The sequence below is a fragment of the Bradyrhizobium sp. HKCCYLS3013 genome, assembly GCF_051167615.1.
Classification (GTDB): domain Bacteria; phylum Pseudomonadota; class Alphaproteobacteria; order Rhizobiales; family Xanthobacteraceae; genus Bradyrhizobium.
Genome location: NZ_JBNPTK010000005.1, coordinates 226,909 through 421,301 on the forward strand (window position 1 = coordinate 226,909; position 194,393 = coordinate 421,301).

The following is a 194,393-nucleotide window of genomic DNA, read 5'->3' on the forward strand; positions in this document are numbered from 1 at the left end:
ATGAAGTCGAGCGCGCCGCTGCGCACCTGCGAGAACATGTCGGGCTCGCTGCCGAGCTGGCTGTTCGGATAGACCTGCAGGTCGACCAGACCATTGCTCTGCTTCTTGATGACCTCCGACGCCTCGATGATGCGGACGACGCCGGGATGGGTGGCGGGGAACGCCGTGCCGTAACGCAGGCGATACTTCGCCGATTGCGCCCGGGCGGGTGCGAACGCCAAGGCCGAGGCTCCCGCGAGCGCGGTGCCGACGAAGCTGCGACGAGACATGGATGTGGGCAAAGACACTGGCAAACCTCCCCTGCCGGCCCGCTGCGGGGCCTTTGTATGTCATTCCTGTATCTCAAGCCTATAAGGGATACCAAATAGGCTTTCAATAGGAAACTTGTATCCAAGTTTTTGGGTTGCTATACGATGGCAGCCTGCGGTCGAGATTGGCGAGAAGGATGGAGGAACGCGTGAAGAGCCTCGTGGTGGAGCGGCCCGGCCGCCTGTCGATCGAAACGCGCCCCGTTCCCGAGCCTTCGACGGGCGAGGTTCGCATCAAGGTCGAGCGCGCCGGCATCTGCGGCTCCGACATCCACATCCTCCACGGCAGCAACCCGTTCGCGCGCTATCCGCGCGTGATCGGCCATGAATTCTTCGGCAGCATCGACAAGCTCGGCGACGGTGTCAGCGCACGGCTCGGCGCCCGCGTGGTGGTCGATCCCGTCGTTGCCTGCGGCCACTGCTACCCCTGCTCGGTCGGCCGCCCCAATGTCTGCGCCCATCTCGCCGTGCTCGGCGTCCACCGCGACGGCGGCTTTTCCGAATATGCCTGCGTGCCGGCGGCCAACGCGCATCTGCTGCCGGACAGCGTCGACGACGACAAGGCGCCGCTGGTCGAGCCGTTCTCGATCGCCGCCAACATTACCGACCACACCCGCGTGTTCGCCTCAGACGTCGCGCTGGTCTACGGCGCCGGGCCGATCGGGCTGACCGTGATCCAGGTGCTCAAGCACGTCTACGGCGTGAAGCAGCTGATCGTCACCGACCGCATCGATGCCCGGCTCGAAGCGGCGCGGCACAACGGCGCCGACCGCGTCATCAACACCGCCAGGACCGCCCTGCCCGAGGCCCTCGCCGCGGCCGATGTGACGCCGACCTTGATTATCGATGCCGCCTGCCATCCCGCCATTCTCGCGGAGGCCATCGAGATCGCCTCGCCTGCCGCACGCATCGGCCTGCTCGGCTTCTCGGCCGAGCCGTCGACGATCGTGCAGCAGAAGGTCACCGCGAAGGAGCTCGCGATCCACGCTTCCAGGCTCAACAGCGGCAAGTTCGCCAAGGTCATCGACTGGTTCGCCAGTGGCGCGCTGCAGCCGGAGCGGCTGATCACCCACCGCTTCGGGCTCGACGCCTACGCGACCGCGTTCGACACCTTCGAGCACAACCAGACCGAATGCTGCAAAGTGCAGCTGATCTTCTGAAGTCCCGGCATGGATCGTCTCAGCCCCGCAACGCTTCCCCGCCTGCCCGCCGGCATCATCAAGCCGGATTACGACCGCGCAGCAATCACAACCGGCATCGTCCATCTCGGCCTCGGCGCGTTCCATCGCGGGCATCAGGCGGTCTACACCGATGCGCTGCTCAAGCACGATCCGCGCTGGGGCATCCTCGGCGTCTCCCTGCGCTCGCCGGACACCCGCGATGCGCTGGCGCCGCAAGGCGGGCTCTACAGCGTGACGGCGAGCGACGGCGCCGGCCGGCAGCGCCGCATCATTGGCGCACTCACCGGCCTTGCGGTGGCGCCCGAGGATCCGGCGGCCCTTCTGGCACGCCTCGCCGATCCCGCCATACGCATCCTCTCGACCACCGTCACCGAGAAGGGCTACAGCCACGATCCGTCGACCGGCGCGTTGCGCGTCGACGATCCCGACATCTTGCACGACAGTCTCAACCTCGGCCATCCCCGCAGCACGCTCGCCTTCATCGTCGGCGGCCTGCAACTGCGGCGACAGCGCGGCCTGCCGCCCTACACGGTGCTCGCCTGCGACAACCTTCCGGCCAATGGCCACACCTTGCGCGGTCTGGTGATCGCCTTCGCCGGGCTGGTCGATCGCGATCTCGCCGCATGGATCACGGACAACGTCCGCTTTCCCTCGACGATGGTCGATCGCATCGTGCCTGCCACCACCGATGCCGACCGCGCCGACGTCGGCGCCGCGCTCGGCCTCGATGATGCATGGCCCATCGTCACCGAGCCGTTCAGCCAATGGGTGATCGAGGATGATTTCGCCGGCGCGCGCCCCGCCTGGGACGTCAGCGGCGCACAGTTCGTGCGCGACGTCGCCCCATTCGAGCTGATGAAGCTGCGGCTGCTCAACGGCGCGCACTCGACAATCGCCTATCTCGGCTATCTCATGGGCTGCGAGACCGTCGCCGCGGCCATGGCCGAGCCCGAGCTGGCCGGCCTCGTCGAGGACATGATGCGCGAGGAGGTGACGCCGACGCTGCCCGCGCTCGGCGGCTTCGACGTCGCAGCCTATCGCGCCGCGCTGCTGCAGCGCTTCCGCAATCCCGCGCTCAAGCACAAGACCGCGCAGATCGCGATGGACGGCTCGCAGAAGCTGCCGCAGCGTCTGCTCGGCACCATCGGCGACCGCCTCGCCCGCGGCCTTCCCATCACCCGGCTTGCGCTCGCCGTCGCCGGGTGGATCCGCTACGTCAGCGGCACGGACGAGCGCGGCCAGCCGATCGCGCTGCGCGATCCGCTAGCGGCGCAGTTGCGCGCGCTCGCCGACGAGGCCGGCCCGGTCGCCAGCCGGCTCACGCGGGCGCTGCTGTCGCTCACCTCGGTGTTCGGCAGCGAGCTGCCACGAGATCCGCGCTTCGAGCTCGCAATCGAAACGGCCCTGGACGATCTGTTCCAGAAGGGTACCCGTGCCACGGTGGCGGAGACGCGACGGGCCGCCCGCTGAACATCGGCTTGGACGCAGCTCCGGCTCCGGCGGCCGCCGACGTCAGCCGCCTGGCAGCAGCTTGCCGGGATTCATCAGGCCGTGCGGATCGAGCGTACGCTTCAGTTGCCGCATCAGCTCCAGCTCGAGCGGCGGCTTGCACAGCGGCATCTCTGCCGTGCGGAGCTGGCCGATGCCGTGCTCGGCGCTGATCGAGCCGCGGCGGCGGGTGATTTCGTCATGGACCAGGCGGGTGATGCGCGGACCGTACCGATAGAACTCGTCTTCGCTCATGTCGAGCGGGCGCATCAGATTGTAGTGCAGGTTGCCGTCGCCGAGATGGCCGAACACCATCGGACGGATGCCGGTCAGCGCCGCGCCGACCGCAGCGTCCATGACCGTGACGAAATCGGCGATCTCGGCGACGGGCACCGAGATGTCGTGCTTGAGCGCCCTGCCCTCCCGGACCAGAGCCTCGGAGACGCTCTCGCGCACCCGCCAGAACGCCTTGGCCTGGGTGCAGTCCTGGGCGACGACGGCGTCGGAGGCGAGCCCTTCCGTCATCGCGGCGGCCAGCGTGGTTTCGAGCCGTGCGGTCAGCGCGGCTTCCTCGCCGATATCGCTCAGCTCGATCAGGACAGCAGCCTCAGGAAGTGCAGCGAACGGCAGCCGTATATCCGGCATCTGGCGCAGGATCATCTCGAGCGTTGCCGAGGTCAGGAACTCGAATGCGGTGAGGCGATCGCCACAACGCGCGCGCGATAGCCGCAGCAGGTTCAGCGCGGCGGCCGCATCGGCGACCGCGACGAACGCGGTGGCCCGTGCGGTCGGCTGCGGAAACAGCTTCAACACGGCGCCGGTGATGACCCCCAGCGTGCCTTCAGAGCCGATGAAGAGATCGCGCAGCGCATAACCGGTGTTGTCCTTGCGCAAGGCGCGCAGGCCGTCCCAGATGCGGCCATCCGGCAGCACCACTTCGAGCCCCAGCGTCAGCTCGCGCATCACGCCATAGCGCAGCACGGCGACGCCGCCGGCATTCGCGGCGAGATTGCCGCCGACGGTGCAACTGCCCTCCGAGCCGAGGCTGAGCGGAAAGAACAGGCCGGCCTCGCGCGCCGCGTCCTGCACCCTCGCCAGCACGATGCCGGCGTCGACGACGATGGTCTGGCCGACGGGATCCACCGCTCGGATGCGGTTCATCCGCGACAGGGACAGCACGATCGCCCGGCCGCTCGCATCCGGAGTCGCGCCGCCCGACAGGCTGGTGTGTCCGCCCTGCGGCACGACGGCCACGCGGGCGGCGGCACAGGCCTCCATCACGGCCGCGACCCCGTCCGTCGATCCCGGCCGAACCACCGCCAGCGTGGCCCCGTGATATTTGCCGAGCCAGTCGTGCAGATAAGGCGCCTGATCCTCGGCCGCGACGAGAACATGCGCGACACCGACGAGGCGTTGCAGGCGTTCGATCAGCTCGGTCATGACGCGCGCTTCGATGGCTCCAGAGGCTGCACTTGCGATGCGCACAAACTAACAGGACAGTGCCTCGCGTCCCCAATACCGAGTTGTCCGCCACCCATAATCGAATGTTATGGGCTGCTCAGACGGACGCGAAAGCCGCCGGCGGGGCGATATGCGGGACGGCGTCGACCAGCTCGCGCGTGTAGTCGGTCTGCGGATTGGCGAACAGCGCCCGGCTCTCGCCCTGCTCGATGATGAGACCTGTGCGCAGCACGATGGTGCGGTCGCACATCATGCGCACGACGTTGAGATCGTGGCTCACGAACAGGAAGGCGAGATTGTCCTCGCGCCTGAGCTTGTTGAGAAGCTGCAGCACCACGGCCTGCACGGAGACGTCCAGCGCCGCGGTCGGCTCGTCCAGCACCAGCAGCCGCGGCTTGCAGGCAATGGCGCGGGCGATGCCGACGCGCGCCTTCTGCCCGCCGGAGAGCTGATGCGGAAAGCGCGACAACAGCTCGCGCGGCAGGCCGACGCGATCGGCGCATTCCTCGACGCGCTGACGCAGTCTGTCGCCCGAGCGCATGTTCATCAGCCGCAGCAGCGGATGGGCGATGCAGTCGAACGCCGTGTAGCGCGGATTGAGGCTGTCGTTCGGATCCTGGAAGACGATCTGGATGTCCTTGCGCAGCTCGCTCGCGTGAAAGTCGCGAGCCGGAATCTGGCCGATCGCTTGGCCGTCGAACAGGATCTCGCCGGCGCTGGCGTCGATCAGACGGCAGATCATCCGCGAGGTCGTGCTCTTGCCGGAGCCGCTCTCGCCGACGAGACCGACGCTCTCGCCGCCGCGCATCGTCATCGAGAAGTCGGCGACGCCGACCGTACCGTCGTCGAAGCGCTTGCTGACGCCCTTGACGTCGAGCAGCAGCGGCGTGCCGTGCGGCAGCGGCGGCAGCTCCGTCACCGTGACCAGGGGAATTTTTTCGCCGTCCGGCACCAGATCCTCGACACGCGAGGTTGCCGTCGGCGAGGCCGCAACGAGGCGCTTGGTGTAGGGATGCTGCGGCCGGTGGAACAGCGTCAGCGGCGCGGCCTCCTCGACCAGCCTGCCCTGCTCCATCACGACCACGCGCGCGCAATAGCGCGCGGCAAGCCCGAGATCATGCGTGATCAGGATCGTCGCCATGCCGCGCTCGGCGGCGATGTTCGCAAGAAGATCCATGACCACCTTCTGCGTGGTGACGTCGAGGCCGGTGGTCGGCTCGTCCGCGATCAGCAGCGACGGGCTGCAGGAGATCGCGATTGCGATCATCACCCGCTGGCACATGCCGCCGGAGAGTTCGTGCGGATAGGCGCCCATGCGGCGCTCGGGATCGCGGATCTGCACGGCCTTCAGCAGCGACAAGGCCTCCGCATGCGCCTCCTGCCGCGACAGCCGGCGATGGGCGAGGATCGCATCCGCGATCTGCTGGCCGACGGTGCGGATCGGGTTGAGCGCGGCACGCGGATTCTGGAAGATCATCGCCATAACCGCGCCGTGCAGGCTGCGCAGATCGGCACCGCCGGCCCGGGTGACGTCCTGGCCCTTGAAGCGGATGCAGCCATCGGTGATGCGGCCGGCCTTGTCGAGCAGATGGGTGATGGCAAAGCCGGTCACCGATTTGCCGGAGCCGCTCTCGCCGACGAGACCCAGCATCTCGCCCGGCTGGAGCGACAGCGACACGCCGCGCACCGCCTCGACGAGCCCACGACGGGTCGAGAAGATCACTTTGAGATTCTCGACCTCGAGCAGCGGCTTGGAAATATCAGGCGCTGTCACGTCCGCATCCTCGGATGCGCCCCAGCTATTTGTGTTCTGACGAGACATCATGTGCGCATCCGGGGATCCAGGATGTCGCGCAGGCCGTCGCCGAGCAGATTGAAGCACAGCACCGCTGTCATCAGCCCGAAGCCGGGAAACGCCACCAGCCACCAGCGCCCGGTGGAGATGAAGCGCGCGCCCTCGGCGACCATGATGCCCCATTCCGGCGTCGGCGGCTTGACGCCGAGGCCGATGAAGGAGAGGCCCGCGGCATTGAGGATCGCCCAGCCGAGATTGAGCGACATCTGCACCGCCATCGCCGGCAGCACGTTCGGCAACAGGAAGCGCAGCACGACAGCAACATGGCTCTCGCCACAGGCACGCGCGGCCTCGACCCAGCCGAGATTGCGGCGGATGTTCACCTCGGCGCGGGCGAAGCGGATGTAGAACGGCAGGTTGATGATCGCGGTCGCGATCACGATGTTCTCGACGCGGTTGCCGAGCGCCGCGACCATCGCCATCGCCAGCACGAACAGCGGAAACGCCATCAGCACGTCGACGAAGCGGCCGACCGCCTTGTCGAGACGGCCGCCGGCATAGCCGCACAGCGCACCGATGACGGAGCCGAGCGCAAAGGACACCGCGACCGCCGTCACCGCGATCGTGAGGTCGAGCCGGCTGGCGACGATCAGGCGGCTGAGCACATCGCGGCCGAGCTGGTCAGTGCCGAACCAGTGCGCGGAGCTCGGCGGCTGCAACGCGGCAGAGACCTCGGACGCAACGGGATCGTAAGGCGCCAGCCACGGCGCAAAGACCGCGATCAGCGCCAGCAGCAGCGCGCCGCCAGCCGCGACGGCGGTGACCGGGTTGCCGCGCAGCACGAAGGCCGTGTGGCGCAGGGTCGAGGAGGTCTCTATCGTGCTCATGCTCACGCCACCGTCGCCCTGGGATCGGCGATGCCATAGAGCACATCGACCAGGAGATTGACGATCACGAAGATCGTCGCCATCAGCAGCACGAAGCCCTGTACCGGCGCGTAGTCGGAGACCAGCAGCGCATCGAGCGCGTAGGAGGCGACGCCGGGCCAGGAGAACACCTTCTCCACCAGCACGTTCGCGCCCAGCATGGTCGAGAACACGATGCCGGCGATGGTGATGACGGGAAGGATCGCGTTCCTCAAGGCATAGGTGACGACGATGCGCCACCACGACAGCCCGACCGAGCGCGCGGTGCGGACGAAATCGCTGCCGAGCGAGACCAGCATCGAGGCCCGCGTGATGCGCGCCAGCGGCGCGATCACGAACAACGCCATGGTCAGCGCCGGCAGCATCAGCTGCCGCGCCGCCGCCCACCAGCCCTCGACATCGCCTGCGAGCAGGAAGTCGATGATCAGGAAGCCGGTGCGCGATGGCGGCATCGTGGTGAAGATATCGATCCGCCCTGTCGGATCCGGCGCGAAACCGAGCAGATAATAGAACACGTAGATCAGCAGGAGCCCGGAGACGAAGGTCGGCACGCAGACGCCGAACGAACAAAATAGCCGGACGCCGTGATCGACCAGCGAGCCCGGCCGCAGCGCAGCCAGCACGCCGAGCGGCACCGCCGAGACCAGCGCGATCAGCAGCGCCGTCAAGGTCAGCTCCAGCGAGGCCGGCAGTCGCTCCTTGAGATCCTTGGCGACCGGCTGCCCGGTCATCATCGAGCGGCCGAGGTTGCCGCGACCGACATCATAGAGGTAGATCGCGAGCTGATTCGGCAGCGGCTTGTCGAGCCCGAGCTGCCGGCGGATGACCTCGATCTCCTCCTGGCCGGCATTGGGGCCGGAGGCAAAGAACACGGCCGGATCCCCCGGCAGCACGCGCATCAAGAGGAAGGTGAAGACCAGGACACCGAACAGTGCCGGCAGCGACGAGACGAAACGCCGTCCCGCCCGCAGCAATGTTGCGCCGATCGTGCCCATGGTCCTCAGCCGTCCCGGTTACTTGCGGCTCAGGTTACGATAATCCACCTGCCGCGTGAACTGGTAGACATAGCCGTCCACCGTCGGCTGCATCACCGCGTCCTGCGACGGCTGCCAGAGTGGGATCTGGAACATCTGATCGAAATGGATGGCGTTGAGCGCCTTGCCTTCCGCCTCATACTTCGCCTTGTCGGGTTCGAAGCGCGCCTCCTGGGCGATCTTCTCGAGCTCGGCATTGTCAGTGGAGGAGTAGTTCCAGCGCTGCTTGCCGGTGTAGAAGTTGCGGTAGAAATAGTCGGTCGACGGCAACCAGGCGACGATGCCCTCGGTGAAGAACGGCAGCTTCTTCTCGTTGATCGCGGTCGACATCTGCGCGTCCGGCAGCTTCTGGATGTCGACCTTGATGCCGATCTTGGCGAGCTGCTCCTTCACCAGCGCCGCCATCGGCTCGGCGGTCGCGGCCTGGCCGACATTGAAGCTGAAGGTGGTCGAGAAGCCGTCGGGCATGCCGGCGTCCTTCAGATAGGCCTTGGCCTTCTCCAGATCGAGCTTGATCGGCTGCGGGATCGGATAGCCGCCGCTCGGCGGCTTGCCGTCGGCCCAGGTCGCGCCATAGAGCGGCGCGCCGCGGCTGAACAGCGCGGCCTTGAACATGTCGTCATAGGGCAGCGCATAGGCGATCGCGCGGCGCACATTGACGTTGTCGAACGGCGGAATGGTGTTATTCATCGAGATGAAGGTCACCGCATTATACTGCGGCGTCGAGATCACCTTCAGCTTGCCCTTGCCCTCCAACGACTGCACGTCGCTGGCCTGCAGGTCGATGACGAGATCGGCGTCTCCGCGCTCGACGAGGTTGGCGCGCGTCGCCGGCTCCGGCACCGACTGGATGATCAGGCGCTTGAATGCCGCCGGCTTGTCCGGCGTGCCGCGATTCCAGGCCTCGTTGCGCTTGGCGATCACCTGCTCGCCGGGCTTGAAGGTCTCGACGATGTAGGCGCCGCTGCCGGCCGCATTCTCCTTGGTCCAGTTCAGCGCCCACGGATCTTCGGCCGTCGCATGCGCCTTGGCGAGCTTGGAGTTGATGATGATCGGATAGACGGTGGCGAGGTTCGGCAGCGCCAGCTTGTCCGGCTTCGGCAAGGTCACTTCGAACGTCAGGGGATCGATGACCTTGAACTGATCGGCCGACGTCAGCGACCCCGTCAGCAATTGCGCCTTGCCGAGGATCGGCGCGGTGACGCAGCGGTCGAGCGACCATTTGACGTCCTCGGCGGTGACCGGCGAGCCGTCCTGGAACTTCGCATCAGGGCGCAGCTTGAAGGTGATCTTCAGACCGTCGGCGCTGACAGAATAGGATTCGGCGAGCTCGCCGGTGATCGTGTCGAGATCGAACACCCACTTACCATTGAGCTGCTTGCGGCCGAACGACACCAGCCGGTCGTAGCTCGACATCGACAGCGCGAAGGCCTCGCGCGTCGAGCCCGGAATGTTCGGATCGAGCGTGTTGACGGTGGCGCCGGTGACGTAGCGCAGAGTCTCGGCGCGGCTCTGCGCATGCGCCGACGGCGCGGCCAGCGTCACCGCGAGCAACGCGGTCGCCGCGAACAACGAACGTTTGGACATCTCGAAACTCATCGCCCTTGTTCCCTCATCAGTCTCAAAATCCGGCACTGAAATCGCGCATCGGCGGAGATCCGCCGCGCGCCACTCATGAGATCGACGCCTAGCAGCAAATCACGTGCCACGGTGCACCGTGGCCTGTTTCACATCATAGGCCAGGAAGTTCGCCCAATGCTTGTCGATGTCAGCCGTGAACAGCCCACGCGTCAAACCATGCGCCAGCTTCGGCACCGCGGTCGTCATTGCGTTGATCGACGATCCCGACGCGCCGAAGCTCATCGTCGAGGCGATGGCGAACACGTGAATGTTGCTGATCCACGGCGTCTCGCCCGCGTTGCGCTCGCACAGCGCGTAGTCGTCAGCGAGATACGGGAAGGCGCCGAGCCGATCGTTGCGTTCGCTTGCATCGGGCGTGTAACGATCCGACCAGCGCGCGATGTTGGCTGCGAAGCGCCGCAGCTCCGGCCGCTTTGTGAAGTCCATCGAGATGCCGGTTGCACTGATCACGAAGTCCGCCGTGATCTCGCCCTTCGCTGTCTGCAGCACGACGCCGTCGGCCGTCTCCCGCGCGCCAGTGACCGGTGCGCCTTCCTGAAGGTGGAACGCCGCGTGGCGGGCGCAGCGGTCATAAGTGTGCTGCGGAAAACCTTCGCGCAATTCCAGAACCGCGCGCATGAAGCGCCAGCGCCAGGCATCGTCGAGCTCGGAGAAGTGCCTGAGAAAGCCGCGGAACGTCAGCCAGCGATAGGGCTGGATCAGCTGGATTTCCGCGCGGCGGCATAGCAGATCGACGCGCGCCGCACCGGCTTCGAGTGCAGCCGCCGCATTGTCGAACGCCGAGGCACCGGCGCCGATCACGGCGACGCGGCGGCCGCGCAGGCTGTCGAAATCGATCTCGGCGCCGGAATGGGCGCCGCGCGTGGCGGGCAGATGGCGCAGCGGCTCCGGAATGCTCCAGTCGCCCATCCCCTCCTGCCCGGTCGCCAGCACGATCTTGCGGGCATGGATCGTCGTCTCACCATCCTTGCTGCGCACGGTCGCCTGCAGCAGTCCGTCAGCGGCGGGTGCGATATCGACGACGTCGCAGCCGTTGCGCACGGGAAGGTCGAGCACCTCGCGATACCAGGCGAGATAGTCTGCCCAATATTCGCGCGGAATCAGATCAAGATTGCGCCAGCTCTCGCCGCCGAACTTCGCCTCGTGCCACGCCTGATAGGTCAGACAAGGTATGTCGAGATCGGGTCCGGTGAAGTCTTTCGGGCTGCGCAGGGTCGGCATGCGCGCATAGCTGAGCCACGGTCCTTCGCGGCCTGCCTCAGCCTTGTCGAGCACGAGAATGTTGCCGACGCGGGAGCGCAGCAGCGCGAAGGCGGTCGCGAGACCCGATTGCCCGCCCCCGACGATCAGCACATCGAACGCAGGTCCGCCATCGGGACCGGTGACAGGCGTCAGCCATGGCATGCTGGGATGCGCGATCCTGGCAAGATCGCTGCGAACCTGGGCCGTCAGCGCGGCAAGACCGTCGCTCATACCGGCCACCGGATGAAACACGCGCAATCGCGATCGGAACGCTCGCTGTCGCTCACGCTCTCTCCATCAGTCATGTCACCCGGCACGCGAAGCTTAGCAAAGCAGGTCTGGGACCGACCATACCGATTTGTCCGCCGCCCATAACAGCTTGTTATGGGGCGGCAGCCGCGGCTAGAGTCGACAGCCATCCACAGCGAGACAAGAGGTCGCATGCCGCTCAATCTGCGCCAGATCGAGGTGTTCCGCGCGATCATGATGACAGGCTCGATCAGCGGCGCTGCGCGCCTGCTCTCGGTATCGCAGCCCGCGATCAGCCGGCTGCTGGCCTATACCGAGGATGGCCTCAAGCTCAAGCTGTTCGAGCGCATCAGCGGCCGGGTGCAGCCGACGCCGGAGGCCAAGCGGTTGTTCGCCGAGGTCGAGCACGTCCATCGCGGCGTCGCGCGCATCAACGACCTCGCCGACGAACTGCGCGCCGGCGGCACCGGCACCATCCGCGTGGTGGCGAGCCCGAGCGCGGGCCACGGCATGGTGCCGGAGGCACTGTCGCGGCTGCGCGGCCGCTTTCCAGATCTGCGCGTCGAGTTCGAATCGTTGACCCTGCTGGAGATCGTCGGCCGCGTCGGCACAGCCCGCGCCGATCTCGGCATCACTGTGCTGCCGGTCGACGAGCCGACAGTCGCGGTAGAGACGATCGCGGAGGGCGCGCTACACGTGATCATGCCGGCCGACCATGCCCTGACGAGGCTGCGCAGCATCAGGCCGAAGGACATGCTGCCCTATCCGCTGGTCGGCTTCGGCCCGCAGACGCCTTATGGTCACATCGTCACGTCGGCCCTGGCCGGCGGCCCGGAGCCAGCCACGATCGTGCGCTACACGCCCGACGCCTGCGCCATGGTGCGCGCCGGCGCCGGCCTCGCCGTCGTCGACGAGTTCGTGCTGCGCGGCCACGCCTGGCCCGACCTCGCGGCACGTCCCCTGGCGCCGAAGACGCCGATGCGCGCTTATCTGCTGACGCCGCGCTTCGAGCCGCTGTCACGGAATGCGGCGGCACTCGCGGATATCTTGCGGGGGCGTGATCGGAAGGGAGCGGCGACGAAGCGGTGAGTTACGGAAACGGCGTGACAGAGATGACAACCGGATTCCGTCATTTTTGTCACGAGCCGCTGCGTCGCAGATGGTGAGAGCCGAGCTATGGCGCCGACAGCAGTGCGCTCCCTCTCCCCGTCCTTACGTCCTTACGGGGAGAGGGAGCATACCGGTTCTTGCGGCGATGGTTCCGCTCAAACGATGAGAGACAAGTTGGCTCTATTTCTACGCCGCTAACCACCCGCCATCGACCGGCAGCACGATGCCGGTCGTGAACGACGCCTCGTCGCTCGCCAGGAACAGCGCGGCCGCCGCGACCTCGTCGGCCTCGCCAAAACGTTTCATGGCGTGGCGCTGGCGCGAGGCCTCGCGCACCGGCTCGGGATCGGCGTGGCGCGCGAAGCTCCGACGCAGCAGCGGCGTGTCGATTGCGCCGGGCGCCAGCGCGTTGACGCGGATGCCGTCGGTGGCGAAGTCCACCGCCATGGTGCGAGTCAGGCTGATGATCGCGCCCTTCGCGGCAATGTAGGCGCTGTTGCCCTTGCCGCCGGCGACCGCAAGCTGCGACGCCACGGTGATGATCGATCCGGATTTCTGCTGCTGCATGATCGGCACAGCGACCTTCGCCCACAGCCACGTGCCGCCGACATTGGCGCGGAACACCGCATCCCAATCCGCCGGATCGGTGGTGACGACGGTGCCGCCGCAGGAGAAGCCAGCCGCGGTCATCAGCACGTCGAGCCGGCCGCGCGCGGCGGCCACGCCCTCGACCGTCGCCTTGGCGAAGTCGGCATCGCCGACATCGCCGACATGGACGCTGCCATCGCCGCCCGCATTGCGCACCAGCGCCAGCGTCTCGTCGGCGCCGCCTTCATCGCGGTCGACCAGCGCAACGTATGCGCCCTCGCGCGCGAACATCACGGCACTGGCGCGGCCGATGCCGGAGCCGCCGCCGGTGATGACGGCGACCTTGGCCTTGAGCCTCATCTCAGTCTCTCCCGTACTGATCGAACCAGCGGCCGAAATGCTCGGCGGAAGCCGCGCAGTCGAAGCGCGCGCGCCAGCCGAACTCCTCGGCCAGCCGCGTCGTCGACAGCCGGCCGCGATTGGGCGCGAACACCGGCACCGTCGGCGTTTCCCCCTGCTCCTTGAGCCGGCAGGTGAATCCAGCTCGACCGGTCGCGAAGGCGCGGCCCCAGGTTTCGGCTGTGAACGTCGCCGCGTTGGAGATGTTGTAGAGCGCGTGCTGCGGCTTCTCAGCCTCCAACAGCAGACAGACAGCATCCGCGACGTCGACCGCGTAAACCCAGTCCTTGTCGCCCGGCTCGCTCAGCAGCGCAGGCTCGTTGCGCGCGCAGCAGGCGGCGATGAGCGCCTGCGGCGAGGGCGTGTCGCGCACGCCGCCGCCGCGCTCGAACGGGCCGAACACGGCGGACAGGCGCACGCTGATGACATCCGTCTTCCACAGATCGCTCAGCCGCGCGGCGACGCGCTCGGAGGCGAACTTGCTGATCGCATAGAGCGACACCGGCTCGCACGGCGTCGTCTCCTCCAGCACGGCAAAGCGCTGACCGCTCGCGCCATAGGACGCCGCCGAGGACAGGTTGATGACCCGGCGGATGCCGCTGCCGCGCGCCGCCCGCAGGATCGGCACCTGCGCCAGCAGATTGACCGCGAGGATGCGCTCGGGGTCGGCTGCATCGCGCTCGGCGCCCGCGGTGATCGCGGCGCCCATCACGACGGCATCGCAGCCTTTGCCGATCGCGGCCGCCACAGCGCTCGCATCGGTGACGTCGCCCTGCACCTGGTGCAGACGCTCACGATAGGGTTCAAACGCACGCTGCGCCGCCGCGGGCAGACCTGTTGCGTCGAAGATCGTCACGGCATGGCCGCGCTCCAGCAGGCCTTGCGCGATGTTGAGGCCGACGAAGCCGGCCCCGCCGAAGATCAGGACATGCATGCGAAAGACGCCTCCCCGAGGGCCTCATGGTTCGAGACGGCTGCTGACGCAGCCTCCTCACCATGAGGGAACACGGCTCGCGCGCCGCGAACCTCGCCCTCGCTCCTCATGCTGAGGAGGGCGCGTAGCGCCCGTCTCGAAGCACGAGGCCACCGGCCGACGTGTGCTCGCGCCCTCACAACAGCGTCGCCCCGAAATTCTGCTCGGGGTCCATGTCCGCTACCAGCCGCCCTGTCGGCTTCGCCGCCTCGCCGCCGCTGCGGGCGAGGAACTGGCCCGAGCCCGGCTGCACCGACAGCTTGCCGTCATCGACGATGACGCGGCCGCGCGACAGCACGGTCACCGGCCAGCCCTGCACGCTGCGCCCGGCGAACGGCGTGTAGCCGGCAAGGTCGTGCATGGCGGCATCGCTGATCGTGACGTGCTTGTCGGGATCCCACAGCGCGATGTCGGCATCGGCGCCGATCGCGATCGCGCCCTTCCGCGGATGCAGATTGTAGATCTTCGCCGGCGCCGTCGCCGTCAGCTCGACGAACTTGTTGAGGCCGAGCCGGCCCTTCGACACCATCGCGTCGAACAGCAGCGGCAGCCGCAGCTCCAGGCCCGGCAGGCCGTTGGCGATCTGCTTGAAGTTCGGGTTCGGACCGGCGCGCAGCTTGCCGGTTTCGTCGAAGCGATACGGCGCGTGGTCCGACGAGATCGTCTGCAAATCGCCCAGCGACAGCGCCTGCCACAGCGCCTCCTGGTCGGGCGCGCGGCGCGGCGGCGGGCTGCACATCCACTTCGCGCCCTCGATGCCGGGCTTGTCGAGATCATCAGCCGTCATGAACAGATATTGCGGACAGGTCTCCGCGAACACCTTCAGCCCCTGCCCGCGCGCATCGCGAATCACCTTGGCGCCTTCCGCGGTCGAGACGTGGAAGATCATGATCGGCTGATCGACCAGCGCCGCCATGCCGATCAGGCGGTTGAACGCCTCGGCCTCGGAGAAGCGCGCATGGCTGATGGCGTGGTATTTCGGCGCGGTGTAGCCGCGCGCCAGCAGCCGCTTCACCATCCATGAGATGATGCCGTGGTTCTCGGCATGCGCGCACAGCATCGCGCCGCCCTCGCGCGCGGCGACGAGGATGTCGAGCAGCGGCTCGTCGTCGATCTTGAGCCGGTCATAGGTCATGAAGATCTTGATCGAACCGTGCCCCTGCCGGATCAGCGCCGGCAGGTCGCGCTCCAAGGTCTCCTTGGTCGGATCGGCAATGATCATGTGGAACGCGTAGTCGATCACCGCGCCCTTGCGTGCCAGCGCGTGATAGTCCTCGAGCACCTGCGGCAGCTGCATACCGACATGCTGCGCGGCGAACGAGATCACGCTGGTGGTGCCGCCGAACGCGGCGGAGGTCGTCGCGCTCTCGAACGTGTCGGCATTGACGATGCCGGCAGCCGAGAGCTGCTCGATGTGGCAATGGCTGTCGACGCCGCCGGGCAGCACATATTTGCCGCGCGCATCGATCTCGCGCCTGGCGGGCCCGAGCCCGCGGCCGATCGCCGCGATCGTCTCGCCTGATACGGCGACATCGGCCTCGAACGTATCCGTGGTGGTGGCGACGCGCCCGCCCCGGATGATCAGGTCATAGGCCGGCTCGGTCATCGCGATCTCCTAGTTCTGTCAAATGGAACGCCGTCGACGCGAGATGGCCGCATCGGCCCCATTGCGTCAGCCGTGGCATAGTGATTGCCTGTCACGCGCCGTCAACACTGAAGAAGCAGGTAGCTCCCATGTCCCGCCCGCGCATCACCGTGATCAACCCGAACTCCAACCAGGTGGTCACCGACGGTCTCGCGGCGGCGCTCAAGCCGCTGATGTTCGCGGAGGGGCCCGAGATCGTCTGCGAGACACTGAAGGAAGGCCCCTACGGCATCGAGAGCCAGAAGGACGCGGACAGCGTCACTCTGCCGCTGCGACGCTTCGTCGAGGGCGACAACGCCTCCAGCGCCTTCGTGATCGCCTGCTACAGCGACCCTGGGCTGCATGTCTGCCGCGAGGCCACGGCACGGCCGGTGCTCGGCATCGCCGAATGCGGCGTGCTCACCGCGCTGACCCGCGCCGATACGTTCGGCGTGCTCGCCATCGCGCAGCGCTCGATCCGCCGCCACATCCGCTATCTCCGCCAGATGGGGCTGATGGACCGCCTCGCCGCCGAGCGTCCGCTCGACATGACGGTGGCCGAGACGGCATCTGGTGAAGGCACCTTGGCGAAGATGATCGCGGTCGGCCGCGCGCTGAAGGAGGAGGACGGCGCCGGCGCCATCGTGATGGGCTGCGCCGGCATGGCGCGGCATCGCAAGAACCTGGAGGACGCGCTGGGGATTCCGGTGATCGATCCGACCCAGGCTGCGGTGACCATGGCTCTGGGCGCGGTGGCGTTTGCCAGCTGAGCGCATTGTTTGGTGGCAACACTCGCGCGGCGACCTCGGTGCACCTCGCCCCGCTTGCGGGGAGAGGTCGGATTGCATCGTCAGATGCAATCCGGGTGAGGGGGACTCTCCGCACGTTCGGTGCGCGTGGCTGCCCCTCACCCCAACCCTCTCCCCGTAAGAACGGGGAGAGGGAGCGCACCGAGATCCGCGCGAGGATTTCGCCTACAAACTACAACATTGGGTCACTCCGGCGGCACTGCGCCGGTGCGGCTGGTGATGAGCCCGTAATGCTCGACCCGGCGATGCCGCCCGAAGTCGAAGATCGTCTCCTTGCCGAACCGTGTCGCATCGAGATCGCAAGGTACGACCAGCACCTCGTCGCCCTCCGTCAGCGCTTCCGCGACGATCTCGCCGTCGGGATTGACGATCAGGCTGCCGCCGATCAGGTGATGACCGTCCTCGACGCCAGCCTTCGCGACCGCCACGACCCAGCACGAGTTCTGATAGGCGCCGGCCTGCGCGGACAGCCGGTTGTGGAACAGGCGCTGCTGCAGTCCCTCCGCTGACTTCAGCGAATTCACCGACGGCGTGTTGTAGCCGATCAGCACCAGTTCGACGTCCTGCAGGCCCATGACCCGATAAGTCTCCGGCCAGCGGCGGTCGTTGCAGATCGCCATACCGATGATGCCGCCGAGATTGCGCCAGACGGGAAAGCCGAGATCGCCCGGCTCGAAATAGCGCTTCTCCAGATGCTGGTGGCTGCGCTCCGGTTCGAACTCCTCGTGGCCTGGCAGATGTACCTTGCGATACTTGCCGACGATGTTGCCGGCGCGGTCGGTGAGAACTGCCGTGTTGTAGTGATGCCCATCCGGCGTCAGCTCGGCATAGCCGAGATACATCGCGATGCCGTGCTGCGCTGCGCGGTCGAACAGCGGCTGCACCGCGGCGTTGGGCATCTCGCGCTCGAACCAGGCATCGACATCGGCCTGATCCTCCATGTACCAGCGCGGAAAGAACGTGGTGAGCGCCAGCTCCGGATAGACGATGAGATCAGCGCCCCTGCGCTTGGCCTCGTCCAGCAGCGCGATCATGCGCGTGACGACGGCCTCGCGGCTGTCGTCGCGCTGGATCGGCCCCATCTGGGCCGCGGCAACGTTGATGATGCGCATGATGGAACTCCACAATCAGTTCGTATATGCACCCTCTCCCCTTGTGGGAGAGGGCATGTATGACGTCTCGGCAAGCTCGGTTGGGTGAGGGGTCTTTCTCCACGAGCGGCACTCGTCGAACGAGACCCCTCACCCGACCGCGTACGCGGATGGCCGTACATGCCCTCTCCCACAAGGGGAGAGGGCGCTGCATCGGACAGCGCTGAGATGACCGGCGGCACCGAACCGATATCGAGAGAGCGGCGTGTGCCACTATGCCGAAAGTACCTGGTGCCGCCATCATCCCGGCCGATGCAGCACCGGGCGCGTGCGCGAGAACGACGGCCGCCCCCGCTTCAGGCCCCACAGCGGTTGCGCCAGCGTTGCGACCGCCTCGGTCGGATCGGCGGCATCGATGCAGACGAGATCGGCCGGCGCGCCGACGGTGATGCCGTAGTTGCCGAGCCGCATCAGCTTCGCCGCATCATGGGTCACCATGTCGAGGCAGCCGGCGAGATGGTCAGGGCGCGAGACGTGGCAGACATTGGCGTAGAGGTTGGCCATCCGGATCAGCGAGCCGTCGCCATAGGGCGTGAACGGGTTGAGCACGTTGTTGGTCGAGAGCGAGCAGGTCACGCCCCTCTCGCGCAACGGCTCCAGCGGGACCACGCCGCGCGGGATCGCATGATCCTGCCGCCGTCCCATCAGATGCAGGTCGGTCGAGGGCAGCACGGTCACGGCGACACCGGCATTGGCGAGCTGCGCGGCGATCGCGTTGAAGCGTTCCGGCGGCAGCAGCGACAGCTGCGTGACATGGCCGACAGCGACGCGCCCGCCCCACTTGTACTCCTCGGTCTTGCGGCAGACATATTCGATCTGCATGTGGTCGAGCGTCTCGGCGAGATCGAGATGCATGTCGATGTCGACGTCGTGTTCGCGCGCGATCGCGAAGATGCGGTCGATCTGCGCCGGCGGGTTGGTGTCGAAATACGGGGCGGCGCCGATGGTGCGCGCGCCACGACGCAGTCCTTCGATCAGCAGCTCCTCGGTGCCCGGATAGTTCGTCAGGCCTTCCTGCGGGAACACGCAGATCTCGAGATCGAGCGCCCAGTCGTAGTCGCGCGCGAGCTGTTGGATGGCTTCGAACGCGATGAAGCCGATGCCGGGATCGAGCTCGACATGGGTGCGCATCCGCATCGTGCCATGGCTGACGCAGCGCTCAACGGTCTGCTTCGCCCTGGCATAGACATCCTCCGGCGTGAAGTTGCGCTTGGCCGCCGCGGTCTCCCGCACCGCCTCGGCGACTGTCCCCTCCCGGATGCTGCAGCGGTCGAGGATGCAGGTCTTGTCGAGGTGGATATGGGTCTCGATGAAGCCGGGCACGACGAGACAATGTTCGGCGTCGCGCTCCTCCACCTCGGCCGGCAGCGCGGACTCGATGGCGGCGATGCGGCCTTTGGAAATTCCGATATCGGCGCGGCGCAGCTCGCCCTGCTGCGCCAGCACCGCGTTGCGAATGATCAGGTCCATGCCGCCTTTGCCGCCGAAGACTCCCTACGCGCGCCAAGCTGGCGGCGTCGCGTCCAAAAGGCAAGCGCCATGCCAGCGGGCGAGGCCGCGCTGCATTGCAAGCCGGCCGTCGTCACCATTCGTTTACAAATAGATGCCGCCCGGGATACCCTTGTTTGCTGCAGAAAAACTGCTATATTGATGCATGGAAAACGTGAACGCGTTCTGCTCAGGCCCGTCGTCAAGGCGGGCCGTTGCCGTTTTGGGGGTGGCTGTCCGATGACTCGCTCCAACCGCACGGATCATATCCGCCTGACCTCGCACCCGGTGCCAGGCGCCAAGCATAATTTCCCGCTCCACTGGGGCGCCGAGACCGCACGCGAGCGCGGGCCGATCATCGGCACCGTGTCGCGGCCGCAGGACCGCAACGTGATCGGCAGCCATGGTGGCTCCTACACGGTCTACCGCGCGCTCGCGGTATCATCCGGTGCGCTCGATCCGATCCGCCGCCCCGATCTCACCAACACCCATCCCGCCGCCACGATCGGCCCGTTCGCGCAGTGGCGCGATCCGGCGAAGATCGTCGCGCTCGATCCCTGGGGCCATCTGGTGGCCGAGAATTTCGGCGGCGAGATCGCGGAAGGAATCGATATCCGGCCGACCATCGCCGTGACCAAGGCACGCATCGAGCTCCCCGAGCTGCATGCAGCGCTCGCGGCCAAGCGCCTCGTCCATGACGGCGACGTCGTGCATGCCAATGGCAGCGTCTCGGTGGTGAAGGTCGCGATCGACCCGGTGTGGTATCTGCCCGGCGTCGCCGCGCGCTTCGGCACCAGCGAGACCAGTCTGCGCCGCGGCCTGTTCGAGCAGACCGGCGGCATGTATCCGGAGCTGGTGACGCGGCCCGACCTGCAGGTGTTCCTGCCGCCGATCGGCGGCACCACGGTCTATCTGTTCGGCGACGTCACCAAGCTGAACGAGCCCCGCACCAAGATCACCTGCCGCGTGCATGACGAGTGCAACGGCTCCGACGTGTTCGGCTCCGACATCTGCACCTGCCGCCCCTATCTGATTCACGGCATCGAGGAATGCGTTGCGGCGGGACAGAACGGCGGGCTCGGCATCATCGTCTACAACCGCAAGGAAGGCCGCGCGCTCGGCGAGGTGACGAAGTTCCTGGTCTACAACGCACGCAAGCGCCAGGAGGACGGCGACGCCGCAGCGGCCTATTTCGAGCGCACCGAATGCGTCGCCGGCGTGCAGGACGCCCGGTTCCAGCAGTTGATGCCCGACGTCATCCACTGGCTCGGCATCAAACGCATCGACCGCTTCATCTCGATGAGCGACATGAAGCACGACGCGCTGGTGGGCCAAGGCGTCGACATCGTCGAGCGCGTGCCGATCCCGGACGAGCTGATTCCCGCCGACGCCCATGTCGAGATCGCGGCCAAGAAGGCGGCCGGCTATTTCTCGCTGGAGCCGCAGAAACCCGAGGCGCTCGGCGACACCGTCGGCCGCCCGCTCGAGAAGTACTGAGCGCAGCAGCAGATCATGGACGACGTCTCATATCTCCTGTCGGCCCGCGCCGTGCGCGAGCGGTCGCATCAGCTGCTTGCGCTCGGTCTCGCCGACAAGCTGCCGCATTTCCGCATCGACATCGCCCGGCTCGACGCGATCGCCGACGTCGTGCTCGATGTGACCCGCAAGGCCTATCCCGACGGCGAGGTGCCGTTCCACTCGCGCTGGCGGCATTTCGTGGTCGGTGGTGTCGATCGCTGGGCCGCGATCGCCGACAAAGTGAATTGGCCGAATGCGGCGTCGCGGGCGCGCGCCGAGTTCGATCTCGCCATCGCGAGCGTGCTGCTCGACGCCGGCGCCGGCGCGGCGTGGCGCTATCATGACGAAGCCAGCGGCTTCAGCATCGGCCGCTCCGAAGGGCTGGCGCTGGCCAGCCTCGAGATGTTCGCAAGCGGCGCGTTCTCGTCCAATGCGAGCGATCCGCTGCGGGCCGATGCGGCGAGGCTCAGGCAGCTCACGGTCGCGGATCTCGAACGCGGTTTTCAGGTCGGCGCCGACAATCCGCTGGTCGGGCTCGAGGGGCGCGTGGAGTTGCTACGGCGGCTAGGCGCGGTCGTGGCGGCAAGTCCCGAGGTCTTCGGCGCGAAGGACGGTCCGCGGCCGGGTGGCCTGTTCGATCGGATGGCCGCTGGCGGCCGCATAGAGGCCCCTTCGATTTTGCAGCAGGTGCTGCGTCAGCTCGGCCCGATCTGGCCGTCACGCCTGACGCTGCACGGCACGGCGCTCGGCGATTGCTGGCGGCATCCATCATTGATCACCGATGACGCGACCACCGGTCTCGTCCCGCTGCACAAGCTGTCGCAATGGCTGAGCTATTCGCTGATCGAACCGCTGCAGCGCGCCGGCCTGGTGGTGGACAACATCGACGGCCTCACCGGCCTCGCCGAATACCGCAATGGCGGCCTGTTCGTCGACGGCGGCGTGCTGAGCTTGCGCGATCCCGCCGATGCCGCGCGCGCCCATGAGGTCGATTCTCCGCTGGTGGTAGAATGGCGCGCGTTGACCGTCGCCCTGCTCGACCGGCTGGCCGAACTGATCCGCCGGCGCACCGGCCAGACCGCGGAGCAGCTACCGCTGGCGCGCATCCTCGAAGGCGGCAGCTGGGCCGCGGGCCGCAAGCTCGCCTTCGCCCGCCGCCCGGACGGTTCGCCGCCGCTGACCATCCTCACCGACGGCACGGTGTTTTAAGGGGTTTGGGCCTGAGGTCGCCGACCTCGCGGTTCCGTCATTGCGAGCAAAGCGGGAAGGACGTCTGGATTGCTTCGTCGCTTCGCTCCTCGCCATGACGAAACTGATCAGTTGCGCGTACGGTGGGCAAAGCGCAGCGTGCCCACCATTCCAAGCTGAGCTAAGATCGCGGTGGGCACGGCGCGTCGCGCCTTTGCCCACCCTACGCTTCGGAGATGAAAGCCATGGAAGGCGTCACGGTCGTCGATCATCCGCTGGTGCAGCACAAGCTGACCCTGATCCGCGACAAGTCGATCTCGACCAAGTCGTTCCGCGAGCTCTTGAAGGAGATCGGCATGCTGCTCTGCTACGAGGTCACGCGCGACCTGCCGCTGACCGAGGTCGAGGTCGAGACGCCGCTGGCGCGGATGCAGTCGGCCAAGATCGCCGGCAAGAAGCTGGTGTTCGTGCCCGTGCTGCGCGCCGGCGTCACCTTCGTCGACGGCATGCTCGATCTGGTGCCGACCGCTCGCGTCGCCCATATCGGCCTGTACCGCGAGCCGCAGACGTTCACCGCAGTCGAGTACTTCTTCAAGGCGCCGTCCGACCTGCAGGAGCGCCTGGCCGTCGTCGTCACCCCGGTGCTCGCGACCGGCAACAGCGCCGTCGCCGCGGTCGACCGGCTCAAGGAGCGCGGCGCCAAGGATATCCGCATGGTTTGCATGATCGCAGCTCCGGAGGGCGTCGAGCGCGTCCGCGGCCTGCATCCGGATGTCGCCCTGTGGACCGCCGCGATCGATGAAGGCCTCGACGACGACGCCTTCATCGTCCCCGGCCTCGGCGACGCCGGCGACCGCGCATACGGGACCAGGTAGTCCCGCTCAGCCGGCGAAGGCGGCCTGCGCCTCGGGCAGCGCCCAGATCTTCTCGATCGCCGCCGCGCCGGCCGCCGTGATCGCCGCCTCGTCACCATGCAGATAGTGGCCGTCGTGGATCAGCAGCCGGCCATCGATCATCACCTGGTCGATGTTGGCGCGGTTGGCGAGCGCGATCAGGCCGCGGCGCGGGTCATGTAGCGGCCGAAGATGTGGATGCGTCATGTCGACGACGGTGAGGTCGGCGGTCGCCCCCGCCGCGAGGACGCCGAGATCGTCGCGCTTAATCATGGCGGCGGCCGTCGTGGTGACGGCGTCGATCAATTCCGGCGCGCTCGCCGTCTCGGCGCTTCCCAGCGCGATCTTCGAGATCATCGACGCCGCGTTGAGCTCGCCGAGCAGATCCATGTTGTAGCCGTCGGTGCCGACCGCGGTGCGTACGCCGTGCGCGGCGAAGCGGCCGAAGGCGGCGGTGACGCCGGCGCGCGCGAACACGCGCGGGCAGTTCAGCACGCCGGCGCCGCGCGCCGCCATCAGCGCGAGGTCGGCATCGGTCGAGGCATGGCAGTGCGCGGCCAGCAGATCGGGACCGAGCAGGCCGAGCCAGTCGAGATATTCGGCCGGCGTGCGGCCGCCATGGCGCTGCGCAATCGTCGCGACTTCGCCTGGGCTCTGCGCCATGTGCGTCGTGATGGGAACGTCGAGCTCGCGCGCCCGGCTCGCGGCCGCGCGCAAGAGATCCGGCCCGCAGGTATCCGTCGCGTGCGGGCTCATCGCGAGCCGGATGCGGCCGTCGCCCTGCCCGTGCCAGCGCTGATGCAGCGCGTTCCAGGTCGCCATGTCGGCTTCGCCGTCGTCACCGGCATAGTGCACGGTGCCCGAGGCATCCGCCTTGGCGTCCGAGGTCGAGAACAGATAGGGCGCGCCGTAGAAGCGCAGGCCCATCTCGAATGCCGCATCGAACAGCTCCGGGATGGCGTTGCGGAACGGCTCCATCACCGTGGTCGCGCCGCCCTTCAGGAGCTGCAGCACGCCCATGCGGCCGATCGCCAAGCGCTCCTCCGCGGTGAGTATCTCCGCGCCGCGCTTGGACAGCGGCAGCAGCACCGTATAGACGATGCTCTTGTTGTTGCGGCGGCCGTTGCCGTCCTCGGTCAGCGTCCGCGCGATCGCCTCGCTGAAGATGTGGTTGTGCAGGTTCAACAGCCCCGGCAGCACGAATCGGCCCGGACGATCGAACACCTCGTCCGCCGCCGGCCTGTCGCGCGTCACGGCCGCGATGCGCCTGCCCTCGACCAGCACCCAGTGATCGCGCAGCACGTCCTGCGCGCCGTCCCTGCGCGTCAGCACATAGCTGCCGAAGATCGCGGTCGTGCTCATGCGCTCTTCGCTTCCGCCGCCTCTTGACGCTGGTAGTTCGCGGCGATCTCGGCGCCGGTCGTGATCCAGACGTCCTGGCACGATTTGGCGTAGGTCAGGAACTCGCGCAGCAGGCGGAAGCGCATCGGCCGGCCCGAGACCTGCGGATGCAGCACGGTCGTCACCATCGCGCCCCAGTCGCGGACTTCGTCCAGCTCATCCTTCCACATCGACAGCACGTGCTCCTTCGGAAAGATCGAGCGCGGCGAGAACCGCGCCGACAGGCCGTGCATCCAGTCGTCATAGCTCGCGGTCACCGGGATCTCGATCGTGCCCGGCCTGCCGTCGGCGAGGCAATGGCGATAGGGCCTGACGTCGTCGCGGAACGACGAGGTGTAGACGATTCCCTGGCGCACCAGCGCTATCCGCAGCTCCTCGCAGAACTCGCCGAACGGCGCGCGGTAGCCGATCGGCCGGATGCCGAGCCGGCGCTGGATCGCCTCGAAGCCGCGCTCGATCTCCTCGACGATGAAGGGATCGCCCGGATCGGGCAGCAGATGGTGATAGCCGTGATGGCCGATCTCGTGGCCCGCCTTCAGCACGGCCTCCGCCATCGCCGGATGCGCATCGACCGCCCATCCCGTGATGAAGAACGTCGCCTTGAGATCGAGCTCGGCGAGCAGCTCGAGCAGCTTCGGCGTGCCGACGCGCGCCTCGTAGCCGCCGAAGCTCATCGTGACCAGGCGCGCGGCGTGCGCCGGATCCTTCGACGTCCAGGCGCTCTCGGCGTCGATGTCGAACGACAGGAACATCGCCGCTCTGTACGGCGCAGGCCATGGATAGTCCGGCGCCGGCGGCGCAGTGTTGGCGGGAACGACCGGGATCCCCGCGAGCGCCTTACTGTCCAGCATTGATCAGCACCTTCTCGATTCCGTTGTCGCTGAGCTTCCACTTCGCCAGAAGCGCCTTGTAGCTGCCGTCGGCGATCAGGCCCTCCAGCGCAGCGTGCAGCGCGCCACGGAGCTCGTCCGCCTTCACCGGCGTCGCGAGTCCGGTATATTGCAGCGCGATCATCTCGCCGACCGGCGCGTAGGCGTTCGGCTCGAGGTCCATGATGTAGGGCAAGGTCTCGTTGCCCTGCACGGCGGCATCGATGCGGCCCTGCTTCAATTGCGTCCGCGCGTCGGCCGAGCCTTCAGTGCCGACGAACTGGATCGGGCTTGATCCGCAGTTCTTCTCGCTCCAGGCCGCGATCTGGTCCGGAAACTTGGTGCGCCTGGAGGCGCCGACCTTCCTGCCGCACAGCGCGGTCGGCTCCTTGAGCTCGGACGCGCGCGACGCCTGCACGAAGAAGCGCGGGCCGCTGCGCAGATAATCGATGAAGGTCGCGGTGTCCTGCCGGCTCTTGTAGTCGGTCATGCCGGTCAGGATGATGTCGAAACGCTGCGTGGCGAGGCCCGGCATCAACTGGTCGAAGCTCGTCTCCTGCCAGACAGCCTTGACGCCGAGCTTCTTGGCCAGCGCCTCGCCGAGCTCGACATCGAAGCCGGTCAGGGTCGATGTGGCCGGATCCTTGAACTCCATCGGCGGATAGTTCGGCACCACCGCGATGCGCAGGCCGTTCTGCTTGATCTCGGCCGGCAGTTCGGCGGCGAGAGCCGTGCCCGCCACGGCGGCGCTCATGAGTCCAGCCAACACGATCCACTTCAAATCCATCACCTCACCCCACTTCCGCTGCCAGAAACGCTCTTGTTCTCGCCTCGCGCGGCGCGCGCAGCACCTCGCGGGCCGGGCCGCTCTCCACGATCACGCCCTGGTCCATATAGACCACCCGGTCGGCGACCTCGCGCGCAAAGCCGAGCTCATGCGTCACCACCAGCATGGTCATGCCGGATGTCGCGAGCTCCTTCATCACGGCAAGCACCTCGCCGACCAGCTCCGGATCGAGCGCCGAGGTCGGCTCGTCGAACAGCACCAGCCGCGGCTTCATCGCAAGCGCCCGCGCAATCGCGACGCGCTGCTGCTGGCCGCCCGACAATTGTGACGGATAGGAGCCCGCCTTGTCGGCGAGGCCGACCCGGCGCAGCAGCGCCATCGCCTCGTCCTTCGCCTCGGCCGGCCTGCGCCTCTGCACCTGCACCGGCCCCTCGATGACGTTCTCCAGCGCCGTCATGTGCGGAAACAGGTTGAAGCGCTGGAACACCATGCCGCAGGCGAGCCGCTGCCGCGCGATCTCGCGCTCCGACAGCCGGTGCAGCCGGCCGTCCTGCTCGCGGAAGCCGAGCAGCGCGCCGTCGAGCCAGATGCCGCCGCTGTCGGCCGTGGTCAACTGGTTGACGCAGCGGAGCAAGGTGGTCTTGCCGGAACCGGATTGCCCGATCAGGCAAACCACCTCGCCCTCGAAGACGTCGAGCGAGACCTGCTTCAGCGCCTGAAATTCACCGAAGCGCTTGCTCAGTTGGCGGATGGCGACCAGCGGCCTCATCAGCGGCCGCCTCGCGCGATGCCGCGGGCAAAGCGGCGTTCGAGCAGCATCTGCAGCGGCGTGAGGATCGAGACCACGAGCAGATACCACAGGCCGGCGACGATCAGGAGCTCGATGACGCGCGAATTGGCGTAGTAGATGTTCTCGGCCGAGTGCAGCACCTCCGGATACTGGATCACGCTGGCGAGCGAGGTCGCCTTGACCAGGCCGATGAACTCGTTGCCGAGCGGCGGGATCACCACGCGCATCGCCTGCGGCAGAATGATCCGGCGCAGCGCCTGCAATCGTCCCATGCCGATCGCCTGCGCCGCCTCGTATTGCCCGATATCGACCGACAGCAGGCCCGCGCGCATCACCTCGGACGTGTAGGCGCCCTGGTTGATGCCGAGCCCGAGCAGCGCGGCCAGGAACGGCGTCATCACATCGACCGCGCGCGCGCTCCACAGGCCGGGAATGCCGATGGTTGGAAACACCAGCGCCAGATTGAACCACAACAACAACTGGAGGATCAGCGGCGTGCCGCGGAACAGCCAGGTGTAGCCGGCGGCGACCGACCGCAGCACCGGATTGGGCGACAGCCGCATGATCGCAACGACGACGCCGAGCGCGATTCCGAGCATCATCGCCAGGACCGCCATGACCATCGTGTTGACGATGCCGCGCAGGATCACCGGCGCCGTCAGGAAGCGTTCGACGAACACCCACTCGATCTGCCCCTTGGCGAAGGCCCGCCCGATCGCGACGAGGACGACGACGATGACAGCGGCCGCGAGCCAGCGGCCCCAATGCGCCTGCCGCGCAATCCCGTGTCCGGACAGATCCGGGAAGCCGTCGGCCAGGGCCTCGCTGCGGCTCATTGCGGCGCCGCGTTGAGCATGGGCTCGCGGACCGCATTGGCCCCGAGCCCCCATGTGTCCAGGATGGCCTTGTAGCTGCCGTCGGCGATCATCGCCTTGAGCTGCTCGGTCACCACTTCACGCAGCGCGGCATCATCCTTGCGGAACATGATGCCCTGGTAGCCGAAGGCGATGGGCTCGCCGACGATGCGATACTTGCCGGCCTCCTGCGACTGCGCATAGGGCAAAGTCTCGCTGCCCTGCACGGCAGCATCGATGCGGCCCTGCTTGAGCTGATTGCGGACATCGATCGAGTTCTCCCCCGGCGCATATTGCGCGGCGGGCTTCCCTGCGGCCTCGCAACTGGCCTTGCTCCATTTCTCGATCTCCTGCGGGAAGCTGGTCGAGCGCGTGGTGCCGATCTTCCGGCCGCACAGATCGGTCGCGGCCTTGGCATCGCTGTCCGCCAGCACGAAGAACTGCGGACCGGTGACGAGATAGTCGACGAAATCGGCGGTCTCGCGCCGCGACGCACGATCCGAGATGCCGGAGATGATGAAGTCGGCGCGCTTCGTCTGCAGCGACGGAATGAGCTCGGCGAACGGCGTCTCGCTCCAGACGATCTTGACGCCGAGGCGCTTCGCCAGCGCGTTGGCGAGGTCGATGTCGAGACCCTTCAGCTCGTTGGTGGCGGGGTCGTGATATTCCATCGGCGCGTAGGTCGAGTTGACCGTGAGCTTGAGCACGCCAGCCTGCTTGATCTCAGCGGGCAGCTCCGCCGCCCCCGCCGCAGCAAACGAGGCGAGGATGACGAGACCTGCAAACAACGAACGGCGCATCCTGCAACACTCCCCCATGTGAACGGCTAATCGACCACGACCGGCTCGACGACGCCGGCGCGCTCGGTGATGAGCCTGTACTGATCCGGCCGGCGATGGGCCGCGAAGTTGAACATCTTGTCCTTGCCCTGGCGGCACAGATCGAGGTCGATGTCGGCGACGACGACCTCGTCAGCGAGCGTCCTCGCCTGCGCCACGATGCAGCCATTGGGATCGATGATGCAGGAGCCGCCGATCAGCCCGCTGCCATCCTCGTCGCCCGCCTTTGCAACCGCGATCGCCCACGTCGCATTCATGTAGGCGTTGGCCTGCGCCACCAGCGTGGAATGGAAGGTGCGCAGCGCGGCATCCTCGGTGTTGCCGCCGTTCGGATCGTAGGCCGCGGAATTGTAACCGACGCAGACCAGCTCGACGCCCTGCAGTCCGAGCACGCGCCACGATTCCGGCCAGCGCCGGTCGTTGCAGATCATCATGCCCATGATGGCGCCGCCCCACTCGCGGCCGGCGCGCACGGCCGGAAAGCCGAGATCGCCATAGCCGAAATAGCGCTTCTCCAGCTGCTGATACTTGGCACCCGGGCGCGGCTCGACGGAGCCGGGCAGATGCACCTTGCGATATTTGCTGATGATCTCACCGTCGGGATCGACCAGGATGGAGCTGTTGAAGCGGCGTCCGTCCGGTGTCAGCTCGGCATAGCCGACATAGAAGCCGACGCGAAGCGCCCGCGCCCGGTCGAACAGCGCGGCAACGGACGGATTCGGCATCGAACGCTCGAAGTGGCCGTCGAGCGCCTCGCCTTCGAGGATCCAGCGCGGGAAGAAGGTCGTGAATGCGAGTTCGGGGAAGACCACCAGCTTCGCGCCCTCGCTGGCGGCCTGATCCAGCAGCGCGATCATGCGGGACAGCGTGTGCGTCCGGCTGTCGGCGCGCTGGGTCGGTCCCATCTGGGCCGCGGCGGCGCGGAAGATACGGCTCAATAGTGCCTCCAATCTGTGCGTCATGCCGAACGATCAGGCGGAACGCCGCCTGAATGCGCGCACTGAAAGAAGGGATCATTTGGCGAAAGCGGCGCGGGATTTGCAATCTGCCCACACGGCCGCGCGCTATGATATTTTGGCCGAGACCATAACCTGGGCTTATAGGGCGTCCACATGAACCTGCGCCAGCTGGAGATCCTGCGGGCGGTCATCCGCCACCACACCACGGTCGCCGCCGCCGAGGAGCTGGCGCTGTCGCAGCCCGCGATCAGCAATGCGCTGAAGGCGATGGAGGCGCAGGCCGGCTTCACGCTGTTCGAGCGCGTCAACAACCGGCTGTTCCCGACGCCCGAGGCGATGACGCTCTATGAGGAGAGCGAGGCGATCTTCACCTTGCATGCCCGGCTGGAAAGCCGCGTGCGTGACCTGCGCGAGCAGAAGACGGGTCATCTGTCGATCGTCGCCACGCCGCCGCTCGCCTACAGCATCATCCCGCCGACCTTGTCAGGCTTCCTGCGGCGCCGGCCGCAGACGCGGATGTTCTTCGACGTGCGCCGCTACGAGGGCATCATCGAGGGCGTGCTCGGAAACGTCGCCGAGCTCGGTTTCGCGCTCGGACTGTCTGACCATCCCGGGATCGCGCACGAGGTCGTGCACACCGGCGAGATGGTGTGCGTGATGCCGGCCCGGCATCCGCTTGCGGAACGCGACATGATTTCAGCGCGGGACCTTGCCGGGTTCCCGCTGATCGGCCTCGAACGCGGCACACGCCTCGGCGAAGCCGTGCGCGAGAGCTTCCGGCAAGCCGACGCCGACTTCCAGCCGACGGTCGAAGTGCGTTACTGCAACACGGCCTGCGTGCTGGCTTCGACCGGCGTCGGCGTCGCCGTGGTCGATCCATTCTCGCCGCGCCAGGGCGGGCATGATCTCGTGGTACGGCCGTTCACGCCGAGCACCAAAGTCTCGGCCTATGTGTTGTGGTCGGAGGCGCGGCCGCTGTCGAACCTGGCGAAGACGTTTCGCAGCGAGGTGCGAAACGCGAGCCGCAGTCTCGCGGATGGCCTCGACGCGGCGGCTCCGAGTCTCGCCGCTTCCGCGGAACGCGGCTGATTGCCGATCGGCACGACGCGTCCAATAGACCCGTGGACGTATCGTTTGCGGTCCATCATCCGAAATGCCTGCCTGCGGCGGGCTTCTCGCGATGATGCTCTGCGCCTCCGTCATCTTGCGGCTGGCGGCGGAATGGTTGCAGGAGACATTGTGGACCATGGCTCGCCCGCCCGCAATCGCGCCGCCAGCGCCGCCGCGCAGCCGACGAGCAGCTTCTCGCCCTTTGCAGCAGATGCCTTGCGCGCATCGCCTGCGACGCCGGAGGTGGTGATGTCGGCGAACGATCTGAACATTTTCAGCGACGGCACCATCGAGCCCATGATGTCGAAGCTCGGTCCGAAGGCCGCGTCGAGCCTCGCCGCATCGACGAGGCTCGGATGAGCCGCCATCATCATCGACGTCTCGGCTTCGCAGGCGTGCATCACACCGTCCTGATCCTCGAGGACCTCGGCCATCGTCTCCCGCCCTTCCATGAAATAGGTCGTGGTCGCGATCGGGGCATTGAGCTCGCGCGTCAGTTCGCCGGTGAGGGCGGCCAGCGCCTGGATGTTGCCGCCATGGCCGTTGACGATCACGATGCGGCGGAAGCCGGCATTCAGGATCGAGCGGCAAAGGTCCCTGAGCACAGCGTGGTAGGTGGAGAGACTGAGGGTAAAGGTGCCGCCGAATGGAACGTGATGGTCGGCGAGCCCGCACCAGACAGTCGGCGCGACCACGATGGGATGGTCTGGAGCCAGCTCCAGCGCGGTGCGGCGGCAGACCTCGCTGCACAGGAAGTCGTCGACTCCCGTCGGCAGATGCGGGCCGTGCTGCTCGGTCGAGGCCACCGGCAACAGCACGAGCGCGTCACGGGCCGCGAGCGCGCGAAGCGCTGCGGCGGAAAGTCTATTCCAGGCGGTTTCGGTCATGATGGCTGCTCGCGTGGTCGGAGATGAGGCAGATTGGCTCAGATCACGCAGCGACCGCAACAGCCCATCTCGGCGTCTCTTGCGCGCAGGCCGACAGTGGCCTGCGTGCAGCCAGGCCTGCACGCCACTGCGCGATACAGCGGCCTCTCCCACAAGGGTGACGGCGCGGCAACCCGGACCGCACCCTCGGCTACATCAGGAGCATGCTCTCCATACGCTCAAACATCGACAGCGATTTCGACCTCGACAAGGTGCAACGGCCCTGCGTCCTCACAACACCACGGCTCGCGCGGCGGGCCAGTCTCACGCCCGCGTCAATTCGATGTCGTGGGTCTGCTTCGTCTCCGCGTCGTACACCCTGATCTGCAACATCGGAAACCGGCGCTTGAGGTCATGCGCGCCGTTGTGTGCGCCATCCTTGGTCTTGAATTCGGTCTTGATCTGACCATCGACCACGACGGCATAGCCGGTCAGCGGAAGGTCTTTGCCGGATTTGTCTTGAGCAGGCTTGTTGTGAACAGACTTCTCTTGGGCAGACTTGAGCATTGCGAGCCGACGTCGATTCGTGAGTTGAAGGGGTGCCGAGCGCGCGATCTCTCCGCCTCGGACGACTCCGATGTAAGGTGAGTCTGTCGCGACGAGCAAGCGAAGACGTGTTCTTCACAAGCAGGACAACTACGGTTCAACCTGACGGCGCAGCGCCGGCCCGCGATGATCTCGGGATGTTCAGCGCGAACGAGTCGCGCAAGTTCCAGACTTGCGACGCGAACGTTCCGGTGGCTCGGCATCATGCTCGCCACCGCGAACGAGGAGCGCTGTGGTCGCGCGTCTCTCAGCGCCCGCAGCGCCCACCTCGCACCACCCCCAAGGCAGCAGCCCGATGCCAACTTGAGATGCGCTCTCCGACTGAGCACGGGTAGACGCAAAATCCCGCCACCATCGAACGAACGAATCAGCATGACCGCCATGCGCGAATTGCCCGTCGTGTTAGTTCGTCGCACGTTTGGCACTTGCGCCGTCGGGCAAATCACCTGCACATTTCCGCGCATCCCGCCTCATGAAGAGGGGCGTATCGCGAACGTCACGAGACGTGGAGTGCGGGATGCGATGGACGCGGCGTGTCGCAGCGGGTGTCATGCCTGCGGACGAACGGCACGGCGCGGACGGCGAAATCGCATGGTCCTGGCGCCGCGACGCTGGCGTCAAGCTCGCGACGAGGTTTCAGCCTCGCGCGGGTGACGGTGGCAAGACAGCCCGTTCACCGGGGAGAGTGCGTATAAGCCGTAACACCGTCGCGCAGGGAAGGCCGGGATGTCTCGGCCGAACCTGTGGTTCCTGCCCCGTGCATTCTTTCCGCACGGGGGCCATGGGGGCGGCGAGCTCCCGGCCTTCCCTGCGCCCTCTCCCTTGAAGAGGGTTCCGTCAAGCAACACTCGGGAGCGATCCGCGCCGCGAGATCGCGACGTGCTGATTTGTAGACGTTCTGTTTGTCGATGGCTGTTTGTCGATGGCTGTTTGTCAGAGTGAACTGCTGACCAATGTTGCGTGCCGTGCACGGGGGCACGACGATCCCCGTAAGATGACGGATGGGCTTGCCGACCCCCGGTGCTGCTCCGGCAGCCAGGGATCGTAAACGACTGGGCGGGACGTTGACCCGCCATTTACCTCACGGTCCAACCACGACATCGTGATTTGATGCAGGTCAACATGACCGGCTCGAACGCACCACCTACTGACAAGGCGTTCAAGCGAATCAGGCCTTGCCGTTACCTCGTTCGGCGTCCCTCGAACGGTCCTGTGCACTTGTCATCATGGAGAACCACATGAGCGAGACCGGCGTGACCGCCCTGGATCACACCGTCCAGGAAACCAACATCTGGCTGAAGGCCATCGAGCAGCGCCTCGCGCTGGCGAGCCGGCAGCAGGCCTACAATGCACTGCGTGCCGTGCTGCATGTGCTGCGCGACCGCATGCCCCTGGCCGTCGCCGTGAATTTCGGCGTCCAGTTGCCGATGCTCATTCGCGGGATCTACTACGAGGGCTGGCACCACGCGGCAACCCCGACCAAGGACCGCCATCTCGAATATTTCGTCGATGACATCTTCCGCCAACTGCCGCCGCAATTCCCGGTCGATCCGCTCACGGCGGCGCGCGGCATCTTCGAGATTCTCTGGGAGAAGCTCGATCCCGGCGAGTTCGACAAGCTCATGGCCCACCTGCCCGTGTCGCTGCGCAATCTGCGCGAGCCGGCGACGTAAGCGTCAGTGCGCCAACTGCCGGTACAGCGCCGGCAGTGCGGCCGGTAGTCGCCGGATGTTGCCGACGATGGCGTAGCCGCCGCGACCGAACAGGGTTGGAAAATACGACTGCGCCGACGCATCGATGGTCACGCCGAACACCGCGACGCCGCCGCGTCGCGCTTCCTGCACCGCCTTGCGCGTGTCCTCGATTGCGAACCGTCCCTCATAGTGATCGACGTCGTTCGGCTTGCCGTCGGTCAGCACCAGCAGCAGGCGCTTGCGCTCGGATCGCTCGGTGAGTTCGCCGGCGGCGTGACGCACCGCCGTGCCGATACGCGTGTAGTAGCCGGGCCTGAGCGCGCCGATGCGGCGCTCGACCCGCCCGCTCATCGGCTCGCCGAATGCCTTCACGGTCTCCAGGCGGACCCACGAGTTGCGCCGCGAGGTGAAGGTGAGAATGCTGTGGCTGTCGCCGCAGGCCGACAGCCCATGCGCCAGCACCAGCAGCGCCTCCTTCTCGACGTCGAGGACACGCACGCCATCGATCCATGCATCGGTCGACAGGGACACGTCGACCAGGAGAGTCACCGCGAGATCATGCGCCAGCGGGCGCATCGCGAGGTGCACGCGGTCGATGCCGCCATGGCCGGCATTGAGATCGCTGCGCGCGCGCACCAGCGCGTCGATGTCGAGGTCGTGGCCGTCGGCCTGCGCGCGCATGATCTCGTGGCGCGGCCGCAAGGTCTCGAACCTGCGCCGGACGCTGCGGATCCGCCGGCGCATCGCATCGTCCGGAGCCCACGCCTCGCCCGCTTCGGCGGCGTCGCCGGTCACGACGCGGCAATGATCCGGCAGATAGGCGCCGCTGCGATAATTCCATTCGGGATACAGCCGGCCGCTGTCGAGCCTCGCGGTGTCGACCGCCTCGGGCGGCAGATCGAGGTCGAACTTCAGCTTGCTCGCCGGCCGCCCCTTGCGCCTGGCGATCGCAAGCTCGTCGAGATCGTCGGCGGCCTTGCGGGCGTCGTCATCGTCGGTATCGTCGGACGGACGATCGACATTGACCATCTCCGCCATCGCGAGGATCTTCTCGAAGCGGTTGAGAATGAATGGATCGCGCTTGGCCGTGTCGTCGCGCTCGCGCCGCGCGAATCGCTTGCGGGTGTCGGGTGCCCCCTCCTGCTCTGCGGGCGTCTGCGTCTCGTCGTCGTCGCGCGCCGCGGCAACGGCATCGCGACCCCAGCAATCGCCCCACAGCGGACACGGCAGCATCGGCCGATAGCCGGGCGGGGCGGCCTGCGGCAACGGGCCGCCGGCGATGACCGCATTCCACAGCGCGCCTTTGGGCGGCGCGCCCGCGCCGAGCAGCGCCATGACGATGTGCTCGACCTGCTGCTCGAGCCGAGGCAGCGGCCGCCGCGGCCGCGCCGCAGCCAGCGCTTCAGCGAGTTGCGCATGCGGACGCGCCAGCCCCGGGAAGCGCGCCAGCACCAGCGAGGTCGTCTCACAGGCCCGGCGCAGCGCCAGCAGATCACGCCGCAGCGGATCGCGCTCCGCGATCGGCTCGACTGCCATGGTCGCGAACCACGCCGCGAGCCAGTGATAGAGCTGCGCATTGAGCGCGCGATCCGGCAGCAGCGCGATGGTCTCCGGCAGGAACACGGTGGCGCCGTCGCGCCCGGCCTGGTCGAGGCATTCGTCGCCGAGGCCAATGCGCTGGCGCCAGCCGAGCCGATGGCCCGATTTGCGCGCCTTGGCTCCGGCGATCTGCACGCCGCTCTCGCCGCCCAGCGCGCGGAACATGACGGCGATGCGGCCGCTGATCTCGTTCAGGGCGACGGCCTGGTCCGGATGGACCGGATAGCTCGAGGTCGTGCCGACCATGCGATGCCAGGCACGGCCGACGGTCTCCTCCAGTTCGAGGAAGTCGAGCATGGCTCACCCGATCACGGCATGCGCGACCTCGCGCAGCGCGGCCTTGACGTCGGCGTCGTCGGTGAGCGGCTCGATCATCGCAGCGAGCACGGCGTCCGCGATGGATGCTCCGGCGGCGACGAGCGTCGCACAATAGACCAGCAAGCGCGTCGAGACGCCCTCCTCCAGGTCATGGCCCTGCAGCGCGCGCAGCCGATGCGCGAGCGCCACCAGCGGCCGAACGCGCTCCGGCGCCAGCCCGCTCTCGGCGGCAACCACCACGATCTCCTGCTCGGCCGGCAGGAAGCCGAATTCGATGGCGATGAAGCGCTGCCGTGTCGACGGCTTGAGCGCCTTGTGCAGCGACTGGTAGCCGGGATTGTAGGAGACCACGAGCATGAAGCCGTCGGGCGCGATCAGCTCCTCGCCGGTGCGCTCCAAGGGCAGGATCCGGCGGTCGTCGGTGAGGGGATGCAGCACGACGGTGACGTCCTTGCGGGCCTCGACGACCTCGTCCAGATAGCAGATTCCGCCCTCGCGCACCGCGCGGGTCAGCGGGCCGTCGGTCCACACGGTGTCGCCGCCCTTGAGCAGATAGCGCCCGGTGAGGTCGGCGGCGGTGAGGTCGTCGTGACAGGCGACCGTGTGCAGCGGCAGGCCCAGTCGCGCCGCCATGTGCGCGACGAAGCGGGTCTTGCCGCAGCCGGTCGGCCCCTTCAGCAGCACCGGCAGGCGATGTCGGAACGCATGCTCGAACAGCGCGCATTCATGGCCGGTCGGCGTGTACGAGGGGAACGACGGGGCGGTATGGATCGCGTGCAGCGCGGGCTTCATGACAACTCTCCGTATCAGGGGGATGCAGGCGGCGGCATCGAGGCCGCCGCCTGCGGGATTTCACTCCGCCGGCTGCAGCGCGCCGGGCAGCGCAGCCTCCTTGGTGCGGCCGGGCACCAGCACGGCCCAGACGAACATCAGCGCCGCGATCGCCACGAACACGCCGGAGCCGAGCCGCACCCAGTAGAACATCGCGAGCTGGTCCTGCACGTCCATGTAGCTCTGGCCGAGCACGCGCTGCAGATGCACCTGGATGATACCGGCGAAGGTCAGTGCAAAGGTCATCGTCATCATCGCCGTGCACATGATCCAGAAGCTCGCCATCGAGAGCCACTGGTTATACGGCGCACGCTGGCGCAGCTGCGGCACCGCATAGGCCATGACGGCGAGGTTGAGCATCACATAGGCGCCGAAGAAGGCGAGATGGCCGTGTGCCGCCGTGACCTGGGTGCCGTGGGTGTAGTAGTTCACGCTGGACAGCGTGTGCAGGAAGCCCCACACGCCGGCGCCGAGGAACGCCATCACGGAGCAGCCGACCGACCACAGCAGCGCGGCGCGGTTCGGATGCTTGCGGCCGGCCTTGAGCGTCATCTGCACCGTGAAGATCACCATGGTGAAGAACGGCGCGACCTCGAGGGTCGAGAACAGCGAGCCGATCCACTGCCAGTAGCCGGGGGCGCCGATCCAGTAGAAATGATGGCCGGTGCCGAGGATGCCGGAGAACAGCGCAAGGCCAATGATGACGTAGAGCCACTTCTCGACCACCTCGCGATCGATGCCGTTGAGCTTGATCATCAGGAAGGCCAGGATCGAGGCCATGATCAGCTCCCAGACGCCTTCGACCCAGAGATGGACGATGTACCACCAGTACATCTTGTCGACGGCGAGATTGGCCGGATTGTAGAAGGCGAACAGGAAGAAGATCGCCACGCCCCACAGCCCGAACAGCAGGATGTTGGTCACCGTGGTCTTGCGACCCTTGAGCGCCGTCATCGTGACGTTGAACAGGAACATCAGGCAGACGACGACGATGCCGACCTTGATGATGAAGGGCTGCTCGAGAAACTCTCGGCCCTCATGGTAGTGGAAGAGATAACCGACGACGGCAGCCCCCGCGGCGCCGAAGAACATCCAGAACTGGATCTTGGCGAGCAGCGGGCTGTAGAGCTCGGTCTCGGTCTCCTCGGGCAGCAGGAAGTAGGTGGCGCCCATGAAGCCGATCAGCGACCACACGATCAGCGCGTTGGTGTGGATCATGCGGACGATGTTGAAGGGCAGCAGGACCGACAGCGTGTTCGGCAGCACGTAGATCGTGCCGGCGAGCAGGCCGAAGATGACCTGAGCGAGGAAGAGCGTCAGCGCGCCGTAGAAATACAGCATCGCGACCTTCTGGGTCTCATATCTCATCGCGGATCTCTCTCATGACGGGGGGGCGGGATGCCGGCTCAGCCGGCCTTGTTCGGCGGCCAGTCCTGGCGCTTGATCGTGTCGGTCCATTGCAGGAAGTCCGCGAGATCGTTGAGCTCCTGGTCGGACAGGTTGAACTGCGGCATCTGCCGGCGGCCGGGCGCGCCGGAGGGTTGCGACTGCATCCAGGACTTCAGCATCTCGCGCGCGGCGGCCGGGTCCTGCCTGCCGCCCCAGCGGTCCCAGACATTGCCGACCTCTGGCGCGAAATAGGCGCCCTCGCCGAGCAGCGTGTGGCAGTTGATGCAGGAGTTTTTCTCCCAGACGTGCTTGCCGCGAGCGACGCCGTCGGACAGCGTCGACGCACTGGTCGAGGTCGTGACCATGTAGTAGTGGCTGTGCGCTGTGAGCCCGAGGAAGATCGCAAAGAAGAAGGCCGAACCGCCGTAGAAGACGTTCCGTGCGGCAGACTTGGTCAGGCGTTCCGCCATGACACGTCCTTTCCGTTTGGTGAAGGTCGATGGTGAAGGCAATCTACCGGCACTGCCGGGAGTCTCTTTGTCGCCGCGCAAGCAGCATGGCGATGGCGCGTCAGACCAGTGCGCGGATCGCGACCGCGAGCCCGGCGAGCGCGACCAGGCCTAGGAGCCACGATGTGAGCAGGCCGCGCCACAGCGCGGGCGCATGGCGCAGGCCGAGAAAATCCAGCACGATCACCCTGCCCTTGGCCAATGCGAGCACGAGCACGAGAGCATCGGCGAGCCAGCGATTCGGCAGCAGCAGCGAGGCCGCGAGCGTGGCGGTGGCGAGGCTCAGCAATTGAAGCCAGGCGAGCGTGAGGCGATCGCGGACCATGACTCATCCCACCAGATAGAGGATCGGGAACATCACGATCCAGACCAGGTCGACCATGTGCCAGAACGCCGTCCCGGTCTCGACGCTGTCGGGCGCGGCATGACGACCGACGCCTCCCAGGATGACCATCCCGAGCACGACGTGGAGCAGATGGAAGCCCGTGAGCAGAAAATAGAGCGTGAAAAACGGCGACGTCTCCAGGCCTGCGCCGGCGGCAATCTCCCTGCCATACTCGGTCAGCTTGACGGCAATGAAGGCCGCGCCGAGCAGGATCGCCAGCATGATCCAACGCCGTGCGGTGGGCGGCGATGCGCCTCTCGCCGCGGCCGCCGCGCGCGCCGCAGCCCACCCGCTCGTCACAAGCACGATTGTGTTCAATGCGGCGAGAGGTCCGTCCAGCATGGCCTGCCCGGCCGCGAACACGACTGGATTGACTGCGCGCGCCACGACGAAAGCGCCGAGCAGCAGGCCGAAAGCGACGAGCTCGCTGAGGATCAGGACCCACATCATGGGGTCGCCCGGCAACCCGTCGAGCACGCCCCAGCGCTCCGTTGGTTCCGGTTCGTATGTGAGTGCCGACACCGCCACCTCCGATCAGATGTCGGCAAAGCTAGTCGGGGCGGCAGACATGCTCTTTGTCGGCGCACAAACAGCACGGCGCCTGGATGCGCTACGGGATCGGCATCAGGAGCATGTCCATGACCGAAGCGCAGCTCGGCCTCGTCACCGCCACCCCGATCATCATCGTGTTTGCAGCGGCGCTGCGGCGCATGGGCGTGCTGTCGACCGCGGGGACGGTGTCCGCGATCGCGCTCTCCGTTGCGATTGCGGTTGTCCTGTTCACCACGCAGTAACCGGGCCTGGAACCTTTGCCGCTCTCGGGCGTCAGATCGTCCGGAGGTGCCGCATGGACGACAACCGGTTCGCAGAGCTGCTCGGAAGCGCCGCCATCGGCGTCTGGGGCGACATGCCGCGCGACATCCAGGAGGCGCTGTTCGAGACGGCGATGCGCGGTCACGACGATCTGAGGCACGAACTCGCCAAGCTGCTTCACGACCGGCATCCGCGGACACAGCATCCGCCGCGCCCGGCGTGAGCGGCCTCAGTCGCGATGATCATCAGCCCCGAACTGTGATGGTTCGCCGTAGCCCTTGCGGCTGCTGTAGAACAACAGCACCATCAGCCCGATCCCGACGATGAGCGAAAACGCCACGCCGAGCGTGAGCGCGATCCAGCCCCCGGCCGGCATCGGATCGCCAGGCAGGGTCATGCCCTGATAGGCGAAGATGACGGCGGCTGCGAGAATCAGCAGCAATGCAACGATGATGGTGATCGGTCCTGCCCGCATGGCGGTCGCACTCCTGACACGAGAACAGGACGCGACCACGATCGTTCCTGGACGGGTGCGGTAACAGCGCACGGCGGCAGTTCCGAAATTTGAGGACGGCGTCCCGACCCTTCTCGCTGCGCCGCCGAAAGCATCGCGCTGCATCCCATCGCAGCATCATCTGCTCAAAGGATGACGCGCGCTCCTCCGCGCCTTGCCGCAGGCCGCATGGCTGCTCTCGCGGCGGATCGCTAGGCGTCGGGGAACTTAGCTGATAACCATACCGGCTTCCTATCGGCTAAAGAGGACAAGACCGGAGATGGACAACCGCAGCGAGATCTGGCGCGGCGTCGACGCGATCAAGACCCGTTTCATCGAGCTCAGCGACCGGGTGTGGAGCATGCCCGAGGTCTGCTACACCGAGGCCCGCTCATCTGCCGAACACCTCGCCGAGCTCAAGCACCAGGGTTTTCGCATCACTGAAAAGGTCGCGGGCATTCCGACGGCGCTGATGGGCGAATGGGGAGAAGGCGGTCCGGTCATCGCCTTCATGGGCGAATACGACGCCCTGCCCGGCCTCAGCCAGGAAGCGGGAGTTGCCGAGCATCGTCCGATCGAGACCGGCGGCCACGGCCATGGCTGCGGCCACAATCTCCTGGGCTCGGCGGCGCTGCTCGCGGCCACCGCCGTGAAGGACTGGCTCGCCGCCAACAAGGTCCCGGGACGCGTGCGCTACTACGGCTGCCCTGCCGAGGAAGGCGGCGCCGCAAAGGCCTTCATGGTGCGCTCAGGCGCGTTCGAGGATGCCGACATCGCGATCACCTGGCATCCGTCGAGCTTCTGGGAAGTGGTGATGACGCCCTCGCTCGCCAACACGCGCGCGGACTTCATCTTCACCGGACGCACCTCGCATGCGGCCGCCTCGCCGCATCTCGGCCGCAGCGCGCTCGACGCGGTGGAATTGATGAATGTCGGCGTCAACTACATGCGCGAGCACATGCCGAGCGACGCCCGCGTGCATTACGCGCTGCTCGACACCGGCGGCATCGCACCCAACGTCGTGCAGGCGCATGCGCGCGTGCGCTACTCCATCCGCGCGCGCGACCTGCCCGGCATGAACGAGCTGGTCGGGCGCGTGCACAAGATCGCGCTAGGTGCCGCGATGATGACCGAGACCAAGGTCGAGATGAAGATCATCTCGGCGGTCTCCAACATCCTGCCCAACACGCCGCTCGAAGAGGCGCTGCACGGGATCATGGAAGAGCTCGGGCCGCCGCATTTCGACACGACCGACAAGGATTTCGCCGGGCAGATCCAGGCGACCCTGACCGACAAGGACATCGAATCCGTCTACTACAGCATCGGCATGGACCCGACCGACAAGCCGCTGGCCGACTTCCTGGTGCCGCTGAACGCCAAGCGCAATCCGCAGATCGGCTCGACCGATGTCGGCGACGTCAGCTGGGTGGTGCCAACGGTGCAGGTGCACGCGCCGACGGTGGCGATCGGCACGCCGTTCCATACCTGGCAGGTCGTCGCGCAAGGCAAGACGCCGGCCGCGCACAAGGCGATGGTGCAGGCCGCGAAGGCCATGGCCGGTCTCGGCATCAAGGCGTTCAATGAGCCGGCGCTGATCGCAGCCGCCAAGGCCGACCTGAAGAAGCGGACACAGCGCACGCCCTATGTCAGCCCGCTGCCCGCCGAGGTCGAGCCGCCGCTGACCATGTCGGTCGTTTGAGAGAGAAACTGGGGGGAACACGATGGCAAAGACAGCGACAAAGAAGAAGCCGGCGGCGAAGACCGCCAAGCCGGCTCCGAAGCGCGCGGCCGCGCGCGCCACGGCCAACAGGAAGCCCGCAAAGGCGAAGCCGCAGGCCAGACCACAGGCGAAGGCAGCCGAGCCAAAGCCGCGGCTGCCGAAAGGACCAGTCTGGCAGTGGTCGGCGCTCGACACCGCCGCTGCGATCCGCTCCGGCGCGATCTCCTCGGTCGAGGTGACCGAGGCTCATCTCGCGCGCATGCATGAGGTCAATCCGAAGCTGAATGCGGTCGTCGTCGATCTGTCCGAAGAAGCCTTGAAAGCTGCGCGCGCCGCGGACAAGGCGCGCAACAAGGACGGCCTGCTGCATGGCGTGCCCGTCACGATCAAGGAGAACGTCGACTACGAGGGACGGCCAAACCCCAACGGCGTTCCGGCGCAGACCGGGATCATCGCGCCGTCGGACGCGCCCGTCGTGCGCAACCTCAAGAAGGCGGGCGCGATCGTGCTCGGCCTCACCAACACGCCGGAATTCTCATTCCGCGGCTTCACGGACAACCCGCTGCACGGGCTGACCTTGAACCCGTGGGATCCCGAGATCACCTGTGGCGGCTCGTCGGGCGGCGCCGGAGCCGCGGTCGCCGCCGGCATCGGCACCATCGCGCATGGCAACGACATCGGCGGCTCGCTGCGCTGGCCGGCGCATTGCAACGGCGTGGTCACGATCAAGCCGACACAGGGGCGCATCCCGGCCTACAATGAAAGCGCCGCGGCCGAGCGGCCGATGCTGGCGCATCTGATGTCGTCGCAGGGGCCGCTGGCGCGCAGCGTCGCCGACGTCAGGCTGGCGCTGGAGGTGATGAGCCGGCGCGATCCGCGCGATCCCTGGTGGGTGCCCGCCCCGCTCGAGGGCGAGACGCCCAAGCGGCCGATCAAGGTCGCGCTCGCCAAGATTCCTGATGACATGGACGTCGATCCCTCGGTGCAGGCCGCGCTCCGGCAGGCCGCGGATCATCTGGAGCGCTCCGGCTACCGGGTCAGCGAGGTCGAGGTCCCCGACATCTCCGGCGTCTGGCAGACCTGGTGCGACGTCATCACCACCGAGGTGGTCGTGATGCAGGAAGCCAAGATGCTCGCCGTCACCTCCGAAGACTTCCACAAGGCGTGGGGCGGGATGCGGGCCAAGGCCGAGATCCTCGACCTCGCAGGCTGGATGAACGCGACGGCGCAGCGCTCCACCCATATCCGCGCCTGGCAGATGTTCTTCGAGGAGTATCCGGTGGTGCTGGCGCCAACGACGGTCAAGCCGACGCCGGGCCCGCGCGAGGACACGGTAAGCCCGGAGCGCGTGCGTGATATCTTCTTCAACGAGATCCGCTTCATCTCGGCCATCAACGTGCTCGGGCTGCCCGGCGCGGTGGTGCCGGTGGCGGTTCACAATGGCCAGCCGATCGGCGTGCAGCTGATCGCCGGCCGCTATCGCGAGGACCTCGCGCTCGATGCCGCCGCGGCGATCGAGAAGCGCGCGGGCATGCTGGTGCGGCAGCTCTGGGAGCGGATGGCTTAGTCTCGCGCCGGCCCGAAGACCCCTGGTTCTCGGGCCGTCACGTTTCCGACATCGCTTCAGCCTCGATTGTCGAAAGTCGAACACTGACGCCCATCGCGTTTGCCCGAGGGAGCCCCTCGGGTTGACGGGACGTCGCCGACCTGTCTATTTTGATGTATACGAATGAATATAGCACGGATCGGTACGGGCCGCTGCGCCGGAACGGGACTTGCAATTCACCGAAGCGAACCCGTCTCTGTCGATATGAACGAGGACAATTGTGATGAGATCGATGCGCTTCGTCGCCGCTGCTCTGTGCGCGGCTGCCGCTCTCCTGACTGGGGCAAACGCGTTTGCCGGCAGCGCCAACATCGCCGTGGCCGCCAACTTCACCGAGCCGGCGAAGGAGATCGCCGGCCTGTTCAAGGCCAAGACGGGGCACGAATTGGTGCTGAGCTTCGGCGCGTCCGGACAGTTCTACACCCAGATCAAGGAGAACGCGCCGTTCGCGATCCTGCTCTCCGCCGACGACGAACGGCCTAAGAAGCTGGTCGACGAGGGCCTCGGCGTCGCCGAGAGCCGCTTCACCTACGCCATCGGCAAGCTCGTGCTGTGGAGCAAGGATCCGAAGGCGGTGAAGGGCGAGGAAACGCTGAAGGCGAACGCGTTCAACAAGCTGTCGATCGCCAATCCCACCGCCGCGCCCTATGGCGCGGCCGCAGTGGAGACGCTGAAGGCGCTCAAGCTCTATGAAGCGATCCAGCCCAAGATCGTGCAGGGCAACACGATCTCGCAGGCGTTCCAGTTCGTCGATACCGGCAATGCCGAGGTCGGCTTCGTCGCGCTGTCGCAGCTGATGCCGAATGCGGGCGGCTCGCGCTGGCTGGTGCCGCAGAACCTCTACAGCGAGATCCGCCAGGATGCCGTGCTGCTGAAGGCATCCGCCGGCAACGAGGCGGCGACTGCGTTCCTGGCCTTCCTCAAGACTCCGGAAGCCCGTGCGGTCATCGAGAAGTTCGGCTATGCTCTGGATCCGAAGTCCGGCAGCTGAGCGCTCACGTCGATGAACTTCCAAGGATGAACTTGCACGTCTCGGCCGATATCTGGCAACCGGTCAGTCTGACCCTCGAATTGGCAGCGATCACGACCGTCATTCTGATGATCGTGGGAACACCGATCGCATGGTGGCTGGCGCGGTCGCAGGCGTGGTGGAAAGAGGCGGTCGCAGCCCTGGTGGCGATTCCACTGGTGCTGCCGCCGACCGTGCTCGGCTTCTATCTACTGGTCGCGCTCGGCCCGAGCGGTCCCGGCGGGGCGCTCGCTTCCTTGTGGGGCGCACGCACCCTCGCCTTCACTTTCCCGGGCCTCGTGATCGGCTCGGTGCTGTTCTCGATGCCGTTCGTGGTGCAGCCGATCCGCAACGCCTTCGAGGCCATGGGCGAGAAGCCCCTGGAAGCAGCCGCCACGCTGCGGGCCACGCCCTGGCGCGCGTTCTGGACGATCGCCGTGCCGCTCGCGAGCCCCGGCTTCCTCACCGGCGCGATCCTCGGCTTTGCCCACACTGTCGGCGAGTTCGGCGTCGTGCTGATGATCGGCGGCAACATTCCCGGCAGGACGAAGGTGCTGTCGGTCGCGATCTACGACTACGTCGAGACCTCGCAATGGACCGAAGCCTCCGTGCTGGCGCTCGGGATGGTCGTGTTCTCGTTCGGCGTCATTCTGACGATGATGCTGATCGAGAAGAAGATGACGCGACGCGCGTCATGAGCACCGTCAAGGTCGATTTCCGCGGTACGCTCGGGCGCTTTGAGCTGAACGCGCGGTTCGAGGTTCCGGCGCGCGGCGTCACCGCGATCTTCGGCCCGTCCGGCTGTGGCAAGACCGCCGTCATGCGCAGCATCGCCGGCCTCAACCGCCTGGACGGACGATGCTCCGTCGCCGGCGACGTCTGGCAGGACGAGAAGACCTTCCGCCCGGTGCACCGGCGCCCGATCGGCTACGTGTTCCAGGAAGCCAATCTGTTTCCGCATCTCTCCGTCCGCCGCAACCTCATGTACGGCCATCCCGGCCCGTCCGGCCCCACCGCCATCGGCTTCGATGAGGTCGTGTCGCTGCTCGGCATCGCCAAGCTGCTGGAGCGCTCGCCGCGCCATCTGTCCGGCGGCGAGCGGCAGCGCGTGGCGATCGGCCGCGCTCTGCTCAGCCAGCCGAAGCTGCTGCTGATGGACGAGCCGCTGTCGGCGCTCGACCAGATGACCAAGGACGAGATCCTGCCCTATCTGGAGCGCCTGCATGCCGCGCTCGACCTGCCGATCCTCTACATCAGCCACGATATCGCGGAGGTCGAGCGGCTCGCCGATCAGCTGGTGCTGATGCGCAATGGCAGCGTCCTGGCTTCAGGCCCGCTGTCCGTGCTCCAAGCCGACCTGACACTGCCGCTCGCGCTCTCCCGCGATGCTGCGGTGAGTCTCGACGCCACCGTTCTGAAGCACGACGCCATCGACGGCATGGTGACGCTTGCGGTGCCCGGCGGGCATTTCGTGCTGCCGGCCGAGCCGCTTGCGTCCGGAACACGCCGCCGCCTGCGCGTGCTGGCCGATGACGTCAGCCTCGCCGTGGAAACGCCGAGCCGCAGCACCATCGTCAACGTGCTGCGCGCGAAGATCCTGGAAATCCGCGGCCAATCGGACCACCGCGTCACTGCCCTGCTCGGCCTCGGCGAGGACGGTGAGGGCGCGCGATTGCTGTCGCGGGTCACCCAACGCTCGTGGAACGAGCTCGGCCTGCAGGCGGGGCTTGCCGTCTACGCCCAGGTCAAGGGCGTCGCGCTGGTTCGGCGCGAAGAGCCCATCGTCTGATCGGCACGCGCCGACCCTCCCCCCACCATCGCAACACATGTTGTATAAGCGACAATATAGCGTCCGATGTTATATCCTAAACAATATAGCTTTGGATCGCAAAACCGAAGCCTGCCTGCTTTTCCTCAATGCAATGAACAAGTTGGTCGGCGCAGAGCGATCTGGCCCGCGGCTTGCTCATTCGATCTCGCAACACGAGGTCATCAGCATGAAAGCCGCCGCCGTCACCTGGCATCCGAACGCGCCCAAGCCGCTCGCGCTGGTGCTGGGCACCAACGAGATCGCCTCCGCGATCGCGGCCAAGCTCAACCAGGCGTGCTTCGCGCTCGTCCTTTGTCACGACGCCTTTCCGCCGGTGATCCGACGCGGCATGGCCTTTCACGACGTCCTGTATGGTGAGACGTGCGACATCGACGGCGTGATCGGCTGCCGGGCCGAGGGCATCGCGGACGTCGTGCGCATTCATCGCGAGCCAGGCCGGGTCGCCGTCACCGGGATGCATCTTACCGACATCATCGCGTTCCGCTATCCCGCAGTCATCGTCGATGCACGGATGCAGAAGCATCTTGCGACGCCGGATCTGCGCGGCGTCGCCGGCATCGCCGTCGGCATTGGGCCGCGCTTTGCGGTCGGGCACAATTGCGACATCGCGGTCGAGACACATCCTTGCGAGACCGGCGCGATCGTGGCGCACGGCACGACGCGCGATGCGGACGGCAAGGCACGCGATCTCGGCGGCGCAGGCCGCGAGCGCTTCGTCTATTCCGATCAGGATGCCGTCTGGCATACGCCGCTCGACATCGGCACCCGCGTCTACAAAGGACTGCAGCTCGGATCGCTCGGCGGCACGCCGATGCTGGCGCCGCTCGATGGCGCACTGCGCGGCATCGCGCGCGACGGTCTGCGCGTGCCGGCCAACGTCAAGCTGCTGGAGATCGATCCGCGCGGCCGCCACGCCGCATGGACCGGCATGGACGACCGCGGGCGATCGATCGCCGCGAGCGTCGTCTCGGCTGTCCAAGAGATCATGCGAACCGGTCGGAAGGCGGGCCGCGTCTCCGCCAATGCGTGAGGAGGACTGCCATGGGTGTCGCTGAGGTCGGGACATGTCAGATCGTGGCGCTGCAGGGCGCTGCGTCCACCGTCATCCAGGAGTTACTCGATGAGTTCGCCACGCGGCTCGCAGGCATGGGGCTGCGCGTCTCCGGCGTGATCGAGAGCAACGTCGACAAGACCAGGCCGTGCAAGGCCATGATGCTGCGCAGCCTCGACGACAACCGCATGTTCTCGATCTCGCAGGATCTCGGCCCGGGATCGCAGGCCTGCAACCTCGATCCCGAAGGATTGGTGCTGGCCTGCGCCGCCGTGCAGCAGTCGATCGCGCGTGGCACGGATGTCGTGATCCTCAGCAAGTTCGGCAAGCAGGAGGCGGCGGGAGGTGGCCTCGCCGACGCCTTCGGCTCGGCGATGTCAGCCGGGCTTCCGATCATCACGGCGGTATCGCCTGCGATGATGGAGGCGTGGACGCGCTTCGCCGGCGTGTTCGCCGAATGCGTCCCGGTCGAAGTCGCGCGCCGTGCCGGCTGGATCGAAGCGTGGTCCGGCCGCATGGTGACAGCGCAGAGCCCGCGTGACATGATCGGCTCACAACGCGAGCGGATCGGAATAGGATGAAGCGCGAAGCTCAGATCGCATTGACCATCACTTTCGGCAACGGCGGAAGTCTGTCGCCCGAGGATCTGCTGCTGATCGACTTCATCCGCCGGGAGCGCTCGATCCTGGGCGCCGCGCGCGCGAGCGGCATCTCCTACCGCAAATGCTGGCTGATGGTCGATGCGCTCAACCGCACCTTCGAGACGCCGGTGTTCGAGACCCATCCCGGCCGCCGCGGCGGCGGCGCCGAGATCACGCCGTTCGGCGAGCGGCTGATCGCGCTGTATCGCTCGATGGAGCGGCGCACCCGCACGGCCACCGCTGCGGCGCTCGTCGAGCTGCAGAAGGCTACCGATCCGCGCTATCAGAAGCGGGCCAGCGGCGCGGCCGAGGCAGCTCCGAAGGCCGAACCGCGCCGGGTCCGATCGCGACGCTCTTGATCATCGCCCAGGCCGATAGATCCGGCTCCAACGCCAGCCGCTCGACCGATTCCAAGGTCACGAGCGCGTGGAGCCTGGTCGCACCGAGATCGAACGTCACGCGCACATAGGGCGGATCGAGCGGCAGGATCTCCTCGATCCGGCCCGGCAGCCGGTTGGTGATCGACACATCCATCGGCCGCGACAGCGCGATCGAGACGTCGCGGGCCTCGATGGTCACGGAGACGCCGGCGTCAACAGCCGCATCGACCATCGGCACGCGCAGCTCGCCGTCGGCGAAGAACAATGTCGACATGCCGTATTGCGGATCATGGCGCAGCACGCGCGCCGGCACCGTCGTGCTGAGAACGACGGACGAGGCTGAAGACGATGCAGACGAGCCGGTCATCGCGCGGCAGCCTCCACAGCCTCAGGGCCGGTCGTGATCGTACAGGACGCGCACGCGGATCGTGCCCTCCACCGCGCGCAGCTCCGACAGCAGCGCCTCGCCCTCACCGCCGACCACGTCGGTCTCGAGCACGACATAGCCGACCTCGGGATCGGTCTGCAGATATTGCGCAAGGATGTTGATGTTGTGCCGCGACACCGCATCGTTGACCTGGCGCAGCACGCCCGGCACGTTCCGATGGACATGGATGAAGCGCGTGCCGGTCGGGCGTGCCGGCAACTGCACCTGCGGGAAGTTCACGGCGCCGAAGGTCGAGCCGACATCGGAATAGTCGATCAGCTTGCGCGCAACCTCGCCACCGATGCGATCCTGCGCCTCCTCGGTGGAGCCGCCGACATGCGGGGTCAGGATCACGTTGGGCAGGCCCTGCAGCGGCGAGACGAACGGATCGGCATTCGAGGCCGGCTCGACCGGAAACACGTCGACGGCAGCACCTGAGAGCTTGCCCTCGCGCAACGCGCTGGCCAGCGCCTCAATGTCGACTACCGTGCCGCGCGAATTGTTGATCAGATAGGCGCCGTCCTTCATGTGACGGATCTGGCGCTCGCCGATCATGTTGGCGGTCGCCGGCGTCTCCGGGACATGCAGCGACACGACGTCGCTGATCGCCAGGAGCTCGTCGAGGCTCTCGACCGGCTCGGTGTTGCCGTGGCGGAGCTTGTCGGTGAGATCGAAGAAGATCACCCGCATGCCCATGGCCTCGGCGAGGTTCGACAGCTGCGAGCCGATGTTGCCGTAGCCGACAATGCCGAGCGTCTTGCCGCGCACCTCTCGGCTGCCATTGGCGGACTTGTCCCAGCCGCCCGCATGCGCCGACACCGATCGCGGGAAGATGCGGCGCATCAGCATCACGACCTCGGCGATCGTCAGCTCGGCGACGCTGCGGGTGTTCGAATAGGGCGCATTGAACACGGGGATGCCGAGCCGCTTGGCGGCATCGAGATCAACCTGGTTGGTGCCGACGGAGAAACAGCCGACCACCATCAGCCGATCGGCGGCCTGCAGCACTTCCTCGGTCAGATGCGTGCGCGAGCGAATGCCAAGCATGTGCACGCCCGACAGCATACGTTTCAACTCCGCCGAACCGAGCGCCTTCGGCAGCCGTTCGATTTCCGTATAGCCGTTGGCCTCGAACATGCGGACGGCCGAGTCGTTCACGCCCTCGAGGAGCAGAACGCGGATCTTTTGCTTGGGCAGCGATAGCGGCATGGGCCTGGCCTGATTCAGTCGTGGAGGTGGCGTAGTGTAGCGGTTGTTACAGTCGCGATGCGTTGAAACTTGGTGAATGCGACGCGGCAGGGTGGCTTTCTGTCGCTTTCTCAGGGTCTTGTCCACTCCGTCGCGGCCTTTTGACCGGCGATGCAAAATCAGCGCCTGGCATACCTGCGGCGCTGCACGGTCCGCACTGCAACAACCGCAGATCGTTGTTTTGGCTGCTGACAAACCATGCGAGCAGAGCTAGCCTTTCCGCCAATCACAAAATCATCGGGAGGTCAGCATGTCAGACGGGATTGTCGAGACACGCGCGTCGGAGGTGTCGGGCGGTGAAACGCAGACGGTCGATGTCGCCGTCGTGGGTGCCGGATTTGCGGGGCTTTATCTGCTGCACCGCCTGCGCAAGGCGGGCTTCTCGACCGTGGCTCTGGATACGGCCAACGACGTCGGCGGCACCTGGTACTGGAACCGCTATCCCGGCGCGCGCTGCGACATCCAGACCGTCGACTACAGCTACACCTTCGATCCCGAGCTCGAAAAGGCCTGGCAGTGGTCGGAGAAATACGCCACCCAGCCGGAGATCCTGCGCTATCTCGGCTTCGTCGCCGATCGCTACGATCTGCGCCGCGACATCCGCTTCGGCACCCGCGTGCTCGGCGCCGCCTGGGATGAGGCCAGGGAGCGCTGGCTGCTGACGACCGACCACGGCCCTGCCGTGTCCTGCCGCCACTACATCATGGCGACCGGCTGCCTGTCGCAGCCGAAGCCGCCGGAGATCGACGGCGTGCACGACTTCAAGGGCGAGATCTACTTCACCAGCCGCTGGCCGCATGATGGCGTGGACCTCCGCGGCAGGCGCGTGGCCGTGATCGGCACCGGCTCGTCCGGCATCCAGTCGATCCCGATCATCGCCGAGCAGGCCGCGCAGCTCACGGTGTTCCAGCGCACGCCGAATTTCGCGCTGCCGGCGCATAACGGTCCGCTCCCGGCCGATCGCGCCGCGCAGCTCGCGGAGGATCGCAAGGGGCTGCGCGAGCAGGCACGCTGGTCGATGACCGGCGTGCCGATCCCGCCGGCCACCGAGTTCAGCTGGGCGCTGAGCGAGGCCGAGCGCCGCGAGCGCTTCGAGAAGATGTGGGCCTCCGGCGATCTCGTCGGCATGCTGACGCAGCTCTGGGCCGACCAGGGCGTCGATGCCGACGGCAACGCGCTGCTCGCCGATCTCATCCGCGAGAAGATCCGCGAGATCGTCAAGGATCCCGAGACGGCCGAGGCGCTCACGCCGCACGATCACCCGTTCGGCGCCAAGCGTCCATGTCTGGACACGAACTACTACGCGACGTTCAACCGTCCGAACGTGACGCTGGTGAACCTGCGCAAGGAGCCGATCGCATCCATCACATCCAATGGCATCAAGACCGACAAGCGCAGCTTCGACATCGACGTCATCGTGTTCGCGACCGGCTTCGATGCCATGACCGGCGCGATCCGCGCGGTGCATCCGATCAAGGGCCGTGGCGGCAAGTCGCTCGACGACAGCTGGGCTGATGGCCCGGAGAGCTATCTTGGATTGACGGTCGCCGGCTTCCCCAACCTGTTCCTGATCACCGGTCCCGGTAGTCCATCGGTGCTGTCGAACATGGCGGTGTCGATCGAGCAGCACGTCGACTTCGTGGTCGATCGTCTCGCCGCGATGCGCGACGCCGGCTTCACCACCATCGAGCCGACCGAGACCGCGCAGGCCGGCTGGATGCGCCACATGGCGGACTGCTCGACGGTCACGCTGCACCGGCTCGCCAACACCTGGTACACAGGCGCCAACGTGCCGGGCAAGCCGCAGACGCTGATGCCATACACCGGCGGCGTCGGGCCCTATCGCGGCATCTGCAACGAGGTCGTCAGCCGCGGCATGCTCGGCTTCAAGCTCACGGGCCCGAACGGTGCGAGCCAGTGCAACGACGGCGAGATCGTGAAGCTGCAGCCGGATGTGCGGCTGGTGCTGAACATGCTCACCGAGATGAACCTGCCGCCGATCGAATCGATGGGCGCGCAAGGCGCACGCGACTTCGTCGCCGAATTCAACAAGGCCCGACCGCCGGGCCGCCCCGTGGGCGAGGTCAAGGACGGCACTCTGCAAGGCGCCGAGGGCCCTCTTGCCTACCGCCTCTACCGTCCGGCCACGCCCGGGCCGCATCCGATCGTCGTGTATTTCCATGGCGGCGGCTGGGTGCTCGGCGACGAGCAGTCGGACGATCCGTTCTGCCGCGACATGTGCCGCCGCTCCAACATGATCTTCGTCAGCGTGAATTACCGCCACGCGCCCGAGCACCGCTTCCCGGCGGCGGCCGAGGACGGCTATGCAGCGGCGAAGTGGGTGTCCGAGCACGCCGCCGAGCTCGGCGGACGCGACGGGCCGGTGCTGGTCGCCGGCTGGAGCGCCGGCGGCAACATCGCAGCCGTAACCTGCCAGCTCGCGCGGGATCGCGGTGGACCTGCGATCGGCGGGCAGCTGCTGGTCTGCCCGGTGACCGATTGCAGCTTCGATCGGCCGTCCTACGCCGAGAATGCCGCCGGCTACTTCCTGACGCGCGGGCTGATGTTCTGGTTCTGGGACATCTATTGCTCGCCGGCGGATCGTACCGATCCACGGGTGTCGCCGCTGCGTGGTCAGCTCAACGGCCTGCCGCCGGCCTACATCGTCACCTGCGAGTTCGATCCGCTGCGCGACGAGGGTGTCGCCTATGCGGAAGCGCTCGCCGCCGCCGGCGTGCCGGTCGGGCAGCTCAAGGCCCACGGCCACTTCCATTCGTCGTTCACGATGGTCGACGTCGTGATCACCGGCGTCGGCGGCCGCATGCAGATGGCCGACGCGCTGCAGGCGTTCACCCAGTCTGCGGAGGAAGGCGAATCGCCGGAGATCAACGCCGCCGCCAGCTGACGCGCGGAGCCTGCGGCCGAGCCATATCGCAATGGCCCGCAACTTTGCGGGCCGTTGCCACGACGCGCAGCTTGCGCCGGATCGTCCACGCCGTCACCGAGACAACCAGCCGGCCGTTACGGTGACGAAGGCGGTCGCGACGCTCGTCGGACAGCAGCACGAGACCATCACGGAGCGTGGACCAACTCAGCCCGCGGCTGCGATGGCCTCGTCATAGGCACGCACCGAAGCGGCGGCGGTCTGCCGTACATCACTCGCGCTCATGCCCGGCTTGTACAGGCTCGAGCCCAGTCCGAAGGCCCGCACACCGGCTGCAGCATAGGAGGCGAGATTGCTGTCCGATACGCCGCCGACGGCGCCGACCACGACGCCCTTCGGCAGGACGGCAAGCTGCGCGGCAATTCCCGACGGACCGAGCACTGAGGCAGGAAAAAATTTCAGGGCCGAGGCGCCGCAGCGCAGCGCGAGAAACGCTTCGCTCGGCGTGAACACCCCGGGCATGGTCACCATGTCATAGGCCTGCGCGGTCGCCAGCACTTCGACGTCGACGTTGGGGCTGACCATCAGACGCCCGCCGGCCTCCGCGACCCGCACGCAATCTGCGGCATTGACGACCGTCCCTGCACCGATCAGGCAGTGCTTGCCGAACCGGGCGGCGAGACGCTCGATCGAGGCGAACGGTTCCGGCGAGTTGAGGGGAACCTCGATCAGCTCGAAACCGGCTTCGATCAGGACATCGACGACGGCCTCGGACTCGTCGGGTTTGATGCCGCGCAGGATCGCGACGAGCGACCGCTTGACGTGCGGCCACGCAACGGACTTTGTCATGGTCGGAAACGCGCTCCCCAGATCTGCCGCGCGGCCTTGACCAGGCCGCGCCGGGACGCCTGCTCGGCATCACATTCGTTCACGTCGAAATCAGCAGCCGCCAGCGCCGCGCAGTAGAGACGGCCGAGCCGGCCCGCTCCGATCAACCGCAGCGGAAGCTCGGCGCCGAACCGCACCCGCGCGTCGGCGATCTCGCTGCCGATCAGAAGCCCGGAGAGCCTCGCAGCCCCGTCGGACCGCTGCTCGAAATTGAGGAGCTGGGCTGCGCGGAGCCGGAACAGCGCATTGGTCAGTGACGTCGGCGCGGCAAGCGCCGCCGCAAGGCTCTCGCGGAATGCCGCGTCGTGCGCGACGGTCGAGGCTTCCGGTTCGACGGCGTGCATCAAAATGCTATGCTGAGAGACGACAGCGAACAGCTCGCCAGTCATGTAGGTGGCAAAATCGATCACAGCGCCGGCATCGATCCGGATCCATTTGCTGTGCGTGCCCGGAATACAGACGATCCCGGTGAAGTCAGGCTCGGTGACGCCGAGCAGCTGGGTTTCCTCGCCGCGCATCACGTCCGGCTGATCTGCACGGGCCTGCGCCAGCCCCGGCAGAATCCTGACGTCGCCCTCGGTGTCGACGCCGATCGCGCCGGCGTGCAACGCCTCCAGCCGGGTCGGCGTGTGCAGATACGGCGCCTCGACCCAGCCTTGCCGGGCGCCGGCCATGCCGCAGATCAGCACCGGAACATCGGCCGGCGCGCCGAGCTGCGCCAGATGATCGCGCAGCACCGGCGCAAAGCCCGATGTCGCGCAATGCAGCATGCCCTCGCCACCACGGCTCTCCGCCTGCTCCGTGCCGTCTCCTGCCATCAGCCAGGCACGGAAACTGGAGGTGCCCCAGTCGACGGCGACAAAGGCCGGCGTTGCTGACGAATCGACGGCGGTCACGTCCTGCTCCCGAACAGTTCGACATCTGGCAATGACATGCCCGGCTGGCCGCGCAAACAACAAATTGCATCGTGCACGATTATACACGTTGTTATTCTTGTTTCTGCCCGATATGAGGAGGCATGTCAGACCTTCCACTGGCGCGTCGCGACCAGATCGCCGGCCGCCTCGCTACAGGGCACGCGGTCATCGCGGCCGCCCTGGCCCATGAATTCGGCGTCTCCGAGGATGCGATCCGGCGCGATCTTCGCGCGCTTGCCGCCGAAGGACGCTGCCGCCGGGTGTATGGCGGCGCCTTGCCGATCGCCGGCGGCATGACCCCGATGGCTGCCCGGATCGGCCAGGACCGCGACCGCAAGCTGGCGCTCGCCCGGACGGCCGCCCGCGGCATCGCGCGTGGCGAATTTCTTTTCCTCGATAGTGGCAGCACCAACCTCGCGCTCGCTGAGGTCCTGCCCGATGATTTCGATCTCACCGTCGCAACCAACGCCATCGACATTGCCGCAACCGTGCTGCATCGGCAGGACCTGCAACTGATCATGATCGGCGGCTCCGTTCACCCCGCAGTCGGCGGCTGTGTCGACGCCGACGCCCTCATGCAGATGCAGCGCTTGAACATCGACCGCTGCTTCGTCGGCGCCTGCGCCGTGTCGGCGCAAGGCGGCATCAGCGCGATTGATCCGACCGACGCAGCGTTCAAGCGGACGCTGCTGTCGCTGAGCCGCGTCAGCGTCGCAATGGTCACCAACGAGAAGCTCGAGACCCGAGCGCCTCACCGTGTCGCCGGCGCCAAGACGATCAACCAGCTCACCGTCGAGCATGATGCGCCGGCGGCTCGACTTGCCCTGCTCAAACGGGCGGGAGCGACCATCGTGACGGCCGCTCCGCCGGTGTGACAGCGCCTTTCAGAAAGTCAGGAATCTTCCAAATGAGTTCTGATCACAGCGCGGCGCGGCTCGCGACCCGCCTGGCCTTTTTCGTCGCCGGCTTTGGCATCGCCTGCTGGGCACCGCTGGTGCCGTTTGCCAAGCAGCGGCTCGGCGTCGACGATGCGACGCTCGGCCTGCTGCTGCTCTCGCTCGGCGTGGGCTCGGTCGCATCGATGCTGGCCGCCGGACTGCTGAGCGCCCGCTATGGCAGCAAGCCGGTCGTCGTCGTCAGCGGCATCGCTCTCGCGCTGTTCCTGCCGCTGCTGGCGATCGCCGCAACGCCAGCGACGCTTGCGCTCGCATTGTTCGCCTTCGGAGCGGCGCTGGGCTCGCTCGACGTCGCCGTGAACATCCAGGCGATCGACGTCGAGCGGCTGAGCGAGCGTCCGCTGATGTCGGGTTTCCATGCCCAGTTCAGCATCGGCGGCTTCGCGGGCTCCGGCGTCATGACCGCGCTGCTTGCGTTCGACGTCGCGCCGCTGCTCGGCACGCTGGCCTGCTGCGCACTCGCCTTGGCCGCGATGATCGTCGCTGCCCCACGACTGATGGCGAGCAAGCCCGCGCAAACGGGGCCTCTGCTCGTGCTTCCCCATGGCGCGGTGCTGCTGCTGGCAGCGCTCGCGGCGATCATGTTCCTGGTCGAAGGCGCGATGCTCGACTGGAGCGCGCTGCTGCTCGCCGGTTCCGGGCGCCTGCCGGCCGCACAGGCCGGACTGGGCTACATCATGTTCTCGATCGCAATGACCGCCGGACGCCTCGTCGGGGATGCCGTGGTTGCCCGGATCGGTGATCGCGCAACGCTGCTGGGGGGCAGCGCGATCGCGATCGCCGGCTTCGTCCTGCTGCTCACGGCTCCCTTGGTTGCTGCCGCCATGGCCGGCTTTGCGCTGATCGGCCTCGGCGCGTCGAACCTGGTCCCGGTGTTGTTCCGCCGGGCCGGGGCGCAGACCGCGATGCCGGTCGGGCTGGCCGTCGCTGCCGTCACCACCGCAGGCTACTCCGGCGTGCTGCTCGGACCGGCCGGCATCGGGTTCGTCGCCGCGGCCGCGAGCCTCCCGGCCGCGTTCTGGATGTTGGCCGCGCTGCTGGTGATCGTACTCTTGAGCGCACCGCTGGCCGCGCGGACACCGCCCTAGGAGCGCTGTGCGCGGCTCAGGCTCCAGCATCTCATGGCTCGACCATTCGCCTGCACGAAACGGCGACGTCTGACCGCTGAGCCGCCAATCTCACGCCGAAGCCGAACCATCTTGCAGCAGGCTCTCACGCATTTCCTGATAGCGGGCGCCGGTCTGCGGCTTGACGAACAGCGCCGCGACGATCGGATGCCGCGCCCTCAGCTCGCTTTCGATCGCCACGACGGCCCGCTCGATGTCGTCGGCGCGCTGATCGTCCGCAAACTCGATGCTCAGCGCGACGACGACCTGCTGCGGCGACAGCTGCACCGTGAGCAGCCCGTTGGCCGACTTGACGCTTTGCCTCCTGCGCGCGATGTCGAGGATCGAACGCGCCAGCTCGGGATCCGCGGGCTCGCCGATCAGGAGGCTCTTGCTCTCCCGCGCGAGCACCATCGAGGTCACCGCAAGCAGCACGCCGATCAGGATGGACCCGATGCCGTCCCATGCCGGCTGATCGAAGGCGACGGCCGCGGCCATGGCAGCAGCAGCGATGACGATGCCGATCAGGGCCGCGGTGTCTTCGAACACGACCATGAAGGCCGGCGGGTCCTTGCTGCGCCTGAATGCCTCGAGGTAGGAGAGACCCGGGGCAGCCGCACGAAAGCGTCGCACCGCCACCCACCAGGACCCAGCCTCGAAGACGAATGAGAGCGCGAGCACGATGTAGTTCACCGTCGGGTCTTCGATCGGCAGCGGATGCATCAGATGCGCGACGCCTTCGTACAGCGAGACGCCGGCGCCGAGCGCGAACAAGAGCAGCGCAACGATGAAGCTCCAGAAGTAGAGCTCACGACCATGCCCGAGCGGATGCCGTCGGTCGGGCGGACGGCTCGCGCGATGAAAGCCGTAGAGCAGCAGGAGCTCGTTCGAGGTGTCGACGACGGAGTGGATCGCCTCGCTCATCATGGCCGAGCTGCCGGTCCAGATCGCCGCGGCGATCTTGGTGCAGGCCACGAGCAGATTGCCGGCAAGCGCCGCATAGACGGCCACCCTGGAATCCGCGTTTGCCGCCATGTCGCCTGCCCGCTCTCCGCACTCGTGCGCCGGGAAACGCGAGCCGCGGGCCATCGGTTCCCGCGGTTGCGGACGTCTCCGCGCCGGCGCAGGATCCCCCGACCCGCAACGGAGCAGAGTGGCGATGGGACCGGCAGATCAGGCAAGAGACGGACAGGGGCAGGCCGATACAGAAGACCGAGACGCAAATTACCTGCGCCACAGCTTCGCCATCGCGCGCCGTGCGACGTCCAACGGCAATCATCCGTTCGGAGCGGTGCTCATCGCGGCCGACGGCCGCGTTCTGATCGAGGCCGAGAACGGCTATATGCCGGCACATGACGCCACCGCGCATGCCGAGCGGCTGGCCGCGACCCAGGCCTGCATTTCGATTTCGCCCGAAATCAGAGCGGCTGCCACGCTGTATTCGTCGGCAGAGCCATGCGCGATGTGCGCGGGCGCGATCTACTGGGCGGGCATCGGACGCGTGGTCTATGGGCTGAGCGAACGGCGGCTGCGCGACCTCACCGGCAATCATCCGGAGAACCCGACCCTCGACCTGCCCTGCCGCGACGTGTTCGCGAGCGGCCAGCGTGCGACCGAAGTCGTCGGCCCCCTGCTGGAGGACGAAGCCGCGGCGCTGCATGAGGGAGCCTGGGACAAATGAAGCAGGCGCCGCGACCGGAGGCGCGGCGCCTGCTTGCGTGGCTCGGTCGATATCAGAACTTCACGGTCACGCCTGAATACAGCGACGACTCGGTGCAGGCGCCCGTGGCGACGCGGGTGCCGCCGACGCCGGCGACGGAACAGCCGACCGCATTGTTGTGGTCGAGGCCGAACTTGTTCTGCCAGTAGCGATAGGCCACCCAGACGTCGATCATGTGGCTCTGCTTCTCGCCCCACATCGCCTTCGACGCGTCGAAGGTCAGGCGGATCGGCTCGGAGTTGAACTCGACCTTCGTCGGATAGACGCCGTTCGCGACGCTCGCCGGGAGCGGCTCGGTATCGGTGCCCTTCTTGCCGTACCAGCCGGCGCGGCCCGAGATCGAGAAGAACTGCATGCTCTCGGGCAGGAAACCGAGATCCATGTAGTAGTTGGTCTCGACCGCCCAGGTCGGCTTGAACGAGGTATTGCCGTCAGTAATGCAGGGGTTCGACCAGCCGGCGCCGCACTGTGAGAACGAGTTGTGGTTGGCGAACTCCCAATACATCAGGGGAGCGACGTTGAAATAGCCCTTGTAGGGCAGGTTGAACGCGAACTGCAGGCCGGCCACCACGTCGCGCTTGGCGGCGCCGAAATAGCGATTCTCCGTGTTGGCATCCATGCCCACCTCGAACGAGATGTTCTGCAGCGGGCCCATGGTGAAGGCCTTGGTGTTGAATATCTGATTCCAGCCGAAGGTCGAGCGGAACAGGCCGTAGATCTCGGTCGCGCCGGCGCAGCTCGCCGGCGTGAACGCGAAGCCGGCGTTGGGCGAGACGATGCCGCCGGTCTGCGTGCACGGCCCGGCGGGATCGTTGTGGTCCGACTTGAACAGCGAGATCGTGAAGAAGTTGGTGCCGTAGCCCCAGACGTCGAAATGGGTGAACGAGTAGACCTGCTTGGCGGTCTTGGCGTTGAATGTGCCGTTGCCGTTCACGCTCCATGCACCAGGCTGGCTGGCATCGAAGATGTAGGAGTAGCTGACGCGATTGTCGACGACGAGGAAGAACGGCACCTCGGCCGGAGCCTTTTTCGCGACCGCCTTGGCGGGCAGATCAGCGGCCCCAGCGACACCGACTGACGTCAGTGCGACCGCGCCCAGCGCGACGGCCGCCGCAATTAGTTGACGAAACGACATTCCGAACACCCCCAGTTGACAAGCGCAGATTCCCGACTTGCATGCACAGTTGCGCCGTTCCACCGGCCGGAGAAGCCTCAACTTTCTCCAGGACTTGCCCGCAGTTTGATCAAGGTTATGCCGTATTGCGGCGTCGACGGTGGCGGTCGCGGGCGCGACCATGGGACGATTGGCCGCGGCCGCGACGCTCCCGGATCACGATCTTGCTGCTTCACATTGCTGAAGTTTTTCCGAAAAGCGTCGCCTGGCCTCTCGCACGATTTCGCGATCACCCGTGAGCGCAAGCGCGCCATTGGACGCGCATTGCATGACGCTGCTCATCCAACGTGCAGCCTGCTGCGACCGGATCGATTTCCCGGCCAGTGTCGCAGAAGTGCCACAGAACGTCATGGGGCGCTGCGCTCGACTCGATTGCGGCCTGCGATGCCTGCAACCGACGGCGCGCTGCATTCGCCGGTCTCCGCGGATGAACCGTTGGACAAGAGTTGGGCAAAGGATGGCGCTTTTCGCCTCTTACGCGCCGCGGCAAATTAGATCACAATTGAGGCAGCTTCATTCCCCCTGCCCCATGACGCAGCAAATGCCTGACCCAGCGCCGGTCGATCCGAAATCTACGCCTCCGCTCCTGCAGACGGTCGGATTGACCAAGCGCTATGGCGACTTCGTTGCCAACGACAAGATCGACATCGAGATCCGGCCACGCGAGATTCACGCCCTGCTCGGCGAGAACGGTGCGGGGAAATCGACCCTGGTGAAGACGATCTATGGACTGGTGCAGCCGAGCGCCGGCGAGTTGCGCTGGCAGGGTGAGCCGGTCCAGCTGTCCGGCCCGGCCGAAGCGCGATCCCTCGGCATCGGCATGGTGTTTCAGCATTTCTCTCTGTTCGACAACCTCACCGTGGCCGAGAACGTGGCGCTCGGGCTCGACGGCAAGGAGCCGTTCAAGGCCATGTCGGCGCGGCTCGCGGATGTCGCGCGCGATTATGGCCTGCCGCTGGATCCGAAGCGCGAGGTATGGCAATTGTCGGTCGGCGAGCGGCAGCGCATCGAGATCGTGCGCGCGCTGATGCAGAATCCGAAATTCCTGATCCTGGACGAGCCCACCGCCGTGCTGACGCCGCAGGAGGCCGACCAACTGTTCGTCGTCCTGGAGCGCCTGAAAGCGGAAGGCCGCGCTGTTCTCTACATCAGCCACAAGCTGGAAGAGGTGAAGCGGCTGTGCGACACCGCCACCATCCTTCGCGGCGGCCGGAAGGTCGCGACCTGCAATCCGAAGCTGGAGACGGCTGCCTCGCTGGCCCGCATGATGGTGGGCACCGAGATCAAGGAGGTGAAGCCGCCGGCCGAGCGGCACACCACCGTGCCGCGTCTGGTCGTCAATGATCTCACCCTCGCCCCGGGCGAGCTTCATGGCGTGGCTCTCAAGAACATTTCCTTCGAGCTGAAGGGCGGAGAGATCCTCGGCATCGCCGGTGTCGCCGGCAACGGCCAGGACGAGCTGTTCGCTGCGCTGTCCGGCGAACGCCTCGTCAAGGAGCCCGGCACGATCATCATCGACGGCCTCGCCTGCGGGAATCTCTCGATCACCCAACGGCGCAAGATGGGCGCGGCGTTCGTGCCGGAGGAGCGGCTGGGGCACGGCACCGCGCCGCGGATGCGGCTGTCCGAGAACGCGCTGCTGACCGGACACGCCGCGAGCGACATGGTCCGGCACGGCTTCATCAACGCGGCCGCGACGTTGCGGACGGTCGATCTGACGACCGAGACATTCGACGTCCGCAAGGCCAAGCGGGATCCGGAAGCGGCGAGCCTGTCCGGCGGCAACCTGCAGAAGTTCGTCGTCGGCCGCGAGATCCTGCGCACGCCGGCGGTGCTGGTCGTCAACCAGCCGACCTGGGGCGTCGACGCCGGCGCCGCCGCGATCATCCGCCAGGCGCTGATCGATCTCGCCAGCGCCGGCGCTGCCGTCCTCGTCACCAGCCAGGACCTCGACGAACTGATCGAGATCGCCGACCGCATCGCGGTGATGTTTCATGGACACTTGTCGGAGGCGCTGCCGCGCGCCGAGGCCATGCGGGAGAGGCTCGGCCTGTTGATGGGCGGCGCCAGTCTCGAGAAGGAGGCGGCGCATGCAGCTCGTGCTTGAGAAGCGCGCCGAGCGTTCGCGCACCATCGCGCTGGTTTCACCGCTGATCGCGATCGGACTGACACTCGTCACGATGAGCGTGCTGTTCGCCGTGCTCGGCAAGAACCCGATCACCGCGCTCGGCGTCTACTTCGTCGCGCCGCTCACCGACGGCTATTCGCTGCAGGAGATCGCGGTGAAAGCGACGCCATTGGTGATGATCGCGATCGGTCTGTCGCTGTGCTACCTCGCCAACGCCTGGAACATCGGCGCCGAAGGCCAGTTCCTGATCGGCGCCGTTGCCGGCAGCTGGATCGCGGTCAAGACGCAAGGCACCGAGGCCGGACATTGGGTGCTGCCGGCGATGCTGGTCGCAGGCGCCGCAGCCGGCGCCCTCTACGCGCTGATCCCGGCGCTGTGCCGCGTCAAGTTCGGCGCCAGCGAGATCCTCACAAGCCTGATGCTGGTCTATGTCGCCGATCTCCTGCTCGACTATCTCGTCCGCGGCCCCTGGCGCGATCCCGCCGGCTTCAACTTCCCCACCACGGCGGAGTTCGACCCGGTCGCCACCGTGCCGGTGCTGATCGAGGGCGGACGCCTGCATCTCGGCAGCGTCATCGCGCTGCTCGTCGTTGCAGGCGCCTCCGTGCTGCTCGAGCGCACCATCAAGGGGTTCGAGATCCGCGTCGTCGGCGCGGCCCCCCGCGCGGCACGCTTCGGCGGCTTCAACGCCAACCAGCTCATCCTCCTGACATTCGCGGTGTCCGGCGCATTGGCCGGTCTCGCAGGGATCATCGAGGTGGCGGGCCCCATCGGACATCTGCAACCAGGCATCTCGCCGGGCTATGGCTTCACCGCGATCATCGTGGCCTTCCTGGGGCGGCTCAATCCAGTTGGAATATTCATTGCAGGGCTCTTCCTCGCATTGACGTTCATTGGCGGCGAGCAGGCCCAGATCACGATGAAGATTCCACTCGATGTGACCAAGGTGTTCCAGGGCATCCTGCTGTTCTACGTGCTCGCCTGCGATTCCCTCATCCTCTACCGTTTCAAGCTCGTCTTCGCCGCGCGGCAGGTGCAAAGTGGTGCTGGTTGAAGCAATCATCCTGTCGGTGCTCGCCGCATCGACGCCGCTGCTGCTGGCGGCCACCGGTGAGCTGGTCACCGAGCGCTCGGGCGTGCTCAACCTCGGCGTCGAGGGCATGATGATCGTCGGCGCGGCCTGCGGCTTCGGCGGGGCCTGGCTGTCCGGCTCGATCGTCGTCGGCGCATTGTGCGGCATCGTCGCCGGCATGCTGATGTCACTGATCTTCGCCTTCATGACCCTCGGCCTCGCCGTCAATCAGGTGGCCACGGGCCTCGCGCTGACCATCCTCGGCATCGGTCTGTCCGGCCTGATCGGCGCGCGCTTCGTCGGCGAGCGCATCGGCACCGCGCCGCACCTCTCCATTCCCGGTCTCAGCGACATTCCGCTGGTCGGCCGCATCCTGTTCGGCGAGGACGCGTTCGTCTATCTGTCGCTCGCGCTGATCATCGCCGTCTGGTGGTTCCTGTACCGCACCCGTGCCGGCCTGGTGCTGCGCGCCTGCGGCGACAACCATGTCTCCGCCCACGCGCTCGGCTATCCCGTGCTGCGCATCCGTTTGCTCGCGGTGCTGTTCGGCGGCGGCTGCGCCGGGCTCGCCGGCGCCTATCTGCCGCTGGCCTATACGCCTTTCTTCATTCCCGGCATGACCGCGGGACGCGGCTGGATCGCGCTGGCGCTGGTCGTGTTCGCATCCTGGCGACCGGGCCGCCTTGTCGTCGGCGCCTATCTGTTCGGCGCGGTGACGATCCTGCAGCTCCATGCGCAGGGTGCGGGCGTGGGCATCCCCTCGCAGTTCATGTCGGCGCTGCCCTATCTCGCCACGGTGATCGTGCTGGTGCTGCTGTCGCGCACCCGCACCGGCGGCTCCACTGCGCCGGCGGCGCTGGGGACGGTGTTCGTGCCGGATCGCTGAAGCAATCATCCGGAGCGCCAGCGATGGGGCGCGGCGCTCTGGCTCACGAGGTTTCCCCCCGATTGTTTGGAGGCATGGACGATGATGAAAAGGCTTCTGGGGGCTGCCGCCGCGCTGGTGCTGGCGGGAAGCATCGCCGGCGTGGCGCACGCCGCCGACAAGCTGAAGGTCGGCTTCATCTACCTCGGGCCGATCGGCGACCTCGGCTGGACCTATCAGCACGAGCTCGCGCGCCAGGCGCTGGTGAAGGAGCTCGGTGACAAGATCGAGACGACCTATCTGGAGAACGTACCGGAGGGCCCGGACGCCGAGCGCGCCATCGAGCAGTTGGTCCGCGCCGGCAACAAGCTGATCTTCACGACCTCGTTCGGCTACATGGATCCGACCCTGAAGGTCGCCAAGAAGTATCCCAACGTGCATTTCGAGCACGCCACCGGCTACAAGCGCGACAAGAACATGTCGACCTATTCGGCGCGCTGGTATCAGGGCCGCTACATCCAGGGCATCATCGCCGGCAAGATGTCGAAGGCCGGCGTGCTCGGCTATATCGGCTCGTTCCCGATCCCGGAGGTGATCTCGGGCATCAACGCCACGATCATCGGCGCGCAGACGGTCAATCCGAACATCAAGGTCAAGATCATCTGGGCCAACACCTGGTTCGACCCCGGCAAGGAAGCCGACGCCGCCAAGGCGCTGATCGACCAGGGCGCCGACATCATCATGCAGCACACCGACAGCCCGGCCGCCATGCAGATCGCGGCCGAGCGCGGCAAGCTCGCCTTCGGCCAGGACTCAGAGATGATCAAGTTCGGCCCCAAGGCGCAGCTCACCTCGATCCTCGACACCTGGGGCCCCTACTACATCGCGCGCGTCAAGGCCGAGCTCGACGGCACCTGGAAATCGGAGGACACCTGGGGCGGCCTCGATTCCAAGATGTTCGAGATGGCGCCCTATACCAACATGCCTGACGACGTGAAGAAGCTGGCCGAGGAGACCCAGGCCGCGATCACCGCCGGCAAGCTGCACCCGTTCAAGTGCCCCGTGCTCGGCCAGGATGGCAAGGAGATCGAGTGCAAGGGCGGCGACCATCTCGCCGATGGACAGATCCTCGGCATGAACTTCTACGTCAAGGGCGTCGACGACAAGGTGCCGGGCAAGTAGACGCAGCACACCGCTAGAACTCTCCCCCACAAGTCGGGGAGAGTTCTCGAGCGAATATTTTCCAACGCTGCGCGCTTCACCCTCCCCGCATGGCCCTGGCTGCCGCGCTGTGCCGATCGATCAGCCCGCCGACGTCCAGTCCCGGAATTGCGCCGTCGACCACGGTCCAACGCCCGCCGACCATGACGCGATCGGCGCGGTGCGCGCCGCATAGCACCAGCGCCGCGATCGGATCGCCTGCGCCCGAGAAGCGCAGCTCGTCGAGCTTGAACAGTGCGAGGTCGGCGACCTTGCCCAGCGCGATCTCGCCGAGCTCCGGCCGGCCGACGCAGGCGGCCGAGCCCTTGGTCGCCCAGCGCAGCGCATCCTTGTGGCTGATCCGGCCAACGCCATAGCGCGCCCGCTGCAGCAGGAACGCGGCACGAACCTCCTGCATCAGGTTGGAGCCGTCGTTCGACGCCGAGCCGTCGACGCCGAGGCCGATGCCGACGCCCGCCTCCTCCATCTCGCACACCGGACAGCAGCCGGAGGCGAGCAACTGGTTCGAGCAGGCGCAATGGCTGATCGTGGTCCTGGCCTTGCCGAGCCGCTTCATCTCCTCGGCATTGAAGAAGATGCCGTGCGCCAGCCAGGTGCGCGGGCCGAGCCAGCCGTTCTTCTCGAGATAGTCCAGCGGACGGCAGCCGAACATCTGCTCGCAGAAGCGGTTCTCATCCTCCGTCTCGGCGAGATGCGTGTGCAGCCGCACGTCGAGCTTATCGGCAAGCGCAGCGGTCTTCTGCATCAGCGATCCCGTCACCGAGAACGGCGAGCACGGCGCCAGCGCGATCTGCACCATCGCATCGGGTCCGCGCTCGTGATAGGTCGTGACCACGCGCGCGCTGTCGGCGAGGATCGTGTCCTCGTCCTGCACCACGCTGTCCGGTGGCAGTCCGCCGTCGCGCTCCGACAGGTTCATCGAGCCGCGGGTCAGCAGCACACGGATGCCGAGCCGCTTCGCCACCGCGACCTCGATGCCGACGGCATCTTCGAGCCCGGCGGGGAAAACGTAGTGATGATCGGTCGTGGTCGTGCAGCCCGACAGCATCAGTTCGGCCATCGCGACCGTGACCGCCGCATCCAACGCCTCCGGCGTCAGCTTCGCCCAGATCGGATAGAGCGCCTTGAGCCAGGGGAACAGCTCGCGGTCCATCGCAGCCGGCAGCGCGCGCGTCAGCGTCTGGTAGAAGTGATGGTGCGTGTTGATCAGACCAGGGATGACGACATGCGCGCTCGCATCATAGGCCACCGCGCCCGCAGTCGCCGGCTCGGCACCGGCAGGCACCAGCTCGACGATGCGACCGTCCTTGACGACGACACCGCGCGTGGCGCCCTCGGCGAGAATGGCGAGCGGGTCCTTGATCCAGATCGGCGTCGTGCTCATGGCTGCCTCGTCTCGGTGATTGGGCGCTTGCATGTGCCGGTAGCTTGCAAGCGGAAGGCCAGCGTCATCCTATTGCCAGTTGGCGCTGGTCTTGCAAGGATTCCACCCGCGACAGGCTGCGCCCACGAGCTGGCTTCACTATGGATCTGAACACCATCACGGAGGTCGTGCGCCCGCGAACGCGGGCCGAACTGCCCGCCTGGCAGGCAGGCGATGCCTGGCTGGCCGGCGGCACGTGGCTGTTCTCCGAACCGCAGGCGCGCCTGTCGCGGCTGATCGATCTCAGCGACCTCGCCTGGCCGCCTCTCGGCGTCAGCGATCAAGGCCTGTGCATCGCCGCGACCTGCAGCGTCGCCGCACTGGACGCGCTGCCCTGCCCCGCCGAGTGGGTCGCGGCGCCGCTGATCGATCAATGCTGCCGCGCGTTCCTGGCTTCGTTCAAGATCTGGAAGACGGCGACCATCGGCGGCAATCTCTGCATGTCGCTGCCGGCCGGGCCGATGATCTCGCTGCTCGCCGCGCTCGAGGGCGTCTGCACGATCTGGAAGAGAGACGGCAGCGAGCAGCGCATCGCGGTCGCCGACTTCGTCACCGGCAACAACAGCAACGTGCTCTCGCCTGGAGATCTGTTGCGCCAGATCGATATTCCACTGGCCGCGCTCAAGCGCCGCACCGCCTTCCGCCAGATCGCACTCACCCCGGTCGGACGCTCTGGCGCGCTGCTCATTGGCACCTCGGGCCGCGACGGCGACCTGCTGCTCACCGTGACCGGATCGACGGTCAAGCCGCTGCAACTGCGCTTTGCCGGTATGCCCGACGCAACCACGTTGCGCGCCGGCATTCTCGGCAACATTCCAGACGCATCGTATCATGATGATGTTCATGGCAAGCCCTCCTGGCGCAAGGCGATGACTCTGCGCCTCGCCGAGGAGATTCGCGCCGAGCTCGCGGACTTCAGGCCATGAGCGTGATCGTCAATGGCAAGGAAGTCGATACTGCGCCGCGCGCCGGACAATGCCTGCGGACCTTTCTGCGCGACACCGGCCATTTCGGCGTCAAGAAGGGCTGCGACGCCGGCGACTGCGGTGCCTGTACCGTGCTGCTCGACGGCGAACCGGTGCATAGTTGCCTGATCCCCGCCTTTCGCGCCGACGGCAAGACGGTCACGACCGTGGAAGGTCTCGCCGCCGATGACGACCTGCATCCGATGCAGCAGGCCTTCCTCGATGCGCAGGCGTTCCAATGCGGCTTCTGCACCGCCGGCATGATCGTCACCTGTGCCTCGCTGAATCAGGCGCAGAAGAAGGATCTCGGCGCGGCGCTGAAGGGCAATCTGTGCCGCTGCACCGGCTATCGCGCCATCGAGGACGCGCTGCTCGGCCACGTTCATGTCGAGCAGGTCGCGGCCGGCGAAGCCTTCGGGCGCAGCCTGCCCGCTCCCGCCGGCCCCGACGTGGTGCGCGGCCGGGCGCGCTACACTTTCGATACCACGATCGACGGCCTGCTGCACGTCAAGCTCGCGCGCTCGCCGCACGCGCATGCGCGCATCGTCGGCATCGACAAGAGGGCCGCGCTGGCAGTACCTGGCGTGCATGCCGTGCTGACGCACGAGGATGCGCCGGCGACGCTGTTCTCGACCGCGCGCCATGAGCAGGCCTGGATGGATCCGGCGGACACCCGCGTGCTCGACGACGTCGTCCGCTTCATCGGCCAGAAGGTCGCGGCCGTCGTCGCCGAGACCGAGGCCGCGGCCGAAGAGGCCTGCCGGCGCCTCGTCGTCGACTACGAGATCCTGCCAGCCGTGGTCGATCCCGCTGACGCGATTACGCCCGGTGCGCCGATCATTCACGCCGGCCGCGGCAGCGAACATCGCATCGCCGACGTCGGCCGCAACATCGTCGCCGAGACCCACGGCGAGTTCGGCGACGTCGCCGCCGCGCTGGCGTCGGCCGCCGCGAGCTATGAACGCACCTTCACCACGCAGCGCGTGCAGCACGCCGCGCTGGAAACCCATGGCGGTCTCGCTTGGCTCGACGACGACGGCGTGCTCACCCTGCGTTCCAGCACACAGGTGCCGTTCCTGACGAAGCGGGCGCTGTGCGAGATCTTCGACCTCAAGCCCGACAAGGTGCGCGTGTTCTGCGAGCGCGTCGGCGGCGGCTTCGGCGGCAAGCAGGAGATGTTCGTCGAGGATATCCTAGTGCTGGCGGCGCTGAAGACAAGGCGGCCGGTGAAGCTCGAATTCACCCGGGAGGAGCAGTTCATCGCCACCTCGACGCGGCATCCGATGCGCGTCACCGTCAAGGCCGGGGCCGACAAGGACGGCAGGCTGACGGCGCTGCAGCTCGACGTGCTCTCCAACACCGGCGCCTACGGCAATCACGCCGGGCCCGTGCTGTTCCATGCCTGCGCCGAGTCGATCTCGGTGTACAATTGTCCGAACAAGAAGGTCGACGGAATCGCCGTCTATACCAACACGGTGCCGGCCGGCGCCTATCGCGGCTACGGCCTGCCGCAAACCACCTTCGCGGTCGAAGCCGCAATCGACGAGCTCGCGCGGCAGCTCGGCATCGACGCGTTCGAGATGCGACGCCGCAACATCATCAGGCCCGGCGATCCCATGCTGTCGCCGCCGGCATCCGGGCACAGCGACGTGCTGTACGGCTCCTACGGGCTCGACCAGTGCCTCGATCTGGTCGAGCGCGCCATGGCCGAGGCCACGCCGACGCCGGAGCTGTCGGACGAATGGCTCAAGGGCGACGGCATCGCGCTGACGATGATCGACACCGTGCCGCCCGACGGCCATTTCGCCGACGCCGTGATCAGCCTGCGCGACGACGGCGGCTTCGTGCTCACCGTCGGCACCGCCGAGTTCGGCAATGGCACCAGCACGGTGCATCGCCAGATCGCCGCGGCCGTGCTCGGTACCACCGTCGATCGCATCAGCCTCAGACAGTCCGACACCGTCCATGGCGGCCACGACACCGGCGCCTATGGCTCGACCGGCACCTTCGTCGCGGGACGCGCGACCCAGGCGGCGGCGGAGGCGTTGGCCGAGACGATCAAGCGGTTCGCCTCCGACAGGTGGAACGTCGCTCCGTGCGCCTGCGTGATCGCCGATGATGCAATCGCCTGTGGCACACATCGTCTCGCTTTCGCCGAACTCGCCAAGGCCAGCGGATCGCCGCTCACCGCGAGCGGCAATTCGCTGGGCACGCCGCGCTCGGTCGCATTCAACGTCCAGGGTTTTCGTGTCGCCGTGAACAAGGGGACCGGAGAGGTCAGGATCCTCAAGAGCGTCCAGGCCGCGGATGCCGGCCAGCTCGCCAACCCGATGCAGTGCCGCGGCCAGATCGAGGGCGGCGTGGCGCAAGCGCTCGGCGCCGCGCTGTACGAGGAGATCGTGATCGACGACACCGGCCGTGTGATCAATCCGCGCTTCCGCGACTATCACCTGCCGTCCTATGCCGACGTGCCGCGCACCGAGGTGCTGTTTGCCGACACCCACGACACGATCGGCCCGCTGGGGGCGAAGTCGATGAGCGAGAGCCCGTACAATCCGGTCGCCGCCGCGCTCGGCAACGCGATCCGCGCCGCGACCGGCATTCGCTTCACGGTCGCGCCGTTCAAGCCGGACCGGCTGTTTCCGCAGTTGCAGGAGAAGTTCGGCGAATGAGGCGGTCTGGGAAAACGGCTGCGCTATGGCTTGGGTCGGCGATCGTACGACCAGCCGAACAGGCCGCTCCGCTGGGTCTCGGGCTCCGGTTCCGCAGCCGGCTCCGACGGCTGGGCGGCCGCCTGTGGCGGGGCGGCGGGAGCGACCGGCTTCGGGATGCGCTCGCATTTCATCGCATAGACCAGCTTGCCGTCCTCGGTGCGTCCGATCGGCGCGCAGGCATCGGCGCGCTTGGCCGTGCTCTGCTTGGGTGCGGTCTGCGCCATCGCCAGAGACACACCAGCGAACTGGCCCAGCACCAGCATGATCAGAACCAGTCTCGTCATCCCGCCCGTCCCGCTTGTCAGACCGCTACATTGAACGCAATCGCACCGCCGGAGTCCACTGCGTCACGCGCGCATGGCAGCTGATCTGTTGTGCACCGACTGCCACAGCGACGTGCTGGAAATCAGATGCAATCGATGCCACAGATGAGACGCAGGCACTCGGCTCTGGACTTGCCCTGTCGAAGGAGATGAGCGCGCGATGTGGGCCTCGATCATATCGGAATGGCTGAGCCTGATCTTCCGCTGGCTGCACGTGATCGCCGCGGTCGCCTGGATCGGCAGCTCGTTCTACTTCATCGCGCTGGACCTGAGCCTGAAGCCGCGTGAAAACCTGCCCAAGGGCGTGATGGGCGAGGCCTGGCAGGTGCATGGCGGCGGCTTCTACCACATCGTCAAATATCTGGTGGCGCCGGCGCAGATGCCGAGCGAACTGACCTGGTTCAAATGGGAGGCCTACACCACCTGGCTGTCCGGCTTCGTGCTGATGATCGTGGTGTACTATCTCAACGCCGACCTGTTCCTGGTCGACAAATCGATCCTCGATCTCACGCCCCTCCAGGCCGGCCTGTTCAGCTTCGGCTCGCTGGCGCTGGCGTGGCTGCTCTACGAGGCCGCCTGCCGCAGCGGCCTCGCCCGGCAGGAGCTGCCGTTCGCGATCGGCGGCTACGTCTTTCTCGTCGCGCTCACCTACGCCTTCACCCATGTGCTGAGCGGCCGCGGCGCCTTCAACCAGATCGGCGCGATCATCGGTACCATCATGGTCGCCAACGTGTTTGCCGTGATCATCCCCAACCAGAAGAAGATCGTCGCCGCGCTGCTCGCAGGCCAAGCGCCGGACCCCAGGCTCGGCAAGGCCGGCAAGGAGCGTTCGGTCCACAACAACTATCTGACCCTGCCGGTGGTGGTGCTGATGATCAGCAACCACTATCCGCTCCTGTTCGGCACCCGCTACAACTGGGCGATCGTCGCCATCGTGCTCGCGCTCGGCCCGGTGATCCGCCATTTCTTCAACGAGCGTCACAAGGGTCATCCGTCGCCATGGTGGGTGTGGGGCGTCGCAGCCGCGGGCATGATCGGCATCCTGCTGCTGTCCGCAGCGGGCCCTCGCGACGCCAAGGCGGCCACGAGCGCGTCGCCACGCTTCGCGCAGGTCGAGGAGATCGTGACCTCCCGCTGCAGCATGTGCCACGCCGCCGAGCCCGTATGGGACGGCATCGTCACGGCGCCCAGGGGCGTGCGGCTCGACACTGCCGACGACATCCAGCGCAACGCGCGGCTGATCGCACGCAACGCCGCGTGGTCGAGCGCCATGCCGCCCGGCAACATCACCGAGATCACCGGCGAGGAGCGCGCCGTGCTCGCGGCGTGGGCCGGTGCGCAATAGCGGTCGCAGTTGCCGCCGGCATGACGACCGCTGCTTTGCCTCCCCGAGGCGGTCTGTGGGGCGGGCAAGGGCGCGCCAGCGCGGTCCGCGCAATGCGCCGCCATGTCTCGATGGTAGCGCAGTTAGTTGCGCTGCGGCCCGCAAGCGCTTCGCTGTGCGGCTGACAGCTCCGCTCATCGCGCGCGCGGCAATGGATGCTCGCTCGGTTCCCCACGACGATTGCGTGAAGCCGGCACAAGGACAACCGGATTTTCGCAACGCGGAGTTGAACTGCGATGCATGCGACGACGATTGAGCTGGAGCACATCCGATTGTCGTCATGAGCTTGCGGCAAAATTTACCACCCGTTGGGACGCGGCTTGGCTGCAGAAAACATGGCGCTAGAGTGGCGCCCACAATCAGCTCTCAGCGAAACGCCCCATCATGTCGATCTCCGTCAAAGGCCGGCTGGCCATTGTCGCGCTCATCGCGCTTGCCTGCTTCGCAAGCTCGGTACTGAAGCTCTATCTGGGGCTGCTGTGCATCTCGCTGCTTTTGAGCTTTGCCGTGGTCGGCGTCGTGGCCCGGCTAGTCGAAGGGATCGTCATCAGGCGCGACCGGAGCAGCGAGCGACGGCTGGCACATCGCAGCGATCGCTCCGCTCGCGTCGACGAAACGCAGCCGCTGTCGATGACGACGATGGATCATGTCGACACGCCATCGCCGGCCGAACCCGCGCGATGAGGGGATTCTCCGTCTGGCGATCGCGCGCTGACGAACAGGGATACCGCACATCGGAGAATGGCAATGGTGCTACGAGTTCGACCGCTGGAACGGCGACGACCAGATCATCCTTCCGAACCAGCCGATTGCGGACGCGACGACGCCGTGCTCGGTGGCGACACATCGGAAGAGCAGCACGTGGCCGTTCAAATCGCCGCGCTGATCGCCTCGATACGCCGGCTGTACCTCATCCCTTCGTCCGCTTCCGCTTCGCCTCGAGAGCGCTCAGATAGGTAGCCATCATCTCGGGCAGCGCTGCGACGACGACATCGCGGCTACGCGGATCCTGCTCGCGCGTGAACAGCAGTGTCCCGAGCACGACGGCATCGAGCGTCGTGGCCGCCTGCCTGCCGAGTTCGTCGCCGAGCCTGGCGCGCATGACGCGGTCGATGACGACCCTGAACTCGGCGTGCATGGTCTGGTCGTGCAGATCGAGCGTCGCCAGCGCATCGGGGTGGCGAACGAAGTAGCGGATCGCCCAGCCAATCAACTGCTCGATGACCTGCGGCGGCGACATCGCCGCCCATTCCGCATCGCTTCGCTGCACCACGCGGTCGAACGCCGGCTGCAGCTCGGCATCGTGACGCTCGGCGAGCGCATCGAGCATCTGATCCTTGTCACGGAAGAAGTGATAGACCGAGCCGATCGACGCGCCGGCGCGCTGGGCCGCGGCATGCATGCTGACGGCACCGATCCCGGACTCGGCGATGATGGCGGCTGTCGCGTCGAGCAACTGCTCGCGGCGCTCACGGCCACGCGCCTGGCGCGGCGCACGTGATGTCGTGCGCACGGGGGCATTCAGGTCGGTCGCAGCTTTGCGTCGCACGTTCGCGTCATGCCTTGGCTCGCCGCGGCGGCAGCGCTGGCCGATGTCCCAACGGGAGCGCCCGGGCAACCCGCACAGGGGGAATTCGAAACCGCCACGAGAATGTTACTAGACGAATTATTCTAGATTTGATTGTCTAATTCACGCACTGTCAAGAGGATGGTGTTCAACTTTCGCGTGAACCTGCTTGCCTGCAACGGCGGGCGGGTTTTGCGGGCTGCTGACGACCAACAGGTGCTTTCCGGTCCCTGCGTGCTTGCGCGGCAGGACGGGAATGATCGCCACCACCCAACCGGACCGAAGATACGACCATGTCTCCATTCACAGGATCCTCTTTCCTTCGGGCACCGGGCTCACGCCTGCTGGCCGCGGCCGGCTGCGCTGCCGTCGGCCTGCTGCTGGCCGGCTGCGAGCAGAAGACGGCCGCAACCGCGCCGCCGTCCCGGATGGTGCGGACCGAGGTGGTCAAGCTGTCGGAGCGCCGGCAATCGATCACGCTGACCGGTGACGTGCAGGCGCGGGTGCTCGCAGACCTGTCGTTCAGGGTCAGCGGCCGCGTCACCGAGCGGCTCGTGGAGGTCGGCGCGCACGTCAAGGCCGGCCAGTTGCTCGCCAGGATCGATCCGGCCGAACAGCAGGCCGATCTCGATTCCGCGGAGGCCGCCGTGGCGGCCGCGGAGTCGCAGGTAAAGGTCGCAACCTCCAATTTCAACCGCCAGCAGACGCTGATCACGAGCGGCTTCACGACGCGCGCGACCTTCGACCAGGCCCAGGAGACGCTGCGCACGGCGGAGGGATCGCTGGAGGCCGCCAAGGCCCAGCGCGACACCGCCAAGGACGCCCTGACCTACACCGAGCTCCGCGCCGACGCGGACGGCACCATCACCGCGCGCAACATCGAGGTCGGGCAGGTCGCCCAGGCCGCGCAGTCCGTGTTCACGCTCGCGCATGACGGCGACCGCGACGCGGTCATCGACGTCTACGAAGCCGCGCTGTCGCTCAAATTCGACGACAGCAAGGTCGCGCTGGCGCTGCTGTCGGATCCCTCGGTCACGGCCAAGGGCACCGTACGCGAGGTCTCGCCGACCATCGATCCGAAGTCGGGCACCGTCCGCGTCAAGATCGCGATCGAGAATCCGCCGCCGGAGATGATCCTCGGCAGCGCCGTCAGCGCCACCGGCTTCATCAAGCCGGAGCAGCGCATCGTGCTGCCGTGGAGCGCGCTGACCGCCGCCGGCAAGACGCCGGCAGTCTGGCTGGTCGATGACGGCGACAAGACGGTGTCGCTGAAGCCGATCACGATCGAGGACTATGAGACCGGCGCGATCGTGGTGTCGGCCGGACTGCGACCGGGAGACCGCGTCGTGACCGACGGCGGCAAGCTGCTCAGCGTCGGCCAACAGATCACATTCAACGAGGAGAAGCGGTCGTGATGACGCCGATGCGCTGTGTTCTTCCGCTCGGCGCGCTCGCTCTGCTCGCCGGCTGCAACGAGAAGGCCGCCGCTCCCGATCCGGTCCGGCCGGTGCTGTCGATGAAGGTCGAACGGCAGACGGCCAACGTCTCGACGGTCACCGGCACGATCGAGCCGCGCTACAAGGCCGATCTCAGCTTCCGCGTGCTCGGACGCCTGATCGCGCGGCCCGTCTATGTCGGCGACATGGTCAAACAGGACCAGGTCGTGGCGGCGATCGATCCCGCCGCGCTCGAACTCGCCGTGCGCGCCTCGGCCGCCGAGGTCTCGCGCAGCCAGGCGCAGCTCACCAACGCGACCGGCACCGAGGGCCGGCAGCGCACCCTGCTGGAAACCGACGCCACCACCAAGGCGACGCTGGAGAGCGCCGAGCAGTCGCGTGCGGCCGCCCAGGCCTCCGTGATCAAGGCGCAATCCAACCTCGCCAAGGCGCGCGAGCAGCTCGGCTACGCCCAGCTCAAGGCCGATTTCGCCGGCATCGTCACGGCCGTCGGCGCGGAAGTCGGACAGGTCGTCTCGCCCGGCCAAAGCGTGGTCACGGTGGCGCGGCCCGACATTCGCGAGGCGGTCATCGACGTCGGCGACGACATTGCGGGCGCGCTGCAGGTCGGTACGCCGTTCACGGTGCGGCTGCAGGTCGATCCGACCATCAGCACGACCGCGAAGGTCCGCGAGATCGCGCCGCGCGCCGACGCCACGACGCGCACGCGTCGCGTCCGCATCACGCTCGACAACCCGCCCGAAACCATGCGGCTCGGCACCACCGTCACCGCGACCGTGAACACCGAGCAACGGACCGTCATCCGATTGCCGTCGACGGCGATCCTGGAGCAGGACGGCAAGAGCTTCGTCTGGCTGGTGGATGACGCCAGCAACTCGGTCAAGCGCCAGGAGATCATGGTCGCCCGCAACGAGGACGGCAGCATCCGCGTCACCGGCGGCCTCGAACCCGGGCAGCGTGTCGTCACCGCCGGCGTGCACAGTCTCAAGGATGGCCAGTCCGTCCGCATCGATCAGGAATCTCAGCCGTGAAGTCCTTCAACCTCTCCGACTGGGCGCTCGAGCACCGCTCGCTCGTCTGGTATTTCATGATCGCCTTCATGGCTGCGGGCCTCTTCTCCTACGTGCATCTCGGCCGCGAGGAGGATCCGTCCTTCACCATCAAGACGATGCTGATCCAGGCCAAATGGCCCGGCGCCTCCGCCGAGGAGATGACGCGGCAGGTCACCGACCGCATCGAGAAGAAGCTCGAGGAGCTGCCGGCGCTCGACTACACCAAGAGCCTGACCGTGCCCGGCCAGACCACGGTGTTCGTCAACCTGCGCGACACGACCAAGGCGCGCGATGTCGTCCCGACCTGGCTGCAGGTGCGCAACCTGATCAACGACATCAGGGGCGACTTCCCGTCCGGCGTCGTCGGGCCGGGATTCAATGACCGTTTCGGTGACGTGTTCGGCAACATCTACGCCTTCACCAGCGACGGCCTCAGCCAGCGCCAGCTGCGCGACCGCGTCGAGGAGGTCCGCGCCAAGGTGCTGACCGTGCCGAATGTCGGCCGCGTCGACATCGTCGGCGCGCAGAACGAGGTGATCTATCTCGAATTCTCGCCACGCAAGGTCGCCGCGCTGGGCATCGACCAGCGCACCATCCTCAACGCGCTGCAGGCGCAGAATGCGGTGTCGCCGTCCGGCGTGCTGCAGGCCGGCCCCGAGCGCATCGCCGTGCGCGTCTCCGGCCAGTTCACCTCGGAGGAGAGCCTCAAGGCGATCAACCTGCGCATCAACGACCGCTTCTTCCCGCTCACCGACGTCGCCACCATCACTCGCGGCTATGAGGATCCGCCGACCTCGCTGTTCCGCTTCAACGGCCAGCCGGCGATCGGGCTTGCCATCGGCATGAAGGCCGGCGCCAACCTGCTCGATTTCGGCGAGGCGCTGAAGGCGGAGATGACCAAGGTCGTGGCCGACCTGCCCGTTGGCGTCGGCGTGCATCTCGTCTCGGACCAGCCCAAGATCGTCGAGGAAGCCGTCGGCGGCTTCACCAAGGCGCTGTACGAGGCCGTCATCATCGTGCTCGCGATCAGCTTCGTCAGCCTCGGCGTCCGCGCCGGCCTCGTGGTCGCGATCTCGATTCCGCTGGTGCTCGCGATTACCTTCCTGTTCATGGCCTACACCGGCATATCCCTGCAGCGCATCTCGCTCGGCGCGCTGATCATCGCGCTCGGCCTGCTGGTCGACGACGCCATGATCGCGGTCGAGATGATGGTGGCGCGGCTCGAGGTCGGCGACTCCTTGCGCAAGGCCGCGACCTACGTCTACACCTCGACGGCGTTCCCGATGCTGACGGGCACGCTGGTCACGGTCGCCGGCTTCATCCCGATCGGCCTCAACAACAGCGCCGCCGGTGAGTTCACCTTCACGCTGTTCGTGGTCATCGCGGTGTCGCTGGTCGTGTCCTGGATCGTGGCCGTGCTGTTCGCGCCGCTTCTCGGCGTCACCATCCTGCCCGCGACCTTGCCGAGTCACCACGCCGAGGGCGGCCGGCTGACGCGGATCTTTCGCGTCATGCTCAATGCCTGCATGCGCAACCGCTGGATCACGATCGTCGCCACGGTCCTGATCTTCGGACTGTCGGTGTTCGGCATGCGCTTCGTGCAGCAGCAGTTCTTCCCCTCCTCCGACCGCAACGAGCTGGTGATCGACTTCAACCTGCCGCAGAATTCCTCGATCGCCGAGACCAATGCGCAGATGGCGCAGTTCGAGCAGGAGGCGCTGAAGGGCGATCCTGACATCGACCACTGGTCGACCTATGTCGGCTCGGGCGCGCAGCGCTTCGTGCTGTCGTTCGACGTGCAGCCCGCTGATGTCTCGTTCGGCCAGATCATCATCGTCACCAAGAGCCTCGAGGCGCGCGACCGCGCCCGCGCCAAGCTGCAGGCCTATCTGACCAAGACGTTCCCCGGCACCGACGCCTATGTGCATCTGCTCGACATCGGCCCGCCGGTCGGCCGCCCGGTGCAGTATCGCGTCAGCGGGCCAGATGTCGCCAAGGTGCGCGAGATCGCACAGGAATTGGCCGGCGTCCTGCGCGGCAACAGCCATCTCGGAGCGGTCATCTTCGACTGGATGGAGCCGGCGCGGGTCGTGAAGGTCGACGTGCTGCAGGACAAGGCGCGCCAGCTCGGCGTCACCTCGTCCGACATCGCCAACGCGCTGAACGGTGTGCTCGACGGCACGTCGATCACGCAGGTACGCGACGACATCTACCTGATCGATGTCCGCGGCCGCGCCCAGGCCAAGGAGCGGCAGTCGCTGGAGACCTTGCGCGACTTGCAGCTCTCAGGATCCAACGGCCAGTCGATCCCGCTCGCGGCGCTCGCGACCCTGCGCTACCAGATCGAGCAGCCGGAGATCTGGCGCCGCTCGCGGCAGCCGACGCTGACCCTGAAGGCCAGCGTGATCGATCAGGTGCAGCCGAACACGGTGGTCGATCAGCTCAAGCCGGCGATCACGGCCTTCAACGCCAAGCTTCCGGCCGGCTACATGGTCGTGACCGGCGGCAGCGTCGAGGAGAGCGCCAAGAGCCAGGCACCGATCATCGCGGTCGTGCCGATCATGCTGTTCACCATGGCCACCATCCTGATGCTGCAACTGCAGAGCTTCCAGCGGCTGTTCCTGGTGTTCGCGGTGGCGCCGCTGGCTTTGATCGGCGTCGTCGCGGCGCTGCTGCCAAGCGGCGCGCCGCTGGGCTTCGTCGCCATCCTCGGCGTGCTCGCGCTGATCGGCATCCTGATCAGAAACTCGGTGATCCTGATCGTGCAGATCGAGCATCTGCGCGAGGAAGGACGGCCGCCGTGGGAGGCCGTGATGGAGGCGACCGAGCACCGCATGCGGCCGATCATGCTGACGGCGGCCGCGGCCTCGCTGGCGCTGATCCCGATCGCGCGCGAAGTGTTCTGGGGTCCGATGGCCTATGCGATGATGGGCGGCATCATCGTCGGCACCGTGCTGACCCTGCTGTTCCTGCCGGCGCTCTACGTCGCCTGGTTCCGGATCAAGACGCCGGAGGCGAGCGATTCGGCCGAGCCGGCTGCGCAGGGGGCCTGACGCGAGGCTTGCCGGAATCGCGGATAATTGCGTGGGATAAGCCGTCCGCGTGGGTTAAACGCCACGCGGCGGCCGGTTAGGTTCGGCCTTCATGGAAGGAAGCGAATCATGACCGATCCTCAGATCGTCTGCCCCTCCTGCCGCACCGAGATCAAGCTGACCGAGCAGCTCGCAGCGCCCCTGATCGCGGAGACGCGCCGGCAGTACGAGAAGCAGCTCCAGGCCAAGGAAGCCGATTTCGGCCGCCGCGAGGCGCAGCTCAAGGCCGCCCAGGAGCAGATCGCGCAGGCCAAGGCCGCGATCGACCAGCAGGTCGCCGCCAAGCTGAAGGCCGAGCGCGCCGCGATCGCGCAAGCCGAAGCCGAGAAGGCGCGGCGGGCGGTGGCCGATGAAATGGGCCATCGCGACCGCCAGCTCGCCGAGCTGCACGAAGCCATCGTCAGCAAGGACGCCAAGCTCGCCGACGCGCAGAAGGCCCAGGCCGAGATGATGCGCAAGCAGCGCGAGCTCGACGAGGCCCGCCGCGAGCTCGACCTCACCATCGAGACCAAGGTGCAGGAAAGCCTCGTCGCCGTCCGCGACAAGGCCCGCCTCGAAGCCGAGGACGCGCTGAAGGCCAAGGTCGCCGAGAAGGAGACCCAGATCGCCGGCATGCAGCGCCAGATCGAGGAGCTTCGCCGCAAGGCCGAGCAGGGCTCGCAGCAGCTGCAGGGCGAGGCACTGGAGATCGAGCTGGAATCACAGCTGCGCGCGCGCTTTCCCCGCGACCTCGTCGAGCCGGTGCCAAAGGGCGAGTTCGGCGGCGACGTGATCCATCGCGTGGTCGGGCCCGGTGGCCAGGCCTGCGGCGCAATCCTGTGGGAATCCAAGCGCACCAAGAACTGGAGCGACGGCTGGCTGGTGAAGCTGCGCGACGACCTTCGCGCGGCGAAGGCGGACGTCGCGCTGATCGTCTCCACCGCGCTGCCCAAGGGCGTCGACGGCTTCGACCTGATCGACGGCGTCTGGGTCGCCGAGCCGCGCTTCGCGCTGCCGCTGTCGCAGGCGCTGCGCCAGTCGCTGATCGACGTCGCCTGCAGCAAGCTCGCGCAGGAGGGCCAGCAGACCAAGATGGAGATGGTCTACGCCTATCTCACCGGGCCGCGCTTCCGTCACCGCATCGACGCCATCGTCGAGCGCTTCACCGAGATGCAGTCGGATCTCGATCGCGAGCGCAAGACGATGATGCGTCTTTGGGCCAAGCGCGAGGAGCAACTGCGCGGCGTGCTGGATTCGACGGCGGGCCTCTACGGCGACCTGCAGGGTATCGCCGGCCGCGCGATGCAGGAAATCGAGAGCCTCGACGTGCTGCTGATCGAGGGCAACAGCGAGGCGGCGGAGTAGCGCGCTCCGGTCGCGCCGATCCGAGGTGTGCCGGCATCACATCGCGTCGACGCTTTTCCGATGCGGCCGCATCGGGCCGCGTCTTGCTTCGCCACGGAATGCGGACGCAGATGGCTGCTACTGCTTCGCCATCTGCGTGCTCGCCTGGGGCTCGTTCGGGACAGCCCCCTTGTCGACCCATTCCGGCGGTGCGCCCAGGCGGTTGGCGACCATGCCGATGAGCCCGGGATCCCTGCCGAACGCCTCACACGCCGCGTTCTTGGGCTTGCCGCCGAGCGCCGCGCCGATGCGTTCGATCGACGGCAGCTTCGGTGGCTTGCCGAACGGGGTCTCGCCGGTCACGAGCATCTGGCCGAAATCGGCGCTGAATGAGCCCGCCAGATCGTAGGCATCGCCGGCCTGCGACAGCACCGGCGAGTTGGTGAACGAGTTGGCGCCGCGCGCCCACACCATGGCGGCCTGCTGCCGGCCCTTGCGGTCGAGCGCTTCGGCCTCGATCGTGAGACTGCCGAGCCCGATCGGCAGCCGCGGCACCGGAACGGGAACGCCGAGCGCGCCCGGCACGGCCGACACCACCTTGGACGCACCGGCGGCGACCGGATCGGTCGGCGTCGCCTGGGTAATGAAGGTGCGCGTCGTCAGATCGGCCCTCTGATTGGACGCCACGACCGCGAAGCGTTCGCTCAAATTGAGACACAGCGCACGGTCGACGACATTGGCGACGAGCTGCCGCTGCTCGTCCGTCAGCACCGCGCCGGCCTGGCCCGAGAAGGATGTCGGCATGATACGCACGGTCTGGGCCGCGAGCACATTGTCCTTGTCGACGTTGAGCTGCGACTTGGCGAGCAGGCCGTTCGATTCCGCCAGCGACTGATAGGATGCGAGTGCGCCGCTCTGCGTCATCTGCGCAGTGGCGCAGCCCGACAGGCCCAGGGTCGCGCACAGCATCGTCAGGCGGATGGTGGCCGGGGTGCATGATCGCACGAAAGCCGCGACGTCGATCTCGACCATGCTTCTCCCGCCTCACGCCTACGATGATCGCCCTCTCGCGGGCGAGCGCATCCTTCTCCTCCGAGATTTCGGACAGCGTGGGGCGGAAGCATGGAGAGATGTTTCGAAGCGGCACGAACCAGGGAGAGAGTGCGGCGAGCGCGGTCGCTCTGGCGCCATTTGTGGCGGAGCGAAGACGGCTCACCCCACGACCTTGTCCAATGTGATCGGCAAATCCCGAATACGTTTGCCGGTGGCGTGATAGACCGCGTTGGCGATCGCCGCGGCGACACCGACGATGCCGATCTCACCGACACCCTTGATGCCCATCTTGTTGATGATGCGATCCTCCTCGTCGACGAAGATCACCTTGATGTCGTGAACATCGGCATTCACCGGCATGTGATACTCGGCGATGTTGGCGTTCATGATGCGCCCGAACCGCTGGTCGATCTGGGCTTCCTCGTGCAACGCCATGCCGATCCCCATGACGACCCCGCCCATGATCTGGCTCGAAGCCGTCTTGGTGTTGAGGATGCGCCCGGCGGCGACAGCATTGACGATTCGCGTCACCCTGACGACGCCGAGCTCCTCGTCGACCTTCACCTCGGCGAAAACGGCCGAATGCGTGTTGTGCGCGTGCTTGTCGTCGTCCTCGAACTCCGAGCCGCGCTCCTTTTCGATCCGGTCCATGCCGCCATGGCGCATGACCTCGGCCATCGGCACCGAACGACTACGATCTGCGATGGCAACGATCGCGCCATCCGCGAGCGTCACCTCGTCAGCCCCAAGCCCCTGCAACGGCGAGCCCGGGATGGTGTGCGCGATCTTCAAAAGCTCCGACCGGATATCATCGGCGGCGTTGACGATCGCATGCGAGATCGAGGCTGCGGTCCACGAACCTCCCTCCACCGGCGCCTTCGGCAGCGTGGAGTCGCCCAGCTTCACATTGATGCTGTCGAGGGGAACGCCGAGCATGTCGGCGGCGACCTGCGCCATGATCGTGTAGGTGCCGGTGCCGATGTCGGAGGTCGCGCTCGACACCTCGACGTGACCGTTTGCCGTCATCACGATCCGCGTTGCGAACGGCATCTGCAAGGCCTCCCAGGCGCCACTCGCCATGCCCCAGCCGACGAGTTCTCGGCCGTCACGCATCGATCGCGGCTCCAGATTGCGCTTCGACCAGCCGAACGCCTCAGCGCCCTGCTGATAGCACTCCTTCAGCCGCTTGCTGGAGAACGGCAGATCCTTGTCCTGATCCCGATCGGAATAGCAGCGCAGGCGCAATTCGAGCGGATCCATCTTGAGCGCGACTGCGAGCTCGTCCATCGCGCATTCGAGACCGTAGACGCCACTGGTGGCGCCGGGCGCGCGCATGTCGCCGGGCGTCGGCACATCGAGCCTGGCGAGCCGATGCGTCGCGCGGGAATTGGCGGAGGTGTACAGCACCTCGCCCCAGCCGATGTCGTTGCGCGAGAACGCCTCGTGCTGCGAGGTCATTGCAATGGCCTCGTGCGTCAGCGCCGCCAGCGTGCCGTCCTCACGGGCACCGAGCGCCAGCCGCTCGATCGTCGCCGGACGATAGCACAAGCCATACATCTGGGCACGGCTGAGCACGACGCGCACCGCGCGCTTCAGCTTCAGCGCCGCCATGGCGGCGAGCACCACCTGGTATTGCGGCCGCAGGCCGGAGCCGAACGCGCCGCCGACGAATGGCGACATCACCTGGACGTCGTCCTCCTTCAATCGGAAAACGCTGCAGACATAGCGCTGCACGTTCTGAACGCCCTGGGTCTTGTCGTAGACCACGAGCTTGCCGCCCTCACGCCAGAGCACCGTCGACGCGTAGAGCTCCATCGGGTTGTGATATTCGATCGGCACGCCATAGTCCGCGTCGTGACGCACGGCTGCGCCGGCGAGCGCCCTTGTCGCGTCGCCGCGTGGCTTGACCGGCTTGTCGACCTTGAACGCCTGCTCGCGCAGCGCATGCAGATCCGTCGCGAAGCTCTCGACCTCATAGTCGATCTCGACCAGCGTTGCGGCGAAGCGTGCGGTGTCCTCGTCCTCGGCCACGACCAGCGCGACCGGCTGGTAGTTGAAATGCACTCTGTCATCGTAGAGCGGGCGATAGGGCGAGCCGTCCTCCGGCGCGACCTCGTCGCGATAGTCGTCATCCTTGTCCGCCATCCTGACCCGGTTGGCGTGAGTCAGCACGTCGATGACGCCGTCGACCGCCAGCGCGCGGCTGGTATCGATGCGCACGATCCGCCCCCGCGGAATGGTGGAACTGACCACGACGCCGAAGGCGAGATCGGGCGCGGTGAACTCGGCGGCATATTTGGCGGCACCGGTGACCTTGGCGCGGCCGTCGACGCGGGAGGTGGCAGTGCCGATGTGAGCTGTCATGACGTCACCGGATGGTCTTGATGGCTTGGATCTGCGGGGTTGCGTTCGCGGCCTGGGTCAGCGTGCGGACGATCGCGCGACGCGCGAGCGGGATCTTGAACGCATTGTGCCCGGAGCTTTTGGCTTCCTTGAGCAGGATGTCCGCGGCACGGCCGAACGCCTGGGGATCCGGCGCCTGCCCGCGCAGCGTGTCCTCGGCAGCCTGGTTGCGCCACGGCTTGTGGGCGACGCCACCGAGCGCCAATCGTGCTTCGCGGATCTGGCTGCCGTCGAGATCGAGCGCAGCGGCGACCGAGACCAGTACGAAGGCATAGGACAGCCGGTCGCGGATCTTCAGATAGCTGTGGTGCGACGCGAAGCCTTGCGGCGGCAACTCGATCGCGGTGATGATCTCGTCGGCACGCAGCGTGTTGTCGAGATCCGGCCGGTCGCCGGGCAGCCGGTGGAAATCGGCGAAGGCGATGAGGCGCTCGCCCGAGGCCCCGGTAACATGCACCGTGGCGCCGAGCGCGGCCAGCGCGACGCACATGTCGGAGGGATGGGTCGCGATGCAGTCGGCGCTGGTGCCGAGGATGGCGTGGCCTCGGTGGAGGCCATCGATGGCCGAGCAGCCGGCGCCGGGTGTGCGCTTGTTGCAGGGCGTGGCGACATCGTAGAAATAGGCGCAACGTGTCCGCTGCAGCAGGTTGCCGCCGGTCGAGGCCATGTTGCGGAGCTGTGCCGAGGCGCCGGCGAGGATCGCGCTCGCCAGCAGCGGATAGCGGCTCTCGATGACCGGGTGATAGGCCAGCGTGCTGTTCGGCACCAGCGCGCCGATCCTGACGCCGCCGGCGCTCGTCTCCTCCACCTTCGTCAACGGCAGGCGGCTGATGTCGATCAGCTGACGCGGCTGCTCGACGTGATACTTCATCAGGTCGATCAGGTTGGTGCCGCCGGCGATGAACCTGGCTTCCGGTACCGCCGCCTTGAGCTTGACGGCCTCGGCGACATCGCTCGCGCGGGCATAGTCGAAATTGTTCATCGTCCTCCTCCCATCGCCTGTTCGATGGCGCCGACGATGTTCGGATAGGCGCCGCAACGGCAGATGTTGCCGCTCATCAGCTCGCGGATCTCCTCCTTCGTCTTCGCCCTGCCCTCGGCGATCAGGCCGGCCGCCGAGCAGATCTGGCCCGGCGTGCAATAGCCGCATTGGAAGGCGTCGTGATCGATGAAGGCCTGCTGCAGCGGGTGCAGCTCATCGCCCTTGGCGAGTCCCTCGATGGTCGTGATCTCGGCGCCGTCCTTCATGACCGCGAGCGTCAGGCAGGAGAGCTCGCGGCGGCCGTCGATCAGCACGGTGCAGGCGCCGCACTGGCCGTGATCACAGCCCTTCTTGGTGCCGGTGAGATCGAGATGGTTGCGCAGGAGATCGAGCAGCGTGGTCCAGGGCGCCACCGGCAAAGTACGCAATTCGCCGTTGATCTGAAGCGTGACGGACAGAGGCGCAGGCCTGGAAAGGGGTAAGGCATTCTCGCGCGACGCGCTCATGCGGGGTCTCCATTGACGGACCCGCATCAACCCGCGATGGCGCCAATGGTTCGCAACAATTTTTCAGCAGCGGCCAGCGGGACTTGCCCAGGCCAGCACGTGCAAAGGGCGGACGGTGCAACCGCCTGGTCGGTCGCGTCGCCGTCCGGCTCAAGCGGCGCGGCCGAGCCACGCCCGCATTTTCTCCGCCAGGCTGCGGCGGCGCGGTCCGTCCTGCGCCTCGTCATCGACGGCGGCCGCATCCTCAGGCGGCATGGCCTCAGCGCCGGGATCAAGCCCGTCCTCACTTTGGCGGCTCACATCGGCATCCGGCGCGACCGGGGTGGGCAGCAGCGACTTGATCGCGGCGGCGACCGCTTCGATGCGCTCGAGGTCGGCGGGCTCGCGTTCCATCGCTACGGGTTCGGCCGGCAGCGGGGCTAGGTCCGCCTCCACCCGCATAGCCGTCGTCTCCAAGACGATCGGTTCGGATTGATCGAGGCCGGGCGCCGCAGCCGCAAACACGGCTTCGGCTGGCTGCTCGCCCTGCACGTCGATCGCGAGGTCGGCGATCTCCGGCGCCGGGGCGGGCTGCTCTACGATCCGGCTGCGGCGCTTCCTGGCCGTTGCAGGCTTTGCCGCGAGCGCCGCCGTCTCCACCGCGGGCTTCTCGACCGGCTTCTTGTCAGCGGCGGTCTTCGCCGCCACCTCGGGCGCGGACTTCGCTTTGGTCTTGCGGATCAGGCCTGCCAGCGCGTAGGGCCCGACGGTCTCCAGGAAGGTCTTCTCATGGTCGCGCGACAGCCGCCCCACTGCCGCATCGAGCGGCAGCCAGTCGACGGCGCGGACATCGTCCATCAGCGGCTGCGACGGCTCGCCGGCCGCTTCCATGCGCCAGTAGTGCACGACCTTGGAACGCGTGCCCGTGTCGTAGACCAGGGTGCCGAGGAATTCATGCACGGTGACCTTGTGGCCGGTCTCCTCCAGCACCTCGCGCTTGGCGGCGTCGCGGGGCGTCTCGCCGTCGTCGAGCTTGCCTTTCGGCAGCACCCATTCGTCACGCTTGCGCAGGCGCACGACCGCGATGCGCGGCGGCTGTTCCCGCCGCAGCACGATGCCACCTGCCGCCATGATCGGCGCTCTCGCCATCGCCTCTCCCGAGCCGCAACGACCGCAACTCCCGCGGTCTGATTCGTCAGTTGAACGCTCCGATATAGGACTGCGCAACGACGAAATCGAGATTGCGCAGGCAGGGACCCGACATTCATCCGGCGGCGACGCGCCTGCGCCACAGTGGCTGGCCGGCGCGAATGCGGGCGCCCTCCGTGACATTGGGACAGAACGTGAAGTCGCCCGGCGCGAGCAGGATGATGGTCGAGCCGTGCTCGAACCAGCCGAGCTCGTCGCCCTTGTGCACATTGTTGTGACAGGGGTAGGCGAGCGGCCGCTCGGTCTGCGCGTTCAATACGCGGTCGAGCGCATGCAGGCGGATGCTCGCGACCAGGATCGCCGCCACCGGCACGATCGTGAACGGCTCGCCCGAGGCGAGATGCGTGCGGATCACGGCGCGCTCGTTCTTGCAGAACAGCCGCTCGACCCGCTTCAGCGCGATCGGATTGACGTTCCAGACGTCGCCATGGATCAGGCTGACATGCTCGAGCGTCATGTCGTACGGCGCATGGAAGCGGTGATACATGCTCGACGTGAGACGCAAGGTGACGAAGCAGCCGTTGCGGTGGGTGTCGACCACGGCGGGATCGGCGACGAGCTCACGCAATGAATAGGGTGCGCCCTTGATCTGATAGAGCTCGCCGTCACGGATCAGACCGTGCGCGCCGATGATACCGTCCGACGGGCTGGTGACGATGGCAGGATCGGGATCGAACGGCCGCAGGCCGGGCTTCAGCTCGCGCGTGAAGCAGGCGTGCAGGCTCTTGAAGCGGTTCTCCTTGGCCTCGGAGAGATCGAGGTCGGAGAACAGCTTCCACAGCGCGATCGAGGCGTCGCGGACCAGCGGATTCTCGATCTTGGAGAACCAGCCCATGAAGCGGGTCAGCGCGGCGCGCGGCACGCGGTTGGTGAGCAGGAAGTTGAGGTCTTCCTGTTGGGTGACGGAGGCGATCAGGCTTTTGACTGTCATGAATCTGTCAGCAGGAGTGGTTAGCGCTTTTGGACATGATGGAAAACTCGATTCCTTATGTATCGCTCGCCGTTGGCGCTGCCGTGACGGCCGCCATGGCCCCGAAGGTCAAGGCCCGCATCGAGCTGTCGCGCGCCAAGCACCGCTCGCTGGCAGGCCATTCCAAGATGTCGCGCCGGATCTCCAGGCTGATCCCGCGCTATGAGTTCGAGATCGACGACTTCTTCCGCTCCGACGGCGCGCCGCAGGCGATCGCCACGAAGCGCCAGGACGGCTTCTTCCGACTCGGCGCGTTGTTCCAGGAGAGGTTCGCCAAGAGCCGCGCGCTGACGGCGGAGGCCGCGAGCCGCATCTCCGACCTGCAGTTCACCCAGAGCTACCGGGTCCCCTTCCAGTACAGCCGTCTGGTCAAGGAGCAGCTCGGCGCCGGCTCGTTCATGCAGGCCTCGTCGGGCGTCACCCTGACCGATCTCGACGGCAATCAGTTCTACGACCTCACCGGCTCCTACGGAGTCAACATCTTCGGCTACGATTTCTACAAGGAGTGCATCGCAGCCGCCGAGCGGCGCGCGAGCGCGCTCGGCCCGGTGCTCGGGCTCTATCACCCGGTCGTGGCCGACAATGTGAAGCGCCTGACCGAGCTGTCCGGCATGGACGAGGTCTCGTTCCACATGTCCGGCACCGAGGCGGTGATGCAGGCGGTGCGGCTCGCGCGCTACCACACCGGTCGCAGCCATCTGGTGCGTTTCGCCGGCGCCTATCATGGCTGGTGGGGCGACGTGCAGCCCGGCGTCGGCAATCCGATTGCGCCGCACGAGACCTACACGCTCGCCGAAATGTCCGAGCGAACCCTGCATGTCCTGCGTACCCGCCGCGACATCGCCTGCGTGCTGGTCAATCCGCTGCAGGCGCTGCATCCGAACGGCAACGCGCCTGGCGATTCCGCGCTGGTCGATTCCTCGCGCAAGGGGAAGTACGACCGCGAGGCCTACACCGCCTGGCTGAAGCAGCTGCGCGAGGTGTGCAGCGAGCGCGGCATCGTGCTGCTGTTCGACGAGGTCTTCCTCGGCTTCCGGCTCGCTCCGGGCGGCGCACAGGAGTATTTCGGCATCACAGCCGACATGGTCACCTACGGCAAGAGCCTCGGCGGCGGACTGCCGATCGGCGTCGTCTGCGGCAAGCGCGAATTGATGCGCCGCTTCCGCGACGACCGCCCGGCCGACATCTGCTTCGCGCGCGGCACCTTCAACTCGCATCCTTACGTGATGGCGGCAATGGACGAGTTCCTGAGCCGGCTCGACAGCCCGAACTTCCGCGCCATCTATGACGGGCTGGACGAGACCTGGAACGGCCGTGCCGCGCAGCTCAACGCGGAGCTCACCGCCAAGGAGCTGCCGGTGCGCGTCTCCAATCTGCAGTCGATCTGGCTGGTCGAGTACACCGTGCCGTCGCGCTACAATTGGATGCTGCAATACTATCTGCGCGCCGAGGGCCTGGCGCTGAGCTGGGTCGGCACCGGCCGCTTCATCTTCAGCCTGAATTACACCGACGCCGATTTCGCCGAGGTGACCAGGCGCTTCGTCTCGGCGGCCGAGAAGATGAAGCAGGACGGCTGGTGGTGGAACGACGGCACGCTCACCAACAAGGCGATCAAGCGCCAGATCCTGAAGGAGATGCTCGGCGCCGCGTTCGGGCGCTGAGGCCAGCGCCTCCCCCGCTTGCGAGGGAGGTCGGCGGGCTCGCAGAGCCCGACGGGTGGGGGCCGCGGCACGACGCACTCTCACGATCAGCGGAGCAAGCCTGCCCCCTCCCCGACCCTCCCCCGCAAGCGGGAGAGGGGGCGCACTGCCCTTGCCGCGACAGCCTGCGTTCAACATCGACAGCCCCCACAAACACCGATGCCCGGGACCGGCCCGGGCATCGCGCAACTCTGACGCGTCGGTCCGATCAGGCGTGCTGCTCCTCGAGGGTCTCGCCCATCAGATGCAGGCCCGGATCGATCAGCTCGCCGCGCAGCAGCGCCAGTGGCGCCGAGCGGTACTGCATGAAGTCGTTGAACGGGTCGGTGATGATCTTGGTCATCCAGACGAGGCCGGTCTCGACGTCGCGGATGAAGAACAAATGGATGGTGCGGAACAGCAGGCCGCCGATGCCGATCACGAGCCAGAGCTTGGCGGTTTCGCGGACGAACTCCATCGCCGTGGTCCAGGGCGGCAGCAGGCCGAACAGGGTCGGCTGCAGATACAGCACCACGGGGGCCGCGGCCCAGATCGACATCAGCACGACCTTGCGCTGCAGATTGTAGCCGACCTTGATCTCTTCCTTGTGCTCGTGGGTCGCCTGGTTGACGTGGTCGTAGCCCTTCGGCTCGAAGAAGAAGTGGCCCGCCTGGCGCGAGGTCATCGACACCAGCCAGCCGATCAGCGCCGAGACCAGCGGATCGAACACCATCATCACGTAGGCGATCATGAAGCTGAGCGCGCTGACAAAGTGCAGGCTCTGATTGATACGGCTGTGATGATAGTAGCGATGGTCGTCCCAGCGCTGGATCCGCAGCTGCTCCAGGAAATGCTTGATCATGGTTGCTCCGAAGAATGAGTTGCAGGTCGTGTACAGGGATTCGGTGTAGATGGTGTGACATCATCAAGATGTCACACGATCGGACGCAGTGAAACGTTTTGGACTACGGAGAACGCCGCAGCGGCGGTAGACGGTGGCCGCGGCTTCAAGCCGCGGCAGCACGCTCCAGCTTGCGGAAACGGACCAGCGAGAAATGGCCGAGCGGCGGGATCAGCCGGCGCTCGACCAGCTCCATGCGCTGCGCTCCGGCGAGCCAGCGCATGTAGCGCGACCAGCCGAATTCGGCGGTGCGGAAGCCGAGGCGGCGCACGACCGGCTGCAACGCCTGCTCGATCACGCGGCGCATGCCGGCATCGGCGCTGACGCGGGTCAGGATGATCAATTCGCCGCCCGGGCGCAGGACGCGGGCGAACTCATCGAGCGCGACCTCCGGGTTCGGCACCGCGGTGACGACATATTGCGCCATCACGACGTCGAACGAATCGTCGGGGAAATCGAGCTGCTCCGCGTCCATCACCGCAAGCCCCTCGACGTTCTTCAGCCGCTGGTCGGCGACGCGGCGCATCGCCTTGCCGAGCATCGCCTCGGAGATGTCGGTGCCGAACACGCGCACATGCGGAGCATAGAGCGGCAGCGAAATGCCGGTGCCGACACCGACCTCGAGCACGCGGCCGCCGAGCTTGTTGGTGGCCGATATCGCGGCCTGGCGGCCCTTCTCGAACACGCCGCCGAACACGAGGTCGTAGATCGGCGCCCAGCGGTCATAGGCCTGCTCGACCTGCTCGCGATCGAAGTCGAGCTCCCGCGCGCCGCCGAGCTTCATGGTTTCTGCCATCGTTACATCTCACTTGGTTTGGAATTGATCGAGTGACGCAAGATCCGCCGTCAGCTGCGCACCGCGCTCTGGCCGGCCAGCACCGGGGTCGGTCGCACGACGCGGGACGGCTGCAGCACGGCGAGATTGCCGATGAACTGGCGCGCGCTGTTCTCCCAGGAGCGGTCGAGCGCGAACGCCCGGCAGGTCTCGCGCGACATCGTCAGCGCCTTCAGGCACGCCGCGCGCAGATCCCAGTCGATCGCCCCGATCGGATGGTCGGCGATGACGTCGAGCGGACCGGTCACGGGGAAGGCCGCGACCGGCGTGCCGCACGCCAGCGACTCCAGCTGCACCACGCCGAACGTATCGGTCAGGCTGGGAAACACGAAGACATCGGCGGCCGCCATGTGCGCGGTCAGGTCCTTGCCGGTCTTCTCGCCGAGGAAATGCGCGGTGGGGAAGCGACGCTCGAGCTCCGCCTTCTGCGGACCGTTGCCGATCACGACCTTCGAGCCCGGCAGGTCCAGCGACAGGAACGCCTCGAGGTTCTTCTCGACCGCGACACGGCCGACGGTCATGAACACCGGGCGCGGCAAATCGAGCGTGACCGGCTCATCCGGATTGAACAGTTTCGTATCGACGCCGCGGGTCCAGAAACCCAGCTTCTTGAAGCCGCGCGACGCGAGGTCCTGCTTCAGCGAATTGGTCGCCACCATGGTCATCGCGGCCGCATCGTGGAAGCGGCGCATCACCCAGTAGCCGACGGCATCGGGAATGCCGGTGCGCACCGAGACATACTCAGGGAAGCGCGTCGTGTAGGACGTCGTGAACGGCAGGCCGTGGCGCAGGCAGTAGCGGCGCACCGCCCAGCCGATCGTGCCTTCGGTGGCGATATGGATCGCATCCGGTGCTGCGGCCTCGATGCGGCGGGCGATCTCGCGGCCGTTGGTCACGGCGAGCCGCAGGCCCGGATAGGTCGGCACGCCGAACGACGGAAAGCCTTCCGGTGTGAGGAAGGTGATGTCGGCGCCGAGGCCTGTGGCCGCGCGCGCCAGCGAGGTGAGCGTGCGCACCACGCCGTTGACCTGCGGGTGCCAAGCGTCGGTTGCGATTAAGATCCGCATAAGGCGATCCGGAAAGTTGCAGCGATTCTGAACAGCCGCAAATTCCGACATTGTTATTTCAGGCGTGTGACGTCATCGAACTGTCGAAGGGTCTTTTTGCCCGCAACTGCTGTTTTCCCCGCGATCCGTGGCCGTCTCGTGCGGGCGCTGTCGTGAAACCGTCATGAAACAAACGGTTAAGCCGACGAAACCGTTTTGCGTGCAGCGCGCAAACGCAACGAAACTTTTCTCCCCTATGAGTTGCAGCATCGGGCGTGGATCAATGCGCCGCAAAGAATGATGACAGGCAACTGATTTTGACGACGCCGGCCGAGACAAGCACGGCGCGCAACAAGCGATCAAACGAGGGGACGTCCATGGTCACGCCGGGCATAGTGCATTCGTCATCCCGCATTCTCTTTGGTGTACTCGTCGCATCCGCAATCGTGGCGGCGACGCCGACGCAGGCGGCACCTCCCGCGCCGCTCCCCTTCCCGTTCCTGCTGCCGCCGCCGATGGGGGCCTATGAGCCGCCGGCGACGGCGCCGCAACTGATCACACCGCGCGAGGACGAGGCGACCGCCTATGAGTTGCCGGCGCGGCTGCGCCGCCAGGTCGTGAGCTATTCGACTCGCGAGGCGCCGGGCACGGTCGTGATCGATACGCCTAACAAGTACCTCTACTACGTGCTCGGCAGCGGCCAGGCAATGCGCTACGGCATCGGCGTCGGCCGCGACGGCTTCACCTGGTCGGGCGTGCAGTCGGTGACCAGGAAGGCGGAATGGCCGGACTGGACGCCGCCGCCGGAGATGATCGCACGCCAGCCATATCTGCCGCGTCACATGGCCGGCGGTCCCGGCAATCCGCTCGGCGCCCGCGCGATGTATCTCGGCGGCACCGTCTACCGCATCCACGGCACCAACGCGCCGGAGACGATCGGCACCCATGTGTCGTCGGGCTGCATCCGCCTGACCAACCAGGACGTGATCGACCTCTATTCCCGCGTCAGCGTCGGCGCCAAGGTGATCGTGCTGCCGATGGAGCGCCGCGCCGATCTCGGCCGCATGACACGCTAGCCCGCGCCGCTCGTTCCTTCCTCCGGATCCTCCCTGACTGGACCGCCGAGGCCCAAAAGCCGCGGCGGTCATTTCTTTGCGCGCATGTCGGCGTTCACCATCACGGCCGATTGATGATGATCCGCGTCACGGGCTGCCCTGGCGCGCCTCCGTCCGGCCCTGTAAGCTCGGCAATCTTGTATTAACCGCGATCTCGCCGCTTCCGGCATGGGCCGGCGTGGCAGCTGGAGTCCGTGGATCCGACATGAACCTTCCGACACCGCGACCGGATTGGCAGAGCAGGCCGCATCCGCTCGCCCCGAGAACGCAGCCTCCGCCGCGGCGCTCGCCGCCCCGGCTGCGGCTGATCCTGATCGGCGCCGCCGGCCTTGCCGCCATCGTGCTGGTCGGCATCATCATCGTGGAGGTGTTTCTGTTCTCGGGCAGCACGCCGGCGCCGCAGCTGACCCAACTGCCGCCGCTGCCGCCGGCCACGCGCAATTCGATCATCATGACGCCGGTCTCGATCTCGCTCGGCGCGATTCGCGACGCCGCCGAAAAGGCCACGCCGCGCAATTTCGCCGGCAAGGCCGACAATCCCGTCAACCAGATCCTGCAGAATGCCGACATCGGCTGGACCGTCACCCGCGGCGCCATCGCCGCCACCGGCACCCAGGACACTCTGTCGCTGGCGACGCCGCTCTCGGGCCGGCTGAACGTCACCGGATCGCTGTCCGCCAAAGCAACCGGCGCGCTCGGCGACGCCATCGGCGGCCTGCTCGGCTCGGATGCGGCCAAGCAGATCGGCGGCATCAACATCAAGAATCTGAACGCCACCGCCGACATCAAGGGCAACGTGCTGATCGCGATGCGGCCGCGGCTGGCCGCCGCCTGGTATGTCGAGCCGAACTTCACCGCCCAGGTCAATCTCGGCGACACCGCGCTGACCGTCGCCGGCGCCCGCGTCAACGTGCCCGCGCAGATGAAGCCGGTCATCGACAAGACCGTCAACGACCAGCTCAGCGCGCTCAGCGACAGGCTGCGCAAGGACCCGACCGTGCGGCGCGTGGCGCAGGCGCAGTGGGCCCGCGCCTGCCGCTCGGTGCCGCTTCAGGGCACCACGCCGGGACTGCCCGCGGTCTGGCTCGAGATCAAGCCGACACGGGCGCTGGCCGCGCAGCCCGCGATCGATGCCAACGCCGTCAGCGTCACCATGGGAATCGAAGCGGAGACCCGGGTCACGGCCGCCGAGACCAAGCCGGAGTGTCCGTTCCCGGACAAGATCACGATCATTCCACCCACCGCCGGCGCCATCAACGTCGCGGTTCCGATCGACGTCCCGTTCACCGAGCTCAGCAAGCTCGTCGACTCGCAGCTCGCCGGGCGGACGTTCCCCGAGGACGGCTCCGGCCCGGTCGCGGTCACGGTGAAGCACGCGACCGTCGTGCCCTCGGGCAACCGGCTGCTGATCTCGCTGCAGGTGAAGGGCAAGGAGAAGGAGAGCTTCTTCGGCCTCGGCGCCGACGCGACCGTGCACATCTGGGGACGCCCCATGGTCGATCAGGCGCAGCAGATCCTGCGGCTGTCGGACCTGCAGCTCGCCGTCGAATCCGACGCGGCGTTCGGCCTGCTCGGCGCCGCCGCGCGCGCCGTGGTGCCGCATCTGCAGCGCGCGCTGCTGGAACGTTCGGTGGTCGATCTCAAGCCTTTCGCCGACAACGTCCGCGACAAGATCGCGACCGCGGTCGCCGAGCTGCAGAAGAACGAGAACGGCATCCGCGTCGATACCGACATCAACAACCTCGCTTTGACCGACATCGCCTTCGACGCCACCGTGCTGCGCGTGATCGCCTCGGCGGAGGGCACGATGTCGGTCCGAGTCAATACGTTGCCGGGACTGTGACGGGCCGTTTCGGAACGCCGCATCCCGGCGCTGCGGGCGTTCGGATCGTGCAACGACCGGCAACGATTCAATCGGGCCTGACCTGGTCTGCGGCCACTCACGAATGTCCGCACCGTTTCCGGTAACCCGATGCAGCCGCATCGCGCGAGCGTGCTGCGGCCCCGAGGCCATACGTTTCGCGAGGCTTGACGCGCCCTCACGGAAGCCGCAACACGGCGCAGAGAGATGTTGTCGGGCCTTGTCCGCGCGCCCGTCGCAGGAAACATTCCGTAACAAAATTCTTCGCAAAACGCCGCGATTCTAGGTCACTTGTCGGTATGGCCCAGACACAACCCCACATTCTTGTCGTCGAAGACGACCGCGAGACGCGGACGCTGATCGCGAAATATCTGCGCAACAATGCCTGCAACGTGACCACCGCGACCGACGGCCGCGAGATGACCCGCATCATGGGCGATCACCGTGTCGATCTCCTGATCCTCGACGTCATGCTGCCCGGCGAGGACGGCCTGACCTTGTGCCGCAAGCTGCGCGCGGAATCGCAGGTGCCGATCATCATGCTCACCGCGCGCGGCGAGGACGTCGACCGCATCCTCGGATTGGAGATGGGCGCCGACGACTATCTGCCAAAGCCGTTCAATCCGCGCGAGCTGCTCGCCCGCATCAACGCGGTGCTGCGCCGGCAGGCGGCCGCGATGACGGCGAGCGCAACCGAAGGCGCGACCGCGCTGAGCTTCCTCGGCTGGACGATCGACTTCCGGCTGCGCGAACTACGCAATCCCGAAGGCGCGCGCGTCGCGATGACGAGCGCCGAGTTCGATCTGCTCCGCACCTTCTGCGAGCGGCCGGGCCGCGTGCTGTCGCGCGACAGCCTGCTCGACCTGACGCAGGGCCGCAGCGCCGGCTCGTTCGAGCGCTCGATCGACGTGCTGGTCAGCCGCATCCGCCGCAAGATCGAGCCGGACCCGCAGGAAGCCACCATGATCAAGACCGTGCGCTCCGGCGGCTACATGTTCACGCCCGTCGTCGAGGTGGTGACCGGCCCGCAAAGCCATTGACCGGCCGGATCGAATGGCGATGTCATGATGTCGTTCGGCTTTCTCAACCTCAAGGGAATCCGCGGCCAGATCACGGCGCTGGTGGCCATTTCGATCGTGGCGCTCCATGCCATCATCACGGCGACGTTCCTGATCTATCGCGCCGAGCAGCCCGACCCCGAAAACGAAGTCGGGCCGTTTCAGCTCGCGACCGCCATCCGCATTCTTGGACGCGCGCCCGCTGCCGAACGGCCTCGACTGATCTCCGACATTGCCCGCGCCTATCCCGAGTTCGAGCTCAAGCCTCACGCGGGACCTCTGCCGGGTGATTCCGGCCGCCGGCGCGAGCCGGCCGGCCCCGATGTCGAGGCCGGGACCGGTGGCGACGAGCGCCGCCCGGTCCCTCCTGAGCTCACCGACGGACGGCCTCACGGTCCGGGCGGCTTTCGTGGCCTTGGCCCAGGCTATCGCATCTTCATGCCGCCGCCCGGCTCCCAGACGCATACCGTCATCTTCGCCCTTCCTGATGGCAACATGGTCTCCGCCCGAATGGCCGACCGGCCGCACCGGCCACCGTTCTGGGGCGCCCCCTGGCTGACGACGATCATGTTCGCGCTGATCAGCACGACACTGCTCGGCTTGTGGGCGGCCCGCGCGCTGACCTCACCGCTGTCGAGCTTCGCCAAGGCTGCCGAAAGCTTCAGCCTCGATGGCGATGCCACTGCCCTGCCCGAGCGCGGACCGGAAGAGATCCGGTCGCTGGCGCGCGCCCTGAACCGGATGCGCCAACGCATCACGGCGCTGATGAACGACCGGACCAAGATGCTGGCGGCCATCAGCCACGATCTGCGGACACCGCTGACCCGCATGCGGTTGCGCTGTGAGTTCGTCGAGGACGAGCTGCAGCGCAATCGCATGCTCGCCGATCTCGATCAGATGCATGCGATGCTGGGCTCGGTGCTGTCATTCCTGCGCAACGGCCGCAAGCTCGAGCCGATGACGCTGGTCGATATCGCGAGCATCCTGCAGCTCGTGGCTGACCAGTTCGCCGATGTCGGCCACAATGTCACTTACATCGGCCCGGCGCACGCGATGGCGACGGTGCGGCCCGACGATCTGATGCGCTCGGTCACCAACTTGGTCGAGAACGCCGTGAAGTACGGCAAGGAAACCGTGATCAGACTGTCGGCGTCGGGGAAGTGCCTGACGATCGACGTGGAGGATGACGGACCGGGGATCGCCGATGCGCGCAAGCCCGACATGCTGGAGCCGTTCGTGCGCGGCGACGATGCCCGCAACATGGACGAGGCCACCGGGTTCGGCCTGGGCCTCTCGATCGCGAAGGCGATCGTCCAGGCGCATGGCGGCGAGCTGTCATTGCACGATCGCAAGCCGCGCGGGCTGATCGCCCGCATCGAGCTGCCGCTCGGCCAGACCACCTTGCGCCCCGCAGCATGACGCGCGAACGCGCCAGGACGGATCCGGGCGCGCCGCGATCGAGACGATCGACTAATCGTCTGTGACGCCGTTACTCCGAGTACTTGAACTCGGGCATCGCCTTGAGCTGGTCCTTGGTCGCGTTGATCATCGCATGGTCGGGATACCAGCGGTTCTTCGAGCTCATCGACGAGGACGACGTGCCGGTGGCGGCACCGGTCGTCGTGGTCGAAGCCGGCGGGTTGGTCGACGAGGTCGTGCCAGAAGCCGGAGCGTTGGAAGCCGTGGTCGACTGCACCGGCTGATCCGAGAACTTCACCTGGTCGAAAGAGACCGCGACGAGGTGCTCGCCCATGCCGAGGAAGCCGCCGACGCCGATCACGACGCCCTTGACCGCGCCGCTCTTGTCGACCAGCAGGTCGTCGATCGAGCCGACGTTCTCGTTGTTGTTGTTGTAGACCTTGACGCCGACGAGCTTCGAGCTGCGCCAGTCGCCCTGATAGGACGCAGCGGTGGTGTTGCTCTTGATCGTGGTGCTGGTCGTGGTGGTGGTGCTCTCCGCAGCGAAGGCGGCGGTCGCGAGCAGCAGGGAACCGGCGAGGCCGGCCGCAACAGTCTTCATCACCATGTGGTGTCTCCTCTCAGTGAATGGTGACGAGAGAACGGCAATGGACAGTCGGCGTTCCCAGGGAACCACGATTTCGTCACGCTGCGCGACAAGCGGTCTCACTGCGACGCGGAAGTGTTAGTTTGTGACGGTTCGGGTGGACATGGCTGACGTCGTCAGTACGGTATGACGCAGGTGCGTGGAGCTTGTTAGCTGCGGACCGCGGTGACGGTCGGCTCCCGCTCCCTGTTCTTACGGGGAGAGGGTTGGGGTGAGGGGCAGCCGCACCGGTGGTGGGCATGGTGAGACCTGTACCCCCCTCACCCGGATTGCATCTTCGATGCAATCCGACCTCTCCCCGCTTGCGGCAGGGCGATCGCATATGGTGAAAGAGGCTGGGCGCGCCGTCTTTTCGCGACCATCCTTTGAGACGCCCGCCTTCGGCGGGCTCCTCAGGATGAGGGCCTTTCTCCGCCGCAAAGCTGTTGAACCTCATGGTGAGGAGCGTCGCTCTTGCGACGCGTCTCGAACCATGAGGCCATGAAGGTTCCGCCCAGGAAAACCATATGCGATCGCCCAGCCGCAAGCGGGGAGAGGTCGAGCGGAGCAAGCCGCAATCGCCGTACTCACATCGGCATCAACCGATAGACCATCTGTTCAGCATTCCGTCCAAGCCAATTGAATTGCTCGGCTGCGGGACGCCTACCCCTACGCCGCCATCGCGCCGTCCTGATCGACGGACTCGGCATAGAAGGCGATGGTTTCGTACCGATAGTCGCAGAGGCGGCAGTACCAGAGATAGGCGGTGCGGCGGCCGTCCTTTTCGACCCAGGACGGCAATGCGATCGCCTCGCCACATTGGGCGCAGGGATTGTTTCGCGGCAGATCCACGACGCGAACCGTGGATGGCGTCGCGTCGATGTCGAATGAACGGTCAATGCTGGGTGAATGATCGTCGGCTGCCTTCACGGCCATGACGCGCTCCCTCTCTGTTCAGTCTTCTTGAATGAGTCAGGTTGAATGAGTCAGGCATGCTGTCGAACTGACGGCCGCGATCTTACCCACGCGGCGGCGGATTTGCACGCGCCGGGATGCCGCGCGACATCCGACCTCACGCGGATGGGATCGACGTCTTTGATTCAATTGCCGCCGGAGGTGACCGCCGGTTCCGCGACATGGCGGGCGCCCGCCTTGCGCAGATGGATGGTGGCGATGTCGTCGGCATAGACCTTCTGCCAGCCGTCGACGTGATCGAGCAGCTTGGTCGCAGCACTTTGCGTGCGCAGCAGGGTCGCCTCGATGTCGTAGTCCTTGAGCAGGCGGAACAGATTGTCCGGCTCCATCAGGCCGGAGGCGGCATTGTGGTCGACGAAGAACTTCTCGCCATAGAGCTCGGTGCGGCCGTCGATGAACGGTGCGACACCGGCTGAGATCAGGTAGCCGCCGAAATCATAGTCGTTGAGCACCCGCGTGAGGTTGAGCTTCTTCAGCTCGGTCACGGCCGCGACGGGGGTGCCGCGCATGTTCGGCGCGTAGTTCAGGATCGCGGCCGACGCGATGGTGCCGGCGCCGAGCGCGAGCATCACTGCCGCCGTCAGCGCCGCGCCCGGCACGCGCGCCTGCGGCGGCATGGGCGACGCGCCCGCCTGCCGCGCCAGCGGCGCGGCGAGCACCAGCGGGCCCACCAGCGCCAGGATCTCCGCCGCGCGCGCCTGCGCCAGCGCCATGTGCAGCAGGCCGAGCAGCATGAGGATGCGCACCGTCGGCAGCCTGAGGCCATGGAACAGCGCGAACCCGATGGCGATCAGCAGGCAGATCTCGAACGGACCGAGCCCCTGGAAATCGGTCGCCTTCCATTCCACGATCAGCGGCAGCGCCTGACCCAGCGAGAGGATCTTCTGCGACGCCAGCAGCGCATTCCAGCCATAGGGCGTGCAGCAGCTCGCCACCAGCGCGAGCGCTGCAAACCCGGCCCAGCGCAGCGCGAGGCTACGGCGGGCCGAGGCATCGGCATTGACCAGCGCGTCGAGCGCGGCGGGCGCGATGAAGAACAGGCCGAACACGAATCCGCCATGCAGATTGGCCCACAGCGCGATCAGCAGCACCAGCGGCCATGGCGGCGCGGCCTTGCGATCGGCGGCATCGACAAGTCCGGCGATCCAGGCCACCAGAATCGGAAACGCCAACACATGCGGCCGCGCCAGCAGATGCGGCAGGCAGAGCAGGAACGCCGCGACCACGAACACCAATGTCGTGGCGTCGCGCAGATGCCGGCTGAGGGCGCGCGCCAACAGCGCGAAGGACAGCGCGGTCGCCGAGGCCGCCAGCACCACCGGCCCGGTCCAGCCGGCGAACCTGTAAGCGGCGGCATAGGCGACCTGCGCTAGCCACTGCGTGGAGATCCAGGGCGCGCCGCGCATGGTGAAGGAATAGACGTCGACCTCGGGCACCGCGCGGTGGTCGATGATCCACTGCCCCACCGTGATCTGCCACAGCGTGTCGGGATCGTTGAGCAGCCGGTTGCCGGAGATCAGCAGCAGCGCATAGACGCCGGCGCCGACCCATAGTGGCAGCAGCGCCTGCGTGCGCCCGGCGGTCGCTTCGGTGTGGGTGACGGACAGCGTCATCGCGGCAGGGCCCCGTTGGCGGAATTGCTCCGCCAGCCAAGCATGCACGGCATAATTCGCGGTAAACCGCCGGCGCATCCGCACTCGCCCGGCGTCTCCGCCCCATTATTGCCACATTATCGCCCGGCGTTCGCGCCAATTACGGTGTGCAAAGTGTAAAGCGCGTGCTGGGGGGCTGCTCGGCATGCGTGTGGTTCCCGGGGGATCCTGACACATGAGACGTCTTGTGCTGACGGCCTGCATTGCAGGCTTCGCGATGGCTGGTCCCGTGCCGTTCGCAATGGCTGCCGATGATGCGAGCACCGCATCGGACAGTGCAGCCAGGCCGAAGGCCGGCAAGGTCAAGCTCGCCCATGCCCGCTCTGACGGCACCAGGGAGCTGGCCGCACGCAGCGCGGTGACCAAGGCCGCGCGCGAGGTCGAGGCGATCGAGGCCGTCAGCAGCGCCGACACCTCGCCGCCGATGGACGCCAATGCCTCAGCGCCCGCCGACACCGACGCCATCCCGGCCGCTGCGGCCGAGCCCCGCGACGCCGAGCGCAGGGCGGCCGAGACCAAGCCGCGCCACATCGACACCGGCCATCCGCACATCGACGCGCTGGTGGCGGTGCACGCCGCCGCCAACAACATTCCGGAATCGCTGATCCACCGCGTCATCGTGCGCGAGAGCAAATACCAGAAGGACCTGGTCGGCCGCTGCGGCTGCATCGGCCTGATGCAGATCAAGCTCGGCACCGCGCGCGGCCTCGGCTACACCGGCGACGCGCAGGGCCTGCACGATCCGAACACCAATCTCACCTATGGCGTGCGCTATCTCGCCGGCGCCTACCGTGCCGCCCACGGCGACCACGACCGCGCCGTGCTCTACTTCGCCAGGGGCTACTACGAGGAGGCCAAGCGGCAGCGCCTCGCCGACGCGCGGCCCGCCGGCCGCTCCGAGCGGACGAGCGGCCCGCTCGACATCACCCCGAAAATCGCGACCGGCCGCCACGCGCGGGCGCACTGACGGCGCTTGGTTCCTTACCGCCCCAAACTGTCTTTCCGTGACACTCCGTTGACACGGGGCCGTATCGGTCTATTTTAAGCGCGTTCCGAGGGGAGCTCCGAGGGGGAGCTGAGATACCGCAGCGTGATGCGGTGACCCTTTGAACCTGATCCGGGTCATGCCGGCGAAGGGACAGGGATGCAGCAGACAACCACGCGCGGGGATGTCCCCGTATCCATCATCGGTGCAGGCATCGCAGGTGCCTGGCAGGCCCTGCTGCTCGCGCGCGCGGGCCGCGAGGTCACCCTGCACGAGCGCAGCGATTCCGATCTGATGCTCTCCACCAGCCATTGGGCCGGCGGCATGCTGGCGCCCTATTGCGAGAGCGAGGTCGCCGAGCCGATCATCAGCCGCCTCGGCCTCGCCGCGCTCGACATCTGGCGGCGCGAGCTGCCGGACACGCCGTTCAACGGCTCGCTGGTGATCGCGCATGCCCGCGACCGCGCCGATTACGACCGCTTCGCCCGCCGCACCTCGGGCTATCAGCGGCTCGACGCGCAGCAGCTTGCGGCGCTGGAGCCGTCGCTGGAGGGCCGCTTCCGCGAGGGCCTGTTCTATCCGACCGAGGGCCATGTCGAGCCGCGCCGCGTGCTGCCGAAGCTGCATCAGCGCATCGTCGAGGCCGGCGGCCGGGTGCTGTTCAACAGCGACGTCACGGCTGACGACCTCGACGGCCTCGTGATCGACTGCCGCGGGCTGGAGGCGCGCGACGCCGAGCCCGAGCTGCGCGGCGTCAAGGGCGAGATGATCCTGATCGAGACCGCCGAGGTGCAGCTCGCGCGGCCGGTGCGGCTGATGCATCCGCGCTTCCCGCTCTATCTGATCCCGCGCGAGGACAATCTGTTCATGCTGGGCGCGACCTCGCTCGAGGCCGAGGACACCGGCGTCAGCCTGCGCTCCGCTCTGGAGCTGCTCGGCGCCGCCTACTCGGTGCACCCGGCGTTCGGCGAGGCCCGCATCCTCGAATTCGGCTCGGGGCTGCGGCCGGCCTATCCCGACAATCTGCCGCGCATCACCATCAAGGGTGAGCGCGAGATCCGCGTCAACGGCCTCTATCGCCACGGCTTCCTGATCGCGCCGGCGCTGGCGCAGGCGACCTTGAACTATCTCGCGCACGGCCAGATCGACAACGAGGTGATGCGATGCGCGTGACCGTCAATGGCGAGGCCCGCGACATCAACGCGACCAGCGTGACTGCGCTGTTGTCCGAGCTGGACTACGAGGGCACCCATTTCGCCATCGCGCTGAACTACGACGTCGTGCCGAAGAGCCGCTGGTCCGAGACGGCCTTGAAGGCCGGCGACGAGATCGAGATCATCACCCCCCGGCAGGGAGGGTGAGTGATGGCCGTGAGACGCGCGCTCGCCCGCCACTTGCAGCTGTCGTCCTTGCGAAAGCAGCGACCCATAGCCACCCGCCGCGGTGATAGCGCCGGGACGACCACCGTCCGCAACGACGGAGACAACTAATGCCCACCTTCTACGACAAGACCTTCGCCTCCCGCCTCCTGATCGGCACCGCGCTGTACCCCTCGCCCGCGATCATGCAGGACGCGATCCGCGCCTCGGGCGCCCAGATCGTCACGGTGTCGCTGCGGCGCGAGGCCGCCGGCGGCAAGACCGGCGACGCGTTCTGGAAGCTGATCAACGCGCTCGACGTCACCGTGCTGCCGAACACCGCCGGATGCCGCAGCGTGCGCGAGGCGGTGACGACGGCGAAGCTCGCGCGCGAATTGTTCGGCACGAACTGGATCAAGCTCGAAGTCATCGGCGACAACGACACCCTGCAGCCCGACGTGGTCGGTCTCGTCGAAGCCGCTGATATCCTGATCAAGGACGGTTTCGAGGTCTTCCCCTACTGCACCGAGGATCTCACGATCGCGATGCGGCTGGTCGATGCCGGCTGCAAGGTCGTGATGCCCTGGGCGGCGCCGATCGGCTCGGCCAAGGGCATCACCAATCGCGATGCGCTGAAGCTGCTGCGCGACCGCCTGCCCGACATCACCCTGGTCGTCGACGCCGGCCTGGGCGCGCCGAGCCACGCGGCAGAGGCGCTCGAGCTCGGCTACGACGCCGTGCTGCTCAACACCGCGGTGGCAAAAGCCGCCGATCCCGTCGCGATGGCCCGCGCCTTCCGGCTCGGGGTCGAGGCCGGCCGCACCGCCTACGAGGCCGGGCTGATGGACGCCCGCGATTTCGCCTCGCCCTCCACCCCTGTCGTTGGGACCCCGTTCTGGCATGCCGTATCCTGATCGCTTCTATCCCGTCGTCGACAGCCTCGCCTGGGTCGAGCGCCTGACCAAGCTCGGCGTCGGCACCGTGCAGTTGCGCGCGAAAGACCTGAACGACGGCGAGGCGCTACAGATCGTCACCGATGCGCTGGCGATCACCAGGGGCACCGCGACGAAGCTGATCGTCAACGACTACTGGCGCGCCGCCGTTGTCGCCGGTGCGCAGCACGTCCATCTCGGCCAGGAGGATCTGGCGGAGGCCGACGTCGTCGCGATCAAGCAGGCCGGCCTGACGCTCGGCCTCTCCACGCATGATGATGCCGAGCTGGAGACCGCGCTCGCCGCCGAGCCCGACTATGTCGCGCTCGGGCCGATCTTCCCGACCACGCTGAAGGCGATGCGCTTCGCGCCGCAGGGCGTTGCGAAGATCGGCGAATGGAAGAAGCGCGTCGGCAACATCCCGCTGGTCGCGATCGGCGGCATCAAGCTGGAGCAGGCCGCGGAGATCTTCGCCGCCGGCGCCGATTCGATCGCCGTCGTCAGCGACGTCACCCAGAACCCCGACCCCGACGCCCGCGTCCGCGCCTGGCTCGATGCGACCAGGGAGCCGGCCTGATGCGCGCAGCATTTGCGAATGCCTCTGACAGTGATTGGGCCCTGACGTCGCCCCGCTCTCCGTCGTTCCCTCCCCCCTTGTGGGGGAGGGCTAGGGAGGGGGGTAGCCCCGGGGGCGGTGGGTGCGGCTTACCCCCCTTCCCAACCCTCCCCCACAAGGGGGGAGGGAGCCTGAACAGTCTGCGTCCCTCACAGCGCCAAATCATCTCCGCTCGGCATACGCGGCGAGCCAATGTGAGCCGCAACTCTCTCCATCGTCATTGCGAGCGGAGCGAAGCAATCCAGGGCCGCGCGTGCCGCCCTGGATTGCTTCGTCGCTTTCGCTCCTCGCAATGACGGCCCCCATTCACTCCGACAACAACAATTGAGAAGGAGGACCCCATGAACATCCGCTCCAATCCCGACACCACCCTGCCCGCCGTCACCACCGGCCCGCTGCCGTCCTCGCGCAAGATCTACGCCGTGCCCGACTCCGCGCCCGATTTGCGCGTGCCGCTGCGCGAGATCATTCTCTCCGAAGCCGCCTCCGAGCCCAACCTGCCGGTCTACGACACCTCCGGTCCCTACACCGATCCCTCCGTCACCATCGACGTCAATGCCGGCCTGGCGCGCGCCCGCTCCGCCTGGGTGCGCGAGCGCGGCGGCGTCGACGAATATGTCGGCCGCGACATCAAGCCGGAGGACAATGGCAATGTCGGCGCCGACAAGGCGGCGAAGGCGTTCACCGCGCATCACAAGCCGCTGCGCGGGCTCGACGGCCACAAGATCACCCAGCTCGAATTCGCCCGCGCGGGCATCGTCACCAAGGAGATGATCTACGTCGCCGAGCGTGAGAATCTCGGCCGCAAGACCCAGCTCGCGCGCGCCGAGGCCGCGCTCGCCGACGGCGAGAGCTTTGGCGCCGCCGTCCCCGCCTTCATCACCCCGGAATTCGTCCGCGACGAGATCGCGCGCGGCCGCGCCATCATCCCGTGCAACATCAACCACGCCGAGCTGGAGCCGATGATCATCGGCCGCAACTTCCTCACCAAGATCAACGCCAATATCGGCAACTCGGCGGTGACCTCGTCGGTCGAGGAGGAGGTGGACAAGATGGTGTGGGCGATCCGCTGGGGCGCCGACACCGTGATGGACCTCTCGACGGGCCGCAACATCCACACGACGCGGGAATGGATCCTGCGCAACTCGCCGGTGCCGATCGGCACCGTGCCGATCTACCAGGCGCTGGAGAAGTGCAACGGCGATCCGGTGGCGCTGACCTGGGAGCTCTACAAGGACACCCTGATCGAGCAGTGCGAGCAGGGCGTCGACTACTTCACCATCCATGCCGGCGTGCGCCTCGCCTACATCCACCTCACCGCGAGCCGCGTCACCGGCATCGTCTCGCGCGGCGGCTCGATCATGGCCAAGTGGTGCCTCGCGCATCACAAGGAGAGCTTCCTCTACACCCATTTCGACGAGATCTGCGACATCATGCGCAAGTATGACGTCTCGTTCTCGCTCGGCGACGGCCTGCGTCCCGGCTCGATCGCCGACGCCAACGACCGCGCCCAGTTCGCCGAATTGGAAACCCTTGGCGAGCTCACCAAGATCGCCTGGGACAAGGGCTGCCAGGTCATGATCGAGGGCCCCGGCCACGTGCCGATGCACAAGATCAAGATCAACATGGACAAGCAGCTCAAGGAATGCGGCGAGGCGCCGTTCTACACGTTGGGGCCGCTGACCACCGACATCGCGCCGGGCTACGACCACATCACCTCAGGGATTGGCGCCGCCATGATCGGCTGGTTCGGCTGCGCCATGCTGTGCTACGTGACGCCGAAGGAGCATCTCGGCCTGCCCGATCGCAACGACGTCAAGACCGGCGTCATCACCTACAAGATCGCCGCCCACGCCGCCGACCTCGCCAAGGGCCACCCGGCCGCGCAGCTCCGCGACGACGCCCTGTCGCGCGCCCGCTTCGAGTTCCGCTGGACCGACCAGTTCAACCTCGGCCTCGACCCGGACACCGCCAAGAGCTTCCACGACGAGACGCTGCCGAAGGAAGCCCACAAGGTCGCGCATTTCTGCTCGATGTGCGGCCCGAAATTCTGCTCGATGAAGATCACCCAGGACGTCCGCGACTACGCCGCGACGCTGAACGATCCGGCGACGGTGGGCATGACCATCAGCGGCACCATCGAGGACGGCATGGCCCAGATGAGCGCCAAGTTCAAGGAAATGGGCGGCAGCGTGTACCTGGATGCGGAGAAGGTGAAGGAGAGCAACAAGGCGTTGTCCTGACGTCCGCTCAGCTCTCTCCATCGTCATGGCCGGGCGCAGACCCGGCCATCCATCGAGCCGGGCGAAAGCCCGGCTTTTTGTTAGATGAACTCAAAGATAAGCCGCAGAATTTTGGCCTTACTCTCCGCACACGAGGGAAGAATATCTTCATGCCCATCCACCACATCCCCGCCCCGCCGCACGTCAAAGCCCCGCCGCTGTCTTTCGGCACCCGCGTCGGCGATCTCCTCTTCATCTCCGGCATTCCCGGTTTCGACGCTGACGGCAACCTGCCCGATGAGTTCGACGCGCAGTTCGCCAATGTCGTGACCAACTTCACGCGCGTGCTGACCGAGGGCGGCGCCACCTTGCGCGATCTCGTCAAGGTCAACGTGCTGCTGACGCGCGCCGCGGACGTGGCGGCGATGAACCGGCTGTATGCCGCGGCGTTCGGGCCGGCGCCGTATCCGGCGCGCACCACCTGCGTCGTGGTCGCGCTGCCGGATCCGAAGATGCTGATCGAGATCGAAGGTGTTGCGGCGGTGACGAAGACGTAGTGGTGTGGAGGACGCTGTCAGGCGCCTCAGGCACATAGAACGGTGCGCGTGAATGCGTCCTCTCCCCTTGTGGGAGAGGACATGTAGGACAGAGCGGCAAGTGCGGTTCGGTGAGGGGTATGTCTCCGCGAGTCGAGTTCGCCGAGACATACCCCTCACCCAACCGCATGTATTGATAGGCCGTACATGCCCTCTCCCACAAGGGGCGAGGGCGCTGTATCTCGCAGCGCCATGCTCGGCCGCGTGACGCCAAAGCGTGGCTGTGGAACCGATGCCCCCCCGCACCCAGCCCTCGCCCCTCCTACGGCACGTTGATCTGCTTCCTGCTGGTGGCGCCGATCACCTCGATCCCCTTTTTGCCGCGCACATGCGTGATGTCGAGAACCACGTGATACGGCGCCGGCTGCGGCAGGCCGATGCCGCTCTGGCAGCCGACCACCTCGATGCCCCAATATTCGGGTTGCCGGATATAGATCAGCGGATGCAATTCGACCTTCATCGTGACCCAGGGCTTGGTGCCGGTGACGATCAGGAAGTAGGTGTCCGGAACGATGCCGGGCACCACGGTCGCGCTGTCGAACGTGATGATCCTGCACGAGGTGGACTGGGGCAGGGCCTCGAATGCCTTGATATGCGCTTCTTCCATGACAAGCTCCGTTGAAATGACACTCAAAAATTGGCTGCACTCAAACAATCGACGATCTTAAACTTCAAACCCGCAACTCACAACCAATGATTGTTAATCAGCGCTGCACACCAACGACGTGGTTGACGCGCATTCGCCGTGTGGGCGCTCGCACTCCGGAAGATGCTGATCGAGGGCGTCGCCGCGGTCGCGACAGCGGGTGGGCAAAGCGTCCGACGGCGCTCGCAGAGCGGCGGCGGAGGCGTGCCCGCCGCGGTGGACATGGTGGGCACGCTCCCGCCGGCGCGTGGTGATGCAGTGAGCAAGACGTCGCTTTGCCCACCCTGCGGTTCTGCCGGTGAGGCGACAGTCAATGGCTACGATGGTCGTCCGGCGATGGTGATGCCGATTGCAGGCGGCGAAGACGAGACGCGCGGAATACGCCGACCGAGCTAAACGCGTCGCCGCCTCCACATCGGCATCGCGAGTTCCCGTCGCCTTCACCTGCACTGGCGCCGTCATCTGCCGCCGCATCCGGCGACTTGCCTCATTTCATCGCAACCCTGCGTCGTCATGACACCCGCCCTGCTATTTCGCTGCTTGCGGATTATTTAATTTTTAAATAGGATTTAATAGTCCGAAACATTATCTCCGAAAATCTCACGATAAATGTTTTATCCATGGCCGATTCATGCCCTGTTCCGCCTCGCGGCCGCCGCCACGGCGCCGTTGCGGGAGGCGATCCGGGAGGCCTTCCAGGCCCAGGTCTATCCGCTCGGCTACGTTCCCTCGCATGACGGCATGCGCGGGCTGATGACCCTGGGCGTCGTCACGGCGCATGTCTCGCACACGCTCGTGCCGGGCGCGGTGCTCTATATCGACCTGTTCTTCGTCGCCAGCGCCTATTACATCACCGGCCTGCTGCTGCGGGACATCGACAAGCACGGTCACATCAGGTTCCGGCAGTTCTATGCGCGGCGCTTCGCCCGGATCGTGCCGCCGCTGCTGCTGATGCTCGCCGCCTACCTGCTGTTCACCTGGCTGCTGCGGCCGCCATTCCTGCCGGCGGTGGAGCGCGCCGCGATCGCGCTCTCCTACATTTCCAACTACTGGTACGTGTTCGATCCGAAGACGATCGAGGACATCGGCCACACCTGGACCTTGTCGACCGAGGAGCAGTTCTATCTGCTGTGGCCGCTGACCTTCGTGTTCCTGGTGAAGCGCTTCGGCGTCACCTGGCGGCTGGTCGGCGCCATCTGTGCCATTGCGGCCGCGATCTGGGCCTGGCGCGTGGCGCTGGTGCTCGATGGCGCCGAATGGCGGCGGCTCTACACCGCGTTCGACACCCGCGCCGACGCCCTGATGGCGGGATGCGCGATGGCCGTCGTGCTCAGGCTGGTGCCGCACGGCGCCTCACCCGCGCTCGACCGGCTCTGGCCGAAGCTGGCGTGGCCGCTGCTGATCTATTGGGGCACGGTCACCTTCCTGTTCTGGCCGGCGGACGGACCGAGCATGAACTACTATCTGTTCGGCAGCATGGTGTGCGGCGTGCTTCCCGGCATCCTCGCGCTGACCATGCTGGCGCGCAGCCACGGCACGATTCTCCACCGCATCTTCGAATGGCCGGTCGCGCTCTTCCTCGGCCGGATCTTCTACGGCATCTATCTCTGGCACCTGCCGATCCTGAATTTCCTCGACAGCTACGGCGTGTGGTGGCCGCTGCGGCTCGCGATCGGGCTGCCGCTGTCGGTCCTGGCGGCCACGCTGTCCTACGCCTATCTCGAGCGCCACTTCCTGCGCCGGCGCGCGCGGCCGGTGGCCCCGCAGCCGCCCCCCATCGGCGTGGTCCCGGCTTTCGTCCCGACAGCGGGCTTCGCGGCGGACCTCAGGTTCTCCTCCCGCCAAGGCACCGAGACCGTCCGCCCCTGACGCTCGCGCCGACGTCGCCGACGTGACGGCGTCGGATGGCGGCGGCCGCAATCCATGCGGCGCGCCGCGCATCCGGTGAGGCTCCGTTCGCTGCCATCCGCCTCGTCAGCCGTGATCGCGCGCTTTTGCCGCATGATTCCTGCGCGGCTGCCTTCAAAATGAACGAGACCGCTCCGACATAGGGCCGGCCGCGGGCTGGGGCCAGTTTGTTGCCGGAGTTTTCACGATGCCTCGTTTCACCACAGTCTGTTTGGCCGCAGGCCTCGCCGCGGCCACCCTGCTGGCCGCCGCGCCGGCGCAGGCCGGCTACTACATCATCCGCTGGGACAATACCGGCATCTGCCAGGTCTGGAGCGAGGCCTTCGCATTCAAGCCGGTCGCATGGCCGTCGAGCTATCAGGTCATCAGCCGGCCGGTGCCGACGTTCAACGACGCCGTGACCCGGCAGATCAGGCTGCGTCAGCAGGGCCGCTGCACGCTCTGAGCCCGCGCCCGCCTGATGGCATCATGTGACGGCGGCATGTCGTCGTTCACATCCCGGACATCGCTGTGAATGACGGCACGCGCAAGCTTGCGTTGCGCGCGCTTTTGTCGCACCACTTTCGCCTTGGTCCGGCCGCACGGCCGGTGGCCCGCGCGGGCGGGCGATTGTCGCTGTTCGTTTGAGGAGATTGATGATGCGTCGCCTGACCACGCTCGCCGCCGCCGCGGCCATTGCTGCCGCCTCGATCGTGCCCACCGCCTTCGCCGCGCCTGCGCCCAAGTCCGGCTACTACGTGATCCGCTGGGACAACACCGGCATCTGCCAGATCTGGAACACCGAGCTGCAGTCCAAGCCGGTGGAGTGGCCGTCGACCTACAAGATCGTGTCCAAGCCGGTGCCGACCTTCGTCGAGGCGACCAACATCCAGCTCAAGCTGCGCGACGAGCGCCGCTGCTTCCTGTAAGCGGCGTTCGCACACCGTCGTGCATGAGAGCATGATCCGGAAAAGTGGAAGCCGGTTTTCCCTCGCGACAAACGCCGAAGGCGTTTGCGCGGAGATCATGCTCAAACAAGGACATGAGATCATGATGCGATTCCTTGGAATCGCATCATGATCTAGCGCCGGTCAGGCTGCGCTGACCGCGCTCGCCGGCATCGGCACGAAGCCTGGCAGATCCCTGATCCGCGCCAGCCACGCCTGCACGTTCGGGAACGGCGTCAGCGACACGCCGCCTTCCGGCGCGTGCGCGGTGTAGCTGAACAGCGCGACGTCGGCGATGGTCGGTGCCGCGCCGGCGAGATATGGCCGCGCAGAGAGCTCGCCTTCCATCACCGTGAACAGGCCGTGGGCGAGCTGGTGCGCCCTCACCATGTCCAGCGGCGCGCCGAACAGGGTCGCGACCCGCGCCGCCGCCGGGCCGAACGCCAGCGGGCCGGCCGCCGCCGACAGCCAGCGCTGCACCTGGGCCTGGCCGAACGGATCGTGCGGCAGCCATTTGGCCGCGCCGTCATAGCGGCCGGCGAGATAGACCAGGATCGCGTTGGAATCGGGGATCACGGCATCGCCGTCGACCAGCACCGGCACCTGGCCGAACGGATTGAGCGCGAGAAAGTCCGGCCGCTTGTGCGCGCCGCCCTTGAGGTCGACCTCGACGATCTCGCAAGGCAGGCCGAGCAGGCTCAGCATCAGCCGCGCGCGATGCGCGTGGCCGGAGAGGGCGAAATGATACAGACGACGTTGTGACATCAGGTGCTCCCGTGGCTTCCCGTCACATAGACCAGGGGCATCGCGGCAACAATGCAGCCCGCCGGCAACAGGCTGTTGCGGCGACCGCAACAATGCGACAACGACGCCATGGACCGCCTGCCCGATCAGCTCCAGCCCGGCCTGCGCCTCGTCTTCGTCGGCACCGCCGCGAGCGAACGGTCAGCCGCGACCGGACACTACTACGCTCATCCCGGCAACCGCTTCTGGCGCACGCTGCAGGCAATCGGCCTGACGCCGCGGCTGTACCAGCCGCAGGAGTTTCCGGCGCTGCTGTCGCTCGGCATCGGCTTCACCGATCTGTGCAAGCAGGGCGCGGGCATGGACCATGTCGCGCTGAAGGCCGGCGTCGACGTCGCCGGCTTTGCCGCGAAGATCCGGCGCCATCGGCCGGCCACGGTCGCCTTCACCAGCAAGAAGGCCGCAAGCCTGTTCTACGCCCGGCCGACCAGTGCGATCGCGCTCGGGCGGCAGCCGGAGCAGCATCATTTCCCGACCACGTTCGTGCTCGCCTCCCCCTCCGGCGCGGCATCGGGCGCGTGGACGCTCGAACCGTGGCGGGAGCTGGCGGCGCATGTCGCCGGGGATCGCGTCTGAAGCAGCGCCTGTCACCGCTTTCGATGAGGATCGGTAGGGTGGGCAAAGCAGCCGCCCGCAGGGCGGTCGCGTGCCCACCGTCGATCGCATGGGCGCAAGCAGCGCGGTGGGCACAGCGCGCATCGCACACCGTATCGAGCAACGAGCAGCATGCGCGCGCCTTTGCCCACCCTACACACTCGCTGACGACGATCCGCGCATGCCGATGACTGCGCCCTCTCCCCTTGTGGGAGAGGGCATGTAGGACAGAGCGGCAAACGCGCTCGGGTGAGGGGTCTCTCTCTCCGAGTGTCGTTTACTGAGAGAGACCCCTCACCCAAGCGAGTGAGCTGATAGGCCGGAGATGCCCTCTCCCACAAGGGGAGAGGGCGCAGCATCGCAGAGCGCAGTGCTGGCGATCCGACGCGCGGTTATGGCTATCCACGTCACCGACGTGAAGCATCCCCTCCCTGCCCGACGGGCAATCCGCGCATCCGTGCCATGCGCAAACTGCCCGTCGTGTTAGTTTGCCGCAGGCATTAGCGCTTGTCATGTCGGGCAAATCAGGACGATGTTTTCGCTCAACCCGCCTCATGCAGAGGGACGTACGCGTCGTCACGATACGTGGAGGTGGGCCGCGGTGGACGTGATCGCTGCGCCGGACGAGCGCGAGTGGTCACGTACGGCGAAGTCGTGATGTCCTGATACCCCGACGCTGGTATCACGTGCGTGCTCATGCGGAAGCGTGGCGCGTGCAATGGCGGCCAACAAGCCGGCGCGCCAGGGAGACCACGTATAAGCCGTCAGACCATGCGCGCAGGGAAGGCCGGGATGTCTCCGCCGAACCTGTGGTTCTGCCGCGTGCTTTTTGTTGCACGCGGACCATGGGAGCGGCGAGCTCCCGGCCTTCCCTGCCCCTCTCGATTTTCGACCGGGGCTCTCACGATGCATCCCTCGCGCACGCGGTGCGGCGAGAACGTGGAATCACGCGCTGCAGATGGACGATGTTGGCAGTCGCTCACCTCAGGAAAAACTGTCATCGCCCGTGCAGGCGAACGATGGCAACTCATCGCGCGGCACTGACCGAACACCACCGCAACTACCTGATCGTGATCGCCAGACCCGACAGATCGACGTTCGCCAGCAGCCCGATCTGCTCGCCCGACAGCTCCAGCACCGCGCCCTTCTGGTTGGTCAGAACGATGCCGCGCACGCCGCGGCCGACGGCAAGGCCCGCACCCGCGGCGCCGTAGACGCCCTCGACGTCGGACGGACGCCAGATGTTGCTGACGCGGCCGCGCAGCACCGTGCGCGAGCCGCCGAACACAAGGCCCCAGTCGAGACCGCCGGTCGACAGCGGATAGGCGCGGCCATGGAAATGCAACACGCCGCTGCCGCCGGAGCCGCCGATGATCCATCCCGCCTTGTAGATGGTCAGCGTGATGAAGCCGCCGTCCGCGCGCGCGGTGGCCGGCAGGACGGCGAAGGCTGCGGCCGTCAGCGCCACCAGCAGACCACGGACGAAGGATGCAATTCTCATGGATGAAGTCTCCAGCGAAGTGAACTTGAGGTAATTCGATGGCCACGTGTGACGATCGCGCCCCATCAAGCGAATCGATCCGGCCGAATTTAGCCCTTTGCGCGGCACCGCGCATGCGCCGCCGCCGGTGTGTTCGAAATGACGCGCTCGCAGTGCAGGAACTGTGGCGGCGCGAATGTCAGCCGCCCGCATGGCGTGGGACGAAGGCCAGCAGACCGGGATGTGCCGCGGGCGCTGGCGAAATGGGTCGAGACCCGCGCAGAACCAAGGCGATTTCGGGGTATTTGGCGCGTGCAAGGCCGCCGGGCGCCGGCGTTAAGGCCCCATTAACCTTGTCCGACCACGGTGATTTACGGGCTGGATGTTTAGTTGGTCTCGATGTTTGCGCGTCGTTTCTGTCGGCGCGGGCGTTGATCGGGAGGTGTTATGTCGCAAGAGTTGTCATCCGAAGCCGCAAGTCCGTCACTCGTGCCGCTTGCCATGCCACCGTCGCGCTCCGCGGCGGAAATCCTGCCGCTGTTGATCGGCACGCCCCTGTCAGAGATCGAGCGCGAGCTGATCGTGCAGACCCTGGCGCGCTGCAACGGCAACCGTACCCACGCCGCAAGGCTGCTCGGCATGCCCGTGCGCACCTTGCGCAACAAGATCCGCAGCTACACGGCCGACGGCATCGCGGTGCCGGCCTACTCGGCCTGATCCGACGGCGGCCACGCGATATCCCATCGCGTGGAACTCATCAGGATGCGGCGCCGATTGATGTTGATCAATCGGCCTCGCAGCCCTGCTGCAATTGCTGCCGTCGTCGCCGCTCTGTTAGGCTTCGCTGCGAATCAAAGACGTGTAGCGGAGTTGCGGTAGTGGCAAAGAATCCGGCCGGACGCGGCCTGCAGGGCCTGGTGGGTCCACGTGGCCCGCAAGGGCAGCCCGGGCGGCGCGGACCGGATGGTCAGCGCGGCAAGCCCGGTCCCGACGGCAAGGCGGGTCCGCAAGGCAGGCCCGGTCCGCAGGGGCCGCGCGGCGAGGCCGGTCCGCCCGGCAAGCCGGGACCTGCCGGACCGCAAGGTCCGCAGGGCGAGCCGGGGCCGCCGGGCACCTTGCCGACGATCGATCAGCTGATGCCCTGGCTGGAGCAGATCTTCGCCGCCTATGACGACTACAAACGCGCGCGGGATCGCGAGGCGCATGAGCGCGAGGCCGAGCTGGTCGCGGTGCGCGACATCTTCGCCGCCACCACGCATGACGATGCGCTGGACGAGGCCTTCGAGGACGACGATCCGCACGAGATCGACCTCCCGAAGAAGAAGAAAAAGAAGAAGGGCAAGAAAAAGAAGAAGCACGAGAAGCACGCCGAGAGCCGCGACGACCACGACGACGAGGGCTTCTGAGCTTCGGCTTGCGTCCGGGTGCGGCGGGCCTCAGCGCTGGCCGAACCTGGCCGCCGAGCGCTCCCGCGCCTTGGCCGCCTCGATCTCGCGGTCGCGCGGCGGCGCCTGGGTGTGCAGCGAGGTGAGGAGCCGCCGCGCGGCGTCGGCCACCTCCTCGACCGCGCGGGTGAAGGCGGCCTCGTTCGCCTGCGACGGCGCATTGAAGCCGGACAGCTTGCGCACGAACTGCAGGGCCGAGGCCTGGATTTCAGCCTCCGTCGCCGGCGGCTCGAAATTGAACAGCGTCTTGATGTTGCGGCACATGATGGGTCCCATCAATCCGGTACTGAACCAGGTCGCGGACCGTGCTATCATGCCCCCGACGCAGCCGGAAGAGCTGCGCTTGATCAGGGGGAGTCCATGTTTCGACCGCTTGCCGCCGTTTTTGCCGCCGTCATCGTTTTTTGCGCGCCGGCCCGCGCCGCCGACTATCCCGCCCCGAAGCAGGGCGACTTCGTCGTCAAGGATTTCAAGTTTCACACCGGCGAAACGCTGCCGGAGCTGAAGCTGCACTATACGACGGTCGGCGAGCCGACCGGGCAGCCGGTGCTGGTGCTGCATGGCACCGGCGGCTCCGGCGCAAGCATGCTGGGGCCGACCTTCGCCGGCATGTTGTTCGGCAAGGACCAGCCGCTCGACGCGAGCAATTACTACATCATCATTCCCGACAGCATCGGCCACGGCAAATCGTCAAAACCCTCCGACGGGCTGAAGACGAAATTTCCCGCCTATGACTATGCCGACATGGTCGAGGCGCAGCACCGCCTGCTGACCGAGGGCCTCGGCATCAAGCACCTGCGGCTCGTGATCGGCAATTCGATGGGCGGCATGCATAGCTGGGTGTGGGCCACGCGCTATCCGGACTTCATGGACGTGGCGGTGCCGATGGCCTCGCAGCCGACCGAAATGGCGGCCCGCAACTGGATGCTGCGCCGGCTGATGCTGGAGACGATCCGCAACGATCCCGACTACAACGGCGGCAACTACACCGCACAGCCGCGCATGATGAAATACGCCGTCACGGCCTACGCCACCGCCTCGGCCGGCGGCACCGTCGCCTATCAGCTCGCGGCGCCGACCGCCGCCAAGGCCGACAAGCTCGTCGAGGAGCGGCTCGCCACGCCGATCCCCGCCGACGCCAACGACTTCATCTATCAGTGGGATTCCTCGCACGACTACAATCCGTCCGCCGATCTCGACAAGATCAAGGCGACCGTGATGCTGATCAATTCGGCCGACGACGAGCGCAACCCGCCGGAGACCGGCGTGACCGTGGACGCGATGAAGCGCGTCGCCAACGGCAAGCTCTTCCTCATCCCGACCTCGGCCGAGACGCGCGGCCACCTGACCACGGGGAATGCGAAGTTCTACAGCGAGGCGCTGCGCGACTTGCTGGCGACGGCGCCGCAGCGCGGCATGTAGATCGACGAAAGGGAGCAGCGCATGCGCAGGATGGTGGTGGCTGCTCTCACGATCGGCTCGCTCGCCTGCGCGACCGTGGCGGCCGCTTTCGACAACGGGCAGTTCGACAATGTCCCGCCCGACATTCGCGCGTGGTTCAAGAGCGTGATCGCGCCCAACGGCGTGCCGTGCTGCGATATCTCCGACGGCCACCGCACGACCTATGACGTGCGCGACGGCACCTATTGGGTACCGATCGAGGGCCGATGGATGGCGGTACCGGAGCGCGCCATCATCCGCGACCACGGCAACCCGATCGGCGAAGCCGTGGTGTGGTACGTCCATCACCGCGGCGACATCATCATCAGCTGTTTCGTTCCAGCCGATGCCGTGTGAGACGCTGGCGCGTGCGATGCCACCAATGCGACTCGTTGGCGGTACGAGAAGTAACCTCCCGGGTTCGTGACCAGCTCCGATTGACCCAAGTCAACAGTCGCGGAAATCGGCCGAAATAGTGTACAGAATGTGTCATGCATGCACCTGAAGATTCCTAGTCGAGATGCCCAAGCGATTCCTCCACCGGTCTGCGGCCCGTCTGTGCCGCGCAGCTCTCGCGCTGGCTCTCGTCGTCGGGCCTTGCGCCGCGTCAGGCGATGATGAGCTGAAGCTCACGCCGAGCCAGGCGCAGAACCTCGGCGTGCGCGTGACGCATCCGATCTCCAGCCGGATGGACAGGACGCTGCCTTATCCCGCGCAGATCGTCATTCCCACGCCTCAGCTGTGGGTCGTCAGCGCGCCGGTCGCGGGGATGATCACCAACCTCGCCGTCGCCCGCGGCGATCGCGTGGCCGTCGGACAGCCGCTGCTTACGTTGGAAAGTCCGAGCTTCGTCTCACTGCAGCGCGACTACCTGCATGCGCTGGCCCAGGAGGGCCTCGCGGCTCAGCAGCTGAAGCGCAACGCCGACCTGTTCGAAGGCAAGGCCATCCCGCAACGCGTGCTGGAGTCGAGCCAGGCGGAAGCGCGCCAGGCCAGCATCGTCGTCGCCGAACGCCGGCAGATGCTGCACATCAGCGGTCTGTCCGACGACGCGATCTCCCGGCTTAGCAGCGATGCGGCGATCAGCGCCACGCTTACCGTCACCGCGCCGCGTGCTGCGTCGGTGGTCGAGATCGCGGTATCGCCGGGCCAGCGCCTGGAGCAGGCCGCGTCCCTGGTGAAGCTCGCGCGGCTGTCGCCGCTCTGGGCCGAGATCGCGATTCCCGCGACCAACATCGGCGCGATCAAGACGGGCGCCAAGGTCGACATCGAAGGCTATGCGACACCGGGCCAGGTCATCCTGGTGTCCGAGACCACGGATGCCGCCACGCAGACCATTCTCGTCCGCGCCGAGATTCCCAACAATGGCGAGCTGCATTCCGGACAGATGGCGGCCGCTCGCATCGGCTTCATCTCGGCAGGCGAAAGCGCATGGGAGATTCCCTATAGCGGCCTCGTCCGTCGCGGCGAGCAGACCTCGGTGTTCGTCGCCACGGAAGGCGGTTTCCGGCTCGTCCCCGTGACGCTGCTCGCGGAGGATCAGGATCACGTCGTCATCGCCGGCCCCCTCACGGACAAGGACGAGATCGCCATCGGCGGCATCTCGGCGCTGCGCGGCATCCTCTCGCGACTGGGGCAGTAGATGCTGCAGCGGCTGGTCGCATTCGCGCTGTCGCAGCGGCTCTTCGTCATCCTGAGCACGCTGCTGGTGATCGGCGCGGGCGCTGTCGTCCTGCCGAGCCTGCCGATCGATGCCTTTCCGGACGTCTCGCCGGTCCAGGTGAAGATCATCATGAAGGCCCCCGGCCTGACGCCGGAAGAGGTCGAGCAGCGCATCACGGTTCCGATCGAGCTGGAGCTGCTCGGATTGCCGAACAAGAAGATCCTGCGCTCGGCGACCAAATATGCGCTGGCCGACATCACCGTCGACTTCGAGGACGGCACCGACATCTACTGGGCCCGCAATCAGGTGTCGGAGCGCCTCTCCAACATTTCGCGCGACTTCCCCGAGGGCGTGAGCGGCGGCCTTGCGCCGATCACCAGTCCGCTGGGCGAGATGTTCATGTTCACGATCGACAGTCCGGATCTGTCGCTGGCCGAGCGCCGGACCTTGCTCGACTGGGTCATCCGCCCGGCCCTGCGCACCGTGCCCGGGGTCGCCGACGTCAACGCGCTCGGCGGCTATGTCCGCGCGTTCGAAATCGTGCCGCGGAACGATGCGCTGGCGGCGCGCGGCATCTCGTCCGAGCTGTTTCGCAAGGCCATCGAGGCCAACAGCCGCAACGACGGTGCCGGGCGGGTCAACCAGGGCGAGGACAGCGCGCTGGTCCGCATCGAGGGCAGCATCCGCGGCATCGACGACATCCGCGCGATCATCGTCGACACCCGCGACGGAATCCCGATCCGGGTCAGCGACGTCGCGCGGGTCAAGATCGGCGCCCTCACCCGCTATGGCGCCGTCACGAAAGACGGCAAGGGCGAGACGGTCGAGGGGCTCGTGCTCGGCTTGCGCGGCGCCAACGCCGGACAATTGGTGCGCGACGTTCGGGCCCGGCTGGATGAGCTGAAGCCGTCGCTGCCGAGCAGCGTCACCATCAACGTGTTCTACGACCGCAGCCGGCTGGTCAACCGCGCCGTCGGCACGGTGGTCCGGGCGCTGGGCGAAGCCACGGTGCTCGTCGTCGTGCTGCTGCTGCTGTTCCTCGGCAATTGGCGCGCCTCGCTGGTGATTGCGCTCAGCCTGCCGCTCGCGATCGTAATGGCGCTGATCGTGATGCGGGCTGTCGGCATGTCCGCCAACCTGATGAGTCTCGGCGGCCTTGCGATCGCAATCGGCATGCTGATCGACGCGCTGGTCGTGGTGGTCGAGAACATCGTCGGCAATCTCGCCAAGCACGATCACGCAAGCACCACGCCGCTGATCCACATCGTCTACCGCTCCGTCTGCGAGGTCCTGCAGCCGGTCGCCTCGGGCGTCCTGATCATCATCATCGTGTTCGTTCCGCTGCTGACCTTGCAGGGGCTGGAGGGCAAGCTCTTCATTCCGGTCGCGCTGGCGATCATCTTCGCCCTGGCCGCGTCGCTGCTGCTGGCGCTGACGGTGCTTCCGGTCGCAACATCCTTCGTGCTCACATCCGCGTCGCATGACGATCCATTGCTGATCCGCGCAGCGCAGCGCGTCTATGCACCCGCGCTCGACTGGGCGCTCGGGAACGAGCGCAAGGTGATCATAGCGGCGCTGGTCGGCCTCGTTGCCGCAGGATATGGCTACACCCAGCTGGGCAAGACCTTCATGCCGACGATGGACGAAGGCGACGTCATCGTCAGCGTGGAGACGCTGCCGTCCGTCAATCTCGACGAGTCCCTCGCCATCAATGCCCGGCTGCAGGCGGCCCTGATGAAGGTGCCCGACGTCGCCGGCATCATCGCGCGCACCGGCTCCGACGAGCTCGGGCTCGATCCGATGGGCCCCAATCAGACCGACACGTTCCTGGTGCTCAAGCCGGCGGACCAGAGGCAGACCAGCGATCGGGATGCCCTGCTCGAGAAGCTTCGCGAGGTCCTGACCGGCTTTCCCGGCGTCTCGCTCAGCTTCACGCAGCCGATCGACATGCGCGTGCAGGAGATGATCAGCGGCGTGCGCGGCGACGTCGCGGTGAAGATCTTCGGCCCGGACATCACCAAGCTCAACGAGATCGCAGCCAAGCTGTCGGCGATCATGTCCGACATCGACGGCGCCCAGGACGTCTACACGACGCTCAACGAAGGCGCGCAGTACTACACGATCGCCGTCAACCGCATGGAGGCGGGCCGCCTCGGGCTCACGGTGGACTCGATCTCGGCCTCCCTGCGCACGCAGATCGAAGGCCGGACGATCGGCACCGCGCTCGAGGAGGGACGCCGGACGCCGATCCTGGTCCGCGGCAGCGAGGCCACGCGGCAGGCGCCCACGATGCTGGCGGCATTGCCGCTGACGCTTGCGTCCGGCCAGCATGTCGCACTCTCTCAGGTCGCACGCATCCAGCGCGTCGACGGCCCGGTGAAGATCGACCGGGAGGACGGCAACCGCATGAGCGTGGTTCGCAGCAATGTCCGCGGCCGCGACATGGTCGGCTTCGTCCAGGCGGCCCAGCAAAGGGTCGCAACCGAGCTGCCGCTGCCGTCCGGCTATCGGCTGACATGGGGCGGGCAGTTCGAGAACCAGCAGCGTGCGGCCGCGCGTCTGTCCGTCGTGGTGCCGGTCGCGATCGGCTTGATCTTCGTGCTGCTCTTCACCACGTTCGGCTCGGTGCGCCAGGCCCTGCTCGTCCTCGTCAACATTCCCTTTGCGCTGATCGGCGGCGTGTTCGCGCTGGTCTTGAGTGGCGAGTACCTGTCCGTCCCGGCCTCGGTCGGCTTCATCGCCCTGCTCGGAATCGCCGTGCTCAACGGTGTCGTGTTGGTGTCTCACTTCAACCAGTTGCGCGCTCACGGGGTCCCCGAGCAGCGCATCGTGGTCGAAGGCGCCAAGCGCAGGCTGCGGCCTGTGCTGATGACGGCGAGCATCACGGCGCTGGGATTGATCCCGCTGCTGTTTGCATCGGGGCCCGGATCGGAGGTCCAGCGTCCGCTCGCGATCGTCGTGATCGGCGGCCTGCTGTCGTCCACGCTGCTGACGCTGATCCTGTTGCCGATCCTGTATCGCCGCTACGGCGCCGCTGCGAAGGAAGCGACATGAGCAGCCAAGCCGTCTGCCTGACCCTGATCGTGCCGGATGCGCTTCACAGCGAGGTGCTCGACTATCTGAGCGAGCAGACCGATCTCGTGACGGGCTTCACCGCCTCGGAAGCGGCCGGACACGGCGCGCGCGTCCGGCTGCGGAGCGCCGCAGAGCGGGTGAAAGGACATGCCGACGAGGTCGTCGTGCGGATCGTGTTGCCGGAAGAGGATCTCGAGCGGCTACTGGAGCGGCTCAGGAGCGCGTTTGCGGGAACGCAGCTCGTCTATTGGGTCGTGCCCGTCACCGCCTTCGGCATCATCCAGTAGGCACGCCCGAGGTCGAAGGCGGTCGATTCAAGGCTTGAAACACCAGCCCTGAATCTCCCCGTTCCGAAGCGGACTGCCCCCTCGCCGCCGCCGTTAGTGCTCGCTCTCAAGGCCGCCGACGTGCTTCTGCGTGTAGAGCTCGAGCCCGATGCGGTTGATGAGGTCGAGTTGGGTCTCGAGAAAATCGATGTGATGCTCCTCGTCCTTCATCAGTTGCTCGAACAGGTCGCGCGACACGTAGTCCTTGACGCCGTGACAATAGGTGGCGGCTTCCTGATAGAGCGTCCGCGCACCGATCTCGGCGGCGAGGTCGCATTCGATGATCTCCTTGACGTTCTGGCCGATGCGCAGCGGATCGAGCACCTGCATGTTCGGGAAGCCGTCGAGGAAGAGAATGCGGTCGGTGAACTTGTCGGCGTGCTCCATCTCCTCGATGGATTCCTTGCGCCAGACCTTCGCCATGTCGAGAAGGCCCCAATTGTTCAACAGACGATAGTGCAGCCAATATTGGTTGATGGCAGTCAGTTCGCTGCGCAATCCCTTGTTGAGATATTCGATGACCTTGGGGTCGCCCTGCATGGATAAGCTCCGAAAAAGTTAGAGGCCGCAGGCGCTCAATAACAGGTTCGAAGTGCGGAGACGACCCCCGTTCATGTGCATTTTTCGGGCGGAGAAGGACGCGACTGAGGGCAATGCCTGTCAGCAGGCAGCGAGCGCGAAACGGCTCTGAAGGTCGTCATCGATCGCCCTCGCCGGTGCCGTCCCATGATGATGGCCGTGCTGACAGCCGGCCTGGCAGGCGCGGGCACAGGGACCCAGCGCCTCGTCGATGATCGTCTTGATCGTGCGCGCACAGCGGCCGCATTCCGCGCTGCACCCCAGGCAACCGTAGACCTGCTTCGGGTTCCGCGGCAGTTCGTCCGCGGACTTTACCGCGTTGCGGATGTCGTGATCGCTGATGACGTTGCAGGAACAAACAATCATGAGAAACCGGCCAATCGTCCTTGGTCAGGTATCGATAGTCATCCGCAGCTACCCGCGCAAAGGGAAAACGGCGCTTTTGAAGCTATTCCAATTTGCCGATCAATCTAGAATGCCTCCAACTATACGAGCTTGCCGCAGATCAAAGTTGCCGCCGAATATGGGCGGGCGGCGATCAAGCCGCTGCAACTCAGTCGCCCCCACCCCCGTCCCCTCCACCACCGTCGCCACTGTCACCTCCGCCGTCGATCGGGTTTCCCATCACGTCCGACGAGGTATTGGAAAACCAACTTGCGACACCGCTCCCCTGACTGGAGCTGGACGCCCCATCGGAATCGACGCTGGTGCTGTCCGCGGACGAGCGGCGGTGGTGGGGCCGGCGGCCGGCGCGAACCAGCAGCGCGTAGCAGGCGGCCGAGGTCAATCCGATGGCCACGACGATCGTCATCACGGGGGTCATGCCTGCTCCTGACCGGCGGCGACTTTTGTGCAATGCAGCATTGAACGTATCCCGGAGATGGGTCGTCCAATGGGACGCGCCCGTTCATTGATCATTCAAGCGGGATGTGTGAACCTGCCGTATCGCCTGATGCGCGATCCGCCGACCTGGAGTGAGAGAGGTTAAGGTCATGAAGAAGACTCTTGCGGCTCTGGCCGCCGTCGCGACGCTGTCGACCGCAGCGCTGGCCCCTGCTCCTGCTGAAGCGCGCAATGGTCGTGTCGCCGCTGGTGTCGCTGCCGGCCTGCTCGGCGGCGCCCTCATCGGTGGCGCCATCGCTGCGGGCAGCAATCCCTATTATTATGGGCCCGGATATTCTTACGGGCCGGGCTACTCCTATTACGGCGGGCCTGCCTACATCGCCGATCCTGGCTACGCCTGCTATTGGCAGCGCCAGCGCTTCTGGGACGGCTACGGCTGGCGGATTCGCCGCGTCCGGGTTTGCGAGTGATCGTTCACCTTCATTAATTCCATGACCTTGCACCGGAATTTCGAGAACGGCGGCTGACACGGCCAGAAAAAACCGTTTTTCCGTCGCATCAGGTCGGACAGAGTTTACGAAGGGTTGACGGATTGTCGTGTTTTCTCGCGACGCTGACGGCCCTGATCGTGCGTGAATCACCAACCCGGCGCTCGCGAGGGCGCCTTCCAGGAGATCTCGGAACATGAAGAAGATCCTGACCGCAGTGCTTGCGGTTGCGACCATCGCCGGTTCGCTGAGCATGACGGCACCGGCCGCCAAGGCCGGCGACGTCGGTGCCGGCGTGGCTGCCGGCCTGATCGGCGGCGCCCTGCTCGGCGGCGCGATCGCGTCCAGCCGTCCGGCCTATGGCGGTCCGGTCTACGTCGAAGCCCCTCCGCCGGGCCCGCCGCCGTGCGTGTGGCGTCGTGAGCGCTATTGGGACGGTTATGGCTGGGTGTCCCGCCCGGTTCGCGTCTGCTACTGATCCCGACGACGCATAGCTCGCAACAAGCCCGGCCCTGCGGCCGGGCTTTTTGCTGCCCGCCTGCTCGGCTGATTTCACTCGATCAGCGCGCGGCGTCGATCGCCTGCAGCACTGATTCGCTCGGCCAGCAGTCGACCTTCAGGCCCGCCTTCTTCTGAAATACGCCGAGTGCGGCACGGGTCTGCATGCCGGCCTTGCCGTCCAGCTTATCGCCGTAGAGACCGAGCCGCATCAGGCCCTTCTGCATCGCCTCGACGTCCTTGCTCCGAAGCTGCTTCGACGCCGACCATGGTGTCGCGAACGGGGCCGGGCTCGTCATGCGATCCGCGAGGTGACCGACGAACAGCACGTAGAGATCGGAGAAATTGTATTCCTTGATGACGAAGTAGTTCGCCGTCGTCAGGAACGCCGGACCATAGATGCCCTCGGGCTGCAGCAGCGACGCCGGCTGCTGCTGCTCGGCAGCACTCAACCGCTGGCCGCGCACCGGCACGAAGCCCGCGCGCAGCCATTCGCCGATCGGCTTCTTCACCTCCGGCACGCCGATCGCGCAGTCCACATTTGCCGGCGGCTTGACCTCGTAGGCCCAGCGCACGCCGCGCTGCCAGCCCTTGTTCGCAAGCTGCAGCGCCGCCGAGCCCAGCGCGTCCGGCACCGAATGCCAGAGATCGACCTTGCCGTCGCCATCGAGATCGACACCGTGCTTGTAGTACTCCGACGGCAGGAACTGTGTGAGCCCGACCGCCCCGCCCCATGACGCCCTGAGATCGCGGCGCGACACCACGCCGTCGCTCAGCATCTTCAGCGCCATGATGAATTCGGTGCGGTACTGGTCCTTGCGGCGACCGACATAGGCCTGGGTCGCCAGCACGCGCAGCGCATCGTAGGGCAGCGCGTAGCGGCCGAAATCGGTCTCGCGGCCCCAGATGGCGAGCACGACAGGTCCCGGAACGCCGAAGCGGCGCTCGATCTCGGCGAGCGCGGGACGATATTGCTGGATCAGCTTCTGGCCATACGCGGCGAGCCGCGCGATCGAGGCTTCCTTGATGTAGTCGGCCGGCACCTGCACGAACTCGGCCTGCGCCGGAGCGCCTGTTGCCGGACGGCCTGGCAGCAGCAGGTCGGGAAGCTTGTAGTCGGGCTCGAGCTCGCGCGTCTCGGCATCGAACGTCGCGCGCGAAACGCCCTGCTCCTTGGCCTCGGGCCAGAGCGAAGCCACGAATTGCGTGAAGTCGCCGTCGGCGACGCTCGCCTGGCCATCGCCGAGGATGCAGAGCGCCACACCAATCAGGACGAGCCTGCGCAAACCGAAGAGCAACTGCCGAGCCATGCAATAGGGTTAGCATGGCTCGCGGCGCTTGTGAACGTCAGCAGCCCTGCGCCGGAACCCGACTCTTCCGCTCAATGCCCCGCCGCCTGCTTCGCCTCCTCGATCGCGGCATTCGACAATTTGTCGACGACGGCGATTCCGATGGCGGAGAGAATGAAGACCGTGTGAATGATGGTCTGCCACATCACGCCGGTCTCGGTGTAGTTCGACTTGCCTGACGACAGCGCGCCGGCTTCGATGAAGGTGCGCAGCAGATGGATCGACGAGATGCCGATGATCGCCATGGCGAGCTTGATCTTCAGCACGCTGGCATTGACGTGGCTGAGCCATTCCGGCTCGTCCGGATGGCCCTGCAGATTGAGCCGCGACACGAAGGTCTCGTAGCCGCCGACGATCACCATCACGAGCAGGTTCGAGATCATGACCACGTCGATCAGGCCGAGCACCGCGAGCATGATCTGCTGCTCTGAGAAATCGAAGGCGTGGGCGAACAGGTGCCAGAGCTCTTTGAGGAAGAGCACGACATAGACGCCCTGCGCGATGATCAGCCCGACATAGAGCGGCAGCTGCAGCCAGCGCGAGCCGAAGATCAGCATGGGTATGGGGCGCAGCGCTCCGCCCTTGGAGGACAGGGTCGCGTCGGGGGAAGACATGATGGGATTTTCTCGCGGCTGGATGGGATTGCGGAACGACTATCTACGCAATCACGTCGCACATGGAAGCGACAACTGGCCGCAGCCTGGGCGCGACGCTTTGTCCCGGAACGAAGACAGCGTCGCGCCTCGCGATGTCCTGAGATCAGCGCGTCAGCTTCTTGTACTTGACCCGGTGCGGGATCACGCTGTCCTGGCCGAGACGGCGCATCTTGTCCTTCTCGTAGTCCTGGAAATTGCCTTCGAACCATTCGACGTGGCTGTCGCCCTCGAAGGCCAGCATGTGGGTCGCGATACGGTCGAGGAACCAGCGGTCGTGACTGATGATGACGGCGCAGCCGGCGAAATCCTCCAAGGCCTCTTCGAGGGCGCGCAAGGTGTCGACGTCGAGATCGTTGGTCGGCTCGTCGAGCAGCAGCACGTTGGCGCCCGACTTCAGCATCTTGGCGAGATGCACGCGATTGCGCTCACCGCCCGAGAGTGCCCCGACCTTCTTCTGCTGGTCGGCGCCCTTGAAGTTGAAAGCCGAGCAATAGCCGCGCGAGTTGACTTCCTTCTTGCCGAGCAGGATCAGCTCGTTGCCGCCGGAGATCTCCTCCCATACCGTCTTGTTGCCGTCGAGAGCGTCGCGCGACTGGTCGACATAGCCGAGATGCACGGTCTCACCGATGGTGATGGTGCCGGCATCCGGCTTCTCTTGTCCCGTGATCATGCGGAACAACGTGGTCTTGCCGGCGCCGTTCGGACCGATCACGCCGACGATGCCGCCCGGCGGCAGTTTGAAGGTGAGGTTGTCGATCAGCACGCGATCGCCGAAGCTCTTGGACAGCCCGTCGAAATCGACCACATTCTGTCCGAGCCGCTCGGCGACGGGAATGATGATCTGCGCGGTCTGGGTCTGCTTCTCGCTGGCCTTCTTGAGCAGCTCCTCATAGCGCTGGTAGCGCGCCTTGGACTTCGCCTGGCGGGCCTTCGGCGACGCCGCGATCCACTCCTGCTCACGCGCCAAAGTGCGCTGATGCGCGGCATCCTCGCGGCCCTCCTGCTCCAGCCGCTTCTGCTTCTGCTGCAGCCAGGACGAATAGTTGCCCTCGTAGGGGATGCCCCTGCCGCGATCGAGCTCCAGGATCCAGCTGGTGACGTTGTCGAGGAAGTAGCGATCGTGGGTCACGATCAGGATCGCGCCCGGATAATTGCGCAGGTGACCTTCGAGCCAGGACACCGATTCAGCGTCGAGATGGTTGGTCGGTTCGTCCAGCAGCAGCAGCTCGGGCTGGTCGAGCAGCAGCTTGCACAAGGCGACGCGGCGACGCTCGCCGCCGGACAGCTTGGTGACGTCGGCATCGTCGGGCGGACAGCGCAGCGCATCCATCGCCTGGTCGACCTTGCTGTCGAGATCCCAAAGGCCCTGCGCCTCGATCTCGTCCTGCAGCTTGGTCATCTCGTCGGCGGTCTCTTCCGAGTAGTTCATCGCCAGCTCGTTGTACCGATCGAGGATCGCCTTCTGCTTGCCGACGCCGAGCATGACGTTCTCGCGCACCGTGAGCTTCGGATCGAGCTGCGGCTCCTGCTCGAGATAGCCGACGCGGGCACCCTCGGCCACCCAGGCCTCGCCGGTATAGTCCTTGTCGATGCCGGCCATGATCTTGAGCAGGGTCGATTTGCCCGAGCCGTTGACGCCGAGCACACCGATCTTGGCGTCCGGATAGAACGACAGGTGAATGTTATCGAGCACCTTGCGGGTCGGGTAGGTCTTGGACAGACCCTGCATGAAGTAGACGAACTGGCGCGCCATCGCGTGTCCCTTGAAGCCTGCCGGAATTTTCGGAAAATGGTTGCCGCTGATGTAACCGCGCGGTCCCCAAAGGGCAACCGGCGAGCCGGTCTCGGCCGGAACAAATGCCGGGAGAATCCCGGTCAAACTTCGCGCCGGCCCGGCCTGCCGTCCACGGACGATTACGGGTCCGGCACCTTGTGTGCGGCCGATCACGACAATTGCAACCATCTTTTAATTAATTCGGCGGGACACTCGGTCTCGGCCCGCAAGACCCGCGTGCCCAAGCGGCAAAAGCCGCGACCGACAACAGCGAGAGCCCGTCATGGCAGCCTTCACGTCAGCCTCCCTGCCCGCTTCGGCGGCACACCGCAAAGACCGATCCGGGATCGCGGACGACATCCGCGGCTTCTGGCGCGAATTCGTCGCGCGCGCCTTCAACCCGTACCGGCCAGAATTGCACTACATGCGCGGCCCCGGCCCCGCCTGGCGCGCCAAGTACGGCCATGACGCAGCGTTCCGGCTGAAGTCCCGCCTCGATTGACGTCGCCTGGGTCCGCGTAAGAGCGTGACGATGCCTTGCGCAACCAGCCCGTTGCGCGCAAGCATGGCTCCATTCCTGACGGCATTCACCATTGCCGCCGTCCCCCGATGAATGGACCCTGCCGATGACACGGCTGCGCTGTGCGATCCTCGACGACTATTACGATACAGCCCTCTCATTAGCCGACTGGCCCCGGCTGGCCGACAGGGTGGATGTGACGGCCTTCACACAGCCGTTCGGCAACGAGGAAGCGGCCGCCAGCGCGCTCGCCGATGCCGACATCATCTGCGCGATGCGCGAGCGGACGCCATTGCCCCGCTCCCTGATCGAGCGATTGCCGAAGCTGAAGCTCCTGATCACCTCGGGCATGCGCAACGCCGCCATCGACATGGAGGCCGCCAAGGCACGCAGCGTCGTCGTCTGCGGCACGCAATATGGCCGTGACCCCACCGCACCGCTCACCATGGGCCTGATCCTGGAGCTGACGCGCAGGATCGGCCAGGAGAACGCGCGCATGCACGCCGGGGAGCCCTGGCAGGCGCTGGGCGGCGTGGAGATCGAGGGCAAGACGCTGGGCGTAATCGGGCTGGGCAAGCTCGGCACCAAGGTCGCAGAGCTCGGCAAGGCGTTCGGCATGAACGTGATCGCCTGGAGTCCCAATTTGACGCCCGAACGCTGCGAGGCGGCGGGAGTAGGCTACGCGACCAAGGAGAAGCTGTTCACCGCCGCCGATGTCATCACCGTCCACGTCGTGCTCAGCGATCGCTCACGCGGGCTGGTGGGCGCGGCCGACATCGCGCGCATGAAGCCGACCGCCTATCTCGTCAACACCTCGCGCGCGCCGATCGTCGACGAGGCGGCGCTGCTGCAGGCGCTGCGCGACCAGCGCATCGCCGGTGCCGGGCTCGACGTGTTCTCGGTGGAACCGCTGCCGGTCACCCATCCGCTGCGCGGGCTCGGCAACGTCGTGCTCACACCACATCTCGGCTACGTCACCGAGGAGAGTTTTCGCGCCCATTACGGCCAGATGGTCGATTGCATCGCCACCTGGCTCGCAGGGGCCGAGCCGCCGCGCCGGCTGGCTTAAAAGCAGACGAGAGCGGCCCTCACAGCAAAACACCCTCCGAGGAGGGTGTTTTCAACGTGATCAGCTCGCACGCGCCCGCCTCAGCGGATCGTCACCGGCGGCGGCAGCGGCTGCATGTTGGCGGGCTGGCCAGCCGCCGGCACGGTCGCCTGGGCCTGGACGGGCGCCTGGGCCGCGGCAGCAGCCATGTTCTTGCTGGAACCTGGAGGCGCACCGCCCGGCATCACGACCACACGGGTGCCGACCTTGACCCGGTCGAACAGGTCGGCGACGTCGTCGTTCAGCATGCCGATGCAGCCCGACGACACGAACTTGCCAATCGTCGACGGCTGGTTGGTGCCGTGGATGCGGTACACGGTCGAGCCGAGATACATCGCGCGGGCACCGAGCGGATTGCCGGGACCGCCGGCCATGAAGCGCGGCAGATAGGGCTGCCGCTCGATCATCTCGCTCGGCGGATACCAGTCCGGCCACTCGGTCTTCTTGGTGATCTTCTGCACGCCGGTCCAGGTGAAGCCTTCGCGGCCGACACGGACGCCGTAGCGCATCGCCCGGCCGTTGCCGAGCACCAGATAGAGGTAGGTGTTGGGCGTATCGACGACGATCGTTCCCGGCGGCTCCTTGGTGACGAAGTCGACCTCCTGGCGGCGCAGGTTCGGCGGCAGCGGCGCCGGCGCCGCATCGGGTTGTTCCTCGGGCGGCAGAGCTGCCACCGTCATCGGCCGATCTCCAGCGGCCGGGGCCTGTGCCGCGCCCGCGACGGCCGGAGCGCCACCGACGGCGCCGGGCGGCCGCGGCGCGCCTGCGTCGCCACCGGGCGCGCTGGCGCCACCATAGGCCTGCTGGCTGGAGGCAGGACGATCACCGTAGATTACCGGGGGCGGACCAGCCGGGCGGCCATAGCGCGGATCATCCGGGGACATCACCGGGCCGGTCGGAGCGGCTCCGTAGACCGTCGCACCGGCCGGACGTCCATAACGAGGATCGTCGGGAGAAAGGATGGGACCGGTCGGAGCCGCAGCACCATAAACCGGCGCATTGGCTGGACGACCGTACCGCGGATCGTCCGGCGAGATCACCGGGCCGGGCGGCGGCAACGCCGCGGAATTGCCAGGCGCATTCTCATCGTCGAGCGCGTCAAAATCCTGCCCCTGCCCGCGCGCATCGGCCGGGTAAGGCGTCGGCGCCGGTGAGTACGCTCCAGGCGCGGTCTGATAGACCTGCTGTGCCTCGGCAAACGAAGTTGCCGTCACGCCCGCTGCCGCGACCGCGCAAACCGTCAGGATTTGTCTGATCATCATCGCCCTTGCAGTATCCCCAAGCCGCCGATTGGGACCTTTGCTGTGCCAGATGGCCGAAGATAGCGGCGCATTCAAGACAATTCCGGCCTGAGCGGCCCGACTTCGGCAATTTGTGATCATGTCTCCGTCGTTGCACGGAAGTCTCACGCCGCCGAAAAAGTGCGGCGGAGCCCCCGCAGGCCCCATGGATGCCGTGATTTGCCGAGCGGGCGGGAACACTTCCGGTATTCTGACCTGAGCCTGATTCGCGATGCACGGCAGAAGCCGGCCTCGTCGCGAACGCGGCATTCCCTGTGATCACCGCGTTCCCTACTGGCTCTAAGGTCTCGGCAGTCACGCTGCCGTGGCGAGAGTTACCGTCAATGCTTCCCGGCTTTCGTTTTCTGGTCGCCGCGATCGTCTGTTCCATCTCTCTCACCATCTTCGGCATGGGCGCTGCGGCCCTGTTGCGCGCGGCCCACGAGCAGTTCGTCAGCAACGCGTCCTGGCGCACGACTCAGGCCTCCGGCTTCACCACGTTCCTGCCGCCGGCCGAACCCACGCCGGTGCTCGCGGTGCTGCGGGTGGATTCGATTCCGACACCGCCGGTGACGCCGCCGCCGGTCGTGGCCGATGCTCCCCCGGCAGCGTCCGAGCCGCCGAGCGCGCCGTCGACGGCGGCGCCGGCCGCCGAGACGCCCGAGGCGACGCCCGTTGCGGTGGCCACCGATGTGCCTACGCCCTCGCTGCCGGCGGAAACGGTCGACACGTCCCGCACCTCCGCCATCGTCGAGACCGCGTCCGTGACGAACGACCGGATCGAGAGCACCAAACCGGAGCGCCCCATTCCGGACACGTCCGCTTCGATCGTCGTTCCGGTCGAAAAAGTCTCCGACAGGCCGAGCATGGACAGTTCGCCCGCGACTGCAGCGCCGCCCCCGCCGCCGGCGTCGACCGAAGCTGCGGCCGCCGTGGTCTCACCGCCGCCGCCGGCTCCTCAGATTCTCGCCAGCGCCGATCCGATGATGACGACCGCAGCCGCCGCCGCGCCCGTTCCGGCGGTGCTCGACCCGATCGCGGCCAAGCTCGCCGCGCTGGCCGAGCAGCCGGCGCGCCAGGAGCGGCCCGCGGCCGGCGAGCATCGTGCCTCGGTGAAGGTCGCGAGCGTTCAGTTGCGCCGGAGCATCCTCAAGAAGCGCCAGGCCCGGGAGAAGCAGGTTGCGGCGCGCCGCGCCAAGCAGCGGCGCATCGCCCAGCGCGTCAGGGCGGCGCGGCAGGCAGCGGCCCAACTGCAGCAACAGACCGCGTTCCCCGATCCATTCGGACAGCAGCCATTTGGTCAACCGCAGGCGGCCGTCCAGCAGGCTGCCGGGCCGCGCACGCGGTAGGCGGAGCTAGCGATCAGGCCGGCCCGGTCGCAACCGGCGGACCGTTCTCGACGCCCCACTCCGACCACGAGCCGTCGTAGAGCGCGGTGTCGCGGATGCCGAGACGATAGAGCGCCAGCGTCAGCACCGCCGCCGACACCCCGGAGCCGCAGGAGGTGACGATCGGCCTGGCGAGATCGACGCCAGCGGCGCCGAACGCCTTACGTAGCTCGTCTAGCGGCTTCATCACGCCGGTCGCCGCGTCGAACAGCTCCGCATAGGGCAGATTGCGGCTGCCGGGGATATGGCCGGATCGGAGACCGGGCCGCGGCTCGGCGACCTCGCCCGCGAAGCGCGGCGCCTGCCGCGCATCGATCACCTGCTCGGCATTGCCGGCGAGATTGGCAACCATCTGCTCGATCCGGCGCACGCGCGCGGCATCGAACGTCGCGCTGAACGTGCCAAGCGCCGGCGTGACCTGCCCGCTCTCGACCCGGCGCCCCTCCGCCATCCACTTCTTCAGCCCGCCGTCGAGCACGCGCACATCCGTGTGGCCGAACGACAGGAACATCCACCAGGCGCGCGGCGCGGCGACCCAGCCGCCGGAATCATAGACCACCACCGTATCGCCATTGCTGACGCCGAGCCGGCCGGCGTCGCGGCCGAACTGCGCGGCGCTCGGATACATGTGCGGCAGCGGATTGGAATGGTCGGAGACCTCGTCGACGTCGAAAAACACGGCGCCGGGGATGTGCGCCTTCAGGTAATCGTCCTTCGGCAGCGGCAGCACACCCGGCATCTTGAAGGTCGCGTCGAGCACCTTCACCTTGGGATCGCCCAGATGCGCAGCGAGCCAGTCGGTGGAGACGAGAGGGTCGTCGTGGATGGTCATGCGCAAAAGCTCCGGGCTTCACATTCGATCGTCATCGCCGGACTTGATCCGGCGATCCACCTTGTCGAAGCGATGGACACGCGGGTCAAGCCCGCGTGCGACGGGCAGCGATCAATCCTTCTTCTTCGGCGCCCAGGCCTCGACCGGCCCGCCGCAGTCGCGCCACGCCGCGAAACCGCCACCGATATGGGCGACCGGCTTCAGGCCCATGTCCTGCGCGGTCTTGGCCGCGAGCGCCGAGCGCAGGCCGCCGGCGCAATGAAAGATGAACGTCTTGTCCTGCTGAAAGACCGGCTTGGCATAGGGGCTCTGCGGGTCGATCCAGAACTCCAGCATGCCGCGGGTGCACGAGAACGCGCCGGGAATCCTGCCCTCACGCTCGATCTCTCGGGGGTCCCTGATATCGACGATCACGACATCGTCGCGCTTCGCCGCCGCGATCGCCTCAGCCGCCGAGAGCGTCTCGATCTCGGCATTGGCTTCATCGAGCAGCGCCTTGATCCCGCGCGTGATGGTCTGGGGCATGTCTTCTTCCTTCGTCTTTTCCAGCCGCCGAGCGGCGTCGTTTCGCGTCTACATTCCGGGGTCGTCCGTCAGGACCGAACCCGGAATCCAGAGCCGATCGCACAAGCTCGATATTCCGGATTTGGTCGCTATCGCGACCGCCCGCAACGACGGCCTTGCATCGCGCGCCGCAGAACGAGCGCCTTACCTCACCAGCTCCTTCATCGCCGCTTCCAATCCCTCGATCGTGATCGGATACATGCGCTCGGAGAAGATGCGGCGAATGAGGGTGGTGGACTCCGAATAGTCCCAATGCTTCTGCGCCACCGGATTGAGCCACACCGCGTGGGGATAGGTGCGGATGACGCGGTCGAGCCACACTGACCCCGGCTCCTCGTTGACGTGCTCGACCGAACCGCCGGGCACCATGATCTCATAAGGCGACATCGAGGCGTCGCCGACGAACACGACCTTGTAGTCGTGCGGGTACTTGTGCAGCACGTCCCAGGTCGGCGTGCGGTCGGTGAAGCGGCGCTTGTTCTGCTTCCACACGCCCTCATAGAGGCAGTTGTGGAAGTAGAAATATTCCATGTGCTTGAATTCGCTCTTGGCGGCCGAGAACAGCTCCTCGACCTGGGCGATGTGCGAATCCATCGAGCCGCCGATGTCGAAGAACACCAGCACCTTCACCGCATTGCGCCGCTCGGGCCGCATGTGCACGTCGAGATAGCCGTGATTGGCGGTCTCGCGGATCGTGGTGTCCAGATCGAGCTCGTCCGGCGCGCCGGTGCGGGCGAACTTGCGCAAGCGGCGCAGCGCCACCTTGATGTTGCGGATGCCGAGCTCGACATTGCCGTCGAGATCCTTGAACTCGCGCCGGTCCCACACCTTCACGGCGCGGTTGTTGCGGTTCTTCTCCTGGCCGATGCGGACGCCTTCGGGGTTGTAGCCATAGGCGCCGAACGGCGACGTGCCCGCCGTGCCGATCCACTTGTTGCCGCCCTGGTGACGGCCCTTCTGCTCTTCCAGGCGCTTCTTCAAGGTCTCCATGAGCTTGTCCCAGCCCATGGCCTCGATCTCTTTCTTCTCTTCCTCGGTGAGGTATTTCTCGGCCAGCTTCCTCAGCCATTCCTCGGGGATTTCGGCCTTCTCCATCGCGTCGAGCAGGCTCTCCAGCCCCTTGAACACGGAGCCGAACACGCGATCGAACTTGTCGAGATTGCGTTCGTCCTTCACCAGCGCGGTGCGCGACAGATAGTAGAAATTCTCGACCGAGTGCTCGGCGAGGTCGGCGTCGACCGCCTCCATCAGCGTGAGATATTCACGCAAGGAGACCGGGACCTGCGCGTCGCGCAGTGCTGTAAAGAATTGCAGGAACATACCCATTAGATCGCGCGGCTGGGAGGGCACGTCAAGGGCCGCTCCCCGCCCCGCGCTGGACCCGCCGGCATTTTGCTCTACAATCCCTGGAACAACAGGCGGAATGGGGGCTTTCATGGGTATCATTGCAGCACTGATCATCGGCGCCGTCGCGGGCTGGCTGGCGGGGCTGATCGTGCGCGGCGCAGGTTTCGGCCTGATCGGCAACATGGTCATCGGCATCATCGGCGCGCTGGTCGCAAGCTACGTGCTGCCGGCGCTGCACATTGCGCTTGCCAGCGGCACGCTGGGGGCGATCCTGGACGCCACGATCGGCGCCGTCATCGTGCTCGTGATCCTCTCATTGATCAGGCGCGCTTGATTATTTCTGCTTCCGATGGCAGCCATCATCTCAAAGCCGCAGCGGCGTTGCCGCTGCGTAGCCACTCAACACAAGTTCGAACGATGAGCGAGACGCGATGAAATTTACCGGCACCCAGGACTACGTCGCCACCGACGACCTCAAAGTGGCCGTCAATGCGGCGATCGTGCTCGAGCGCCCGCTGCTGGTGAAGGGCGAGCCGGGGACCGGCAAGACCGTGCTGGCCGAGGAAGTCGCCAAGGCCGTCAACGCGCCGCTGCTCACCTGGCACATCAAGTCGACCACCAAGGCGCAGCAGGGCCTTTACGAATACGACGCCGTCTCGCGACTGCGCGACAGCCAGCTCGGCGACTCCAGGGTGTCCGACATCAAGAACTACATCAAGCGCGGCAAGCTGTGGGAGGCCTTCACGGCCGAGCAGCGGCCGGTGCTCCTGATCGACGAGATCGACAAGGCCGACATCGAGTTTCCGAACGACCTGCTGCTCGAGCTCGACCGGATGGAATTCCACGTCTACGAGACCAACGAGACCATCAAGGCGAAGCTGCGCCCGATCGTCATCATCACGTCCAACAACGAGAAGGAGCTGCCGGATGCGTTCCTGCGCCGCTGCTTCTTCCACTACATCAAGTTCCCCGATCCGGATACGATGGGCCGGATCGTCGACGTGCACTTCCCGAACATCAAAAAGCGGCTGGTCGAGGAAGCGCTGCGCATCTTCTTCGAGGTCCGCGACGTGCCCGGCCTGAAGAAGAAGCCGTCGACCTCCGAGCTGCTCGACTGGCTCAAGCTGCTGCTCAACGAGGACATCGGTCCCGAGCAGCTGCGCGAGCGCGATCCGCGCAAGCTGATCCCGCCGCTGCACGGTGCGCTGCTCAAGAACGAGCAGGACGTCCACCTGTTCGAGCGGCTCGCCTTCCTCAGCCGGCGCGAGGTGTGAGGGCGCCCGGCTCAATCCGACCGGCGCGTCATTGCGGCGCCGTCCTCTTGATCAGGCGTCCGAGCGCACGCATGATCCCATCGACGGCAATCGGCTTCTCGCAGCGGAGGATCTTCGAGAAGCGGTCCGGGATCACCGATTCGTCATAGCCGGTGGTGAAAACGAAGGGCACGCCGCGTTCGACCAGCAGATCGGCGACCGGAAACGCCATGTCGCCGCGCAGGTTCACGTCGAGAACGGCGCCTTCGATCCGCCCCTCGCGTTTGATCAAGGCGAGCGCGTCAGGGACGGTTCCGACCGGGCCCAGGATCGTGCCGCCGGCACTACCGAAGGCGCAGCGCAGCTCGTCGGCAAGCATATACTCGTCCTCGACGATGAGGATATGACGGTCGCGAAGCGAGCGTTCAGGCATGATCCTCAAGCTCCAGTGTGGTGAGCGAAACGGGAATCGATATCGTGCAACGGACACCGTCGGATGCGAAAGCGTACGAGGTCCTCGCGCTGAGCTGATAGGGCAAGGCCTGTTCGATCAGCTCGCGCCCTTGCCCCGTGCCGACGGGCATCGTGGCTGGCGGCGGCATGTCGACGCCGCTCTCGCGCCACTCGACATGCAGCCAGGGCTGGCCTTCCGCGCCTTCGCGATCGAGCGACCAGACCACGCAGAGCCGGCCCGAGGGCTGCGCCAGCGCGCCATACTTGACCGCGTTGGTGGCGAGCTCGTGCAGGGCCATGGCAAGGGTCTGAACGGTCGACGACCGCAGCCTGACGCCGGACGGTCCCGACAGCCCGATGCGCTCCGAACCGCCGGCGACAGCCGACAGCTCGCTACGGATCAGATCGTCGAAGGTGACGCGATCATTCTCCTTGAGGCGGGACAGCAGGCCCTGGGCTCGGGACAGCGTATCCAGCCGATCACGGAAGCGGGCGCGAAAATCGCCGAGATCGGCGCTGGCACGCGCCGTCTTGTCGGCCATCGAGCGGACCACGCCCAGCAGGTTGCGGGTGCGATGCTGCAGTTCGGCCACCAGCACCTTCTGCCGCTCCTCCCATTCACGCCGCTCGGTCACGTCGACCATGGCGCCGGTCATGCGGATCGGTCGTCCCGCGTCGTCATAGAAGAAGCGCCCACGGCCGTACAGGCAGCGAATTGCGCCGCCCGGATGCACCACGCGAAACTCGCTGACATATTCTTGGTGCGCCTCCATCGCGCGGTGAAGCGCGGCTTCGGCTGCGGGACGATCGTCGGGATGGATGCGCGCCGCCCAGGCCTCGTAGCTCGGGGTCAGCTCGCCAACAGCATAGCCTTCCATGCGAAAGTGCTCGTCCGACCAATAGACCTCGCCGGTTGCGACGTTCCAGTCCCACAGGCCGAGCCGCCCGACCTCGACCGCGCTGCGCAGGCGCTCCTCGCTCTTGCGCAATTCCCGTTCGGCCTTGTTCTGCTCGGAGATGTCGCGCGCCGTCCCGAACCACTCGATGATCTCGCCGTCACGCCCGAGAATGGGGATGGCGCGCGAATCGATCCAGCCGAGGCTGCCATCGATCCTGATCACGCGGTGCTCCAGCTCGAACATGCCCTTCGTCGCGACGGCCCTGCTGATCGCCGCAGTCACCTGCGCCTGATCGTCCGGATGAATGTATTTCGCGAGCCAGCCCTGGCTCGGTTTCATCGTATCGGCGATGAAGTCCTTGCCCTGCAACTGGCGCATCTCCCGCCAGTCCGGGCTCATGCGATAGACGACGTCGGAGCTCGCGGTTACGAAAGCGCGATAGCGCTCCTCGCTGGCGCGCAGTCGCTCCGTCGCTTCGGCACGCAGACGGGCCATCTTGAGATGCGCCTCGACACGCGCCAGCAGTTCACGCGCACTGAACGGCTTGATCAGATAATCATCCGCACCGGCCTCCATGCCTTCGACGCGGCTCTCTTCTCCGGCCCGGGCCGACAGCAGGATCACCGGGATGGTACCGACCCGTTCATCGGCGCGCAGCCGTGCCAGCAACTGCATGCCGTCGATGCGCGGCATCATCACATCGGACAGAACGAGGTCGGGCTTGTCGCGGGCGATGGCCGCGAGCGCGGCTTCACCATCGGCGACGGTCTCGACATCGTAGCGCGCGGCGAGCAGGTGGCGGACATAGTCGCGCATGTCGGCATTGTCGTCGGCCAGGAGGATGCGGGGGCGCGGCCCGGCCCTGTCGGCTGACGTGGTGGTGATGTCGATGTCCGGAACGGCATGCGCGTCGAGCGACGGCGGATCCGGCAGCCAGCGCAATGCCTCCGCGATGAACGGCCGCGCACCGCGAAGCATCGGTTCCTGCGCCGGCGCCGCATCGGACGGGAGATGACTTCGTCCCCTGGGGATTCTGACCGCGAACGTGCTCCCCTGCCCGGCTTCGCTGGTCGCCGCGACGGATCCGCCGTGCAGCTTGGCGAGCTCATGCACCAGTGCGAGCCCGATGCCCGAGCCTTCATGGGTGCGGCCGAACGCGCCGGCGACGCGATGGAAACGCTCGAAGAGCCGCGGCAGCTCGTGCTGCGGGATGCCGGTCCCGGTGTCCTTCACGCTCAGCTCGAAATGACGATCGCAGGTGACGAGCCGGACCTCGATGTCGCCCGTGAAGGTGAATTTGAACGCGTTGGAGAGCAGGTTGAGGACGATCTTCTCCCACATTTCGCAATCGACATAGGCCGGCTCCGGCAGCGTCGGGCAATCCACGATCAGCCTGAGGCCGGCGGCTTCGATCGCCGAGCGGAAGGTGCTGGCGATCTCCGCGGTCAGGCTCGCGAGGTCAACCGGCGCGTAGACCGCCTGCATCCTGCCGGCCTCGATCCGCGAGAAATCCAGCAGCGTGTTGACCAGCTTGAGCAGCCGCAAGGCATTGCGCTGGGCGATCTCCAACCGGTCGCGATCTGCCGGCGGCAAGCTCTGCGACCGCAGCACATCTTCGAGCGGACCGAGCATCAGCGTCAGCGGCGTACGGAACTCGTGGCTCACATTGGCGAAGAACGCGGTCTTGGCGCGATCGATCTCGGCGAGCGTCTCAGCGCGGCGCCGCTCCTGCTCATAGGCGAGCGTCTCGGCGAAGGCGCTGCCGAGCTGAGCGGCCATCAGATCGAAGAAGCCCTGATGCTCGGCGTCGAGGGCGCGGCGCGGATTGACGCCACAGATCAGGATCGCCGTCGCCTGCTCCCGCCCCGTCGCAACCGGCAGCGCCAGTGCCAGCTGCGGCGGCTCGGGCCATGCGCCGGTCGGGACGCCGGCAAATTTCGCACGATCCAGCACGACGCGAATCGGCGCCACCGCGCGCGCCGCCGCCCGGACCGGCCACAGCCCGTCCCCATCGCTGTCGAGGGCAATCTGCGCCGGCGCGATTGCACTGTCCGGGTGTACCCCCGCGGCGCTCAGCAACCGTGCCGATCGCTGGTCCTCGCCGAGTTGGTAGATCAGCGCAAACGGGACATCATGCGGATTCTCGGCGAGGACGTCGGTGGCTTCGCGACAAGCATCCGCCAGACTGTCGGCACGGCCGCGCGCGGCGAGATCGCGCAAGGTCCGCATGCGGCGTTCGCCCACGACCCGGGCCGTCGTCTCGATGACGGGGGTGAAGACACCGCCGACACCGCCGGTCTCGTCGCGAATCGGCGAATAGGAGAACGAAAAATAGGTCTCTTCGAGGTAGCCATGGCGGTCGATGAACAGCGGCATGTCGCGCGAGCGGGTCGCTTCGCCAAGCCCAACGACGTGCCGCAACATCGGGCCGATGACCTCCCAGATCTCGGACCATACCGCGTGCCCGGGCGCCCCGAGCGCGGCCGGATGCTTCTGCGAGCCGAGGATCGGGCGATATTCGTCATTGTAGAGCATGACGAGCTCCGGGCCCCACCAGATCAGGATCGGGAACGCGCAGTCCAGGCAGGTGCTGATCGACGTGCGCAACGACTGAGGCCAGCTCTCGGGCGGCCCCAACGGCGTCCGTGACCAATCATGGATGCGCATGAGCGCTCCCATCTCCCCGCCTCCCTGCAGGAAGTCGGCCCCGCGCGCGAACGCCTGAAACGTCGCGCGACCGGCATCCGAATGCTCGTTCACTCCTGGCCCCTTTTTCATCGCACAATATCGTGAAATGCGCGCGGGCGCCAAGCACTGGCCAGAACGGGCAACGAGCGCATCAACGAGGAACTCGGCGGCGCGGCGGGATCCATCCGTCCATCCACAGCCGATCTCGCAACTTGGGACAGTCCAACGCAAACGCTCGACGTGCGCGGCTGCGCTTGTTAAGCGCCAGCCTCTGCGTGAAGCGGGGTTGAGTCGGGGCACATGACGGTTGCGATCGAGATGGGGCAGACGGCGGCGGGATCGCCTGCCGCCCTGGACCTCGAGGAACTGCTGGCGACCCGGCTCCTGGTGCAGGGCAATTCCGGCTCCGGCAAGTCGCATCTCCTGCGCCGCCTGCTGGAGCAGAGCGCGCCCTGGGTGCAGCAGACGATCATCGACCCCGAGGGTGACTTCGTCACCTTGGCCGAGCGATTCGGCCATCTCGTGATCGAGGCCGAGGACCACACCGAGCGCGCCCTGCAGGTCGCCGGCGAACGGGCCCGGATGCATCGCGTCTCGACGGTGCTCAACCTCGAAGGCCTCGATGCCGAGAATCAGATGCGGCGCGCGGCCGCCTTTCTCAACGGCCTGTTCGAGATCTCCCGCGACCATTGGTACCCGATGCTGGTCGTGGTCGACGAAGCCCAATTGTTCGCACCGGCCGTCGCGGGCGAAGTCTCCGACGAGGCCCGCAAGGCGTCGCTGGGCGCGATGACCAACCTGATGTGCCGCGGCCGCAAGCGCGGGCTGGCGGGCGTGATCGCGACGCAGCGGCTGGCGAAGCTCGCCAAGAACGTCGCGGCCGAGGCCTCGAACTTCCTCATGGGCCGCACCTTCCTCGACATCGACATGGCCCGCGCCGCCGACCTGCTCGGCATGGAGCGGCGCCAGGCCGAGGCGTTCCGCGACCTCGAGCGCGGCCAGTTCATGGCGCTGGGCCCCGCGCTGTCGCGCCGGCCGTTGGGCCTGCGCATCGGCCCGACCGACACCAAGCCGCGCAACGCGACGCCGCGGCTGATGCCGCTGCCGGAAGCGTCGCTCGAAGACGCCCGCGCGGTGATTCTCGCCGCACCGCCGCCCGAGACCAACGCGCGGCCGCAGCGCAAGCCGCAGCCCGAGCTGCTCGACCAGCTGATGGCGGCGAAGTCTGCTGCGCTCGAGCTGCGCCCCGAGCCGCCGGCGCCCGCCGTCAGCGAGGAGGAGCTCGCCGAGCGCAAAGCCCGCGTCGAGCGCGTCTTGCGCGCGGTGCTGGCCGAGCCCGACGCGGGCTTCCGCGCCGTCGGCGTGCTCTACCAGGAGTTCGTCGTCCGCTGCCGCATCGAGGGGCTCGGCACGGCCGTGCCCGACCTCAACGAGTTCCGCCGCATGCTGACCCGCGCCCGTGCCGGCCTCGGCGGCGATGACGCGGCCGACGACGCCGGCTGGCAGGACGTCACCTTGCGCGCCTCGCTGCTGCCCGAGGACATGCAGGGCGTGTTCATGATGATCGCCCGCGCCGCCAAGGACGGCCGCCCCTGCCCGAGCGATGCCGCAATCGCCCGCGCCTACGGCTCGCACTCGCTGCGCCGGGCGCAGCGCCTGCTGACCTATATCGAGGACCAGGGCCTCATCGTCTGCCAGCTCGACGGCGCCGGCCGCCGCATCGTCACCCTGGTCGAGCTCGCCTGGGCCACCGCGCCAGGCGATCCCAATGCCGACGATGCGACCAACGAAGGCCTCGTCGCTTCGTCGTCGTGAGAGGTGCCCGGTTTGCTCCGGGCGCCTCCCGCCGTCGTCTGCGATCAGGTCGCGGCGATCCTGCCCATCGCCGGATCGCTGATGCTGGGCCGACCGTTCTCGACGTGGCCTGCAAGCTGCCAGTTGAAGTTGGCGTCGCCGTCCGTCGTGACCGTCAGGTCGTACCAGCCATGGGTCTGCTGCAGGCGAACCCGCGTCTCCAGCCGCTGGCCGCGCTGCAGCCGGTGCCGCTCGCTGCGTCCGGTGTAGTTGTCGGCCAGAGTCACCACGCAGCTCGCGCCCTTGTTGGTGAGCGCGATCGCAAGGCTGCGGGCATCGTCGCCGTCGTCCCAATCGCAGAGATGGACGGTATCGACATCGACGAGCGCCGCGGTGGTGGCGACGCCGCCCTTGAAGTGGCGGAAGAAGCCGTTCGGCCCGTACACCGACAGATCGTACTGGCCGGCGCTGGCCGCGAGGTCCCACACGCCGTGCAGCGATTTCCCGGCTTCGACGGTGTAGCTCCACGGGCCGGCCGCGGTGTTGCCGGAACGAACGTGGAAGCAGACGCCGGCCTGCCCCGGATTGACGAAGCGGATTCCGAACGTCTTGTGCGCGGCATCGGCATCGCCGTCGACACGCAGATCGTAGGGCAGCGCGCGCGCCGGACGGATGCCCGGCTCCTGCTGCGGCAGGACCTGCTTGGCGGGCGGCACCGGATGATAGTCGTCGAAGCGCGCGCCCGAGGTGATGTCGGCGACCGGCGGCTTGTAGCCGGCCGTGCTCGGCAGCGGCGCCATGCCTTCGTTGGGCGATGTGAAGTTGAACGCCGAGGTGAGATCGCCGCACACCGCGCGCCGCCATGCCGGGATGTTGCTCTCGAACAGATCGGGCGCCTTGTGGTGGAAGCGGCGCTCGATGAAGCGGATCACAGAAGTGTGGTCGAACACTTCCGAGCACACGAAGCCGCCGCGCGACCACGGCGACACCACCAGCATCGGCACGCGGACGCCGAGGCCGTAGGGACCGGCCATGTGGCTGCCATCGCCGGCGAAGAGGTCCGTGCTCACATCGACGGTCGACTGTCCCCAGGCCTGCGACATCGCCGGATACGGACCGACGACATGGTCGAAGAAGCCGCCGCCTTCGTCGTAGTTGATGATCAGCGCGGTCTTGCTCCACAGCTCCGGATTCGACGTCAGGATGTCGAGCACCTTGGAGATGTACCAGGCGCCCGGCCCCGGCAGCCAGTTCGGATGCTCGCTGAACGCCTCGGGAGCTGCGATCCACGAGACCTGCGGCAGGGTGCCGTTGCGGACGTCGTTGCGCAGCCCGTCGAACAGGTTCTCGAACGTGCCGCCATTGGCGATGTTGCTGCCGCGCAGCGCCTTCTCGTACAGCGGACTGCCTGCTTGCGAATTCTGGTACTGGTGGAAATACAGCAGCGAGTTGTCGCCGTAATTGCCGATCCACGGATTCTGGGTCCAGCCCCAGGAGCCGGCTGCATTCAGCCCGGTGCCGATGTCCTGATAGACCTTCCAGGAGATGCCCGCCTTCTCCAGCCGCTCCGGGAACGTGGTCCAGTCGTAGCCGGCTTCCGCATTGGTGATGACCGGTCCGCCGCCCTTGCCATCGTTGCCGTCCCAGCCGGTCCACAGGTAGTAGCGATTCGGATCGGTCGGTCCCATCACCGAGCAGAAATACTGATCGCACACCGTGAAGGCGTCGGCCAGCGCATAGTGCCAGGGCAGATCCTGCCGGTTCATGCAGGTCATGGTCGTGGTGCCCTTGTTGGCGATCCACTTGTCGTAGTTGCCGTTGTTCCAGGCCTTCTGACCGTCGTTCCAGCCATGGGCGACGTCCTCGACATAGACCTGGCCGGCATTGTCGACGCGGAACGGCATCACCGCCCCCGCGCCGTTCGGCTGCTGCCACACCGGGTTGCCGTTCGGCAGCTTCACCGCGCGGGGATCGTTGAAGCCGCGCACGCCGCGCATCGCACCGAAATAATGGTCGAAGGCGCGGTTCTCCTGCATCAGCACCACGATGTGCTTGACGTCCTCGATACTGCCGTGGCGATTGAACGCCGGAATGGCATGCGCGCGCTCGATGCTCTGGCCGAGGGCGGCGGTCGCAGCCGACGCTCCGAGCAGCCGCAGGAACTCGCGCCGGTTGTGCGCGATCGTGTTCGACATCTCGTTCATTCCCCATGGTGATGACGGTGTCGAGCGGCTTAGGTCGGCGCGTTAACAACCGCGTGACCGGGCGGTAAAGGATGTGTGGCAGGCTTTTGACGCCGCGCGGCGGAGCGGCATTCGCGGCGAGGGCGCCCTGCCGCGATGCACGTCGAAGCCGCCATTGCCCTTGCACCCGAGACGAAAAGCTGAATGATCCGTTCGGGTTGCGACGACGACAGACCGGGCGAGCCCGGATTTGGCGGGTTGCGTTGTTGAGGATGGTTTGCATATGCCGACGTTGACGGTGCAAGCGGCGGGTCTGGAGGGCGCGGTGGCATGGACATGGCTGCAGGTCGTGTCCAACGGACTGATCGCCAGCGCCTTCTTCACCATCGCCTTCGTCGTCGGCACGTTCCTGCGGCGGCGCTGGCGCGACGTCATGTTCCGCGGCATCGTCGGGGCGCTTGCGACCTTCGTGGCCGTCGTCGGGGTCACCCGCCTGCTCGCGATCGTCGATCTCTGGGTGCCGACCTCGACCATCACGGACATCATCAACGTCTTTCTCGGCGTCACCTCGATCGGAATCATCGTCATCATGATCAAGATGCTGCCTCAGCTTCTGGTCCTGCCGACGCGCATCACCTTGCAGAAAGCCTATGCGCAGCTCGAGGAGGAGATCCGGCAGCGCCGCGCCGCGGAAGCGATGGTGCGGCGATTCCAGGAAATCGAGGCCAACGAGGCCCAGGTCCGTCAGGCGCAGAAGATGGAGGCGATCGGCCAGCTCACCGGCGGCGTCGCGCACGACTTCAACAACATCCTGACCGTCATCACCGGGACGATCGAGATCCTTGCCGACGCCGTCAAGGACAAGCCCCAGCTCGCCGGCATCGCCGGCATGATCAGCGCCGCCGCCGAGCGCGGCGCCGATCTGACCCGGCATCTGCTCGCCTTCTCGCGCCGCCAGCCGCTGCAGCCGCGCGCCACCGACATCAATGCACTCATCGTCGAGGCCGGCCGCCTGCTGCGGCCGACCCTCGGCGAGCAGATCGAGATCGAATCGATGCTGGCCCATGACAGCGCGCCGGCGCTGATCGATCCGAGCCAGCTCTCGACCGCGATCCTCAACCTCGCGCTCAACGCCCGCGACGCGATGCCGGACGGCGGCAAGCTGACCCTGGAGACCAAGAACGTCACGCTCGACGAGCACTATGCGCAGTTGAACCGCGACGCCAAGCCCGGCAGCTACGTCATGATCGCGGTCAGCGACACCGGCCAGGGCATTCCCGGCCCGCTGCTCGACAAGGTGTTCGAGCCGTTCTTCACCACCAAGGACGTCGGCAAGGGCTCGGGCCTCGGGCTCAGCATGGTCTATGGCTTCGTCAAGCAGTCGAACGGCCACGTCAAGATCTACAGCGAGGAAGGCCACGGCACCACCGTGAAGCTCTATTTGCCGCGGGCCGCGGGCGCGCCGGAGCTGCCCGCCGCCGACACGGCACGTCCGGCGGTGGCGCGCGGCGGCGAGACCATTCTGATCGTCGAGGACGATGCGCTGGTGCGGGACTACGTGGTCGCGCAGGTGCGGCGGCTCGGCTATCGCACGCTCGCCGCCAGCAACGCCGCCGAGGGCCTGGCGCTGATCGACAATCCGGAACGCATCGACCTGCTGTTCACCGACGTCATCATTCCAGGCGGCATGAACGGCCGCCAGCTCGCGATCGAGGCCGAGAAGCGCCGTCCCGGACTGAAGGTGCTCTACACATCGGGCTACACGGAGAACGCGATCGTGCATCATGGCCGGCTCGATGCCGACGTGCTGCTGCTGGCGAAGCCGTATATGAGCGCCGATCTCGCGCGCATGATCAGGACGGCGCTGGAAGCGTGAGGCGAACCGCGATGGTGGCGCCGGTCGGTCGATGTCTCGCTTGCCAGAGCTCGCGCGTCACAACCGGTGTCGTCCCGGCCCTGCGCCGGGACCCATAGCCACCGGCCATGGTGGTGAAGCGAGATCGATCCACCAGCGTGCCTCACACATCTTCCTGGGGTTATGGGTCCCTGTGCAAGGCCGGGACGACGGCTGAGATCGCGGTTGGCGCCTTCCATCACACTGTGCCCGAGACAACCCATAAAGACGCGACGCCGCCTTCCCGCCGCCCATGAGGCGCAGGTGATGCGGCAATCATGTCCCTCCTGAAAATCGAGAGGGCGCGAGGAAGGCCGGACCTCGGCTGAGGCCCGTGGCCCGCCTGCTCAAAAGAATGCAGGCGGCAGGTACCACAGGTACAGCCGGACAGACCCGGCCTTCCCCGCGCGATGGTTTTACGGTGTCCTTCGTGCTCTCCCTGGGGATCGGCGTTCTTGCCCCCATTTTGCAACAACGCGCCTTTGGCGCGTTGCGCAGACCTCAGCGTCGAGAGGCCAGGACCACACGACTTCGCCGTCCGTCACGACTGCACTCGTCTGGCACAGCCGTCACGTCCATCGCAGCCCGCCTCCACGTTCGTGACGAGGCGTACGTCCCTCTGCTCGAGGCGGGATGGGCAAGACCATCGTCCTGATTTGCCCGACGACGCAAGCCGGCGCGGCTGCGGCAAACTAACTCGACGGGCATTTCGCGCATACGAAGCATGCGGAGATTGCCCGTCGGGCACATCTGGCCGGCGCTCCATCCAGATGTGAAGCCGTGAAGATCGGCTGACAATCAGCGGACGGACGGAGCGCGGACGGACGGAGCAGCGGCGGCTTCCCCCCGCGCCGCAAGCGGCAATGACGCCTGCCTCAGACTTTCCGACGGCGTCTCACCGTAGATCTTTCGATACTCCCTGGCGAAATGCCCGGGATTGCTGAAGCCACATCGCAAGGCGATCGACGTCACCGTGTCACCTGCTTTCGCATCGTACAGCAAGCGGTGCGCATGTTGGATTCGCGTCAGCTTGATCTTCTCGGCCAAGGAGACGCCGCTCTTCGCGAAGTACTGATAGACCGTGCGAGGGCTGACGCCGTAGCGAACCGCGAGCTGCTGGATCGATATCTTCTGATCCCAGTTCGTCTCAATGTGTTCCAGTATCCTGCGAATGGACTCCGGCACCTGGCGATCGCGATCGAGATGATCCGTGGTGACGTCGATCGTCGCACCGACGAGATGGGTTCGTCCGTCGGACGGGCTGTAGACAGAGGTCGCCATGCCACGGACCCAGCGCACCGCACCGGCTCTACCAAGCACCCGGTAGTCGCGCGTGTAGCCGGTTCGCTTCATGATCGCGCGACGGATGGCCTGCGCGAGCCCGTTCCGATCCTCGGGATGCACGTGGCACAGCATGTCGCGCAGCGACGATGGCGGCGCCGGCGGAAAATCTCCCTTGGAATCGTCTGCATCGACGATCAGGTTGAACGTCGACAACCCAGCGAGCTTCTCCGCGGCTGAAAGCTGTTCTTCCAGGATCCTGGTTGTCGTGATGTCTTCGACCACGGCGCAGAACCACTTCAGGCGGCCCCTGGCGTCCCTGATCGGATTGACGGTCACACGTCCCCAGACGACGCTTCCGTCCCGCCGGAAGTAGCGCTTGTCGAGCTGATAAGTCGCGATCTCGCCTGCAAGCAGCTTTTCGTGCTGCAGTCGATTGCGCTCCCGGTCCTCTGGATGGGTCAGATCGACAAAGGTCAGCCCACCGGACTTGAGCTGCTCCAGCGTGTATCCAACGATCCGGCAGCATTCGGCGTTCGCAAACCGGACATGTCCCGTCGCACTGTCGACGATCGAGATGCCGATGCCGAGGCTGTCCAGAAACACCCTCGGCACCGCTATGATTTCGGCAATGTCCTTCCCTGGCATGTCGAAGCCGATACCATCCAATCCGGATGGAGCCTAGCGCCGAGGATCATCTCGATCTTGATCTAAGGCAATCCCGGCCTGCGACACCTGAACACGCCCCGCAGATTCACGGCCATTCCTGCACAATCAGAACATCGCTGCAGATTGCAGCCTAACCGAATCTTACTGACGATCTGTTAGATTGAATAAAGCCCCGGAAATCTACGGGGGATCATCGAGTTCTGGAATGATCACAATCAGCGCCGTCTCCGGATCGCGGCAACTGCCGCGTGATCACGAGCATGTGCACATCGCTGACGTGATCGTTTGCACAGGAGACCATCATGTTTGGCCGCAAGAACAACGCTGCATCCCTGGCCGCCCTGGCCGCAAACGCGATCACCGCGAAGGTGATGGTCGCTGACGACAAGCTCAACATCGTCTACATGAACGAGGCGGTAAGGGCGCTGATGCGTGAGGCGGAGGCCGATCTCAAGACGCAATTGCCGAACTTCCGCGTCGACGGACTCATCGGCACCAACATCGACGTGTTCCACAAGGACCCGACGCACCAGCGCCGCATGCTGCAGGCCCTTACGTCCGAGCACCGGGCCACCATCAAGATCGGGAAGTGGACGTTCGATCTGGTCGCGCAGCCCTTGAAACACCCGGATGGAACCCGCGCCGGAACGGTCGTCGAGTGGTCCGACGCGAGCGTGCGGCTGCAGAACCTCGACTACAGCGCCCAGGTCGCGGCCATCGGCCGATCACAGGCCGTGATCGAATTCAACCTGGACGGCACGATCGTCACCGCCAACGACAACTTTCTGCATGCGCTTGGCTACAGTCTGCCGGAGATCCAAGGCAAGCATCACAGCATCTTCGTTTCGCCGCAGGAGCGCGACAGTGCCGGCTATCGCGAGTTCTGGGCCGCCCTGAACCGCGGCGAATACCAGGCCGCAGAATACAAGCGGATCGGAAAGGGCGGCAAGGAGGTCTGGATTCAGGCGTCCTATAATCCGGTGTTCGATCAGAACGGAAAGCCCTTCAAGGTCGTCAAGTTCGCCACCGACGTGACCGCCCAGAAGCTTCGGAATGCCGATCTCGCCGGACAGATCGCCGCCATCAGCAAATCGCAGGCCGTGATCGAGTTCGAACTGGACGGCACCATCATCAACGCCAACGACAATTTCCTGCAGGCGCTCGGCTATACGCTGTCCGAGATCAAGGGCCGTCACCATTCGATGTTCGTCGATCCGTCGGAGCGCGACAGTCCGGCCTATCGCAACTTCTGGGCCGCCCTGAACCGCGGAGAATATCAGGCCTCGGAATACAAGCGGATCGGCAAGGGCGGCCGCGAGGTCTGGATTCAGGCCTCCTACAATCCAATCCTCGACCTCAATGGCAAGCCGTTCAAGGTCGTGAAATACGCCACCGACGTCACCAAGCAGGTGCTGGTGCGGATGGGCAATGAGCGCGTTCGCGGCATGATGGAGTCCGTCGCAGCGGGTGCCGAGGAGTTGAACGCCTCGGTGCGCGAGATTTCCGAGGCCATGACCAAGTCGCGCGAGACCGCCATGGGGGCGGCTGACCGGGTCGCCTCAGCCGATTCGCAAGCCAAGCGGTTGAGCGAGGCGACACAGGCGATGAGCGGCATCGTCGAACTGATCGGCAACATCACCGGGCAGATCAACCTGCTGGCGCTCAATGCCACGATCGAATCGGCGCGCGCCGGCGATGCCGGCCGCGGCTTTGCCGTGGTCGCGTCGGAGGTCAAGAATCTCGCCACGCAGGCCAAGGCCGCCACCGACAAGATCGGCGCGGAGATCTCCGGACTGAACGGGATCTCCAGCGAGGTCGTGAATGCGCTGAACGCGATCAAGGTCGAGATCCAGAACGTCAGCGAATACGTCACCTCGACCGCCGCCGCCGTCGAGGAGCAGAGCACGGTCACCGGCGAGATGTCGTCCAGCATGCAGCGCGCAGCCGCAGAGGCGCAGGCGATCGCAGCAGGCAGGGCGTAGAGACCGCCCGAGCGCGGCGCTTCCCCGCGAGGGCCGCGGCCAGGATCAATCCCGCGTCGCGTCCCAGGTCACCGGCAGATTGAGCAGACCGCGAAACGCCCAGCCGCCGATGCGCACCGGCTCGGTGTCACGCAGGCGCAGGTCCTTGAGCCGCGCGAACAGCGTCGGCAGCGCGACGTCGGCGATCATCGCGCGCGAGGCCCAGGCGCCGGCGCAGAAGTGCGGGCCGGCGCCGAAGGCGATGCTCTTGGAGACGTCGCGGCGGATGTCGAAGCGATCGGGGTCGGTGAAGTGCGCCTCGTCGCGGTTGGCCGAGCCGAACATCAGGAACACGCGCTCCTCCGGCTCGAAGGCGACGTCGCGGATGCTCCATGGCCTGGCGATCCGCCGCGGCGACATGCCGATCGGCGAGATCCAGCGGGCATATTCCTCGAACACCTGGAGCCAGCGCACCTCGCCAGTGATGGCCAGCGCGAGCTGCTCGGGATGCGTCAGCAGCGCCCACACCGTGCCGGCGATCGCGTCGCGCGGTTCGTTCTGGCCGCCCGAGATGGCGAGCTTGATGTTGGCGCGGATGCTCTCCATCGGCATTTGCGCGGCGAGCATCACGCCAAGCAGGCTCTGGTTCGGGGTCTTCTCCAGCACCGGCAGCATGTCGTCGATCGCGGCATCGATGCCGGCGGTCGCGGCGTTGCAACGCGCCTCGACCGCGGGATCGCCGGTGTAGTTGGCGATGCCGTCGATCATCGCCTGCGACCACGCATTCATGTCCTGGAAGCGCATATTGGTGAGGCCGGTGATCAGCTTCAGGCACTCGGCCGAGAACGGCAGAGCGAAATCGCCGACGAGATCGACATCCGTGGCCGGATCGAGCGCATCGATCAGCCGGTCGGCGTGCGCCTGGAACTGCGCCAGCCAGTGCACGCGCACGGCGCGCGGCGACACCGCCGGCGCGATCGCCTGACGCTCCGCCATGTGCGCCGCGCCATCCTTGCGCATCATGTTGTGCCCCATCAGCCGGTTCATCAGGCCCTGCGGCTGATGCGAGCTGAAGACGTCGATCTGCTTTTCGGAGACGAAGATGTCGTCGCGCCGGCACAACAGCGTGCTGCCGAGCTGCGGCACGAAGGCGATCGGCGCCTCCTGGCGCATGCGCGCCAGCGCCGGATAGGGATCGGCCCAGAAGGTGGCGGTATCGATGTCGAAGCGCGGTGCTGTGCTCACTGTCGATCTCCAGTCGGACGGCGCAAGCTAGCCGCGCGCGCGGGCGACGTCTGTCCCGGTGATGGGTGACAGCAGGTGAGCCTCCTTGCTCAGTTCAGCGGCCGCGGTGTCGCCATCAGGCGCAGCGCAATCGCGAACAGCTCGTTCTGCGAGGCGATGCCCAGCTTCTCATAGGCGCGCTTGCGATAGGTGAAGACGGAGTTGAGGGCGATGCCGAGATCTCCGGCGATCGCCTCCGAGGTGAAGCCCTCGAGGATGCGCCGGCAGACGTCCTTCTCCCGCGCGGTCAGCACCGACAGCGGTCCGCCGGCGGCGAACAACGAGGCAAATCTGTCGGCCGGATCCATCGCGGCGGCGCGATCCTGGCAATGACGCGCGACGATGGCCCCCACGATCGGGGCGACCGCGGCGATGCGCTGGCGCTCGCGGGGCGCAAAGCCGCCTTGGACAGCGGTGCGATAGAAGTTCACGTAGGTGCAGTGCTCGCCGACCCAGATCGCGGTGGCGGCCTTGTCGACGATCTCGGAGTCCTCGAAAAACAGCTTGCGGTAGCCCTTCGGGTACATGCGGCGCGCGAAGTTCGGCAGCAGGATGTGGCGCGTGTCCGCGCGCGCGCGAAAGATCGTGTCCCGGTTCGGATCGGCGGTGTGGAAGTGCTCCGAATACGCCGCGCCGAGGTCGGGCCCGATCGCGATGTTCCCCGTGCTGAGCAGACAGCGCGCCGAGCGCTGGTCCTCGAAGGCGAACACCATGCAGTGGCCGACATCCGCAACAATGCGCAACGTCTCGATGAGGACCTGCGGAAATGCGGGCTGTCCGATCGCGAGCACCATCGCGCCGACGGCGCCGGCCGCCTCGATGCCAGGCTCCTGAGCCTCCATGCGTTCCTCCCGGATCTTTTTGTTCGCCGAAACCTAGCAGCAACCCGCCTCGGCTGGAAGCGCCGCGCCCTGCGTCACCAACCACGGGGACAGACACGGGGCCGCCGGTCCGGCTACGCTCATCGGCCAAAGTCTCGGCCAGTCAACGCGCCGAGCACGCTCAACGGGGAGGATACACGATGAGAGCCGCGCTCACGGCGATCGGAATTGCTGCAACGATGGCGTTCGGCGCGCCCGCGCGGGCCGACATCAAGGTCGGTGTCGTGGTGTCCGCAACCGGACCCGGCTCGGCGCTCGGCCAGCCGCAGCTCAAGGCGGTGGCCGCGCTGCCGAAGGAGATCGGCGGCGAGAGGATCGTCTACATCGCGCTCGACGACGAGTCCGACAGCGTCAAGGGCTTGCAGAACGCGCGGCGGCTGGTGATCCAGGACGGCGTCGACGTGATCATCGGCTCGTCGCTGACGCCGGTGACGATGCCGATGCTCGACGTCGCGCTCGAGAGCAGGACGCCGCTGCTGTCGCTGGCGGCCTCGACCGCGATCGTGCAGCCGATGGACGACAAGCGCAAATGGGCATTCAAGGTGGTGCCCAATGACGACATCATGGCCGCGGCCATGCTCAAATACATCGCCAAGAGCGGGGTGAAGACGCTCGGCTTCATCGGCGTGTCCGACGGCTATGGCGAGGGCTACTATCAGGAGGTGACGAGGCTCGCGCCGAAGCTCGGGCTCACGGTGACCACCCACGAGGTCTATGCGCGCGGCGACACCAGCGTCACCGGCCAGGCGCTCAAGGTGATCGCCACCAATCCGGACGCGGTGTTCATCGCCTCGGCCGGCACGCCGGCCGTGCTGCCGCAGCAGGCACTGCGCGAGCGCGGCTATGCCGGCAAGATCTTCCAGACCCATGGCGTCGCGACGCAGGAGTTCATCAAGCTCGGCAAGGAGAATGTCGAGGGTGCGATCTTCGCCGGCGAAGCGTTCTCGATCGCCGACGATCTGGCGCCCGAGGATCCGTTCCGCCGCGCCAACGAGGCGTTCGTCTCCGCCTATCAGGCCGCCAATGGCGACAAGCCCAACATTTTTGCCGCGCATGTGTGGGACACCGCGACCCTGCTCAAGGGCGCCATTCCCGGCGCGCTGAAGGCCGCCAAGCCCGGCACGCCGGAATTCCGCGCCGCGCTGCGCGACGAACTCGAGCGCGGCAAGGATGTCTATCTCAACAACGGCCTCTCCAACATGAGCCCGACCGACCACAACGGCTACGACGAACGCTCGGCGTTCCTGATCAAGGTCGAGGGCGGGAGGTTCAGGCTGGTGAAGTAGGTAACGTCGCGTTGTCGGCCCGACTATTTCAGCACGGGCGGTGCAACCTCTCCCCGCCCGTTGCGGGGAGAGGTCGGATTGCGCAGCAATCCGGGTGAGGGGCATGGCACATCAGCGGCCAGGATCACCGGTCCATCGGACGAGCACGACGGCTCCGGGTCGCAGAGCAATAGCACCACCCGTGCGTCTGCCCCCGCGTCTGCCCCTCACCCCGACCCTCTCCCCGTAAGAACGGGGAGAGGGAGCGCACCGACCATTCCGCGAGCGCTCGAATTCAGCTGACAAGAGAGCGACGGATAGAGCTGCTTCCGCGCTGAGTGAGCCCGCCGCTTACGCCGACAGCCGCTCTCCCGCGTCGCCCTTGCCCAAGATCAAATCCGCCGCCTTGTCGCCGATCATCAAGGTCGCAGCGTTGAGGTTGGCGGAGATCATGCGCGGCATGATCGAGGCGTCGGCGACGCGCAGGCCCTCGAGACCATGGACGCGGAGCTGGTCGTCGACCGTGGCCCAGGTCGAGTCCGCCGGTCCCATCCGGCAGGAGCAGCCGGGATGGAAGGTGGTGGTGGCGCGCTGCGTCGCCGCGGCCAGGAACTCGTCGTCGCTGTTCACCTTCGGTCCCGGAAAATCCTCGTAGGCGTAGTACGGCGCGAGCGGAGCCGAGGCCAGCAGGCGACGCGCCAGCTTCATGCCGGCGACGACCACGCGGCGGTCAAGCTCGGCGGTGAGATAGTTGGTCTGGATCAGCGGTGGCGCGAACGGATCCGCCGAGCGCAGCCGCACATAGCCGCGGCTCTCCGGGCGCTGCTGCCAGGACGCCACCGTCATGCCGGGCTCGTCCTCGAGCTGGCCCTGCACGCCCTCCTTGTAGCTTGCCGGCGTGAAGGTGAGCTGCAGGTCGGAGCTTTCGGCGGTCTCGCCGGAATGCCAGAAGCAGTAGACCATGGTCGGCGACAGCGACAGGATGCCGCGCCGCGTCACCGCCCATTTCAGCGCCTCGCCCCACAGATTGAGGCCGCGCGCGAGCTCGTTGACGGTCTTGATGTTCTTGACACGCGCCACCGTGCGGGGCGCGTAATGGTCCTGCAGGCCCTCGCCGACGCTTCGGAGTGCATGACGCACCTCGATGCCGTGCTCCTGCAGCAGCTCGGGCGCGCCGATGCCGGAGAGCTGCAAGAGCTGCGGCGAATTATAGGCACCACCGGACAGGATCACCTCTTTACGCGCGCGCACCTCGACCGGCACGCCGCCGCGCCCGCCGCGATGATAGCGCACGCCGACCGCGCGTTTGCCTTCCAGCACAACGCCGGTGGCATGGGCGTGGGTGCGAACCTCGACGTTCGGCCGCTTGCTGGCCGGACGCAGGAATGCGGTCGCCGACGACACGCGGCGGCCGTTCTGGATGGTGCGCTGGACGTAGGAGACGCCTTCCTGGATCGCGCCGTTGTAGTCCGGGTTGCGCGGGATGCCGAGCGAGACAGCGCCATCCATGAAGGCCTCGCACAGCGTGTCCTTCCACTCCATGGTGGTCACGATGAGGTTGCCGTCGCGGCCGCGATACTGGTCCTCGCCGGCGCCGATGCGCTTCTCCATGCGCTTGAAATTCGGCAGCACGTCGGAATAGCTCCAGCCGCGATTGCCCATCTGCGCCCAGGTGTCGAAGTCCTGGCGCTGGCCGCGATTGTAGACATGGCCGTTGATCGACGAGGAGCCGCCGAGCGTCTTGCCGCGCGGCGCGTAGATGCTGCGCCCGGCCGTGTAGGGCCCCGGCTCCTGCTGATAACCCCAGTTGATGCTCTTCATGTAGAAGGTCTTGATGAAGCCGGCCGGCAGATGGATGTAGGGATGCCAGTCGCGCGGCCCCGCCTCCAGCACGCACACCGTGACCTCAGGGTCCTCGCTGAGGCGGCCCGCCAGCACGCAGCCGGCGGAGCCGGCGCCCACGATCACATAGTCGAAGGTATCCATCTGGTCGTTCGTCCCGGTCTCATCGTCATCAGCCGCGCGAGGCGGCAAGCGGCCATAGCGCGGTCAGCGCGGCTTGTCATTCAATTGGTAGTCGAGATGCGCCTTCACGGTCGGCCATTCGGCTGCGGTGATGCTGTAGACGACGGTATCCCGCAGCGTGCCGTTCGGCGCGATCTGGTGGCTGCGCAAAATGCCGTCCTGCCTGGCGCCGAGCCGCTCGATGGCGCGGCGGCTCTGGTGGTTGAAGAAATGGGTGCGGAACTCGACCGCGATGCAGTCCATGGCCTCGAAAGCATGCGCCAGCAAGAGCCGCTTGCACTGGGTGTTGAGCGCACTGCGCTGCACCCGTTTCGCATACCAGGTCGAGCCGATCTCGACGCGACGGTTGGCGGCATCGACGTTCATGTAGGTGGTCATACCGGCGACGCGGCCGTCGGCATCGAGCACCGTGAACGGCAGCATGCTGCCGGCCGCGAGCAGGCCGAGCCGGCGCTCGATCTCCCTGGCCATGGTCTCGGGTTTCGGAACTGCGGTGTACCACAGCTTCCACAATTCGCCGTCACTGACGGCCTCGACCAGCGCATCGTGATGGTCCGCCGAAAGCGGCAGAAGGCTCGCATGCGGGCCGCGAAGGGTGACTGGTTCAAGAAAGGGCATCAAAGACTCCTTCCCCTCATCCCGAGGAGCAGCGCGCAAGCGCTGCGTCTCGAAGGATGAGGCCACGATGGAGGCCTCATGGTTCGAGACGCGCCTGCGGCGCTCCTCACCATGAGGAGCAATTCCGACGACGTTCCAGCCAGCTGGTTATCACCGGCGCGCCGTGATGACGATGCCCAGCCGCATTCACTTGTTCAGAAAATTCAGCGGCAGGCCCTGCCGGGGCCAGTCCATCGCCACCAGCTCGCCCCGGCCCGACAGCGTGATGTAGGCCGTCTTCAGCTCGGGACCGCCGAAGGCGATGTTCGTCGTAACGCGGTCACCGGTCGGGACCTGCTCGACCAGCGTGCCGTCCGGCGCGATCACGCTGATGCAGCCGGAGATCAGCGTCGCGACGCAGACATTGCCGTTCGCTTCGACCGCGAGCGAATCGAACATCTGGTAGCCGCCGAGGCCGCAGATCGGCCGGCCGCGCTCACCACGATAGATCACCTCGCGCGGCTTGACGGTGCCGGGCTCCGGAACGTCGTAGGCCCAGAGACGCGCGGTCGGCGTCTCCGCGATGTAGACGGTCTTTTCATCCGGCGAGAGCCCGATGCCGTTGGCCGGCAGAATGCCGTGGACGGCCTCGACGATCTCGCTCATGCCGGGCTTGAGGTAATAGAACGCGCCGACGTCCATGTCGCGGGCGCGGCGCTTGCCGAGGTCAGAGAACCACAGGCCGCCGTGACGGTCGAAGACCAGATCGTTGGGCCCGCGCAGCGCGTGCTCGCCGCAGCGGCTGACGACGGTCTCGATCCTGCCGTTCTGCAGATCGACGCGCTGGATCGAGCCGCCGAGATAGTCCTCGGGCTGCGGGCCCGGCATGATCATCTTGCCGGTCGGAATCCAGGAGAAACCGCCGTTGTTGCAGATGTAGATCTTGCCGTCGGGCCCCAGCGCCGCGCCATTCGGCCCCCCCGGAATCTGCGCCACGATCTCCTTGCGGCCGTCGGGAAACACCCGCGTCAGGCGCTTTCCGCGGATCTCGACCAGCACCACCGAGCCGTCGGGCATCACCACGGGCCCTTCCGGAAATTCCAGATCGGTGGCGAGCACGCGCATGTCGGACATCGGACGACCTCCCGCTTTCGTCGCCGCGCTGCGGCGCATTGTTGTTAGGCGTGAGGTTATCGCAAACGTGCCGCTGCTTGCCAAGCAATCGGCAGGGTCCGGCGCCGCAGGGCTGGCCTGCAGCGTCTCGACACAATTCGGGACCGCCTCAGCGAATCACCGGAACCCATATCTCGAAGCCGCCATCACCGGTCCTGGAATCGAAGCGCTGATCGTAGCGTTCGAAATTCGGTGCATCGGCGACCGTGCAGCCCGATTGCGGCAGCCAGTGATTCCAGATCGTGCTGACGGTGCGACGGATGGTCGAGACGTGGCCCGGATGGGCGAACACGGCAAAGGTGGCCGCGGGAATCCGAACCTTGGCGAAGCTGCGCGGCAGGTTGGAGAAGTCGGCTACCGCGACGCCTGCGATATAGTCGAAGTTTCCGGCGTCGTCACCGTTGCAGCAGACGCCGTAAGCGACGTCGCCGACGCGCGCCGGGATATCCTGCTCGACCAGGTGGAAGCGCTGCCAGAGCGCCGGAATGCCGGCCCCGTTGTCATGGCTGAAGCGCTCGGCCACACCGGCAACGAGCAGCGGCTTGGCCGTGACGAAACGTGGTGCGGCGAGATCGGCGAGCGGGGTCTGGTCCATCATGATCGGCTCCTGAAGCGACAGGCCATCGAGGCGTGAGCTGGCGCGCACCAATTCCGGCGTGACGCCGAACTGGTCGCGGAACGCGCGCGTGAACGCTTCGTGGGAGCCGTAGTCGGCCTCGAGCGCGAGACTGAGAATGTCCGGCGCTCCCAAGGCCAGAGCCCGTGCCGCCTCGCTGAGACGGCGCAGCCTGACATAGCGCATCACCGAGACGCCGGTCGCCGCCGCGAACGCGCGCACGATGTGGAAGCGCGACACGCCGGCAATGGCAGCGACATCATCCAACGTCAACGGCGCCGACAGATGGCTCTCGATGAACCAGAGCGCCCTCTCGGCCGGGTTGTTGGACACGCGCCTCTCCTTGTCGAAGCGGCCGATCATGCGCGCGGACGTCCTCGTGCGCTTGATCGTTATTGCGCTGCGGACCGTGCTATTTGCCGGCCGGCTTCGCCGGCGCCGCGTCCTTGGCGCCCGGCGCATCGGCCTTCTTCCTCAGTTCGTCCGCAAGCTTCGCCTGCGACGCCTTCAGTTCGTCGATCAGGCCCTGCTGCGAGATCAGCGCAGCCTTCAGCGCCTGGATCTGCCGATTCGCCGCATCGAGCTTCTGCTGCTGATCGAGCGCTTGCTTGGCCATCGTCTTCTGCAGGAAATCGATGTTGCTCTGCAGACATGATGTCCGACGATCCATCGCCTTTTCTGCAGTGCATATCTCGATGCCCGGAATATCCTGCGCATATGCGGCAGAACTCACACACATCGCGAGCACACTCGCGGCAAAAATGATTCCCGCAGCAACGATTCTTCGCATCACAATTTTCTCATTGGCTTGCCCAACACATGATTTTGCGTGGAACTGAAGGAGTTTCCTGATTGATACCATACTGAGACCTCAATCGCGCATTGAAGTTCCGGCCGGGACCCGTTTTTAGGGAGATGGACAGAATGGCTACGCGCGAAAAACGGCTGGCGCAATTCGACGGCAGCGGTGAGCCGCCGCCCGGACAGACGGTCGAGGTGCTGTGCGAGGATCACAGCGGCACCTACCAACTACCGTTCCCCTGTTTCTACATTGATGGCAAATGGCACAACAAGGAATCCGGCGGCGCGCTCGAAGCCACCGTCATCGGCTGGCGCTTCCCACGCTCGCGATTTGACGAGCGCAATGGACGCCGTCCGCAGCCGAGCTTCGTTGCCGATCGCGCTTCGTCTTATTGATCATGCCGGGCCCTGAGTTCTGCTCAGGGCCGGTCTTGCCGAAAATATGGTTTCGAACGCAGATTGAGCATCACGACCGGATAGGCCATCAGCAGCGCGCCGGCGACGACCGCGAGGACAACCGTTCCAACGTCGAGCACACCGTCGCCCCACGCCCGCCGCCACATTGCAATTGCAATCGGAAAGAACAGAATCAGCGCCGTCGCCAGCCCCGGCGAGAATCTGCCTCCGCTGCGCAGGAACGGCAGAATGTGAAAGAAGATGGCGTTGATGATCATCAGCGCCGCGTAGGTGAGCGCGGCCGGCGGCCATGTCTCGGCAAGCTCCGCCTGCACCGCGCCGAGCACGACAACCAGCGCGTTCGTCACGTAGAAGTCGCTCCACTCGACCGGCAGCTTCATCACCGTACGAGCCCAATTGCGCCAATCGAACGTGTATTCCTCGAGAATATGCGCGCCGTAGGCCGCGAGCGCGAGCCAAGCCAATGTGGTCAAGGTCATGATCGATGCTCCCCTTGCGGGTGATGGACCGGCACCAGATCGGTCGCAAGGGGCAATGTGGAGCACCAAGGCGCGAGACAGGCAGCGCGCGTGCCGTGTGTCAAAACGCGACTGCGCTGCCTTGCAGTCTTAATCCTTGGAACGCTGCCGGAACGAATCGCGTCCGAATCGGACGCCGCATCTGGTGCGCGATCTGTTCACGCTAGATGTCGGACACATCGGAGACGACCCACCACATCGTGAGGAGACGCCTCCGGCCGCTTGCCGCAACCGGATGCCAAAGACTAACGGAGAAGGCGCTCAGGTCCAGGGCGTGACCGGCGGCACGTTGTCGGTCGCCGGCGGCATCTCGACCGTCTTGAAGTCGGCCGGGCTGACGATCTCCATATATTCCATGTCAGGGGAATAATCGTAGAGGTAGTGCACGATGCCGGGCCGCTGGTGCACGACGTCGCCGGCCTTCACCAGGGTCGGCTTGTCCTCGTACATGAAGCGGGCCCAGCCCTTCATCATGATGACGATCTGGAAATCGCAATCGTGGCGATGCCAGCCTGTGCCATCCACTGGCGGACAATCCGGATTGGCCTTGACGAGGTGGCAGATCACCTGCCCGCCGGTGGCGTCGGCGATGCCGAGATCGCGATACAGAAAGAAGTCGCGCAACCCACCGCCCTTGTAGTCGGTATCCTCGGGCTTCACGTGCGAGAACTTGGTCACCACTGCATGCTGGTTCATGACGGCCTCCACCGGTTGATCGCGACATCGGCGACCGTTGCGGCCCATCGATCGGCCACAGCGGCCACCACGTCCGAAAGCGAATTGTGCCATGCGAAAACCACGCCACGCCCTGTTCGCAACGCAAAGATCGGCAGGCGGTGACGGCATCGCGCGCCGAACTGATTGCCAACAACCGGATTTTGGCCGACGCCACACGGCAATGGTGACGTGCTGACAGCTCACGCCACGCGCCGAGAGGACGCAAATCCGGCTTCAAATTGAGCAGCACCTGCCCGCGACATGAGCCGTTCTCGCCGGGGCCGGCGGCTGCCAAGGGCCGCGGGCATGGTCCGCTGACGGCAGGACACCTAGTACTCGACCTCCAGCTCCTCGATCTCCTCGGGCTCGGCCTTGGCGGCCTCGATCCATTGCTGCATCTCCGGCATCGCCATGATCAGGTCGGCATAGGCCCTGAGCTGCGGCTCCAGCTTCACGTCATAAGTCACGAAGCGCGTCACCACCGGCGCATACATCGCATCCGCCATGCCGCGCTGGCCGAACAGAAATGGACCGCCGGATCTCTCCAGGCAGTCGCGCCAGATCGCCCAGATGCGATCGATGTCGGCCTGCGCCCGCGTCCAGACCTTGAAGCCCGGAAAGTGGCCCTTGAGATTGACCGGCAGCGACGCCCGCAGAGTCGTGAAGCCGGAATGGATCTCGCCCGAAATCGAGCGACAATGCGCGCGCTGGATGCGGTCGGCTGGCAGCAGGCCTGCCTCCGGAAAGGTCTCGTTGAGATACTCGCCGATCGCCAGCGTATCCCAGATCGTCGCACCATCGTGGCGCAGGCACGGCACCAGGATCGAGGACGACAGCAGCAGGATCTCGGCGCGAGCCGACGCGTCGTCCGGACCGACGATCACCTCGTCAAAATCCAGTCCGGCAAACCTGGCCAGCAGCCAGCCGCGCAGCGACCACGACGAGTAATTCTTGCTACTGATGGTCAACGTCGCTTTGGCCATGTCGCCCTACCCTGTTGCCGCATTGTCGATTGTCGTCCGCCCATCGTGCCGCTCGTGCAAGCGGCGCGATGGGCGGAGCCGGATATGTGAGAGATTTCATCGAGCAAGCGACATGCCAGTTTTTCAGGCAAGACTCGGCCGCTCTGGCTTCGATATTGCATACACCAATGCATGTAATGGATCGGACGCGATGGCGCTGCTGTACCAAGCCTATCAGAACCACATGGACCTGACCGAGCCGTGGCGCCAGAGCGCGGCAGCCGCCATGCGCTATCTCAACCTGATCCCATCAGGGCTATCCAGCCGCGCCATGCGGCGTCTGTCCGCCGCGCTCGAGCTGATCTCCCGCTCGGCCTTGACCTACGCCCGCCCGGCCTATGGCATCGACAGCGTGATGGTCGGCAACCGCGAGCTCGCCGTCACCGAAGAGGTCACGTTCAAGACGCCGTTCGGCTCGCTGCTGCACTTCAAGAAGGATGCCGCACCGGATCAGCCCAAGGTGCTGCTTGTCGCGCCGATGTCCGGCCATTTCGCCACCCTGCTGCGCGGTACCGTGAAGACGCTATTGCAGGATCACGACGTCTATATCACAGACTGGCACAATCCGCGCGACATCCCGCGCGATCATGGCCGCTTCGGCCTCGAAGATTACACCGATCATCTCATCACCTTCCTCGGCCAGCTCGGGCCGCGCCCTCACATGGTGGCGATCTGCCAGCCGTCGGTCTCCGCGCTCGCGGCCACCGCCGTGATGTGCGAGGACAACCATCCGTCGCGGCCGGCCACCTTGACCTTGATGGCCGGACCGATCGATACACGGATCCAGCCGACCAAGGTCAACGAGTTCGCCAAGAGCAAGCCGATCGACTGGTTCGAGGACAACCTGATCCACTACGTGCCCTTTCAATGCAGGGGCGCCTTCCGCAAGGTCTATCCCGGCTTCGTGCAGCTCACGGCATTCGTCTCGATGAATCTCGAGCGACACGTGAAGCAGCACATGGATCTCGCCAACCATCTCGCCAAAGGCGAGGTCGAGAAGGCCGAGACGATCAAGACCTTCTACGACGAGTACTTCGCGGTGATGGATCTGCCGGCGGAGTTCTACATCGAGACTGTGCGCGACGTCTTCCAGGAACATCTGCTGCCGCAGGGCAGACTGATGCACCGCGGCCGTCCCGTCGACCCGAAGGCAGTCCGGCGCATCGGCCTGATGACGGTCGAGGGCGAGCGCGACGACATCTGCTCGATCGGCCAGACGCTCTCGGCGCAGGACATCTGCACCAACGTGCGCGCCTATCGCCGCGTCCATCACATGCAGGCCGGCGTCGGCCATTACGGCGTGTTCAGCGGCAAGAAGTGGAACAACGAGATCTATCCGCTGCTGCGGGATTTCGTGCACGTCAATTCGTGAAGCGGCCGCGCTGTGCGCGTTGCAGCGTGGCCGACGGCGCCTCCCCGAACTTGTCGCGATAGGCCCCCGCCATCCGCCCGAGATGGGTGAAGCCGAGGTCGAAGGCGATGTCGATGATCCGCGCCTCCGGCGCAGCCGTCATCAATTGCGCATTGAGCCGCGCCAGCCGGATGTCGAGCAGCATGTCGGAGATCGACATGCCGAAATGGCGGCGGAAGCCGCCCTGCAGCGCCCGGATCCCCACGCCTGACGATGCCGCAAGCTGCGCCAGATCGAGCGGTTCGGCTGCGTGCGCTGCCAGGAGATCACGCGCCCGGCGGACGGCCTGCGGCAGCGTCTCGACCCGGCCGGAATGCAGCCTGATCGCCTCCGCCAGGCCATTTCCCGGCTGCGCGAACAGAATATCCAGCAGCGTCTCGCGCCAATTGGCGGCCGCGACCGCTGGCAGTCCGCGCCCACCGCCGAGACGCTCGGCGAGGTCGGCGAGCCCGAGCATGTGAGCCCGGAGCCGCGAGCCATGACATCCCGACAACGCGATTGCGGGATCGAATTCGATCGGTTGCACCGCGCGCCCGGACAGCGCTGCTGCGCGCTGTTCCACGAGACGGCGGTCGAGCAACAGGATCAACTGAGCGCACCCCTCCCAGACCATGCGCGTGGGCAATGTCGGCGACAGCAGCGACGCCGCATGATCCGGCGCCGTCGCGACCTCGCCGGTCCCGGCGAAGACCCGCGCGGTCCCCGCCAGCGGGAGCTGCAGCAGGAAGAAGCGGTCGAGACAGCCCGGATCAATGGTTACCGCACCGCCATAGGCGACGTAGTTGATGGAAAAGCCATCGAATGCCGCGCAATTATGCAGAGCGAGGAAATCGCGCGCAGTATCCGCCTCCGGTTGCAGCCCATGCGGACAGAAGATGCGGCCTATTTGTTCAGCGGCCTCATCGACATCGTGCGTTGCAACACGACCATAGGCGGTCAGCCGCGGCACCGCCGGTGACTTCCAACTACGATCAGCGGCTGCATCTGCAGTCATGGCCTACATCGCCCGTCGAGATCGTTTGAAACCTATAATAATTAGCAACTGACGTCGAGGGATTCGTTTTCCGGATAGACTTGGGCAGGCCCCGGCTCGATCCTCCCATGCGTGCAGCAAGGAGATCCGCCATGATCACACTCGAAAAAGGCATCACGCGCGCAGGTACCGGCTATGCCGGCAAGACCTGGAATATCCTGGGTCAGCTCTATTATCCCAAAGCCGTCACCGACTCCACGTTCGCCTTCGAGACCAACAGCGAGCCCGGGCAGTTCGTGCCGGTTCACGTTCATCCCACCCAGGACGAGTTCATCCTGGTGCAGGAAGGCGTACTCGACCTCAAGCTCGACGGCGTCTGGGTCAAGGCGAATGCCGGCGACCTCGTGCGCATGCCGCGCGGCATTCCGCATGGCTACTTCAACAAATCCGACAAGCCGGCGCGCGCGCTGTTCTGGGTCTCGCCGATGCAGAAGCTGGAGGCGCTGTTCAACATGCTGCACAATCTCGCCGACCCGGCCGAAGTGGTGCGAATCTCGGCGGAGCACGAGGTCGACTTCCTGCCGCCGGAGGCCAACGACTAGGCGACAGCGCGGGCCCCAGCGAGCGCCCCCCGATTGTTGCGGTACGAACGGCGCGCGATCATCGCTGTCGGCTCCGTGCGCCTGCAGCATGAGCAGCCGCTGCGCTCGGACGAGATGCGACCGGCGAGATCCTTCTCGCCCTGATTTCGATGCCGACCCATCCGTCGGCATCGCACGTCTCGGTCGCGCCGAGCGACCTTCGTCACCATCGAACTCTCGCGGGCTTCTGCAGCGCGGCGGGCGAATGCCGCCCGAACGCGGCTGCGCGCTCGACAACAAGGAGGTCCCATGATCAGCCGAAAGAATGTCTGTGTGATCGGCGCCGGCGTCTCCGGCCTGGCTGCAGCCAAAGCATTCACCGCCCGCGGGCACGACGTCACCATCGTCGAGCGGAGCGCCGATCTCGGTGGCGTCTGGGAGCCCGCGCGGTCCTATCCCGACGTGCAGACGCAGAGCCCCAAGGAGCTCTATCGCTACACCGACAAGGCGATGCCGGATCACTACCCCGAATGGCCGAAGGGGCCGCAGGTCTATGCGTATCTTGCCGACTACGCGAAATCCCACGACCTCGTCCGCCTGATGCGGTTGAACACGACCGTGCTTGCGATGCAGCGCCGCAGTGACGGCAAGCCTGGATGGAGCCTCGACCTCAAAACCGGAGACCGAACGAGCCGGGAGGATTTCGATTTCGTCGCCGTCTGCACCGGTCAGTTCAACGAGCCGCAGACGTTGTCGCTTGGCGGCGAAGATCAGTTCGCGGCCGCCGGCGGCTTGATCCTGCATTCCTCGAAATACAACAATGCCGCGCTCACGAAGGGGCGCGACGTGGTGGTCCTCGGCGGCTCGAAATCGGCAACCGACATCGCAGTCAACGCCGTACGCGCCGGCGCGCGCTCGGTCACGATCGTGCTTCGCGAAGCGGTGTGGCGCATTCCCTACTTCGTCGGCGGTCTGATCAACTTCAAGCGCATCCTCTATATCCGTGCCCAGGAGCAGATGTTTGCAAGCTGGGGCATCGGCCCGCTCGCGCGCGTTGCCCATCTGCTGGCCAAGCCGCTCGTCTGGGCCAATTGGCGCGGCCTGGAGAGCGTGCTCAAGACGCAGTTGAAGCTCGCCAAATGCAACATGGTGCCGAAGGGCAGGATCGAGGACGGCGTGAACTGCTCCGTCCCGATCGCCACGCCCGACTTCTTCCCGATGGTCGCAGACGGCCGGATCAAGGCGGTCTACGGCACCTTCGACCACTACGAGCCGAACACCATCGTGACCAGCGGCGGTGAACGGATTCCGGCCGACGTCGCGATCCTCGCCATCGGCTACAAGCTCGGAGTCCCATTCCTGTCGGATGCCGACCGCGCCAGACTGGTCGATCCGGACGGGCAGTACCGGCTCTATCGGCTGATCGCCAATCCCGATCTTCCCGACATGGGATTCGTCGGCTTCAATTCGAGCTTCTGCACCGTGCTCTGTGCGGACATGGCCGCCAACTGGCTGGTGCGCTACGCCGACAAACAGCTGGCGCATCAACCGAGCGAGCGCGAGATGCGCGACAACATCGAGATGATGCTGCATTTCAAGCGGATCGAGCGCCCTGCCGCGGGCGTGTATGGCGGACTTTGCGTCGCGCCCTATCACTTCAAGCATTTCGACGAACTGCTTGCCGACATCGGCGCTCGGCGCCGACGGCGCAATCCATTGGCGGAGATGTTCACGCCGCCCGATGCGGACGCGTATAACGACTTTCTCGCATCCGCGCCGGCCTATCAGGCCGGCTGAGGTGGCGGCGAACAGTCTCGCCGCGCTGCAGACACAGTGACGCCGCGAGCGAGACGCATTGCGGAGGGATGGCCGGCCCCGCGGGGCGCTGGCCTTCCCGGCACAGTCGGGCTATCCAAAGCGCCCCCGGCCTCCAGCCGTTCGTCTCGGAGCCTGCCATGATCCTCTCGACCCATCTCCGCACCATCGGTCTCGCCGCTTCGGCCGCGTTCCTCCTGACCACCGCGGCCCAAGCCGCAGAAGTTCACGTCATGATCTCCGGCGGCATGACCGCTGCATTCAAATCCCTGGTGCCGGAGTTCGAGCGGCGCTCGGGTCACAAGGTCGCGATTGCGTACGGCCCGTCGATGGGAACAACCACGAATGCGATTCCGGTTCGCCTCGAGCGTGGCGAACCTGCCGATGTCCTCATCATGGTGGGCTACGCGCTCAGCGATCTCACCACCAAGGGCAAGGTGACGCCGGATAGCCGTGCGGACCTCGCCAACTCGCCGATCGGCGTCGCCGTCAAGTCGGGGACGCCGCATCCCGATATTTCGAACGCGGAAGCCGTGAAACGCATGCTGATCGCCGCCAAGACCATCGCCTATTCGGACAGCGCCAGCGGCGTCTATGTCTCCACCGAGATGTTCGACAGGCTTGGCATCAAGGACGAGATGAAAGGCAAGGCGCGGATGATTCCGGCCACTCCCGTCGGCGAGATCGTGGCCCAGGGCGAAGCGGAGATCGGCTTTCAGCAGATCAGCGAGCTCAAGCCGGTGAAGGGCATCGACATCGTCGGGCCGCTGCCGGCCGGACTGCAGAAGATCACCGTGTTCTCCGCCGGCATCGCCACGGCCGCCAAGGAGCCGGAGGCCGGCAAGGCGCTCATCAAGTTCCTGCAATCACCGGATGCGCGTCACGTCATCGCGGAAAGCGGCCTCGATCCGATCGTGAGGCGGGCGCCGAACTGATACCGAAGGAGGCAGGCTGAGACGATGGCTCTCCCCCGCCCGTGGCGTGGGAGAGTCCGGCAGGCAGCGTCGGTGCGCTTACTGGGTGAGCAGCGTCGACTCGCTCAGATTGTTGGCGCCGTAGGCCTTCTTGAGCAGACCGTTCGCCTTGGACTCCGTCATGAACTTGGTGACGAAGGCCAAGGACTGCGGATGCTTCAGCGGCACCGCGACCGCCGTGTCCGTCTTCTTGAAGGTCTCGGCGAGCACCTTGGTGCCGGGAATCTGCTTGGCGATGAGATTCAGTTGATCGCGGGCCAAGGCCAGCGCGTCGATCTCGCCGGCACTCAGCAGCGCATAGACTTCCTCATAGGATTTGAAGCCGGTGACGGTCGCCTTCTTCAGGAAGGCCTTGGCACCGCGCATCACGGTCGTATCGTTGATGGCCGCAACCTCGGTGCCGGCCTGGTCCAGCGCCGCGATGTTGGCGACGTCGAGACCGGCGCGGACGATGAAGGTGGTCTCGACCGAATCGTAGACCGGACCGAACGAGACCTTGGTTTCGCGCTCCGCGTCCTTCGGCATGAAGGCCACATCCCAGATGCCCCGCGCAGCATCTTCGGTGATCGCATTGGAATTCGGATGCTCGACGAATTCGACGGGCACACCGACCTGCGCGGCCATGGCCTTGCCCAGTTCGACCGGAACGCCTGAATAGCCGCTGTCCGACTTGACGCACCAGAACGCCCCGCCGGCGGCGCCGACGGCGATGGCGACGCGAAGCTTGCCGGTCGGCGCGATTTCTTCCTTCAAGCCGGCTGCGCCGGCGGCGTTGCCGGCAAACGTGACTACCGCAGCTGCCAGGGCTGCGTCACGCAGCCAGCGCCAAAACGCCATGGCCCTCTCCCATCGAATTGCAAGTTGGATACGAGCCGCACCTTGCCGGGAGCACCGTTAAATACAGCTTACCTCGCTTGCGCAAAGCAGCATGCGACGCGCAAAACTTGCGCGTCGCAATTACGGTTTCAAATAACTCGATACCGAAAACCAATTAAGCGTCGCTTAAACGCAGCGCCGAACCGCGACGCCATTGACGATCACCGTGCGGCACGCCGCAGCCGCCACCGGCGGCTTGCGAACCACCACGGCGCCCGCCGCACCGGCGCAGCCGGCTCGCACGACGCCGCGTGCGCAGACCACGGCGTTGGCATCCGACATCGACACGAACGGCATTACCGCCAGGATGAACAATCCGCACAGCGTGGAAATAATGGCACGTGAAAGAATGGCGCTCATCTTCAAACTCCTGATCATGATCTGATTGGTCAAATATCCACCCTGTTGCGACCTTGCCTGGGACGTCCCCACCCGACAATTGGGACAATTTGGGTGGATTCGCTCTCCTGTGCATCCCCGCATGCGCTGCGGTGGTAACCGTGAACGGCGACAGCCGCCCTGCATCAGCGATTGGCCGCAAACTGCGCGAGCATGCCCTTGCAGCCAGGTGTCAGCGCACCGGCATTGGCCGCGAGGCACTGCGCGATCCGGCCGCCGCCCGGCTCGATGCCGCTGCACAACGCCCGCGCGTCCGCGCCGCAGGCGGCCCTCACGATGCGCAACTCCTCGAGCGGCCGCAGCGGTCGCAACACCAGCGCGGGCGCCGCCGGTGCAGCGGCGGTTGTCGCCGCGGGCCGGGCAACAGCCGCGGTCGCCGTCGATGCCCCGCTCGGCGTGACGCCGCCGCTCGAAGACGCCATCGCCTGAGCGCAGGGGCCGGACACTCTCACCTTGTTCTGCTCCAGGCACTGCAGTGCCGCCGCGCCGCCCGGCGGCACGCTGCTGCAGACCTTGCGGTAATCAGCGCCGCAGGCAGTTCGGATCGCGGCCACCTGGGCCTCGCTCGGCTTGCCCGCAGGCGCCGCCGCAGCCGGCTTGGCCGCAGCCGTGGCCAACTGGGCAGGCGCGGCCGGGACGGACGCGGCCGGCTGCGCCGCAGCCTTTGGAGGTTCGGCGGAAGGCTTGCTCGCCTCGGCGGCGACCGGCGCGCTCGCGGCCGGCGGCGCCGAAGCCGGCTTGGCCTCCACGACAGGCTTGGCGTCTGCCGGAGGCCTTGCCTCTGCCGCGGGCTCGAGCGCCTTGACCGCCGTCTGGCAAGCTGAGGACAGGCCCGCGATGTTCTTCTGCAGGCATTGGAACGCCGCCGTACCGCCGGGCGGCACGCTGGTGCATTTCGACATGTAGTCCGACCGGCATGCCGACTTGATCGCGTTGCGCTGCGCATCGCTCTGCGCCAGCGCCTGCGTTGCTGCGAGGCCGGCCGCTGCGGCCATCCCGAGCACCAGCAGTCTCTTGAAGCAATTGATCATCGGCGGATCCTCAATGGTGTCGTGCTTCAATCTCTTGTCGCCACCGCAGTCACCCGCAGGGTGGCCAATCGGGTCTCGTCAGTATCAGCACGCGCATATCGGCCCAGGCTGCGCCGGCGGCGCAGGCCTGGCAATTGGGAAAATTTGGGTGGATCGCATATTCACTCCGCCGGCGCCTCCCGCAGCGCCGGCTGCGCCGCCGGAAGCTCCGGCGGCAGGATCAGCGCGGCGAGGACCGCGACCAGGCAGAGCGCGGCGAAGGCCTGCAGCATGGTGACGAAGCCGCCGCGCTCATATAGCCAGGCAACCAGGCCGACGGAGGCGCCGGCCGCGGTGAAGCCGATGAAATAGCGCACCGCATAGGCGCGCGAGCGCCACTCCTCGGCGGTGTACTTGCCGACCATGGCGTCGTTCACCGTAACCTGCCCGAACGCGCCCATGACGATGCCGATCGAGGCCACGATCAGCGCCCAGTCGCGCGCATCGGCGGCGAGATACAGCAGCGGCGCCAGCACCAGCGAGAGCGGCAGCGCGATCGTCTTCAGCGCGTGGCGGTCGAGCAGCCGCCCGATCGTATACTGCGTCATGGCGCCGAACACGTAGACGCCGGCCGCGATCACACCGAGCAGCGCCGGGCTCTGCGTCAGCCCCGCCAGCCGCTCCGCGAACAGCTTTGGCAGCGCCACGGTGATCGCGTTGAACGTCGTCGAGATCGCGATCACCACCAGCAGCAGCGCCAGCACCACGCGCCACATCTGATCACGCGCGACCCGGGCCTGCGCCGCCGCCTGCTTCGATCCGCGGCGGTCCTCATGCGCGACCGCCAGCGCGAACACCACGCCGATGCCGACCGTGATCACGCCGGGCACGATGAAGGCGAAGCGCCAGCCGAGATATTGCCCGACCACGCCGGTCACCAGCGCCGACGAGGCGACGCCGAGATTGCCGAACACGCCGTTCAGCCCCATGTCGCGGCCGAGCCGGTCGGCATAGGACACCAGCATCGCGGTTCCCACCGGATGATAGATCGAGGCGAACAGGCCGATCGCGAGCAGCGCCGCGCCGAGCTGCCACGGCGTCTGCACCAGGCCGACCGAGATCATCGACAGCCCGATGCCGATGTAGAAGATCAGCATCATGTGCCGCCGGCTCCAGCGGTCGCCGAGCCAGCCGGTCAGCAGCGAGCCGGCGCCGAAGGCGATGAAGCCGGGCGTCGCATAGGGCAGCAGGTCCGCATAGGCCATGCCGAGCGCGGGACCCATGATGATCACCGCGGCTGCGAAGATCAGCATCGCATAATGGTCGATGAAATGGGCCGCGTTGACGAAGCCGATGACGCGGCGGGGGCTGTTCATGGGAGCTGTCCTCGATTCCTGACGGATCGGTTATAGTCGACGCGACCAACGAGAAGCCGCCAATGACCATCGTGGACACGCCATTGAAGCCGCTCGGCGCCGACCGGGTGACGACCGAGCCCGGCGTCCATCTGATCGCGCGCCTCTATCACAAGGGCGCCCGGCTCGATCCGCACATGCACCGCGAATCCCAGTTGATCTACGCCTCGCGCGGCACCATGCAGGTGACGACGCCGCGCGGACGCTGGCTGGTGCCGCCGGACCGCGCCGTCTGGGTTCCGGCGCGTCACGGCCATGCCATCGACATGCTGGCCGACAGCCAGATGCGCACGCTGTATTTCGAGCAGGACTGGCTCAAGCGGGAATCGCGCGGCGTTCCGCTCGACCGCGAGTTCGTGGTGCAGGTCTCGCCGCTGCTGCACCAGGCGATCCTGGCGCTGTTCGCCGCCGACGGCGACCGTGCGCGCACCGCGCTGCTGGTGCGGCTCGCGCTGCTCGAATTGCGCCGCGCCGAGGATTCCTCGACCTTCATCCCCCTGCCGCAGGATCCGCGCGCACGCCGCGCCGCCCAGCTCGTCCTCGCCTCTCCCGCGAGTGAGGAGGATCTGGCGACCCTGGCGGGCAAGGTCGGCAGCTCGGCCCGCACTCTGTCGCGGCTGTTCGCGGCGGAGACGCGGCTGAGCTTCAAGGCGTGGTGCCAGCGCGCCCGGATCGCCGCCGCGATCGAGCGGCTGTCCACCGACCGTCAGCTCTCCATCAAGCAGCTCGCCGCCGATCTCGGCTATGCCAGCGTGCCGGCGTTTTCGCATGCCTTCAGGCAGGTCACCGGCCGCACTCCGACCGAATTCGCGGAGCAGACAGGTGCATGACACGCCGGCCGCATATGCACGCCGCGACGGCGGCGTTGACGATTTGTTATGTTTGAATGTCGCCAGCTTTGCCATAAATCCATGTAACATCGCCCTCATCACGCTCCGGGATTCGACCGACATCAGATGGCCAATGCCTTTTTCACCGACCTGATCACCACAATTTCCGAGCGAGGCCGGACGCTGCTGCGCGGCGGCGGCGCCCCTACCGACAAGCATGATGCGAAAAGCCTGGCCGAGCTTTGCGAGGCGCTGGTGTCCGGCGCCGGCGAGGCCTCGGGCACGGCGATGGCCCGCGACGTGCTCGACGGCTATCACGATCTCGACCCCGAGGGCCGCAAGGCGTTCTTCACCGCGCTGGTGCATGATTTCGGGCCCGACAAGGCCAGGCTCGCCAAGGCGATCGATGATTGGCGCGCGGCACCGTCGGACGAAGGCGCGAGCGCGCTGCATTTCGCCTCCGAGCCGCGCCGGCAGGAATTGATCCGCCGGCTCAACCGCGCGCCGGGCGGCACGCCCGAGTTGGTCGCGATGCGCACCGATCTCCTGGATCTCATCAAGGGCAATCCGGAACTCGCCGCACTCGATCGCGACGTCGTGCATCTCTTGAGCTCATGGTTCAACAGGGGGTTTCTCGTGCTGCGTAAGATCGACTGGTCGACGCCGGCGAACATTCTGGAGCAGATCATCCGCTACGAGGCGGTGCACGAGATCCACGACTGGGACGATCTGCGCCGCCGCATCGATCCGGTCGATCGCCGCTGCTACGCCTTCTTCCATCCGGCGATGCCCGACGCGCCCTTGATCTTCGTCGAGATCGCGCTGACCGAGACCATCCCCGGCGCCATCGCGCCGCTGCTCGCGGTCGACCGTCCGCCGGTGCCCGCCGACCGCGCCCGTACCGCCGTGTTCTATTCGATCTCCAACACCCAGCGTGGCCTCGGCGGCATCTCGTTCGGCAACTTCCTGATCAAGCAGGTGGTCGAGGAGCTCCGCCGCGAGCTGCCGAAGCTCGACACCTTCGTCACGCTGTCGCCGGTGCCCGGCTTCATGAACTGGCTGAAGTCGACCCCCGATGCGACCGAAGAGGATCGCAACGTGCTCAAGCTGCTGAACGAGCCGCGCTGGGTCGAGGATGCCGAGATGACCGCCGAGCTGCGCCCGGTGATCGAGCCGCTCGCCGCGCACTACTTCCTCAAAGCGCGCACGTCGAAGGGCAAGGTGATCGATCCCGTCGCCCGCTTCCACCTCGGCAATGGCGCCAGACTCGAGCGCATCAACTGGCTCGGCGACCTCTCCTCCAAGGGCCAGCGCGAATCCGCGACCGTGATGGTGAACTACCTGTACCGCCTCGAGGACATCGAGAAGAACCACGAGGCCTACGCCAATGACGGCGAGGTCGTCGCCTCCAGCGCGGTGAAGAAGCTGCTGCGCGGCGAAGGCCGGCGGCTGCTGGACATGCGGCTGTCGTCGTAGGGATTGCACGGACGCGTTCGATCGCGTCCGCTGTTGGCGTCTTGAAGCCCATTGGCTCGAGGCACGCCGCCCACTCCAAACTCCGTCATTGCGAGGCGCCCTTGCGCCGAAGCAATCCAGAGTCTCGCGCGTCGCCCTGGATTGCTTCCGCCTACGCCCGCCGGGCTTCGGCGGACACGTCGCTGCGCTCGCAATGACGCGTGGTGAGATGGCGTGCTCACGCCTCAAACACCGCTGTCGTCCCGGCGAACGCCGGGACCCATAACCACCGGCAGCCGTTTGAGGCAGGCTCGTCATGCTCGCGCCCAACATCCGCCGCGGCGTATGGGTCCCGGCGTTCGCCGGGACGACGCTGTGGGAAAACCGCTTTCACATCTCAAACAGCTTGGGGACGTGCGCCAACATCCTCGCGGCGCATGGCGCCCAAGTTGCTGCGAAGCATGTCCCTCCGATCAAAACAGAGGGCGCAGGGAAGACCGGGTGCTGGCCGCAACCCATGGCCCCCGTGCGTGAAATAGTGCACGGGGCAGGAACCACAGGTACGACCGGTGCATTCCGGCCTTCCCTGCGCGATGGTTTTCACGGTGTCCTTCGTGCTCTCCCTGGGGATCGGGCTTTCTTGCCCCCATCGCCCGCGCGTGCCGTCAAGCAACAACGCAGACTTGACCTCAGCGTCGAGAGGCCAGGACCACACGACTTCTCCGTCCGCAAGGACGCCGGTCGTCTGCCGACATCCTCACAGCCACCGCATCCCTGCCCCGACGTTCGTGACGACGCGTACGCCCCTCTGCGATGAGGCAGGATATCAGCAATATTGCTGATTTTCGGAATTTGTCAAGGGAGAAGATTCAGGCCGTTCACGACGCCCCCCATCGGGACGCAGTGCGCCCGGCACGCTCAGGACGCCTTCGCCTCCACGTGCCGTTTGAAATTGTCGAGAATGGCCTGCCAGCCTTGCTGTTGCATCTCGACCGGGTGCGTCGTTTCAGGATCGAAGACAACGCGAACGAGAACGCCGTTCGGACCGGTCTCGAAATGGACGTCCGCTTTCCGGTCGCCGAAGGCGTAGGCGATCAGCTTGTGCTCGACGATCTTCGTGTAGGTCCCGGCGAAGTCGAAGCCCATGCTGCCGTCCTTGGCCTCCATGCGAGAGGAGAAATCTCCGCCCTCCCGCAGATCGATCGTGGCCTTGGTCGTATGCCAGTCGTCCGAGGCAGCGTTCCACTTCACGATATCGGCCGGCGTCGTATAGGCGCGCCAGACCTGATCGATCGGGGCTGCGACGGTGGTTTCGACGGTGATCCGCATGACCATTGCTCCTTGGTTCGATTTGACGGCTCGCTGCAGACGTGCAGGAGTTTGTGCTCGAAGGACGATACAGACTGGCAGATGCCGACAGACCGTAGAACAAATCTTGCCTCCAGGGATGCCGCAGGCTTGCGATGGGAAAAGCGATACGAGCGTCATTCGTTGCCGCCACCGCGCTGATTGGCGGCGCGCTTGGAGCGGTCGGTCTCGGCTACACGGCCTTGGCAGCCGGCTTCTTTGCTCTCAGTTTCGCGCCTAGGGGCATTCACAGCGACTGGAGCATGCTGGCGCTGTTGGGTGTCGTGGTTGGCATAGGTCTGGGCGGCCTCCTTGGAATTTGGGCGGGCGTGACAGCGGCAAAATTCTTGCTCCGGGAGAAGCAGACACCGGAACTCCGAGGACATTCCGACACCGAGAGATATTCATGAGCACCTCAGCGGAGATTTCGAAACGCATATCCGAATTGCTCTCGGAAGATGGCTTTCGGCAGCCTTCCCGCGGGATCTATGTGAAGCCATGGACCAACGCGTGGCGAGGATGGATCGGTGTGGACTCCGGACGTTACAGCCTGGGCCCGGTTGTCGGCGTGTTCAACGACGAGTTCCTGAAGGCCAGCAGCGAAGCGCTGAAGATGTCGGGTGCTCCATGGCGATACGGCAAGAATGGACCGCCACTGATCATGATCAACTTGCAGCAACTTGCCGAACAGGACGCTGACAATCGGGCTAGGATTTCTTGGACTTATCGCGGCAAAGCGTTGGAGCCAACCGTTGCGGACGACATCGTTCACTGCATCCGGACCTGCGGGTACCCATACATTCAGGCGCACACCAACATAGAGTCCTTGTGGCGCGAAGCCGTGGCTGAACGAAGGGCATCACCTGCCTTCGTGATGTATGTGCCGATCTTCCTCATCAAGCTCGGCCAGCTCGATACCCTTCGTCAATACGTCGCTGCCAACCGGGAGCGCCCTGTCAGCGCCGATCTCTCTGTCAGCTACCCGCAATATGTCGATGCGATGCTGAAAATCCATGGCATCGCACCGCTCGGATCGTAGCGTCGCGCCCAGGCGCCAACCGCTCGGGGCTCATGGTTCGAGACGCGCCGCGAGCGGCGCTCCTCACCATGAGGAACGAAGCCGTCTCAGCGGATACGGACCTCGTCCTGAGGAGCGCGCCGAAGGCGGGCGTCGCAAAGAAGGGCCGTAGCGCAGGCTTTAGGCCGCGGCTTGCTGCGGCCGCAGCCGCAGCACCGCTGCCGGCAGATTGGCCGTGAGCCACGCCGCAATCACCTTCTGCTTCCTGTGATACGCCAGCCCCACTGCCACCACCGCAACCCCGATCAGCGACAGCGCGAACGGGAACAGCAGCGAGTTCTTGAAGACGACGTCGGCGAGATGGCCGAGATACATCGTGATGCCGATGGCGCCGAACACGGCGTAGACGCGGCAGACGATGATGACCGCGACGGCGAGCAGGCCGACATTCATCAGGCAGTAGACCGCCTTGCCGAGCTCGGTCGCGCCTTCGGTGGCGCTGATGCCGCCCCAGAAGGCCATCAGGCCGAACAGGTGCAGCCAGAAGCCGAAGTCGCGGCTGTGACTGTTGTAGTCGACGATCCAGGCGACGCTGAGAATGCCGAGGCCGAACCAGATCGAGACGATGCGGCGCATCTCCCAGTCGATGTGGCTGACGTTGAAGATCCAGGGCGTGAGGTCCATCGACATGAACCACAGCGCGACCGAGATGATCGCGACGATGAAGGGCACGCGATAGAAGCGTAGCGCGATCGCGCCGGCCGCGAGGGTGGCGAGCTCCATGAACAGCCAGCTGCCCTTGATCCAGACGTAGAAGTCCTGAACCGTGCCGGGCTTGCCGAACCGGCTCCACCAGCCGAACTCCTCCTGCACGCCGTAGACGGCGAGCGGCGCCATCGACACGGCGATAGCGATCAGCAGGCCGCCGGGAACGCGCAGGTCGCGGCGCCACAGGTGGTCACCGGCAAAGCCGAAGGCTGCGGCGTAGGCGAGCGCGCAGGCGGTCAGGGCGCGGCCGCCCATCTGCGAGAACGCCACCGTCGAGAACAGGCCCATGGCGCCGATCACGATCAGCGCGCCGGCGTACCAGAGCAGATGCGCGGCATCGAACTTGGCGCGGGGGGCTGCCGTTGCGACGCGCTGGTGCAGGAAGGCGAGCAGGCGCTGCAGCTCGTCGGGACCGATCGCGCCGGCAGTTTCGGCGGCACGGAGGTCGTGGTCGGAATAGGACATGGTCGTCACCTCATGGGCGCGCCGGACATGCCCGTGGCGTTCGCGCGAACGCTATTGCGTTGCGCGTCGCGATACGCGGATGCCGGTGCGAACAGGGGGTAGTCTAACGGAACTTGAGCGACGTTCAAGAAAATTCTGAGCGTCGCTCATGTTTTTGAGTGAAGGGTTGCTGTTTGGCGCCGGGCGCCGTGCCCTCGTTGGCTCACGCTCTCTCCACTCGTCATGGCCGGGCTTGTCCCGGCCATCCACGTCCGAGCCCAGAAGGCCGACGTGGATGCCCGGGACGAGCCCGGGCATGACGATGGGGTTGGCAGGGTGCCCCATCCTGAGGGCGGACGATCGTTGAGGGGCCGATGCCTCAGACTTGAGGACGGGCGCAAGAGGCGGCGCTCGACCCCATCCTCAATCCTTGAAATACGGCTCCACCGGGCCGTGCACCTTGATGGTCAGCGGGTTGCCGTGGCGGTCCTTGGCGGTGCCGGCGGCGACGCGGATCCAGCCTTCGCTGATGCAGTATTCCTCGACATTGGTCTTCTCGGCGCCCTTGAAGCGGATGCCGACGTCGCGCGACAGGATCTCCGCGTTGTAATAGGGGCTCTTCGGATCGACCGAGAGACGGTCGGGAAAGGTGAAGGTCTCGTTGTCGCTCACAGCAGTGCCTCGATCTCTTTCTTCAACGCCTCGGGCGTGGTGGTCGGCGCATGGCGCGACACCACGTGGCCGGTGCGATCGACCAGGAATTTGGTGAAATTCCATTTGATCGCCGAGCCCAACAGGCCGGTCTTCTCGCCCTTCAGGAACCTGTACAGCGGGTGCGCGTCGGCGCCGTTGACGTCGATCTTCGCAAACAGCGGGAAGGTGACGTCGTACTTGCCGGCGCAGAACGCGCCGATCTCCTCGGCCGTGCCGGGCTCCTGGGCGCCGAACTGGTTACAGGGAAAACCGAGCACGGCAAAGCCCCTGTCCGCATAGGCGCGGTGCAGCGCCTCCAGGCCGCGATATTGCGGCGTGAAGCCGCAGGCGCTGGCGGTGTTGACGATCAGGAGCACTTGGCCCTCGAAGCGCTGCAGCGGCACCTCCTCGCCGGACAGCGAGGTCGCGGTGAAATCATAGATGCTCGCCATCGTCAGGCCGTGACCGGATCGATCGGCGACGGCGGCGTGCCGCCGGCCTCGATGGCCTCGCCCGCGGCGAGGCAGATGTCCTCGCGAAAGCGCTGGCCGACGAGTTGCACGCCGACGGGGACGCGGCCGACCATGCCGGTCGAGACCACAAGGCCGGGCAGGCCGAAGAAGGGAATCGCGATCTGCGTGAGCTGGGCGTGCCAGACCTGCTGGAACGACTCCTCGTCCTTGCGGTCGAGCTGGTCGGCGAACGGCAGCATGCCCGACACCGGCAGCAGCAGCAGCGGATGCTGCTCCATGAACAGGAGCCACTGCCGGGTCAGCGCGGCGCGGCGCGCCAAGGTCGCCGAGAGGTCGAACGGATGAACCTTGTCACTGACGCCGCGCAGGCAGGCCAGCGCGCCGGGATCGCCTTCCTTCTCGGCTGCGGCGAGTTGCGCCTCGTAGCCGTCGCCGAGCCAGAGCCGGGTCTGCAACAGCGCGGCCTCCTGCATCGGAGGCGTGTCCGCGATCTCCTCGACGGTCCAGCCGGCGGCCTCGAGCCGCCTTGCGGCATCGCGCAGCGCGGCGACCACCTCGGGCACCGGGTTGAGACCGTCGGGATTGACGCAGAGCGTAACGCGCTTCGGCAGCGCCGGGCCCTCGAGCGGCACCGGCATCCACCAGACGTCGCGGACGTCGCGCGCCGACATCGCCGCCAGCGCGATCCTGACATCGTTGACCGTGCGGGCGAGCGGGCCGGAAACGGCGCTGATCTGCGGACCGATCGGGCGCTCCGGCAGGCAGGTGTTGAAGGCGGGGATGCGGCCGACCGTCGGGCGCAGGCCGTGGATGCCGCAGGCGTAGGCGGGATAGCGCACCGAGCCGGCGATATCGGTGCCGTGGCCGATATGGCCGATGCCGGCGGCGGTCGCCGCGCCGGCGCCGCCGGAGGAGCCGCCCGGGGTGATGCCGGGGTCGCGGGGATTCCTGGTGTGGCCATGGATGAGGTTGCTGGTGAACCAGCGATACGACACCGCAGGCGTGTTGGTGCGGCCGAGCAGCACGGCGCCGGCCTTGACGAAGTTGTTGACGACCGGATTGTGGGCCGAGGCGATCGCGTCCTTCTGCAGATTGAGGCCGTTGGTGGTGGCGAAGCCTGTCTGGTCGACATTGACCTTGATCGTCACTGGCACGCCGGCGAGCGGCCCGGGGTCCTCGCCGTTCGCCAGCCGGGCGTCGATGGCGTCGGCCTGTTTCAGAACCTCGTCTGGACGGTGATCGATCACGGCGTTGATCGCGGGGTTCACCGCATCGAGCCGCGCCAGCGCGGATGTCGCGGCCTCGCGGGCGGAGACCTGTTTCGACTTGATGAGGGCGGCAAGATCGGCAGCCGGCAGGCGCCAGAGATCGGTCATGGGGAGCTCCGTGGTGGTCTCGCGTTCTTAGCGCGGCGGGTAGCACTGAGAAAGCGGTCTGGGCGCGGCCCAACGAAATGGTCCCTCAGCAAAGCGCATGGGTGTGTCGGCCCTGCTCTCTCCTCCTCGTCATGGCCGGGCTTGACGGAGAAACAAATCAGCCGCGCAGCCTTTGGGCTCGAGGTGCCCTCTTCAATCACGGGCCGCGCGCTGGATCGGCCTCCGCGATCAATACCCAACCTGCATCGATCGATCCGGAAACAGGCTTAGCCAAGCTTCGCAATCGACTTTAAGAGCTGAAGCAACAACATCACCAGGGGGAAACCACATGATCAGACCGGGCACCATCATGGCCGCAACCTTCGTTCTCGCCGCTGCAGCAACGCTGGCGCCGCGCGCCGGCCAGGCCGAGACCTACGCCTATGTCGGCAACGCCGACAGCAACGACATCAGCGTGTTCAAGTTCGACGCCGCCTCGGGCGAGATGACCCCGGTGCAGACGGCGGCCTTCGTGGGCGTGGAGAAGCCGGGCTCGTCGACCCCGCTCGCGGTCAGCCCGGACAAGCGGGTGCTGATCGCCGGCGTCCGCTCGCAGCCATTCGTCGCCGAGAGCTTCGCCATCGACGCCAAGACCGGGCGGCTCAGCCACATCGGCAACGGGCCGCTCGCCGACAGCATGGCCAACATCGCCTTCGACCGCACCGGCAAGGTGCTGTTCAGCGCCTCCTATGGCGGCAACAAGGTGGCGGTGAACCCGGTGCAGGCGAACGGCGTCGTCGCCGCACCTGGCCAGGTGATCCCGACCGGGCTGAACGCGCATGCCTTCCTGCCCTCGCCCGACAACCGCTTCGTGTTCGCGACCAATCTCGGCTCCGACCAGGTGCTCGGCTTCGCCTTCGACGCCGCCACCGGCACGCTGACGGCCAAGGAGGCGCTGACGGTGAAGACGCCGGAGAAGTCCGGGCCGCGGCACTTCATCTTCCACCCGAACGGCAAGTTCATCTACCTTCTGCACGAGCTCAACGCCGATCTCGCGGTCTACGCCTATGATGCCGAGAAAGGCACCTGGAGCGAGCAGCAGCGCACGACCGCCCTGCCCTCGGGCTTCACCGGCAAGCCCTGGGCGGCGGATCTTCATGCGACGCCCGATGGCAAGTTCCTCTACGCCTCGGAGCGCGGCTCGAACACGATTGCCGGCTTCAAGGTCGATGCGGCCAGCGGGCACCTGAGCCCGATCGGCAGCGTGCCGACCGAAACCCAGCCGCGCGGCTTTGCCATCGATCCCACCGGGCGCTACCTCGCCGCTGTCGGCGAAGTGTCGAATGGGATGACGGTGTATCGGATCGACCCGGCCAGCGGCGTGCTGGAGAAGACGAAGTCGTACGCGGTCGGCAAGAAGCCGAACTGGGTGGAGTTCGTCAGCCTGCCGTGACCGGCGGGCTGCAACACCGCTGTTGCGGCCATCCTTCAAGACGCCCGCCTCCGGCGGGCTCCTCAGGATGAGGGGCTGAGGGTGCGGCAGGAATTCTTCCGCGTTGTGATGCCTCCCCTCATGGTGAGGAGGCCGCCGGGGGCGGGCGTCTCGAACCATGAGGCCCGGATGGCTCCGGCGTTTCCATCGGCGCTGCGAGTGCCTATATCCAACGCCATGACCATGCCTGCCGCCCAGCCCGACCGCCATCCCCTCGCCGTTCAACATCCGGAACTCGACGACGCCTCGATCCGCCTGCTGGTCGAGACCTTCTACGGCCGCGCACGGGAGGACGAGCTGATCGGCCCGATCTTCAACCGTACGGTGGAGGATTGGGACGAACATATCGGCAGGATCAGTGATTTCTGGTCGTCGATGTTCCTGAAGACGGGCCGCTACAGCGGCGCGCCGATGCGGCCGCATCTGCTGCTGGAGTTGCAAGGCGGGCATTTCGACCGCTGGCTGCGGCTGTTCGAGACGACGGCGAAGGACCTGTTCGCGCCCGAGCTCGCGGAGCTCTTCATCGTCCGCGCCCGCCGCATCGCCGACAGTTTCGAGATGGGCATCGCCAGCACGCGCGGCGACATCGCGCGCCCGCGCCATTCGGTCTGACCTCGGCCGCAAGCAAGCCGGCGTTCGGGAAGCGGCGATGCGGCCGTCCTGCGCTCAATGGCGCGTCATCGACTGCGCCGGCATGTTGAAGATCGCTTCGGAGAACGGGAACTCGAGCACGATCTCGCCGTCCTCGTCGGTGACCTCGATGACGGCCGTCATCAGCGCCGCGTTGCCACCTTCGGTGCGCAGCAGTTCCTTGATCATGTCGCGCGCGACTTCCCAGGCGCGGTCGGGATTGCGCAGCACCTCGCCGTCGGTGTCGGAGACCAGTTCCTCGCCGATCCGTGTGTTGAAGAAATATCTAGGCATCATCAGCTTCCAATGGGGTCGCGCGCTGGGGTTTTGAAGTCTCGAACATCTCACGACTGCTTTATCCGGCCAGCTCAGCCCCTCAAGCTAGGGGCTGAATTGTACGGCGTTGCGAAGCCATCGATCACGAATTCGTTGTTTTCACGGCTCAATCCGACGAAAACGGCAGCAACTCGCATCTGCAACTTCGCACTGCAATAAACAGGCCTGAGAGGCTCAAACAAAAAGATTCCACTGGCGAACTTTTCGTAGCACGGTAGTTTATTGCTGAGGACGATAACCGTCCCGTCTTGAAGGAGAGGACAATGGCCTGGAAAGCACCGAAGATCGTTGAAGTGCCGGTCGGCATGGAAATCAACATGTACGCCTGCGCGGCCCGCAAATAATTCGCGGGTGTGACGTCCAGGTCTCGGCGATCAGGACGTCGACGCTTGAGGGTGGGGATCAGCGACCGCGTATGTGCCAGCCCGTGCGCTGGTCGGATGTCCCACCCTCGTCACCTTCCCTGCGGGCGATCCTGACCGTCGGTCAGCCTGTCCGTCGGTGATCCTGCCGCTGGTAATCGCGTGCGCCACCACAGCTGAATTCCAGGAGACGGCTCATGCTTCGCCTCGTCGTCCTGGGCGCCGCCGCGGGCGGTGGAGTGCCGCAGTGGAATTGCGGCTGCGCCGTGTGTCGTGCCGCGCGCACCTCACATGCCGAGATCAGCAACAGTCAGGCCTCGGTTGCGGTCAGCGCAGATGGCGCCAACTGGTTCCTGATCAACGCCTCGCCCGATCTGCGTCAGCAGGTCACCCGCACGCCGCAGCTGCATCCGAAGCCAGGCGCCCTGCGCCACAGTCCGATCGCCGGCGTGATCCTGACCAATGGCGAGATCGATGCGGTGACCGGCCTCTTGTCGATGCGCGAGAGCTCGCCATTTTCGATCCATGCGCACCCCAAGGTGCTTGCGATCCTCCGCTCGAACAACATCTTCGATGTGCTGAAGGACGAGACCGTCAAGCGCGTGCCGATCGTGATCGACGTGCCGTTCCGGCCGCTGCTGCAGGACGGCAGGCCCTCGGGCCTGGAGATCACGGCCTTCGCCGTCTCGGGAACGAGCGCGTGGTATCTGCGCGACAAGCAGCATCCCGGCGGCAGCTCCTCGACCGGCGACACGCTGGGCCTGAAGATCGCCGATCTCGAAGGCGGGCAATATTGCTACGTCATCGCCGCCTGCGCCGGCGTGGACGATGATCTGAGAACGAGATTGAGGGGCGCGCCCTTGGTGCTGTTCGACGGCACGGTGTGGCGCGACGACGAGATGATCCAGGCCGGACTCGGCAACAAGACCGGGCAGAGCATGGGACATATCGCGATGTCCGGAGAAAGCGGTGCGATCAAGCAGCTGGCGGACCTCGCGATCGGCAGGAAGGTCTTCCTGCACATCAACAACTCCAATCCGGCGTGGCTGCACGCCTCACCCGAGCGGCAAACGTTGGAACGCGAGGGATGGGAAATCCCCGCTGAAGGGATGGAGATCGTACTGTGAGTGAGGTCAATCTGAGCGGAATGACGGCGCTGTCGATCGGCAGCGGCGTGACGCTGAACAGTGCAGGCGAATTGGAAGCGGCGCTGCGCCATATCGGCGCGACGCGCTATCACAACCACCACCCGTTTCATAAGCTGCTGCACGGCGGCAAGCTCAACAAGGGCCAAGTGCAGGCCTGGGCGCTGAACCGCTACTACTACCAGTCGACGATCCCGCTGAAGGATGCGATGGTGATGACGCGCTTCCGCGACCGCGCCACGCGGCTGGAATGGCGGCACCGCATCGAGGATCATGACGGCGATGTCGGCAGCGAGGGCGGCATCGAGCGCTGGATCAAGCTGACCGAAGGCCTCGGCCTCGACACGGCCTATGTCGAATCCACCGAAGGCATCCTGCCGGCCACGCGCTTCGCGGTGGAGGCCTATGTGCACTTCTGCCGCGACCGCTCGCCGCTGGAGGCGATCGCCTCGTCGCTGACCGAATTGTTCGCGCCGAGCATCCATGAAGAGCGCATCTCGGGCATGCTCGAGCACTACGATTTCGTCAACAACGACACCATGAGCTACTTCAAGCGGCGTCTCACCCAGGCGCCGCGCGATGCCAATTTCGCGCTGCATTACGTCAAGGAGCACGCCACCACGCCGGAGCAGCGCGCCGCGGTCTGCAACGCGCTGATCTTCAAGACCAACGTGCTGTGGGTGCAGCTCGACGCGCTGTATCATGCGTATGTCGAGGGGCACATTCCGCCGGGTGCGTTCGTGCCGAAGGAGGGGTGAGTGGTTGCATCGGAGCAACGCCGCCTGGTCCGGGGGGCCTCATGGTTCGAGACGCGCCGCAAGCGGCGCTCCTCACCATGAGGGGCAAGCGGCGGAGCGGCCGCTGCATACGGGACCATGAACACGCTGTTAGCGTGTTCATGGAGAGGGTTCAGGATATCGCCGCAAGTTCCGCCCTCGTCCTGAGGAGCCCGCCGCAGGCGGGCGTCTCGAAGGACGCTGGCAGGCGCGGCGGCGGCTCCGAACTCCAAATCTGCGCGATCTCGCCGTTTGATCACAGCTGCTGCTAGAGAACCCCACCATGGCCCCGCGTCACATCCAAGTCACCGAGACCAGCCGCGTGGTGCTGCCGCGGCATACGAAGTTGAAGTTCGACGAGACGCGCCAGGTCTGGGTGATCCTCGCCCCCGAGCGGGTGCTGGCGCCGGATGAGATCGCGGTCGAGGTGCTCAAGCTGTGCGACGGTACGCGCAGCGTCGCCGGGATCATCGACGAGCTGGCGGCGAAATACGCCGCGCCGCGTGACGTGATCGCGATCGACGTCGTCGCCATGCTGCAGGATCTCGCCGACAAGGGATTCCTGACCGAGGTTCGGGAGACGACATCATGACCGAGCTGACCGACACCTCACCGCCCATCGACAGCAATGACGGCCTCGCCGTGCTGGAGCGGCGCGGCTCCGTGGCCGAAACCTACGGCATTCCGCTCGCCGTGCTGGCCGAGCTCACGCATCGCTGTCCGCTGCAATGCCCCTATTGCTCCAACCCGCTGGAGCTCGACCGCGCAGGCCAGGAATTGACCACGGGGGAGTGGAAGAAGGTGCTGTCCGAGCTCGCCGAGATCGGCGTGCTGCAGATCCACTTCTCCGGCGGCGAGCCGACCGCGCGCAAGGACCTGGTCGAGCTGGTGCAGCATGCCAACGACGTCGGACTCTACACCAACCTGATCACCTCGGCCGTGCTGCTGACGCGCGAGCGGCTGAAGGAGCTGGCCGATGCCGGGCTGTCCCATGTCCAGATCAGCTTCCAGGGCAATGAGCCTGATGTCGCCGACCGCGTCGGCGGCTACAAGGGTGGCCACGCCAAGAAGCTCGAGGTGGCGCGCTGGACCCGTGAGCTCGACATGCCGCTGACGGTGAACGCCGTGATGCACCGGCAGAACCTGCATCAGCTGCCCGACATCATCCAGATGGCGGTCGATCTCGATGCCGACCGGCTCGAGGTCGCCAACGTGCAATATTACGGCTGGGCGCTGAAGAACCGCGCCAGCCTGATGCCGACCTACGCCCAGTTGGAGGAGACCGACCGCCTGGTCGAGGAGGCGCGCGAGCGGCTGAAGGGCACGCTGACCATCGACTACGTCGTCCCGGACTACTACGCGCTGCGGCCGAAGAAGTGCATGGGCGGCTGGGGCCGGCAGTTCTTCAACATCTCGCCGTCGGGCAAGATCCTGCCGTGCCACGCCGCCGAGAGCATCACCGGGCTCGACTTCATGTCGGTGCGCTCGAACCATTCGATCGCCTGGATCTGGCAGAACTCGGAGGCCTTCAACCGCTATCGCGGCACCGGCTGGATGAAGGAGCCGTGCAAATCCTGCGAGTTCCGCGAGATCGATTTCGGCGGCTGCCGCTGCCAGGCCTTTGCGCTGACCGGCGACGCCGCCAACACCGATCCGGCCTGCACTCTGTCGCCGCTGCACGAGAGCATCTTCAAGCAGGCCGAGCGCGATGCCGCCTCCGGCCAGGACCGCTTCCTGTATCGCAACTTCGCCGGCGGCACGCCTGAGAGCAATGATGCCTGACGCCGAAGCCGGCCGCGCCTCCGCGCGCCGCAGCGATCCGTTCGCGCCGCTGACGTCGGAATGGCTCGACGTCTCCGGCGGCCATCAGATCTATGTCGAGAGCGCCGGGCGAGTCGGCGGCCTACCCGCCGTCTACCTGCACGGTGGGCCCGGCTCCGGCTGCCAGCCGGATCACCGCCGGCTGTTCGATCCCGAGCGCTTCCACGCCGTGCTGTTCGACCAGCGCGGCGCCGGCCGCTCGCGTCCCGCGCGCAGCCGCGACAACAACACTCTGCACGATTTGATCGCCGACATGGAGGCGATCCGCACGAAATTCGGCTTTGAGAAATGGATCGTCGCCGGCGGCTCCTGGGGCGCGACCTTGGCGCTGGCCTACGCCCAGGCGCATCCCGCGCGCGTGAGCGGCCTGGTGCTGCGCGCGACCTTTCTCGGCACCCGCGCGGAGGTGGAGACGGCGTTCGGCGAGACGCTGGCGCGCTTTCACCCTGCCCTGCATCGCGACTTCCTGGAGATGCTACCGGAGAACGAGCGCGCCAACCCCTGCGAGGCCTATTTCCGCCGCATCCTCGATCCCGATCCGGCGATCCACGGTCCGGCCGCGCGCGCCTGGCACGACACCGAGCGGGCGCTGTCCGAGATCAAACCGGCGCGCGCCCATCTGGATCGGCTCGCCATCCGCTCCGGCAGCGCGCTGCCGGCGACGCCGTTCATGGAGGCGCATTACTTCTCTCAGGACAGCTTCATGGCGAAAGACCAGTTGCTGCGTGATGCGAGCAGGCTCAGCGGGATTCCCGGAATCATCGTGCAGGGCCGCTACGACCTGCTCTGTCCGCCCTCCACCTCGGCAAGGCTCGCGGACATCTGGCGCGACGCCGAAATCCGTGTCGTCGAAGCCGCAGGTCACAATCTTTATGACCCCGGCATCCGCGATGCGGTCATGAAAGCCATCTGCGATCTGGCGACGCGCACGACAGCGCCTTAAACACATCACTCATTCCCCTCATGCTGAGGAGGCGCGCCAGCGCCGTGTCGAAGCATGAGGCCCGCGACGCTTCGGGCCTCATGCTTCGAGACGGCCGCCTTTGGCGGCCTCCTCAGCATGAGGATCAGCCACACGCACCAGGAGGCTCGAGATGCCCATCGCCGGGAAAGGCATGCTGTTGACGTCGATGAACATCGATGCCGCTCACGAGGCTGACTTCAACCACTGGTACGACAGCGAGCATCTCGAAGAGCGCGTCGCCATTCCCGGCTTCATCGAGGCGCGACGCTATGTCGCCGAGCAGGGCAGCCCGAAATATCTGTGCCTGTACTCCGCCGAGACGATCGGCGTGCTCGACAGTCCGGCCTATCGCGCCCGGCTGGAGTCGCCGACAGAATGGTCGAAGGCGGTGATGGCGCGGTTCAAGAACATGATCCGCAGCGTCGCACGCATCACGATCTCGAAAGGGGCCGGCCGCGGCGCCGTGCTCGGCATCATCCGGCTGCGCCCGAAGCCGGAGCAGGACAAGGCGTTGCGCGAGGCATTGCAGATCGAGCTTGACCCGTACGACCTCAAGGGCGTGATCTCGATGCACCTGCTCGAAGGCGATGCGGATCTGTCCGGCCCCGCCGCTGGCGTTCCAGCGAGCTCGCGCGACGCCGACTGGTTCATCCTGATCGACGGCACCGACAGCCACGCCATCGCGACCTTGATGACGACGCGTTTTGCGGCTGTCGACGGCCCGCTGGCGACGCAGATTTCCGCCGGGATCTATCGCCTGATGTGGGACCTCAGCCGCGCCGATATCGCAGCGCGTTAGTTGGCCAGTCTGATTCCTCGCCGTCATGGCCGGGGCTTGACCCGGCCATCCATCCTCTTCGGAGATCTTGGAAAGGTGGATGCCCGGGTCAAGCCCGGGCATGACGACCGAGTGCGGAGCAACTCGCGTGTCCGCTCATTCGTTCTGTAAAGGCCACCATCGTCACCAGTCCGTCATCGTTTGTCGCACCACCTCCCGCATCGCAGCACGCGGCGGCATCGCGCCTGCAATGCGGCAGCGCACACTGTGCATGAGGGGCAGCGTTGCAAATTTGCCTTTGTGTGCGCCTTGGAATGGCTCTAGTCTGATAAGACTATTCAATTGAGCCATTCAAAAAGCAGAAGGGCGACGAACAGGACCTGCTCCGGACCCACATCGATCCCCAGCCGATCCTGAACAAACAGTCGTCCTCACGTCAGGAAGGCCGCGCGCTCATGGTTCGCCGCGCGGACAGGGTATGAATGAGAGCGACTGATATCTCGGCCCCCGACTACTTTCACAAAGTGGTCGATTGCCAATGGGCTTGTCCCGCACACACTCCGGTCCCTGAATACATCCGCCTGATCGCTGAGGGTCGCTACAGCGACGCCTACATGATCAATTGGAAATCGAATGTATTCCCGGGCATTCTCGGACGCACTTGCGATCGCCCCTGCGAGCCCGCCTGCCGACGCGGGCGTGTCGAGGAAAGCCCGGTCGCGATCTGCCGCCTGAAGCGCGTTGCGGCCGATTTCAAGGACGACGTGCACCAGCGCATGCCGCGCCCTGCCCCGAAGAACGGCCGGCGCATCGCGCTGGTGGGCGGCGGCCCGGCCTCGCTGACCGTCGCACGCGACCTCGCGCCGCTCGGCTATCACTGCACCGTGTTCGATGCCGATCCCAAGCCCGGCGGCATGATGCGCTCGCAGATTCCAAAGTTCCGTCTGCCCGACAGCGTCATCGACGAGGAGACGGGCTACGTGCTCAGCCTCGGCGTCGACTACAAGGCCGGCCATCGCGTCGACAGCCTCAAGACGCTGCTGGCCGAGAACTACGATGCCATCTTCATCGGCTCCGGCGCGCCACGCGGCCGCGAGCTGAACATCCCCGGCCGCAAGGAAGCCGCCGCGAACATCCATCTCGGCATCGACTGGCTGTCCAGCGTGTCGTTCGGCCATACCGACAAGATCGGCAGGCGCGTGATCGTGCTCGGCGGCGGCAACACCGCGATGGACTGCTGCCGGACCGCGCGGCGGCTCGGCGGCGAGGACGTCAAGGTCATCGTGCGCTCCGGCTTCGAGGAGATGAAGGCCTCTCCCTGGGAGAAGGAGGACGCGCTGCACGAGGACATTCCGATCCTCAATTATCTCGTGCCGGTCGCGTTCACTCACGACAATGGCAGGCTGACCGGCGTCACCTTCCAGAAGGTGAAAGCCGAATATGACGACAACGGCCGGCGCTCGCTGGTGCCCTCCGGCGAGCCCGACGTCACCTATGAGTGCGACGACGTGCTGGTCGCAGTCGGCCAGGAGAATGCCTTCCCCTGGATCGAGGCCGATTGCGGCGTGGAGTTCGACAAATGGCACATGCCGAAGGTCGACCCGGCCACCTTCGTTTCAACGAACCCGAAAGTGTTCTTCGGCGGCGATGCCGCATTCGGCCCGAAGAACATCATCTGGGCTGTCGCGCAAGGCCACGAGGCGGCGCTGTCGATCCACCGCCTGCTCTCCGGCGAGGACATCACCGAGCGGCCGCTGCCCGAGGTGCACGTCTCCTCGCAGAAGATGGGCATCCACGAATGGAGCTATGACAACGACGTCTCGCCGGAGAAGCGCTTCAAGGTGCCGCACCGCGACAAGGTGGTCGCGCTGAAGGACATCCGCGCCGAGGTCGAGCTCGGCTACGACGTCAAGCTCGCTCTCGGCGAGGCGCATCGCTGCCTGAACTGCGACGTGCAGACGGTGTTCTCCGACACGCTGTGCATCGAATGCGACGCCTGCGCCGACATCTGCCCGATGGACTGCATCACCTTCACCGACAATGGCGAGGAGGCCGATCTGCGCGCGCGGCTGAAGGCGCCGTCTGTTCATCCCGACCAGAGCCTCTACGTGTCGTCGGATCTGAAGACCGGGCGCGTGATGGTGAAGGACGAGGACGTCTGCCTCCATTGCGGCCTGTGCGCCGAGCGCTGTCCCACCGGTGCGTGGGACATGCAGAAATATTTCATCGAGACGACCCACGCAGGTAACGCATGTCCCAGCAAGCGCCGCTCAGCAGCGTAAACGACTTCGTCGTCCGCTTCGCCAACGTCAACGGCTCCGGCTCGGCCAGCGCCAACGAATTGTTCGCGCGCGCCGTGCTTCGTCACGGCGTGCCGGTCAGCCCCCGCAACATCTTCCCGTCGAACATTCAGGGCCTGCCGACCTGGTACGAGGTGCGCGTCACCGAAGCGGGCCATCTCGGCGCGCGAGGCGGCGGCACCGACCTGATGGTCGCGATGAATCCGCAGACCTGGGACAAGGACGTCGCCGGCATCGTGCCCGGTGGCTACCTGTTCTACGATTCGACGAAGCCGATGCCGTCGACCAAGTTCCGCGACGACATCACCGTGATCGGCGTGCCACTGACGGCGATCACCAACTCGACCTACTCGGATCCGCGCCAGCGCCAGCTCTTCAAGAACATCATCTATCTCGGCGCGCTCTCCGCCCTCCTCGACATGGACCCGAAGCTGATCGAGCAACTGATCGGCGAGCAGTACAAGGGCAAGGAGAAGCTGCTCTCCTCCAACGTCCATGCGCTGCATCTCGGGCGCGATTGGGCGCTGCAGAATTTGAAATGCCCGATCGGCCTGCGCATCAGGAAGGCCGACAAGGTCGGCGACCGCATCTTCATCGAGGGCAACAACGCCGCCGCGCTCGGCGCCGTCTATGGCGGCGCGACTGTCTGCGCCTGGTACCCGATCACGCCGTCGTCGTCGCTGGCCGAAGCGTTCAGCAACCACTGCAAGAAGCTGCGGCACGATCCGGAAACCGGACAGGCCAAATACGCGATCGTGCAGGCCGAGGACGAGCTCGCCTCGATCGGCATCGTGGTGGGCGCCTCCTGGAACGGAGCCCGCGCCTTCACCACGACATCAGGCCCCGGCGTGTCGCTGATGACCGAGTTCATCGGCCTGTCCTACTTCGCCGAGATTCCGGCCGTGATCATGAACGTGCAGCGCGCCGGCCCTTCCACGGGCATGCCGACCCGCACCCAGCAATGCGACCTGATCGCCTGCGGATACGCCTCGCATGGTGATACCAAGCATGTGATGCTGTTCCCGGAGGATCCGGCGGAGGCGTTCGAATTCGCGGCGGCAGCGTTCGATCTGGCCGAGCGGCTGCAGACCACGATCTTCCTGATGCTCGACCTCGACATCGGCATGAACCAGCGGCTGTGCCGGCCGCTGAAGTGGGACGATGCCAAGCAGTATGACCGCGGCAAGGTGATGACGGCCGAGATGCTCGACGAAGGCCGCGACTTCGGCCGCTATCTCGACGTCGACGGCGACGGCATTCCGTTCCGCACCTACCCCGGCACGCATCCGACGAAGGGCTCCTACTTCACCCGCGGTACGTCACGTGATCGCTACGCGCGCTATTCCGAGGAAGGCGCCGTCTATGCCGACAACGTGCAGCGCCTGCTGCGCAAGTTCCAGACCGCGCAGGACATGGTGCCGCGGCCGCTGCAGGCCAACGCCGCCAAGCCGACCAAATACGGCGTGATCTATTTCGGCTCGACCGCGCCGGCGATGGACGAGGCGATCGAATTGCTGGAGGCCCGCGGCCACCAGCTCGACCGGCTGCGCATCCGCGCCTTCCCGTTCCATTCGAGCGTGGCGAGCTTCATCGCCGAGCACGACTTCGTCTACGTGGTCGAGCAGAACCGCGACGCCCAGCTGCGCCAGCTGATCGTCACCGAGAACGGCATCGATCCGGTCCGTCTCGTGCCGATCCTGCACTATGACGGCACCCCGATCACCGCGCGCTTCATCGCGGATGCGATCGGCACGCATCAGGACCAGATCAAGGTCACCCCGCTGCGCAAGGCCGTCTCATGACCCTGCCCCGCCTCTCTTCTTCGTCATGCCCGGGCTTGACCCGGGCATCCATCTCCTTCCTTTTCTCGGCCCGATGTGGATGGCCGGGTCAAGCCCGGCCATGACATATTCGAGATCCATGGTGCTCTCATGACCTACATCGCAAAGCCGAAATTCCAGCATCCCGGGATCAAGAAGAACGCGCTCGGCTACAGCCATCGCGACTACGAGGGCAAGATCTCGACCCTGTGCGCCGGCTGCGGCCACGATTCGATCACGGCCTCGATCATCGAAGCCTGCTTCGAGCTGTCGATCGAACCGCATCGCGTGGCAAAAATCTCCGGCATCGGCTGCTCGTCGAAGACGCCGGACTATTTCCTCGGCAATTCGCACGGCTTCAACACCGTGCATGGTCGCATGCCGTCGGTGCTGACCGGCGCCAACCTCGCCAACCGCGAGCTGATCTATCTCGGCGTCTCCGGCGACGGCGATTCCGCCTCGATCGGCTTCGGTCAGTTCGCCCATGCGATCCGGCGCGGCGTCAACATGACCTACATCGTCGAGAACAACGGCGTCTACGGCCTGACCAAGGGTCAGTTCTCGGCGACCGCCGACCGCGGCTCGAAGTCCAAGAAGGGCGTCACCAACACCGACAACCCGATCGACCTCGTCGGCATCGCGCTGCAGCTTGGGGCCACCTATGTCGCGCGCTCGTTCTCCGGCGACAAGAAGCAGCTGGTGCCGATCATCGCCGGCGCGATCCAGCACAAGGGCGCCGCCTTCATCGACGTGATCAGCCCGTGCATCGCCTTCAACAATCACGCAGGCTCGACCAAGAGCTTCGACTACGTCCGCGAGCACAATGACGCCGTGAACCGGCTCGACGTGCTGACCGGGCGCGACCCGATCGAGATCGACCAGGATCCGGGCACGGTGCAGATCGTCGAGCAGCACGACGGCTCGCGGCTGGCGCTACGCAAGATCGACGCCGACTACGACCCGCACGATCGGCTGGGCGCGATGACCTTCCTCCAGAAGCATGCGGCGCAGGGCCAGATCGTGACCGGGCTGCTCTATGTCGACCCTGAGGCCGACGATCTGCACAGCCATCTCAACACCGTGGAGCAGCCGCTGAACCGGCTGGAGGCCGCGGATCTCTGCCCGGGACAGGCGGCGCTCGACAAGATCAACGCGAGCCTGCGCTAGGCTGATCGCTACGTTGACAGCTTCCCCATAGCCGTCCTTCGAGACGCCCGCCTTCGGCGGGCTCCTCAGGACGAGGTCTGAATGTGTGGCGCCCCTCCTTCAAGGGCGCCTCGCCGTCCCCCCTCATGGTGAGAAGCGCCGCGCCACCGGTCGCGCCATCGTCAACAGCCGGCCTGACGGCGCGTCTCGAACCATGAGGCCCCGATCTCATGACCGCAGCGCATTCGCCCACACCCGTTCGAGCTGCACAATCGCATCGGGCAACGGCAGCGCCGACAGCGCATCATCACCGCCGCTGATAAGGCCGAACTCGCGCAACCTGATCAGCGCCTCATCGATATTGAACGCCCGACCCAGCCCGAACATCTGCTGCAGCAACTCCTCGACATGACTGCCCAATGCAGCCCGCGAGAGCGGCACCGACGCCAGCAGCAGGCCGCCATAGGCCAGCACGGCCTCCTTCCAGTCCTGGTCCTCGGCCTCGCCGATCAGGTAGTTGAAGATGCCGGAATTATTGTTGACGTTACGGAAGTAGATGTTGTCGGTGACCTGCTTCTGATGGATCAGCGACCGGCGATGGAAGTTGCCCCATTGCCTGAGAATGAAGGCGCCGAGCGCGAACAGGCCCGACAGCGCCGCCAGCGCCTGCTCGGTATCGTTGTCGTGCACGGTGCCGCTGAGGCCGAGATAGAAGCCGGCGACGATGAACAGCACGGTGAGCGTCGAGGCCAGCTTGAGCAGAATCGGCACGCCGCCGACCAGCGCCGGCACGCCCAGCGTCAGTTGCTCGCGCAGCCCCATGACGACACGGACGTTCGGCAGCAGCGCCTCGAGATCGAAGCGCGCGATGTGACGGAAATATTTGAACAGCACCGCCCCGCCGCGGATCTTGTTGCGGCCGCGCCAGGCGGCAGTCTTGCGCTTCGTCCGGGTCGGCTCGTCGGGCCTGGTCGCGACCATCAGGATGATGTCGTCATAGACCTCGATCTCATGCTTGCGCCGGCGCAGCCCATACAACATGGGGACCTCGATCGTCTCCTGATGCTGGCCGCGCCGGAACATGCGGACGGCGCGGTAGTCCGAGATCGACGCCTTCAGCTTGACCCTGACAAGCGCATGCTCGGCAAACGCGCGCTCGATCTCGGCATGGCTGATCTCGATGAAATTGGCCTCGCCGAGCACCTGCACGACTTCGTCGGCGAGGCTGCGATAGGCCGCGTCGAGCTCCTCGGGCGATCGATGGCGCCCGACCGGCACTTCGGGATCGAAGTCGAAATAGGCGTCGCGCAGGCGATCGAGCTCGTCGAAATACTCGTGATGCAGGATGGCACCGAGCATCTGGGCGAGCCGGCGCAGGTCGGCCGATTGCGTGTCGTCCAGTCCACCGTGCGAAATCACGGCGTCGAGGACCTCGGACTTGCGTATCGGAATGAACCGGTCCCGCCGGCTCGTCGTCTCCCCTGGTCCAACCACGCGTGTCACGCCCGACTTGCCACGTTCTCAACAGCCGATCCCGCTGCTGCTGCCGGGCGGCTCCCCCGTAACATAGCGAGCTCAGCCGACTTGCGCTACTCGCCGGGGACCGGATTGCGCGCGCTCCTCAGTGACGCAAGACGATGCCCGTCTGCATAACGCCAAGTCGACGGCGGTTGCTGTTCTCGCGCTCGTCATGCCCGGGCTTGACCCACGGCTGTCCGGTTCAGCTTCCGCATATTGCGAGGCTCAACTGTTGTGGGTTTTTG

The 194,393-nt window shown here is 66.3% G+C and carries 178 protein-coding genes and 1 riboswitch (1 of these 179 running past the window's edge); of the genes, 89 read left to right on the forward strand and 89 right to left on the reverse strand.

Annotation, left to right across the window (positions count from 1 at the left end; all coding sequences use genetic code 11):
• Nucleotides 1–287, reverse strand: the beginning of a protein-coding gene (locus ACQR1F_RS11975; RefSeq protein WP_434874146.1) for a TRAP transporter substrate-binding protein. It extends 730 nt beyond the left edge of the window; 287 of the gene's 1,017 nt are visible here — the first part of the coding sequence; the start codon lies at nt 285–287; the stop codon falls past the left edge of the window.
• Between the two features lie 170 nt (nt 288–457).
• Here ACQR1F_RS11975 and ACQR1F_RS11980 point away from each other — a divergent pair, with 170 nt between their 5' ends.
• Nucleotides 458–1,468: a Zn-dependent oxidoreductase gene (locus tag ACQR1F_RS11980; RefSeq protein WP_315804457.1), complete on the forward strand. Its 1,011-nt coding sequence runs from the start codon at nt 458–460 to the stop codon at nt 1,466–1,468.
• Nucleotides 1,469–1,477: 9 nt separating this feature from the next.
• On the forward strand, nt 1,478–2,959 hold the full coding sequence (locus tag ACQR1F_RS11985; RefSeq protein WP_434874145.1) for a mannitol dehydrogenase family protein: 1,482 nt from the start codon (nt 1,478–1,480) through the stop codon (nt 2,957–2,959).
• 42 nt (nt 2,960–3,001) lie between these two features.
• Here the strand turns inward: ACQR1F_RS11985 and ACQR1F_RS11990 are convergent, their stop codons facing one another.
• The 6 genes from ACQR1F_RS11990 to ACQR1F_RS12015 form a co-directional block, all read right to left on the reverse strand.
• Complete coding sequence (locus tag ACQR1F_RS11990; protein ID WP_434907946.1) at nt 3,002–4,417, reverse strand: FAD-binding oxidoreductase; 1,416 nt, start codon at nt 4,415–4,417, stop codon at nt 3,002–3,004.
• Nucleotides 4,418–4,535: 118 nt separating this feature from the next.
• Nucleotides 4,536–6,185 carry an ATP-binding cassette domain-containing protein gene (locus tag ACQR1F_RS11995; RefSeq protein ID WP_434913152.1) on the reverse strand — a complete coding sequence of 550 codons (1,650 nt, stop codon included), beginning with the start codon at nt 6,183–6,185 and terminating at the stop codon, nt 4,536–4,538.
• Between the two features lie 74 nt (nt 6,186–6,259).
• Entirely contained in the window at nt 6,260–7,120 is an 861-nt protein-coding gene (locus tag ACQR1F_RS12000; protein ID WP_434913075.1) for an ABC transporter permease, read from the reverse strand.
• A gap of 2 nt (nt 7,121–7,122) precedes the next feature.
• Nucleotides 7,123–8,154 (reverse strand): ABC transporter permease, encoded by a 1,032-nt coding sequence (locus ACQR1F_RS12005; RefSeq protein WP_316177948.1) that lies wholly within the window; start codon nt 8,152–8,154, stop codon nt 7,123–7,125.
• An 18-nt stretch (nt 8,155–8,172) separates the two neighbouring features.
• Nucleotides 8,173–9,792, reverse strand: a complete 1,620-nt coding sequence (locus ACQR1F_RS12010) for an ABC transporter substrate-binding protein (RefSeq protein ID WP_434913076.1) — start codon at nt 9,790–9,792, stop codon at nt 8,173–8,175.
• Between the two features lie 99 nt (nt 9,793–9,891).
• Complete coding sequence (locus ACQR1F_RS12015; RefSeq protein ID WP_434913077.1) at nt 9,892–11,307, reverse strand: NAD(P)-binding domain-containing protein; 1,416 nt, start codon at nt 11,305–11,307, stop codon at nt 9,892–9,894.
• Between the two features lie 210 nt (nt 11,308–11,517).
• On the opposite strand from ACQR1F_RS12015, the gene ACQR1F_RS12020 reads away from it, so the two are divergent.
• A complete protein-coding gene (locus ACQR1F_RS12020) occupies nt 11,518–12,414 on the forward strand; it encodes a LysR family transcriptional regulator (protein WP_315804450.1) in 897 nt (298 codons plus the stop codon).
• A gap of 207 nt (nt 12,415–12,621) precedes the next feature.
• Here the strand turns inward: ACQR1F_RS12020 and ACQR1F_RS12025 are convergent, their stop codons facing one another.
• The 3 genes from ACQR1F_RS12025 to hydA form a co-directional block, all read right to left on the reverse strand.
• Nucleotides 12,622–13,383, reverse strand: coding sequence for an SDR family oxidoreductase (locus ACQR1F_RS12025; protein ID WP_434913078.1), 762 nt, complete (start codon nt 13,381–13,383; stop codon nt 12,622–12,624).
• A gap of 1 nt (nt 13,384) precedes the next feature.
• Nucleotides 13,385–14,356, reverse strand: coding sequence for an NAD-dependent epimerase/dehydratase family protein (locus ACQR1F_RS12030; RefSeq protein WP_434839155.1), 972 nt, complete (start codon nt 14,354–14,356; stop codon nt 13,385–13,387).
• A gap of 175 nt (nt 14,357–14,531) precedes the next feature.
• Entirely contained in the window at nt 14,532–16,001 is a 1,470-nt protein-coding gene (gene hydA, locus ACQR1F_RS12035; protein ID WP_434913079.1) for a dihydropyrimidinase, read from the reverse strand.
• A gap of 128 nt (nt 16,002–16,129) precedes the next feature.
• Here hydA and ACQR1F_RS12040 point away from each other — a divergent pair, with 128 nt between their 5' ends.
• Complete coding sequence (locus ACQR1F_RS12040; RefSeq protein ID WP_315804446.1) at nt 16,130–16,789, forward strand: aspartate/glutamate racemase family protein; 660 nt, start codon at nt 16,130–16,132, stop codon at nt 16,787–16,789.
• Nucleotides 16,790–17,013: 224 nt separating this feature from the next.
• On the opposite strand, the gene ACQR1F_RS12045 is transcribed toward ACQR1F_RS12040, so the two are convergent.
• Together ACQR1F_RS12045 and ACQR1F_RS12050 are read right to left on the reverse strand one after the other, a co-directional pair.
• Complete coding sequence (locus tag ACQR1F_RS12045) at nt 17,014–17,940, reverse strand: N-carbamoyl-D-amino-acid hydrolase (protein WP_434913080.1); 927 nt, start codon at nt 17,938–17,940, stop codon at nt 17,014–17,016.
• Between the two features lie 279 nt (nt 17,941–18,219).
• On the reverse strand, nt 18,220–19,449 hold the full coding sequence (locus tag ACQR1F_RS12050) for an amidohydrolase family protein (protein ID WP_434913081.1): 1,230 nt from the start codon (nt 19,447–19,449) through the stop codon (nt 18,220–18,222).
• A gap of 258 nt (nt 19,450–19,707) precedes the next feature.
• Here ACQR1F_RS12050 and ACQR1F_RS12055 point away from each other — a divergent pair, with 258 nt between their 5' ends.
• The 3 genes from ACQR1F_RS12055 to upp all read left to right on the forward strand — a co-directional run bounded on the left by ACQR1F_RS12055 (nt 19,708) and on the right by upp (nt 23,048).
• The gene (locus tag ACQR1F_RS12055; RefSeq protein ID WP_434913082.1) at nt 19,708–20,964 is read left to right on the forward strand and encodes a GTP cyclohydrolase II; all 1,257 of its coding nucleotides are present in this window, start codon (nt 19,708–19,710) and stop codon (nt 20,962–20,964) included.
• Between the two features lie 15 nt (nt 20,965–20,979).
• On the forward strand, nt 20,980–22,194 hold the full coding sequence (locus tag ACQR1F_RS12060; RefSeq protein ID WP_434913083.1) for a URC4/urg3 family protein: 1,215 nt from the start codon (nt 20,980–20,982) through the stop codon (nt 22,192–22,194).
• Between the two features lie 224 nt (nt 22,195–22,418).
• Nucleotides 22,419–23,048, forward strand: a complete 630-nt coding sequence (gene upp / locus ACQR1F_RS12065; RefSeq protein ID WP_316238412.1) for a uracil phosphoribosyltransferase — start codon at nt 22,419–22,421, stop codon at nt 23,046–23,048.
• A gap of 6 nt (nt 23,049–23,054) precedes the next feature.
• On the opposite strand, the gene ACQR1F_RS12070 is transcribed toward upp, so the two are convergent.
• From ACQR1F_RS12070 to ACQR1F_RS12100, 7 genes are read right to left on the reverse strand one after another with little or no spacing between them, the layout of a single operon-like run.
• Nucleotides 23,055–24,428 (reverse strand): amidohydrolase family protein, encoded by a 1,374-nt coding sequence (locus ACQR1F_RS12070; protein WP_434913084.1) that lies wholly within the window; start codon nt 24,426–24,428, stop codon nt 23,055–23,057.
• Entirely contained in the window at nt 24,425–25,318 is an 894-nt protein-coding gene (locus tag ACQR1F_RS12075; RefSeq protein WP_434913085.1) for a polysaccharide deacetylase family protein, read from the reverse strand. The genes ACQR1F_RS12070 and ACQR1F_RS12075 overlap by 4 nt, the downstream gene beginning before the upstream one ends.
• Nucleotides 25,305–26,123, reverse strand: a complete 819-nt coding sequence (locus tag ACQR1F_RS12080; protein WP_434913086.1) for an ABC transporter substrate-binding protein — start codon at nt 26,121–26,123, stop codon at nt 25,305–25,307. Before ACQR1F_RS12080 ends, ACQR1F_RS12075 begins: the two co-directional genes overlap by 14 nt.
• Nucleotides 26,124–26,127: 4 nt before the next feature.
• Nucleotides 26,128–26,895, reverse strand: a complete 768-nt coding sequence (locus ACQR1F_RS12085; RefSeq protein WP_316178444.1) for an amino acid ABC transporter ATP-binding protein — start codon at nt 26,893–26,895, stop codon at nt 26,128–26,130.
• Nucleotides 26,892–27,749, reverse strand: a complete 858-nt coding sequence (locus tag ACQR1F_RS12090) for an amino acid ABC transporter permease (RefSeq protein ID WP_315804438.1) — start codon at nt 27,747–27,749, stop codon at nt 26,892–26,894. The genes ACQR1F_RS12085 and ACQR1F_RS12090 overlap by 4 nt, the downstream gene beginning before the upstream one ends.
• On the reverse strand, nt 27,746–28,567 hold the full coding sequence (locus ACQR1F_RS12095; protein WP_316177927.1) for an ABC transporter substrate-binding protein: 822 nt from the start codon (nt 28,565–28,567) through the stop codon (nt 27,746–27,748). Before ACQR1F_RS12095 ends, ACQR1F_RS12090 begins: the two co-directional genes overlap by 4 nt.
• Nucleotides 28,568–28,593: 26 nt before the next feature.
• Nucleotides 28,594–29,568, reverse strand: a complete 975-nt coding sequence (locus tag ACQR1F_RS12100; RefSeq protein WP_316217563.1) for an N-carbamoyl-D-amino-acid hydrolase — start codon at nt 29,566–29,568, stop codon at nt 28,594–28,596.
• Between the two features lie 150 nt (nt 29,569–29,718).
• On the opposite strand from ACQR1F_RS12100, the gene ACQR1F_RS12105 reads away from it, so the two are divergent.
• Nucleotides 29,719–30,654 carry a LysR family transcriptional regulator gene (locus ACQR1F_RS12105; RefSeq protein ID WP_316177923.1) on the forward strand — a complete coding sequence of 312 codons (936 nt, stop codon included), beginning with the start codon at nt 29,719–29,721 and terminating at the stop codon, nt 30,652–30,654.
• A 110-nt stretch (nt 30,655–30,764) separates the two neighbouring features.
• Here the strand turns inward: ACQR1F_RS12105 and ACQR1F_RS12110 are convergent, their stop codons facing one another.
• Both ACQR1F_RS12110 and ACQR1F_RS12115 read right to left on the reverse strand, forming a co-directional pair.
• Nucleotides 30,765–31,562: a creatininase family protein gene (locus ACQR1F_RS12110; protein ID WP_316238408.1), complete on the reverse strand. Its 798-nt coding sequence runs from the start codon at nt 31,560–31,562 to the stop codon at nt 30,765–30,767.
• Between the two features lie 303 nt (nt 31,563–31,865).
• Nucleotides 31,866–32,108 carry a hypothetical protein gene (locus ACQR1F_RS12115; RefSeq protein WP_315804433.1) on the reverse strand — a complete coding sequence of 81 codons (243 nt, stop codon included), beginning with the start codon at nt 32,106–32,108 and terminating at the stop codon, nt 31,866–31,868.
• A gap of 1,277 nt (nt 32,109–33,385) precedes the next feature.
• Between ACQR1F_RS12115 and ACQR1F_RS12120 the strand changes: the two genes are divergently transcribed.
• Nucleotides 33,386–33,820 carry a DUF2267 domain-containing protein gene (locus ACQR1F_RS12120; protein ID WP_315804432.1) on the forward strand — a complete coding sequence of 145 codons (435 nt, stop codon included), beginning with the start codon at nt 33,386–33,388 and terminating at the stop codon, nt 33,818–33,820.
• Nucleotides 33,821–33,823: 3 nt separating this feature from the next.
• Here ACQR1F_RS12120 and ACQR1F_RS12125 read toward each other — a convergent pair whose 3' ends face one another.
• The 6 genes from ACQR1F_RS12125 to ACQR1F_RS12150 all read right to left on the reverse strand — a co-directional run bounded on the left by ACQR1F_RS12125 (nt 33,824) and on the right by ACQR1F_RS12150 (nt 39,394).
• Nucleotides 33,824–35,737: a nitric oxide reductase activation protein NorD gene (locus tag ACQR1F_RS12125; protein WP_434913087.1), complete on the reverse strand. Its 1,914-nt coding sequence runs from the start codon at nt 35,735–35,737 to the stop codon at nt 33,824–33,826.
• A 3-nt stretch (nt 35,738–35,740) separates the two neighbouring features.
• The gene (locus tag ACQR1F_RS12130) at nt 35,741–36,550 is read right to left on the reverse strand and encodes a CbbQ/NirQ/NorQ/GpvN family protein (RefSeq protein ID WP_315804430.1); all 810 of its coding nucleotides are present in this window, start codon (nt 36,548–36,550) and stop codon (nt 35,741–35,743) included.
• Between the two features lie 60 nt (nt 36,551–36,610).
• Nucleotides 36,611–37,957 (reverse strand): cbb3-type cytochrome c oxidase subunit I, encoded by a 1,347-nt coding sequence (locus ACQR1F_RS12135; RefSeq protein WP_315804429.1) that lies wholly within the window; start codon nt 37,955–37,957, stop codon nt 36,611–36,613.
• Nucleotides 37,958–37,995: 38 nt separating this feature from the next.
• The gene (locus ACQR1F_RS12140; RefSeq protein ID WP_315804428.1) at nt 37,996–38,448 is read right to left on the reverse strand and encodes a c-type cytochrome; all 453 of its coding nucleotides are present in this window, start codon (nt 38,446–38,448) and stop codon (nt 37,996–37,998) included.
• 100 nt (nt 38,449–38,548) lie between these two features.
• Nucleotides 38,549–38,812 carry a cytochrome C oxidase subunit IV family protein gene (locus ACQR1F_RS12145; RefSeq protein WP_316177915.1) on the reverse strand — a complete coding sequence of 88 codons (264 nt, stop codon included), beginning with the start codon at nt 38,810–38,812 and terminating at the stop codon, nt 38,549–38,551.
• A 3-nt stretch (nt 38,813–38,815) separates the two neighbouring features.
• Nucleotides 38,816–39,394 carry a cytochrome c oxidase subunit 3 family protein gene (locus tag ACQR1F_RS12150; RefSeq protein WP_315804426.1) on the reverse strand — a complete coding sequence of 193 codons (579 nt, stop codon included), beginning with the start codon at nt 39,392–39,394 and terminating at the stop codon, nt 38,816–38,818.
• A gap of 116 nt (nt 39,395–39,510) precedes the next feature.
• On the opposite strand from ACQR1F_RS12150, the gene ACQR1F_RS12155 reads away from it, so the two are divergent.
• A complete protein-coding gene (locus ACQR1F_RS12155; RefSeq protein WP_434913088.1) occupies nt 39,511–39,666 on the forward strand; it encodes a hypothetical protein in 156 nt (51 codons plus the stop codon).
• Between the two features lie 53 nt (nt 39,667–39,719).
• On the forward strand, nt 39,720–39,908 hold the full coding sequence (locus ACQR1F_RS12160; RefSeq protein WP_315804425.1) for a hypothetical protein: 189 nt from the start codon (nt 39,720–39,722) through the stop codon (nt 39,906–39,908).
• A 6-nt stretch (nt 39,909–39,914) separates the two neighbouring features.
• On the opposite strand, the gene ACQR1F_RS12165 is transcribed toward ACQR1F_RS12160, so the two are convergent.
• On the reverse strand, nt 39,915–40,160 hold the full coding sequence (locus ACQR1F_RS12165) for a hypothetical protein (protein ID WP_434913089.1): 246 nt from the start codon (nt 40,158–40,160) through the stop codon (nt 39,915–39,917).
• Between the two features lie 298 nt (nt 40,161–40,458).
• Here ACQR1F_RS12165 and ACQR1F_RS12170 point away from each other — a divergent pair, with 298 nt between their 5' ends.
• The 8 genes from ACQR1F_RS12170 (at nt 40,459) to ACQR1F_RS12205 (ending at nt 48,395) form a co-directional block, all read left to right on the forward strand.
• Nucleotides 40,459–41,877, forward strand: coding sequence for a M20 family metallopeptidase (locus tag ACQR1F_RS12170; RefSeq protein ID WP_315804423.1), 1,419 nt, complete (start codon nt 40,459–40,461; stop codon nt 41,875–41,877).
• 22 nt (nt 41,878–41,899) lie between these two features.
• A complete protein-coding gene (locus tag ACQR1F_RS12175; RefSeq protein WP_434845449.1) occupies nt 41,900–43,465 on the forward strand; it encodes an amidase family protein in 1,566 nt (521 codons plus the stop codon).
• 262 nt (nt 43,466–43,727) lie between these two features.
• Nucleotides 43,728–44,495 carry a molybdate ABC transporter substrate-binding protein gene (modA, locus tag ACQR1F_RS12180; RefSeq protein ID WP_434913090.1) on the forward strand — a complete coding sequence of 256 codons (768 nt, stop codon included), beginning with the start codon at nt 43,728–43,730 and terminating at the stop codon, nt 44,493–44,495.
• Between the two features lie 26 nt (nt 44,496–44,521).
• Nucleotides 44,522–45,211 (forward strand): molybdate ABC transporter permease subunit, encoded by a 690-nt coding sequence (gene modB, locus ACQR1F_RS12185; RefSeq protein WP_316171718.1) that lies wholly within the window; start codon nt 44,522–44,524, stop codon nt 45,209–45,211.
• Complete coding sequence (gene modC / locus ACQR1F_RS12190; protein ID WP_434913091.1) at nt 45,208–46,302, forward strand: molybdenum ABC transporter ATP-binding protein; 1,095 nt, start codon at nt 45,208–45,210, stop codon at nt 46,300–46,302. Before modB ends, modC begins: the two co-directional genes overlap by 4 nt.
• 208 nt (nt 46,303–46,510) lie before the next feature.
• The gene (locus tag ACQR1F_RS12195; RefSeq protein ID WP_434913092.1) at nt 46,511–47,374 is read left to right on the forward strand and encodes a xanthine dehydrogenase; all 864 of its coding nucleotides are present in this window, start codon (nt 46,511–46,513) and stop codon (nt 47,372–47,374) included.
• A gap of 11 nt (nt 47,375–47,385) precedes the next feature.
• Nucleotides 47,386–47,976, forward strand: coding sequence for a DUF2478 domain-containing protein (locus tag ACQR1F_RS12200; protein ID WP_434887347.1), 591 nt, complete (start codon nt 47,386–47,388; stop codon nt 47,974–47,976).
• The gene (locus ACQR1F_RS12205; protein WP_315804416.1) at nt 47,973–48,395 is read left to right on the forward strand and encodes a winged helix-turn-helix domain-containing protein; all 423 of its coding nucleotides are present in this window, start codon (nt 47,973–47,975) and stop codon (nt 48,393–48,395) included. The genes ACQR1F_RS12200 and ACQR1F_RS12205 overlap by 4 nt, the downstream gene beginning before the upstream one ends.
• Here ACQR1F_RS12205 and ACQR1F_RS12210 read toward each other — a convergent pair.
• Together ACQR1F_RS12210 and serA are read right to left on the reverse strand one after the other, a co-directional pair.
• Complete coding sequence (locus ACQR1F_RS12210) at nt 48,304–48,783, reverse strand: TOBE domain-containing protein (RefSeq protein WP_315804415.1); 480 nt, start codon at nt 48,781–48,783, stop codon at nt 48,304–48,306. The two genes, ACQR1F_RS12205 and ACQR1F_RS12210, sit on opposite strands and share 92 nt — an antisense overlap.
• A 21-nt stretch (nt 48,784–48,804) precedes the next feature.
• On the reverse strand, nt 48,805–50,052 hold the full coding sequence (gene serA, locus ACQR1F_RS12215; RefSeq protein ID WP_315804414.1) for a phosphoglycerate dehydrogenase: 1,248 nt from the start codon (nt 50,050–50,052) through the stop codon (nt 48,805–48,807).
• 289 nt (nt 50,053–50,341) lie between these two features.
• On the opposite strand from serA, the gene ACQR1F_RS12220 reads away from it, so the two are divergent.
• Nucleotides 50,342–52,996, forward strand: coding sequence for an alpha/beta hydrolase fold domain-containing protein (locus tag ACQR1F_RS12220; RefSeq protein ID WP_434913093.1), 2,655 nt, complete (start codon nt 50,342–50,344; stop codon nt 52,994–52,996).
• 186 nt (nt 52,997–53,182) lie between these two features.
• Here the strand turns inward: ACQR1F_RS12220 and ACQR1F_RS12225 are convergent, their stop codons facing one another.
• The gene (locus tag ACQR1F_RS12225) at nt 53,183–53,824 is read right to left on the reverse strand and encodes a 2-dehydro-3-deoxy-6-phosphogalactonate aldolase (RefSeq protein WP_434913094.1); all 642 of its coding nucleotides are present in this window, start codon (nt 53,822–53,824) and stop codon (nt 53,183–53,185) included.
• Nucleotides 53,821–54,759, reverse strand: coding sequence for a 2-dehydro-3-deoxygalactonokinase (locus ACQR1F_RS12230; RefSeq protein ID WP_316177896.1), 939 nt, complete (start codon nt 54,757–54,759; stop codon nt 53,821–53,823). The genes ACQR1F_RS12225 and ACQR1F_RS12230 overlap by 4 nt, the downstream gene beginning before the upstream one ends.
• A 122-nt stretch (nt 54,760–54,881) precedes the next feature.
• Here ACQR1F_RS12230 and ACQR1F_RS12235 point away from each other — a divergent pair, with 122 nt between their 5' ends.
• Both ACQR1F_RS12235 and ACQR1F_RS12240 read left to right on the forward strand, forming a co-directional pair.
• Nucleotides 54,882–55,655: a DeoR/GlpR family DNA-binding transcription regulator gene (locus ACQR1F_RS12235; protein WP_434913095.1), complete on the forward strand. Its 774-nt coding sequence runs from the start codon at nt 54,882–54,884 to the stop codon at nt 55,653–55,655.
• A 32-nt stretch (nt 55,656–55,687) separates the two neighbouring features.
• On the forward strand, nt 55,688–56,824 hold the full coding sequence (locus ACQR1F_RS12240; protein ID WP_434913096.1) for an MFS transporter: 1,137 nt from the start codon (nt 55,688–55,690) through the stop codon (nt 56,822–56,824).
• A 90-nt stretch (nt 56,825–56,914) separates the two neighbouring features.
• Here ACQR1F_RS12240 and ACQR1F_RS12245 read toward each other — a convergent pair whose 3' ends face one another.
• On the reverse strand, nt 56,915–57,877 hold the full coding sequence (locus ACQR1F_RS12245) for a cation diffusion facilitator family transporter (protein WP_315804408.1): 963 nt from the start codon (nt 57,875–57,877) through the stop codon (nt 56,915–56,917).
• 124 nt (nt 57,878–58,001) lie between these two features.
• Here ACQR1F_RS12245 and ACQR1F_RS12250 point away from each other — a divergent pair, with 124 nt between their 5' ends.
• Complete coding sequence (locus ACQR1F_RS12250) at nt 58,002–58,523, forward strand: nucleoside deaminase (RefSeq protein WP_434913097.1); 522 nt, start codon at nt 58,002–58,004, stop codon at nt 58,521–58,523.
• Between the two features lie 52 nt (nt 58,524–58,575).
• Here ACQR1F_RS12250 and ACQR1F_RS12255 read toward each other — a convergent pair whose 3' ends face one another.
• On the reverse strand, nt 58,576–59,697 hold the full coding sequence (locus ACQR1F_RS12255; protein WP_434913098.1) for a hypothetical protein: 1,122 nt from the start codon (nt 59,695–59,697) through the stop codon (nt 58,576–58,578).
• 580 nt (nt 59,698–60,277) lie between these two features.
• Between ACQR1F_RS12255 and ACQR1F_RS12260 the strand changes: the two genes are divergently transcribed.
• The 4 genes from ACQR1F_RS12260 to ACQR1F_RS12275 all read left to right on the forward strand — a co-directional run bounded on the left by ACQR1F_RS12260 (nt 60,278) and on the right by ACQR1F_RS12275 (nt 64,983).
• Nucleotides 60,278–61,843, forward strand: a complete 1,566-nt coding sequence (locus ACQR1F_RS12260) for an ABC transporter ATP-binding protein (protein ID WP_434913099.1) — start codon at nt 60,278–60,280, stop codon at nt 61,841–61,843.
• Nucleotides 61,827–62,918, forward strand: a complete 1,092-nt coding sequence (locus tag ACQR1F_RS12265) for an ABC transporter permease (RefSeq protein WP_434913100.1) — start codon at nt 61,827–61,829, stop codon at nt 62,916–62,918. The genes ACQR1F_RS12260 and ACQR1F_RS12265 overlap by 17 nt, the downstream gene beginning before the upstream one ends.
• Nucleotides 62,905–63,822 carry an ABC transporter permease gene (locus ACQR1F_RS12270; RefSeq protein ID WP_434913101.1) on the forward strand — a complete coding sequence of 306 codons (918 nt, stop codon included), beginning with the start codon at nt 62,905–62,907 and terminating at the stop codon, nt 63,820–63,822. The genes ACQR1F_RS12265 and ACQR1F_RS12270 overlap by 14 nt, the downstream gene beginning before the upstream one ends.
• 81 nt (nt 63,823–63,903) lie before the next feature.
• Entirely contained in the window at nt 63,904–64,983 is a 1,080-nt protein-coding gene (locus tag ACQR1F_RS12275; protein ID WP_315717790.1) for a BMP family ABC transporter substrate-binding protein, read from the forward strand.
• 76 nt (nt 64,984–65,059) lie between these two features.
• On the opposite strand, the gene ACQR1F_RS12280 is transcribed toward ACQR1F_RS12275, so the two are convergent.
• Nucleotides 65,060–66,406, reverse strand: coding sequence for an 8-oxoguanine deaminase (locus ACQR1F_RS12280; protein WP_434913102.1), 1,347 nt, complete (start codon nt 66,404–66,406; stop codon nt 65,060–65,062).
• Nucleotides 66,407–66,546: 140 nt separating this feature from the next.
• Between ACQR1F_RS12280 and ACQR1F_RS12285 the strand changes: the two genes are divergently transcribed.
• The gene (locus ACQR1F_RS12285) at nt 66,547–67,371 is read left to right on the forward strand and encodes an FAD binding domain-containing protein (RefSeq protein ID WP_434913103.1); all 825 of its coding nucleotides are present in this window, start codon (nt 66,547–66,549) and stop codon (nt 67,369–67,371) included.
• Nucleotides 67,368–70,082, forward strand: a complete 2,715-nt coding sequence (locus ACQR1F_RS12290) for a molybdopterin-dependent oxidoreductase (RefSeq protein ID WP_434913104.1) — start codon at nt 67,368–67,370, stop codon at nt 70,080–70,082. Before ACQR1F_RS12285 ends, ACQR1F_RS12290 begins: the two co-directional genes overlap by 4 nt.
• A 23-nt stretch (nt 70,083–70,105) precedes the next feature.
• Here the strand turns inward: ACQR1F_RS12290 and ACQR1F_RS12295 are convergent, their stop codons facing one another.
• Nucleotides 70,106–70,408 (reverse strand): hypothetical protein, encoded by a 303-nt coding sequence (locus tag ACQR1F_RS12295; RefSeq protein ID WP_434913105.1) that lies wholly within the window; start codon nt 70,406–70,408, stop codon nt 70,106–70,108.
• Nucleotides 70,409–70,607: 199 nt separating this feature from the next.
• On the opposite strand from ACQR1F_RS12295, the gene ACQR1F_RS12300 reads away from it, so the two are divergent.
• Both ACQR1F_RS12300 and ACQR1F_RS12305 read left to right on the forward strand, forming a co-directional pair.
• Entirely contained in the window at nt 70,608–71,792 is a 1,185-nt protein-coding gene (locus ACQR1F_RS12300; protein ID WP_434913106.1) for a urate hydroxylase PuuD, read from the forward strand.
• A gap of 423 nt (nt 71,793–72,215) precedes the next feature.
• Nucleotides 72,216–72,515, forward strand: coding sequence for a hypothetical protein (locus ACQR1F_RS12305; RefSeq protein ID WP_315804397.1), 300 nt, complete (start codon nt 72,216–72,218; stop codon nt 72,513–72,515).
• Between the two features lie 226 nt (nt 72,516–72,741).
• Here the strand turns inward: ACQR1F_RS12305 and ACQR1F_RS12310 are convergent, their stop codons facing one another.
• Complete coding sequence (locus ACQR1F_RS12310) at nt 72,742–73,380, reverse strand: TetR/AcrR family transcriptional regulator (protein ID WP_315804396.1); 639 nt, start codon at nt 73,378–73,380, stop codon at nt 72,742–72,744.
• A 311-nt stretch (nt 73,381–73,691) separates the two neighbouring features.
• Here ACQR1F_RS12310 and ACQR1F_RS12315 point away from each other — a divergent pair, with 311 nt between their 5' ends.
• From ACQR1F_RS12315 to ACQR1F_RS12330, 4 genes are all read left to right on the forward strand, one after another.
• Entirely contained in the window at nt 73,692–74,813 is a 1,122-nt protein-coding gene (locus ACQR1F_RS12315) for an efflux RND transporter periplasmic adaptor subunit (RefSeq protein ID WP_316217588.1), read from the forward strand.
• Nucleotides 74,810–75,886 (forward strand): efflux RND transporter periplasmic adaptor subunit, encoded by a 1,077-nt coding sequence (locus ACQR1F_RS12320; protein ID WP_434863842.1) that lies wholly within the window; start codon nt 74,810–74,812, stop codon nt 75,884–75,886. Before ACQR1F_RS12315 ends, ACQR1F_RS12320 begins: the two co-directional genes overlap by 4 nt.
• On the forward strand, nt 75,883–78,960 hold the full coding sequence (locus ACQR1F_RS12325) for an efflux RND transporter permease subunit (protein WP_434913107.1): 3,078 nt from the start codon (nt 75,883–75,885) through the stop codon (nt 78,958–78,960). Before ACQR1F_RS12320 ends, ACQR1F_RS12325 begins: the two co-directional genes overlap by 4 nt.
• Nucleotides 78,961–79,068: 108 nt before the next feature.
• Nucleotides 79,069–80,343, forward strand: coding sequence for a DUF2130 domain-containing protein (locus ACQR1F_RS12330; RefSeq protein ID WP_434913108.1), 1,275 nt, complete (start codon nt 79,069–79,071; stop codon nt 80,341–80,343).
• A 117-nt stretch (nt 80,344–80,460) separates the two neighbouring features.
• On the opposite strand, the gene ACQR1F_RS12335 is transcribed toward ACQR1F_RS12330, so the two are convergent.
• The 6 genes from ACQR1F_RS12335 to asd all read right to left on the reverse strand — a co-directional run bounded on the left by ACQR1F_RS12335 (nt 80,461) and on the right by asd (nt 87,385).
• Nucleotides 80,461–81,354, reverse strand: a complete 894-nt coding sequence (locus ACQR1F_RS12335; RefSeq protein ID WP_434913109.1) for a DUF3313 domain-containing protein — start codon at nt 81,352–81,354, stop codon at nt 80,461–80,463.
• Nucleotides 81,355–81,534: 180 nt separating this feature from the next.
• A complete protein-coding gene (locus ACQR1F_RS12340) occupies nt 81,535–83,739 on the reverse strand; it encodes a xanthine dehydrogenase family protein molybdopterin-binding subunit (protein ID WP_434913110.1) in 2,205 nt (734 codons plus the stop codon).
• Nucleotides 83,740–83,743: 4 nt separating this feature from the next.
• Entirely contained in the window at nt 83,744–84,760 is a 1,017-nt protein-coding gene (locus ACQR1F_RS12345; protein ID WP_434913111.1) for an FAD binding domain-containing protein, read from the reverse strand.
• Nucleotides 84,757–85,266, reverse strand: a complete 510-nt coding sequence (locus ACQR1F_RS12350; RefSeq protein ID WP_434913112.1) for a (2Fe-2S)-binding protein — start codon at nt 85,264–85,266, stop codon at nt 84,757–84,759. Before ACQR1F_RS12350 ends, ACQR1F_RS12345 begins: the two co-directional genes overlap by 4 nt.
• Before the next feature lie 150 nt (nt 85,267–85,416).
• Nucleotides 85,417–86,394: an NUDIX hydrolase gene (locus ACQR1F_RS12355; RefSeq protein ID WP_434913113.1), complete on the reverse strand. Its 978-nt coding sequence runs from the start codon at nt 86,392–86,394 to the stop codon at nt 85,417–85,419.
• Between the two features lie 115 nt (nt 86,395–86,509).
• Entirely contained in the window at nt 86,510–87,385 is an 876-nt protein-coding gene (asd, locus tag ACQR1F_RS12360) for an archaetidylserine decarboxylase (RefSeq protein WP_434913114.1), read from the reverse strand.
• Nucleotides 87,386–87,420: 35 nt separating this feature from the next.
• On the opposite strand from asd, the gene ACQR1F_RS12365 reads away from it, so the two are divergent.
• Complete coding sequence (locus tag ACQR1F_RS12365; RefSeq protein ID WP_434913153.1) at nt 87,421–89,085, forward strand: aminotransferase class III-fold pyridoxal phosphate-dependent enzyme; 1,665 nt, start codon at nt 87,421–87,423, stop codon at nt 89,083–89,085.
• A 247-nt stretch (nt 89,086–89,332) separates the two neighbouring features.
• Here the strand turns inward: ACQR1F_RS12365 and ACQR1F_RS12370 are convergent, their stop codons facing one another.
• The 3 genes from ACQR1F_RS12370 to ACQR1F_RS12380 form a co-directional block, all read right to left on the reverse strand.
• Nucleotides 89,333–89,965, reverse strand: a complete 633-nt coding sequence (locus ACQR1F_RS12370; protein ID WP_315804384.1) for a hypothetical protein — start codon at nt 89,963–89,965, stop codon at nt 89,333–89,335.
• 145 nt (nt 89,966–90,110) lie between these two features.
• Nucleotides 90,111–90,800: a class I SAM-dependent methyltransferase gene (locus tag ACQR1F_RS12375; protein WP_434913115.1), complete on the reverse strand. Its 690-nt coding sequence runs from the start codon at nt 90,798–90,800 to the stop codon at nt 90,111–90,113.
• Nucleotides 90,801–90,850: 50 nt separating this feature from the next.
• The gene (locus ACQR1F_RS12380) at nt 90,851–91,906 is read right to left on the reverse strand and encodes a glycosyltransferase family 4 protein (protein WP_315804382.1); all 1,056 of its coding nucleotides are present in this window, start codon (nt 91,904–91,906) and stop codon (nt 90,851–90,853) included.
• Between the two features lie 356 nt (nt 91,907–92,262).
• Here ACQR1F_RS12380 and ACQR1F_RS12385 point away from each other — a divergent pair, with 356 nt between their 5' ends.
• The 4 genes from ACQR1F_RS12385 (at nt 92,263) to ACQR1F_RS12400 (ending at nt 97,338) form a co-directional block, all read left to right on the forward strand.
• The gene (locus ACQR1F_RS12385; protein ID WP_434913116.1) at nt 92,263–92,961 is read left to right on the forward strand and encodes a L,D-transpeptidase; all 699 of its coding nucleotides are present in this window, start codon (nt 92,263–92,265) and stop codon (nt 92,959–92,961) included.
• Between the two features lie 244 nt (nt 92,962–93,205).
• The gene (locus ACQR1F_RS12390; protein WP_315804380.1) at nt 93,206–94,843 is read left to right on the forward strand and encodes a DUF4403 family protein; all 1,638 of its coding nucleotides are present in this window, start codon (nt 93,206–93,208) and stop codon (nt 94,841–94,843) included.
• A 317-nt stretch (nt 94,844–95,160) separates the two neighbouring features.
• Complete coding sequence (locus tag ACQR1F_RS12395) at nt 95,161–95,901, forward strand: response regulator (protein WP_315717811.1); 741 nt, start codon at nt 95,161–95,163, stop codon at nt 95,899–95,901.
• Nucleotides 95,902–95,925: 24 nt separating this feature from the next.
• Nucleotides 95,926–97,338 carry an ATP-binding protein gene (locus tag ACQR1F_RS12400; RefSeq protein ID WP_434913117.1) on the forward strand — a complete coding sequence of 471 codons (1,413 nt, stop codon included), beginning with the start codon at nt 95,926–95,928 and terminating at the stop codon, nt 97,336–97,338.
• Between the two features lie 70 nt (nt 97,339–97,408).
• On the opposite strand, the gene ACQR1F_RS12405 is transcribed toward ACQR1F_RS12400, so the two are convergent.
• The 3 genes from ACQR1F_RS12405 to ACQR1F_RS12415 form a co-directional block, all read right to left on the reverse strand.
• Entirely contained in the window at nt 97,409–97,945 is a 537-nt protein-coding gene (locus tag ACQR1F_RS12405) for a PRC-barrel domain-containing protein (RefSeq protein WP_316238377.1), read from the reverse strand.
• 687 nt (nt 97,946–98,632) lie between these two features.
• On the reverse strand, nt 98,633–98,899 hold the full coding sequence (locus ACQR1F_RS12410; RefSeq protein WP_316177856.1) for a hypothetical protein: 267 nt from the start codon (nt 98,897–98,899) through the stop codon (nt 98,633–98,635).
• Nucleotides 98,900–99,063: 164 nt separating this feature from the next.
• The gene (locus ACQR1F_RS12415) at nt 99,064–100,551 is read right to left on the reverse strand and encodes a hypothetical protein (protein ID WP_434913118.1); all 1,488 of its coding nucleotides are present in this window, start codon (nt 100,549–100,551) and stop codon (nt 99,064–99,066) included.
• 214 nt (nt 100,552–100,765) lie between these two features.
• Between ACQR1F_RS12415 and ACQR1F_RS12420 the strand changes: the two genes are divergently transcribed.
• The 7 genes from ACQR1F_RS12420 (at nt 100,766) to ACQR1F_RS12450 (ending at nt 107,260) form a co-directional block, all read left to right on the forward strand.
• Complete coding sequence (locus ACQR1F_RS12420) at nt 100,766–101,557, forward strand: transglycosylase SLT domain-containing protein (RefSeq protein WP_434913119.1); 792 nt, start codon at nt 100,766–100,768, stop codon at nt 101,555–101,557.
• A 78-nt stretch (nt 101,558–101,635) separates the two neighbouring features.
• Nucleotides 101,636–101,747: riboswitch (TPP riboswitch) on the forward strand.
• Nucleotides 101,735–102,748: an FAD-dependent oxidoreductase gene (locus tag ACQR1F_RS12425; protein WP_434874120.1), complete on the forward strand. Its 1,014-nt coding sequence runs from the start codon at nt 101,735–101,737 to the stop codon at nt 102,746–102,748. (Overlaps the previous riboswitch by 13 nt.)
• A complete protein-coding gene (gene thiS / locus ACQR1F_RS12430; RefSeq protein ID WP_316177849.1) occupies nt 102,739–102,936 on the forward strand; it encodes a sulfur carrier protein ThiS in 198 nt (65 codons plus the stop codon). Before ACQR1F_RS12425 ends, thiS begins: the two co-directional genes overlap by 10 nt.
• A gap of 128 nt (nt 102,937–103,064) precedes the next feature.
• On the forward strand, nt 103,065–103,847 hold the full coding sequence (locus ACQR1F_RS12435) for a thiazole synthase (RefSeq protein ID WP_434913120.1): 783 nt from the start codon (nt 103,065–103,067) through the stop codon (nt 103,845–103,847).
• Entirely contained in the window at nt 103,834–104,442 is a 609-nt protein-coding gene (locus tag ACQR1F_RS12440; protein WP_316238370.1) for a thiamine phosphate synthase, read from the forward strand. Before ACQR1F_RS12435 ends, ACQR1F_RS12440 begins: the two co-directional genes overlap by 14 nt.
• Nucleotides 104,443–104,822: 380 nt before the next feature.
• Nucleotides 104,823–106,724 (forward strand): phosphomethylpyrimidine synthase ThiC, encoded by a 1,902-nt coding sequence (thiC, locus tag ACQR1F_RS12445; RefSeq protein WP_434913121.1) that lies wholly within the window; start codon nt 104,823–104,825, stop codon nt 106,722–106,724.
• Nucleotides 106,725–106,873: 149 nt separating this feature from the next.
• The gene (locus tag ACQR1F_RS12450) at nt 106,874–107,260 is read left to right on the forward strand and encodes a RidA family protein (protein ID WP_434890512.1); all 387 of its coding nucleotides are present in this window, start codon (nt 106,874–106,876) and stop codon (nt 107,258–107,260) included.
• A 301-nt stretch (nt 107,261–107,561) separates the two neighbouring features.
• Here ACQR1F_RS12450 and ACQR1F_RS12455 read toward each other — a convergent pair whose 3' ends face one another.
• On the reverse strand, nt 107,562–107,906 hold the full coding sequence (locus tag ACQR1F_RS12455; protein WP_316217612.1) for a hypothetical protein: 345 nt from the start codon (nt 107,904–107,906) through the stop codon (nt 107,562–107,564).
• Between the two features lie 648 nt (nt 107,907–108,554).
• Here ACQR1F_RS12455 and ACQR1F_RS12460 point away from each other — a divergent pair.
• The 3 genes from ACQR1F_RS12460 to ACQR1F_RS12470 all read left to right on the forward strand — a co-directional run bounded on the left by ACQR1F_RS12460 (nt 108,555) and on the right by ACQR1F_RS12470 (nt 110,761).
• Nucleotides 108,555–109,814 (forward strand): acyltransferase family protein, encoded by a 1,260-nt coding sequence (locus ACQR1F_RS12460; protein WP_434913122.1) that lies wholly within the window; start codon nt 108,555–108,557, stop codon nt 109,812–109,814.
• A gap of 226 nt (nt 109,815–110,040) precedes the next feature.
• A complete protein-coding gene (locus ACQR1F_RS12465) occupies nt 110,041–110,298 on the forward strand; it encodes a hypothetical protein (protein WP_315804366.1) in 258 nt (85 codons plus the stop codon).
• A 193-nt stretch (nt 110,299–110,491) separates the two neighbouring features.
• Nucleotides 110,492–110,761 carry a hypothetical protein gene (locus ACQR1F_RS12470; protein WP_315827115.1) on the forward strand — a complete coding sequence of 90 codons (270 nt, stop codon included), beginning with the start codon at nt 110,492–110,494 and terminating at the stop codon, nt 110,759–110,761.
• 162 nt (nt 110,762–110,923) lie between these two features.
• Here the strand turns inward: ACQR1F_RS12470 and ACQR1F_RS12475 are convergent, their stop codons facing one another.
• Entirely contained in the window at nt 110,924–111,544 is a 621-nt protein-coding gene (locus tag ACQR1F_RS12475; RefSeq protein ID WP_434913123.1) for a glutathione S-transferase family protein, read from the reverse strand.
• Nucleotides 111,545–111,652: 108 nt separating this feature from the next.
• On the opposite strand from ACQR1F_RS12475, the gene ACQR1F_RS12480 reads away from it, so the two are divergent.
• Nucleotides 111,653–112,159, forward strand: coding sequence for a mismatch-specific DNA-glycosylase (locus tag ACQR1F_RS12480; protein ID WP_434913124.1), 507 nt, complete (start codon nt 111,653–111,655; stop codon nt 112,157–112,159).
• Between the two features lie 1,078 nt (nt 112,160–113,237).
• On the opposite strand, the gene ACQR1F_RS12485 is transcribed toward ACQR1F_RS12480, so the two are convergent.
• Nucleotides 113,238–113,678 carry a hypothetical protein gene (locus tag ACQR1F_RS12485; RefSeq protein ID WP_315804362.1) on the reverse strand — a complete coding sequence of 147 codons (441 nt, stop codon included), beginning with the start codon at nt 113,676–113,678 and terminating at the stop codon, nt 113,238–113,240.
• A 426-nt stretch (nt 113,679–114,104) separates the two neighbouring features.
• Between ACQR1F_RS12485 and ACQR1F_RS12490 the strand changes: the two genes are divergently transcribed.
• Nucleotides 114,105–114,374 carry a helix-turn-helix domain-containing protein gene (locus ACQR1F_RS12490; protein ID WP_316217617.1) on the forward strand — a complete coding sequence of 90 codons (270 nt, stop codon included), beginning with the start codon at nt 114,105–114,107 and terminating at the stop codon, nt 114,372–114,374.
• Between the two features lie 161 nt (nt 114,375–114,535).
• Nucleotides 114,536–115,063, forward strand: coding sequence for a collagen-like protein (locus ACQR1F_RS12495; RefSeq protein WP_434845481.1), 528 nt, complete (start codon nt 114,536–114,538; stop codon nt 115,061–115,063).
• Nucleotides 115,064–115,093: 30 nt separating this feature from the next.
• Here ACQR1F_RS12495 and ACQR1F_RS12500 read toward each other — a convergent pair whose 3' ends face one another.
• Nucleotides 115,094–115,366, reverse strand: coding sequence for a DUF2277 domain-containing protein (locus ACQR1F_RS12500; protein WP_315804360.1), 273 nt, complete (start codon nt 115,364–115,366; stop codon nt 115,094–115,096).
• Nucleotides 115,367–115,462: 96 nt separating this feature from the next.
• Here ACQR1F_RS12500 and ACQR1F_RS12505 point away from each other — a divergent pair, with 96 nt between their 5' ends.
• From ACQR1F_RS12505 to ACQR1F_RS12525, 5 genes are all read left to right on the forward strand, one after another.
• Nucleotides 115,463–116,524 (forward strand): alpha/beta fold hydrolase, encoded by a 1,062-nt coding sequence (locus tag ACQR1F_RS12505; RefSeq protein WP_434913125.1) that lies wholly within the window; start codon nt 115,463–115,465, stop codon nt 116,522–116,524.
• A gap of 21 nt (nt 116,525–116,545) precedes the next feature.
• On the forward strand, nt 116,546–116,899 hold the full coding sequence (locus ACQR1F_RS12510; RefSeq protein ID WP_434913126.1) for a hypothetical protein: 354 nt from the start codon (nt 116,546–116,548) through the stop codon (nt 116,897–116,899).
• 163 nt (nt 116,900–117,062) lie between these two features.
• Entirely contained in the window at nt 117,063–118,184 is a 1,122-nt protein-coding gene (locus tag ACQR1F_RS12515; RefSeq protein ID WP_434913127.1) for an efflux RND transporter periplasmic adaptor subunit, read from the forward strand.
• Nucleotides 118,185–121,259 carry an efflux RND transporter permease subunit gene (locus ACQR1F_RS12520; protein WP_316238361.1) on the forward strand — a complete coding sequence of 1,025 codons (3,075 nt, stop codon included), beginning with the start codon at nt 118,185–118,187 and terminating at the stop codon, nt 121,257–121,259. It begins immediately after the preceding gene.
• Nucleotides 121,256–121,567, forward strand: coding sequence for a DUF3240 family protein (locus ACQR1F_RS12525; protein ID WP_434913128.1), 312 nt, complete (start codon nt 121,256–121,258; stop codon nt 121,565–121,567). Before ACQR1F_RS12520 ends, ACQR1F_RS12525 begins: the two co-directional genes overlap by 4 nt.
• Before the next feature lie 93 nt (nt 121,568–121,660).
• Here the strand turns inward: ACQR1F_RS12525 and bfr are convergent, their stop codons facing one another.
• From bfr to ACQR1F_RS12540, 3 genes are all read right to left on the reverse strand, one after another.
• Entirely contained in the window at nt 121,661–122,146 is a 486-nt protein-coding gene (bfr, locus tag ACQR1F_RS12530) for a bacterioferritin (RefSeq protein ID WP_315717837.1), read from the reverse strand.
• Between the two features lie 120 nt (nt 122,147–122,266).
• Nucleotides 122,267–122,551, reverse strand: coding sequence for a (2Fe-2S)-binding protein (locus ACQR1F_RS12535; protein ID WP_434913129.1), 285 nt, complete (start codon nt 122,549–122,551; stop codon nt 122,267–122,269).
• A gap of 187 nt (nt 122,552–122,738) precedes the next feature.
• Nucleotides 122,739–123,008 carry a hypothetical protein gene (locus ACQR1F_RS12540; RefSeq protein ID WP_315804521.1) on the reverse strand — a complete coding sequence of 90 codons (270 nt, stop codon included), beginning with the start codon at nt 123,006–123,008 and terminating at the stop codon, nt 122,739–122,741.
• 169 nt (nt 123,009–123,177) lie between these two features.
• On the opposite strand from ACQR1F_RS12540, the gene ACQR1F_RS12545 reads away from it, so the two are divergent.
• Nucleotides 123,178–123,498 (forward strand): hypothetical protein, encoded by a 321-nt coding sequence (locus tag ACQR1F_RS12545; RefSeq protein WP_315804520.1) that lies wholly within the window; start codon nt 123,178–123,180, stop codon nt 123,496–123,498.
• 214 nt (nt 123,499–123,712) lie between these two features.
• Nucleotides 123,713–123,994 (forward strand): hypothetical protein, encoded by a 282-nt coding sequence (locus ACQR1F_RS12550; RefSeq protein WP_315804519.1) that lies wholly within the window; start codon nt 123,713–123,715, stop codon nt 123,992–123,994.
• An 82-nt stretch (nt 123,995–124,076) separates the two neighbouring features.
• On the opposite strand, the gene ACQR1F_RS12555 is transcribed toward ACQR1F_RS12550, so the two are convergent.
• The 3 genes from ACQR1F_RS12555 to ettA form a co-directional block, all read right to left on the reverse strand.
• The gene (locus ACQR1F_RS12555; protein ID WP_434913130.1) at nt 124,077–125,324 is read right to left on the reverse strand and encodes a lytic murein transglycosylase; all 1,248 of its coding nucleotides are present in this window, start codon (nt 125,322–125,324) and stop codon (nt 124,077–124,079) included.
• Nucleotides 125,325–125,395: 71 nt separating this feature from the next.
• Complete coding sequence (locus ACQR1F_RS12560; protein ID WP_315804517.1) at nt 125,396–125,977, reverse strand: TIGR00645 family protein; 582 nt, start codon at nt 125,975–125,977, stop codon at nt 125,396–125,398.
• A 145-nt stretch (nt 125,978–126,122) separates the two neighbouring features.
• Nucleotides 126,123–127,772, reverse strand: a complete 1,650-nt coding sequence (ettA, locus tag ACQR1F_RS12565; RefSeq protein ID WP_315804535.1) for an energy-dependent translational throttle protein EttA — start codon at nt 127,770–127,772, stop codon at nt 126,123–126,125.
• Nucleotides 127,773–128,076: 304 nt separating this feature from the next.
• Between ettA and ACQR1F_RS12570 the strand changes: the two genes are divergently transcribed.
• Together ACQR1F_RS12570 and ACQR1F_RS12575 are read left to right on the forward strand one after the other, a co-directional pair.
• On the forward strand, nt 128,077–128,295 hold the full coding sequence (locus ACQR1F_RS12570; protein ID WP_315804516.1) for a hypothetical protein: 219 nt from the start codon (nt 128,077–128,079) through the stop codon (nt 128,293–128,295).
• A gap of 124 nt (nt 128,296–128,419) precedes the next feature.
• Complete coding sequence (locus tag ACQR1F_RS12575; protein WP_315804515.1) at nt 128,420–129,382, forward strand: D-2-hydroxyacid dehydrogenase family protein; 963 nt, start codon at nt 128,420–128,422, stop codon at nt 129,380–129,382.
• Nucleotides 129,383–129,462: 80 nt separating this feature from the next.
• On the opposite strand, the gene ACQR1F_RS12580 is transcribed toward ACQR1F_RS12575, so the two are convergent.
• On the reverse strand, nt 129,463–130,683 hold the full coding sequence (locus tag ACQR1F_RS12580) for a L,D-transpeptidase family protein (protein WP_434913131.1): 1,221 nt from the start codon (nt 130,681–130,683) through the stop codon (nt 129,463–129,465).
• A 293-nt stretch (nt 130,684–130,976) separates the two neighbouring features.
• On the opposite strand from ACQR1F_RS12580, the gene ACQR1F_RS12585 reads away from it, so the two are divergent.
• Nucleotides 130,977–132,050, forward strand: a complete 1,074-nt coding sequence (locus ACQR1F_RS12585; protein WP_434913132.1) for a hypothetical protein — start codon at nt 130,977–130,979, stop codon at nt 132,048–132,050.
• 13 nt (nt 132,051–132,063) lie between these two features.
• Here ACQR1F_RS12585 and sseA read toward each other — a convergent pair whose 3' ends face one another.
• From sseA to ACQR1F_RS12600, 3 genes are all read right to left on the reverse strand, one after another.
• On the reverse strand, nt 132,064–132,921 hold the full coding sequence (gene sseA, locus ACQR1F_RS12590; RefSeq protein ID WP_315804512.1) for a 3-mercaptopyruvate sulfurtransferase: 858 nt from the start codon (nt 132,919–132,921) through the stop codon (nt 132,064–132,066).
• Between the two features lie 111 nt (nt 132,922–133,032).
• Complete coding sequence (locus ACQR1F_RS12595) at nt 133,033–133,446, reverse strand: rhodanese-like domain-containing protein (protein ID WP_315804511.1); 414 nt, start codon at nt 133,444–133,446, stop codon at nt 133,033–133,035.
• 183 nt (nt 133,447–133,629) lie between these two features.
• Nucleotides 133,630–134,805 (reverse strand): vWA domain-containing protein, encoded by a 1,176-nt coding sequence (locus ACQR1F_RS12600; protein ID WP_434885730.1) that lies wholly within the window; start codon nt 134,803–134,805, stop codon nt 133,630–133,632.
• A gap of 115 nt (nt 134,806–134,920) precedes the next feature.
• On the opposite strand from ACQR1F_RS12600, the gene ACQR1F_RS12605 reads away from it, so the two are divergent.
• Both ACQR1F_RS12605 and ACQR1F_RS12610 read left to right on the forward strand, forming a co-directional pair.
• Nucleotides 134,921–135,166 (forward strand): GlsB/YeaQ/YmgE family stress response membrane protein, encoded by a 246-nt coding sequence (locus ACQR1F_RS12605; RefSeq protein WP_315717851.1) that lies wholly within the window; start codon nt 134,921–134,923, stop codon nt 135,164–135,166.
• Between the two features lie 97 nt (nt 135,167–135,263).
• Nucleotides 135,264–136,106 (forward strand): AAA family ATPase, encoded by an 843-nt coding sequence (locus ACQR1F_RS12610; RefSeq protein ID WP_315717852.1) that lies wholly within the window; start codon nt 135,264–135,266, stop codon nt 136,104–136,106.
• Nucleotides 136,107–136,134: 28 nt separating this feature from the next.
• On the opposite strand, the gene ACQR1F_RS12615 is transcribed toward ACQR1F_RS12610, so the two are convergent.
• Both ACQR1F_RS12615 and ACQR1F_RS12620 read right to left on the reverse strand, forming a co-directional pair.
• Entirely contained in the window at nt 136,135–136,518 is a 384-nt protein-coding gene (locus ACQR1F_RS12615) for a response regulator (protein ID WP_315804509.1), read from the reverse strand.
• On the reverse strand, nt 136,511–140,104 hold the full coding sequence (locus tag ACQR1F_RS12620) for a PAS domain-containing protein (RefSeq protein WP_434913133.1): 3,594 nt from the start codon (nt 140,102–140,104) through the stop codon (nt 136,511–136,513). The genes ACQR1F_RS12615 and ACQR1F_RS12620 overlap by 8 nt, the downstream gene beginning before the upstream one ends.
• 321 nt (nt 140,105–140,425) lie before the next feature.
• Between ACQR1F_RS12620 and ACQR1F_RS12625 the strand changes: the two genes are divergently transcribed.
• Nucleotides 140,426–141,940 carry an ATP-binding protein gene (locus ACQR1F_RS12625; protein ID WP_316177814.1) on the forward strand — a complete coding sequence of 505 codons (1,515 nt, stop codon included), beginning with the start codon at nt 140,426–140,428 and terminating at the stop codon, nt 141,938–141,940.
• Between the two features lie 44 nt (nt 141,941–141,984).
• Here ACQR1F_RS12625 and ACQR1F_RS12630 read toward each other — a convergent pair whose 3' ends face one another.
• Nucleotides 141,985–144,114 carry a phosphocholine-specific phospholipase C gene (locus ACQR1F_RS12630; protein WP_316177812.1) on the reverse strand — a complete coding sequence of 710 codons (2,130 nt, stop codon included), beginning with the start codon at nt 144,112–144,114 and terminating at the stop codon, nt 141,985–141,987.
• Nucleotides 144,115–144,385: 271 nt separating this feature from the next.
• Between ACQR1F_RS12630 and ACQR1F_RS12635 the strand changes: the two genes are divergently transcribed.
• Nucleotides 144,386–145,978 (forward strand): ATP-binding protein, encoded by a 1,593-nt coding sequence (locus ACQR1F_RS12635; protein ID WP_316177810.1) that lies wholly within the window; start codon nt 144,386–144,388, stop codon nt 145,976–145,978.
• Nucleotides 145,979–146,794: 816 nt separating this feature from the next.
• On the opposite strand, the gene ACQR1F_RS12640 is transcribed toward ACQR1F_RS12635, so the two are convergent.
• Nucleotides 146,795–147,946, reverse strand: a complete 1,152-nt coding sequence (locus tag ACQR1F_RS12640) for a PAS domain S-box protein (protein ID WP_434913134.1) — start codon at nt 147,944–147,946, stop codon at nt 146,795–146,797.
• Nucleotides 147,947–148,248: 302 nt separating this feature from the next.
• On the opposite strand from ACQR1F_RS12640, the gene ACQR1F_RS12645 reads away from it, so the two are divergent.
• Entirely contained in the window at nt 148,249–149,928 is a 1,680-nt protein-coding gene (locus ACQR1F_RS12645; protein WP_315805772.1) for a methyl-accepting chemotaxis protein, read from the forward strand.
• Between the two features lie 45 nt (nt 149,929–149,973).
• Here ACQR1F_RS12645 and ACQR1F_RS12650 read toward each other — a convergent pair whose 3' ends face one another.
• Entirely contained in the window at nt 149,974–151,152 is a 1,179-nt protein-coding gene (locus ACQR1F_RS12650; RefSeq protein WP_434907985.1) for a cytochrome P450, read from the reverse strand.
• 89 nt (nt 151,153–151,241) lie between these two features.
• Entirely contained in the window at nt 151,242–152,033 is a 792-nt protein-coding gene (locus ACQR1F_RS12655; RefSeq protein ID WP_434913135.1) for a helix-turn-helix transcriptional regulator, read from the reverse strand.
• A gap of 179 nt (nt 152,034–152,212) precedes the next feature.
• Here ACQR1F_RS12655 and ACQR1F_RS12660 point away from each other — a divergent pair, with 179 nt between their 5' ends.
• Complete coding sequence (locus ACQR1F_RS12660; RefSeq protein WP_316239262.1) at nt 152,213–153,358, forward strand: ABC transporter substrate-binding protein; 1,146 nt, start codon at nt 152,213–152,215, stop codon at nt 153,356–153,358.
• 330 nt (nt 153,359–153,688) lie between these two features.
• Here ACQR1F_RS12660 and ACQR1F_RS12665 read toward each other — a convergent pair whose 3' ends face one another.
• The 5 genes from ACQR1F_RS12665 to ACQR1F_RS12685 all read right to left on the reverse strand — a co-directional run bounded on the left by ACQR1F_RS12665 (nt 153,689) and on the right by ACQR1F_RS12685 (nt 158,487).
• Complete coding sequence (locus tag ACQR1F_RS12665) at nt 153,689–155,323, reverse strand: GMC family oxidoreductase (protein WP_434913136.1); 1,635 nt, start codon at nt 155,321–155,323, stop codon at nt 153,689–153,691.
• 63 nt (nt 155,324–155,386) lie between these two features.
• On the reverse strand, nt 155,387–155,980 hold the full coding sequence (locus ACQR1F_RS12670) for a GNAT family N-acetyltransferase (protein WP_315805777.1): 594 nt from the start codon (nt 155,978–155,980) through the stop codon (nt 155,387–155,389).
• A 186-nt stretch (nt 155,981–156,166) separates the two neighbouring features.
• Complete coding sequence (locus ACQR1F_RS12675; RefSeq protein ID WP_434874103.1) at nt 156,167–157,093, reverse strand: SMP-30/gluconolactonase/LRE family protein; 927 nt, start codon at nt 157,091–157,093, stop codon at nt 156,167–156,169.
• Nucleotides 157,094–157,241: 148 nt separating this feature from the next.
• Nucleotides 157,242–158,111 carry a GyrI-like domain-containing protein gene (locus ACQR1F_RS12680; RefSeq protein ID WP_434913137.1) on the reverse strand — a complete coding sequence of 290 codons (870 nt, stop codon included), beginning with the start codon at nt 158,109–158,111 and terminating at the stop codon, nt 157,242–157,244.
• A gap of 49 nt (nt 158,112–158,160) precedes the next feature.
• Complete coding sequence (locus ACQR1F_RS12685; RefSeq protein ID WP_434913154.1) at nt 158,161–158,487, reverse strand: hypothetical protein; 327 nt, start codon at nt 158,485–158,487, stop codon at nt 158,161–158,163.
• A 185-nt stretch (nt 158,488–158,672) separates the two neighbouring features.
• On the opposite strand from ACQR1F_RS12685, the gene ACQR1F_RS12690 reads away from it, so the two are divergent.
• On the forward strand, nt 158,673–158,945 hold the full coding sequence (locus tag ACQR1F_RS12690; RefSeq protein WP_315805780.1) for a hypothetical protein: 273 nt from the start codon (nt 158,673–158,675) through the stop codon (nt 158,943–158,945).
• Between the two features lie 23 nt (nt 158,946–158,968).
• Here ACQR1F_RS12690 and ACQR1F_RS12695 read toward each other — a convergent pair whose 3' ends face one another.
• The 3 genes from ACQR1F_RS12695 to ACQR1F_RS12705 all read right to left on the reverse strand — a co-directional run bounded on the left by ACQR1F_RS12695 (nt 158,969) and on the right by ACQR1F_RS12705 (nt 161,184).
• Nucleotides 158,969–159,445, reverse strand: coding sequence for an HXXEE domain-containing protein (locus ACQR1F_RS12695; RefSeq protein WP_315805781.1), 477 nt, complete (start codon nt 159,443–159,445; stop codon nt 158,969–158,971).
• A 300-nt stretch (nt 159,446–159,745) separates the two neighbouring features.
• Entirely contained in the window at nt 159,746–160,180 is a 435-nt protein-coding gene (locus ACQR1F_RS12700) for a cupin domain-containing protein (protein ID WP_315718052.1), read from the reverse strand.
• A gap of 350 nt (nt 160,181–160,530) precedes the next feature.
• Nucleotides 160,531–161,184, reverse strand: coding sequence for a glutathione S-transferase family protein (locus ACQR1F_RS12705; protein WP_315805782.1), 654 nt, complete (start codon nt 161,182–161,184; stop codon nt 160,531–160,533).
• 190 nt (nt 161,185–161,374) lie between these two features.
• On the opposite strand from ACQR1F_RS12705, the gene ACQR1F_RS12710 reads away from it, so the two are divergent.
• Nucleotides 161,375–162,595 carry a polyhydroxyalkanoate depolymerase gene (locus ACQR1F_RS12710; protein ID WP_315805783.1) on the forward strand — a complete coding sequence of 407 codons (1,221 nt, stop codon included), beginning with the start codon at nt 161,375–161,377 and terminating at the stop codon, nt 162,593–162,595.
• Here the strand turns inward: ACQR1F_RS12710 and ACQR1F_RS12715 are convergent.
• Complete coding sequence (locus tag ACQR1F_RS12715; RefSeq protein ID WP_315805784.1) at nt 162,585–163,628, reverse strand: AraC family transcriptional regulator; 1,044 nt, start codon at nt 163,626–163,628, stop codon at nt 162,585–162,587. The two genes, ACQR1F_RS12710 and ACQR1F_RS12715, sit on opposite strands and share 11 nt — an antisense overlap.
• 131 nt (nt 163,629–163,759) lie before the next feature.
• On the opposite strand from ACQR1F_RS12715, the gene ACQR1F_RS12720 reads away from it, so the two are divergent.
• The 3 genes from ACQR1F_RS12720 to ACQR1F_RS12730 all read left to right on the forward strand — a co-directional run bounded on the left by ACQR1F_RS12720 (nt 163,760) and on the right by ACQR1F_RS12730 (nt 166,938).
• Complete coding sequence (locus ACQR1F_RS12720) at nt 163,760–164,209, forward strand: cupin domain-containing protein (RefSeq protein WP_315805785.1); 450 nt, start codon at nt 163,760–163,762, stop codon at nt 164,207–164,209.
• 288 nt (nt 164,210–164,497) lie between these two features.
• Complete coding sequence (locus ACQR1F_RS12725; RefSeq protein ID WP_316239253.1) at nt 164,498–165,985, forward strand: flavin-containing monooxygenase; 1,488 nt, start codon at nt 164,498–164,500, stop codon at nt 165,983–165,985.
• A gap of 158 nt (nt 165,986–166,143) precedes the next feature.
• Nucleotides 166,144–166,938, forward strand: coding sequence for an extracellular solute-binding protein (locus ACQR1F_RS12730; protein WP_315805787.1), 795 nt, complete (start codon nt 166,144–166,146; stop codon nt 166,936–166,938).
• A gap of 78 nt (nt 166,939–167,016) precedes the next feature.
• Here the strand turns inward: ACQR1F_RS12730 and ACQR1F_RS12735 are convergent, their stop codons facing one another.
• The 4 genes from ACQR1F_RS12735 to ACQR1F_RS12750 all read right to left on the reverse strand — a co-directional run bounded on the left by ACQR1F_RS12735 (nt 167,017) and on the right by ACQR1F_RS12750 (nt 170,638).
• A complete protein-coding gene (locus ACQR1F_RS12735) occupies nt 167,017–167,814 on the reverse strand; it encodes a transporter substrate-binding domain-containing protein (RefSeq protein ID WP_316177785.1) in 798 nt (265 codons plus the stop codon).
• Nucleotides 167,815–167,979: 165 nt separating this feature from the next.
• Nucleotides 167,980–168,213 (reverse strand): hypothetical protein, encoded by a 234-nt coding sequence (locus tag ACQR1F_RS12740; RefSeq protein ID WP_315805809.1) that lies wholly within the window; start codon nt 168,211–168,213, stop codon nt 167,980–167,982.
• Between the two features lie 164 nt (nt 168,214–168,377).
• Nucleotides 168,378–169,283: a hypothetical protein gene (locus ACQR1F_RS12745; protein WP_434913138.1), complete on the reverse strand. Its 906-nt coding sequence runs from the start codon at nt 169,281–169,283 to the stop codon at nt 168,378–168,380.
• A gap of 161 nt (nt 169,284–169,444) precedes the next feature.
• Entirely contained in the window at nt 169,445–170,638 is a 1,194-nt protein-coding gene (locus ACQR1F_RS12750; RefSeq protein ID WP_434882004.1) for an MFS transporter, read from the reverse strand.
• A gap of 62 nt (nt 170,639–170,700) precedes the next feature.
• Here ACQR1F_RS12750 and ACQR1F_RS12755 point away from each other — a divergent pair, with 62 nt between their 5' ends.
• The gene (locus tag ACQR1F_RS12755) at nt 170,701–171,507 is read left to right on the forward strand and encodes an AraC family transcriptional regulator (RefSeq protein ID WP_434913139.1); all 807 of its coding nucleotides are present in this window, start codon (nt 170,701–170,703) and stop codon (nt 171,505–171,507) included.
• A 126-nt stretch (nt 171,508–171,633) separates the two neighbouring features.
• On the forward strand, nt 171,634–172,983 hold the full coding sequence (locus ACQR1F_RS12760) for a malonyl-CoA decarboxylase (RefSeq protein ID WP_434839224.1): 1,350 nt from the start codon (nt 171,634–171,636) through the stop codon (nt 172,981–172,983).
• Nucleotides 172,984–173,880: 897 nt separating this feature from the next.
• Here the strand turns inward: ACQR1F_RS12760 and ACQR1F_RS12765 are convergent.
• Nucleotides 173,881–174,291, reverse strand: a complete 411-nt coding sequence (locus tag ACQR1F_RS12765) for an SRPBCC family protein (RefSeq protein ID WP_316177778.1) — start codon at nt 174,289–174,291, stop codon at nt 173,881–173,883.
• A gap of 424 nt (nt 174,292–174,715) precedes the next feature.
• On the opposite strand from ACQR1F_RS12765, the gene ACQR1F_RS12770 reads away from it, so the two are divergent.
• Nucleotides 174,716–175,348: a hypothetical protein gene (locus tag ACQR1F_RS12770; RefSeq protein ID WP_316177776.1), complete on the forward strand. Its 633-nt coding sequence runs from the start codon at nt 174,716–174,718 to the stop codon at nt 175,346–175,348.
• 159 nt (nt 175,349–175,507) lie between these two features.
• Here the strand turns inward: ACQR1F_RS12770 and ACQR1F_RS12775 are convergent, their stop codons facing one another.
• The 4 genes from ACQR1F_RS12775 to ACQR1F_RS12790 form a co-directional block, all read right to left on the reverse strand.
• A complete protein-coding gene (locus ACQR1F_RS12775) occupies nt 175,508–176,560 on the reverse strand; it encodes a hypothetical protein (RefSeq protein ID WP_434913140.1) in 1,053 nt (350 codons plus the stop codon).
• 402 nt (nt 176,561–176,962) lie between these two features.
• Nucleotides 176,963–177,211: a DUF3297 family protein gene (locus ACQR1F_RS12780; protein ID WP_006614234.1), complete on the reverse strand. Its 249-nt coding sequence runs from the start codon at nt 177,209–177,211 to the stop codon at nt 176,963–176,965.
• The gene (locus ACQR1F_RS12785; protein ID WP_434913141.1) at nt 177,208–177,684 is read right to left on the reverse strand and encodes a glutathione peroxidase; all 477 of its coding nucleotides are present in this window, start codon (nt 177,682–177,684) and stop codon (nt 177,208–177,210) included. The genes ACQR1F_RS12780 and ACQR1F_RS12785 overlap by 4 nt, the downstream gene beginning before the upstream one ends.
• 2 nt (nt 177,685–177,686) lie before the next feature.
• On the reverse strand, nt 177,687–179,081 hold the full coding sequence (locus tag ACQR1F_RS12790; RefSeq protein WP_434913142.1) for an amidase family protein: 1,395 nt from the start codon (nt 179,079–179,081) through the stop codon (nt 177,687–177,689).
• Nucleotides 179,082–179,409: 328 nt separating this feature from the next.
• Here ACQR1F_RS12790 and ACQR1F_RS12795 point away from each other — a divergent pair, with 328 nt between their 5' ends.
• Complete coding sequence (locus ACQR1F_RS12795; RefSeq protein ID WP_434913143.1) at nt 179,410–180,513, forward strand: lactonase family protein; 1,104 nt, start codon at nt 179,410–179,412, stop codon at nt 180,511–180,513.
• A 216-nt stretch (nt 180,514–180,729) separates the two neighbouring features.
• Nucleotides 180,730–181,164 carry a group III truncated hemoglobin gene (locus ACQR1F_RS12800; RefSeq protein WP_316217651.1) on the forward strand — a complete coding sequence of 145 codons (435 nt, stop codon included), beginning with the start codon at nt 180,730–180,732 and terminating at the stop codon, nt 181,162–181,164.
• 54 nt (nt 181,165–181,218) lie between these two features.
• Here ACQR1F_RS12800 and ACQR1F_RS12805 read toward each other — a convergent pair whose 3' ends face one another.
• Nucleotides 181,219–181,476 (reverse strand): DUF6894 family protein, encoded by a 258-nt coding sequence (locus ACQR1F_RS12805; protein ID WP_172111173.1) that lies wholly within the window; start codon nt 181,474–181,476, stop codon nt 181,219–181,221.
• Nucleotides 181,477–181,781: 305 nt separating this feature from the next.
• Here ACQR1F_RS12805 and pqqA point away from each other — a divergent pair, with 305 nt between their 5' ends.
• The 10 genes from pqqA (at nt 181,782) to ACQR1F_RS12855 (ending at nt 192,651) form a co-directional block, all read left to right on the forward strand.
• Nucleotides 181,782–181,862 carry a pyrroloquinoline quinone precursor peptide PqqA gene (pqqA, locus tag ACQR1F_RS12810; protein ID WP_012029362.1) on the forward strand — a complete coding sequence of 27 codons (81 nt, stop codon included), beginning with the start codon at nt 181,782–181,784 and terminating at the stop codon, nt 181,860–181,862.
• A gap of 215 nt (nt 181,863–182,077) precedes the next feature.
• Entirely contained in the window at nt 182,078–183,007 is a 930-nt protein-coding gene (gene pqqB, locus ACQR1F_RS12815; protein WP_434913144.1) for a pyrroloquinoline quinone biosynthesis protein PqqB, read from the forward strand.
• A 20-nt stretch (nt 183,008–183,027) separates the two neighbouring features.
• Nucleotides 183,028–183,783: a pyrroloquinoline-quinone synthase PqqC gene (gene pqqC, locus ACQR1F_RS12820; protein ID WP_434882077.1), complete on the forward strand. Its 756-nt coding sequence runs from the start codon at nt 183,028–183,030 to the stop codon at nt 183,781–183,783.
• 301 nt (nt 183,784–184,084) lie between these two features.
• On the forward strand, nt 184,085–184,393 hold the full coding sequence (pqqD, locus tag ACQR1F_RS12825; protein WP_315805801.1) for a pyrroloquinoline quinone biosynthesis peptide chaperone PqqD: 309 nt from the start codon (nt 184,085–184,087) through the stop codon (nt 184,391–184,393).
• Nucleotides 184,390–185,583, forward strand: a complete 1,194-nt coding sequence (gene pqqE, locus ACQR1F_RS12830; RefSeq protein WP_434891268.1) for a pyrroloquinoline quinone biosynthesis protein PqqE — start codon at nt 184,390–184,392, stop codon at nt 185,581–185,583. Before pqqD ends, pqqE begins: the two co-directional genes overlap by 4 nt.
• Nucleotides 185,576–186,565 (forward strand): prolyl aminopeptidase, encoded by a 990-nt coding sequence (pip, locus tag ACQR1F_RS12835; RefSeq protein ID WP_315805803.1) that lies wholly within the window; start codon nt 185,576–185,578, stop codon nt 186,563–186,565. The genes pqqE and pip overlap by 8 nt, the downstream gene beginning before the upstream one ends.
• 151 nt (nt 186,566–186,716) lie before the next feature.
• Nucleotides 186,717–187,385, forward strand: a complete 669-nt coding sequence (locus ACQR1F_RS12840) for a hypothetical protein (protein WP_434883968.1) — start codon at nt 186,717–186,719, stop codon at nt 187,383–187,385.
• A 461-nt stretch (nt 187,386–187,846) separates the two neighbouring features.
• Nucleotides 187,847–189,646, forward strand: coding sequence for an FAD-dependent oxidoreductase (locus tag ACQR1F_RS12845; RefSeq protein WP_434913145.1), 1,800 nt, complete (start codon nt 187,847–187,849; stop codon nt 189,644–189,646).
• Entirely contained in the window at nt 189,616–191,466 is a 1,851-nt protein-coding gene (locus tag ACQR1F_RS12850; protein WP_316177754.1) for a 2-oxoacid:acceptor oxidoreductase subunit alpha, read from the forward strand. Before ACQR1F_RS12845 ends, ACQR1F_RS12850 begins: the two co-directional genes overlap by 31 nt.
• A 129-nt stretch (nt 191,467–191,595) precedes the next feature.
• Entirely contained in the window at nt 191,596–192,651 is a 1,056-nt protein-coding gene (locus ACQR1F_RS12855) for a 2-oxoacid:ferredoxin oxidoreductase subunit beta (protein WP_315805807.1), read from the forward strand.
• Nucleotides 192,652–192,858: 207 nt separating this feature from the next.
• Here the strand turns inward: ACQR1F_RS12855 and ACQR1F_RS12860 are convergent, their stop codons facing one another.
• Nucleotides 192,859–194,124: a TMEM143 family protein gene (locus tag ACQR1F_RS12860; RefSeq protein ID WP_316178439.1), complete on the reverse strand. Its 1,266-nt coding sequence runs from the start codon at nt 194,122–194,124 to the stop codon at nt 192,859–192,861.
• Nucleotides 194,125–194,393 lie beyond the last annotated feature (269 nt).

Coding starts and splice junctions, on each gene's coding strand:
- ACQR1F_RS11985 (WP_434874145.1), top strand. CDS start 1,478: ATGGATCGTCTCAGCCCCGCAACGCTTCCCCGCCTGCCCGCCGGCATC.
- ACQR1F_RS11990 (WP_434907946.1), bottom strand. CDS start 4,417: ATGACCGAGCTGATCGAACGCCTGCAACGCCTCGTCGGTGTCGCGCAT.
- ACQR1F_RS12000 (WP_434913075.1), bottom strand. CDS start 7,120: ATGAGCACGATAGAGACCTCCTCGACCCTGCGCCACACGGCCTTCGTG.
- ACQR1F_RS12005 (WP_316177948.1), bottom strand. CDS start 8,154: ATGGGCACGATCGGCGCAACATTGCTGCGGGCGGGACGGCGTTTCGTC.
- ACQR1F_RS12010 (WP_434913076.1), bottom strand. CDS start 9,792: ATGAGTTTCGAGATGTCCAAACGTTCGTTGTTCGCGGCGACCGCGTTG.
- ACQR1F_RS12015 (WP_434913077.1), bottom strand. CDS start 11,307: ATGAGCGACGGTCTTGCCGCGCTGACGGCCCAGGTTCGCAGCGATCTT.
- ACQR1F_RS12020 (WP_315804450.1), top strand. CDS start 11,518: ATGCCGCTCAATCTGCGCCAGATCGAGGTGTTCCGCGCGATCATGATG.
- ACQR1F_RS12025 (WP_434913078.1), bottom strand. CDS start 13,383: ATGAGGCTCAAGGCCAAGGTCGCCGTCATCACCGGCGGCGGCTCCGGC.
- ACQR1F_RS12030 (WP_434839155.1), bottom strand. CDS start 14,356: ATGCATGTCCTGATCTTCGGCGGGGCCGGCTTCGTCGGCCTCAACATC.
- hydA (WP_434913079.1), bottom strand. CDS start 16,001: ATGACCGAGCCGGCCTATGACCTGATCATCCGGGGCGGGCGCGTCGCC.
- ACQR1F_RS12040 (WP_315804446.1), top strand. CDS start 16,130: ATGTCCCGCCCGCGCATCACCGTGATCAACCCGAACTCCAACCAGGTG.
- ACQR1F_RS12045 (WP_434913080.1), bottom strand. CDS start 17,940: ATGCGCATCATCAACGTTGCCGCGGCCCAGATGGGGCCGATCCAGCGC.
- ACQR1F_RS12050 (WP_434913081.1), bottom strand. CDS start 19,449: ATGGACCTGATCATTCGCAACGCGGTGCTGGCGCAGCAGGGCGAGCTG.
- ACQR1F_RS12055 (WP_434913082.1), top strand. CDS start 19,708: ATGACTCGCTCCAACCGCACGGATCATATCCGCCTGACCTCGCACCCG.
- ACQR1F_RS12060 (WP_434913083.1), top strand. CDS start 20,980: ATGGACGACGTCTCATATCTCCTGTCGGCCCGCGCCGTGCGCGAGCGG.
- upp (WP_316238412.1), top strand. CDS start 22,419: ATGGAAGGCGTCACGGTCGTCGATCATCCGCTGGTGCAGCACAAGCTG.
- ACQR1F_RS12070 (WP_434913084.1), bottom strand. CDS start 24,428: ATGAGCACGACCGCGATCTTCGGCAGCTATGTGCTGACGCGCAGGGAC.
- ACQR1F_RS12075 (WP_434913085.1), bottom strand. CDS start 25,318: ATGCTGGACAGTAAGGCGCTCGCGGGGATCCCGGTCGTTCCCGCCAAC.
- ACQR1F_RS12080 (WP_434913086.1), bottom strand. CDS start 26,123: ATGGATTTGAAGTGGATCGTGTTGGCTGGACTCATGAGCGCCGCCGTG.
- ACQR1F_RS12090 (WP_315804438.1), bottom strand. CDS start 27,749: ATGAGCCGCAGCGAGGCCCTGGCCGACGGCTTCCCGGATCTGTCCGGA.
- ACQR1F_RS12095 (WP_316177927.1), bottom strand. CDS start 28,567: ATGCGCCGTTCGTTGTTTGCAGGTCTCGTCATCCTCGCCTCGTTTGCT.
- ACQR1F_RS12100 (WP_316217563.1), bottom strand. CDS start 29,568: ATGACGCACAGATTGGAGGCACTATTGAGCCGTATCTTCCGCGCCGCC.
- ACQR1F_RS12105 (WP_316177923.1), top strand. CDS start 29,719: ATGAACCTGCGCCAGCTGGAGATCCTGCGGGCGGTCATCCGCCACCAC.
- ACQR1F_RS12110 (WP_316238408.1), bottom strand. CDS start 31,562: ATGACCGAAACCGCCTGGAATAGACTTTCCGCCGCAGCGCTTCGCGCG.
- ACQR1F_RS12115 (WP_315804433.1), bottom strand. CDS start 32,108: ATGCTCAAGTCTGCCCAAGAGAAGTCTGTTCACAACAAGCCTGCTCAA.
- ACQR1F_RS12120 (WP_315804432.1), top strand. CDS start 33,386: ATGAGCGAGACCGGCGTGACCGCCCTGGATCACACCGTCCAGGAAACC.
- ACQR1F_RS12125 (WP_434913087.1), bottom strand. CDS start 35,737: ATGCTCGACTTCCTCGAACTGGAGGAGACCGTCGGCCGTGCCTGGCAT.
- ACQR1F_RS12130 (WP_315804430.1), bottom strand. CDS start 36,550: ATGAAGCCCGCGCTGCACGCGATCCATACCGCCCCGTCGTTCCCCTCG.
- ACQR1F_RS12135 (WP_315804429.1), bottom strand. CDS start 37,957: ATGAGATATGAGACCCAGAAGGTCGCGATGCTGTATTTCTACGGCGCG.
- ACQR1F_RS12140 (WP_315804428.1), bottom strand. CDS start 38,448: ATGGCGGAACGCCTGACCAAGTCTGCCGCACGGAACGTCTTCTACGGC.
- ACQR1F_RS12145 (WP_316177915.1), bottom strand. CDS start 38,812: ATGGTCCGCGATCGCCTCACGCTCGCCTGGCTTCAATTGCTGAGCCTC.
- ACQR1F_RS12155 (WP_434913088.1), top strand. CDS start 39,511: ATGACCGAAGCGCAGCTCGGCCTCGTCACCGCCACCCCGATCATCATC.
- ACQR1F_RS12160 (WP_315804425.1), top strand. CDS start 39,720: ATGGACGACAACCGGTTCGCAGAGCTGCTCGGAAGCGCCGCCATCGGC.
- ACQR1F_RS12165 (WP_434913089.1), bottom strand. CDS start 40,160: ATGCGGGCAGGACCGATCACCATCATCGTTGCATTGCTGCTGATTCTC.
- ACQR1F_RS12170 (WP_315804423.1), top strand. CDS start 40,459: ATGGACAACCGCAGCGAGATCTGGCGCGGCGTCGACGCGATCAAGACC.
- ACQR1F_RS12175 (WP_434845449.1), top strand. CDS start 41,900: ATGGCAAAGACAGCGACAAAGAAGAAGCCGGCGGCGAAGACCGCCAAG.
- modA (WP_434913090.1), top strand. CDS start 43,728: ATGAGATCGATGCGCTTCGTCGCCGCTGCTCTGTGCGCGGCTGCCGCT.
- modB (WP_316171718.1), top strand. CDS start 44,522: ATGAACTTGCACGTCTCGGCCGATATCTGGCAACCGGTCAGTCTGACC.
- modC (WP_434913091.1), top strand. CDS start 45,208: ATGAGCACCGTCAAGGTCGATTTCCGCGGTACGCTCGGGCGCTTTGAG.
- ACQR1F_RS12195 (WP_434913092.1), top strand. CDS start 46,511: ATGAAAGCCGCCGCCGTCACCTGGCATCCGAACGCGCCCAAGCCGCTC.
- ACQR1F_RS12200 (WP_434887347.1), top strand. CDS start 47,386: ATGGGTGTCGCTGAGGTCGGGACATGTCAGATCGTGGCGCTGCAGGGC.
- ACQR1F_RS12205 (WP_315804416.1), top strand. CDS start 47,973: ATGAAGCGCGAAGCTCAGATCGCATTGACCATCACTTTCGGCAACGGC.
- ACQR1F_RS12210 (WP_315804415.1), bottom strand. CDS start 48,783: ATGACCGGCTCGTCTGCATCGTCTTCAGCCTCGTCCGTCGTTCTCAGC.
- serA (WP_315804414.1), bottom strand. CDS start 50,052: ATGCCGCTATCGCTGCCCAAGCAAAAGATCCGCGTTCTGCTCCTCGAG.
- ACQR1F_RS12220 (WP_434913093.1), top strand. CDS start 50,342: ATGTCAGACGGGATTGTCGAGACACGCGCGTCGGAGGTGTCGGGCGGT.
- ACQR1F_RS12225 (WP_434913094.1), bottom strand. CDS start 53,824: ATGACAAAGTCCGTTGCGTGGCCGCACGTCAAGCGGTCGCTCGTCGCG.
- ACQR1F_RS12235 (WP_434913095.1), top strand. CDS start 54,882: ATGTCAGACCTTCCACTGGCGCGTCGCGACCAGATCGCCGGCCGCCTC.
- ACQR1F_RS12240 (WP_434913096.1), top strand. CDS start 55,688: ATGAGTTCTGATCACAGCGCGGCGCGGCTCGCGACCCGCCTGGCCTTT.
- ACQR1F_RS12245 (WP_315804408.1), bottom strand. CDS start 57,877: ATGGCGGCAAACGCGGATTCCAGGGTGGCCGTCTATGCGGCGCTTGCC.
- ACQR1F_RS12250 (WP_434913097.1), top strand. CDS start 58,002: ATGGGACCGGCAGATCAGGCAAGAGACGGACAGGGGCAGGCCGATACA.
- ACQR1F_RS12255 (WP_434913098.1), bottom strand. CDS start 59,697: ATGTCGTTTCGTCAACTAATTGCGGCGGCCGTCGCGCTGGGCGCGGTC.
- ACQR1F_RS12260 (WP_434913099.1), top strand. CDS start 60,278: ATGCCTGACCCAGCGCCGGTCGATCCGAAATCTACGCCTCCGCTCCTG.
- ACQR1F_RS12265 (WP_434913100.1), top strand. CDS start 61,827: ATGCAGCTCGTGCTTGAGAAGCGCGCCGAGCGTTCGCGCACCATCGCG.
- ACQR1F_RS12275 (WP_315717790.1), top strand. CDS start 63,904: ATGATGAAAAGGCTTCTGGGGGCTGCCGCCGCGCTGGTGCTGGCGGGA.
- ACQR1F_RS12280 (WP_434913102.1), bottom strand. CDS start 66,406: ATGAGCACGACGCCGATCTGGATCAAGGACCCGCTCGCCATTCTCGCC.
- ACQR1F_RS12285 (WP_434913103.1), top strand. CDS start 66,547: ATGGATCTGAACACCATCACGGAGGTCGTGCGCCCGCGAACGCGGGCC.
- ACQR1F_RS12290 (WP_434913104.1), top strand. CDS start 67,368: ATGAGCGTGATCGTCAATGGCAAGGAAGTCGATACTGCGCCGCGCGCC.
- ACQR1F_RS12295 (WP_434913105.1), bottom strand. CDS start 70,408: ATGACGAGACTGGTTCTGATCATGCTGGTGCTGGGCCAGTTCGCTGGT.
- ACQR1F_RS12300 (WP_434913106.1), top strand. CDS start 70,608: ATGTGGGCCTCGATCATATCGGAATGGCTGAGCCTGATCTTCCGCTGG.
- ACQR1F_RS12305 (WP_315804397.1), top strand. CDS start 72,216: ATGTCGATCTCCGTCAAAGGCCGGCTGGCCATTGTCGCGCTCATCGCG.
- ACQR1F_RS12315 (WP_316217588.1), top strand. CDS start 73,692: ATGTCTCCATTCACAGGATCCTCTTTCCTTCGGGCACCGGGCTCACGC.
- ACQR1F_RS12330 (WP_434913108.1), top strand. CDS start 79,069: ATGACCGATCCTCAGATCGTCTGCCCCTCCTGCCGCACCGAGATCAAG.
- ACQR1F_RS12335 (WP_434913109.1), bottom strand. CDS start 81,354: ATGGTCGAGATCGACGTCGCGGCTTTCGTGCGATCATGCACCCCGGCC.
- ACQR1F_RS12340 (WP_434913110.1), bottom strand. CDS start 83,739: ATGACAGCTCACATCGGCACTGCCACCTCCCGCGTCGACGGCCGCGCC.
- ACQR1F_RS12345 (WP_434913111.1), bottom strand. CDS start 84,760: ATGAACAATTTCGACTATGCCCGCGCGAGCGATGTCGCCGAGGCCGTC.
- ACQR1F_RS12350 (WP_434913112.1), bottom strand. CDS start 85,266: ATGAGCGCGTCGCGCGAGAATGCCTTACCCCTTTCCAGGCCTGCGCCT.
- ACQR1F_RS12355 (WP_434913113.1), bottom strand. CDS start 86,394: ATGGCGAGAGCGCCGATCATGGCGGCAGGTGGCATCGTGCTGCGGCGG.
- asd (WP_434913114.1), bottom strand. CDS start 87,385: ATGACAGTCAAAAGCCTGATCGCCTCCGTCACCCAACAGGAAGACCTC.
- ACQR1F_RS12365 (WP_434913153.1), top strand. CDS start 87,421: ATGATGGAAAACTCGATTCCTTATGTATCGCTCGCCGTTGGCGCTGCC.
- ACQR1F_RS12370 (WP_315804384.1), bottom strand. CDS start 89,965: ATGATCAAGCATTTCCTGGAGCAGCTGCGGATCCAGCGCTGGGACGAC.
- ACQR1F_RS12375 (WP_434913115.1), bottom strand. CDS start 90,800: ATGGCAGAAACCATGAAGCTCGGCGGCGCGCGGGAGCTCGACTTCGAT.
- ACQR1F_RS12380 (WP_315804382.1), bottom strand. CDS start 91,906: ATGCGGATCTTAATCGCAACCGACGCTTGGCACCCGCAGGTCAACGGC.
- ACQR1F_RS12385 (WP_434913116.1), top strand. CDS start 92,263: ATGGTCACGCCGGGCATAGTGCATTCGTCATCCCGCATTCTCTTTGGT.
- ACQR1F_RS12390 (WP_315804380.1), top strand. CDS start 93,206: ATGAACCTTCCGACACCGCGACCGGATTGGCAGAGCAGGCCGCATCCG.
- ACQR1F_RS12395 (WP_315717811.1), top strand. CDS start 95,161: ATGGCCCAGACACAACCCCACATTCTTGTCGTCGAAGACGACCGCGAG.
- ACQR1F_RS12400 (WP_434913117.1), top strand. CDS start 95,926: ATGATGTCGTTCGGCTTTCTCAACCTCAAGGGAATCCGCGGCCAGATC.
- ACQR1F_RS12405 (WP_316238377.1), bottom strand. CDS start 97,945: ATGGTGATGAAGACTGTTGCGGCCGGCCTCGCCGGTTCCCTGCTGCTC.
- ACQR1F_RS12410 (WP_316177856.1), bottom strand. CDS start 98,899: ATGGCCGTGAAGGCAGCCGACGATCATTCACCCAGCATTGACCGTTCA.
- ACQR1F_RS12415 (WP_434913118.1), bottom strand. CDS start 100,551: ATGACGCTGTCCGTCACCCACACCGAAGCGACCGCCGGGCGCACGCAG.
- ACQR1F_RS12420 (WP_434913119.1), top strand. CDS start 100,766: ATGAGACGTCTTGTGCTGACGGCCTGCATTGCAGGCTTCGCGATGGCT.
- ACQR1F_RS12425 (WP_434874120.1), top strand. CDS start 101,735: ATGCAGCAGACAACCACGCGCGGGGATGTCCCCGTATCCATCATCGGT.
- thiS (WP_316177849.1), top strand. CDS start 102,739: ATGCGCGTGACCGTCAATGGCGAGGCCCGCGACATCAACGCGACCAGC.
- ACQR1F_RS12435 (WP_434913120.1), top strand. CDS start 103,065: ATGCCCACCTTCTACGACAAGACCTTCGCCTCCCGCCTCCTGATCGGC.
- ACQR1F_RS12440 (WP_316238370.1), top strand. CDS start 103,834: ATGCCGTATCCTGATCGCTTCTATCCCGTCGTCGACAGCCTCGCCTGG.
- thiC (WP_434913121.1), top strand. CDS start 104,823: ATGAACATCCGCTCCAATCCCGACACCACCCTGCCCGCCGTCACCACC.
- ACQR1F_RS12450 (WP_434890512.1), top strand. CDS start 106,874: ATGCCCATCCACCACATCCCCGCCCCGCCGCACGTCAAAGCCCCGCCG.
- ACQR1F_RS12455 (WP_316217612.1), bottom strand. CDS start 107,906: ATGGAAGAAGCGCATATCAAGGCATTCGAGGCCCTGCCCCAGTCCACC.
- ACQR1F_RS12460 (WP_434913122.1), top strand. CDS start 108,555: ATGTTTTATCCATGGCCGATTCATGCCCTGTTCCGCCTCGCGGCCGCC.
- ACQR1F_RS12465 (WP_315804366.1), top strand. CDS start 110,041: ATGCCTCGTTTCACCACAGTCTGTTTGGCCGCAGGCCTCGCCGCGGCC.
- ACQR1F_RS12470 (WP_315827115.1), top strand. CDS start 110,492: ATGCGTCGCCTGACCACGCTCGCCGCCGCCGCGGCCATTGCTGCCGCC.
- ACQR1F_RS12475 (WP_434913123.1), bottom strand. CDS start 111,544: ATGTCACAACGTCGTCTGTATCATTTCGCCCTCTCCGGCCACGCGCAT.
- ACQR1F_RS12480 (WP_434913124.1), top strand. CDS start 111,653: ATGGACCGCCTGCCCGATCAGCTCCAGCCCGGCCTGCGCCTCGTCTTC.
- ACQR1F_RS12485 (WP_315804362.1), bottom strand. CDS start 113,678: ATGAGAATTGCATCCTTCGTCCGTGGTCTGCTGGTGGCGCTGACGGCC.
- ACQR1F_RS12490 (WP_316217617.1), top strand. CDS start 114,105: ATGTCGCAAGAGTTGTCATCCGAAGCCGCAAGTCCGTCACTCGTGCCG.
- ACQR1F_RS12500 (WP_315804360.1), bottom strand. CDS start 115,366: ATGTGCCGCAACATCAAGACGCTGTTCAATTTCGAGCCGCCGGCGACG.
- ACQR1F_RS12505 (WP_434913125.1), top strand. CDS start 115,463: ATGTTTCGACCGCTTGCCGCCGTTTTTGCCGCCGTCATCGTTTTTTGC.
- ACQR1F_RS12510 (WP_434913126.1), top strand. CDS start 116,546: ATGCGCAGGATGGTGGTGGCTGCTCTCACGATCGGCTCGCTCGCCTGC.
- ACQR1F_RS12515 (WP_434913127.1), top strand. CDS start 117,063: ATGCCCAAGCGATTCCTCCACCGGTCTGCGGCCCGTCTGTGCCGCGCA.
- ACQR1F_RS12520 (WP_316238361.1), top strand. CDS start 118,185: ATGCTGCAGCGGCTGGTCGCATTCGCGCTGTCGCAGCGGCTCTTCGTC.
- ACQR1F_RS12525 (WP_434913128.1), top strand. CDS start 121,256: ATGAGCAGCCAAGCCGTCTGCCTGACCCTGATCGTGCCGGATGCGCTT.
- bfr (WP_315717837.1), bottom strand. CDS start 122,146: ATGCAGGGCGACCCCAAGGTCATCGAATATCTCAACAAGGGATTGCGC.
- ACQR1F_RS12535 (WP_434913129.1), bottom strand. CDS start 122,551: ATGATTGTTTGTTCCTGCAACGTCATCAGCGATCACGACATCCGCAAC.
- ACQR1F_RS12540 (WP_315804521.1), bottom strand. CDS start 123,008: ATGACCCCCGTGATGACGATCGTCGTGGCCATCGGATTGACCTCGGCC.
- ACQR1F_RS12545 (WP_315804520.1), top strand. CDS start 123,178: ATGAAGAAGACTCTTGCGGCTCTGGCCGCCGTCGCGACGCTGTCGACC.
- ACQR1F_RS12550 (WP_315804519.1), top strand. CDS start 123,713: ATGAAGAAGATCCTGACCGCAGTGCTTGCGGTTGCGACCATCGCCGGT.
- ACQR1F_RS12555 (WP_434913130.1), bottom strand. CDS start 125,324: ATGGCTCGGCAGTTGCTCTTCGGTTTGCGCAGGCTCGTCCTGATTGGT.
- ACQR1F_RS12560 (WP_315804517.1), bottom strand. CDS start 125,977: ATGTCTTCCCCCGACGCGACCCTGTCCTCCAAGGGCGGAGCGCTGCGC.
- ettA (WP_315804535.1), bottom strand. CDS start 127,772: ATGGCGCGCCAGTTCGTCTACTTCATGCAGGGTCTGTCCAAGACCTAC.
- ACQR1F_RS12570 (WP_315804516.1), top strand. CDS start 128,077: ATGGCAGCCTTCACGTCAGCCTCCCTGCCCGCTTCGGCGGCACACCGC.
- ACQR1F_RS12575 (WP_315804515.1), top strand. CDS start 128,420: ATGACACGGCTGCGCTGTGCGATCCTCGACGACTATTACGATACAGCC.
- ACQR1F_RS12580 (WP_434913131.1), bottom strand. CDS start 130,683: ATGATGATCAGACAAATCCTGACGGTTTGCGCGGTCGCGGCAGCGGGC.
- sseA (WP_315804512.1), bottom strand. CDS start 132,921: ATGACCATCCACGACGACCCTCTCGTCTCCACCGACTGGCTCGCTGCG.
- ACQR1F_RS12595 (WP_315804511.1), bottom strand. CDS start 133,446: ATGCCCCAGACCATCACGCGCGGGATCAAGGCGCTGCTCGATGAAGCC.
- ACQR1F_RS12600 (WP_434885730.1), bottom strand. CDS start 134,805: ATGTTCCTGCAATTCTTTACAGCACTGCGCGACGCGCAGGTCCCGGTC.
- ACQR1F_RS12605 (WP_315717851.1), top strand. CDS start 134,921: ATGGGTATCATTGCAGCACTGATCATCGGCGCCGTCGCGGGCTGGCTG.
- ACQR1F_RS12610 (WP_315717852.1), top strand. CDS start 135,264: ATGAAATTTACCGGCACCCAGGACTACGTCGCCACCGACGACCTCAAA.
- ACQR1F_RS12615 (WP_315804509.1), bottom strand. CDS start 136,518: ATGCCTGAACGCTCGCTTCGCGACCGTCATATCCTCATCGTCGAGGAC.
- ACQR1F_RS12620 (WP_434913133.1), bottom strand. CDS start 140,104: ATGCGCATCCATGATTGGTCACGGACGCCGTTGGGGCCGCCCGAGAGC.
- ACQR1F_RS12625 (WP_316177814.1), top strand. CDS start 140,426: ATGACGGTTGCGATCGAGATGGGGCAGACGGCGGCGGGATCGCCTGCC.
- ACQR1F_RS12630 (WP_316177812.1), bottom strand. CDS start 144,114: ATGTCGAACACGATCGCGCACAACCGGCGCGAGTTCCTGCGGCTGCTC.
- ACQR1F_RS12635 (WP_316177810.1), top strand. CDS start 144,386: ATGCCGACGTTGACGGTGCAAGCGGCGGGTCTGGAGGGCGCGGTGGCA.
- ACQR1F_RS12645 (WP_315805772.1), top strand. CDS start 148,249: ATGTTTGGCCGCAAGAACAACGCTGCATCCCTGGCCGCCCTGGCCGCA.
- ACQR1F_RS12655 (WP_434913135.1), bottom strand. CDS start 152,033: ATGGAGGCTCAGGAGCCTGGCATCGAGGCGGCCGGCGCCGTCGGCGCG.
- ACQR1F_RS12660 (WP_316239262.1), top strand. CDS start 152,213: ATGAGAGCCGCGCTCACGGCGATCGGAATTGCTGCAACGATGGCGTTC.
- ACQR1F_RS12665 (WP_434913136.1), bottom strand. CDS start 155,323: ATGGATACCTTCGACTATGTGATCGTGGGCGCCGGCTCCGCCGGCTGC.
- ACQR1F_RS12670 (WP_315805777.1), bottom strand. CDS start 155,980: ATGCCCTTTCTTGAACCAGTCACCCTTCGCGGCCCGCATGCGAGCCTT.
- ACQR1F_RS12675 (WP_434874103.1), bottom strand. CDS start 157,093: ATGTCCGACATGCGCGTGCTCGCCACCGATCTGGAATTTCCGGAAGGG.
- ACQR1F_RS12680 (WP_434913137.1), bottom strand. CDS start 158,111: ATGATCGGCCGCTTCGACAAGGAGAGGCGCGTGTCCAACAACCCGGCC.
- ACQR1F_RS12685 (WP_434913154.1), bottom strand. CDS start 158,487: ATGTGTGTGAGTTCTGCCGCATATGCGCAGGATATTCCGGGCATCGAG.
- ACQR1F_RS12690 (WP_315805780.1), top strand. CDS start 158,673: ATGGCTACGCGCGAAAAACGGCTGGCGCAATTCGACGGCAGCGGTGAG.
- ACQR1F_RS12695 (WP_315805781.1), bottom strand. CDS start 159,445: ATGACCTTGACCACATTGGCTTGGCTCGCGCTCGCGGCCTACGGCGCG.
- ACQR1F_RS12700 (WP_315718052.1), bottom strand. CDS start 160,180: ATGAACCAGCATGCAGTGGTGACCAAGTTCTCGCACGTGAAGCCCGAG.
- ACQR1F_RS12705 (WP_315805782.1), bottom strand. CDS start 161,184: ATGGCCAAAGCGACGTTGACCATCAGTAGCAAGAATTACTCGTCGTGG.
- ACQR1F_RS12710 (WP_315805783.1), top strand. CDS start 161,375: ATGGCGCTGCTGTACCAAGCCTATCAGAACCACATGGACCTGACCGAG.
- ACQR1F_RS12715 (WP_315805784.1), bottom strand. CDS start 163,628: ATGACTGCAGATGCAGCCGCTGATCGTAGTTGGAAGTCACCGGCGGTG.
- ACQR1F_RS12720 (WP_315805785.1), top strand. CDS start 163,760: ATGATCACACTCGAAAAAGGCATCACGCGCGCAGGTACCGGCTATGCC.
- ACQR1F_RS12725 (WP_316239253.1), top strand. CDS start 164,498: ATGATCAGCCGAAAGAATGTCTGTGTGATCGGCGCCGGCGTCTCCGGC.
- ACQR1F_RS12730 (WP_315805787.1), top strand. CDS start 166,144: ATGATCCTCTCGACCCATCTCCGCACCATCGGTCTCGCCGCTTCGGCC.
- ACQR1F_RS12735 (WP_316177785.1), bottom strand. CDS start 167,814: ATGGCGTTTTGGCGCTGGCTGCGTGACGCAGCCCTGGCAGCTGCGGTA.
- ACQR1F_RS12740 (WP_315805809.1), bottom strand. CDS start 168,213: ATGAGCGCCATTCTTTCACGTGCCATTATTTCCACGCTGTGCGGATTG.
- ACQR1F_RS12745 (WP_434913138.1), bottom strand. CDS start 169,283: ATGATCAATTGCTTCAAGAGACTGCTGGTGCTCGGGATGGCCGCAGCG.
- ACQR1F_RS12750 (WP_434882004.1), bottom strand. CDS start 170,638: ATGAACAGCCCCCGCCGCGTCATCGGCTTCGTCAACGCGGCCCATTTC.
- ACQR1F_RS12755 (WP_434913139.1), top strand. CDS start 170,701: ATGACCATCGTGGACACGCCATTGAAGCCGCTCGGCGCCGACCGGGTG.
- ACQR1F_RS12760 (WP_434839224.1), top strand. CDS start 171,634: ATGGCCAATGCCTTTTTCACCGACCTGATCACCACAATTTCCGAGCGA.
- ACQR1F_RS12765 (WP_316177778.1), bottom strand. CDS start 174,291: ATGCGGATCACCGTCGAAACCACCGTCGCAGCCCCGATCGATCAGGTC.
- ACQR1F_RS12770 (WP_316177776.1), top strand. CDS start 174,716: ATGAGCACCTCAGCGGAGATTTCGAAACGCATATCCGAATTGCTCTCG.
- ACQR1F_RS12775 (WP_434913140.1), bottom strand. CDS start 176,560: ATGTCCTATTCCGACCACGACCTCCGTGCCGCCGAAACTGCCGGCGCG.
- ACQR1F_RS12785 (WP_434913141.1), bottom strand. CDS start 177,684: ATGGCGAGCATCTATGATTTCACCGCGACCTCGCTGTCCGGCGAGGAG.
- ACQR1F_RS12790 (WP_434913142.1), bottom strand. CDS start 179,081: ATGACCGATCTCTGGCGCCTGCCGGCTGCCGATCTTGCCGCCCTCATC.
- ACQR1F_RS12795 (WP_434913143.1), top strand. CDS start 179,410: ATGATCAGACCGGGCACCATCATGGCCGCAACCTTCGTTCTCGCCGCT.
- ACQR1F_RS12800 (WP_316217651.1), top strand. CDS start 180,730: ATGACCATGCCTGCCGCCCAGCCCGACCGCCATCCCCTCGCCGTTCAA.
- ACQR1F_RS12805 (WP_172111173.1), bottom strand. CDS start 181,476: ATGCCTAGATATTTCTTCAACACACGGATCGGCGAGGAACTGGTCTCC.
- pqqA (WP_012029362.1), top strand. CDS start 181,782: ATGGCCTGGAAAGCACCGAAGATCGTTGAAGTGCCGGTCGGCATGGAA.
- pqqB (WP_434913144.1), top strand. CDS start 182,078: ATGCTTCGCCTCGTCGTCCTGGGCGCCGCCGCGGGCGGTGGAGTGCCG.
- pqqC (WP_434882077.1), top strand. CDS start 183,028: ATGACGGCGCTGTCGATCGGCAGCGGCGTGACGCTGAACAGTGCAGGC.
- pqqD (WP_315805801.1), top strand. CDS start 184,085: ATGGCCCCGCGTCACATCCAAGTCACCGAGACCAGCCGCGTGGTGCTG.
- pqqE (WP_434891268.1), top strand. CDS start 184,390: ATGACCGAGCTGACCGACACCTCACCGCCCATCGACAGCAATGACGGC.
- pip (WP_315805803.1), top strand. CDS start 185,576: ATGCCTGACGCCGAAGCCGGCCGCGCCTCCGCGCGCCGCAGCGATCCG.
- ACQR1F_RS12840 (WP_434883968.1), top strand. CDS start 186,717: ATGCCCATCGCCGGGAAAGGCATGCTGTTGACGTCGATGAACATCGAT.
- ACQR1F_RS12845 (WP_434913145.1), top strand. CDS start 187,847: ATGAGAGCGACTGATATCTCGGCCCCCGACTACTTTCACAAAGTGGTC.
- ACQR1F_RS12850 (WP_316177754.1), top strand. CDS start 189,616: ATGTCCCAGCAAGCGCCGCTCAGCAGCGTAAACGACTTCGTCGTCCGC.
- ACQR1F_RS12855 (WP_315805807.1), top strand. CDS start 191,596: ATGACCTACATCGCAAAGCCGAAATTCCAGCATCCCGGGATCAAGAAG.